Origin of the sequence: Streptomyces sp. NPDC102490 (assembly GCF_044765285.1) — a bacterium.
Classification (GTDB): Bacteria; Actinomycetota; Actinomycetes; order Streptomycetales; family Streptomycetaceae; genus Streptomyces.
In genome coordinates this window covers 57,459-285,891 of sequence record NZ_JBIWJU010000001.1, presented here as the reverse complement: position 1 = coordinate 285,891, position 228,433 = coordinate 57,459, and the positions used below count along the sequence as shown (strand labels likewise).

The window sequence follows — 228,433 nt, the reverse complement described above, 5'->3', positions numbered from 1 at the left end:
TTGGGAAGGCCGACGGCGATCAGACCGACCGTCAGCGTCGCCTCCACCGCGCCCACACCGCCCGGCGTCGGCGCGGCGGACCCCAGGGCGTTGCCCGCGAGGAAGACGACCGCGACGCTCGCCAGGCTGATCGACGTCGAGTCGTCGCCGAAGGCACGGATCGAGGCGTCCAGGCACATCACGAAACAGGCCGTGAGCAGCAGCATGCCGCCGATGCCGGTGACCAGCTTCTGCGGCCGCTGCAGCACGTCCAGCATGCGCGGCACGACCCCGGCGAAGAGCGACCGCACGCGCGTGACGACGAACTTGCGCAGGAACGGCACCGACGTCACCACGAGCACCAGGACCGCCACGGTCAGCAGGCCGGCGATGACCGTCCGGGACGGCGACAGCGACGGCGTCTTCTCGGTGCCGGTCAGATAGCCGAAGGACAGCAGCATCAGGATGTGGCAGCCGAGCCCGAACAGCTGGGACGCGCCGACACTCGCCACCGCGAGCCCCGGGCGCACGCCCGCGCGTTGCAGGAAGCGGGTGTTCAGGGCGACGCCGCCGACCGCGGCGGGGGCGACGATCTTCACGAACGATCCCGCGACCTGCGCGGCCACGGTCCGCAGGAACGGCACTCGCTCGGGCACGAAGCCCAGCAGGGCCATCGCCGCGGCGACGTAGCTCGCCGCCGAGAACAGCACGGCCGCCGCCACCCAGCCCCACTGGGCGTTCGAGATCAGGGGGCCGAACTCGATGTGGGTGAGCTGGGTCAGCAGGAAGTAGGCGCCGATCGCGCCGGCGATGAAGCTGATCAGCGTGCGCGGCCGCACCCGCTCCAGCCGGGCCGGCTCGACGGGGGCCTGCGGCCTGATGCGCAGCACCGCGTGGCGGATCTGGGTGAGCAGATCCTCCTCGCGCGCCTCCTCGATGGCCTCGTCCACGGCCCGTTTCTCGGCCCGCTGCTCGGCACGCACCGCCTTCTTGTCCGGTTTGTCGGCCGAGGTGGACTTGTCGGTCTGCTCCGGCGGGTGGCTCGTGGTGTCGTGACCGGCCGCCTCCGCGCGGGCCAGCTTGGCCTGCCGGGACGACTCCAGCACCGCCTCGCGCTCGCGCTGGGCCCGTTCCCGCGCCAGTCTGCGCAGGGTCGCGCGCGTGGAGCGGCTCAGCGCGATGGGCTGGAGCATGGGCAGGCAGTCCGCCACCGTGTCGGGGCCGAGGACGCCCACCGCCGACGCGACCGCGCGTTCGGCGCCGACCCGCAGGCCGAGCGTCACCAGGAGCTGGGAGGTGTCCATGCGCAGCAGCAGGTCGCCGGCGGCGATCTCGCCGTTGCGCAGGTCGGTGAGGATCACCGTGCCGGAACGATCCACCAGGATCGCGTCACCCACCAGCCTGCGGTGCGCGATGCGCCGGGACTGCAGCGCCCGCACCTGCTCCCAGGTCTCGCGCAGCAGGTCGTCGGTGATCTCCTCGTCCGCCAGCGAGTCCAGGGAGCGCCCGCCGGTGTGCTCGTAGACCAGCATCACGGCGTCCGGTCCCAGCTCGGACGTCGCGATCAGCTTGGGGGCATTGGCGCCGGCCGCGATCGCCGCGTAGGCGAGCAGCGCCTCCTGCTCCAGCGCCTGGCGCAGCGAGGGCAGGCTGCTGCGGGTGGCGAAGCCGCGCAGCGTCAGGTTGCGCCACGCGCGGTAGAAGAAGCCCTGCGCCTGCTGCTCGCGGTCCACCACCGTCACGTCGAGCGGCCGGCCGTCCTCCAGCGTGACGAAATAGCGCCGCCCGCGGTCACCGGTCTCGACGCTGTCGGACGGCGCTTCCTGCCGGGCGGCGGTCACCGGCCGGAAGCCGACGTGCCGCAGGCCCGCCATCAGCGTCCGGCCGGTGGGCCGGACGTTGGGGGAACCGACGGCGTACAGGGTGCCGTAGGCCACGGTCCAGCCGATGAGGACGGTCAGGATGATCGAGAACGGCGTCGTGTAACCGGTGACGAGCATCGAGAAGGCGTCGAGGAGCAGCACGATCCACAGCACCGCGCGCCAGCGGGGTCTGCGGGACATGCCGACTGCCGTCATGTACGCGATGACCGGGGCGAGGTAGCCGTGCACGGGGTCGGTCAGCGCGTGGACGTCACCCGGGGACGGCTGGGTGAGCGCCTCCTGGATGGAGCCGGGAGCGGCCTTGGCGACCCACAGGTCGGTGGCGAGGGTCACCCCGTGCGCGAGGACCGCCGCCAGTACGCCGTCGGCGATCCGCAGCCCGTCCCGTTTGATCAGGCGCTCGATCGCGAACGCGACGGGCACGAGCAGGATCGCGATGCTGGAAGCCAGTCCCGCGATCTTGATGAGCAGATCGGGGGCCTGTCCGGTGCCCTTGTTGATGTCCTGTTCGAGGCCCGAGGTGGTGCCGTGCGCGAAGGCGGCGATGGCCAGGAGTACGGCGACGGCGAGTACGCCCACCAGGAGGCGCACCAGGTCGGAGGGGCGGTGCACGCGCGCGGGGAGCAGCGGTTCGTCGCCCTCGACCTCGTCGATGTGCGCCACGTCGTCGGGGTCGGCGGCCGTCGCCGAGGGACCCTCGGCCGCCCGCTCGCCGGTCTCCTCGTCGCCCGCGTCCGCGGTGTCCGCGCGCGAGGAAGCGTCAGAGGTGCCCTCGGCGCCCTCGGGGTGCACACCCTGCTGCTTCATCGCCTCTTCTTGCTCTCGTATCACTGGTCACCGCCCGCACGATGGTGGCATGCCGCGTCGGACTCGGCAGGCATCAGGGTGCCCGTGCGGGCCGCACAGTCTGCCCGAAGCGACGCTCGCGGGCGAGGGACGCGGGCCTTCGGGAGGGCGTCGCGTTGTCCGCGGGGTACGGCAGGATGGGGCGGATGAGCGAGCAGAGCCTTCCGGACGGCGGCCGTCCGGAGAACGCGGACGCGCTGCCCGAGTACGCCGAGCGGGTCCTCGACGTGACCGAGGTGATCCCGCCGGGCCGCGTCATGACGTACGGGGACGTGGCCGAGTACCTGGAGGAGGGGGGACCCCGCCAGGTCGGCCGGGTGATGTCCCTCTACGGAGGAGGCGTCCCCTGGTGGCGTGTCGTCCGCGCGGACGGGGTCCTGCTCGCGGGACACGAACTGGAGGCCCTCGACCGCTACCGGGAGGAGGGCACGCCCCTGAAGGAGGCGGGCAGAGCCGCCGAGGGGCACCTGCCGCGCCTCGACCTGAAGCGGGCGCGGTGGGACGGCGGTGGACGCTCGCAGGAGCACGGCGGACGCGCACAGGGTCACACCTGACAGCTTCCGCCATACGGCGGGCCGATGTGTGACATGTGATCCGTACGAGGTAAACCGGGCGCTTCGGGCATGTCCGTGGCATGACGTACGTTCGTGGGGCAGGGGGCGCTCGTGCCACAAGTGACCCGAGGGAAGAAGGGGAAGCGCTGCTTCCGGCTCTTCCGTCGGCGTAGCGTCGGCCGCACGCGTCCCCCTCACCCCGCGGCCACCGCCCCGCCCGCGGCGCGGACGGACCACCAGCACACCCACCAGGACCGGCGAACCACGTGAGCTCCTCTTCCTCCACCGGACACCCGTCGCACCCCCAGGCGCGACGGGGGAGCCGTGGCGCTTACCGACTGGTGCGTACCCCGCCGGCACGCATGGACCCCCCTCGTCTGGACGCCGCGCAGCGCGCCGTGGTTGAGCACCGGGCCGGACCGCTGCTCGTCCTGGCGGGGCCGGGCACCGGCAAGACCACCACGCTGGTCGAGTCGGTGGCGGACCGGATCGCCGAGGGCGGCGACCCCGAGCGCATCCTGGTGCTGACCTTCAGCCGCAAGGCGGCCGTCGAACTGCGCGACCGGATGGCGCTGCGCATCGGCGCCGCGCGCGCCCCCCGGGCGACGACCTTCCACTCCTTCGGTTACGCCCTGGTCCGCGCCCACCAGGACAGCGACCTGTTCGTGGAACCCCTGCGGCTGCTGTCCGGCCCGGAGCAGGACGTGACGGTGCGCGAACTGCTCGCCGGCCAGGTGGACCTGGAACGGCTCGGGCTCGCCCACGTGCGCTGGCCCGACGAACTGCGGGCCTGCCTGACGACACGCGGCTTCGCGGACGAGGTCCGCGCGGTGCTCGCCCGCAGCCGCGAACTGGGACTCGGCCCGGAGGCGCTCGGAGCCTTCGCCCGGCGCATCGGCCGCCCCGACTGGCGTGCCGCCGCCCTCTTCCTCGCCGAGTACCTGGACGTGCTCGACCTCCAGGGCGTGCTCGACTACGCCGAACTGGTTCACCGCGCGGTGCTCCTCGCCCGCCGCCCCGAGGTCGCCGCGCAGCTGACCGCCCGGTACGACGCGGTCTACGTCGACGAGTACCAGGACACCGACCCGGCCCAGGTACGACTGCTGCACGCCCTGGCGGACGGCGGCCGCACCCTCGTCGCCTTCGGCGACCCCGACCAGTCGATCTACGCCTTCCGGGGCGCGGACGTGAACGGCATCCTGGACTTCCCGGCCGCCTTCCCGCGCGCGGACGGCCGTCCGGCCCCGGTCGAGGTGCTGCGGACCTCACGCCGGTCCGGGGCCGCCCTGCTGGACGCCACCCGGCTGCTGACCCGGCGCATGCCGCTGACCCGCCTTCCCGCCGACAAGGTCCGCGCCCACCGTGAGCTGACCCCGGCACGGGACGGCGGGCGGGTCGAGGTGTACACGTACCCGACCCCCGGCACCGAGCTGGACAACATCGCCGACATCCTGCGCCGGGCGCACCTGGAGGACGGCGTTCCGTGGGGCGACATGGCCGTCCTGGTACGCGCCGGTTCGCGCGCCATCCCCACGCTCCGCCGAGTCCTCACCGCGGCCGGCGTCCCCCTGGACATCGACGGCGACGACCTCCCCCTGCGCCACGAGCCGGCGGTGGCGCCGCTGCTGACGGCGCTGCGAGCCGTGGCGGAGGCGGAGGCGGGGGCGGGGGAGCGGCCCGGGACGGCTGCGAACGAGGCGGCGAGGGAGGCCGACGGTCCGCCCGACGGCTCGCTCGACGGACAGGCCGGCGGTGCCGGCAGGGCAGACGCCGAAGCCGGCGCCGGGACCGACGCGGCCGAGCAGGCCGTACCCGAGGCGGAAACGTCGAACGAGGCACCCGTGCCCGTGCCCGTGACCGCACCCGAGCCTGGAGCCGACGCCGACGCCGACGCCGACGCCGACGCGAAGCCCACGCGCGGTGACCGCGCGCACCGCGCGGACGAACCGTGCTGGCTGCCCACCGAGACCGCCCTCACCCTGCTCACCTCGCCCCTCGCCGGCATGGACGCCGCGGACCTGCGCCGCCTCGGCCGTGCCCTGCGCGACGAGCAGCGCGCCGCCGGCAACCCACTGCCGCCGCCCTCGGACCAACTGCTCGCGCGGGCGCTGGCCGAACCGGAGCGGCTCGCCGTGCACGACCCCGCGTACGCGCGCGGTGCCCAGCGGCTCGGCGCGCTGCTGCGCAGGGCACGCGAGCGCCTGGCGGGAGGCGGCAGCGCCGAGGAGGCACTGTGGGACCTGTGGGACGGCACCCCGTGGCCCACCCGCCTGGAACGCTCCGCCCGGCGCGGCGGCGCGGCCGGACGCAACGCCGACCGCGACCTGGACGCCGTGTGCGCGCTGTTCGCGACGGCCGCCCGCGCGGAGGAGCGCACCGGTGGCCGGGGCGCCCTGAACTTCCTGGAGCAGATCGACGCCGAGGACATCGCGGCCGACACCCTCGCCCGGCGTGCCGTACGCCCCGACGCCGTCCGCCTGATGACCGCGCACCGCTCCAAGGGCCTGGAGTGGCGGCTGGTCGTCGTCGCGGGCGTCCAGGAGGGGCTGTGGCCGGACCTGCGCCGCCGCGGCTCCCTCCTGGAGGCCGACCGGATCGGCCGCGACGGGCTCGCCGAACCCCTCACCCCCGGCGCCCTGCTCGCCGAGGAGCGCCGCCTGTTCTACGTGGCCGCCACGCGCGCGCGGGAACGACTCGTCGTGACCGCGGTGAAGGCCCCGGCCGACGACGGGGACCAGCCCTCCCGGTTCCTGACCGAACTCGGCGTCGAACCCGCCGACGTCACCGGCCGTCCGCGCCGCCCCCTGGCCGTCGCGGCGCTCGTCGCCGAACTGCGGGCCACCACCGTCGACCCCCGCGTCTCCGCGCCCCTGAGGGAAGCCGCCGCGCGCCGTCTGGCCCGCCTCGCCGCGCTGGCCGACGAGGACGGCCGCCCGCTGGTGCCGTCCGCCCATCCCTACCGCTGGTGGGGCATGTGGGACCCGACCGAGAGCAAGGTGCCGCTGCGCGACCGCGACCAGCCCGTCGCCCTCTCCGGAAGCGCCCTGGACCAGTTGGCCAACACCTGCGCCCTCCAGTGGTTCCTGGGCCGTGAGGTGAAGGCCGACGCGCCCGCGACCACCGCCCAGGGCTTCGGCAACGTGGTGCACGTCCTCGCCGACGAGGTGGCCTCCGGACACACCCCGGCCGATCTCGCCGTCCTCATGGAGCGCCTGGACTCCGTCTGGAACGCGCTCGCCTTCGACGCGCCCTGGAAGTCGGCCCAGGAGAAGGCCAACGCGCGCGTGGCGCTCGAACGCTTCCTGAAGTGGCACGTCATGGACCGTGCCGGGCGCACCCCGGTGGCGAGCGAGCACGACTTCGACGTGACCCTGGAGGCGGGCGACTACGAGGTGCGCATCCGGGGCCAGATGGACCGCGTGGAGGCCGACGGCGACGGACGCGCCTACGTGGTCGACTTCAAGACCGGCAAACAGGCGCCCACGTCCTCGGAGGTGGCCCGCCACCCCCAGCTCGCCGTGTACCAGCTCGCCGTCCGCGAGGGCGCCGTCGACGCGGCCTTCGACGGCGTACGCCCCGAGCCGGGCGGCGCCGAACTCGTCCACCTGCGCCAGGGCGCGGCGCAGCGGGACGGCGGCGAGGCCCTGCCCAAGGTGCAGACGCAGGAGTCGCAGCAGGGGCCGGAGGGCGAGTGGGTCGGCGACCTGCTGGCCACGGCCGCGGGCAAGGTCCTCGACGAACGGTTCACCCCGACCACGGGCCAGCACTGCACCCACTGCGCCTTCCGCGCGTCGTGCAGCGCACGGCCCGAGGGCCGGCACGTCGTGGAGTGAGCGACGGGGGTGGAGTTCGGGGCGTAGGACCAGAGCCGGGGTCCGGAGCGCGGGACCAGAGCCGGGGTCCGGAGCCGGGGTCCGGAGCCGGGAGACCGGAGCGTGGGACCGGGCCCGGAGCGCCGATGCCGGGCGGCCGGTGTGACACGTCGCACCACATGGGCTGACCTGCGCTTCTCCCGCCCCGGGAGGAGATCCGGCACCCGCTGTCAGTGGACGCCGCTAGCCTCTCTGACGTGCCCGCCCACCTCACCGATCCCGAGCAGCTCAAGGAGCTCCTCGGCATCCCCTTCACCCCGGAGCAGACGGCCTGCATCGTCGCGCCGCCCGCACCGCAGGTGATCGTGGCCGGAGCCGGGTCGGGCAAAACGACGGTGATGGCGGCCCGCGTGGTGTGGCTGGTCGGCACCGGCCAGGTCGCCCCGGAACAGGTCCTCGGCCTCACCTTCACCAACAAGGCGGCCGGCGAACTCGCCGAACGCGTCCGCAAGGCCCTGATCAGAGCGGGCGTGACCGACCCGGACGTGATCGACCCGGACCACCCGCCGGGCGAGCCCGCGATCTCGACGTACCACGCCTTCGCGGGCCGCCTCCTGACCGACCACGGCCTGCGCCTCGGCCTGGAACCGACGTCCCGCCTGCTCGCCGACGCCACCCGCTACCAGCTCGCCGCGCGGGTCCTGCGCGAGGCCCCCGGGCCCTACCCGGCGCTCACCCGGTCCTTCGCCGACCTGGTCAGCGACCTCCTCGCCCTCGACGCCGAACTCGCCGAGCACCTCGTACGGCCCGAGGACCTGCGCGCCTGGGACGCCGGCCTCCTGGACACCCTGGCCGGCGTCCGGCTCAGCAACGCCGAGCTGCGCAAGGTCCCCGAGGCCGCCGCCGCCCGCCGCGAACTGGCCGACCTGGTGATCCGCTACCGGGCCGCCAAACGCGAGCGGGACCTGCTCGACTTCGGCGACCAGATCGCCCTGTCCGCACGGCTCGCCCAGCTCCCCGAGGTGGGCCGCGTGCTGCGCGACGAGTACCGGGTCGTGCTGCTCGACGAGTACCAGGACACCTCGGTGGCCCAGCGCATCCTCCTGGCGGGCCTGTTCGGCGGCGGCACCGGTCATCCCGTGACCGCCGTGGGCGACCCCTGCCAGGCGATCTACGGCTGGCGCGGCGCCTCCGTCGCCAACCTCGACGACTTCCCCGAACACTTCGCCCACGCGGACGGACGGCCCGCGGCCCGCCAGGCGCTCAGCGAGAACCGCCGCAGCGGCGGCCGCCTCCTCGACCTCGCCAACGGCCTCGCCGAGCCCCTGCGCGCCATGCACGCGGGCGTGGAGGCCCTGCGACCCGCCCCGGGCGCCGAACGCGACGGGACGGTCCGTTGCGCCCTGCTGCGCACCCACGCCGAGGAGATCGACTGGATCGCCGACTCCGTCGCCCACCTCGTGCGCACGGGCAAGGCGCCCGGTGAGATCGCCGTCCTGTGCCGCACGGCGACCGACTTCGCCGAGATCCAGGGCGCGCTGGTGGCCCGCGACGTCCCCGTCGAGGTCGTCGGCCTCTCCGGGCTCCTGCACCTCCCCGAGGTGGCCGACCTGGTCGCCGTCTGCGAGGTCCTCCAGGACCCGGGCGCCAACGCCTCCCTGGTGCGCCTGCTCTCCGGGCCGCGCTGGCGCATCGGCCCGCGCGACCTGGCCCTCCTGGGCCGCCGCGCCCGGCTGCTGGTGAGCCACGCGCGCGTGGAGGGCGACGACGATCCCGACCGGAGGCTCGCCGAGGCCGTCGAGGGAGTCGACCCGTCCGAGGTGATATCGCTGGCGGACGCCCTGGACACCTTCCTGGAGACGCCGCTGGACGGCACCGGGGACGACGACGGGCTGCCCTTCTCGGCGGACGCGCGCGTGCGGTTCGCCCGGCTGGCCACCGAGCTGCGCGAGCTGCGCCGAGCCCTGTCCGACCCGCTCATGGACGTCCTGCACCGCGTCCTCGCCGTCACCGGCCTGGAGGTCGAACTGTCGGCGTCCCCGCACGCCCTGGCGGCCCGCCGCCGCGAGACCCTGTCCAACTTCCTCGACGTCGCCGCGTCCTTCGCCGCCGGCGACGGCGAGGCCACCCTGCTCGCCTTCCTCGGTTTCCTGCGCACCGCCGCGCAGTACGAGAAGGGCCTGGACAACGCGCTGCCCGGCGGCGAGAACACCGTCAAGGTGCTCACCGCGCACAAGTCCAAGGGCCTGGAGTGGGACGTCGTCGCCGTGCCCGGCCTGGTCACCGGCACCTTCCCCAGCGGCCAGGGCCGCGAGAAGTGGACCGCCCAGGGCAAGGTGCTGCCGCACGGCCTGCGCGGCGACGCCGAGACCCTGCCCGACGTCGCCTCCTGGGACTCCCGCGGCCTGAAGGCCTTCCACGAGGCCATGAAGGAGCACCAGCACACCGAGGAGCTCCGCCTCGGCTACGTCACCTTCACCCGCCCCCGCTCCCTGCTCCTCGGCTCCGGACACTGGTGGGGGCCCAGCCAGAAGAAGCCCCGCGGCCCCTCGGACTTCCTCACGGCGCTGTACGAGCACTGCGCCGCCGGGCACGGCGAGATCGAGGCCTGGGCGGACGAACCGGCCGAGGACGAGGAGAACCCGGCCCTGCACCGTGCGGCCGTCGACGAGGTCTGGCCCCTGCCCCTGGACGACGAGGCACTCGCCCGGCGCCGGGCCGCCGCCGAGACGGTCCTCGCCCACCTGGACGGCCTCGCCGCCGGGGAAGGCGGCCTTCCCTCCGACCCCGGCACCTACGACGACCCGGACTGGCCGCCACCCCCGGAGGACGAGGCACCCCCGGAGGAAACGGACCCCGACCCCGACCCGGCCGGGGACCCCGCCGACTGGGACGCCTGGACCGCGGACCGCCCCACCACCCCGCGCGAGAGCCCCACGGTCCCGCACCAGGCGACGCCCCACGAACCGCCCCAGGGCGCCGTGCCCGCACCCGTACGCCTCACCCCGGAGGAGGCCCGTACCGTCGCCTCCTGGGACCGCGACCTCGACGCGCTCACCGGCGAGCTGCTGCGCGCCCGCGAGAGCGTCACCGAAGTGCACCTTCCGGCGTCGCTGACCGCCTCCCAGCTGCTGAGTCTGGCCGCCGACCCGGACGGCTTCGCCCAGGAACTGGCCCGGCCCATGCCCCGCCCGCCGCAGCCCGCCGCGCGCCGCGGCACCCGCTTCCACGCCTGGGTCGAGGCCCGGTTCGAACCCCTGACGCTGCCCCTGCTGGAGCCGGAAGAGCTGCCCGGCGGCGACGCCGAGATCGCCGACGAACAGGACCTGGAGTTCCTGAAGGACGCCTTCGAGCGCACCGAGTACGCCCGCCGCACACCCTTCCGCGTCGAGGCGCCCTTCCAGCTCTCGCTCGCCGGCCGGGTCGTACGCGGCCGCATCGACGCCGTCTACAAGGAGGGCGACGGAGACACCGCGACGTACGAGATCGTCGACTGGAAGACGAACCGCGCCGCCACCGCCGACCCGCTCCAGCTCGCGCTCTACCGCATCGCCTGGGCCGAGCAGCAGCACGTGCCGCCCGCCGCGGTGACGGCCGCCTTCCTGTACGTGCGCACCGGCGAGGTCGTACGGCCCCGGGGGCTGCCGGACCGGGCGGAGCTGGAGAAGCTGCTGCTGGCCGAGCCGGTCGGTGACGAACCGCACGATCGGGGTGTCCGCGCGGGCCGATAGGCTCGTCGGCATGAGCCACCCCGTTGACAATGCTGTCAGCGCTGTCCGCACGTACATCGAACAGCACCGCGCCGCCTTCCTCGACGACCTCGTCGAGTGGCTGCGCATCCCGTCCGTGTCGGCCCAGCCCGACCACGCGACCGATGTGCGCCGCAGCGCCGACTGGCTCGCCGCCAAACTGCAGGAGACCGGCTTCCCGACCGCCGAGGTCTGGCCCACCCCCGGCGCCCCCGCGGTCTTCGCCGAGTGGCCCTCAGGGGACCCGCAGGCGCCGACGGTCCTCGTCTACGGCCACCACGACGTACAGCCCGCCGCCCGCGAGGACGGCTGGAACAGCGACCCCTTCGACCCCGTCGTCCGCGAGAACCGCCTCTACGCGCGCGGGGCGGCCGACGACAAGGGGCAGGTGTTCTTCCACACACTCGGTGTGCGCGCCCATCTCGCCGCCACCGGCCGCACCGCCCCCGCGGTCAACCTCAAGCTGCTGATCGAGGGCGAGGAGGAATCCGGCTCCCCGCACTTCCGCGCCCTCGTCGAGGAGCGCGCCGAGCGGCTCACCGCCGACGCGGTGGTCGTCTCCGACACCGGCATGTGGTCCGAGGACACCCCGACCGTCTGCACCGGCATGCGGGGCCTCGCCGAGTGCGAGATCCACCTGCACGGACCCGACCAGGACATCCACTCGGGCTCCTTCGGCGGCGCGGTGCCCAATCCGGCCACCGCCGTCGCCCGTCTGGTGGCCGCCCTGCACGACGAGCACGCGCGCGTGGCGATCCCCGGCTTCTACGACGGAGTGGTCGACCTCACCGACCGCGAGCGTGAACTCTTCGCCGAGCTGCCCTTCGACGAGCGGCGGTGGCTGCGCACGGCCAAGTCGTACGCCGCCCACGGCGAAGCCGGACACACCACCCTGGAGCGCATCTGGGCCCGCCCCACCGCCGAGGTCAACGGCATCGGCGGCGGCTACCAGGGCCCGGGCAGCAAGACGATCATCCCGTCGTCCGCCATGGTGAAGCTCTCCTTCCGCCTCGTCGCGGGGCAGGAGCCCGACCACGTGGAGAAGGCCGTCCGCGCCTGGGCCGCCGACCAGGTTCCGGCGGGCATCCGCTGCGAGATCACCTTCGGCTCCGCCACCCGCCCGTGCCTGACGCCGCTGGACCATCCGGCGCTGCGGTCCGTGGTCCGCGCGATGGGCCGTGCCTTCGGGAAACCGGTCCGCTTCACGCGCGAGGGCGGCTCAGGACCGGCCGCCGACCTCCAGGAGGTCCTCGGAGCGCCGGTGCTCTTCCTCGGCATCTCCGTCCCGTCCGACGGCTGGCACGCCCCCGACGAGAAGGTGGAACTGGACCTGCTCCTCAAGGGCGTCGAAACCTCCGCCCACCTCTGGGGCGACCTGGCGGAGCACTGGCGCCCCGTGCCCTGAGCGCCGCACGGTCCGGGACCCGACCGGCGTCGCGCGCGGCACACTGGAAAGGCCGCCCCGCACCGCCGAGCCCTGCCGGACCCGGTCACCGCCCGCCGTACGAACCGCTGAATCCGCCTGCCGAACCGAACCGCTCACCGGGGGAGTTGGAAGCACCCGTGACCACCTGGACCGACCACACCGCCGACCGTCCCATCTCGCTCACCGCTCCCAGCGGCATCGACCGCGCCGCCCACCACCGCCTCGACGAGGCCTGGCTCGCGGCGGCCTGGAGCCACCCCTCGACGCGCTGCTTCGTGGTCTCCGGCGGCCAGGTACTGATCGACGAGACGCCCGACGGGGCGACCGAACTCGTCATGACCCCCTCCTTCGAGGCCCCGCTCACCGAGGCGCACCGCTACTTCCTGGGCACCGACGAGGAGGGGACCAGCTACTTCGCCCTCCAGAAGGACTCCCTGCCCGGCCGCATGGACCAGTCCGCCCGCCCCGCGGGCCTGCGCGAGGCCGGCCTGCTCCTGTCGCCCCGGGACGCCGGACTGATGGCCCACGCGGTCGCCCTGGAGAACTGGCAGCGCCTGCACCGGTTCTGCTCCCGCTGCGGCGAGCGCACCGTCATCGCCGCGGCGGGACACATCCGCCGGTGCCCCGCCTGCGGCGCCGAGCACTACCCGCGCACCGACCCGGCTGTGATCATGGCGGTCACGGACGGCGAGGACCGCATCCTGCTCGGCCGCCAGATGCACTGGCCCGAGGGCCGCTTCTCGACCCTCGCAGGTTTCGTGGAGCCCGGGGAGTCCATCGAGCAGTCGGTGCGCCGTGAGGTCCAGGAGGAGGTCGGCGTCACGGTCGGCCCGGTCGAGTACGTCGCGAGCCAGCCGTGGCCCTTCCCGTCCAGCCTGATGCTCGGCTTCATGGCCCACGCCACCTCGACCGAGATCAACGTCGACGGCGACGAGATCCACGAGGCCCGCTGGTTCTCCCGCGAGGAACTGGGCGCCGCCTTCGAGTCCGGCGAGGTGCTGCCGCCCTACGGCATCTCGATCGCGGCCCGCCTCATCGAGCTCTGGTACGGCAGGCCCCTGCCGACGCGCGGCGCCTTCTGAGCCCGACGCCACAAGAGGGGCGGCCCCCTCCCGCAGCGGGAGAGGGCCGCCCCTCTGAGACTTCTGCGACTGACTGCGTCGGCCGGCCGGCTACGCGCCGATCTTCTGCTTCACCTGCGCCAGCGACGGGTTCGTCAGCGTCGAGCCGTCGGGGAAGAGCACGGTCGGCACCGTCTGGTTTCCGCCGTTCGCCTTCTCCACGAACGCGGCGGACTCCGGGTCCTGCTCGATGTTGACCTCGGTGTACGCGATGCCCTCGCGGTCCATCTGGCTCTTCAGCCGACGGCAGTAGCCGCACCACGTGGTGCTGTACATCGTCACAGTGCCCGGCATGTCTCTCGTGCTCCTTCGGCGACTCGGAAAAGCGGCGGCTCGGGGATGAGGTCGCAGGAGGGGAACGTCCGCGGCGGCGCGACCATTCCCGTCGCGCATTCCCGTCCCGTGACGGCTGTCGGGTGATGCCTGTCGCATCGGTACGACTATCGGTGCGTGCCTGTGGACGACCGACTCACCCGTCTCGCGAGACCTGGCAGCATGGCGGTGTGACAGCAGCAACGCACTCCCCTCTCTTCCCGCAGGTACCGGACACGGCCGACGCGGTGCTCGAAGGGCTCGACCCCGAGCAGCGCGAGGTGGCGACCGCCCTGCGCGGCCCGGTGTGTGTGCTGGCGGGAGCCGGTACGGGCAAGACCCGGGCGATCACCCACCGCATCGCCTACGGGGTGCGGGCCGGGATCCTCCAGCCCTCCAGCGTGCTCGCCGTCACCTTCACCAACCGTGCCGCCGGTGAGATGCGCGGCCGGCTGCGCCAGCTCGGCGCCGCCGGTGTACAGGCCCGCACCTTCCACTCGGCGGCGCTGCGGCAGCTCCAGTACTTCTGGCCGAAAGCGATCGGCGGCTCCCTGCCGAGGCTCGTCGACCGCAAGATCCAGCTCGTCGCCGACGCGGCCGCCGCCTGCCGCATCCGCCTCGACCGGGGTGAGCTGCGCGACGTCACCGCGGAGATCGAGTGGTCCAAGGTGACCCAGACCGTCCCCGCCGACTACGCCCCCGCGGCGGCCAAGGCCGGCCGTGAGGCGCCCCGCGACCCGGCGGAGATCGCGCAGCTGTACGCCGCCTACGAAGACGTCAAGCGCGCGCGCTCCGTCATCGACTTCGAGGACGTGCTGCTGCTGACGGTGGCCGTCCTCCAGGACCGGCACGACGTCGCCGAGCAGGTCCGCGCCCAGTACCAGCACTTCGTGGTCGACGAGTACCAGGACGTCAGCCCCCTCCAGCAGCGGCTGCTGGAGCTGTGGCTCGGGGACCGCGACGACCTGTGCGTGGTCGGCGACGCCAGCCAGACGATCTATTCGTTCACGGGAGCAACCCCCGACCATCTGCTCGACTTCCGCGGCCGCCACCCCGGCGCCACCGTCGTCAAGCTGGTCCGCGACTACCGGTCCACCCCGCAGGTCGTCCACCTCGCCAACGGCCTGCTCGCCCAGGCCCGGGGGCGGGCCGCCGACCACCGCCTGGAGCTGGTCTCCCAGCGCCCCGCGGGCCCCGAGCCCGTCTACACCGAGTACGCCGACGAGCCGGCCGAGGCCGAAGGAGCGGCCCGCCGCATCCGCGAGCTCATCGACTCGGGGGTTCCGGCCGCCGAGATCGCCGTCCTGTTCCGCACCAACTCCCAGTCCGAGACCTACGAGCAGGCGCTCGCGGACGCCGGGGTGCCCTACCAGCTGCGGGGCGCCGAGCGGTTCTTCGACCGGCCGGAGGTGCGCAAGGCAGGCAGTGCCCTGCGGGCCGCGGCGCGCTTCGGCGGCAACGACTCGCTCCTCGACGACGTCGTCGACCTGCCCTCGCAGGTCCGCGCGGTGCTGTCCGGCGAGGGCTGGACGACCGAGCCCCCGGCCGGGTCGGGCGCCGTGCGGGAGCGCTGGGAGTCGCTGGCCGCCCTGGTCGGCCTGGCCCAGGACTTCGCCGCCGCCAGAGCGGGAGCCACCCTGAGTGACCTGGTCGTGGAACTCGACGAGCGGGCCGGCGCCCAGCACGCCCCGACGGTGCAGGGCGTCACCCTCGCCTCCCTGCATTCCGCCAAGGGCCTGGAGTGGGACGTCGTGTTCCTGGTCGGCGTCGCCGAGGGCATGATGCCGATCACCTACGCAAAGACCGACGAGCAGATCGAGGAGGAACGCCGCCTCCTCTACGTCGGTGTCACCCGAGCGCGTGAACGCCTGCACCTGTCCTGGGCGCTGGCCCGGTCGCCAGGCGGCCGGCCGAGCCGCCGGCCCAGCCGCTTCCTGAAAGGGCTGCGACCCGGTTCGGGCGCGGCGGGCGGGCGAGCAGCCGCCGGAGTCGCCGGAGGCGTGGAGCGCGGGTTCCGGGGCGGCGGTGGCGGTGCCGGAGTCGCGGCGCCGAGACGGACCCAGCGGACCCCGGCCCGCTGCCGGGTCTGCGGACGCACGCTCACCGACGCCGGTGAGATGAAGCTGATGCGCTGCGAGGGCTGCCCGTCCGACATGGACGAGGGGGTCTACGAGCGGCTGCGCGAGTGGCGGGCGCTGCAGGCGGGACGCAGCGGACAGCCCGCGTTCTGCGTCTTCACCGACAAGACGCTGATGGCGATCGCCGAGTCCGTCCCGGAGGACGAGCGGGAGCTGGCCCGGATCCCGGGGGTCGGGGCCCGCAAGCTCAACCGCTACGGGGCCGACGTCCTGGCCATCTGCGCAGGCCAGGAAGGTGTGGGACTGGACGAGGACGACTGATACGAACTCGTCGAAAAAATAGTTTGCGCATGCCCGGGGAATCCCCATAGGTTCTTGGTCACGGGAACAGCGGCCTTCCCGGAGGCCCTGAATCCGTGTTGTACTTGCATATCCGCGGACTGGTTCGTCCCAGTCCCCCGAGACGCCGAGAGGAGGCGAGCCCAGTGATCAGCATCAACAGCAGCTTCGTCGTCAGCTCCACCGCCAAAATGACCGATCGCTCGGCCGTCTCCCTGTGCATGCTCGGCGCTTCTCACTCGGGCACCGGTCTGTCCGGCATTCGTGCCGTGCGTCCGGCCGCCGCCGCTGCCCCCGCGGGCCTTCCCGTCCGTGAGCGCAATGAGCGACCGACCAAGGCACTGGAAGCAGCAGTAACGGCACAGGCGCAGGCCTATGCCTTTACCGCGACCGGTGCCGGATTCCGGAAGCAGACGACGCAGCACCACCTGATGTGGGCCTTCCGTGGGCCAGAACCCTGGAGTGATCCAGCCTGATCGCCGATCAGGCCGGCGCCTTCAGGGCCGCGGAACCCCACCCGGGATCCGCGGCCCTTCTGTTTGTCCCCGAACGGGGGCGACAGCACGAAGGAGCCTCGGGACAAGAAAAGAACCCGGTACCAAGCCGCCACCCGGTCAACCGGCCGGAACGAACAGACGAGGAAGACCACCCGTGCAACTCGAAGCGCACGCCCCGTCCGTACCGCCTTCCGACACGATCCCCAAGCCCTGTTCCACGGAGGACTCCACCTTGACCCCGCTCACCGCGCTCACCGCGCTCGACGACGCCATCGAGAACCTCGGCGTACCCGTCCCCTGCCGCTCCTACGACCCGGAGGTCTTCTTCGCCGAGTCGCCGGCGGACGTGGAGTACGCCAAGTCCCTCTGCCGCACCTGCCCGCTGATCGAGGCTTGCCTCGCCGGCGCCAAGGAGCGGCGTGAGCCCTGGGGCGTCTGGGGTGGAGAGCTGTTCGTCCAGGGTGTCGTCGTCGCCCGGAAGCGGCCCCGTGGCCGCCCGCGCAAGAACCCGGTTTCGGCATGAACATCACAGGAACGATCGACCGCCCCCTCACGTACGACCCCCAGAAGCAGGCCCCGATGAAGCCGTCCACCCACGACATCGCAGGCACCGCGCCTGAAGACTTCACCAGCAGTGGCGCGAAGGACTCGCGTCAGAACAGGACCCGTGAAATGCAACTCATCCCAGAAGCCCTGGCACGTGCGCATATGCACGACCGCCTGCACGAGGCCGAGCAGGAACGCCGGGCGCTGCGCCTGGCGACCGCTCGCCGGATGCAGCGCCGGGCGGAGCGCGCCTCGATGCGCGCCCGGCGTGCGCTGGCCATGGCAGTCATGCAGTAACCGACCCACCTGAAGCGGTGGTCTCCCGGTGGGAGACGAAGCTCCGCCCCCCGGGGGCCGGTCCGTGCGAACGGACCGGCCCCCGCGGCGTGTTCGGCCCCGGTGGATCAGGCCTCCGCGGCCTTCTCCTCCAGCTCGTACCCGTCCTCGCCCTCCTCGGCGACGTCCTCGTCCGCCTCTTCGGCCTCGTCCGCGGCGAGGAACCCGGCCAGCCAGTCCTCCAGCTCGTCGCGCAGCCGGACGGTGGCCCCCAGCTGGCACAGCACACCGATGGTGCTCAGGGTCACGCGGTGGATCAGCAGATACGCCGGCGGCAGGTTGAGCTGCTTGGCCAGCTGGTACGCGGGGGAGCGGGGATCACCGATGCGGGCGGCCTGGCTCCGCATCCAGCCGCGGGTGAAGGTGAACGCGTCGACCCTGGCCGGCTCGATGATCGGCAGGAGGTAGTCGAGAACGGCGTCGGGGTCCAGCTCTATCGACTCCTTGACGAAGCCCTCCGTGCGGAGCATCTCGTAGACGGCCTCCGCCTCGCCGTCCAGCGTCATGCGCAGGGCCTCGCCGATGGGCTCGGGCAGGCCGTCCGGGAGGCGGTCGACCGTGCCGAAGTCCAGGACGCCCAGGCGCCAGTCGTCCTCGCCCTCGGGCCCGCCGGGCAGCAGCCGGAAGTTGCCGGGGTGCGGGTCGGCGTGCAGGAGCCCGGTGCGCGCGGGACCGGAGAACAGGAAGTGGGCCAGCAACTGGCCGGCCCGGTCGCGCTGCTCCTGCGTGCCCTTCGAGATGATCTCCGACATCGGGATGCCGTCGATCCACTCGGTGACCAGCACCTGCTCGCACTGGTGGACGACGTCCGGCACCACGATGTCCGGGTCGTCGTCGAAGACCTCGGCGTGCGTCCGCTGGGCCTGTGCCTCCAGGTCGTAGTCCAGCTCCTCCGAGACCCGGTCCTTCAGCTCCGTGATCAACGGCTTGATGTCCATGCCGGGGACCAGCGGCCCGAGCAGCCGGGCGAAGCGGCTGAGCTGGTTCAGGTCGGACAGCAGGGCCTCGCCGGCGCCCGGGTACTGCACCTTGACCGCCACCTCCCGGCCGTCGTGCCACACCCCCCGGTGCACCTGGCCGATCGAGGCGGCCGCGGCGGGCTTGTCCTCGAACTCCAGGAACAGCTCCTGCCAGTCCTCACCGAGCCGCTCCGCCAGCACGGAGTGCACGGTGCGCGTCGGCATCGGCGGCGCCGCCTCCTGGAGCTTGGTCAGTGCGGCCCGGTAGGGGCCGGCGACCTCCTCGGGCAGCGCCGACTCGAAGACGGACAGGGCCTGCCCGAACTTCATCGCCCCGCCCTTGAGCTCGCCCAGCACCTTGAACAGCTGGTCCGCGGTGCGCTGCTGAAGCTGCTGGCCGACGATCTCCGCGGACTCGCCCACGATTCGCTTGCCCAGCCCCCAGGTGGCCCGCCCGGCGAAGCCGAGCGGAAGCGCGGCGAGCTTGGCGGTCCGGGTGACCGCCTTGCGCGGAAGATCAGACATGCGCCCTCCAAGTCCCAGCCGGCCGTGTCGGTTCCGCCTCCTGGCGTAGGTCCGCCGACGGCCCTTGCCCCGCCATTGTCGCGCGCCGCACCCCGTCCTCGGCGATGTGTTCCTGCTTACCTTTGCCGGCCGCTCCGCAGGGGCACCCGGGGTGCGGCCGGACCGGCCGCACCTGCCATCGCAGACCGGGCAGCGCGACCTCCCAACGGGCACCGGCGCTCGACGGCGTCCGGCCGTCCAGGAAGGCGAGCGCGTGAGCCGCCGCGAACCCGGCGACGGTCGTCGCGAGGGTGAGGTCGCAGGGCGGCACCCGGCGCTGCCGGCCGGAGCGCCACTGCGCCACGAGCCGCGGCCAGGCCGGGTCCCGGTCGGTGCGCTCGGCGTGCAGACATCCGGCACATCCCGTCTCGCCGGGCAGGACGAGGGGGCCGACGACGCCGGTCCCCTCCACGACACCGGCGTACAGGTGGGGCGTGCCGGAGGCCATCAGGGATTCCGCGGCGGCGGGGTCGGGTGCGTGCACGGCGACGTCGTCGCGCGGGGAGACGACCACCAGGGAGAAGCCCGGGGCGCTCTCCTCGGGCGGTGTCGTGGGGCCCCGGCGCGGCGGCCGGCCGGGGGCGGCCCGGCGGACCACGCGGCGGGCCGTCTCGTCCCGGCGGTCGCCGACGGACTCGGCGGGCAGGCCGCCCGGAGCGACGTCCCACGGCTCGACGCGTCCGCCGTCACGCACGTCGATCTCCCCGACGCCCGCGCCCGACAACAGCCCCGCCAGCACCGCGCCCACCCGTCCCGCACCCCGCACACCCACCCGCAGGGCCCGCCGGGCGGCCAGGTGCCTGATCGCGTCGCCCGGCTCCGAGGTGGTCAGGGACAGTGAGGCCAGGTCGGGGCGGAGCCGGTCGAGGACCTCCTTCTTCTCCCGCAGGGCGTCGGCGGCCGGCCCGCCGCCCCGGGAGTCGTCGAGGAGACCGGCCCGCGCCAGTCGCTCCACGACCCGGTCGACATGCCCGTCCGGCAGGTCCATACGCTGTCCCGCCTCCCGCAGGAGCGCGGGCCCACGGGTGCCGTTGAGCAGTTCGAGGAAGCTGCCCGTCGCCGTGTCCACCGGTGCCAGCGTCAGCGCGTGCGCCGGTGTCATCCCGAACTGCACGGTGTTCAGATCGCGCCAGCCGCGCCTGAGGGCGGGCTTCACCATCGGATGCATGTCAGGTCCCCCGTCTGTCCTGCGGTGTCGTGCCGTGTCGTGCCGTGTCCTGCGGTGTCTTGCCGTGTCTTCCCGCGTCTTCCTGCGTCGGCGGGATCCGGTCGCGGATCCGTCCGCGAGTGCCAGCATGCCCGGATGCGCTCGGAGGCGTCGAAAGTTGTCCACAGGCAGTGGGTATTCGTCGTACGAATCAGTCGCACGCCTCCCAGGACGAGTGGTGGATCGCCACCGATGCGCCACCGATGCGCCACCGATGCGTCCCGGAGCCGGGACTTCCCCGTGTGCAGCGGGTAACGTCGTGGCGTGTCCGCCGACCCACTGCACCGCGCCGGGGCACCCCCGCGCACACCGATGAGTCCGCCGCCGAACGGCCCGGGGACGAGCGCGATCGAGGTGCGCAGGAGCGCCCGGCGACGCCGGACGGTGTCCGCCTACCGCGAGGGCGACCGCACCGTCGTGCTGATCCCCGCCCGGATGTCCGAGGCCGAGGAGCAACGCTGGGTGAGCGTCATGCTGGACAAGCTGGCCGCCCAGGAGAGCAAGCGCGTCCTCGGCGACGCCGAGCTGGCCGCGCGCGCGGAGCGCCTGTCGGGGCAGTACTTCGCAGGCCGGGCCCGGCCCACCTCGGTCCGCTGGGTCACCAACCAGAACACCCGCTGGGGCTCGTGCACCCCGTCCGAGGGAAGCATCCGGCTGTCGCACCGCCTCCAGGGCATGCCCGAGTACGTCGTCGACTACGTCCTCCTGCACGAACTGGCGCACCTGCTGGTCCCCGGCCACGGACCCCGGTTCTGGCGCCTCCTCGAGGCCTACCCGCGCACCGAGCGCGCCAGGGGCTACCTGGAGGGTGTGGTCGCGGCGGACCGGCTGCCGCACGTACCCGGCGCCCGCGGCGAGTAGCGCGCGCGGCCCGGGCGGGTGCCCGCCACGGCCCCGCACGGGTTTCGTACCGGGTCTGTACCGACTTCCTCCGGTGTCGGTGTTTGCCGTTAGCCTGTCGCGACGCACTCGCATTCGGATGGGGGACGGTCGTAACGCATGGCCAGGGAATTCCAACGCGGCCACAAGGCCAGGATCAGTGACCTCACCGCGGGCACGGATCTGTACGTAGGCGTGCAGATCTCCGGCCCCGGGCTGAGCTTCGACATCAGCTGCTTCGGTCTCGACGCCGACGAGCGGTTGTCGGACGACCGGTACTTCGTGTTCTTCAACCAACCGAAGACCCCGGAGGAGTCCATCCAGCTCCTGGGTGCGCAGGCGGGCGACACGGAGTCCTTCCGGGTCACCCTGGACAGGATTCCGCCACGGATCCAGAAGCTGTCCTTCACCGCGACGATCGACGGCGCGGGACAGATGTCGCAGGTGGGCCCCGGGTACATCCGGATCGTCGCGGGCGGCGAGGAGGTGGCCCGGTACCCGTTCAGCGGCTCCGAGTTCTCCACCGAGCGCGCCGTGATGCTGGGCGACTTCTATCTGAAGGACGTGTGGCGGTTCGCCGCCGTCGGACAGGGCTTCGACGGCGGTCTCGACGCGCTGCTGAGGAACTTCGGCGGCGAGGTGGCCGAGGACGAGGCCCCCGCCCCGCAGCAGGCGCAGCAGCCGCAGGCCGGTGCCGCCCCGGGCTTCGCCCCGCCCGCCCAGGCCTCGGCGCCGCCCGCCTTCGGGGCGCCCGCCGGGTCCGCACCGGCCCCGGCTCTCGCGCCGCAGCCCGCCCCGCAGGGCTTCGCTCCGCCGCCCGCCGCCACGCCGCCACCGCCCCCCGCGCCCGGGCCGGACGTGCACGCCGCGCAGACCATCGTCGCGCCCATGAACACGCCGCCCGGCAGTGCCCCGGTGCCGCCCCCCGCCCCGGCGCCCGCGCCGTACGGCCAGCCGGGCCAGCCGGGTCAGCAGCCGCCGTACGGTCAGGTACCCGGCCAGAGCGCGCCGCCGCCCCCCGGCTACGGCCAGCCGCAGGCCCCCCAGGCCCCGGCCCCGCCGCCGGGCTACGGACAGCCGACCGCGCCTCCGGGATACGGGCAGCCGACCGCGCCTCCTGGCTACGGGCAGCCGACGCCCCCGCCCGGCTACGGCCAGCAGCCTCCCCAGGGCATGCCCCAGGGAGCTCCGCAGGGCGCCGGTGTGACCGCGGCGCTCCAGCAGTTCCGGGAGACCGCGCCCGGGCAGCGCTGGACGCAGCAGAACAAGAAACTGGTCCGCGTCGACCTCGGAGCGGAGGGTCAACCCGTGCTCGCCCGGCAGGGCAGCATGGTGCTCTACCAGGGCAAGGTCGACTTCAGCTACAAGGGCGCCGGATTCGCCGGCCGGGTCGTGGGCAACGCGACCGGTCAGGAGATGCAGCTGATGCGCTGCACCGGCAAGGGACAGGTCTTCCTCGCGGACAACTCCGCGATGCTCCACCCCATCGAGCTCCAGGGCGACGCTGTCTGCGTCTCCGCGGAGAACGTCCTGGCCTTCGACGAGAGCCTCCAGTACGAGGTCCGCCGCATCGAGGGGCACGGCATCCCGGGCGGCGCGCTGTTCACGATGCAGTTCCAGGGCACCGGCACGATCGTCGTCAAGACGCGCGGCGTGCCCGTGGTGCTGCCGGTCACGCCCACGACCTTCGCCGACTGCAACGCCGTGGTCGCCTGGTCCGCCGCCGCCCAGGTGGTCGTCTCCAGCCAGGTGCGCATGCGCCGCAACTCCTACGCGGGCGACACCGGCGAGAGCGTCAACCTGCAGTTCCGGGCCGCGCCCGGCAGCTTCGTCGTCGTCCAGCCGTACGAGATCTGAGGGAGAGCCCGACATGAACCAGCCGCTCGCGGGCTACGCTCCCGCACCCGCCGGCGCCCGCATGGAGAACCACGGCAACCACATGCTGAAGGTCGCCATGCAGACCGGAAACGACCTCCTCGCGCGCGTGGGCTCGATGGTCGCCTACGAGGGCTTCGTCCAGTACGAGCCGAACCCGCCGGCCGTCCGCCAGATCGCCAAGGACTGGATGACCGGCGAGGGCGCGCCCCTGATGAAGTGCTCCGGCGACGGACTGCTCTACCTCGCCGACTACGGCGCCAACGTCGTCGTCATCAACCTCAACGGCGACGGGATCTCCGTCAACGCCACCAACCTGCTCGCCTTCGACGCCCACCTGACGTGGGGCGTGGAGCGGGTCAAGGGCCTGGCGAAGTTCGCCGGGCAGGGCCTGTGGAACACCAAGATCTCCGGCCAGGGCTGGGTCGCGCTCACCTCCCGGGGCAAGCCGATCGTGGTCGACTGCGGCGGCGGCGAGGACGAGACCTACGTCGACCCGGACGCGCTCGTCGCCTGGTCCCCGAACCTCAAGGTGAAGGGCAAGCGCAGCTTCAAGGCGCAGTCGCTGATCGGCCGCGGCAGCGGCGAGGCCTTCCAGATGGCCTTCTCCGGTCAGGGCATCGTCGTCGTCCAGCCCAGCGAGGACAGCACCGACCGCCTCCGGGTCCGGGGCTGAGGGGGAGCCAGAACATCATGCAGAGCCCGATTTTCGCCTACAACGACCAGCAGACCCAGGAAGCCTGGAGCCTGCAGAACAAGCACATGCTCCGCGTCGCCCTGACGGGCCACGACGACGTGCTCGCCCGCAAGGGCACGATGGTCGCCTACCAGGGGCTCGTCGAGTTCGACGCCGAGTACCAGAGCAACAACCAGTCACGCGCGCGGGCGCACACCGGTGAGGGCCTGGACCTGATGCGCTGCCACGGGCAGGGCACGGTCTACTTCGCCAACCTCGCCCAGTGCGTCCACGTGGTCGACGTCGACCAGGACGGACTCACCGTCGACAGCAGCTACGTGCTCGCGATGGACTCGTCCCTGCACCACGAGGTCATCGCGGTGGACAGCCTCTACGGCATCTCCGGCTCGGGGAAGTACCAGCTCAACATCACCGGCCGGGGCAAGGTCGCCCTGATCACGTCGGGCTCCCCCCTGTTCCTGGAGGTGACGCCCGACAAGTACGTCAACTGCGACGCCGACGCGATCGTCGCCTGGTCCACCGGCCTGCGCGTGCAGATGCAGGCCCAGACGCACTCCTCCGGGGTGTGGCGGCGCCGCGGCAGCACCGGCGAGGGCTGGGAGCTGAGCTTCATGGGCAGCGGCTTCGCGCTCGTCCAGCCCAGCGAGCTGCTGCCGCCGCAGAACGCCCAGATCGGGCAGGGCGCCGCCGCGCAGTTCGGCATGGGGCAGCACGGGGCCCGCGGTCAGAACCAGGGCAACGTCTGGAGCTGAGCGCACTCACGGCCACCGTTCGGTAAGGGGTGATCGCCAGGGCGGTCACCCCTTACCGCTCACAGGCGGGCGCGGGTCGCCTCCAGCAGGCGGACGACCGACTCGTCGGCCACGTCCGCGACCTCGGCGTACGGGAACCAGCGCAGGTCGAGGGACTCGTCGCTGATCGCCTCCACGGCACCCTCGGGAGCCACGGCCGCGTACTGGACGTCCAGGTGCCAGGCGCAGGGCGTGGGGTGGCGGTCCAGCCGCACGGGGCCGCCGGACAGCAGGGTCAGTCCGGCGATGCCCGACTCCTCCGTGCCCTCGCGCAGGGCCGCCCGGGCCAGCGTCTCGTCGACCGGCTCGCAGTGACCTCCCATCTGCAGCCACATGCGCATCTTCTTGTGCAGGGTCAGCAGCACCCGCTCGCGCGAGGGGTCGATCACCAGGGCGCTCGCCGTGACGTGCCCGTCGGCGCATGCCTTCCACATCCCGTCGGGGTGCGCCGCGAGATGGTCCAGGTAGACCTGCCGCAACTCGTCCTGGCCCTCGTACGCCTTCAGGACCAGGACCGCGTCGTCGTGGAGGCTCACGCGCCGCCGTCGCCCTCGGTCTCGTCCCGGCTCTCGCCCTGGTCCTTCTTCTTCAGGTCGGGCTTGCCCGCCGCCTCGCCGAGCATCTTGTCCAGCTCGGAGAAGTCGAGCTGCTCGCGGTGCACGAAGCCGTCCGGGTCGTCCAGGTCGGTCGCCGTCGGCAGCATGTCCGGGTGGGCCCACAGACCGTCCCGGCCGTCGACACCGCGCGCGTCCGTCAGGGACGCCCACAGACGGGAGGCGTCGCGCAGCCGGCGCGGGCGCAGCTCCAGGCCGATCAGCGTCGCGAACGTCTGCTCCGCGGGACCGCCCGAGGCGCGCCGGCGGCGCAGCGTCTCGCGCAGCGCGTCGGCGGAGGACAGGCGCGGCTTGGCGGCGGTGTGCACCACCGCGTCGACCCAGCCCTCGACGAGCGCCAGGGCCGTCTCCAGACGGGCCAGGGCGGCCTTCTGCTCCGGGGTGTCCTCCGGCTGGAACATGCCCTGCTGGAGAGCCTCCTGCAACTGCTCGGGGTTCTGCGGGTCGAACTGGCCGACCACGTCCTCCAGCTTGGCCGTGTCGACCTTGATGCCGCGGGCGTAGCCCTCGACGGCGCCGAACAGGTGCGAGCGCAGCCACGGCACGTGCGCGAAGAGGCGCTGGTGGGCGGCCTCGCGCAGGGCCAGGTACAGCCGCACCTCGTCCTGCGGCACGCCGAGGTCCTTGCCGAACGACTCGATGTTCACCGGCAGCAGCGCGGCCTTGCCGGCCGGGCCGAGCGGCAGGCCCACGTCGGTCGAGCCGACGACCTCACCGGCGAGCACGCCGACGGCCTGCCCGATCTGCGTGCCGAACATGGCGCCGCCCATGGACCGCATCATGCCGATCAGCGGGCCGGCCATGGCCTGCATCTCCTCCGGCAGGACATCGCCCATGGCGTTGCCGACGCGCTCGGCGACCGGGTCGACCAGCTCGCGCCAGGCGGGCAGGGTCGCCTCGACCCACTCCGCGCGGCTCCAGGCGACGGCGGTGCCCGCGCCGGACGGCAGGGCCGTCGCGTCGTCCAGCCACAGGTCGGCCAGGCGCACGGCCTCCTGGACGGCATTGCGCTCGGCGGGACCGACGCTGGCGTCCTTGCGGCCGTCCGGCGTGCCCTGGGAGACCGTCTGGCGGGCGATCTGCTTGGCCATGTCCCAGTTCACCGGGCCGCCCTCGTAGGAGAGCATCTGGCCCAGCTGCTGGAACGCGGCGCCCAGGTCGTTGGGGTTCATGGAACCGAACATGGCCGCGAACGGGTTGTCCGCGCCGGGGCCGCCCAGGCCTCCGGCTCCGGACATCCCGAAACCGAACGGGTTGGCCGGTCCCTGACCACCGCCGCTCTGCTGGTCCTTCTTCTTGCCTTCGTCGCCGTCGTCCGGCTCCTCCGGCGGAAGGCCGAATCCGAATGGGGTGTCACTCACGGGGTTCCTCGGCTGGTAAGGCCGCCGGTTCTTTCCGGCGGCACGGCTGCCCGACTTCACCACCCAGCGTAGACACCCGAAGCCGATCGGGCCTCGGTGCTTCGCCGACTGACGGCCTGCGGCAGGATGGATGCCACCTGGTACGCACGCGTCGCTCGCGCTCGTACTGAAGACAACCTCTGGAGACGCCCGGTGAGTTCCCCAGATCCACAGGTTCGCGCAGCGCGAAACCAGTCAACCAGTTCCGCCCGCCCCGGCGCGCGCGGACCCGTCGTCGCGGTCACCGGAGCCGCGTCCGGGGTCGGGGCCCTGCTCACCGCGCGGCTCGCCGCGTCCGACGAGGTCGGACAGGTCGTGGCCATCGACGAACGGCGCGGGGAGTGCGAGGCGGCCGAGTGGCAGATCCTGGACGTACGGGACCCGGCCATCGCCGAGAAACTGCGGGGTGCGGACGTCGTGGTGCACCTGGCGCTCGACCTCGACCTGGAGACCGACGCGGCCGCCCGGACGGCTTACAACGTCCGGGGGACGCAGACCGTGCTGACCGCCGCGGCGGCGGCCGGCGTGCACCGGGTCGTGCTGTGCACCTCCGCGATGGTCTACGGCGCCCTCCCGGACAACGAGCTGCCGCTGTCCGAGGACGCCGAGCTGCGCGCCACGGCCGAGGCCACGGGCGTCGGGGACCTGCTGGAGATCGAGCGGCTCGCGCGGCGCGCGCCCCGGGCGCACCCCGGCCTGAACGTGACCGTGGTACGGCCCGCCGTGCTGGTCGGCGGCATGGACACCGCGCTGACCAGGTATTTCGAGTCGCCCCGGCTGCTGGTCGTGGCCGGCTCGCGGCCCGCCTGGCAGTTCTGCCACGTCGACGACCTGTGCAGCGCCCTGGAGTACGCCGTGCTGGAGAAGGCCGACGGTGAGCTGGCCGTCGGATGCGACGGCTGGCTGGAGCAGGAGGAGGTCGAGGAGCTGAGCGGCATCCGGCGCATGGAGCTGCCCTCCGCGGTCGCGCTCGGCGCGGCGGCCCGGCTGCACCGGATCGGACTGACGCCCTCCCCGGCGGGGGACCTGGCGTACACGATGTACCCCTGGGTGGTGAGCGGCAGCCGCCTGCACGATGCCGGATGGCGTCCCGAGCACACGAACGAGGAGGTCCTGGCGGAGCTGCTGGAGGAGGTCGCGGGGCGGCACACGGTGGCCGGCCGGCGCCTCGGGCGCAAGGACGCGACGGCGGCGGGGGCCGCGGGCGCGACCGTGGCGCTGCTGGGCGCGGCCGCGGTGGTGCGCCGCGCGCGCAAGGCCCGGCGCCGCATCTGAGCCGGACCCCGGCCGGCGGCCTCCGTAGGAGGCTCCAACGCGCCACGCGCGCGTAACGGGCGATCACGCTATTCCGCGCCGTCCGCGGCGTGGGGCACGATGGGCGTATGGCAACCACCAACGATCACCCCGGTGAGCGGGCCGCAGCGGACCCCGTCAAGCTGATCGGCATCCGCGAGACACCCCTGTCCGTGGACGAGGTCTTCCGCGCGGTCGGGGACGACGCGTCGGGCGGCACCGCGCTGTTCGTGGGGACCGTGCGCAACCACGACGGCGGCACCGACGTCGACCGGCTCGGGTACTCCTGCCACCCGAGCGCCGAGGCCGAGATGCGGCGGATCGCCGAGAAGGTCGTCGCGGAGTACCCCGTACGGGCGCTCGCGGCGCTGCACCGTGTGGGGGATCTGGAGGTCGGGGACCTCGCGGTGGTCGTCGCCGTGTCCTGCCCGCACCGGGGCGAGGCCTTCGACGCCTGCCGGAAGCTGATCGACGACCTGAAGCACGAGGTGCCGATCTGGAAGCACCAGACGTTCTCCGACGGCACCGACGAATGGGTGGGTGCCTAGCGCCTTCGGCCCGGTGGCGGACGCGGCGTTGCGCCCGTGGCTCGGGTTGCGTAACCCGCCCCCCGGCGTGAGCGTTGTCACTGCGAATGGTTAATCTGCTGATCAGTCAGTCGCGGACGCTCATGGGGTTGGGAGGTCGGCATGGCAGCGCTTGCCTGGTTGCTCATTCCGCTGGTGGCCGCTGTCGGTGCGGGCCTGTGGGGAAGTTGGGCCAACCGGACCCGCAAGGCGCGGAGCGACGGTCCCGAACTGGACGGGTACGCCCGGTTCCGCGAGGCCATGGAGAAGCCCCGCACGGGTGCCTGACCGGCGCCTCGACGGGCACCCGACGGCCACCCCGCCCTGACGGTGTTCCGACAGCCGCGTCCCGTACTGTCGTGCCATGCCACGCCGCACCGCGACGATGCTCGCCTCCACCCTGATGCTGATCGCGCTCCTGTGCGCGGGTGTGTTCATCCCCGTGCCGTACTCGGAGATGTCACCCGGGCCGACGGTGAACACCCTGGGGGACCACGACGGCGAGCCGGTGCTCCAGATCTCCGGCCACAAGACCTACGAGGCGAGCGGTCACCTGAACATGACCACCGTCCGGGTCACCAGCGCCGAGTACCGGATGAACCTCGTGGAGGCCGTCTACGGCTGGTTGGCGCACGACAACAGCGTGGTGCCGCACGACACCCTCTACCCGGACGGCAAGACCGAGGAAGAGGCCACCCAGGAGAACGCGGAGGAGTTCAGCCAGTCCCAGGAGACCGCGAAGGTGGCCGCCCTGAAGGCGCTGGACATCCCGGTGAAGTCCTGGGTGGTCGTCTCGGCCGTCGTCAAGGACTCCCCCGCGCAGGGCAGGCTGCACGCCGGTGACGTGATCAAGGCCGTGGACGGCACGACCGTCAAGAAGCCCACCGACGTCTCCGAGCTGGTGACCAAGCACGAGCCGGGCGAGGACACCGTCTTCACGATCGTGCCCGCCAAGGAGCAGGCCGCCGCGGAGAAGGAGGGCCGGACGGCGACGAAGACGCGGAAGGTCACGATCACCACGGAGACCTCCGACGACGCCGGCGAGAAGCGCGCCGTCGTCGGGATCAGCGCCGGGACCGACCACACGTTCCCGTTCGACATCGACATCAAGCTGGCCGACGTCGGCGGCCCGAGCGCCGGTCTGATGTTCGCCCTCGGCATCTACGACAAGCTGACCCCCGGCGACCTCACCGGCGGCAAGTTCGTCGCCGGCACCGGCACGATCGACGACAGCGGCAAGGTCGGCCCGATCGGTGGCATCGGCATGAAGACCATCGGCGCGCACGACAAGGGCGCCCAGTACTTCCTGACGCCCGCGGACAACTGCGCGGCGGCCGCCGAGGACACCCCCGACGGGCTCACCCTGGTGAAGGTCGACACCATCGACGACGCCCTCGGCGCGCTGAAGGACATCCGTTCCGGAAAGACCGCCGACCTGCCGAAGTGCACGGAGGGCTGACCCTTGCGGCCCAGCCGTCCGCCCCGGCGGCCGGTGTCCGGCGGGTCTACTCCTCGAAGGTCGCCGTCAGCGCCTCGGCCAGACCCGGCACCAGGTCACGCCCCGTGAGGACCTCCGTGGCGGTGTCCTTCTCCCGCAGCCGCAGGGCCGAGTCGCGGGCGCCGTCGCGCAGGACCGCGACCGTCATGCGGACCTCCTGACGGTCCGGGTGCTCCGCCACCCACTGCGCGAGCTTCTTCTCGTTGAGGCCCGCAGGCACCTGGGCCTCGGCCGAGGGCGGCAGCATCAGCCGCTCCACGGCGAGCGCGCAGCCGACCACGGAGTCGGGCCAGGCGATGGTGCCCAGGAACTCGTCGAGCGCCTGGTCCGTTGGAATCTCGTCCTGCTCGATCGGGGTCAGGCCGGAGGTCTCCGACTCGTCCCGCAGACCGAGCCGGTCCGCGAGGGAGGGCTGGTCGGCCCTCAGTCGTGCGGTGTCGACAAGTGCGAAGAGGCGTGCGGGCTGGTCCCAGCCGAGGCCGGAGACGTACTCGTCGATCTCGAGTACGGCCCGGGTGAGGGGGCTCGCTGCCATGGGGGTGTTGGACATGGTCACAATCCTGCCTCGTTCATGGCCCGAATCGGGAACCGAGTAAACGATGAGTAAGTTGCATAAGTGTGGGCCCGCGATCACCGGGGCGCACGGGGGGCCCGCGAACCCGAGGGCCTGACGGATCAACAGCGAACTTCGAGGTGCGCACCTTGGCTTTCCAGATGCCGGACCGCGGCGGAGGCCCCCCGTCGGGGCCGCGGATCAGAGTGGGCCGCCCGTCCCGGCGTGTCCGAACCCTGCTGCTGACACTTGGTGTCCTCGCCGTGCTCGCCATGGCGTTCACCATGTTCGCGGGATTCTGGACGGACTGGCTCTGGTACCGGTCTGTTCACTACTCGTCGGTGTTCACGACGACCCTGTGGACCAAGATCGGGCTCTTCTTCGTCTTCGGCCTGCTGATGGCGCTCGCCGTCGGGTTCAACATCTGGTTGGCCCACCGCCTGCGCCCGCCGCTGAGCGCCATGTCGATGGAGCAGCAGAACCTCGACCGGTACCGGATGGGCATCGCCCCGTACAAGAAGTGGCTGCTGCTCGGCATCACCGCCCTGGTCGGCCTGATCGCCGGCGCCTCGGCGTCCGGTCAGTGGCGCACCTGGCTGATGTGGGTCAACGGCGTGCCCTTCGGGCAGAAGGACCCGCAGTTCAAGCTGGACGTCGCCTTCTTCGCCTTCGACCTGCCCTGGTACCGGTTCCTGCTCGGCTTCGGCTTCGCAGCCGTGATCATTTCCGTGATCGCCGCCGCGCTGACCCACTACCTGTACGGCGGGCTCCGCGTCACCAGCCCCGGCGCGCGCGCCACGGCCGCCGCCACCGGGCACCTGTCGGTGCTCATCGGCGTCTTCGTCGCCCTCAAGGCCGTCGCCTACTGGCTCGACCGGTACGGCCTCGCGGTGAAGTCCAGCGACTTCAAGGCGACCGACAACTGGACGGGCCTGAGGTACGTCGACGCCAACGCCTACCTGCCGGCCAAGACGATCCTCTTCTGCATCGCGGTCATCTGCGCCCTGCTGTTCTTCGCCACCCTGTGGCGGCGCACCTGGCAGCTGCCCGTGATCGGCTTCGGCCTGATGGTGCTCTCCGCGATCCTCATCGGCGGCCTGTACCCGGCGCTGGTCCAGAAGTTCCAGGTCCAGCCGAACGAGCAGGCCAAGGAAGCGCCGTACGTCGAGAAGAACCTCGCGGCCACGCGCGACGCGTACGGCATCGAGGGCACCCAGGTCACCGAGTACCCGGGCAAGAGCGAGACCAAGGACAAGACCAAGCTCCGCGACGACGCGGATGCCGCGGCGTCCGTCCGGATCATGGACCCGAACATCATCTCGCCGACGTTCCAGCAGCTCCAGCAGATGCGTAACTACTACGCGTTCCCGACCAACCTGGACGTCGACCGGTACGCCAAGGACGGCAAGGACCAGGACACGGTCATCGGTCTGCGCGAGCTGAACCTGGCGGGCATCCCGAAGAAGAACTGGATCAACAACCACTTCCGCTACACCCACGGCTACGGCGTGGTCGCGGCGAAGGGCACCCAGGTCGACTCCGAGGGACGCCCGGTCTTCACCGAGTCCGACCTGCCGTCCGAGGGCGACCTCGGGACCTACGAGCAGCGGGTCTACTACGGCGAGAAGACCACCACCTACTCGATCGTCGGCGGTCCCCAGAAGGAGATCGACTACTCCGACGACACCGGGGAGAAGACGTTCAGCTACAAGGGCGACGGCGGGGTCGACCTGTCCAGCCCGATCAACCGGGCGGCGTACGCGGCGGCGTTCAGCGAGCCGCAGATCCTCTACTCCGGTGCCATCGGCGAGGGTTCGCGGATCCTCTACAACCGCACCCCCAAGGAGCGCGTCGAGGCGGTCGCGCCCTGGCTGACCATCGACGGCGACGCCTATCCGGCGGTGGTGGACGGCCGTATCCAGTGGATCGTCGACGCGTACACGACGACGAACGGCTATCCGTACGCCTCCCGTACGACGCTCGGCGACACCACCGCGGACTCGCTGACCGCCAACAACAACTCGCGCGCGGTGGTGGCCCAGCAGAACCAGGTCAACTACATCCGCAACTCCGTGAAGGCGACCGTCGACGCGTACAGCGGTGACGTGAAGCTCTACCAGTGGGACACCCAGGACCCGATCCTGAAGACCTGGATGAAGGCGTTCCCGGACACGGTGCAGGACAAGGGCGAGATCTCCAAGGAGCTGATGGCGCACCTGCGCTATCCGCAGGACCTGTTCAAGGTCCAGCGCGAGCTGCTCACGCGCTACCACGTGAAGGACGCCAACACGTTCCTCAGCGGCAGCGAGGTGTGGCAGGTGCCGGACGACCCGACCAACAAGTCGGGCGACGCGGTGCCGCCGTACTACCTGAGCATGAAGATGCCGGACCAGAAGGCGCAGGCCTTCTCGCTGACGACGACGTTCACACCCAACGGGCGTGACAACCTCAGCGCGTTCATGGCGGTCGACGCCGAGGCGGGCACCAGTGACTACGGCAAGATCAGAATCCTGAAATTGCCCACGAGCACGACCGTCGACGGACCCAAACAGGTGCAGAGCCAGTTCAACTCCGAACAGGACATCGCCGAGTCGATCAGGCTGCTGAGAGGCGGCGACTCGGAGGTGGAGTACGGCAACCTGCTGACGGTGCCGCTCGACGGCGGACTCCTGTACGTCGAGCCCGTGTACGTGCGCGGTGGCGACCTCAAGTACCCGCTGCTGCGCAAGGTGTTGGTGAGTTACGGCGGCAACACCGCCTTCGAGAACACGCTCGACGCGGCCCTGAACAAGGTCTTCGGAGCCCAGGCCGCCGAGAACGAGCAGCCACCGGACGAGGGCGACGACACCACCGAACCGCCACCGACGTCCAGCAACCCCACGGTCCGGGAAGCGCTGAGCGATGCGCAGAAGGCCTTCGACGCCGGGCAGAAGGCCCTGGAGCAGAAGGACCTGGCCGCGTACGCCGAGGCACAGAAGGACCTCGAGGAGGCGCTCCAGCGGGCCGAGGACGCACAGGCCAAGGCCGACCAGAACGCCGGTGGCAAGAACGGCGACGACAAGAACACCGGCGACAAGAACAGTGGGGACAAGGCCGGAGGCGACAAGGCGAGTCCGGACGCGACGCCGACCGGTGATGCCGGGGCAGGCTCGGACACCGGCTGACCGCCGGCCCCGCGCCGGGCGTCCGCGTCGGGCGTTCGAGCTGGTCAAGGCCCATCCCGCGCCGTGCTAGGGTTGTGAACACAACGGCGCGGGGTGGAGCAGCTCGGTAGCTCGCTGGGCTCATAACCCAGAGGTCGCAGGTTCAAATCCTGTCCCCGCTACTGAAGTCGTGAGCTACGTGCGAGCGACCACGAAGGCCCGGATTCCTCAAAGGAATCCGGGCCTTCGTGATGTGCGAACGCATGTCCCGAAGGACACGACGGCCGTGCCGCCAAGGGGAGTTGGGCACTTCTGTGTTTGACTTGTCTCCCTGTGGGCATGTCGACAAAACGCTGAAGTGACCTCACTGACTGCGGTATACCGGATGTACCGAGGTTGCGGGTGGTGCGACGATGGACGTTATGGGGGACATGGCAAATCTGTTCGGGACAGGGCGTTTTGCGCAGCCGTCCGGTCAGCAGTCGGGTCAGGAGGACGCCGCGGACGAGGCTCAGGAAGCCGCCGACGAGGCCGCCGAGGAAGTGCGGCTGCGACTCGCCGTCGACGGAGGTGACGTCGAGGCGATGAGCGTGCTCGGCGCGATGCTGCTGCGCCGCGGCGACTTCGACGGGGCCGAGCCCCACCTGCGTGCCGCCACCGCGGCCGGCGACCGGGCCGCCGCCAACAACCTGGGCGTCCTGCTGCACCAGCGCGGATACGCCGACGAGGCCGCCGGATGGTGGCGTATCGCCGCCGTCGCCGGATCGGCCGCCGCCGCGCACGCGCTGGGCCGGCACTTCCGCGAGCGCGGGGACGAGCCCGCCGCCGAGTACTGGCTGTGCCAGTCCGCGGAACAGGGCCACGTACTGGCCGCCTACGCGCTCGCCGACCTGCTGGAGCACCGCGGCGACGACACCGGGTCCGAGCGGTGGATGCGGGCCGCGGCCGAGCGCGGGCACCGGGAGGCGGCGTATCGGCTGGCCCGGACGCTGGACCGGCGGGCCGGGCGGGACGGCGACGACGAGACCGCCGCGCTCGCCGACGAGGCCGAGCAGTGGTACCGGCAGGCCGCCGCGCGCGGTCACCGGCGGGGCGCGCTGCACCTCGGGACGATCCTGGAGCGGCGCGGCGAGCTCAAGGAGGCCGGCCGCTGGTACCTCACGTCCGCCAAGGACGGCGAGGCCCGCGCCGCCTGCGCGCTCGGCTTCCTGCTGCGGGACGCCGGGGACACCGAGAGCGCCGCCGTGTGGTGGCTGCGCGCCGCCCAGGACGGCGACGGCAACGCCGCCAACGCCCTGGGCGCGCTGCACGCCGAGCGCGGCGAGACGCAGACCGCGGAGCGCTGGTACCGGGCCGCGATGGACGCCGGTGACGACAACGGGGCGTACAACCTCGGGCTGCTCTGCGCCGAGCAGGGGCGCACCGCGCAGGCCGAGCAGTGGTACCGGCGGGCGGCGTATGCCGGGCACCGGGAGGCCTCCAACGCGCTGGCGATTCTGCTGCTGCGGGCCGGGGACGAGAGCGGCGCCGAGCCGTGGTTCTCCAAGGCCGCCGAGGCGGGCAGCGTCGACGCCGCCTTCAACCTCGGGATCCTGCATGCCGGGCGGGGCGAGGAGCGGGCGGCGCTGCGCTGGTACGAGCGGGCCGCGGCGGCCGGGCACACGGAGGCGGCGCTCCAGGTCGGCATGGCACGGCTGCGCGACGGGGACGAGCGCGAGGCGGAGCGGTTCCTGCGCTGTGCGGCGGGGGGCGGCAGCGCGGAGGCCGCGTACCGGCTGGCGACGGTGCTGGACGCGCGCCGGCCGCCCGCGCCCGCGCACGAGCTGGGCGAGCCGGCGCAGGACAAGTCCGAGTGCGAGGAGTGGTACGAGCGGGCGGCCTCCCAGGGGCACCGGCGGGCCCAGGTGCGGGTGGGGATGCTCGCCGCGGCGCGCGGGGACGTGGTGGAGTCGGCGCGGTGGTACCGCGAGGCGGCCGAGGCCGGGTCGCGCAACGGCGCGTTCAACCTGGGGCTGCTGCTGGCGCGCGAGGGCAGCGAGCCGGAGGCCGTGGTGTGGTGGCGGCGGGCGGCCGACGCCGGTCACGGGCGGGCGGCGCTGCGGCTGGCGCTGGTGTTCGCGCGGCGGGGCGAGCTGGCGGAGGGGCAGCGGTGGGCGGACCTGGCGGTGTCGCTGGGGCCGGCGGAGGTGGGGGAGCGGGCGGCGCGGTTGCGGGACGCGTTGCGGCAGGAGCTGTCGGCGTGACGCCGCGCTGAGCTTCGGTGCCTTGTGAAGGGTGCCCGGGCCATGCACCGAGGGCCGGGATCCTTTCGGATTCCGGCCCTCGGTCTTCAGTAGCGGGGACAGGATTTGAACCTGCGACCTCTGGGTTATGAGCCCAGCGAGCTACCGAGCTGCTCCACCCCGCGTCGATGAAGGGAACACTACGTCAATACGAAGACGAGAAGCAAATCCCGCTCCGCTCACGCCGCCGCGCAGTTCGGGCAGGTGCCGCGGTACGTCACCTCGACGTCCGACACCGTGAAGCCGAAGCGCTCCGAGTCGGGGAGGTCGGCCAGCGGGTTGCCGGTCGGGTGGACGTCGCGGATCGCCCCGCACTGGGCGCAGACCAGGTGGTGGTGCGGCCGGTGCGCGTTCGGGTCGTAGCGCTTGGCGCGCTTGTCCGTCGCCACCTCCAGCACCTCGCCGAGCGAGACCAGCTCGCCCAGGGTGTTGTAGACGGTCGCCCGGGAGATCTCGGGGAGCCTGTCCACGGCCCGGGAATGCACCTCGTCGGCCGTCAGGTGGACGTGTTCGCCGTCGAGGACCTCGGCCACCACCCGACGCTGCGCGGTCATGCGCCAACCGCGCCCGCGCAGCCGTTCCAGAAGGTCACTCATACCCATCAGCCTAGCAGCAAGGGGGACCAGGTCCCGAACAGGTGTGAATTTGGAAGCTTGATTGACTTAGACAATGTCTACGCCGCCCTCGTCTCCGGGGTGCGGCGGGCCGGAGCCCCGGTGCGGGGGTCCGGCCCGTTCGTCGTTCCGTCAGGCGGTCACCGCCGGAGCGTGGTGCGGGGCGCGCGCCGGTGCCCAGTGGCGGATGATGTCGCGCACCGAGACGATGCCGACGGGCTCGCCGCCGTCCAGGACGATGAGGTGGCGGAAGCCGCCGTGGGCCATCGCGCCCGCCGCCTCCTCCACGGTCCAGGTGGGGGCGGCGAAGACTACGTCGGTGGTGGTGTGGCCGTGCGCGCGCTCGGTGTCCGGGTCCTGGCCCCGGCCCACGGAGACGAGGACGTCGCGTTCGGTGAGGATCCCGATGCCGTCGGCGTCGGGGTCGTGCACCACGGCCGCGCCGACGCGGCGGGCGGACATCAAGGCGGCGGCCTGGCGGAGCGTGTGGGCGGGACCGATGGTGAGGACGACCTTGCTCATGACTTCTCGGACGAGCATGGGTGGAGCCACCTCCTGCCGGTGATCCATGAGTTAGTTCATGGATTCACAAGTTCACAAGTGGGGGAACTCTCAGAGTGGCAGGTAAAGCACGGGTCAACAAGGGGGCGCGGAGGGTGAGTCGACGGGCGCTCAGTAGCGCTGGTTGAGATACCCGAGCAGTTCGTCGTGGAGCCGGCCGTTCGACGCGGCCGCGTTGCCGCTGTGCGGGCCGGGGCGGCCGTCGAGGCCGGTGAAGGTGCCCCCGGCCTCCGTGACGATGATCGCGTTGGCGGCCATGTCCCAGAGGGAGAGTTCGGGTTCGGCGCAGATGTCCACCGAGCCCTCGGCGACCATCATGTACGGCCAGAAGTCGCCGTACGCGCGCGTGCGCCACACCTCGCGGGTCAGGTCGAGGAAGCCGTCGAGGCGGCCCTGCTCCTCCCAGCCGCTCAGCGAGGAGTACGCGAAGGAGGCGTCGGAGAGCGTGGAGACCTGGGAGACGTGGAGCCGGTGGGCGGAGGTCAGACTGCGGCCGGTGAACGCGCCGTGGTCCTCCACCGCCCACCAGCGGCGGCCGAGGGCGGGCGCCGAGACGAGGCCGACGACCGGCTGGTAGCCGCCCTCCTTCGCCTCCATCAGGGCGATGAGGGTGGCCCAGACGGGGACGCCGCGCACGTAGTTCTTGGTGCCGTCGATCGGGTCGACGACCCAGCGCCGGGGGCCGGTGCCCGCCACGCCGAACTCCTCGCCGTGGACCGAGTCACGGGGGCGGGCACGGGCGAGGTGACCGCGGATGAGTTCCTCGGCGGCCTTGTCCGCCTCGCTCACCGGGGTCATGTCCGGCTTCGTCTCGACCTTCAGGTCGAGGGCCTTGAAGCGGTCCATCGTCGCGGCGTCGGCGGCGTCGGCGAGTACGTGGGCGAGGCGGAGGTCGTCGAGGTAATCGGGCATGCCGTCACGCTATCTGTCGCGGGCGGAAAGGGGCCACCAGGGCTTTGGCGGGCGTGGCGTGGGCGGCCGGGCGGCGCGGGGACCCTTGACAGTGCCCCCGTACCCGTCAAATCTGGGCAGCGAGCCGCTCGGCACATCCGGCAGCGTTCGCTCGGCCCGAGGGAGGCGAGGGTGCCTGCAGCCCGGGAGTCCCTGCTCGACGCCGCGTACACGGCGCTGGCGCGCCTGCCGTGGTCCGCCGTGCGGATGGTGGACGTGGCGGCTTCCGCCGGAGTGTCCCGGCAGACCCTCTACAACGAGTTCGGCGGCAAGGACGGCCTCGCCCGGGCGCTGGTGCGGCGGGAGGCCGACGGCTATCTCGCCGGAGTGGAGCGCGCGCTCTCCGGGGCCGGCGACCCGCGCGAACGGCTCACCGCCACCGCCGAGTGGATGATGTCGGCGGCCCACGACAATGCGCTGGTCCGGGCCATGCTCACCGGCTGCTGGAGCGAGCGGCTGCCCTCGCCGGCCCCGACCGCGATGCCCTCCTCCGCCGGGCCGGCCCAGCGGCGGGCCGACGGTCCGCCGCCCTCGCCCGGCGACTTCGTGGGCCTCGTCCGCGACCGTGCCGTGGCCGTCCTGGGCGGCGCCGGGCCGCTTCCGCCGCCGGACGCCGCCGAACTGGCCCACTCCTGCGAACTGGCCGTGCGGCTCGCCCTCTCCTGTGTCGCCGCGCCGCCCGCCGAGGGCGGGGTGGCCGACCTCGTGCGCACCGTCCTGCCGCGCCGGTCGACGGCGTAGCGGCGGCCGACGGCGCCGGGGGGGGCGTCCTAGTGCGCGGAGCCGGACAGTTGCAGCCCGATCACGCCGATGATGACGAAGCTGATCGAGACGATCTTCAGGGTGGAGACCAGGTCGCCGAGGAAGACCATGCCGTAGATGGCGGTGCCCGCCGCGCCGATGCCGGTCCACACCGCGTACGCGGGGCCGACGTCGAGCTTCTTCAGGGACATCGTCAGCAGGCCGAAACTGCCCAGCGCGAAGGCGCAGAAGGCGATGGTGGGCCAGAGCCGGGTGAAGCCGTGCGACAGCTTCAGACAGACGGCGAAGCCGGTTTCGAGCACTCCTGCCACTATGACCAGCAGCCACGCCATGTCTTGTCCTCCCGTGGTCCCCTACCGCGACCGCTGCGTCGGTGTCGATCAGTGGCTTCGTCCGACAGCGACTTCGTCCGGCTTTGCTCAGGCTTGGTTCCGGCTTGGTGCGATTATGCACTTACCGGTTGCACGGCACGGCAAACAACGCGGGGGGTCAGTCCCCTTCCTTGCGTTCCCGCGTCGACAGCAGCCGGCGCAGCGAGTACAGCCGGGCCGGATCGGCGTGCCCCTCGGCGACCCAGGCGTCCAGCGCGCAGTCGGGCTCGTCGTGGCTGCACGCCCGCGGGCAGCCCTCCGTGCCGGGCACCAGGTCGGGGAAGGCGTTGATCACCCGGGACGGGTCGATGTGCGCCAGCCCGAACGACCGCACGCCCGGGGTGTCGACGACCCAGCCGCCCGCCGCGGAGGACAGCGGCAGGGCGAGGGCGGAGGTGGTGGTGTGCCGGCCGCGGCCCGTCACCGCGTTCACATGCCCTGTCACCCTGCGGCGGTCCTCGGGCACCAGGGTGTTGACCAGGGTCGTCTTGCCGACGCCGGAGTGGCCGACGAAGGCGGTGATCTTCCCGTCCAGGTGCTCGCGCACGAGGTCCGCCGCGGCGCCGTTCTCCAGCTCCTCCCGGCTGGTGATGACGTAGGGGATGTCCAACGCGCCGTACAGCTCCAGGAATTGGTCCGGCGGCGCCAGGTCCGACTTGGTCATCACCAGCAGCGGGGAGAGGCCGCCGTCGAACGCCGCGACCAGGCACCGGTCGATGAGGCGGGGGCGCGGCTCGGGGTCGGCGAGGGCGGTGACGATGGCGAGCTGGTCGGCGTTGGCGACGACCACCCGCTCGTAGGGGTCGTCGTCGTCGGCCGTGCGGCGCAGCACGGAGACGCGCTCCTCGATGCGGACGATCCGCGCCAGCGTGTCCTTCTTGCCGGACAGGTCGCCGACCAGGGCGACCCGGTCGCCGACGACCGCCGCCTTGCGGCCCAGCTCACGGGCCTTCATCGCCAGGACGATCCGGTCCTCGACCAGACAGGTCAGCCGGCCTCGGTCCACGGTGAGGACCAGGCCCTCGGCGGCGTCCTCGTGCTTGGGCCGGGTGTGGGTGCGCGGCCGGTTGCCCTTGCGGTTCGGGCGGGAGCGGATGTCGTCCTCGTCGGTGTGCTTGCCGTAGCGGCGCATGGCGATCCGTCCCTACGCCCCGAGCATCCCGGTCCACAGATCGGGGAAGTCGGGCAGGGTCTTGGCGGTCGTCGCCACGTTCTCGATCCGCACCCCCTCGACCGCGAGGCCGATGACGGCGCCGGCGGTGGCCATGCGGTGGTCCTCGTAGGTGTGGAAGACGCCGGCGTGCAGCCGGCGCGGGCGGATGTGCAGGCCGTCGGCGGTCTCGGTGACGTCGCCGCCGAGTTCGTTGATCTCCTTGGTGAGCGCGGCCAGGCGGTCCGTCTCGTGCAGCCGCAGGTGGGCCACGCCGCGCAGGGTCGAGGGGGAGTCCGCGAGGGCGGCGACGGCCGCGATGCCCGGGGTCAGCTCGCCGACCTCGCCGAGGTCGACGTCGATGCCGTGGATCGCGCCCGAGCCGGTGAAGACCAGTCCGTAGTCGGTCAGTTCGCAGGAACCGCCCATGTCGGTGAAGATCTCGCGCAGCCGGTCACCGGGCTGGGTGGTGCGGGACGGCCAGTCGGGGATCACCACCTTGCCGCCGGTCACCAGCGCCGCCGCGAGGAAGGGCTGGGCGTTGGACAGGTCCGGCTCGATCGTCAGGTCCCGGCCGAGCAGCGCGCCCGGCGTGACCCGCCAGACGTTCGGCTCGCCGCCGGACTCGGGGGTGTCGACCTGGGCGCCGACCGCGCGCAGCATGTCGACCGTCATCCGGATGTGCGGCATGGACGGCAGCGCGGAACCGGTGTGACGGACCTCGACGCCCTGGTTGAAGCGCGGTCCGGACAGCAGCAGGGCGCTGACGAACTGCGAGGAGGACGACGCGTCGATCTCGACCGGACCGCCCTCCAGGGCCCCGCCGCCGTGCACGGTCAGCGGCAGCGCGCCGCGCCCGTCGTCGTCGACGCGGGCGCCCAGCACGCGCAGCGCGTCGATCACGCCGTGCAGCGGACGCTCGTACGACCGCGGGTCGCCGTCGAAGCGGACGGCGCCGTCGGCCAGCGCGGCGACCGGCGGGAGGAAGCGCATGACCGTGCCCGCGTTGCCGACGTCGACCGTGGCCGGGCCGCGCAGACCGGCCGGGATGACCCGCCAGAACTCGCCGGTGCCCTCGGGCCCGACGCCCTCCTCGATCTCGACGCCCATCGTGCGCAGCGCCTCGGCCATCAGCAGCGTGTCGCGCGAGCGCAGCGGGCGGCGCAGCCAGCCGGGCTCGGAGGCGAGGGCGGCCAGCACCAGAGCACGGTTGGTGACCGACTTGGACCCGGGCACGTGGACGGTCGCATCGACGGCTCCGCTCGCATGCGGGGCGGGCCAGAGGGCGGTGTGCGCGGGGTTCACGGTCATGGGCCCCACTTTAATGGCTGAGGACGATCGGAGATCTTGATCAAAAGCGTCGAAACCTGACCGAAAGAGCAACGGTGCACGTGCCGTGCATATATGCGGAGCGTGCGGCGGGTGCCCGGAGTCTCACAGCCCCAGCAGCCAGCGCCCGCCGCCGATCAGCGAGCACAGCGACACCGCGTGGAACAGGAAGAACCACACCCCCGCGGGCGCGTGCGTCAGCCGCGCCAGCTGGTCCGCGTCCGAGTCCCCGGCGCCGCCCCGCGACCGCTTGGCCTGCAACTCGAAGGCCGGGCGCACCCCGCCGAGCAGCAGGAACCACACCGCCGCGTAGGCGAACGCCGCCTGCACCTGCGGCCCGGCCAGCCAGGAGACCAGGACGAACGTGCCGCCGGTGACCACCACCGTCAGCACCCCGTAGGCGTTGCGGACCATCAGCAGCAGGGCGACGAGCAGCGCCGTCGCCAGCCACAGCAGCAGGGTGATGCGTCCCGTCGCCAGCAGCGCGGCACCGCCGAGGCCGAGCAGCGGGGGAGCGGTGTAACCGGCGACCGCGGTGAGGATCATGCCGACGCCGTGCGGCTTGCCCCGGCTCACCGTCAGGCCGCTGGTGTCCGAGTGCAGGGTGATCCCGGTCAGGGTGCGCCCGGTCAGCAGGGCCACCAGGCCGTGGCCGCCCTCGTGGGCGATGGTGATCGCGTTGCGCGCTATCCGCCACGACCCGTGCGTCACGACGACGGCGAGCGCGGCCACCAGGGTCGCGATCACCACCCACAGGTCGGGATCGGGCTGGGTGCCGGAGACCTCGTCCCACAGGGAGGTGAGCGAGGCCGTCGCGAGGTGGTCCATGTTCGGTGAGGGCTCCTCGTTCGTGCGCGGGGTCTGGCAGTGTGGCACGTATGTGCGGACGGTATGCGGCGAGTCGTCGACCCGAGGATCTCGCGGGAATCTTCGAGATCGAGAAGTGGGAGCCCGAGGAGAGCCTGGAACCCGACTACAACGTGGCCCCCACCAAGGAGGTCTACGCCGTCCTGGACCGTCCCCTGAAAGACGTCGAGGACCCGAAGCCGGTTCGCCAGCTGCGGAGGCTGAAGTGGGGCCTCGTCCCCTCCTGGTCCAAGACGCCCGAGGGCGGCGCCCGCATGATCAACGCCCGCGCGGAGACCGTCCACGAGAAGCCCTCCTTCCGCCGCGCCTTCAGCACCCGGCGCTGCGTCCTGCCCGCCGACGGCTACTACGAGTGGGTCACCGGCACGCAGGAGCGGGACCTGGAGGTCGAGGGGCGCAAGAAGCGGCCCCGCAAGCAGCCGTACTTCGTGACCCCCGCCGACGGCTCCGTGTTCGCCATGGCCGGGCTCTACGAGTTCTGGCGGGACAAGACGCTCCCCGACGACCACCCGCGGGCCTGGTGGGTGACCTGCTCGGTGATCACCACCGAGGCCGAGACCACGCCGCTCGCGGTCGCCCCGGCCGACGGCCCGCACGCCCTGGCCGACATCCACCCCCGGATGCCGCTGATGCTGACGCCGGACCGCTGGGACGACTGGCTGGACCCGGCGCGCACCGACCCCGACGAGCTGACCTCCCTGCTGGCGCCCCCGCCCGCCGGGCTGATGCGGGCCTTCCCCGTCTCCACGGCGGTGAGCAACGTCCGCAACAACGGGCCGGAGCTGCTCAAGGAGCTTGAGGCGCCGGAAGAGGGCACACTCTTCTGACGTGACCAGCGACACCACCGACACCAGCGACACCACCGACACCAGCGAGACCGTCGACACCGAGGCGGGCCCGGCCCGCGTCACCTGGCACCGGGCGAAGCGGCCCCGGTTCGTCCTCGCCGTGAGCCACGGCGCCGGCGGCGGCATCGAGGCGCGCGACCTGAAGGCGCTGGCGGCCGCGCTGCCCGCCCACGGGGTGAGCGTCGCCCTCGTCGAGCAGCCCTGGCGGGTGGCCGGCAAGAAGCTGGCGCCCGCGCCGAAGACCCTGGACACCGGCTGGCGGGGCGTGTGGCCCGCGCTCGCCGCGCCGGGCCTGCCGGTGATCTCGGGCGGCCGCAGCGCCGGCGCCCGCGTCGCCTGCCGCACCGCGGGCGAACTGGGCGCCCACGCCGTCCTCGCCCTCAGCTTCCCGCTGCACCCACCGGGCAGGCCGGAGAAGTCCCGCGCCGACGAGCTGCTCGGGGCGGGGGTGCCCACCCTCGTCGTGCAGGGCGGCAACGACCCCTTCGGCAGGCCGGGGGAGTTCCCCGAGGCGCCCGCGGGGACCTACGACCTGATCGAGGTGCCGTACGGCGACCACGGCTTCGCCGTGCCCAAGCGGGCGGGGATCGGCCAGGAGGAGGCGCTGGAACGGATCACCGACGGCGTCCTGGAGTGGACCGGCTCACTCGGCTGAACGCCCGGGAATGACCGGCGGGCGGTCACTGTTGTGCCGTGCGTATGTTGCTGAGAATCAGCACCGACGCCGTAGGAGAGGAAGTCCGCCGCATGGGTTCAGCCTTCTGCCCGAGTCGCAGCAGCCGCGCCGACCTGGACTGGACCGTGCTGCACGCCGCCAAGACCGCCCCTATTCGGGCGGCGGGCGGACCGGATCGTCGTCTATCCTCCGATTCGAGTGGGACCGGTCTCGGTTTCACGACATCACTGGAGGAGGTGGGTCCGGTCACTGGGACCGACGCAGGGACCGAACACGGCCAGGCGGAGCAGCCCGAGGGCCGGGGTACGAGCGCGGAGTCGACCGCCGAGCGCAGCGCGCGCTTCGAGCGGGACGCGCTGGAGTTCCTCGACCAGATGTACTCGGCCGCGCTGCGCATGACGCGTAATCCGGCCGACGCCGAGGACCTGGTGCAGGAGACCTACGCCAAGGCGTACGCGTCCTTCCACCAGTTCCGCGAGGGCACCAACCTCAAGGCGTGGCTGTACCGCATCCTCACCAACACCTTCATCAACTCGTACCGCAAGAAGCAGCGCGAACCCCAGCGCAGCGCGGCCGAGGAGATCGAGGACTGGCAGCTCGCGCGGGCCGAGTCGCACATGTCGACGGGGCTGCGCTCCGCGGAGTCGCAGGCGCTCGACCACCTGCCCGACTCGGACGTGAAGCAGGCGCTCCAGGCGATCCCCGAGGAATTCCGTATCGCCGTGTATCTGGCGGACGTCGAGGGCTTTGCCTACAAGGAGATCGCGGACATCATGGGGACACCCATCGGTACGGTGATGTCCCGGCTGCACCGTGGACGCCGTCAGCTGCGCGGCATGCTGGAGGACTACGCCCGCGACCGCGGCCTCGTCCCCGCCGGCGCCGGAGAGTCGAACGAAGCGAAAGGCTCGGGGTCATGAGCTGCGGAGAGCCGCACGAGACGGATTGCAGCGAAATCCTCGATCATCTCTATGAGTTTCTCGACAAAGAGATGCCGGACTCGGACTGCGTGAAGTTCGAGCACCACTTCGAGGAGTGCTCGCCCTGCCTGGAGAAGTACGGGCTGGAGCAGGCCGTGAAGAAGCTGGTCAAGCGGTGCTGCGGACAGGACGACGTGCCGGGTGACCTGCGCGCCAAGGTCATGGGCCGGCTGGATCTGATCCGGTCCGGGCAGTCCGTGCCCGAACACGACGTCACGGCCGCGCCGTCGTCGGCCCAGCAGGAGTCCTGAGCCGGGCCCGAGTCACTCGTACGTGCTAATCCGCGGGTTATCTGCCCGCGACCTCCCGCCGCCGTCCTAGGCTCCTGAGCCTGACAGACGTGGCCGGGGGAGGGGCTCATGGACGCGGTACCGGCGCGGGCGCGTGTCTACGTGACCGTCGTCGCCCTCGCCGCCCTGCTGTGCCTGCGCCCGCTGCCGTCGGTGCACGCGCCCTGGTGGGCGGCGGCGCTGCTCGCCGGACTGTACGCGGGCTCCGAACTCGTCGCGCGGTCCCGCTTCGTCGGGACCTGCTATCCGGTCCTGCTCGCCGGTGCCTTCCTGCTGCCGCCGCCCGCCGCGGCGCTGGTGGCCCTGCCCGGGGCGCTGCTGTCCCCGGTGCCGCGACGCCCCTTCGGCCTGCGGCGCGTGTGGCGGGCCGCCCAGCTGACCCTCGCCGTGTGGTCCGCCGCCTGCGTCCACTGGCGGCTCGGCGGCCGGGACGCGGTCGTCGAGCCCTCCTTCCCGTACGCCCTGGTGCCGGCCGGGGCCGCCGTCCTCGCCTTCTGCCTGGTGCTCGCGGTGCTGGACGGCGGCATCCTCACCCTCGCCGACCAGGTGCCGCCGAGCCGGGCGTGGCGGGGGCTGCTCTCCCGGTCGCTCGCGCCGATCGCCGTGCACGGGCTCGCCGGGCTGATGATGGCCGTCCTGTGGCGCAGCCCGTACGGCCCGGTGGCCGCGCTGCTGGTCCTGCTGCCGATGTGCGTGGCGTGGTGGGCCTTCGCCCAGTACCACCGCGAGCGGGCCGCGCACCAGGCGACCATCCGCGCCCTGGTCCAGGCCGTCGACATCAAGGACGGCTACACGCGCGGCCACAGCGAACGCGTCGGCCAGGCCTCCATGATGATCGCCCGCGAGCTGGGCATGGACGACGAGCGCGTCGAGACCCTGCGCTTCGCCGGGATCCTGCACGACGTGGGCAAGCTCGGCGTGCCCACCCGGCTGCTGCGCAAGGACGGGCCGCTGACGCCCGAGGAGCGCCGGGTGATCGAACTGCACCCCGAGTACGGGCACGAGATGGTGCGCGGCATCCGCTTCCTGGGCGAGGCCCGTGCCGCGGTCCTCCACCACCACGAACGGCTGGACGGCAGCGGCTACCCCTACGGACTGGCCGGCGACCGGATCCCCGAGTCGGCCCGCGTGGTGGCCGTCGCCGACGCCTTCGACGCGATGACCTCCACGCGCTCCTACAGCAGGGCCCGCCCGGTCGCGGCGGCCCTGGCGGAGCTCCAGCGGTGTGCCGGCCGGCAGTTCGACCCGCGGATGGTGCGGGCGCTGGTCCACGCCCTCGGCCGCCACGGCTGGCGCCCCTCGGTGACGGCGGACGGCCCGCCCGGCCTCCCCGCCGCACCGGCACCGGGCCCCGGGCCGGGCGCGGGCGCGCGGGACAGCGTCGGCAGGGGAGCGCCGTGACGCCCGCGCAGCCGCCGGCCCCGTCCCCGCCGCCGGCCGCCGTTCTCCTCGTACCCGGCTGTGCCGGGCTCCTCGCGCTCGGCTGCCTCGCCTCCGTGCTGGGGTCGGGACCCGTGCAGCGGCCCGTCGCGCTGGCCTTCGGGGGGCTGGTCGTCCTCGGTGAGCTGACCCGGCGGAGCAGTACCGAGGCCCGGGAGGCCGCCCCGCTCGGGGCCGCGGGCGCGCTGGCGTACGCGCTGCTGGGGGACGTCGCCGGGCAGCCCGCGCACCACGGGGTGGCCCAGACCGTCACCGTCGTGCTCGCCGCCTCGCTGCTCGGCAGCGTCCCCTACGTCGCCCGCGGCCGCGGGCCCGTCCTCGACCACCTGGCGCGGCGGGTGCTCACCGTCGGCTTCGCCGCCGTGTGCTTCCGTCCGCTGTCCCACCAGGGCGCCTTCGACGGCTGGAGCGGTCCCGCCGACGCGCTGCTGCTGCTCGCGCTGCTCGCCCTGACCACGCTGTGCGACGCCGTGCTCGCCGCGGCACCCGCGCACGCGCGCACCGGGTGGCCCTTCGGACCGCTGCTGCGCGAGGAACTGCGCGGCATGGTCGGAATCACGTCGGCGGTGTGCGCGACCGGCGCGGTGATGGCGCTCGCGGTGAGCGTCGCGGGGCTGTGGGCCCTCCCCGTCTTCTGCGTGCCCCTGCTCCTCGCCCAGCTCTCCTACCGCCGGTACGCGGCCGTCCGGGCCACCTACCGCCAGACCATCGCGTCCCTGGCCCGCGCCACCGAGATCGCCGGGTACACCCCGGCCGGGCACGCCCGCCGCGTCGCCGGGCTGGGCGTGGCCGTCGGGCGGGACCTGGGGCTGTCCGGGGCGGAGCTGACCGTGCTGGAGTACGCGGCCCTGATGCACGACATCGGCCAGCTGAGCCTGGTCGACCCGGTCCCGGCCGGAGCCACCGCCGGCCTGCCCGTCGCCGAGCAGCGGCGAATCGCGCTGCTCGGCGGGGCCGTCGTGCGCCAGACCGGCGTCGACGCGGCGGTCGCGGTGGTGGTGGAGCGGCAGGCCGACCCCTGCCGGGAGCAGCCGGTCGCCGCGCGGATCGTGCGGGTCGTGAACGCTTACGAGGAGAAGGCGCGGGACGCGGGCCCCGGCGGCGTCCTGACGGCGCTGGAGGAGCTGCGCCTGGCCACCGCCGGCGACTACGCTCCCGAGGTGGTGGAAGCACTGGCCCGGGTCCTTGCCCGGAGCAGCCTTACCGAGCCCGCGGCTGGGTAACCCATGGGTAATGAGCGCCTCCGCAGCCGTACGTGGTTTGATGCCCGGGAGAGGGTGTCCGGGGGCGCGAAAGGCACAGCCAGCCCACAGAACGGAACTGGCAGGCGGGAATCGTGAGGATCTTCGGCAAGGCACGGCACCGGCCCTCCGCCTCTTGGCGGCAGGCCACCGACCGCGCGTTCACGCTGATCGGCGACGGTCGCTACGAGGACGCGGGTGCGCTGCTGACCCGGGCGGCCGACCTGGAGCCCTGGCTGTCGGAGTCCTGGTTCAACCTGGCGCTGCTGCACAAGTTCCGGCACGACTGGGAGCAGGCCAGGGCGGCCGGCCTGCGCGCCGTCGCGCTGCTCGACCGGGACACCGGCGCCCCCGACTGGTGGAACGTCGGCATCGCCGCGACCGCCCTTCAGGACTGGCCGCTGGCCCGCCGGGCCTGGCAGGCGTACGGCCTGCGCACTCCCGGGGACGCCACGGACGCCGGTGAGCCGCTCGGCATGGACCTCGGCAGCGCGGCCGTACGGCTGTCCCCGGAGGGCGAGGCCGAGGTGGTGTGGGGGCGGCGGCTCGACCCCGCCCGCGTCGAAGTGCTGTCCATCCCGCTCCCGTCCTCGGGGCGGCGCTGGGGTGAGGTCGTCCTGCACGACGGCGTGCCGCACGGGGAGCGGACGACCAGCACCGGGCACTCCTTCCCCGTCTTCGACGAGATCGAGCTGTGGGCGCCCTCGCCCGTGCCCACCTGGGTGGTCCTCCTGGAGGCCGCCACCGAGGCCGACCGCGACGCCCTGGAGCAGCTGGCCGCCGACGCCGGGTTCGCCGCCGAGGACTGGTCGTCCTCCGTGCGGCTGCTGTGCCGGATGTGCTCGGAGTCCCGGATGCCGTCCGACGAGGGCGAGGGTGAGCACCTCGACCCGCACGACCACAGCGAACCCGGACACCCCGGGCCGCTGGGGCACCGCACCGACGGGCAGCTGTGGGTGCCGGAGCGGGAGTGCGGGGTGGCCGCGCCGGCCGGGCTGGTGAAGGGGCTGCTGGACGGGTGGGTCGCGGACAGCCCGGACTCGCGTGACTGGCGGGACCTGGAAGAGGTCTGCTGAGCGGCCCCGTAGTCTTTGCCAGGACACTCCAGCAGCGTCAGCATCACCTTTGGTTGTACGAGGAAGGCATACGTCGGTCATGGCCCAGCAGGACACCGATCAGCAGCGCCCGGGCGTGCTCCCCGTCGACGACGAGGGATTCGTCGTCGACACCCAGGACTGCGAGGAGCGTGAGGCCGACTGGCGCGGGCGCGGCACCTCGCGCCCGATCACGGTGGTCGGCAACCCGGTGCTGCACAAGGAGTGCGAGGACGTCACCGACTTCGGCGAGGAGTTCCAGCAGCTGGTGGCCGACATGTTCGCCAGCCAGCGCACCGCCGAGGGCGTGGGCCTGGCCGCCAACCAGATCGGCGTCTCCAAGAAGGTCTTCGTCTACGACTGCCCCGACGACGAGGGCGTCCGCCACGTCGGCGTGGTCTGCAACCCCAAGCTGGCCGAGCTGCCTGCCGACCGCCGCCGCCTGGACGACAGCAACGAGGGCTGCCTGTCCGTGCCGACCGCCTACGCGCCGCTCGCCCGCCCCGACTACGCCGAGGTGACCGGGCAGGACGAGCAGGGCAACCCCGTCAAGGTGCGCGGCACCGGATACTTCGCCCGGTGTTTGCAGCACGAGACGGACCACCTGTACGGGTACCTGTACATCGACCGGCTCTCCAAGCGCGAGCGCAAGGACGCGCTGCGGCAGATGGCCGAGAACGAGCCGCGCTACCCGGTGGTCGCGAACGACTGACACCGCCTCGCGGGTCACACATCTCCCGTGCGCACGGCGCCTGTTCGGGTCTTCCCCGAACGGGCGCCGTTCGTCTGTGTGCGTCCGTGGGAAGCCGCCACACAACAGGAGAATTCCGGCACGGTGGGGTAGTGAATGAAGCAAATCCGTTCCCAGAACGGTCAGTTGTGGTGCTGAATGGGAACCGCGGGGATACGCAACGGCGCACGCCCGGCTCAGCGAGAGGGGTGCGCCACCGGCGGCTGAGAGGGGTTTGTTCGTGCATGCTTTCCCACACGGCACCACAGCGACACCGACCGCGATCGCAGTACCGCCATCGCTCCGTCTCCCGGTGATCGAGGCGGCATTTCCCCGGCAACTGCACCCGTATTGGCCCAGGCTCCAGGAGGCCACCCGCACCTGGCTGCTCGAAAAGCGGCTCATGCCGGCGGACAAGGTCCAGGAATATGCCGACGGCCTGTGCTACACGGACCTCATGGCGGGCTACTACCTGGGCGCCCCCGACGAGGTGATGCAGGCGATAGCGGACTACAGCGCGTGGTTCTTCGTCTGGGACGACCGGCACGACCGTGACATCGTCCACGGCCGGTCCGGCGCCTGGCGGCGGCTGCGCGGCCGGCTGCACACGGCACTCGACTCACCCGGGGACCACCTGCACCACGAGGACACGCTGGTGGCCGGGTTCGCCGACAGCGTGCGGCGGCTCTACTCCTTCCTGCCGGCCACGTGGAACGCCCGGTTCGCCCGGCACTTCCACGCGGTGATCGAGGCGTACGACCGGGAATTCCACAACCGCACGCGCGGAATCGTGCCCGGCGTGGAGGAGTACCTCGCACTGCGCCGGCTCACCTTCGCGCACTGGATCTGGACCGACCTGCTGGAGCCGAGTTCGGGCTGCGAACTCCCCGACGCCGTACGGAAACACCCGTCGTATCGCCGGGCGGCGCTGCTGAGTCAGGAATTCGCCGCCTGGTACAACGACCTCTGCTCGCTGCCCAAGGAAATAGCGGGCGACGAGGTCCACAATCTCGGAATCAGTCTCATCACCCATCATGCACTCACGCTGGAAGAAGCCATCGGAGAAGTCAGGCGACGCGTCGAGGAATGCATCACCGAATTCCTCGCCGTGGAGCAGGACGCCTTACGGTTCGCCGACGAACTCGCCGACGGAACCGTACGCGGAAAGGAACTGAGCGGCGCCGTACGGGCCAACGTCGGCAATATGCGGAACTGGTTCAGCTCCGTCTACTGGTTCCACCACGAGTCCGGCCGGTACATGGTCGACAGCTGGGACGACCGGTCCACGCCCCCGTACGTCAACAACGAAGCGGCAGGTGAGAAATGACCGTCGAGTCCGTCAACCCCGAGACCCGTGTGCAGGCTGCGCCGGAACTGCGCGAACCGCCCGTGGCGGGCGGCGGCGTACCGCTGCTCGGCCACGGCTGGCGGCTGGCCCGCGACCCGCTGGCCTTCATGTCCCAGCTGCGCGACCACGGCGACATCGTGCGCATCAAGCTCGGCCCGAAGACCGTCTACGCGGTCACGAACCCGGAGCTGACCGGCGCCCTCGCCCTGAACCCCGACTACCACATCGCCGGCCCGCTGTGGGAGTCGCTGGAGGGCCTGCTCGGCAAGGAGGGCGTGGCGACCGCCAACGGCCCGCTTCACCGGCGCCAGCGGCGCACCATCCAGCCGGCGTTCCGGCTGGACGCCATCCCCGCCTACGGGCCGATCATGGAGGAGGAGGCGCACGCGCTCACCGAGCGCTGGCAGCCGGGCCGGACCGTCGACGCCACCTCGGAGTCCTTCCGGGTCGCGGTGCGCGTCGCGGCCCGCTGCCTGCTGCGCGGGCAGTACATGGACGAGCGGGCCGAGCGGCTGTGCGTCGCGCTCGCCACCGTGTTCCGGGGCATGTACCGGCGCATGGTGGTCCCGCTCGGACCGCTGTACCGGCTGCCGCTTCCGGCCAACCGCCGATTCAACTCCGCGTTGGCCGATCTGCATCTGCTGGTCGACGAGATCATCGCCGAGCGCCGCGCATCCGGTCAAAAGCCGGACGATTTGCTCACGGCATTGCTGGAGGCGAAGGACGACAATGGCGACCCGATCGGGGAACAGGAGATCCACGACCAGGTGGTCGCGATACTCACCCCCGGCAGTGAAACCATCGCGTCCACGATCATGTGGTTGCTCCAGGCACTTGCCGACCATCCGGAACATGCCGACCGCATACGCGACGAAGTCGAAGCGGTCACCGGCGGGCGGCCCGTGGCATTCGAGGACGTCCGCAGTCTCACGCACACCGGCAATGTCATCGTGGAGGCCATGCGTTTGCGCCCCGCCGTATGGGTATTGACGCGGCGCGCGGTGGTCGAGAGCGAACTCGGTGGCTATCGCATTCCGGCCGGTGCGGACATCATCTACAGTCCGTACGCAATCCAACGCGATCCGAAGTCGTACGACGGCAACCTGGAGTTCGACCCCGACCGGTGGCTCCCGGAACGCGCGAAGAACGTGCCGAAATACGCCATGAAGCCCTTCAGCGCGGGCAAGCGGAAGTGCCCCAGCGACCACTTCTCGATGGCGCAGCTCACGCTGATCACGGCCGCGCTCGCCACCAAGTACCGCTTCGAACAGGTGGCGGGCTCCAACGACGCGGTCCGGGTGGGCATCACGCTGCGCCCGCACGACCTGCTGGTCAGGCCCGTGGCGCGGTGACACGGCCGGGACGGATCAGGCGGCGGCCTCCGGGCCCCGGAAGGTGCGCCGGTAGGCGTGCGGGGTGGTGCCCAGGGCCCTGGTGAACTGGTGCCTCAGGGCCGCCGCCGTGCCGAAACCGGCGCGCCAGGCGATCGAGTCCATCGTCTCGTCCGTCGCCTCCAGCAACCGCTGGGCCAGCAGCACGCGCTGGCGCAGCACCCAGCGGTAGGGGGTCGTCCCCGTCTCCTGCTGGAAGCGGCGGGCGAAGGTGCGCGGGGACATGTGCGCCCGGGCCGCCAGCTGCTCGACCGTGACCTCCTCGTCGAGGTGCTGTTCCATCCAGGCCAGCACCTCGCCGACGGTGTCGCAGGAGGAGCGCGGCAGCGGCCGTTCGATGTACTGCGCCTGCCCGCCGTCCCGGTGCGGCGGCACCACCATGCGCCGGGCGATCCGGTTGGCGACCTCCGGCCCCTGCTCCTTGCGCACGATGTGCAGGCAGGCGTCGATGCCGGCGGCGGTCCCGGCGGAGGTGATCACCGGGTCCTCGTCGACGTAGAGCACGTCCGGCGCGACCTCGGCCCGCGGGTACTGCCGGGACAGCTCGTCCGCGTGGTGCCAGTGCACCGCGCACCGCCGCCCGTCCAGCAGACCGGCGGCGCCCAGCACGAAGGCGCCGGAGCACACGCTCAGTACGCGTGTGCCCCGGTCCGTCGCTCTGCGCAGGGCGTCCAGCAGCTCGGGCGGGTACTCCCGGCGGACGAAGTCGCTGCCCGCCGGCACCGCGATCAGGTCGGCCTCCTCCAGCCGCTCCAGACCGTACGGCGTGGAGACGGTCAGCCCGCCGACGTGGGTGCCCAGCGTGGGGCCCTCCGCCGAGACCACCGCGAAGTCGTACCCCGGCAGGCCCTCGTCGCTCCGGTCGATGCCGAAGACCTCGCAGATCACGCCGAGTTCGAAGGGGTGTGCACCGTCGAGCAGGACGGCGGCCACGTTGCGCAACATGCCGCCAGTGTGCCTCGACAGTGGCAGGAAATCGAGGTCTTACGGCAGTCCTGCCACTGACGGTAAGGAGTATCCGGCGCGACAGTGGTGTCATGACCGGAAACCAGATAGAAGGCCTCGTCGGAATGCTCGCGACCTTCGGACTCCTCGTCCTCATGATCCTCCCCTCGGTGATCGGCATCGTGCGCGACCGGCGCATCGACCGCCAGATCAGGGAGGCCCAGGAGGCGAGGGGCCGGGGAAAGGAGACGCAGAGGAGTCAGAAGTCCTCGGACAGGTCGACGGTGCCCTCCACCGCCACCTGGTACGCCGAGGGACGCCGCTCGAAGAAGTTGGTCAACTCCTGAACCCCTTGCAGCTCCATGAAGGAGAAGGGGTTCTCGGAGCCGTACACCGGGGCGAAGCCGAGGCGCGTCAGGCGCTGGTCGGCCACGCACTCCAGGTACTGCCGCATCGAGTCGGTGTTCATGCCCGGGAGGCCGTCACCGCACAGGTCGCGCGCGAACTGCAGCTCGGCCTCGACGGCCTCCCGCAGCATGTCGGTGACCTCTTGCCCAAGCTCGTCGTCGAACAGCTCCGGCTCCTCCTTGCGCACCGTGTCGACGACGTCGAACGCGAAGGACATGTGCATGGTCTCGTCCCGGAACACCCAGTTGGTGCCGGTGGCGAGGCCGTGCAGCAGACCCCGGCTGCGGAACCAGTAGACGTAGGCGAAGGCGCCGTAGAAGAACAGGCCCTCGATGCACGCGGCGAAGCAGATCAGGTTCAGCAGGAAGCGGCGGCGGTCGGCCTTGGTCTCCAGGCGGTCGATCGACTCGACCGAGTCCATCCAGCGGAAGCAGAACTCGGCCTTCTCCCGGATGGACGGGATGTTCTCCACGGCCGCGAAGGCGGCGACGCGGTCCTCCGGGTCGGGCAGGTAGGTGTCGAGGAGCGTCAGATAGAACTGGACGTGGACGGCCTCCTCGAAGAGCTGGCGGGACAGGTACAGCCGCGCCTCGGGGGAGTTGATGTGCTTGTAGAGGGTCAGCACCAGGTTGTTCGCGACGATCGAGTCACCGGTGGCGAAGAAGGCCACGAGGCGGCCGATCAGGTGCTGCTCCATGGGGCTGAGCCGGGCGAGGTCGGCGACGTCCGAGTGGAGGTCGACCTCCTCCACGTGCCAGGTGTTCTTGATGGCGTCCCGGTAGCGCTCGTAGAAGTCCGGGTACCGCATGGGGCGCAGGGTCAGCTCGAAGCCCGGGTCGAGCAGGTTCTTGGTGTTCTCGTTCATCACTGACAGGCCTCGCAGGACTCGGGGTTCTCCAGGGAGCAGGCGACCGCTTCGGGGTCCGGGCCGGCCTGCACGGGGACGGGGGTGGTGGCTCGGGCGGCGGCGCGGGCGATCCGGGTCGCGGGGCGCGAGCGCAGGTAGTACGTGGTCTTCAGGCCCTGCTTCCAGGCGTACGCGTACATCGAGGAGAGCTTCCCGATGGTCGGCGTCTCCAGGAACAGGTTCAGCGACTGGGCCTGGTCGAGGTACGGGGTGCGGGCGGCGGCCATGTCGATCAGGCCGCGCTGCGGGATCTCCCACGCCGTGCGGTACAGCGCGCGCACGTCCTCGGGGATCCAGGAGAAGCCCTGCACCGAGCCGTTCGCCTCGCGCAGCGCCTCACGGGTGCGCGCGTCCCACACGCCGAGCCGCTTGAGGTCGTCCACCAGGTAGGAGTTGACCTGGAGGAACTCGCCGGACAGCGTCTCGCGCTTGAAGAGGTTGGACACCTGCGGCTCGATGCACTCGTAGACACCGGCGATGGAGGCGATGGTCGCGGTCGGCGCGATGGCCAGGAGCAGGGAGTTGCGCAGCCCAGTCGTGGCCATGCGCTCCCGCAGCGCGGCCCAGCGCTCCGGCCAGGCGGGCGTCACGTCGTAGTGGTCCGGGTGCAGCACCCCCTGGGCCGTACGGGTCTTCTCCCAGGCCGGGGCCGGGCCGCCGCGCTCGGCGAGGTCGGCGGAGGTCTCGTACGCGGCGAGCATGATCCGCTCGGCGATGCGGGTGGACAGGGCCTTCGCCTCGGGGGAGTCGAAGGGCAGGCGGAGCTGGAAGAAGACGTCCTGGAGGCCCATCGCGCCGAGACCGACCGGGCGCCAGCGGGCGTTGGAGCGGGCCGCCTGCTCGGTCGGGTAGAAGTTGATGTCGACGACCCGGTCCAGGAAGGTGACGGCGGTGCGGACGGTGGCGTCGAGGCGCTCCCAGTCCAGGTCGCCGCTCGCGGGGTCGGCGAAGGCGCCGAGGTTGACCGAGCCCAGGTTGCAGACCGCCGTCTCCCCGTCGTCGGTGACCTCCAGGATCTCCGTGCAGAGATTGGAGGAGTGGACGACGTGGCCGGGGGTCGCGGTCTGGTTCGCGGTGCGGTTGGCGGTGTCCTTGAAGGTCATCCAGCCGTTGCCGGTCTGCGCGAGGGTGCGCATCATGCGGCCGTACAGCTCACGGGCGGGCAGCGTCTTGCGGGCGAGCCCCGCCTGCTCCGCCTTGCGGTAGGCCGCGTCGAACTCCTCGCCCCACAGGTCGGTCAGCTCCGGCACGTCGGCGGGGGAGAACAGCGACCAGGTCCCGTCGGCGTCCACCCGGCGCATGAACTCGTCCGGCACCCAGTGCGCGAGGTTCAGGTTGTGCGTGCGGCGGGCGTCCTCGCCGGTGTTGTCCCGCAGCTCCAGGAACTCCTCGACGTCCGCGTGCCAGGTCTCCAGGTAGACCGCGGCGGCACCCTTGCGCCGGCCGCCCTGGTTCACGGCGGCGACCGAGGCATCCAGCGTCTTCAGGAACGGGACGATGCCGTTGGAGTGCCCGTTGGTGCCGCGGATCAGCGAACCCCGGGCGCGGACGCGGGAGTAGGCGATGCCGATGCCGCCGGCGTGCTTGGACAGGCGGGCGACCTGGTGGAGGCGGTCGTAGAGGGAGTCCAGCTCGTCCTTGGGGGAGTCCAGGAGGTAGCAGGACGACATCTGGGCGTGCCGGGTGCCGGAGTTGAAGAGGGTGGGGGAGGAGGGCAGGTAGTCCAGGCGGCTCATCAGGCCGTACAGGGCGGCGACCTCGTCCACGGCCCGCGGGGTGTCGTCCTCGGCGAGTCCGGCGGCGACCCGCAGCAGGAAGTGCTGGGGCGTCTCGACGGCCTTGCGGGTGAGCGGGTGACGGAGCAGGTAGCGGCTGTACAGGGTGCGCAGCCCGAAGTAGCCGAAGCGGTCGTCGGCGTCCGGATCGACCAGCGCGTCGAGGCGGGCCGCGTGCAGCCGGACGAAGGCGGCGGTGCGGTCGGCGATCAGGCCCTCGCGGTGGCCGGTGGCGATGGAGTCGGTGAAGGTGGCGACGCCCTGGGAGGCGGCCTCGGCGCGGATGCCGATGGTCAGCAGCCGGGCGGCCAGCCGGGAGTAGACCGGGTCCTCGGAGATCAGACCGGCGGCCGCCTCCGTGGCCAGCTCGCGCAGCTCGGCCTCGTCGGCGCGGGCGGACCGGCCCCGCAGCGCGGCGGCGGCCACCCGGCCGGGGTCGGCGCCCCGGAGGTCGGCGGTCAGCCCGGTCAGGGTCCGCAGCAGGGCGGCACCGGGTCCGTCGGGTTCCCCGGTCGCCGTCACCGGGGTCGCTGAAGCCGGATCGGCTGGCGCGATGGTCACGTGGAGCACTCCCTCGCTCGGCACGGGGCCTGGCGGAGGGCAGGGGGGCTCACGAGCGCGCACGGCGTCGCGTCCACCGGCCCACTCCACGAGGCCCGGACGTCATGGCACCCGGGCCAAGGCGGCCGGGCGCACTGTCGGCAGGTCCTCGGACTGGACAGGCGTGCGCGCACGTGCGAAGACGTACGGATGCACGCAAGTACACCGTTGCGGGACAGTTCCGGATTCGCACCGGATTCCCCTGCGGCGACAGCGAGCACGAGCATACATCTTGTGCCGGGCTCCGCCGGCACCCCCAGATGTTGTGTCCGGACGGCGTGTCAGTACGTCGTCTCGGGCCGGTGTCAGAGCGCCAGTTCGTAGGTGAGCAGCATGATGTCGTCCAGCTCCGGCACAGGGTTCCAGTCGCGGGCGGGGGTGCGGACGAAGCCGAGGCGTTCGTAGAGGCGGTGGGCGGTGTGCATGGTGCGCTGGGTCGACAGCACGATGCTCGCGCAGCCCGGCACGGACCGGGCGCGGTCGAGGCAGGCCCGCACCAGGGCCTCGCCGGCCCCGCGGCCGCGTGCCTCGCGGGCGACGGCGAGCATGCGTATCTCGGCCTCGCCGGGGCGCGCGATGTCCGCCATGGGGCCGCCGGACGGCACGAAGGTCACGCCGCCGAGCACCCGCCCCTCCGCCGCGGCGACCAGCACCTCGGCGGCCGCCGCCCGCTTGGCCACGTCGCGCAGCTCGTCCAGGTAGGAGTCGCTCTCCCCGAAGTCGAGGAGGCCGTCGCGCAGGTAGGCCTGCGCGGTGATCTCGCCGAGGGTGTCGTACTCCTCGGCCGTCGCCTGTCGGATCACGAAGTCCATGACGCCGAGTGTGCCCGACGGGTACGACAACGGGCCGCCGGATTTCTCCGACGGCCCGCTGAGGAGCGCCGCTAGTGCGAGCTGCCCGCCGTGGCCGGCGGCAGTTCCACCTGGACGCCGGGGTCGCCGGCGTCCGCCGTGTAGTCGCTCGGCTTGGTCTCGTCGACGCCGTCGGGCGCCTTGACCGCCCTCAGGACGAAGGTCAGGACCACGGTGACCAGGACGTTCAGCACGAAGGCGGTGAGACCGATGTAGCCGATCTCGCCGATGCCGGGGATCTCGTCGGAGGAGCCGCCGAAGTGCTTCTGCGTCGGCGAGGCGACACCGTAGGCGGCGACCGTGCCGTAGACCATGCCGACCGCCCAGCCGCCGAGCAGCGCCCAGCGGTGGAACCAGCGGGTGAACAGGCCGCCGACCAGGGCCGGGAAGGTCTGCAGGATCCAGATGCCGCCCAGCAGCTGGAAGTTGATCGCGACGGTCTTGTCCATGCCCAGGACGAAGATCAGCGCGCCCACCTTCACCAGCAGCGACACCAGCTTGGAGACCTTCGTCTCCTGTGCCGGGGTGGCGTCGGGCTTGATGAAGTCCTTGTAGATGTTGCGGGTGAACAGGTTCGCGGCCGCGATCGACATGATCGCCGCCGGGACCAGGGCGCCGATGCCGATCGCCGCGAAGGCCACGCCCGCGAACCAGTCCGGGAACATGTTCTCGAACAGCTGCGGGATCGCCAGCTGGCCGTTCTCCACCTTGACCCCGGCCGCGATCGCCATGAAGCCGAGCAGCGCGAGCAGGCCCAGCATCAGCGAGTACAGCGGCAGGATCGTGGTGTTGCGGCGGATCACCTCACGGCTGCGCGAGGACAGCGTGGCGGTGATCGAGTGCGGGTACATGAACAGCGCGAGGGCCGAACCGAGCGCCAGGGTCGCGTACGTCCACTGGCCCCCCGCGTCCGGTACCACTCCGCCCTTGCCCGCCTCGGTGAACTTGTCGCTCGCCGACGCGAAGATGTCGTCGAACCCGCCCAGCTTGATCGGGATGTAGATGATCGCCACCGCGATGACGATGTAGATCAGCGTGTCCTTCACGAACGCGATCAGCGCGGGGGCGCGCAGTCCCGACGAGTAGGTGTACGCGGCCAGCACGCCGAAGGCGATCAGCAGCGGCAGGTCCTTGACGAACCAGTTGGTGTCCTCGCCGCCGCCGACGCCCATCACGTCGAGGACGGCCTGGATGCCGACCAGCTGGAGCGCGATGTACGGCATGGTCGCCAGGATGCCGGTGACGGCCACCGCCAGCGACAGGCCCTTGGAGCCGAACCGGCCGCGCACGAAGTCCGAGGTCGTCACGTAGCCGTGCTTGTGCGAGACCGACCACAGGCGGGGCAGGAAGGTGAAGATCAGCGGGTAGACCAGGATCGTGTACGGCACCGCGAAGAAGCCGGACGCGCCCGCCGCGTAGATCGCCGCCGGGACGGCCACGAAGGTGTACGCCGTGTACAGGTCGCCGCCCAGCAGGAACCAGGTGACCCAGGTGCCGAACGAGCGGCCGCCGAGGCCCCACTCGTCGAGGCTGTGCTCGTTCTCGGCCCGGCGCCAGCGGGCGGCCAGGAAGCCCATGGCGGTGACGAGGACGAAGAAGAAGATGAAGACGGCGAGTGCGACGCCGTTCACGCCGTCGTTCACTTGGCCCCGCCTTCCCGGCGGGCGCGCTGGTCACGCTGCCAGAGCTTGTACGCGATCACCGTCAGCACGGTGGAGATCAGTACCCACGCCATCTGGTACCAGTAGAAGAACGGAATGCCGATGAAGTCGGGGTCGGACTTGGCGTACGAACCGACCCACAGCATGGCGACGAACGGTGCGACAAGGCAGAGGGCGATGACGACGCGCACCGGCGTCACCGTCGGCCCTCTGTTCACTTCTGGGGCTTGTGACATGCGGTGGCTCCGTCCCCTCGCTGATCACCTGGTGCAGTGCGCACGAAAATGTAGGTGACGGCGTCAAGAGAGCGGAAGACCTCGTCCGTATATCGGTCCTCAACCGCAATGTCGCGTGCCGGAGGGGAGCGGCACCCCTCAGTCCTGGGGACGCTTGAGGCGGGCCACGAACTTGTAGCGGTCGCCCCGGTACACCGAGCGCACCCACTCCACCGGCTGGCCGGTGCGGTCCTGCGAGTGCCGGGAGAGCATCAGCATCGGCAGGCCCACGTCGGTGCCGAGCAGGCCGGCCTCGCGCGGGGTGGCCAGGGAGGTCTCGATGGTCTCCTCGGCCTCGGCGAGATGGACGTCGTACACCTCGGCGAGCGCGGTGTAGAGGGACGTGTACTTCACCAGGGAGCGGCGCAGGGCGGGGAAGCGCTTGGCGCTGAGGTGGGTGGTCTCGATGGCCATCGGCTCGCCGTTGGCCATGCGCAGCCGCTCGATGCGCAGCACCCGGCCGCCGGCCGTGATGTCCAGGAGTCCGGCGAGCCGGTCGTCGGCGGTGATGTAGCCGATGTCCAGCAGCTGCGAGGTGGGTTCGAGACCCTGGGCCCGCATGTCCTCGGTGTACGAGGTGAGTTGCAGGGCCTGCGACACCTTGGGCTTGGCGACGAAGGTGCCCTTGCCCTGGATGCGCTCCAGGCGCCCCTCGACGACCAGCTCCTGCAGGGCCTGGCGCACCGTGGTGCGCGAGGTGTCGAACTCGGCGGCGAGGGTGCGCTCCGGCGGGACCGGTGTGCCCGGAGTCTGGGTCCGGGTCATGTCGAGCAGATGCTTCTTCAGACGGTAGTACTTGGGCACGCGCGCGGTACGGACGGTCGCCCCACCCTCGTTCTCCGCACTGCTGACGTCGGTGCTCATGCTCTGCCTTCCCGGCTCCGGGTGCCGAAGCGACCGCTATCCCTGTCGGCCACGGCTCACATCGTGGCACGGCTTCGTGCCGGGATGGCCCCCGCACGCTCCGTGATCCCTTCTGTATACCCGCGGGAACACCCTTGGTCTAGTCCACAGGCGCGTCGGACGCCGCTGGTACGCGCGTTCGGAGCCATCCCCGCACCGCATTCGGTGGGAGGTGGTACACCCGGTCCCGGTCCGCCCGATCTGTCGCTTGCGCAATGAAAGGTCCCTGCATATCTCGGTCCCATCACGGACGCCGGGACGGAGTTTGAACACCCTTGACAGTCCTATTGGTCTGGGCCAAGCTCCCCGTACTGGTCTACACCATTGGTCCAGGTCCCGGCCCCATGGGCGGTCCGCGTCGACGAGCAACCGCGGGGAGGCAGGGGGGTTGTGTGGCATCCCTGAGGAGGGTTGGCGTGAAGCGCAAGCTTATAGCCGCGATCGGTATCGCGGGCATGATGGTCTCCATCGCCGCATGCGGGGGCGACGGCGACGACGACGGCAAGAAGGCCGGGGCCGACGGCTACGCCGGCGAGACGCTGACCGTCTGGGTGATGGACGGCTCCTCGCCGGACGACTGGCAGGCGGACCTCGCCAAGGAGTTCGAGGCGAAGACCAAGGCCAAGGTCAAGTTCGAGATCCAGAAGTGGAACGGCATCCAGCAGAAGCTGACCACCGCCCTCTCCGAGGAGAACCCGCCCGACGTCTTCGAGATCGGCAACACCCAGACCCCCGCCTACGCCAAGACCGGCGGCCTCGCGGACCTGAGCGACCTCAAGAGCGAGATCGGCACCGACTGGTCCGAGTCCCTCAACAAGTCCGCCGTCTTCGACGGCAAGCAGTACGCGGCCCCGTGGTTCGTGGTCAACCGCGTCGTCGTCTACAACAAGAAGATCTGGGCGGACGCGGGCATCAAGGAACTGCCCAAGACCCGCGACGAGTTCTACAACGACCTCAAGACGATCGGCGAGAAGACCGACGCCGAGCCGATCTACCTGCCCGGCCAGAACTGGTACCACTTCGTGGGCCTGGTCATCGGCGAGGGCGGCGAACTGGTCAAGAAGGACGGCGACAAGTACGTCTCCAACCTGTCCGACCCGAAGGTCGCCGCCGCCACCGAGACCTACAAGAAGTTCCAGGACCTGTCCAAGGCGCCCAAGGACAAGGACGAGGCCACCCCGCAGCAGGGTGAGATCTTCGCCAAGGGCAAGACCGGCTCCTTCATCGGCATGGGCTGGGAGGGCGCCACGGCGATCGCCACCAACCCGGCGATCGAGAAGGACCTCGGCTACTTCACCATCCCGGGCCCCACGGCGGACAAGCCCGAGGGCGTCTTCCTCGGCGGCTCCAACCTGGCCGTCGCCGCGGGCAGCAAGAAGCAGGACCTCGCCAAGGAGTTCCTGAAGCTCGCGCTCTCCGACAAGTTCGAGGGCGGCCTGGCCAAGGCCAACGGCGTCATCCCGAACAAGGAGGCGCTGCAGAGCAACCTGAAGGGCAACGCCGCCGCCGAGGCCGCCGCGCCGGCCGCCGGTACCGGTGACACCACCCCGCTGATCCCGGAGTGGGCCGCGGTGGAGAACGACCCGAACCCGATCAAGACGTACCTGACGGCCGTCATGAAGGGGAAGTCCCCGGCCGAGGCCGCCAAGCAGGTCGAGGGCGAGTTCAACAAGCGCCTGGCGCAGCAGCAGTAGCACCGGGTGAGCCGGGGCGGGGGCTGACACACCACGGCCCCCGCCCCGGCGTCGAGGTGAACAGGTCGAGAAGAGAGAGACCCCGAGCATGACCGTGCAGACCGAACGGCCGCCCTCAGGCCCGTCGGACGTCCGCAAGGCGGACGGTGGGGGAACCGGCGGGCCGCGAGCGAGAGCGGCGTCGCGCGCCGGCGCGCTGGCGCCGTATCTGCTGCTGCTGCCCGCCGCCGCGGCCACCGTGCTGCTGCTCGGCTGGCCGCTGCTGAAGGACGGCCTGCTGTCCTTCCAGAACCTCAACATGGCGCAGCTGATCCAGCACGTCACCGAGTGGACCGGCTTCGACAACTACAAGGAGGTCCTCACCGGCGAGGACTTCTGGCGCGTCACCCTCCGTTCCATCGTCTTCACCGCGGTCAACGTCGTCCTCACCGTGGTGCTGGGCGGTCTGATCGGCCTGCTGCTCGCCCGCCTCGGCAGAGCGATGCGGTTCGTGCTGATGATCGGCCTGGTCCTGGCGTGGGCCATGCCGGTGGTCGCCGCGACCACCGTCTACCAGTGGCTCTTCGCCCAGCGCTTCGGCGTCGTCAACTGGGTGCTCGACAAGCTCGGCTGGCACTCCATGGCCGACTTCAGCTGGACCGGCAGCCAGTTCTCGACCTTCTTCGTCGTCACCGTGCTGATCGTGTGGATGTCCGTCCCGTTCGTCGCGATCAACCTGTACGCGGCGACCACCACGATCCCCGGTGAGCTGTACGAGGCCGCCGCCCTCGACGGGGCCGGCACCTGGCGCAGCTTCACCTCGGTCACCCTGCCGTTCCTGCGCCCGTTCCTCTACGCCACGACGTTCCTGGAGATCATCTGGATCTTCAAGGCGTTCGTGCAGGTCTACACCTTCAACGGCGGCGGACCGGACCGTCTCACCGAGATCCTGCCCGTCTACGCCTACATCGAGGGCGTCGGCAACCAGCACTACGGCATGGGCGCGGCGATCGCGGTCCTGACCATCCTGATCCTGCTCGGCCTGACCGCGTACTACCTCAGGATCGTGCTCAAGCAAGAGGAGGACGAGCTGTGAAGCGCTCGCTCTTCGGCCGCGTGTGGCCCAACGTCACGGCCGTCGTCCTGTTCATCGGCCTCGTCTTCCCCGTCTACTGGATGTTCGCCACGGCCTTCAAGCCGACCGGGGACATCATCTCGGAGGACCCGGTCTGGTTCCCGACCGACGTCACCTTCGAGCACTTCAAGACCGCGACCGAGGCCGACCACTTCTGGACGTACGTGAGCAACTCGCTCATCGTCACCGTCTGCGCGGTCGTCTTCTCGCTGATCATCGCGCTGGCCGGGTCCTTCGCCCTGGCGCGGATGCGGTTCAAGGGGCGGCGCGGCTTCATCGTCGGCTTCATGCTGGCCCAGATGGCGCCCTGGGAAGTCATGGTCATCGCGATCTACATGATCGTGCGCGACGCCTCCATGCTGAACAGCCTGGTGCCGCTCACGCTCTTCTACATGATGATGATCCTGCCCTTCACCATCCTGACGCTGCGCGGCTTCGTCGCCGCCGTGCCGAAGGAGCTGGAGGAGTCCGCGATGGTCGACGGCTGCACCCGGGTCCAGGCCTTCCGCCGCGTCATCCTGCCGCTGCTCGCCCCGGGCCTGATGTCCACCTCGATGTTCGGCTTCATCACCGCCTGGAACGAGCTGCCGCTCGTCCTGGTCGTCAACAAGGAGGCGGAGTCGCAGACCCTGCCGCTGTGGCTGACCAGCTTCCAGACCGTCTTCGGCGACAACTGGGGTGCGACCATGGCCGCCTCCTCCCTGTTCGCCGTCCCGATCCTGATCCTCTTCGTCTACCTCCAGCGCAGGGCCGTCAGCGGGCTGGCCGCCGGCGCCGTGAAGGGATAGCACCCCCGATGACGACCCTCGCGAGGGCCACCGACACCCTCACGCGCGACGCGCTCACCGTCCTCCAGCCCGGCTTCGCCGGCACCACCGCCCCCGACTGGCTGCTGCGCCGCATCGGCGAAGGGCTGGCCTCCGTCGCCCTGTTCGGACGCAACGTCACCTCGCCCGAGCAGGTGGCGGCCCTGACCGCCCAGCTGCGCGCCGAGCGCGAGGACCTGCTGGTCGCGATCGACGAGGAGGGCGGCGACGTCACCCGGCTCGAGGTGCGCACCGGCTCCTCCTTCCCCGGCAACCACGCCCTCGGCGCGGTGGACGACGTCGGGCTCACCCGGGCGGTGGCCGCGGAACTCGGCCGCCGGCTCGCCGCCTCGGGCGTCAACTTCAACTGGGCGCCGTCCGCCGACGTGAACTCCAACCCGGACAACCCGGTGATCGGCGTGCGCGCCTTCGGCGCCGACACCGACCTGGTCGCCCGGCACACCGCGGCCTACATCACCGGGATGCAGTCCGCGGGCGTGGCCACCTGCGCCAAGCACTTCCCGGGCCACGGCGACACGGGCATCGACTCCCACCACGCCATGCCGCGCATCGACGTGGACGCCGACGTGCTCGCCGAGCGCGACCTGGTCCCGTTCCGCGCGGCCGTCGCGGCCGGCAGCCGCGCGGTGATGAGCGCCCACATCCTGGTCCCGGCCCTGGACCCGGACCGCCCGGCAACGCTGTCCCGCCGCATCCTGACCGACCTGCTCAGGGGCGAGCTGGGCTACGACGGGCTCGTCGTCACCGACGGCATCGAGATGAAGGCCATCGCGGGCACGTACGGCATCGAGCGCGGCACCGTCCTGGCCGTCGCCGCCGGTGCCGACGCGATCTGCGTGGGCGGCGGTCTGCACGACGAGGGCACCGTACGGCGGCTGAGCGACGCGCTGGTCGAGGCGGTGCGGGCCGGTGAGTTGCCCGAGGAGCGCCTGGCCGACGCGGCGGAACGCGTCCGGTCCCTGTCCCGCTGGGCCGCGGCGAACCGTCCCGCCGACGGGGCCGCGGACGCCGCCGACGGCGACGTGGGGCTGCGCGCGGCCCGTCGCGCGCTGCGCGTCACCGGGGACTCGGCCCCCCTCACCGAGCCGCCGTACGTCGCCGCGCTCACCCCGGTGGCGAACATCGCGGTCGGCGACGAGACGCCGTGGGGCGTGGCCGCCGAGCTGTGCCGCCTGCTGCCGGGCACCGAGACCGGCAGCTTCAACGGGGCCGACGCCGGCCGCGAGGCGCTGGCCGCGGCGGGTGCCCGCCGTATCGTCGCCGTCGTCCGCGACGAGCACCGCCACCCGTGGATGGCGGCGGCCCTGGACGTCCTGCTGGCGGCCCGCCCCGACACGGTCGTCGTCGAGATGGGCGTCCCGCGTGCGGCGCCCCGCGGCGCCGTCCACCTCGCCACCCACGGCGCGGCCCGCGTCTGCGGCCGAGCGGCGGCGGAGGCCCTCGCGGGCGTCTGACCCACACCTCGCCGGCCCACCGAAGGCGCTGGTCCCGTCACGGGGCCGGCGCCTTCGGCGTGCGGGGCGGCGCGGTGGCGCGGGCCTGGCGGGTGCGGTCCTGACACACGAAGGCGCCGGGTCCCCGTGGGGAACCGGCGCCTTCGCCAGGTGAGTGACCGTCCCGCGAGGCCCTGCGCGGGACGGGGGAGAGCCGGGGGAGCGTCAGATGCCCTGCCAGTCCGGCTTGTGGGTGTAGGTGTGCCGGAAGTAGTCGGCGAGCTTCAGCTTGGACGCGGCGGCCTCGTCGACGACGACCGTGGCGTGCGGGTGCAACTGCAGCGCGGAGGCCGGGCACACGGCCGCGACCGGCCCCTCGACGCTCGCGGCGACCGCGTCGGCCTTGCCCTCGCCGGTGGCCAGCAGCACCACGTGCCGGGCCTCCAGGATGGTGCCGATGCCCTGGGTGATCACGTGGTGCGGCACCTGCTCGATGTCGCCGTCGAAGAAGCGCGCGTTGTCGACCCGGGTCTGCTCGGTCAGGGTCTTGATCCGCGTCCGCGAGGCGAGCGAGGAGCACGGCTCGTTGAAACCGATGTGCCCGTCGGTGCCGATGCCCAGCAGCTGGAGGTCGACCCCGCCGGCCCCGCCGAGCGCCCGGTCGTAGGCCTCGCACGCCGCCTGCACGTCCGCGGCCGTCCCGTCGGGACCCATGAACGCGTCCATGCCGATGCCCAGCGGCTCCAGCACCTCGCGCCGCAGCACCGAGCGGTACGACTCCGGGTGCTCCGCGGGCAGCCCCACGTACTCGTCGAGCTGGGCGATCCGCGCCCGCGCGGTGTCCACGGCACCCGAGCGCACCTTGGCCGCCAGCGCCTCGTACACGGGCAGCGGCGTCGAGCCGGTGGCCACCCCGAGCAGGGCGTCGGGCTTGCGCCGGAGCAGCTGCGCCATGGCCTCGGCTATGAGTTCGCCGCCCGCCTTGGCATCGGGAACGATGACAACTTCCACGCTGGCCTGCCGTTTCGAAGAGAGGACTCACCCGGGGCCCGGGACTGGCTATGTGGTTTAGACCAATCTAACAGAGCAGGGCCCCGCGGTCGCGCCGAAACGGTCGGTCGAGTGGTGGTGTGCCGACGGTGGTGTGCCGGCGGTGGTATGCCGACAGTGGTGTCAGGTCAGTGAACCTCCCGTGGCGTCCACCCAGCTTCCCGTGACCCACCGGCCTCCGTGCGAGGCGAGGAACGCGACGACGTCGGCCACCTCGGCGGCCGACCCCACCCCGCCCAGCGCGGAGAGCGCGGCCGCCTGCTCCCAGCCGTCCGCGCTCCCGTACAGCAGCTCGGCCGTGTTGTCCGTGTCGATGATGCCGGGCGCCACCGAGTTCACCGTGATGCCGCGGGCGCCCAGCACCTTGGAGAGGTCGCGCGAGAACACGTCCAGCGCGCCCTTCGTCATCGCGTACGCCATGTTGTCCGGCATCACGGCCGTGCGCGCCAGGCCCGACGAGATGTTGACGACCCGGCCGCCGTCGCGCAGCCGGTCCATGCCGTGCTTGAGGATGAAGAACGGCGCCTTCACGTTGACCGTGAAGACCGCGTCGTACTCCGCCTCCCCTATCTCCCCGATGGGGCGGGTGTTGCCGATCCCCGCGTTGTTCACCAGGACGTCCAGGCCGTCGGCGTGTCTGTCGAACTGCTCCCACAGTGCCTCGGCGGCACCCGGAGCGGCCAGGTCGGCCCTGACCGTGAACGCCGAGCCGCCCGCGGCCTCGATCGCGGCGACCGTCTCCTTCGCCGCCGCCTCGCTCCTCCCGTAATGCACCCCGACCCGCGCGCCGTCGCGGCCCAGCCGCTCCGCGATGCCCCGCCCGATGCCCCTGCTCGCCCCTGTGACGAGTGCCGTCCTGCCCGCAAGCGCGCCCATCCCGGCGCCCCCTTCGTATTTACTAGTGGTCGCTACAGAAATGACCGTACAGGAGCCGGGCGGACTTTTTCTAGTGGGCGCTATAAAATGCACTCCATGGTGAGCGGTGAGAAGAGCGAACGGTCCGGGACGCCTGCTCGGGGCGGTGCGGCCAGGACCCGCGGCCGTCCGCGTTCCTTCGACCGGGCGACGGCGCTGGAGGCCGCGCTGCTGGCGTTCTGGGAGCACGGCTACGAGGCCACGTCCGTCTCCGACCTGACACGGGTCATGGACATCGGCGCCCCGAGCCTCTACGCCGCCTTCGGCGACAAGCGCTCGCTCTTCGAGGAGGTCGTCCAGGAGTACGGCGTGCGGTACGGCTCCTTCGGCGACCGGGCCCTCGCCGAGGAGCCGACCGCGCGCGCCGGCATAGAGAGGATGCTGCGCGAGGCCGCCGCCGAGTACACGGCCCCCGGCCGGCCGCACGGCTGCCTCGTCATCCACGCGGCCGCCAACTGCTCGACCGCCGAGGTCGAGGAGTCCCTGCGGGAGCGGCGCAACGCCAACATCGCTGCCATCGAGCGCCGGATCGCGGCCGACGTGGACGAGGGCGTCCTGCCGCCGGACACCGACGCCGCCGCCCTCGCCCGGTACACCGGCGCGATGATCCAGGGCATGTCCCAGCAGGCGCGCGACGGCGCGAGCCGGACGGAGCTGGAGGCACTCGCGGAAATTGCCCTGGCGGTCTGGCCCCGAGGTTGAGCCATCAGGGTTAGGCTTCTGGCGGCTGCCCGGACGGCGGTGCGGCCGGCAGAAGTCACCAACAACAAACAACGTCCACCGCATGGACACGGTTAGTGGTCTAGTCCACAATGGTCAGCGAGGCACCGACCGTGTCGCTCGCGCAAGGTGATCGTCAGGCTTCCGTCCTCCCCGCACAGGAGGACGGACCGAGGAACCGGAGCTCTCTGCCCTGACTGCCCCGGCTCCTCATCCTTCGGCCGACCGGGACCGCACACCCCACGGCCGATGTTGCTCCGGGCTGCGGTGCCGGGAGGGTTGAGGGTCCCTCTCAGGCGCCGCGGCCCGCGGGTGTTTCCGGGGGCCTTCCGGGCCGCGCCCCGGGGCGGGGGAGCCGTGCGGAGTGACTGGTCTCGATCACTGTCCGTACCGCCAGGTACGCTCAGCCCGTGCCCTCCATGAACGAACTCGTACGCCAGCACACCGCGCTCGACGACAGCGACCTCGAGTGGCTCCATCTGCTGGTCTCGGAGTGGCAGCTTCTCTCCGACCTCTCGTTCGCCGACCTGGTCCTGTGGGTCCCCACCCGGGACGGCACGCGCTACGTCTCCGTCGCGCAGATGCGGCCCAACACGGGGCCCACCTCCTACCAGGACGACATGGTCGGCCACCTCGTCCCGCGCGGCCGGCGCCCCATGCTGGACGCCGCCCTGGACGAGGGCCGCATCGTGCGCGAGGGCGACCCCGAGTGGCGCGAGGAGGTCCCGGTCCGCGTCGAGTCCATCCCCGTACGCCGCCAGGGCCGCGTCCTCGGGGTCATCGCCCGCAACACCAACCTGCTCACCGTGCGCACCCCCAGCCGCCTGGAGCTGACCTACCTGCAAAGCGCCTCGGACCTGGCCCAGATGATCGCGGCCGGCGCCTTCCCGTTCGAGAACCAGCAGGTCGACATGGACGCCTCGCCCCGCGTCGGCGACGGCCTGGTCCGGGTCGACGGCGACGGCATCGTCCAGTACGCCTCGCCGAACGCCCTGTCGGCCTACCACCGCATGGGCCTGGCCGCCGACCTGGTGGGCCAGCACCTGGGCCGCACCACCGCCGAACTCGCCCCCTCCCGCGGGCCGGTGGACGAGGCACTCGCCAAGGTGGCCAGCGGCTGGGCCCCGCGCGAGTTCGAGATCGAGGCGCACGACGGGGTGATCCAGTTCCGTGCCATCCCGCTCAAGCCCAAGGGCACCCGCATCGGTTCGCTGGTGCTCCTGCGGGACGTGACGGAACTGCGCCGTCGTGAACGCGAGTTGATCACCAAGGACGCCACGATCCGGGAGATCCACCACCGGGTGAAGAACAACCTCCAGACCGTGGCGGCCCTGTTGCGCCTCCAGGCCCGGCGCATCGAGTCCGACCGGGGCCGCGAGGCGCTGGAGGAGGCCGTCCGCCGGGTGGGTTCGATCGCGATCGTGCACGAGACGCTCTCCCAGAACCTGGACGAGCGCGTGGAGTTCGACGAGATCGCCGACCGCGTGCTCGCGATGGTGGCGGAGATCTCGCCGGGCAAGGTCACCGGTCGGCGTACCGGACGCTTCGGCATCCTCGACGCCGAGGTCGCCACCCCGCTGTCCATGGTCCTGACCGAGGTGCTCCAGAACGCCCTGGAGCACGGCTTCCGGGACGGCGACACCGGCACGGTCGAGGTCGCCGCGGTGCGCGGCGGCACGACGAAGGAGGCCAGGCTGCTGGTCACCGTCCAGGACGACGGCGTCGGCCTGCCCGAGGGCTTCGACCCGCACCGCTCCGGCAATCTCGGCCTGCAGATCGTCCGCACCCTGGTGGAGGGCGAGCTGGGCGGCACCTTCGACATGGTCCCCGCCCCGGAGCGCGGCACCCGGGTGATCCTCGACATCCCGGTGCCCGCCGCGAAGTAGGGCGCGGAAGCGGCACGGAACGTAACGGAACGTAAGGGCTCGGGCGCAGCAAAAAGCCCCGGACCGGTGAAGGTCCGAGGCCAGTGCTCGTGCGATACATCGTCCGATGCGCATCGGGGGGTACTGCGCGCTGCGGCTCGGGAGCGGGGGATGCGTACTCGCTGTACGCGCCGCCAAGCTGAGGCTGTCAGTAGGGGTGGGTTGTCAGGCGGAGGCCTGACGAGCCCGGTTGCGGGCGGCACGGCGCTTCATCGCGCGGCGCTCGTCCTCGCTGAGACCACCCCAGACGCCGGAGTCCTGGCCGGACTCGAGCGCCCACTGCAGGCACTGCTCCATGACGGGGCAGCGACGGCAGACGGCCTTGGCTTCCTCGATCTGCAGCAGCGCGGGACCGGTGTTGCCGATGGGGAAGAAGAGCTCGGGGTCTTCCTCGCGGCAAACGGCGCGGTGACGCCAGTCCATGGCTGCTACCTCTCCTTGGTATTACATGCTGGGATGCTTGTGAATGTGAACGCTTTCACGAATCCCTCAACAAGGGAAGGGCCTACCGTCAGGTTCCCTGGCGTGGTCCTGTGATTTGAAGAGGGGTTCCGGTGATCTGTGGATGCCGGTCCTGCGGGCTGTCCCGATCGCCAAGAAGAGACTCGCAAACCTCGGCGGCGGATACAACCCCTTCCGGAAAGTTTTTTTTGATTCTTCGGTGTCGACTAGGTCACAGCCGTACTTCCATGGGGTGGACCCTGGTCTAAACGTTCGAGTGAAAGGACTTTCGCCCCTTCTGCTCACACAATCACACGCAGTGCACGGCGTACGCCTGTGAACGCCACGCTGGTCCGCAACCCCAGGTGGTCACCGTCCATCTGGAGGGGCAGGGGCACCTTCGAATGCAAGGTGAAGTCGGTCAGATCGTGCAGGGAGACCGCGTGCCGGCCGCGCGGTCCCCGATCGGGGGACGAAGTGAGCAACTGGGTGCCATACCGGGCAACCGCGGCCGTCGACAGCCGGCTGAGGCCGAAGACGTCGAGCGCGGTGTCGAACGACGCCTCGGGGGAGGCGTAGATCGGGCGGTTGCCGAGGAACGTCCACGGGCAGGTGTTCGAAACTATGGAGAGCACCAGATCGGTGACCGGGTCCTCGCCCGCCCGCTCCAGGGTGATCGTCCCGCTGCGGCGGTGCGGCTCGCCGATGAGCTGGCGCACCACCTGGCGTACGTAGAGGGCGTGCGTCGACCGCTTGCCGCGTTCGCGGTGCTGCTCGACGCGGCCGACCACCCCGGCGTCGAACCCCAGACCGGCGTTGAAGGTGAACCAGCGGGCCGGGACCGCCTCGTCCTCCGAACCCGGCGTACCCGACGCCAGACCCAGGCCGACGGTGCGCTCCCTGCCCTCGCGCAGGGCGTCCAGCAGGGCTCCGGTGGCCTCCACCGCGTGGTTGGGCAGACCGAGGGCGCGGGCGAAGACGTTGGTGGAACCGCCGGGCACCACCGCGAGGCCGGGCAGGTGCTCGGGGTCGGGTCCCGCGTGCAGCAGACCGTTGACGACCTCGTTCACCGTGCCGTCGCCGCCGAGGGCCACCACCAGGTCGATGTCGTCGCTCTGGGCCGCGTGGCGGCCGAGGTCGCGGGCGTGGCCGCGGTACTCGGTGGTGACCGCTTCCAGCTTCATCTCGCTCGCGAGCGCGTGGATCAGCACGTCGCGCGTGCGCGCACTCGTGGTGGTTGCCGCCGGATTGACCACGAGAAGTGCACGCATGGTGTGCAGGGTACCTACTGGGTGGTACTCGGCCCAGACCGAGGTGAGGATCCCCACCGGCACCCCGTGCGCGTGATACGCCCGACACCCGGGCGGGCGCGCGTGGGCCGAGGGCTACCCTTCAGGGGTGAGCAGCGAGCAGACCCCCGCCCCCACCTCCGCGGCCGCCGAAGAGGCAGGCCCCCGCCCCGGCCGGCTGACCGCCGCGGCCGCCGTCGCCGCGCTGGAGGGGCTGGCGCTCGTCGTCGGCGGGGTCTGGATGCTCGTGGCGGGTCTCACCGGGCACCCCGACGACCGGACCGCGGCCGTCACCGGCGGCGTCACCCTGATCGTCCTCGCCCTGCTGCCGCTGCTCGCCGCCCGTGGACTCATCGGCCGGAAGGGCTGGAGCCGTGGGCCCGCCGTGATCACGCAGATCATGGCGCTGCCCGTGGCCTACACCCTGATGCGGGCCGACGGCCTGGCCGTCCCGGCGGGCATCGTGCTCGCGCTGGTGGCCGTCGCCGGGCTGGTGCTGCTGGTCAATCCCACCACCACCCAGGCCCTGGGCATCCGGGGACCGGGCAGCGCCGGGAAGTAGCTCCGGGCGCCCGACGACGGCGCCCAGGCGGTGTCCGACCGGCGGCTACTCCTCGACCAGCAGCTTCTCCCGCAGCTGGGCCAGCGTGCGGGCCAGCAGCCGGGAGACGTGCATCTGCGAGATCCCGACCTCTTGCGCGATCTGGGACTGGGTCATGTTGCCGAAGAAGCGCAGGAGCAGGATGCGCTTCTCGCGCGGGGGCAGGTCTTCGAGGAGCGGCTTGAGCGACTCCCGGTACTCGACCCCTTCGAGGGCCTCGTCCTCGGCGCCGAGGGTGTCGGCGACCGCCGGGGACTCGTCGTCGGTGTCCGGGACGTCCAGGGATAGCGTGGAGTACGCGTTGGCCGACTCCAGGCCCTCCAGGACCTCCTCCTCCGAGATCGACAGCTTCTCGGCGAGTTCGTGGACCGTGGGGGAGCGGCCGTGCAGCTGGGAGAGCTCCGCCGTGGCCGTCGTCAGGGCCAGCCGCAGCTCCTGGAGCCGGCGCGGGACGCGTACCGCCCAGCCCTTGTCCCGGAAGTGCCGCTTGATCTCGCCGACGACCGTCGGGGTCGCGTAGGTGGAGAACTCCACCCCGCGGTCCGGGTCGAAGCGGTCCACCGACTTGATCAGTCCGATGGTGGCGACCTGGGTGAGGTCGTCCAGGGGCTCACCGCGGTTGCGGAAGCGGCGCGCGAGGTGCTCGACCAGCGGCAGGTGCATGCGGACCAGCCGATTGCGCAGCTCCGCGTACTCCGCACTGTCCTTCGTCAGCGTGCGCAGCTCGGTGAACAGAAGGCGCGCACCGCTGCGGTCCTGCGGGTCGTGCCGTGTGCCCTGCGCGCCCCGTGCGCCCGGTGCGTGGCCCTCGGAGTGTCGCTCGTGCTCGCTCATCGTCCCGCCCGTTGCCCTTTCCCGAGCCCGCGCCTCCGCTCGGACGGGCCGGACGGGGGTCTCCCCGGTCCGCTGCCCGTCGCCCGGAACGACGGCCTCGGGCGAGGTCTCGTCCTCGGGATGCGGCCGGGCCTGCTCGGGGATGCCGTCGATGCCGTCCGCCGTGCGTCGCGCCTCGTTCGGAGAACGTGTGCCCTCGGCCGGCAGCTCCCGTGTACCGCGCTCTTCGTCCCGCACCGGCCCGTCCCCGTCCCTCACGTCGGCCCGGGTCCCGCGCCGCGCTGTTTGTAGAGGCTGATCGAAACGGTTTTGTCCTCGTCCACGGCGGAGGAGACCTTGCCCGCGAGGGCGGAGAGCACCGTCCAGGCGAAGGTGTCCCGCGAGGGGGCGTGGCCGTCCGTGGTCGGCGCCGAGACGGTGACTTCGAGAGAGTCGTCGACGAGGCGGAAGACACAACTGAGCACCGAGCCGGGCACGGCCTGCTGAAGCAGGATCGCGCAGGCCTCGTCGACTGCGATGCGCAGGTCCTCGATCTCGTCGAGGGTGAAGTCCAAACGAGCTGCGAGGCCGGCCGTCGCCGTACGCAGCACCGACAGGTAGGCACCCGCGGCCGGCAGCCGGACTTCGACGAAGTCCTGGGTCGCGGGCTCGCCTGCGATCTGGGACACCCTCACCTCCAAGGTGGTACAAGCGTTACAGGGCCGAGGGACGCCCCTCGGGATAACGCGATACGTGGTTCAGCGGTGACGTTATCGCGCTCCGAAGTTTCCTGTCCCCGAGACCCCAACCCCATGCTGTCACTCATAGTAAACACGCGAACACGCACAGTGGCTAGGGGGTGGGCGGGCCCAAATCGGAAGAGCGCGCGCCGGGTTGACGTACCCAGACGTCAGACGGTCGAACCGTCCCGGGCAGAGGTCACACGAGGACGTGATCGACGAAGCACCAGCGCCAGCTCTCCCCGGGCTCGAAGGTCCGCATCACCGGGTGACCGGTCTCCTTGTAATGCGCCGTCGCGTGCTGCCTCGGCGAGGAGTCGCAGCAGCCGACATGGCCGCAGCTGAGACACAGCCTCAGCTGTACCGGGTCCGTTCCCTCGGCCAGGCACTCCGGACAGGTCTCGCCGCACGGCTCGGGTTCCGGGTGCGGCAGCGCGTCGGCGTGCGTGCACTGTTTCATGATTGCCAGGTTACGACGGGCGTGCGGATGACCGCGCGGAAAACGAGGGTGGGCGAGGACCATGGACGTGATGCCGCTGCTGTTGCTGGTGGCGGGCAGCGCAGCGATCGCCGCGGCGGGACGGCGGGTGCCGGTTCCGGTGCCGCTGCTGCTGGTCGCGGCGGGCCTGGCGGTGAGCTACGTGCCCGGTGTGCCCGACTACACCCTCGACCCGCACATCGTCCTGCCCCTGCTGCTGCCCCCGCTGCTGCACACCGCGGCCACCGACAGCTCGTACCTGGACCTGCGGGCCCAGGCACGCCCCGTGGCGCTGCTGTCCGTGGGCTACGTCCTGTTCGCCACCTTCGTCGTCGGCTGCGCCGCCTACGTCATCGTGCCGGGCCTGCCACTGACCGCGGCCCTGGTGCTCGGCGCGGTGGTGGCGCCCCCGGACGCCGTCGCGGCCACGGCGGTCGCCCGCCGCGTGGGGCTGCCCTCCCGGATCACCACGATCCTCCAGGGCGAGTCCCTGGTGAACGACGCCACCGCCATCACCGCCTTCAAGGTGGCGCTCGCGGCGGCCGTCGGCGAGGGCGCCACCTGGGCCGGCGGGATCGGCGAGTTCCTGATCGCGGCGGTGGGCGGCGTCGGCGTCGGACTGGTCCTGATGGTGCCGCTGCACTGGCTGCGCACCCACCTGAGGGAGGCGCTGCTGCAGAACACCCTCTCTCTGCTGATCCCGTTCGTCGCCTACGCGGTCGCCGAGCAGGTGCACGCCTCGGGGGTGCTCGCGGTGGTCGTCGTCGCGCTCTACCTCGGGCACCGCGCGTGGGAGGTCGATTTCGCCACCCGGCTCCAGGAGGAGGCGGTGTGGAAGATGGTCGCCTTCGTCCTGGAGTCGGCCGTGTTCGCCCTCATCGGACTCCAGCTGCCCGTCGTCCTCAAGGGCTTGGGGGAGTACGAGGGGATCGACGCCGCCCGGTACGCCCTCGCCGTGTTCCTGGTGGTCGCCGTGGCGAGGTTCGCGTGGGTGTACCCGGCGACCTACCTGCCCCGGCTGTCGGCACGCGTACGCGCGCGCGAGGGCGACCTCTCCTGGAGGGGGCCGTTCGTGATCGGCTGGGCCGGGATGCGGGGCGTGGTCTCGCTGGCCATCGCCTTCTCCATCCCGCTCACCGTGCACGGCGGCGAGCCCTTTCCGGAGCGCAACCTCATCCTGTTCCTCACCTTCACGACCGTCATCGGCACGCTGGTCGTCCAGGGCGTCAGCCTGCCGCCGCTGATCCGGCTGCTGAAGTTCCCGGCGCACGACGTGCAGGCCGAGACACTGGCGGAGGCCAACGCGCAGGCACAGGCCTCGCGGGCCGCGGAGCGGCGCCTGGACGAGCTGCTGGCCGACGAGCGCAACGCCCTGCCGGGTCCGCTCGCGGACCGCCTCCGCACGGTCCTGGAGCGCCGCCGCAACGCCGTCTGGGAACGGCTCGGCCAGGTCAATCCCGTCACCGGCGAGACCGTCGACGACACCTACCGGCGGCTCTCCCGGGAGATGATCAGCTCCGAGCGCGAGGTCTTCGTCCGGCTGCGGGACGGCCGCTACATCGACGACGAGATGCTCCGGACCCTGCTGCGCCGGCTGGACCTGGAGGAGGCGGCGGCCTACCGGGAGGCCACCTGAGCGGGCGCACCGGCGCGGTGGCGGGGACCGCTCAGGGGAAGGGGCGGCCGGTGACGACCGCCCCCAGGGTGGTCCCGCGCGGGAAGGCGCCCTCCTCGGTCAGGGCGAGCAGGGCGTACAGCATCTTGGCGACGTAGACGCGCTCCACGGGCAGGCCGTGGCGGCGTTCGAAGTCCTCGGCGAAGGCGTCCAGCCCGGGCGTGGTGCGGGCGTAGCCGCCGTGGTGGAAGCGGTCGTCCAGGCTCCAGGTGCCGCGCGGCCCGCCGAACGCGCGTTCCTGGAGCCGCCGTATGTCGCCCTCCAGGAAGCCGCCTCTGAGCACGGGTATGCCGAGGGCCCGCCGCCCCCGGGGCAGTCCGGCGGCCAGCCCGGCGAGGGTGCCGCCGGTGCCGCAGGCGATGGCGGCCACGTCGGCGTGTTCGCCCAGCTCCTCGCCGAGTTCGCGGCAGCCGCGCACGGCCTGAGCGTTGCTGCCGCCCTCGGGGACGACCACGGCGCCCTCGGCGTCCACCGTGCGCAGGAGGGCCGCGAGCGTCTCCGGTTCGGACTTGCGCCGGTAGGTCGAGCGGTCGACGAAGTGCAGCCGCATCCCGTCGGCGGCGCACCGGGCCAGCGAGGGGTTGAGCGGCCGGCCGGCCAGTTCGTGACCGCGGACCACGCCCACCGTGGGCAGCCCGAGCAGTCGGCCCGCGGCGGCCGCGGCCCGCAGGTGGTTGGAGTAGGCGCCGCCGAACGTGACGACGGCACGGCCGCCCGCCGAGGCGAGAACCGGCGCCAGCTTGCGCCATTTGTTGCCGACCAGCTCGGGATGGATCAGGTCGTCCCGCTTGAGCAGCAACCGGACACCGTGCCGCTCGAACCGCCCGTCGGCCACCTCGTGCAGGGGAGAGGGCAGCCGGGGTCGCAGGGCGGCGAGGTCGCGGGTGTCGTTTCCGGTCACCCCGTCATTCTCGCGCCCCCGCGTCACGGTCGCGCCGCCGCGTGGCGGCCACCTCATTTCAGCCGGTCCCGGACCCGCTCCCGCATCGACGCCATCGTGAACCCGCGCGGGTCCACCTTCCCCGGCTGCCACTCCAGGTGACCGATGACGGACCGCTCGTTCCAGCCGTGGTGGCGGCACACCGCCGCGGCGGCCCGCTCGATCGCCTCCAGCTGCGCCGCCGGCCAGGGGTCGTCGCCGTCGCCCAGGTTCTCGCACTCGAAGCCGTAAAAGTGCCGGTTGCCGTCGGTGTTCGCCTCGTTGTCCCGGGGCAGCGCCTTCTGCGCGATCACCGCGCGCAGGACGTCGTCGTCGCCGAGACCGGCGTGATTGGCCCTGCCGTACCCGACCAGGTGGACCGTGCCGTCCTTGGTGACGACCCCGTGGCACAGGGGACCGGGCAGGTCCTCGTGGCCCTTGCGGCAGATGTCCACCGTCCGCGCGCTGCCCCGGGTGACCGTGTGGTGGATCATCACCCCGTGCACGGGCCCCCAGGGGCCCTTGTGGTTGCGGTGGTGGTCCCGCCAGTCGCCGACCTCGACGACGGTGAGGCCCTCCGCCTTCAGTGCCTCGAGGAAACTGCTCGCGGACATGGGTGAGGCCACGGCCGGCTCCTTCACGCTGCGTGACGGCCGCCCGGTGCGGCCGCCTCGTACGGAGCTTGTACCGAAACGGAGCGCCTCCTATGGCCCGCTCGCTCCGTGTGCGAATCCTTTCGGCCAAACTCGTGCCGACCAGTGGCGCCGAGCAGGGCAGCGGACGGAGCCGGACGAGTCGCCGGGGCGCCGGACAAGCCCCCATACCTGCCCCGGCCGCACGTGATCCATTCCCGCTCTTTCGTGTAATAGCACCGGCACGCTCCGTGAGGAAGGGTGGTCCGTGCACATCGATGCCGGGCGTAGCCGTTCGGCATGACCGGGAGGGCAATTCCTTATGTCGGTAGGCGAAGAGGTCCGCACCGAGCAGACCAGGCCGCAGCAGAGCCTCGGCACGGCGGCCGCGCGGAACCTGGCCACCACCACCAAGTCCGTTCCCCAGATGCAGGAGATCAGCTCGCGCTGGCTGCTGCGCTCGCTCCCCTGGGTGGACATCCAGGGCGGTACGTACCGGGTCAACCGGCGTCTGACCTTCGCCGTCGGCGACGGTCGCGTGACGTTCGTGAAGACCGGCGACCGCGTCGAGGTCATCCCCGCGGAGCTGGGCGAGCTGCCGGCCCTGCGGTCGTACGAGGACGACGAGGTCCTGTCGGAGCTCGCGCAGCGCTGTGAGCAGCGGGAGTTCGGACCCGGCGAGGTCATCGCCTCGTTCGGCGGCCGGGCCGACGAGGTCTACCTGCTGGCACACGGCAAGGTCGAGAAGATCGGCAGCGGTCCCTACGGCGACGACGCGGTGCTCGGCGTCCTCGCCGACGGCGCCTACTTCGGCGACCAGGCGCTCCTCGACGGGGACGCCATCTGGGAGTTCACCGCCCGCACGGTCACCGCCTGCACGGTGCTGGTGCTGCCCCGCCAGGAGGTGGAGCAGGTCGCGGAGCGGTCGGACTCCCTGCGCGAGCACCTGGAGCAGCGGCGCTCGATCCCGGAGCAGCGCACCAACAAGCACGGTGAGAAGGAGATCGACCTCGCGGCCGGCCACACCGGCGAGCCGGACATCCCGCACACCTTCGTCGACTACGAGGCCCGGCCCCGTGAGTACGAACTGAGCGTCGCCCAGACCGTGCTGCGCATCCACTCGCGCGTGGCCGACCTGTACAACCAGCCGATGAACCAGACCGAGCAGCAGATCCGGCTGACGGTCGAGGCGCTGAAGGAGCGCCAGGAGCACGAACTCATCAACAACCGTGAGTTCGGCCTGCTGCACAACTGCGAGTACGACCAGCGCATCCAGCCGCACGAGGGCGTGCCCGGCCCGGACGACCTCGACGAACTGCTGAGCCGCCGGCGCGGCACCAAGCTGCTCCTCGCCCACCCGCGCGCCATCGCCGCCATCGGCCGCGAGCTCAACCGGCGCGGTCTCGTCCCCGAGACGATCGACGTCGCCGGAAACCGCATCCCGACCTGGCGCGGTGTGCCCATCTACCCGTGCAACAAGATCCCGGTCACCGAGGCCCGTACGTCGTCGATCATCGCGATGCGTACCGGCGAGCAGGACCAGGGTGTCATCGGGCTGCGGGCCACCGGCATCCCGGACGAGATCGAGCCGAGTCTGTCGGTCCGCTTCATGGGCATCAACGAGCAGGCCGTCATCAAGTACCTGGTCACGGCCTACTACTCGGCCGCCGTCCTGGTGCCGGACGCGCTCGGCGTCCTGGAGAACGTCGAGATCGGCCGCTGGCAGTGACGCCACTGTCCCGAACGCCGTGTCCCCGCCCTCCCGGGCGGGTACACCCCCGGGGTACGGACGGGCCCAGGGGGAAGGTGAGTCCATGACGGAGACCCGGCGCGGCGCCACCGCGACGCGCCGTCCCACCGGAACGCCGGAAAGGCGCGGGCCCATCGGCACACAGCGCGAGCAGGAGCCGGGGGAGTCGTCCGGCGGGCAGGAACAAGCGGTGGCCGAAGGGCACGAGGCAGCCGTACTCCTGAGCGAGTCACGGGCGTCGGTCGACCCCGAACTGCGGTCCGCCATCGCATCGCTGCCCGAGTCGATGCGCCGGATCGCGCTCTACCACTTCGGCTGGCAGCACGCGGACGGCACACCGGCGGCGGGCAACGCGGGCAAGGCGATCCGCCCCGCGCTCGTCCTCACCGCGGCGACCGCGCTCGGCGGGCCGACGGCCCGCGCGGCGGCCGGCCGGGCCGCCGCCGCGGTGGAACTGGTCCACAACTTCACGCTGCTGCACGACGACGTGATGGACCGGGACGCCACCCGGCGGCACCGGCCGACCGCGTGGACCGTGTTCGGCGACGCCGACGCGATCCTCGCCGGGGACGCCCTCCAGGCGCTCGCCCTGCGGCTGCTCGCCGCGGACCCGCACCCGGCGTCCGCGGCGGCGGCCACCCGGCTCGCCGACTGCGTCATGGAGCTGTGCGAGGGCCAGCACGCGGACACGGCCATGGAGCGGCGCCCGCCGGGCGAGGTCACGCTCGACGAGGCGCTCGCCATGGCCGAGGCCAAGACGGGTGCTCTGCTGGGCTGTGCCTGCGCCCTCGGCGCGCTGTACGCGGGTGCGGCCACGGAGGACGTCGAGGCGCTGGACGCCTTCGGCCGTGAGGCCGGGCTGGCCTTCCAGCTCATCGACGACGTCATCGGCATATGGGGCGACCCGAGCCGCACCGGCAAGCCGGCCCGTGCGGACCTGGCCGCCCGCAAGAAGTCCCTGCCGGTGGTCGCCGCCCTGACCTCCGGCACCCCGGCCGCGGCCGAACTGGCCGAGCTGTACGCGGCACCGTACGACGAGGGCAAGGAGGACCTGGAGCGCACCGCCCTGGCCGTGGAGCGGGCCGGCGGCCGGGACTGGGCGCAGGCCCAGGCGGCCGACCGGATGGCGCGGGCCATGCAGGAGCTGGCCCGGGCCGTGCCCGAGCCGGAGGCGGCCGGCGGGCTGCTCGCGCTGGCCGAGTTCGTGACCCGGCGCAGCACCTGAGCGCCGCGCAAGACCCCGGAGCCCGTGCAGGGCCGTACGGCACCTGACCGACGTACGGCCGCACCGCCGACGGCTCCGGTCCGGCGGGTCCCGCACTTCCCCACGGTGTGCGGGGCCCGCCACCCTGTCTCCCCCCCCCACCGGGTCCCGGCTCAGCGGTTAGGCTCAACCGCCGTACGGACGAGCGGTGTTGAGTCGAAGGGGCGAGGCATGGGCGTGGTGATCCGGACGGCGGGGGAGGACGACCGGGAGCTGGTCGTCCGGTTGCTGGACGAGGCCTTCCAGGACGATCCGGTGAGCAGCTGGGTCTTTCCCGGCGAGGAGTACCGGCGCCGGACGCACCACCGGCTCATGGCCGCGTTCGCCGACGCGGTCTTCGCCGACGGGCGCATCGACCTCACCGAGGACGGCGCCGCCTGCGCGCTGTGGCTGCCCGTCCCGGCGGACGAGCACGAGGACGACGAGGGGGGTCCCGCGCAGCTCCGCGAGGCCGTCGACCCGGAGAACGAGCGCGTGGAGCTGATAGCCCGCCTCACGGGCGACATCCACCCCGCCGGCCGGGCCCACGAGTACCTGTGGATGATCGGCGTGGTTCCTGGGCGGCAGGGCGAAGGGCTGGGCACCGCGCTGATCGAGAGCGTCCTCGACCGCTGCGACCGCGAAGGGCTGCCCGCCTACCTGGAGGCGAGCAGCGCCCGCGGCAAGGTGCTGTACGAGCGTCTCGGCTTCGCGTTCACCGGCCGGGCCCTGGACCTGCCGGACGGTCCCCGGATGTGGCCGATGTGGCGGGAGCCGCAGATCCTGTGATCCGATAACCCTTCCCCAAACAACTACGTCTGGAGTACTGTGCCCGTAGTGGTCCATGTGAAGGGGAGACCGGTTTGCGCAAACTCACGTACTTCATCGCCTGCTCGATCGACGGCTTCATCGGCGGCCCGGACGGCGACGCGTCGTTCATGGTTTCGTTCGTCGACGAGGAGTTCCTCGAGTTCCTGAAGGCGGAGTACCCGGAGACACTGCCGACCCACGGCCGTCGGCCGCTCGGCATCGACGACCTGCCGAACAAGCGGTTCGACACGGTCGTCCAGGGGAGGGCCAGCTACGACCTGGCCCTCAAGGAGGGCATCACCAGCCCGTACGCACATCTGCGCGAGTACGTCGCCTCGCGCACGCTCACCGAGTCGCCCGACCCGAACGTCGAGATCATCTCCACGGACCTGGTCGGCAGGGTCAGGGAGTTGAAGGCGGAGGACAGCGCCTTCGACATCTACCTGTGCGGCGGATCGGCCGTCGCCGGCGAGCTGGTCGACGAGATCGACGAACTGGTCGTCAAGACCTACCCGGTGGTGCTCGGCACCGGCATGCCGATGTTCGCCTCCGGCTTCGAGATCACCGAGTTCGTGCCGGACTCGGTGCGGACCTTCGGCAACGGCGCCGTGGTGCGGACGTACCACCGCAAGCGCTGAGCCGTCGCCCGCCCGACCTCGGCAACGCCGAAGGGGCCCGGCCAGGATGGCGGCCGGGCCCCTTCGGGCTGTCCTGCGGCCTGCGATGGTGCACCGATCGCCGGCCCCGGGATGCTGACGTTCGTCAGGCCTTCTTGGTCTCCCAGAAGATCTTGTCGATCTGGGCGATGTAGTCCAGGGCCTTCTGGCCGGTCGCCGGGTCCTTCGAAGCCTTGGCGGCCGACAGGGCCTTCAGGGTGTCGTTGACCAGCTGGTGCAGCTCCGGGTACTTCTCGAAGTGCGGGGGCTTGAAGTAGTCGCTCCACAGCACGGAGACGTGGTGCTTCGCCAGCTCGGCGCGCTGCTCCTTGATGACCGTGGCGCGCGTCTGGAAGTGCGGGTCGTCGTTGCCGGCCATCTTTTCCTGGACGGCCTTCACCGACTCCGCCTCGATGCGGGCCTGGGCCGGGTCGTACACGCCGCAGGGCAGGTCGCAGTGGGCGCTGACCGTGACCTTGGGGGCAAACAGGCGGGAAAGCATGAAGCGTTCCTTCCTCGTGATCGTCTTCTCAGGGGGGACATTACTCCCTGGGAGGCCCGATTTCGCGAGTGCCCCCATGGGCTTAGGACAAAAGTCCGGGGTGAGACTGAGACTGGTGGAGGAAGAACCGGGGAGGTGCCGGGTGATGCCGGAGCAACTGTCGCAGGAGACCGAGCGCGCCAGAGGGGCGTTGCCCTTCGGACCGGCCGAGGTGACCGGGCCGTCGATGGTGCCCACGCTGCACCACGGCGACGTGCTGCTCGTGCACTGGGGAGCGCGGGTCAGGCCGGGTGACGTGGTCGTCCTGCGGCACCCCTTCCAGCAGGACCTGCTCGTGGTCAAGCGGGCGGCCGAACGGCGCGGGACCGGCTGGTGGGTGCTCGGGGACAACGCGTTCGCGGGCGGGGACAGCACCGACTACGGGGTGGTCCCGCAGGAGCTGGTGCTGGGCAGGGTCCGGTTCCGGTACCGGCCGCCGCGGCCGGGTCAGCGTTCGCCGCTCGCCGTGGTCCGCTGGGCGCTGTCGGCGGTCAGGCCGGTGCCGGCCGACCGGTCCGCCTCCAGGCGCTTGCGGGCGCGGTAGGCCGCCACGTTGGCGCGGGTGGCGCAGCGGTCGGAGCAGTAGCGCCGGGAGCGGTTGGTGGAGGTGTCCAGGTAGGCGTTGCGGCAGGGGGCCGCTTCGCACAGGCCCAGCCGGTCCACCCCGTACTCGGTGAGGTGGAAGGCGAGACCCATCGCGGCGATGGCCGCGAAACCGGCGGTCGCGTTGGAGGGGTGGTCGGCCAAGTGCATGTGCCACAGCGGGCTGCCGTCCTCGGCGCGGTGGTCGTGGCCGGAGATCTGCGGGCTCACCGGGAACTCCAGGAGCAGTGAGTTCAGCAGGTCCACGGCGAGGGTCTCGTCGCCGCCGTCGGCCGCCTCGAAGACCGCGCGCAGCCGTCCCCGGACCGAACGGAACCGGGTCACGTCGGCGTCGGACGCGCGCCGGGCCGCCGACTGGTTGGCGCCGAACAGCTCACGGACGGCCTCCACCGAGGTCAGCGAGTCCTGGCCCCGCGACGGTTCCTCGGTGTTGACGAGACGTACGGCGTAATCCGAGTAATAGGCCAGTTCCACTTGTAGTCCTTACGGAGGGGCTCTATGGTCGTGCCTGCGGTCAGGTAACAGCTGATCGCGCTTCCAGGGTATTACGCGACGCTACACGGAGGGGCTCGATGACGAACGCGGACACCACCACGGCCACTACGCCCGCCACGCCCGCCGGCACGCCCGCCGCGGCGGGCGCCGACTGGCAGGCGTGGCAGCAGAGCTGGGACCGGCAGCAGGAGTGGTACATGCCGGACCGCGAGGAACGGTTCCGGATCATGCTCGACATGGTCGAGGCACTCGTCGGCCCCGCGCCGCGGGTGCTCGACCTCGCCTGCGGCACCGGCACCATCACGGCCCGGCTGCTCGCCCGGTTCCCGCAGGCCACGAGCACCGGCGTGGACCTCGACCCCGCGCTCCTCGCCATCGCCGAGGGCACCTTCGCGGACGACGAGCGGGTCTCCTTCGTCACCGCCGACCTCAAGGACCCCGACTGGCCGTCGAAGCTGCCGTACGGCTCGTACGACGCCGTGCTGACCGCGACGGCCCTGCACTGGTTGCACGCCGAACCCCTCGCGGATCTCTACGGCCGGGTCGCGGAGCTGGTCCGTGACGGTGGTGTCTTCATGAACGCGGACCACATGATCGACGACACCACGCCCAGGATCAACGCGGCCGAGCGCGCCCAGCGGCACGCGCGGATGGACGCCGCCAAGGACGAGGGCGCGCTGGACTGGTCCGAGTGGTGGCAGCTCGCCGCCAAGGACCCGGTGCTCGCCGGACCCACCGCCCGCCGCTTCGAGATCTACGGCGAGCACGCCGACGGCGACATGCCCTCGGCGGCCTGGCACGCGCGCGTGCTGCGCGAGAAGGGCTTCGGCGAGGCGCGGCCGGTGTGGTGCTCGCCGTCGGACACCCTGCTGCTGGCGGTCAAGTAGGGGCACACGCCGAAGGGGCGGTACGGAGATCCGTACCGCCCCCGGCCGCTGCTCCCGCGGTCTCAGAGCACCTTGGACAGGAACGCCTTCGTCCGCTCGTGCTGCGGGTCGGTCAGGACGTCGCGCGGGTTGCCGGACTCGACCACCACGCCGTTGTCCATGAAGACCAGGCTGTCGCCGACCTCGCGGGCGAAGCCCATCTCGTGGGTGACGACGACCATCGTCATGCCGGACTCCGCGAGGTCGCGCATGACGTCGAGGACGTCGCCGACCAGCTCGGGATCGAGCGCCGAGGTCGGCTCGTCGAACAGCATCAGCTTCGGGTCCATCGCCAGGGCCCGCGCGATGGCGACGCGCTGCTGCTGGCCGCCGGAGAGCTGCGAGGGGTAGTTGCCGGCCTTGTCGGCCAGGCCCACGCGCTCCAGGAGGGAGCGTGCGCGTTCCCTGGCCTGGGCCCTGCTCATGCCCTTGACCTGGACCGGCGCCTCCATGACGTTCTCCACGGCCGTCATGTGCGGGAACAGGTTGAAGCGCTGGAAGACCATGCCGATGTCCCGGCGCTTGACGGCGACCTCGCTGTCCTTCAGCTCGTAGAGCTTGTCACCCTTCTGGCGGTAGCCGACCAGCTCGCCGTCGACGTACAGACGCCCGGCGTTGATCTTCTCGAGGTGGTTGATACACCTGAGGAAGGTGGACTTGCCGGAGCCGGAGGGGCCGATGAGGCAGAACACCTCGCCCTGCTTCACCTCCAGGTCGATGCCCTTGAGGACCTCGACGGCGCCGAAGGACTTGTGCACGCCCTCGGCCTTGACCATGGCGGTCATGCCGCACCTCCCGTCGTGCTGGAGCGGTTCGACAGGGAGAGCAGGTTCGCCCTGATCTTCTGCAACGGGGTGGACGGCAGACTGCGGCTGGAGCCGCGGGCGTAGTAACGCTCCAGGTAGTACTGGCCGACGCTGAAGACCGAGGTCAGCAGCAGGTACCAGGCCGCCGCCAGGAACAGCATCTCGGCCGGGGCGCCCGAGGTCTGGCCGATGTCCTGGGCGACCCGGAACAACTCGGCGTACTGGACGACCGACACCAGGGAGGTCGTCTTCAGCATGTTGATGACCTCGTTGCCCGTCGGCGGCACGATCACGCGCATCGCCTGCGGGACCACGATCCGGCGCAGCGTCTTGGCGTGGCTCATGCCGAGCGCGTGCGCCGCCTCCGTCTGGCCCTCGTCGACCGCGAGCAGACCGGCGCGGCAGATCTCCGCCATGTACGCGGCCTCGTTGAGGCCGAGACCGAGCAGCGCCGTCAGGAACGGCGTCATGAAGTCCGACCACTCGTCGCGGTAGAACGGGCCGAGGTTGATGTACTCGAAGACCAGGCCGAGGTTGAACCAGACGACGAGCTGCACCAGGACCGGCGTGCCGCGGAAGAACCAGATGTAGAACCACGCGATGGACGAGGTCACCGGGTTCTTCGAGAGCCGCATCACGGCGAGCAGGATGCCGCCGACGATGCCGATCAGCATCGCGAGCACGGTGAGCAGCAGCGTCTTGCCCATGCCGGTCACGATGCGGTCGTCGAAGAAGTAGTCCGGGATCGCACCCCAGTTGATCTTGCCCTGGGAGAACGCGTAGACGACCGCGGCCAGCAGCGCGATCGCGACGACGGCGGAGACGTACCGCCCGTAGTGCCGGACCGGGATGGCCTTGATGGCCTCCGGCGGGGTCGGCGGGGTGTCGGCCGGGCCGCCCGCCGTCTTGTCGATGTCAACAGTCACGGATGTTGCCTTTCGGTGCCCGCCGCGCGGTCACTTGCCGCCGTTGACGGTGGCCTGGGTGACGGCGCCTTCGGCCACGCCCCACTTGTCCATGATCTTCTTGTACTCGCCGTTCGCGATCACCGCGTCCAGCGCCGCCTTCAGGGCGTCGCGCAGCTGCGTGTTCTCCTTGGCGACCGCGATGCCGTACGGCGCGGCCTCGACCTGCTCGCCGACGAGCTGGAAGTCCTTGCCGCCGCCCGAGGTCTTCACCGCGTACGCCGCCACCGGGAAGTCGGAGGAGCCGGCGTTCGCGCCGCCCGCGCGCAGGCGGGTCTGGGCCTGCTGGTCGTTGTCGAAGGCCTCCATGGAGATCTTCTTGCCGGCCGGGCACTTCTCGTTCTCGGCCTTGGCGAGGTCCTCGGAGACCGTGCCGCGCTGGAGCACGAGCTTCTTGCCGCACAGGTCGGACCAGGTCTTGATGCCCTGGTCGTCGCCCTTCTTGGTGTAGATCGAGACACCGGCGGTGAAGTAGTCGACGAAGTCGACGCCCTGGCCGACCTTCTTGCCGGTGTCGGAGTCGATGCCCTCCTGGCGGTCCTTGGTGTCGGTCATCGCGGACATCGCGATGTCGTACCGCTTGGAGCGCAGACCGGTGATCAGGGTGTCGAAGGTGCCGTTCTCGAACTCGAACTTCACCCCGAGCTGCTTGCCCATCGCGTCCGCGAGGTCCGGGTCGATGCCGACGGTCTTGCCGGAGCCGTCCTTGAACTCGACGGGGGCGTACGCGATGTCGGAGCCGACCTTGACGGTCCCCTTGTCACGGATCGACTGCGGCAGCTTGTCGGCGAGCGGAGCACCGCTCGCGGACTGGTTGTCGCTGCCGCCGGAGTCGCTGTTCTCGGTCTGGTCGCCGCATCCGGTGAGCAGCAGAGCGCCTGCGACCGCGATCGCACCGACCGCTGCTAGCCGGGAGTGCGCGGCGGTCGTACGACGGGTGGAGCGTGCGGTCATGGTGGTTCCTCCGGCGGATGAGGGAGTTGCCGATGGGACGGGACGCCGGCCGGGGCCCGACCGGTGCCGTGGGTCGACGAGAGCACACACCTTCGAGTGCCGCGACCTCGTGTGATTACGGCATCTTGCCATTCGGACTCGGCCGTTCAGGGGGGCCGTCATGTCAAAATCGGATAACGGGTCGGCCCCCGAACCGCACCAGGTCGGTACATCACGACCGAACCTTTACGGGAATCTGCCCCTCCGGCCGGAAGATCTGCGGAATTTCTCGTGCTCCGCGCATGGATCGCGGGTGGACGGAGCCGTCGAAGGTGGCGCCCGCGACGCTGTCAAGAGGTGCCGGGAGGTTGTCCGGAACGGCGGCTATGAGCCATGTCACCGACATGCGGCGTTCGGGGTCCGGCATGTGAGCTTGCGCTTATCGGACTCGTCGCGGGGGGCGTCCGTCGGGTAAGAAGGTTCTTTACACCCCTCATCAGGGGCTCAGGGCGCGTGTGCGGCGCGCCCGTCGCGCAGGGGTCCGCGTGGCCCAGACAGCCATCTCCCTGTGCGGTGCCCGCCCATTCCTCACCAGGAGTGGACAAACCCTCAAACCATGAACTCTTAAGGGGTAAGACAAAGTGGCAGCGGAGATCGTCAATCCTCGCAGCGACAGCGAAGCCGGTGCGGAGCAGGAGGAGGGCGCCGAGCCGCTCGACTCCTTCGACCCCGCGTTCGCGCTGCACCGCGGCGGCAAGATGGCCGTGCAGGCCACCGTGCCGGTCCGCGACAAGGACGACCTGTCCCTGGCGTACACGCCCGGCGTCGCGAAAGTGTGCAGCGCGATCGCCGAGCAGCCCGACCTCGTCCACGACTACACCTGGAAGTCGTCGGTCGTCGCGGTCGTGACGGACGGTACGGCGGTGCTGGGACTCGGTGACATCGGGCCCGAGGCGTCCCTCCCGGTGATGGAGGGCAAGGCCATCCTCTTCAAGCAGTTCGGCGGAGTGGACGCGGTCCCGATCGCCCTGAACTGCACGGACGCCGACGAGATCGTCGAGACCGTGGTCCGGCTCGCGCCCTCGTTCGGCGGCGTGAACCTGGAGGACATCTCGGCGCCGCGGTGCTTCGAGATCGAGCGCAAGCTCCAGGAGCGCCTGGACATCCCGGTCTTCCACGACGACCAGCACGGCACGGCGGTCGTGACGCTGGCCGCCCTGCGGAACGCGGCGCGGCTGAGCGGGCGGACGCTGGGTGAGCTGCGGGCGGTGATCTCGGGCGCGGGCGCGGCCGGGGTCGCCATCGCCAAGATGCTGGTGGAGGCCGGCATCGGGGACGTCGCGGTCGCCGACCGCAAGGGTGTCGTCTCGGCCGACCGTAACGACCTGACGCCGGTCAAGCAGGAACTGGCCTCCTTCACCAACAAGGCCGGGCTGTCCGGCCCGCTGGAGGCGGCCCTCGCGGGCGCCGACGTCTTCATCGGCGTCTCCGGCGGTACGGTGCCGGAGGCGGCGGTGGCCTCGATGGCGAAGGGTGCGTTCGTCTTCGCGATGGCCAACCCGAACCCCGAGGTGCATCCGGAGGTCGCCCACAAGTACGCGGCGGTCGTCGCGACGGGGCGGTCGGACTTCCCGAACCAGATCAACAACGTGCTGGCGTTCCCGGGCATCTTCGCGGGCGCGTTGCAGGTGCGGGCGTCGCGGATCACCGAGGGCATGAAGCTCGCGGCGGCCGAGGCGCTGGCCGCCGTGGTGGGGGACGACCTCGCCGCGGACTACGTCATTCCGTCGCCGTTCGACGAGCGGGTCGCGCCGGCTGTCACGGCTGCGGTGGCGGCGGCTGCCCGGGCGGAGGGGGTTGCGCGCCGGTGACGGTGTGAGCGGTGTGTGTACAGCGCTGTGTATATGGCGTGTGTGGTGAGCGGCCTCGTCCTTGGTGGGCGGGGCCGCTTGTCTTTGGGGGTGGATGGGGGTGCGGGGCCGCGTGCGGGTGGGGGTGCGGGTTCGAGTGCGCGTGCGGGTGCGCTTGTGCTGGGCGTGGGTGGGGGGGGGCGCTGACCGGCGCTGGCCGGGTGCCGCTGCGCCCACCCGTGCCGCCCCAGCGGCACGATTGCCCGCAGCTACGTGGGTGCGAGTGCCCGCAGCTACGGGGGCGTGTGCCCGCAGTTACGGGGGCGTGTGCCCGCAGTTACGGGGGCGTGTGCTCGTAGGTGCGGGGGTGCGCAAGAGGGGGTGTGTCACAGGGGGGTGTGGTTCCCGTTGGGGGGTGGGGAACCTATCGTCGAGGTCATGTTCGCTGTCTATGCCGCCCGAATCGACCGCGACCAGCCGCTGGCCGGCCTGGAGTTGGGAGAGCTTCCGGCTCCCGAGGCCCGGCCCGGCTGGAGTGTCGTCGATGTCAGGGCCGCCTCCCTCAACCACCACGACCTGTGGTCCCTGCGCGGCGTCGGCCTCCCCGAGGACCGGCTGCCGATGATCCTCGGCTGCGACGCCGCCGGGATCGACGCCGACGGCAACGAGGTCGTCCTGCACTCCGTGATCGGCCAGAGCGGCCACGGGGTCGGCCCCAAGGAGCCCCGCTCCATCCTCACCGAGCGCTACCCGGGGACGTTCGCCGAGCAGGTCGCCGTGCCGACCTGGAACGTCCTGCCCAAGCCCAGGGAGCTCTCCTTCGAGGAGGCCGCCTGTCTGCCGACCGCCTGGCTGACGGCGTACCGGATGCTGTTCACCAACGCCGGGGTGCGTCCCGGTGACTCGGTGCTGGTGCAGGGCGCCGGCGGCGGGGTCGCCACGGCCGCGATCGTGCTCGGCAAGGCGGCGGGTCTGCGGGTCTTCGCGACCAGCCGGGACGAGGCCAAGCGCAAGCGGGCCCTGGAGCTCGGTGCAGTGGAGGCCGTCGAGACCGGTGCGCGGCTGCCGCAGCGGGTGGACGCCGTGATCGAGACCGTGGGCGCCGCGACCTGGTCGCACTCGATCAAGTCGCTCCGGCCGGGCGGCACGCTGGTCATCTCCGGTGCCACCAGCGGCGACCGGCCCTCCCACGCCGAGCTGACCCGGATCTTCTTCCTGGAGCTCAGGGTCGTCGGCTCCACGATGGGTTCCAAGGACGAGCTGGAGGACCTGCTGTCCTTCTGCGCCGCCACCGGAGTGCGGCCCGTCATCGACGAGGTGCTCCCGATGGACCGGGCCCGTGAAGGCTTCGAGCGGATGGCCTCCGGGGAGCAGTTCGGCAAGATCGTGCTCAGCAACTCCTGAACTCCTGACGCGTTTCCTCACGTACGGCGGGTCCGGTTCCCCGGGCCCGCCGTACGCGTGCGCCGCCCCGTTTTCAGGTGTCAACCGGGATTGACAATCACGGCATGTCAACTTACGTTGACAGTATGAGTGAAGCAACGGATCTCGCCGCGCGTGCGGGTGACCGCGATCCCCGGATCGGGCTGCGCGCCGTCGCCGCTCTGCGGAAGCTGGTGGAGCAGTTGGAGGCCGTGCAGGTGCGCAGCGCGCGGCAGCAGGGGTGGTCGTGGCAGGAGATCGCCACGGAACTCGGGGTCAGCAGGCAGGCCGTGCACAAGAAGTACGGGAGGCATTGATGTTCGAGCGATTCACGAAGGACGCCCGCGCGGTCGTGCAGGGGGCGGTCGGACACGCCGAGGAGGCGGGGGCGGGGACCGTCGAGCCCGAGCACCTGCTGCTCGCCCTGCTGGACCGGGAGGGCAGCCGTGCCTCCTTCGCGCTGGCGGCCCTGGGCGTCGACGAGCACCGGAAGGGGGTGCGTCAGGCGCTGCGGGACGCGCGGCGCCGGGCCGGTCTGTCGCAGTCCGAGACGGAGGCCCTCGCCGGACTGGGGATCGACGTCACGGAGATCGTCGCCAAGGTGGAGGAGGCCCATGGCGTGGGGGCGATGTCCGTCGACGACCGGAAGGGCGGGCGCCGGTGGTCCGGACACCGGAGCTTCGGCCGGGGCGCCAGGGAGGTCCTGGAGAAGGCGCTGCGGGTCGCCGTCGCCCGCCGCGACCGGCGCATCGGGGACGAACATCTCCTCCTCGCCCTGGCCCTGCGCCCCGGTGTGCCCGCCGAGGTGCTCGCCGACCACGGGGTGACCCACGCGTCGCTGACCAGGGTGCTGGGCGACGGCGCCGGAGAGGCCTGCGCCTGACCGGCGCCTCCCCGGCCGCGCGGCGCCCCTGAGGCGAGGGCGGGGCCCGCGCACCGTCCGGCTGCCGGGCTCAGATCTTCGGTGTGCGCAGGATCGCCCCGATGTGGGCCGCCGCCTCCGACAGCCGACCGCGGGTGTCGCGCAACTGGTCGGCCGTCACGCCGTGGTCCCGGGCCGCGTCGCGGATGTCGTCCCGGAAGCGGTCGAGCAGCCGGTCCAGGTCACGGGCCGGGTCGCCGGTCGACTCCGCGGCGTCCTCGTGGGCCCAGCTCGGGGTGTATTCGGCGGGGAAGTCCTCGGGCGTGACGGAGTAGTCGGGCGGGTGGGTGGTGCTCCCGGTGTCGGTGCTCCCGGTGTCGGGGCGGCCGAAGCCCCAGTCCTTGCCGAACTCCTTCCCGAAGTCCTTGCCGAAGTCGCCGACCTCCTTGGCCAGTTCGCTCAGTCCCTCGCGCAGCCCCGTCGGCCAGTCGCCCCGGGCGAAGTGGTCCTGCACCTGTTCCTGCACGCGCTGGGCGATGCGCTGGACCTCCTCCTGCGCCTGGGCGCGGGCCCGCTCCTGGGCCTCCTTGGCCTGGCGCCGGGCCCGCTGCGCCTCGTCGCGGGCGCGGCGGCTCTCGTCCTTGGCGCGGCGGGCCTGCTCCTTCCACTCCTGCTTGACCCGCCGCATCTCCTCCTTGGCGGCCCGCCACGCCTCCTTCTCGTCGGTGTCCCCGGCACCGCCGGCGGAGCCGTTCCCCTCGTCGTGCGGCCCGGAGGTGCCCCGGCGGGCCGCGGTGGCCGCGGCCCGCATCTCACGCCGCAGATCGCCGGCCGCCCCCCGCACATCGGCCCGGATCTCGGCGGCCAGCTCGGCGACCGATTCGCGGATCTCCAGCTCCAGATCGGCCAGCTCGCCGCTGCGGTCGGCCAGCTCGGCGCGCCCGGCGTCGGTGATGGCGTACACCTTGCGGCCGCCCTCGGTGGTGTGGGTGACCAGGCCCTCCGCCTCCAGCTTGGCCAGGCGCGGATACACCGTGCCCGCGGACGGGGCGTACAGGCCCTGGAAGCGTTCTTCGAGGAGCCGGATCACCTCGTAACCGTGGCGCGGGGCCTCGTCCAGGAGCTTGAGGAGGTAGAGGCGGAGGCGGCCGTGGGCGAAGACGGGGGGCATGTCAGAGCACCTTCTTGTCGGTCGTGCCGTCGGAAGGGGCGTCGGTGGCGCCCTGGTCCCGGACGGAAGCGGAATTGTCCCCCGAGCCGTCCTGGGCCCGGCCCGCCGGGTCGGTGTCCTCCGGCTCCCGCTCCCACGGTGTGCCCTGCTCCGCCGGACGGCGGAGCAGGGCGATGGAGCCGGAGACCGTGGTGGCCTTCAGCCTCCCGTTGCCCGCGCCGAGCCGGCCGGTGATGCGCTTGGCCCCCCACTGGCCGCCCACCCGGAGGTCCTCGAAGGCGCTGCTCACCATGCCGCTGGCCGTGTTCGCCTCGACCTGGGCGTCGGCCGGCTGGGGCAGCCGGATGGCGATCTCGCCCGAGACGCTGTTCAGGCTGATGTCGGTGGGTCCACCGGCCGGGTGCAGGTCGACGATCATCGATCCGCTCACCGAGTCGGCCCGCACGGAGGAGCCCGCCTCCACCACCGTCAGGTCGCCGGAGACGGAGTTGAAGCGCAGGTCGCCGGTGAGGGCCTGGGCCTCCACGTTCCCCGAGACGGTGTCCGCGCGGACGGGGCCCGCGAGGCTCACCAGCGTGGTGTCCCCCGAGACGCCCTTGATCTCGGCGGGTCCGCCGAGGCCCGAGACCACGGCCGCGGCGCTGACCGCGCCGACCTCCACCCGGGTGCCGGTCGGCACCGCGAGGGAGACCACCGCGCTGCGGCGCTTGCGGTCCAGCCACCTGAGGAACCCCCTCCAGGGCAGGTCCTCATAGGCCACCGTGAGCACGCCGCGCCGGTGGGTCACGACGAGAGGTGGTCCCTCGATCTCGGAGACCTCCAGACGGGCGGAACCTTCGTCCGTGCCCACCACGTTCACCGTTCCACCGACAATGCGTACGTGGAGTCGGCGCACGGACTCGTCGAAGGTGAGCTTCCTGGGCTCTGCGACGGACCACTCGGACATGGGGCAGACCTCCTCGACCGAACGCGCCATATCGCGTCCCTCGCAATTCACGATATATCGCGGACATGGAAAGTCAAGACACCTGTTCTGGTGATCAACGACCGGCCGGACGGGGCGACCTGCCCTAACTTGTCCCTATGTCGACGGAAGACTCGGTGTCCGCTCCCCCTCCCGGTGCCCTGCTGCTCTGCCGCGCCGAGCCGGACTCCGTCGCCGCCGTCGCACCCCTGCTGGGCGCACGGATGCCGCTGGTCAGAGCCGGTGAGGGGTGGAGCGTGCTCGTGCCGGAGGGCGGACCCTGGCGGGACGGGGGAGAGCCGGTCGACCGCGTCGTCACCGGCTGGGCCGCGGCGCTCGCCGTCGGCGCCCCCTGGCCCGTACTCGCCCTGTGGTGGGACGCCGACCGGGCCGGATACGCCCTCGCGTCCGGATTCCGCCGCCCGGTGGGCTACGTGTGGCTCGCGAACGGTACGCCGGCCGGCGAGGACGAGGCGATGCGCACCTTTGCCGCCCGGCTGGGCCTGGACCCGGTCCTGGACGTGCAGTCGCTGGACCGGCTGACCCGGGCCGATCCGGACGCCGATCGCGAACCCGGGGCGGCCCGGGCCGGTGCCGGCGCCCGGGCCAGGCTGCGCGGACTGCTCGCGGTGCTCACCCGCGCGGGGGTCGACCTCCCCGCCGGGCTGGACCCCGGTGAGGGCGCCGACCGCCTCGGCGCGGCCGCCCGCGCCCTGCCCGGCGCGCGCCGGACCGAGGCCGCCGGACGCCGCCCGACCGCCGACGGGTGCCGCCCGGCCGCCTGGCTGCCCTGGACGGGTGGCCCGGGGGCACGCGCGCTGGCCGTGGCCCAGATGGCGACGGGCCTGCCGCTCACCGTCTGGGGTCTGCGGCGCCGCAGCGGAGGCTGGACCGCGGCGGGGGCGCTGCTGGTCGGGCACGGCGCGCTCGGCGCGGCCCACGGGCTCTCCAGGCGCACCTGACGGTTCCGCCCCGGCGGTTCGGCGGGCCCCGCCGTGCGGCCGAGGCGGCCCCTGGCGCCCGCGCGTTCCCACGTGCTCCTCGCGGCGCCCGCGCGCCCCTGCCCGTCGTCCTCGTGTCCCGTCGTTCTCGTGTCCCGGTGTCCTCGTGTCCCGGCGTCCTACTCGTCCTCGTCCTCGTCGTCCAGCCGTGCCAGCCACGTGGCGAGGCGCTCCACCGGTACTTCGAAGTCCGGGTTCAGGTCGACGAACGTGCGCAGCTGCTCGGCGAGCCACTCGAAGGTGATCTCCTCCTCGCCGCGCCGCTTCGCCAGCTCCTCGATGCCGCGGTCGGTGAAGTACATGGATCGTGCTCCGTCGGGTCTTCGCAGGGTTGAGAGGCTCCCGTGCGGGAAGAAACCTGTGCCTGCGGGGTGGAGAGATGGGGTCTGTCCGTCGGTTGTGAAGACAGCACAAGGATAGGCGTCCACAGGGCTGTGCCTTCCGGGGCCGTCGCGGGGGCGCGGGGACGGGGGAGACGCATGGGACAGGAAGCGACGCGCGTCACGCGCATTCTGCTGCCGGACGGGACACCGGTCTGGGCCCGGATCTCGGGCGCGGCGGAGCTGCCGGCGCCGACCGGGCAGCTGTCGTTCAGCGACACCGGCTTCACCGAGCGGATCGAGGCGAGCGTGGAGAGCCTGAACGCGCTCGTGACCGGTGTCGCGCACTCGCTGGCGGAACCTTTGCGCGCGGTGCGGCCGGACGAGGTGAGCGTCCAGTTCGGGATCGAGCTGACGGCCAAGGCCGGCAAGGTCGTGGGCCTCCTCGCCGACGGTGAGGCCAAGGCGGGCATCACGGTCACCCTCACCTGGAACGGCGGCCCGCCGGCCCCGCCCCCGCCCGACGCGCGCGCCCCGGGTGGTGAGCCCCCCGACGCCGGTGCGGACGCGTCCGCCCGCGCTCCGGGGCACGGCGGCACCGGTGCCGCCGCGTCCGGGAGCGGGGCATGACGCACGGACGCGCCCCCGGCGCACCGGGGGCCCACGACGCGGCCCGCCGTGCGCTGCGTGGCCTCGTCATGGCGGCGACCGTCCGCATTCATCGGCCGGACGCCGGGTATGCCCTCGACGAACCCGGGACGTTCCTCGGCAGCGGCTACTTCGTCGCGCCGAGCTGGGTTCTGACCTGCGCACACGTGGCATGCGGCGGTGAGGGGGGCGAGGTCGTGGTGGTGTACGAGCCCGCACCGGGCCGCGGCATGTCCGCGGTCTCGGGCCATGTGGCGGCGGCGCTGCCCGAGGGCGCCGGGTCCCTGCCCGGCAACTGGCCCGCCCCCGACCTCGCGCTGGTGCGGTTGAGCGAGCCGGTCGACCACGAGTGCGTGTACCTCTCCGAGCGCCCCGCGGCCTACTTCGGCGAGGGCAAGGTCCTGTACGCGGGCTGGACGGTGGTCGACGGGCGGCTGAGCATGCTCGACGGCACCCTCACCGTGCAGGGCACCCTCGGCGGCTGGACCACGGACGTCCAGATGCGCCTCGGGGACAACGACCTGCCGGACGGCGTCTCCGGCGGCCCCGTGATCGATCCGGAGCGCGGCGAGGTCATCGGCGTACTGAAGTCGCGCTCCCAACACGCGCGCGGGGGCACCTCCACCGGGCTCGAACAGCTGCGGACGCTGCCCGTGCCCTCCGGGGAGCTGAAGTCGGAAGCCGACGATCTGTACCAGGCGGTGGTGCACGCCCACGACCGGTACCACCGCGACCGGCAGCGCCATCCGGACGCGCGCCGGCACACCTGGGCCGACGTGCAGAGCCAGCTCGGTGCCCGGCCCGGTCAGACGCTGAGCCCCGACGAGCGCGTCCAGTTGCTCGGCCGTCTCGCGGACCTGCCGCCGCCGTCCAGCACCAGTTCCCTGCTGGACCTCCTCGACTCGTTGCCGGACTTCGAGGCCCCGGCTCCGCTGCCCGCCCCGCGCGGCTGGCGTGACGGACTCGGTGCCCTGTACGAGTACGCGCGCGACGACGGCGCCCTCTACCTGGTGCTCGACTACGCGGTGCACGCCATGACCGCCGACCGCCCGTTCCGCGCGCCCAGTACGCCGGCCGCCGAGGAGGCCCTGTGGGCCGGGGTGAGGCAGGCCGCCCAGCGGCTCGGCCCCGGCCGCCGGACCGCCCTCGTCGAACGGCGGAAGGCCAGGATGGAGGCGCGCGGGCCCGTCCCGGTGGTGGGCGTCCGGCGGACCGGAGCGTCCGCCGGTGATCCGGGACGCGCCGCGACCGGGCAGTCGTCGGTGCTGCTCGAGATCGTGCGGCGGGGCTGGGAGCCGGACCGCTGCGACTGGTCGGTCTTCGTCGTGCGCTCCGACGGGGAGGCGAAGCGCCTCAAGGAGGTCCAGCGAGTCCCGCTGGCCGACCTCGCCGCCCATCTGTCCGCACCGCTCAAGGAGGCGTTCCGGCAGTGCGACACGCCGGACCGGCCGGCGGTCCTGCAAGTGGCGACGGAGCACTCGCTGCTGGCCCTCGACGTGGACGACTGGCGACTCGGCCCCGAGGAGGAGCGACTCGGCACCCAGCGCCCGGTCGTCCTGCGCTGCTCCGACCGCGACCAGCTGACGGCGAACGGCGAGTACGCCGAATACGGCGAGCACGGCGAAGCGGACGGAACCGGCGGGCGGCGTGCGTCCGGCGGAGGCGGCGAGCAGCAGGCGGCCGCCTCGGAAGGCGACGACCGGCTGGACATCGACGAGGAACGCAGAGCCCGCTGGCGCTGGCTGCACGCACACCCGGCGACGGCCGCGGTCCTCGACTGCGACGACGGCCTGCGCAAACCCGTACCGCCCGTCGAGGAGCTGCGGGGCCTGTCGCACGGCACGGTCCCGGTGCTGTGCCGATTCGACGGCCACGGCCGCGAGGCCGACACGGAGGCGCTCGCCCGGCTCGTGCGCGGCGGTTTCGGCGTGGCGCTGTGGCGCCGCCGGCACGTGCTGCCGGAGGCGGTCTGCGGCGAGTTCCACCGCGGCACCCTGGACCAGATCGCGGGCCCGACCGGCGCCCACCGGTTGCCCGAGGCCGTGCGCGACCTGCGTTTCAGACTGCGGTCGGGACGGCCCGAGACCTTCTGGGCCCACGGCATAGCGCTGTTGTACGACGATCCGCACCAGCCCCTGCCCGGCGCGGGTGACCTGCTGGAGGCACCGTGATCGCGGCCCGCGCGCGCCCGCGCCGACCGCGCGCTCTTGCGTTTCAAGTCCCTTTGGCGCGGGACCCGTTGGGTGATGTGCCTCTTACCAGTCCCGTTCAGGATCGATACCGTGATGGACGCCCCCACGACGACAGCGCCCCCGGACGAGTGACGACGAGGATTGGATCATGACCGAATCCAGCGAGTGGCTCATCTACCGGGGCGCCGGCGAACCCCACGACGGCCTCGACCGGCTGCCCGACCCGCCGCCGTGGCGGGACTTCACCAGCCGGGACGCGGCGGGGTCGGGCGACGGGTCCGAGGACCGCAGGCTCGGCGCCCACCGGCACCTGGCCGAACTGCACCGGCCGGGCGCCGAGGAACTCGAGATGATCAACGCCGCGCTGTACCTGCGCCGGCCGCTCCTCGTCACCGGCAGCCCCGGCGCGGGCAAGAGCACCCTGGCCCACTCGGTGGCGTACGAACTGGGCCTGGGCAACGTACTGCGCTGGTCCATCGTCAGCCGCTCCGAACTCCAGGACGGCCTCTACCACTACGACGCCATCGCGCGCCTGCAGGACGTGCAGATCGCCGCGCAGGCGGACCACGGCCCCGGGTCCGGGACGCCGGGCGCGGTCGACGGCATCGGCGGCTACATCCGGCTCGGCCCCCTCGGCACCGCCCTGCTGCCCTCCGACAAGCCGCGTGTCCTGCTCATCGACGAGCTGGACAAGAGCGACATCGACCTGCCCAACGACCTGCTGAACGTACTGGAGGAGGGCGAGTTCGCCATCCCCGAGCTGGAACGCATCGCGGACCGGCTGCCGGACCGCACGGCCGAGGTGCTCACCGCGGACGGCGTGAAAGTGCCGGTGCGCGACGGCCGCGTGCGCTGCCGCGCCTTCCCGTTCGTGGTGCTCACCAGCAACGGCGAACGCGACTTCCCGGCCCCGCTGATGCGGCGCTGCATCCATCTGGAGCTCGGCCGCCCCGACCACAACCGGCTCGCCACCTTCGTACGGGCCCACCTGGGCGACGAGGCGGCCCGCGCGGGCGACGACCTCGTCACCCGGTTCCTGGAGCGGTCCCGCAGCGAGCTGCTGGCGACGGACCAGTTGCTCAACGCGATCTACCTCACCGACGCCGCCGCCACGCCCAGCCGCGACCGCTTGGCCGACCTGCTCATCCAGCGGCTCGATCGCCCGAGGTGACGCGATGCCCGACGAGACGGCGCGTCACGGTCCCGGCCACCACGGCGCCCCCGGCGACGAGGGCTCCGCGGCGGGGCGCACCGCCGTGCCCGCCGACGACCCGCTCGCCCGACTCGTCCTGCGACTGCGGGAGAACGGCCTGGACCCGGACGCCGAGCAGCTCTGCGACGCGCTCTGGCTGGCCCGGTGGACACGGTCCGCCGACACCGAGGACGTCTCGCCCGGCCCCGGCGTCCGCCTCGCGCCCCCGGTGGCCCGGCCGCCCGCCACGCCCGTGACGCCGGCGGACGAGACCCGGCCGCCCGCGCCCGAGCAGCTGGAGCCGCGCGAGGTTCCGCCCGCCCGGCGCGTGACCCTCTACCCGCTGCCCCCCGGGCAAGAGCCCGGAGAGCACGGACCCGGCCGGGCCCGCGCGCTGCCGGTGGGCGTACCCGCCGCCCCCGTGCTGCCCGCGCCGCTCGAACTCCAGCGGGCCCTGCGCCCCTTGCAGGGCTACCGGAGCCCGGCCACCCCGCTGCGGTCCGAACTCGACGAGGTCGGGACCGCGGAGGTGAGCGCCCGGGCCGGCGGACTGATCCTGCCCGTCCGCCGCTACCTGCCCCGCGGCGACGCCCGGTTGCAACTGGTGCTGGACGCGTCCTCCTCGATGCGCGTGTGGGGCCGGCTGTTCGCCGAACTGGCCCAGATCTTCAGCCGGCTGGGAGCCTTCTCCGATGTCCAGGTCAGCCACCTGCACCAGGGGCCGGACGGGGGCCCGGCCGTCAGCCGCAGCGCCGACCCGCACGGGGCGCCGCTGCACGCCGCCGACCGGCTCAGCGATCCGACCGGGCGCCGGATCGTCGTCCTGGTCAGCGACTGCGCCGGCCCGCTGTGGCACAGCGGCCACGCCCACCGGCTGCTCCACCACCTGTCCCGGCAGGGCCCCGTCGCCGTGCTCCAGCCGCTGCCGCAGCGCATGTGGAACCGCACCCGGCTGCCCGTCACCTTCGGTGACCTGTCGCGCGGTGACACCCTGGGCGGCGGCGCCGTGCTGCGGCTGCGCACCACCCCCGGCACCTCTGTCGAGGCCCGCCGGGGCGCGCTGGCCGTCCCCGTCCTGCCGCCGGAGCCCGTGGCCCTCGGGTCGTGGGCCCGCCTGCTGTCCGGTGCCGGACCGGTCCCGGGCGCCGTGGGCTGGGTGCGCGCCGACCAGCCGGCCGCCCCGGCGGCCCGCCCGGACCGCCGCCGCACGCCGTTGGAACGGGTCAGCAGGTTCAGCGCCGGAGCGTCTCCGGCCGCCGCGCGGCTGGCCGTCTATCTCGCGGCCACCCCGCTCTGCCTCCCGGTGATGCAGCTGGTCCAGCGGACGATGCTGCCCGGTTCCGGCCCGTCCGAACTCGCCGAGGTCCTGGTCGGCGGCCTGGTCACCCGGGCCCGCGCGGACCACGGCGAGGACGGCTCCCAGTGGTACGACATCGACCCCGAGGTGCGCGAGGCCCTGCTGTCCCGGCTCGGGCGGGACGAGGCCATGCTGGTCCTCAAGCACTGCTCGGAGTACATCGAGCAGCACTTCGGCAAGGGCGGCCCCAACTTCCCGGCGCTCGCGCTCGCCCAGCTCGGCGACGACGGTCCCGGACGCCCGCACCCGCACGCCTTCGACGCCGGACCCGGGTACCCGGGCGAGAACGGCGGCGACGGCGGGGCCGCCCCGGTCCCGCAGCCCTTCGCGGAGGTCGCCGCCCGGATCCTGGAGCGGTTCATGCCGTTGCCCGAGCAGTTCGCCACGTACGACGGCCGGACCGGCCCGCAGATCACCGCGGAGCGGCCCACGCACCGGGCGGTGGTCCGGGCGCGCGCCCTGCTCTCCCGGTTCGACGCCGAGGGCATGGTCCAGGACGTCATCGACGCCGTGCAGCTGCTGCGCGGCGCCACCGAGCAGGAACGGCCGGCCGGCGCCGACCCCGAGCTGTGGGGCGAGTACGCGCGCTGCACCCTGCGGCTGTGGGAGGTGCAGGGCGGTGCCGCGCTGCTGAAGGAGGCCACCCGGGCCGCCGAACGGGCCGCCGCGCCCGCGCACGCCCTGCGCGAACGCGCCGTCCTCGCGCGCGTGCTGCACGCCGCCGCCACCGACGCGCGACGGCGCGGAGACCGGTCCGGCGCGCTCGACCTGCTGCGCCGCGCCGACCGGGAGTACGCGGTCGCGTGCGCGGCACCCGGCCTGGACGAGGAGGAGGCGCTGCGGCTCACCCTGGAACGGGTCGCGTCCCTGGAGACGCAGTGGCGCCTGGGCGGCGACAGCGCCCTCCTGCAGAGCGCCGTCGGCATGCTGGAGGCGTTCGCCGACGCCTGGCCCGACCGGAGCGACCGCCCCTTTGAGTTGCTACTGGCCCACGGCCGCACCCTGCTGCGGCTGTCGGAGGTGACGGCGGACCCGGCGCAGGCCCGGCTGTACGCGGAGCAGTCGGCGCGGTCGCTGCGCCGCGGGCTGGAGGCCGGCCCGGAACAGGACACCGCCGAGTCCGTCCGTGACCGGGTCCGGGTGCTGATCGACCTGGTCGACGCGCTGCTGTCGGCGGGCGGCCCGCTGGACGAGGCCCAGGCCCGGACCGACGAGGCCCTCGGCCGGGTGCGTGAACAGGCGCAGCGCGCGGCGTTGCTGGTCCGCGCGGGTCGGGTGGCCGTCGCACGCTACGCCGAGTCGGGGGAGCCGCCCGAACTGCACGGGGCCGCCGACCGGTTCGCGCAGGCGGCGCACTGGATGTCCCGGGACGCGCCCGCGCACGCGGACGTGCTCGCCGAGTGGGGGAGCGTACTGCTCCGGCTGGCCGCGCTGGAGCCCGCCCACCGGCGTCAGGACCGGGTGTCCGGCGCGATCCGGGTGCTGCGGGACTGCCGGATGGAGACCCCGGCGGGCAGCCGTCGGGTCGCCCACCGGCTGCTGCTCCTCGGCCAGGCGCTCATGCTCCGGTACCAGGCGCGCGGCGACCGGGTCGACCTCAGGGAGGCGGAGCATCTCTTCGGGCTCGCCGCGGCCGACGCGGAGGACCCGTTGCTGGCGGCGCGCTGCCGACTGGAGCTGGGGCAGGCGCAGTTCGAGGCGTTCCAGAGTCTCGGCCGCGCGGCGCGCCTGGACGTGGCGGTCGACGCCTTCCGGGCGGCCGCCGAGTCGGCCCGCCGGGCGGAGGAGGAGGCCGAAACGGAGCGCCGGCGCCAGGAGGCCGTGGAGCTCGCCGCTCAGGCGCACCACTGGCGGGGTATGTCCTTCGAGGCGGCCGTGCGGCCCCGCGCGGCCCGGGACGCCTACGCGGCGGCGCGGGCGCAGTGGGACCGGTTGCCGGACGACCGTCTGGCCACGGGGGAACCGACCGCGCGGCAGACCGCGCAGCGGCTCGCCGACCTGGAGTGAGGGGGATGCCGGGAAGCCGGACGCGGGGGCCTCGGGCCTGGTCCGAAGGGGCAGCGGGCAGCGGAGCGGAGGAGAGGAAACGGGAATGGACATACAGGACGAGACCGGGGCGGAGCAGGCGCTTCCGGGTACGGGGGAGCCGGAGCCACTGCCCGACCTGCCGGACCTGCTGGAACTGGACCTCGCACAACTGGGCACCATCGAGCATCCGGTGCTGCGCGAGGTGCTGGGGGAACTGCGGGCGCGGGCCGCGGAGCCGAGCGAGATGCTGTGGGGTTTCGACAACTCCTTCTGACCGGTGACCGCGGTCATCCTGGTGCGTGAAGATATGTGAATAGGACAACTTCCGCGGCGCCGAGTTTCGGGCACCCGCCGCGCCGGGAATGCGGCTCCGTGCGGCACGGGGCCGTGGCGCCGGCTCGCGGCGACACCGGCCGGATCGTTACGGCATGGGGGGTGCTGGAGTGTCGGAACAGGCCATGACCGGTCCGGCTCCCGCCGTTCCCGGTCCGCGGACCGGCCCCGAAGGCCCTTTTCCCTTCCGCCAGTTCATCGTCAAGATGCACGGCCGCTGCAATCTCGCGTGCACCTACTGCTACCTGTACGAAGGTCCCGACAGCAGCTGGCGCGACCGTCCCGCCGCCGCCTCCGCCGCCGTCCTGGACCGCACCGCCACCCGCATTGCCGAGCACGCCGCCCGGCACGCGCTGCGTGACCTCGCCCTGGTGCTGCACGGAGGCGAACCGCTGCTCGCGGGGGCGGGGCCGCTCGCCGCGGTCGCCGGGCGGGTCCGGGAGCTGGTCCCGCCGGGGTGTCGGGTCCACGCCACCGTGCAGACCAACGCCACGCTGCTCACCGAGGAACACCTCGCCGTACTGGCCGACGCCGGCGTCCGCGTCGGCATCAGCCTCGACGGAGGCACCGCCGCCCACAACCGACGGCGGGTGGACCACGCGGGCCGTCCGTCCTGGCCCGCCGCGGCACGGGGCGCCCGCCTGGTCGCCGAGCGTTACCCGCAGGCGTACGCGGGACTGCTGACCGTCGTCGACCCGACGCTGGACCCGGTCGAGACGTACGAGTCCCTGCTGGACCTGCGCCCGCCCGCGCTGGACCTCTTGCTGCCGCACGGCAACTGGTCGGCGCCGCCGCCCGGACAGACCGGCGTCCGGTACGGCGACTGGCTGTGCGCCGTCTTCGACCGCTGGTGGGCCGCCGGGCGGCGTGAGGTCCGGGTACGGCTCTTCGAGGAGTGCGTGGCGCTCCTGCTGGGGCTGCCCGCGGCCACCGAGGCGCTGGGGCTCGCGCCGTTCGACGCGGTCGTGGTGGAGACGGACGGGTCGATCGAGCAGGTCGACTCGCTCAAGTCGGCCTATCCCGGCGCCGCGCGGACCGGCCTCGACGTGTTCCGCCATACGTTCGACGAGGCGTTGCGGCACCCGGGGGTGGCCGCGCGGCAGGCGGGCACCGCGTCGCTCGCGGGGCAGTGCCGGGCCTGCCCGCTGCTGCGGGTCTGCGGAGGCGGGCACTACGCGCACCGCTACCGCGCGGGGCACGGCTTCCGGAACCCCTCCGTGTACTGCGCGGACCTCCAGCGCTTCATCCACCACGTGTCCGCGCGACTCACCGCCGCCGCGAGCGCACGGACGCCGGACGGCTCGTCCGCGGCCGGGCCGCCGGTGGCGGGGCCGTCTGTGGCGGGGCCGCCCGTGGTCGGTCCGACCGTGGCTGACTCGTCCGTGACCGGTTCGTCCCCGACGGGTCCGTCTATGGCCGGTCCGGCGTCGGCCGGTTCGTCCGTGGTTGGTCCGGCGTCGGCCGGGCGGATCGCTACCGGCCCCGCGTCGGCCGGTTCGGGTGGTTCGGCAGGTCCGGCGTCGGCCGCCTCGTCCGCGACGGGTTCGTCCGCGACGGGTTCGTCTGGGCCGGGTTCGTCTGGGGCCGGTTCGGCGTTGGCTGGGTCGTCCGGGATCGGGCCGTCCGCGACTGCCTCGTCCGTGGCTGGTCCGGCGTCGGCCGGGTGGTTCGCTACCGGCCTCGCGTCGGGTGGTTCGGCAGGTCCGGCGTCGGCCGGTTCGGCTTCGACCTGGTCTGGCGCGGCCGGAGGGGGTGCTTCGTGATGTTTCCGGTGGTTCCCGAACGGGCCCTTCTCGAACTCGCCCGGACCGAGGGCGGCCCCGACACCCTGGCGCTCCTCGTGCGGGACCAGGACACGCGGCGGCTGCTGCTGCTGCGAGCCGTGCTCGACGCGGCCGAGGCGGCCGAGCGGTCCGTCTGCACCGCCGCGCAGAAGGCGAGGCTGCGCGAGGACTGGGCGCTGCTGACCGAGGCGGACCGGCTCCCGGCGGCGGACGCGTGGGGCCCGGAGCGCCGGCACGGTCACGCGACAACGCGCGGCGACCGCGACGCCCAGCCCGGCTCGCGCAGTACCCGCGCCGCCGCCGATGCCCTGCCAGGCTCGCCCAGTAACCGAGCCGCTGCCGAAACCCTCCCCGGCGCGTGGGATACCCGAACCGCTGCCGATGCCCTGCCCGGCGCACTGGGCACCCGAGCCGCCGCCGATGCCGTGCCCGGCGTGCCGGGTGACCGCGCCCCCGGCAACGCCTCGCCCGGCGTGTGGAGGCCGCGCGCCGCCGACGACGCCCCGCCCGGTGTACGGAGTCCCCGCGTCGCCGACGACGCCCCGGCCCGCGCTGGGGACGGTGTGTCCTCCTCCGACGTCCACGCGCCGTTCGCCAACCCGGTGCGGGCCCGTCTCTTCCACCCGCTCACCGGGCCCTGGGCACGCTCCTGTCTGCGCGGTCTGGATGCCGCCCCCGGGCCGGTGGACGGAGAGCGGGCGCGGCGGCTGCGGCGTGACCTCGCGCACCTCAGCGCGATCGCCGCGGTCGTCGCGGCCGGGGCGGGCATCCCCTTCCGCACCCGGCTCACCGCCCGCGCCGGAGTCCTCACCCTCCCGTCGCTCGGCGCCCTGCACACCGCACGGTCCGGGGACGTACCCGTCGACGTCACCTGCGCCGACGGCCGACTGGTCCTGCGTCAGGCCGACGCCCCCGACGTGACCGTCCACCTGGAGAGCGGCGTCGGCGCCTGGTCCGGCGCCCTCGCCTGGACACCCGCGCACGCCCTGCCCGGCCTCACCCCGACCGCCCCGCCCCTGCCGTTCGACGACCTCGATCCGTACCGCGAACTGCCCGAAGGACCCGGCCACGGCAACCTGCGCACCCCGCTCGCACTCGACGACGCGGAACGCAAACGGTGGCTCCAGGTCTGGTCCGGCACGGCCCTCGCGCTCCGCTCGGGCGGTGCGCAGCGCCTCACCGAAGCGGACACGCTGCTGCGCTGCCTCGTCCCGCTGGAGACGCCGCCCGACGTCGGTACCGGCCGCGGCAGTTGCAGCGCCACGCGCCGGGAGGCGTTCGGCGCCCTGCTCAGCAGTACCCCGCCCGACTCCGTGACCCTCGCCGCCACCCTCGTCCACGAGTTGCAGCACACCAAACTCGCCGCCCTCAGCGACCTGGTGACACTGCACCGGGCCGGTCCCGAGGCACGGTACTTCGCCCCGTGGCGCACCGATCCCCGGCCCTACGACGGTCTGCTCCAGGGCACCTACTCCCACCTCGCGATGGCCGCGTTCTACCAGCGCCGGGCACTCGTCAGCGGGCTGCCGGACCGGGACTGGGCCTGGGCCCAGCACGCGCGCTACCGCGCCCAGGTCGGGGCCGCCCTGCCCGCCCTCGTCGGCTCGCCCGACCTCACGGTGCGCGGGCGCCGGTTCGTCGACGAGATGGCCGCCACCCACGAACGGATGGCCGAACACCCCGCACCCAGGGGCCACGTCGCCCGCGCACAGGCGTACGTGGCCTCCGCGCGCGCCCTGTGGGCCCAGCGGCGCGCCTCCGCGCTCCCGCCCTCTAACGGATGAATGCCCACGCGCCGCCCCCGGGTACGGAAAGATCGTCCGCACAGGGGGTGTTGCCGTCGGTCGGCGGACTTACGCGCGACGCTCCGGAGTCCTAGGATTTTGCGGTACTACGTGCTGGAGGCCACTGCATGTCTGGAGCTCGCAAGCCGGTCGAGACGGCCGAGAGGGGGACCGCCAGGCAGACGGTCACGATCCACTTCGCAGGCTTCAACCGGGCCTGGGCGGCCTGGATCGGGGACCGGCTGGAGCGGCGTGGCGTACGGGTGGTGCCGCTGCGCTGGGACTCCCCGGCCGATGTCCCGCTGGTGGACCTGCTGCGCGACCTGACGCTCGCCGAGGGCCGGGTCCTCATCATCGTCAGCGAGTGGTACTTCCAGCTCGGACCGCGCACCCACGAGGAGTGGAACGCGGCGCTGCGCGAGATCGTCGCCCCCGACCCGTCCCGTTTCGCCGCCGTGTCGGTCACCACGGCCGCGGTCCCGGCCGCCGCGGCCGTACTGGCACCGGTCGCCCTGACCAACATGGGCGCCGACGAGGCGGAGCGCCGCCTGCTCGACCGGCTCGACCTGCCGCTCGAGCCGCCCGCCGAGGCCGCGGCGGGGTCACGGCGCGGGCCGCGGTTCCCGGCGGCGATGCCGGACGTGTGGGGCGTGGTACCCCGGCGCAACACCCGCTTCACCGGCCGCGAGCCGCTGTTCAACGAGGCCTACCACCTCTTGCAGAGCGCCGAGCCCGGCGCCGGCGTGCTGACCCTGCACGGCATGTCCGGTGTGGGCAAAACTCAGTTCGCCGCCGAGTACGCGCACCGGTTCGGTTCCGAGTACGACGTGGTCTGGTGGGTGAACGCGGAGAAGCGTGTCACCTACCGGCGCCAACTGGCCGAGCTGGCACCGAAACTGAACCTGCGGACCGGTCAGGAGTACGGCGAGCGGCTGCGTGCCGTACGCGACGCGCTCCGCCGCGGGGAGCCGTACTCGAGGTGGCTGCTGGTCCTCGACGGGGCGGACGAGCCGGAGCAGATCTGGGACCTGCTGCCGACCGGCCCCGGACACGTCATCGTCACCTCGCGCAACCCCGAGTGGAGCGAGCACAACAGCAAGCTGCTCGAAGTCCGGGTCTACCCCCGCGACGAGTCGGTCGCGTTCATCCGCCGCCGCGCCCCCCGCCTGTCGGAGGCGGACGCCGACCAACTGGCGGAGGCGCTGGGCGACCTGCCGCTGCTGCTCGACCAGACGGCGGGCTGGCTGAACGACTCCGACCTGTCGGTCGACGCGTACATCGCCCTGCTGGAGGGCGGTATCGACAGCGATGTGGTGAAGGTGTCGGCGGACTTCCCGCTGGCCTTCCAGACCGCCTGGTCGATACTGCTCAACAAACTCCGGGAGACCGTCCCGGAGTCCGTCGACCTGCTGCGCCTGTGCACCTTCTTCGCGCCGGGTTTCATCCCCGTACGCCTGCTGAGGGAGATGCCCGTCGACGAGCTGCCCGAGCAGCTCGCCGGACTGCTCAACGACCCGCTGCTGTGGAACAAGGCGGTCAACCAGCTCCGCACCTACTCGGTGGTCCGGCTGGAGTCCCACGAGGCGTCCCTGGACGAACCGGTCTCCGCCGGGGAGTCGCTCTACCTGCACCGCATGGTCCACCAGATCGTGCACAAGGACATGCCGGACACCGACCGGAGCGAGTTCATCGACGTCGTACGGCGGGCCCTCGCGGCGGCCGACCCGGGACGGCCGACCGAGACCCGGCTGTGGCCCGGCTACGCCGAGATCGTGCCGCACCTCAAGTACGCGGACGTCCTCAAGAGCAAGGACCCGAAGGTCCAGCGCATGGTCCTGAACTGCCTGCGCTACATGTACTTCTCCGGCGAGTACCGGGCCGGCATCAAACTCGGCGAGCGCGCCCTCACCGCCTGGCGCCGCCTCCTCGGTCCGACCCACGCCCGGATCTGGGAGCTGACCTACCACTACACCAACCTGCTGCGCGCCATGGGCGACTACGTCCGCACCGAGTCCCTCAGCCGCGACGCGGTCGAGCACCTCAGGGAGGAACGCGGACCGCAGGACCTGGACCACCTGCGCGCCGCCGCCGGCCTGGGCGGCGACCTGCGCGGCCTGGCCCGCTACGAGGAGGCCCTGGAACTCTCCCAGTGGGTCCTGGCGGCCTACCGCGAACTCCTCGGCGACCAGGACTCCAGGACCCTGAACGCGCAGAACAACCTGGGCGTCTCCCTGCGCCTGCTCGGCCGGTACGAGGAGACGCTGGAGACCGACCGGAGCACCATGGAGGCGCGTCGCCAACTGCTGCGCGCCCGTCATCCGTGGGCGCTCAGCTCCGAGATCACCTACGCCATCGACCTCCGCCTGCTGGGCCGCTACGCCGACGCCGAGTCCCTCCAGGCGAAGAACGTGCGGGAGAACCGCATCGTGATGGGTCCGGACAACCCGCAGACTCTCAAGGCCGAGTACAACCTGGCGCTGTGCCGCTACCGCCTCGGCGAGCGGGCCCCTCGCGGCGAGGAGCCGGGGCCGTTGCTCAGCAGCGTTCTGGAGCGCGGCGAGCGGGTACTGGGCGAGACCCATCCGCTGACGCTGATCTTCGCCACGGGCCAGAGCTGCTACGCCCGCGAGCACGGCGACATCGACCAGGCGCGCGAGCTGAGCGAGGCGGTCGTCGCCCGCTACGAGATGATGCTGCCCGCGGGACACCCGTTCATCGCCGGGTCCCGCGCCAACCAGGCCCTGATCCTGCGCAACGTCGGAGAACGCGAGCACGGGCACGTCCTCGTGGAGCAGGCGCTGGCCGAGATGGCGCAGGCCGTCGGCGAGAGCCACCCCTGGACACTGGGCTGCGCCCTGAACGCCTCCGCGCTGCGGAACCTGGTGGGCGACATCGAGGGCGCCGCCGAGCTCAGCCGGGTCACGGTGGCGCGGGCCATCGAGTCGCTCGGTCGCACCCACCCGCTCACGCTGTCCACCCGTATCGCGTACGCGGCGGACCTGCGCGGCCTGCGGGACCGCCGGCAGGCGGAGAAGGTCGAGCAGGAAGCACTGTCCGACCTCGACGCGACACTGGGCAGCAAGCACACGCACACCGTCTCCGCCCGTTCCCGCAACCGCCCGTACTGGGACTTCGAGCCCCAGACCACCTGACGGCGCGCGGGACGCGGCCGGAAGGCCACGTTCGCCGCCCCGGGGCGCATAACCCCCCGCGCCCCGGGGAAGAACACCGGTCCACTCAACACACCCGTAACACACACGAGTTGGGCCGGGGGGAGCGTGTGGTGATCTTATGGGGACCCGTGCCGGAGGGCGCGGACGGGCCCATTTCGGTCGAGGTCGACGCGCAGGTCGACCCGTCCGCCGTCGACGGGCTCGGCCTCGTCTACGACGGCGAGGTGACCCGGGACGGCGCCGGGCAGCGGGTCGTCCGGGTGGCACGGGACGTCTACACCGACGGGCTGGATCTCGCCCGCAGGTGCGCCGCCCAGGCCGTACGGCGCTTCGGCGAGCTGCCGGAGGGGCTGCGGCCGGACGAGATCGAGATGCAGCTCGCGATCAAGATCGACGCCGGGGTGGCCGCCCTCGTCAAGAGCGGGGCCGAGGCGCAGCTCCAGATCACGCTCCGCTGGCAGACCGCCCCGGCCCCGGTCACGGACCCGCCTCCCGTCCCCGTCCCCGTCCCCGCCCCCGCCCCCGCGCCCGCGCCCGCGCCCGAGGGGCAGGGGTCCGGCACGGCGGACGGGGCCCGTTCGTGAACCCCGCCGCGCCGGGCCCGCGCATCCTGCCGTACTCCCGTGTCGTGGCCCAGGACGAGCTCAAGCTGGCACTGGAGCTGCATCACGTCGTCCCCCGCATCGGCGGCGTGCTCATGGCCGGACCGCGGGGCACGGCCAAGTCGACACTGGTGCGGGCCTTCGCCCTGATGGCCCACGGCGAGCTGCCGGTCACCCTGCCCATCAACGCGACCGACGACCGCGTCGTCGGCGGCTGGGACCTGGACGCGCTCGTCCGCGGCGAGCCCAGGCCGCAGCCCGGCCTGCTGGAGGACGCGGCGGACAAGGGGCTGCTCTACGTCGACGAGGTCAACCTCCTCGACGACCACCTCGTCGACATCATCCTGGACGTTGCCGCCACCGGCGTCCTGTCCGTGCAGCGCGAGGGACTGGACACCGCCAAGTACCTGTCGTTCGGGCTGGTCGGCACCATGAACCCCGAGGAGGGCGGCCTGCGCCCCCAACTGCTCGACCGCTTCGGACTGATGGTCACCGCCGAGACGCTGGACGCGACCGCCCGGCACCGGCTGCTGCGCACGGTGCTCGACTTCGAGCAGGAACTGGACCGCGAGGACTCCGCCTGGCTGTCCGCCGCACGGCGGGACGACGCGCGCACCCGGAACCGGCTGACGGCCGCCCGGCGCCGGGTCGGCGACGTCGACGTCCCCGACCAGGTCCTGGAGCTGTGCGCACGTGCCGCGGAACGGACCGAGGCGGTGGGCCAGCGGGGGGAGATCGTGGCCGTGCTGGCGGCCCGGGCACTGGCCGCCCTGGAGGGCGCGGACCGGGTGACCCCCGGGCATCTGCGCCGGGTCCTGCCGATGGCCCTGCGGCACCGGCGGCCCGAAGTGGTGCACGGCGACACCTTCGACTGGGAGCCCGACGACGAGGCCCGCCTCCAGGACCTCTTCGAGGCGGCCTGACCGACATGGCAGCCGTCCCGCCCACCCCGCCCGCGTCACCGGACCCGCCACCGGGGGACGGCACCGCCGCCACCGGCGGGTACGACGATCCGGCGCACCGGCTCGGCCTCGCCCTGGTCTGCGCGGCGGCCGAGCCCGCCCTCTCCGGGGTGCTGCTCCTCGACCTGGACCCCCGGCTCGTCGATCCGGTCGCCCGGCTGTTCGGCGCCGTGCTCGCCGGAGCCGACGCACCTCCGCGCCCGCCGCTCGTGCTGGGCGCCGCGGACCGCGAGGAGGACCTGTGGACCCGCACCAGGGTCCGCGGCGGCGAGCACGGCATCACCGTCCGCACCGAACCAGGGCCCCTGGTCGAGGGGGACGACGCCGACGGGGCGCCTCCGTTGGTCGTGGTGCCCGACCTCGCACGGCTGGGCGTCGCCGGGATGCGCGCCGCGGTGCAACTGCTCGGCGCCGACGTCGTGACCGTAGAGCGGGGTGGACCGCGCCGCACGGTCCGGCCCCGGGCCCGCTGGCTGGCCGTCTGCCGCGGCGCCGACGTGGGACGGGTGAGCCGGCACCTGCTGGACCGGTTCGCCGTGCGGCTGTCGGTGGCCGGGCTGCGGCTGCCCGGTCCGGGCGAGGCGCTCGCGGAACCCGGGGCGGGTGCGGCACCGGAGGCGCTGCTCGCGGGGCTCCCGCCCGCCTGGCGTTCGGCAGCACACCGAGGCATCCGGCCGGTGCCCGTCGGCGACGCGGCGATCGGCCGGGCGCGGGAGCTGCTCGGGCCCGGCGCCGGGGTCCGCCGGGAGCTGGCCCTCGTGCGGCTCGCCCGTACCCTCGCGGCGCTGGACGGCCGCCCCTCGGCCGGGGCCGAGCACAGCGACGCCGCGGCCCGGCTCATCGGCGTGGCCGTGCCGCGCGGCGCCCCGGACCGCCCGGAGAGCACCCCGGAACCGCCCGATCCGGTCCCGGGACCGGCGGGCCCGCCCGGCACCCTCCCGGAACGTCGCGGCGCCGGCGGGGACGGCCCGCCCCGGACCCGCGACGGCGACCGGGCGCTGCTGGACACCGGACCCGCCGAGGGCATCGGCACCGCACCCGGCGCCGCGCCCTCCCCGGCCGCGGGGAACCCCTACCCCGAGGACGAACCGGCCGCGGTGCGGGACACCGTGCCGCTGAGCGGCCCCCGGCGGCGCACCACCGGGCCCGCCTCCGCCCGGGGCACCGTGATCGGCACCCGCCGGGCCACGGACCTGCGGGACATCGCCCACGTCCGCACGGTGCGCGAGGCCGCCGTGCACCAACGGGCCCGGCGCACCGAACGGTTCACCGTCTCGCCCGTCGACCTGCACAGCCACGTGCGCGCCGCCGCCCCCGAGCGGGTCCTGGTCCTGCTCCTGGACCACACCTGCCGGGGCGGGACCGGGGACGGTAACCGGCAGGAGGTCCTCGCCCCCTTCCTGCAATGGGCGTACACGAGCCGGGCCACGGTCCAGGTGATCGAGGTCGGCGCGGCGGACGCGGCCGACGAACTGCGCGCGGGGACCTTCACCGCCCGCAGCGTCCTAGACCCCCGGGTGCCGGGAGCGCTGTACCGCCGGGCGGGCCGGGCGACGCCGCTCGCCCACGGCGTCGAACTCGCGGCGCAGGCGCTGCGCCGGCTGCTGCGCCGGCAGGGTACCGGGCCGGTGGAGGCGTGGCTGGTGGTCGTGACCGACGGCCGCGGCAACGTCCCGCTGCGGGTCAGCCACACCGGACGGCCCGCGGGGGAGGTGGCCGCCGCGGGGGTCGAGGACGCGGTGGAGGCCGCCGCCCGGATCGGCGCCATGGACCGGACGCGGCTGCACGTGGCGGTCGTCGACCCGGGCCGGGAACCGTACGGCGACCTGCCGTACGTCCTGGCCGACCGGCTCGGGGCGATCGTCGTCGACGGCCGCCAGGGGCCCGGGGCGGAGGCCGCCGGTGAGTGAGCCGCGCGGTGGGCCCCGCAGCCGTCCGGGCCACGGCACCGCCGGACTCCGGGCGGCCCTGCCGGGACTGAAGGCCGTGGCCCGCCGCCCCGCCGCGTCGGTGCGGAACCTGCGCCGCGCCCAGGAGCCGCCCGCCGGGCTCGGCGGAACCGACGCACGGCCCGGCGCGCGCCTGGAGGACGGCTTCGCCGTGCTGCGCGTCCTGCGCGCCGACGGGGCCGACGGACGGCCGGGCTACCGGCTGCACGGCTGGTGCGGCGACCTGTCGGTGAACTGCGCGGCCGGACCCACCCGCCGCCCCGCTCCCGCCGTCAGCCTCGCCCGGCTGCGGCAGGACGGCGACGGGCACTACCCCTCGGAGGTGCTGCGGGGCATCCGCCTGTGGTCGGACAACCAGCACGAACTCGCCCACTGGATCAACCGGATTCGTGCCCGGCACGGCGACGGCCTGCACCTGGTCGTGTGGGACGACACCGGGTACGACCTGCCCTGGGAGCTGCTCCTGCTCCCCGGGGACGCCGCGCTGGGCCTGGCGGGCGGCCCGCTGGGCGCGTTGGTCGCCGTCGCCCGCTGGACCACCGTGCGTGATCTGAGCCGGGGCGGCCTGCCCGTCGACTCCGGCGACTGCCACGGCCGGGTGCTCGGCTACCTCCACCAGGACATGGCGGACGACGGCCGCCTCTTCACGGCGTACGCGCACCGGCTGCACCGGCGCATGACCCCCTTCCTCAGCGACCTCGACACCCAGCACGACCGCACCGGACTGGTCTACCTGGGCTGCCACGGCACCTACGGCGACGCCGTGCCGGGCCTCACGCTCGGCGACCGCACCTGGGCCGAGCTGAACGGCGAGCCGATGTCGGTGCTGCGCCGGGACGGCTCGCTGGTCTGCCTCAACGCCTGCGACTCCGGCCGGTTCGTCGACAACCGGGCCCAGGGGGAGGAGGCGCTGCGCGGATTCGCGGAGCTCTTCCTGCGCAAGGGCGCGGGCGGCTGCATCGTCAGCTCAGGGAAGGTCGGCGACCTGGAGGCCCGGGCGATGGCGCGGCGCCTGGTGCGCGAGGTCGCCGAACACCCCCGCCGCCCGGTGGTGCGGACGCTGCGGGCCTTCCGGGTGCGGGCACTGGCGGAGTTCGGGTCCCTGGCCCAGACGCCACGGGTCCGCAACGACGACGGACAGGTCGACGTCGTGGGCCAGAAACGGGTACTGCGGCTCCTGTACGCGTTCATGTTCCACTACTACGGGCATCCCAGGACGGCGCTGCGGCTCACCGCGGTGGACGCGCTCGGCACCGAGCGGGGCGGCGGCCGGTGAGCGCCGCCGGAGAGTCGTCCGGGCAGCCGCTGCTGATCGAGCCCGTCGTCGCGTGGCCCCGGCAGGCGGAGGCGGGGGGCGACTACCTCGTCACCGTCGATCTGCGCGGCCCCCTGCCCTCCCCGGACGGCACACCGGCCCGGTGGCCCTACGCCGAGGAGGAGTTCACCTTCACCGTCACCCTGGACGGCGCCCCGCACTTCGACTGCGCCGCCCTGGGCGAACCGGGCGTCGTCCTGCACCGCTTCGGCGGCACCTACGGTCCCGCGCGGTTCCGGGTCTCCGCGGGCCCCGACCTCGGGCCCGCCTCGCTGTGGCTGACCGTCAGCAACCAGTGGGGCGTGCCGGTCCGCACGGCGGAACTGCGCTGCGAGATACGCACGGCCACCGCCGGCGCGGCGGTACGGCACCCCGGCGGACCCCCACCGCCGTCCGTCCCGCGGGCGCCCGTGCGGCAGCGGCCCCCGACCCCCGCGCGGCCCGACCCGGACCGGCGGACGGTCACGATCAGCTTCGCCGGACTCGACCGGGCCTGGGCGGCCTGGATCCAGGACCGGCTGGAGCGGCGCGGGGTACGGGTGGTGCCGCTGCGCCGGGGCTCCCCGGCCGAGGTCCCGCCGGCGGCCCTGCTGCGGGACCTGACCCTCGGGCCCGGGCGCGCCCTGCTCGTCCTGGACGCCCCCTACTTCGGCCACGGCACGCACCCGCCCGAGGCGTGGAACGCGGCCCTGCGCGAGGTCGTCGCCCCCGACCCGTCCCGGTTCGCGGCCGTGTCGGTCAGCGGAGCCACGCTCCCGTCGGAGGTGGTCTCCCTGCTGGCGCCCGCCGCCCTGCACGGCCTGCGGGCCGAGGAGGCCGAGCGGCGTCTGCTGGACCGGCTCGGCCTGCCGTCCGAGCCGCTGGCCGAGGACGCGGCGCGGGCCCCGGCCGGGCCGCGCTTTCCGGCGGACCCGCCGGACGTGTGGGGCGCCGTACCGCGCCGCAACACCCGGTTCACCGGCCGTGAGGCCCTGCTGGAGCAGATCCACGACCTGCTGGGCGGTACGGGGCCGGGCGCGGGGACCCTCACCCTGCACGGCATGTCCGGGGTGGGCAAGACCCAGCTCGCCGCCGAGTACGCGCACCGGCTCGGCCCCGAGTACGACGTGGTGTGGTGGGTCGACGCGCGCGACCGGGCCGACTGCCGCCGCCAACTGGCCGAACTCGCCCCCCGACTGGGCCTGCGGACCGGGCAGGAGTACGGGGAACGGCTGCGCGCGGTGCGGGACGCGTTGCGCCGCGGCGAGCCGTACTCCCGGTGGCTGGTGGTCCTGGACGGCGCCGACGAGCCCGAGGAGATCGAGAACCTGGTGCCGACGGGCCCGGGGCACGTCCTCGTCACCTCGCGCAACCCGGAGTGGGGCGGTTACGGCGGCGGGCTGCTGGAAGTGCCCGTGTACACCCGTGACGAGTCGATCGACTTCATCCGCCGCCGCGCGCCCGGACCGACCCCGGCCGAGGCCGACCGGCTCGCCGAGGCCCTGGGCGACCTGCCGCTGCTGCTCGCCCAGACGGTGGGCTGGCTGAGCGACTCGGACCGCTCGGTGGACGCCTACCTGGCCCTGCTGGCGGACGGCACCGACGGCGACGCGCGGACCGGGCCGGAGGACTTCCCGCCGGCCTTCCGGACGGCCTGGTCGATCCTGCTGGCCGAGCTCCAGGAGACCGCCCCGGAGTCCGTCGTGCTGCTCCGGCTGTGCAGCTTCTTCGCCCCCGGCCTCGTCCCCGTCCACCTGCTGAGGAGCATGCCGCACGACGGGCTGCCCGACTCCGTGGCCGGACTGCTCACCGACCCCCGGACGTGGGACCGGGCCGTCGGCCACCTGCGACGGCACTCCGTCGTCCGGGTGGAGCCGGACCCGCAGGCACCGGAGCGCGAGCACCTGTACGTGCACCGGGCCGTCCACCAGATGGCGCACAAGGCCATGCCGGAAGAGGTCCGGCGCGACCTCGTCGACGTCGTACGGCGGGCGCTGGCGGCGGCGGACCGCGGCCGGCCCTCGGCCCCCGAGCAGTGGCCCAGCTACGCCGAGATCGTGCCGCACCTCAAGTACGCCGACGTCCTCGCGGCCACCGACGAGGCCGTGCAGACGCTCGTCCTCGACTGCCTGCGCTACCTGTACCTGTCGGGCGAGTACGGAGCGGGCGTCCGGCTCGGCGGCCACGCCGCGCGGATCTGGCGTTCGCTCCTGGGCGACCAGCACCCCCTCGTCTGGGAGCTGACCCACCACTACGCCAACCTGCTGCGCGCGGCCGGCGACTTCCACCGGACGATGGAGATCGAGCGGGCGGCCGTCCGGCACCTGAGCGAACAGCGCGGGGAACGCGACCCCCTCCTGCTGCGGGCCCTCGGCGGACTGGCCGCAGACCTGCGCGGCCTCGGGCACTACGCGGAGGCACTGGAGATCTCGCGGCGGGTGCACGGCACGTACCGCGAACTTTTCGGCGACCAGGACACCCGCACCCTGAACGCGCAGAACAACGTGGGCGTCTCGCTGCGGCTGCTGGGCCGCTACGAGGACGCCCTGGACGTCGATCTGCCCACCCTCGCGGAGCGCCGCCGGGTGCTCGGCGACCGGCACCCGTGGACCCTGGGCTCGGAGACCAGCTGCGCCGTCGACCTCCGGCTGCTCGGCCGTTACGCGCAGGCCCTGTCGAGACAGGACGCCAACTGGCGGCTGGTGCGCGAGACGCTGGGCGACCACCACCGGCTGACCCTGCTCGCCGCCCACAACCTCGCGCTGTGCCACCACGCCGTGGGCGACACCGACGAGGCCGCACACCACGTCGGCCGGGCGCTGGAGCCGGCGGAGCGGGTGCTCGGCGACAGCGATCCCCTGGTGCTGATGCTCATCGCGAGCCGGAGCTGCCTCGCCCGGGAGGACGGCGACCTAGACCTGGCCCGTGAGCTGAGCGAGCGCGTCGTCGGCCGCTACGCGGAGACGCTCACCGCCGGCCACCCCTACGCGGCCGGGGCCCGCGCCAACCACGCCCTGCTGCTGCACCGGACGGGCGAGGCCGAGCGCGCACTCGCCCTCGCCGACCCCGCGCTGGCCGCCATGGACGCCGCCGTGGGGCACGACCACCCCTGGACGCTGGGCTGCGCGCACAACGCGGCGCTCCTGCACGCGGACGCCGGAGACGCGGACCGGGCCCTCGCCCTGAGCCGGGACACGGCCGGCACGGCGGCGCGGGTCCTCGGCCCCACCCACCCGTTCACGCTCTTCGCGGAGGTGGCCCTCGCGGCCGAGCTGCGCGTACGGGGCCGGCGCGGGCAGGCCGACGCGGTGCACGGCCAGGCCCTGGAGGGACTGGCCGCCGCCCTCGGCCCCCGGCACCCGCGCACCCGGTCGGCCCGCGCCCGGCGCGCTCCGTTCTGGGACTTCGAACCCCAGCGCACCTGAGGGGACACCCGCGCGCACCGGGCATGCCGAAGGGCCCGGCCCCGGAACATCTCCGGGGCCGGGCCCTTCACGACGCGGGCGTCGTCGGCGTCAGTGGCTCACGCCTCGAAGACCTCGCGCACCAGCTGCTCCTGCTCGGCCTGGTGCCGCTTGGCCGAGCCGACGGCTGGGGACGAGCCGTGCGGCCGCGAGATGCGGCGCAGGCGCTCGCCGTGCGGGACGTCGGCGCCGACCGCCAGGTCCAGGTGGTCGATCAGGTTGAGCGCGATGAACGGCCAGGCACCCTGGTTCGCCGGCTCCTCCTGCGCCCACAGGTACTTCTCGGCGTTCGGGTACTTGGCGATCTCCGCCTGGAGCTCGGCACCCGGCAGCGGGTACAGGCGCTCGATGCGGATGATCGCCGTGTCCGTCACGCCGCGCTTCTTCCGCTCGGCGTCGAGGTCGTAGTAGACCTTGCCGGCGCAGAAGACGACCTTCTTCACCGCGGACGCCTCGACCGAGTCGTCGCCGATGACCGGGCGGAACTGGCCCGTCGTGAACTCCTCCGCCTTCGAGGCCGCCGCCTTCAGGCGCAGCATCGACTTCGGGGTGAAGACCACCAGCGGCTTGTGGTGCGGGTTGTGCACCTGCCACCGCAGGAGGTGGAAGTAGTTCGACGGCAGGGTCGGCATCGCGACCGTCATGTTGTTCTGCGCGCACAGCTGGAGGAAGCGCTCGGGGCGGGCCGAGGAGTGGTCCGGGCCCTGGCCCTCGTAGCCGTGCGGGAGCAGCAGCGTCACGCCGCTCGTCTGGTTCCACTTCTGCTCGGCCGACGAGATGAACTCGTCCACGACCGTCTGCGCGCCGTTGACGAAGTCGCCGAACTGCGCCTCCCACATCACCAGCGCGTCCGGGCGGGCCAGCGAGTAGCCGTACTCGAAGCCCATCACCGCGTACTCGGACAGCAGGGAGTTGTAGACGTTGTACCGGGCCTGGTCCTCGGACAGGTACAGCAGCGGGGTGAACTCGTCGCCCGTCTCCCGGTCGATGACGACCGCGTGGCGCTGGCCGAAGGTGCCGCGCTGCGAGTCCTGGCCGGTGAGCCGGACCGGCACGCCGTCCAGGAGGAGGGAGCCGACGGCGAGGGTCTCGCCCATGCCCCAGTCGATCGTGCCGTCCTCGACCATCGCCGCGCGGCGCTGCAACTGCGGCAGCAGCCGCGGGTGCACGGTGATGTGGTCGGGGATGTTGACCTGGGACTCGGCGATGCGCTTGACGGTCTCCGCGCTGATCGCGGTGTTCACCGCGACCGGGAACTCCGCCTGCGGCTCCGAGGGCTCCGCGGACGCCGGCTGCGAGACGGCCTCGCGGACCTCGGTGAAGACCTTCTCCAGCTGGCCCTGGTAGTCCTGGAGCGCCTGCTCGGCCTCCTCCAGGGTGATGTCGCCGCGACCGATGAGGGACTCGGTGTACAGCTTGCGCACCGAGCGCTTCTTGTCGATCAGGTCGTACATCAGCGGCTGGGTGAAGGCCGGGTTGTCGGTCTCGTTGTGACCGCGGCGGCGGTAGCAGATGAGGTCGATCACCACGTCCTTGTTGAACGCCTGGCGGAACTCGAAGGCGAGCCGCGCCACGCGGACGCAGGCCTCCGGGTCGTCGCCGTTCACGTGGAAGATCGGGGCCTCGATCATGCGGGCCACGTCGGTGGCGTACATCGAGGAGCGCGAGGACTCCGGGGCGGCGGTGAAGCCGACCTGGTTGTTGATGACGACGTGGACCGTGCCGCCGGTGCGGTAGCCGCGCAGCTGCGACATGTTCAGGGTCTCGGCCACCACGCCCTGGCCCGCGAAGGCCGCGTCGCCGTGGATCGCCACCGGCAGGACGGTGAAGTCCGTGCCGCCCTTGTTGATGATGTCCTGCTTGGCGCGCGAGACGCCCTCCAGGACCGGGTCCACCGCCTCCAGGTGCGAGGGGTTGGCGACCAGCGAGACCTTGATCTGCTCGCCGTCCAGGCCGGTGAAGGTGCCCTCGGCGCCCAGGTGGTACTTCACGTCGCCGGAGCCGTGCATCGACTTCGGGTCGAGGTTGCCCTCGAACTCGCGGAAGATCTGCGCGTACGACTTGCCGACCACGTTGGCCAGCACGTTCAGCCGGCCGCGGTGGGCCATGCCGATGACGACCTCGTCCAGGCGGGACTCGGCCGCCGAGTCGATGACCGCGTCGAGCAGCGGGATGACGGACTCGCCGCCCTCCAGGGAGAACCGCTTCTGGCCGACGTACTTGGTCTGGAGGAACGTCTCGAACGCCTCGGCGGCGTTCAGGCGGCGCAGGATGCGCAGCTGCTCCTCGCGCTCCGGCTTGGTGTGCGAGCGCTCGATGCGGTCCTGGATCCACTTGCGCTGCTTCGGGTCCTGGATGTGCATGAACTCGACGCCGGTGGTGCGGCAGTACGAGTCGCGCAGCACGCCGAGGATGTCGCGCAGCTTCATCAGGGACTTGCCGGCGAAGCCGCCGACCGCGAACTCGCGCTCCAGGTCCCACAGGGTGAGCCCGTGCTCGGTGATGTCCAGGTCGGGGTGCTTGCGCTGCTGGTACTCCAGCGGGTCGGTGTCGGCCATGACGTGGCCGCGCACCCGGTAGGAGTGGATCAGCTCGAAGACGCGGGCGGCCTTGGTGACGTCGTCGTCGTGCGAGGCGTCGATGTCCTTGAGCCAGCGGACCGGCTCGTAGGGGATGCGCAGCGCCTTGAAGATGTCGTCGTAGAAGCCGTTCTCGCCCAGCAGCAGGTTGGCGACCTGGCGGAGGAACTCGCCGGAGGCGGCGCCCTGGATGACCCGGTGGTCGTAGGTCGACGTGAGCGTCATGACCTTCGAGATGCCGAGCTTGTTCAGGGTGTCCTGGCTGGTGCCCTGGAACTCCGCCGGGTAGTCCATGGAGCCGACGCCCAGGATGACCGACTGGCCGGGCATCAGACGCGGCACGGAGTGCACGGTGCCGAGGCCGCCGGGGTTGGTCAGGGAGACCGTGACGCCGGTGAAGTCGTCCATCGTCAGCTTGTTGTCGCGGGCGCGACGGACGATGTCCTCGTAGGCCTGCCAGAACTCGAAGAAGTTCAGCGTCTCGGCCTTCTTGATCGCCGCGACGACCAGCTGGCGGTCGCCGTTGGGCTTGACCAGGTCGATGGCGAGGCCGAGGTTGATGTGGGCCGGCTTGACCAGGGTCGGCTTGCCGTCCTTCTCGCCGAACGAGTGGTTCATCGACGGCATGGCCTTGATGGCCTGCACCATCGCGTAGCCGATCAGGTGCGTGAAGGAGATCTTCCCGCCCCGCGCGCGCTTGAGGTGGTTGTTGATGACGATGCGGTTGTCGAACAGCAGCTTCACCGGGACCGCGCGCACGGACGTGGCCGTGGGCAGCTCCAGCGAGGCGTTCATGTTCTTCGCGACCGCGGCGGCCGGGCCGCGCAGGGTCACCAGCTCGGGGCCCTCGGCGGCGGCGCCGGCGTCCTTGGCGGGCGCGGCGGCCTTCGTCTGCGGCTTGGCGGCGGGCTTGGCCGGCGCGGGCGCGGCGGCGGGCTTCGCGGCCGGAGCGGCGGGGGCGGGCGCGGCGGGCTGCGCGGGAGCGGACGTCGCCGCCTTCGGCTGGGCCGGGGCCGGGGCCGCGGCGGGGGCCTGCGCCTGCGGGGCGGGAGCGGCCTGCGGCGTGCTGCCGGAGTCCGTGGTCACCGCGTCGGACGCGGGCTGCGCCGCCGCTCCGGGCTTGTAGTCGGCGAAGAAGTCCCACCAGGCTCGGTCCACGGAGTTCGGGTCCTGGAGGTACTGCTGATAGATCTCGTCGACGAGCCACTCATTGGCACCGAAGGCGGCCGCGGGGTTCTTTCCCGCGCCTGCTTGGTCGGTGTCGGTCGAGATGCTCGAGTTACTGGGGGACTGTGGCGACACGGCGAGAACCGCCCTCTTCCGCTTCTTCACAAGATGGTGGACAGCGGGAATCAAGGCTACGCCTACCGGCCCCCGAAGGTCAGGCCGGGCCCGTTCATCGTCGCGTAAGTCACATCACAGACTGTGTTTCGGCGCTGGAAATGGCGGGAAACAAGCGAGGTTCCGCTACGTGCGGGATCGGGAGACCGCGACCCGGCGCCTCGAAAACGCGGGTCCGTGCCTGATCACACGTGTCCGCCAGGGCGGACGCAGTGGATCTTGGTGCTCCGCTGCGAACCCTACGTCAACCGGTCGTCGACGGCAGGCCCGGAAGAGTGATGAGGATCCGGCAGCCCCGCTCGGATTCGGCCACGCCGATCCGGCCGCCGTGCAGATCCACCGCCCAGCGCGCGATGGCGAGGCCGAGACCGGTGCCGCCGTCGCTGCCCGGACCGTGCGGCCGGGACACCGACCCCCGGTTGAACCGCTCGAACACCCGGCGCCACTCCGAGCGCGGAATGCCGGGGCCCTCGTCGAGCACCTCCAGCTCCAGCGACTCGGGCAGCTCCCCGCGCCGCGCCCGGACCGTCACCCGGCCGTGCGGCGGGCTGTGCTTGACGGCGTTGTCGATGAGGTTGGCGACGACCTGGTGGATGCGCTCGGGGTCGGCGTGCGCGGTCAGCTCCGGCGGGAAGACGTCCAGGGCCAGGTGCACGTCGGTGCGGGTGTGGCTGCCGGAGCCGGAGGCGATGCCCGCGCGCGCGGAGGCGACCATGTTGGCCTCCTTCAGCACGCCCGACAGGTACGGCCACACCTCGAAGCGCCGCTTGCGCAGCGGTATGACGCCGTTGTCCAGGCGGGAGAGGTCCAGCAGCGTCTCCACCAGCCGGCCGAGCCGCTCGGTCTGGCCGAGCGCGGTGCGCATGGTCTCCGGGTCGGCCTCGGTGACGCCGTCGACGATGTTCTCCAGCACCGCGCGCAGGCCCGCGATCGGGGTGCGCAGCTCGTGCGAGACGTTCGCCACCAGCTCCTTGCGCTGGAGGTCCTGGGCCTCCAGGTCGTCGGCCATGCGGTTGATGGTGACGGCCAGGTCGCCCAGCTCGTCGCGGCGGTTCTCGCGCACCCGGCGGGTGTAGTCGCCGTGCGAGATGGACCGGGCCACCGCGTTCATCTCGTCCAGCGGCGCGGTCAGCGAGTGCGCCACGAACTGCGTGATCAGCAGGGTGGCGATCATCGAGAACACCGTGATGAAGCGCAGCTCCGTCTTGGTGTGCACCGCGATCACCGACAGGCCGGTGGTGATCAGTACCGACGTGACGACCAGCGCGCCCAGCTTGGTCTTGATCGAGAACGGGCGTACGCCGCCCCAGGACTCCCCGGAGTGCCGAGAGCCGGGGCTCCTCCGTGCGGCTTCCCGTTCTCGGCTCATGGCGTCGGCGTCTCCAGCGCGTAGCCCACGCCGTGCACGGTGCGGATGCGCTCGGCGCCGATCTTCCGGCGCAACGCCTTGATGTGGCTGTCCACGGTCCGGGTGCCGGAGGCGTCCGCCCAGTCCCACACCTCGGCGAGCAGCTGCTCGCGGGAGAGGACCGCGCGAGGGGTGTTCGCCAGGCAGACCAGCAGGTCGAACTCGGTCGGCGTGAGGTGGACGTCCTCACTGCGCACCCGCACCCGGCGCTGCGCGTGGTCGATCTCCAGTTCGCCCAGGCGCAGGATGCCGCTGCGCGGCGTCGAGGCGGCCACCACGGCCCGCTCGACCCGCCGCAGCAGCACGTGCACGCGGGCGGCCAGCTCGCGCATCGAGAACGGCTTGGTCATGTAGTCGTCGGCGCCCACGCCGAGGCCGACCAGCATGTCCGTCTCGTCGTCGCGCGCGGTGAGCATCAGCACCGGCACCGGCCGCTGGGCCTGCACGCGCCGGCAGACCTCCAGGCCGTCGAAGCCGGGCAGCATGATGTCGAGGATCAGCAGGTCGGGCTGCCATGCCTCGGCCGTGTCGACGGCGGACGGACCGTCGCCCGCCGTTTGCACCAGGAACCCCTCGGCGCGCAGCCGGGTCGCGATGGCGTCCACGATCGTCTGATCGTCCTCGACCACCAGCACCCGACGCTGGGCGCCCTGGGTGGCCGTGCCGTTGTGGGAGGTCTGTGTCTGCTCCATCGCCCGCCCCTGAGGTGTGCTTTACGGAATCCGTGGGGTGATCCCATGACTGCGCTTGACGCTTGAATGATCCGCGTCAGGGCAGCAGCGTACGGGGAGTCACCACGCCTTTGCTATCCAGGCCCGACGCCGATGTGCACGACGTCCGGAACGCCCCGGGCAACGGGGATCTCTTCGGTACGCACCTGCTGGAAACCGGCATTACGCAAGGTTTCTTCGAATTCCGGAGAGGGCTGCGCGGACCATACGGCGAGCACTCCGCCGGGCCTCAACAGGCGTGCGCAGCCCGCCAGTCCGGCCGGTGCGTACAGCCCGTCGTTGCCCTCGGTGACGGTCCAGCCGGGGCCGTTGTCGATGTCCAGGCACAGGGCGTCGTACGTGTCGGATGTCTCATTGACGTACGCGACCAGGTCCGCCTCGACGACCTCCGTGCGGGGGTCGGCCAGCGCGTCGGCGGAGAGCGCGGCCAGCGGTCCGGTGCGGTGCCAGTCGATGATGGCGCCCTCGCGTTCGACGACCGCGATCCGGCCCCAGCGGGGGTCGGCGGCCGCGTGGGCGAGGGAGAAGCCGACGCCGAGTCCGCCGATGAGCAGGTGCGGCGCGGTCCGTCCGCCGGAGGCGGCCAGCGCGTCGGCCGCCGCGTCGACCAGCCGCCGCTCCGACCGCCCGTCGGAGGTGTCCATCAGGAAGCAGCCGTTGGCGATGATCTGGAGCAGGGTCCCGTGCCGGCGCAGGACCACCTCGCCGTACGGACCCTCGCGGCGGTCCAGCACCTCGGCGGGCTCGGGGGAGTCGTGGGTAGGGAGGGGCATCGGCCCATCCTGGCACCCGCCCCGCGCAGGAATGCCGCCCGGTCCGGCGGTGCTGTCCCCGGAGGCGGGATGTACCCCCGGAGCTTGATCGCTGAGAGCGAACATCCCTTGGGGAACAATCAGGGGCTCCCTTTCATTGAGTCGGTGTAACTCAACTTGACTGCCGAAGGGGAGATCATGGCTGCTGAGTCCGCCGCCTTCACACCGCTCACCCTGCCCGTGCTGCCGCTCGACGACGAAGTGGTCCTGCCCGGAATGGTCGTCCCCCTGGACCTGAGCGACGCCGAGGTGCGGGCCGCGGTGGAGGCCGCCCAGGCCGCCGCCAGGTCCGAGCCCGGCAAGCCCCGGGTCCTGCTCGTCCCGCGCATCGACGGCACCCACGCCGCCACCGGCGTGCTCGGCACGGTGGAGCAGGTCGGCCGCCTGGCCGACGGCGACCCCGGCGCCCTGATCCGCGGCCGTGACCGGGTGCGCATCGGCGCCGGCACCACCGGCCCGGGCGCCGCGCTCTGGGTCGAGGGCACCCGGGTCGACGAGACCGTTCCCGATCCGCTGCCCGGCCAGGTCACCGAGCTGGTGAAGGAGTACAAGGCTCTCGCCACCGCGTGGCTGCGCAAGCGCGGCGCCTGGCAGGTCGTCGACCGGGTCCAGGCCATCGACGACGTGTCCGCGCTCGCCGACAACTCCGGTTACTCGCCGTTCCTGAGCACCGAGCAGAAGGTCGAGCTGCTCGAGACCACCGATCCGGTCGCCCGCCTGAAGCTCGCCACCCAGCAGCTGCGCGACCACCTCGCCGAACAGGACGTCGCCGAGACCATCGCCAAGGACGTCCAGGAGGGCGTCGACAAGCAGCAGCGCGAGTTCCTGCTGCGCCGCCAGCTCGAAGCCGTCCGCAAGGAGCTGCGCGAGATCAACGGCGAGCAGGAGGGCGAGGAGTCCGACGACTACCGTGCCCGGGTGGAGGCCGCCGACCTGCCCGAGAAGGTCCGCGAGGCCGCGCTCAAGGAGGTCGACAAGCTGGAGCGGTCCTCCGACCAGTCGCCCGAGGGCTCCTGGATCCGCACCTGGCTCGACACGGTCCTGGAGATGCCGTGGAGCGAGCGCACCGAGGACGCCTACGACATCCGGGGCGCCCAGGCCGTGCTCGACGCCGAGCACGCGGGCCTGGAGGACGTGAAGGAGCGCATCACCGAGTACCTGGCCGTGCGCAAGCGGCGCGGCGACCGGGGCCTCGGCGTGGTCGGCGGCCGGCGCGGCGGTGCCGTACTGGCCCTGGTCGGTCCGCCCGGCGTCGGCAAGACCAGCCTCGGCGAGTCCGTCGCCCATGCGATGGGCCGCAAGTTCGTCCGCGTCGCCCTCGGCGGCGTCCGCGACGAGGCCGAGATCCGCGGTCACCGGCGTACCTACGTCGGCGCGCTGCCCGGCCGGATCGTGCGGGCGATCAAGGAGGCGGGGTCGATGAACCCGGTCGTCCTGCTCGACGAGATCGACAAGGTGGGCTCCGACTTCCGGGGCGACCCGGCCGCCGCGCTGCTGGAGGTCCTGGACCCGGCCCAGAACCACACCTTCCGGGACCACTACCTGGAGGTGGAGCTGGACCTGTCCGACGTGGTCTTCCTCGCCACCGCCAACGTCCTGGAGGCCATCCCGGAGGCCCTGCTCGACCGCATGGAGCTGGTCCGCCTCGACGGCTACACCGAGGACGAGAAGGTCGTCATCGCCCGTGACCACCTGCTCCCGCGCCAGCTGGAGCGGGCCGGACTGGACGCCGACGAGGTCACCGTCGACGAGGGCGCGCTGCGCAAGCTGGCGGGCGAGTACACCCGCGAGGCGGGCGTGCGCACCCTGGAGCGGTCCATCGCGCGGCTGCTGCGCAAGGTGGCGGCCCAGCACGAGCTGGGCGAGCGGGAGCTGCCGTTCACCGTCACCGACGGCGACCTGCGCGAGCTGATCGGCCGGCCGCACCACGTGCCCGAGTCCGCCCAGGACCCGGCCGAGCGGCGCACCGCGGTGCCCGGCGTGGCCACCGGTCTCGCGGTCACCGGCGCGGGCGGCGACGTCCTCTACGTCGAGGCGTCGCTGGCCGACCCGGAGACCGGCGCGGCGGGTCTGACGCTGACCGGTCAGCTGGGCGACGTGATGAAGGAGTCGGCGCAGATCGCGCTGAGCTTCCTGCGCAGCCACGGCGCCGAGCTGGAACTGCCGGTGGGCGACCTCAAGGACCGGGGAGCGCACATCCACTTCCCGGCGGGCGCGGTCCCCAAGGACGGCCCGAGCGCCGGCGTCACCATGACCACGGCCCTCGCCTCGCTGCTCTCGGGCCGGCTGGTCCGCACCGACGTGGCGATGACCGGCGAGGTCTCGCTGACCGGGCGGGTGCTGCCGATCGGCGGGGTCAAGCAGAAGTTGCTCGCCGCGCACCGGGCGGGGATCACCACGGTGATCATCCCCAAGCGCAACGAGCCCGACCTGGACGACGTCCCGGCCCAGGTGCTGGACACGCTCGACGTCCACGCCGTCACCGACGTCCGCCAGGTCCTGGAGCTGGCGCTCGCACCGGCGACCAACGGTGCGGAGCGTGAGGTTCCGGTCGCGGCGTGACGGACGCGCACCCAAGGGGCGAAGGCCCGGGTCCCGTGAGGGGGCCCGGGCCTTCGCCCGCGAGCGAGGGGCCGTCAGCCGTTGGCGAGGGCCTGGACGCGGTCCAGCGCGCCGTTGAACTTGTTGTGATCGCCGACGGTCGGACCGGACGACGTGTACTGCCACATCGTGTAGTAGCCCCAGCCGGCCGGCAGGGTGCCCACCGTCGTGGCGTACCGGGCGATCCACAGCGGGTTGTACGCGGCGAAACCGCCGTAGTTGCCGGTGCACTGGGTCCACCAGCTGGTGGCCGTGTAGATGACAGCGTCCCGGCCGGTGCGCGCCTTGTACGTGTTCAGGAAGTCGCGGATCCAGGAGACCATCGCGCTCTGCGACATGCCGTAGCAGGCGGCGCCGTACGGGTTCCACTCGATGTCGAGCGCGCCCGGCAGCGTCCTGCCGTCCCTGGACCAGCCGCCGCCGTGGTCGACGAAGTAGTTGGCCTGGGTGGCGCCGCTCGTCGTGTCCGGGGTGGCGAAGTGGTACGCGCCCCGGATCATGCCGACGTTGTAGGAGCCGTTGTACTGCTGGGCGAAGTAGGGGTTGGTGTAGTACGTCCCCTCGGTGGCCTTGGCGTAGGCCCACCTGACGCCGCTGTTCCACAGGGTCGACCAGGCGACGTTGCCCTGGTGGCTGGAGACGTCGACGCCCTCCGTCTGGGCCGCGCGGCCCGGGACGGGGGTGCCGTGTTCGCCGTCGTGGGCCGCGACGCCCATGCCCATGTGGGCGGAGCCGCGCGGCGGGACGTCCGCGGACGACGCGGCGTCGGCGGGAAGGGTGAACACGAGGGAGAACGCGGCGAGCAGGATTCCGGTGACGGCGAACCGCCGTCCACGGGCCGATCCGGATCTGTGCACGAGCATGACGTGCCTCCGCTGGCTCGGTGGTGCTCGGTGGGGGTTGCGCGGGTGGGGAGACCTGGATGGCGTGCGCATGCCATCCGGAGGTGCGGTGAAAACTCTACGCACGTAGAAACGGCGGGTGGAAGAGGACCGGGAGCCGCCGTTGGTCTAAGCCTGCGAAATACTTGGCGAGCTGCGGCGATGGCGGCCCGTGGCGGAAACTTTCAGGACCGGAAAATCGAGGCAGGGGCTGACGTGCACGAAGACGGGAACGGCGGCGGTCGCGCAGGCGAAGCCCGCCTGTCCGGCGGTGGTGTGAACCAACCCGAGTTCCTCGCCCTGGAACGGGAGCTGACCGTCCTGCTGCGACGGGCACGGGCCAACCAGGGGGAGATGGCCCGGGAGGTCCACCCTGACCTGGAGTCGTCCGCGTACGGCCTGCTCGTCCGGCTCGGCGAGTGCGGCGGCCAGCGCGCCACCGACCTCGCCGCCTTCATCGGCGTCGGCAAGGCGACGATGTCCCGCCAGCTGCGCGCCCTGGAGGACCTCGGACTCGTCGCCCGCGAGCCGGACCCCGCGGACGGCCGGGCCTGGCTGGTCACCCTCACCCCGGAGGGCCAGGCACGCGTCGGCCGGGTCCGGGAGGCCCGCCGTGCCCGGTACGCCCGCCGGCTCGCCGACTGGGACCCGCGCGAGGTGACGGAACTGGCCCGGCTGCTGCACGAACTCAACCGGGGGATGGAGAGGTAGGACCGGCGCAGGACGTCCGTCTCACCACTCGGCTCACAACTCGGCGTAGACCACCGTCGCGTCGTCGTGCGTCTTGCTGCGCCCGAGGAACGCCCGGTCGCCCGCCGCGTCCGCGCGCTCCAGCTCCCGCACCCGGTCCACCAGCGCCTGCGCGCCCTGCTTGCGCACCAGCGTCAGGCAGTCCGCCCAGTCGCCCTCCCCGAACTTCTCCACCCACCGCGCCGCCCCGTCCGTCAGCGCCGCCAGCGTCCGCACCCCCTCCCGCGGCAGCACCCCCGTCACGGCGCGCGCCGCCACCCCGGGGTCGGCCGCGGCCGTGAAGAAGCCGCCCTCCCTGTTGCGCAGTTCGGCGTCGATCACCGCATCGCTCACCAGTGCCGAGCGCGGCAGCCGGGACAGCCGGTCGTCCAGGACGGGCGTGAGGGTGCCGTCGGACGCCTCCACCAGCAGGGCCGAGTCGGACAGGACCAGGTACTCGACCGCGGCCGGGGACCAGCGGGCGAGAACCACGGTTGCCTGCGGTGTGCGCGGGTGAGAAAGGTCACAGGTTTCCGCGTGGGCCGTCGCGGTACGAGCGATGGCGCGGGACAGGACGTCGGCGAGGGGGAGATCCGGGAGTGAAACGGTCAGTTCGGTCAGCGCCCCACCCAGGCGCGCCGTGAACCACGGCACGGAATGCAGACAGCCCGTCGCGGTCCGTGGCGGCGTCACGCCGTCCAGCACGACGAGTGAGCCGCCCTGTCCGGAGGCCGGTAGTGCGACGCTCGCGAAGTCCTCGTTGGGCTGGTCGGCGAGGCCTGGTTCCGAGACGAGTTCCGTACGCATCCGGCCAGTCTGCACGACCCCTTCACGGCGTTCGCACAAGGTCGGCATCCTCCTGCGGACCTCCCGGAATCGAGGCCCCGGCGCAGGTCAGGCGCCGGATTTGAGGTGGAATTCCAGCCTCCGGCGGCGCGTGGCGGCACATAGTGCCACCGCCCGTCGCAGACGTCCAACCGGCTCGCCGGACACCCGTGCGGCACGAGCCGGGGGAACTTGCTCCTCAACTCCCCTCCGGGGTTCACTCCTTCGGGTGGCGGGTCGGATGATGCGCACTCACCGCCCACCGGCACTGGGAGGGTCGGGAACCGGTGGGGGGCCTGCCCCGCTCACGCGGTCTCCCCGCCCGACGCGCTGCCGGCGGCAGGGAAACAGCCCAGCGCCCGGCGGAGGGTGCACGCGCCCCCGACCGGCCAGTTGACGGAGCGCCACCCGGACCCCCGGGTACACGAGTCAGGAATGCGAGCACCGGTGCAGAAGACGCGGCCTCGTCGCACAGGCAAGCAGACGGCCCCCGTGGGGAGCGCGGAGCGCACCCCCGGCACCTCCACCCCTCCGCACCAGCCGGAGGCCCCCGTCGGCAAGGGCCGTCCCACCCACGTACGCAACCGCCTCATCGTCGCGGTGGCCGTCGTGGCAGCCGCCGTCGCCGGAGCCGGAGCCCCGTCGGTCGTGGCCGCCTCCGGGCAACTGCACGACTCCCAGGAACTGGTGACGCTCGCCGAGCAGACCCAGAGCGCGCTGACCCTCGCCCACTCCCTCGCCGACGAGCGCGACGAGGTCACCCCGTACATCGCGGCCGGCCGCCCCCAGTCCAAGGCGCCCTCCGAGCAGCGCAGCGCCCGCGTCGACCGCCAGGTGGAGGAGCTGCGCGCCGACTCCGACACGCCCGCCTCCCTGCGCGAGGACCTCGACGCCGTCGCCGCGCTGCGCCGCGCCGCCCTCACCGGCAAGAGCACCGCGCTCCAGGCCCACGAGGCGTACTCGGAGGCGATCACCGAACTCCACGCCCTGGCCGAGAAGCTGGGCGAGCAGATGCCGCCCCGCGCGGGCTCCGGTGCGTACGCCCTCGCCGAGCTGGACACCGCCGTCCAGCAGGCCGCCGCCACCCGCGGGCTGCTGCTGGCGGCGCTGAACGTGCCGAGCACCACCGAGACCGTCATCGACCCGCTCACCGGCCTGCCGACCGATACGACCGGCACCTCGGACGCCGACGCCGAGCAGCGCGACGCCCTCGCCGCCGCCGCGCAGCAGGCCCGGGTGCGCTCCGACGCGGCCCTCGCCGACTTCCGCGAGGGCGCCCCCAAGGAGGCGCGGAGCAGCTTCGACGCCACCGTCGCCGGGCCCGAGGTCAACTCGGCCGAGAAGTACCTGGCCGGCCTCACCGACCAGCCGACGCTCTCCGACGGCGACCTGCGCACCAGCACCAAGCGGCTGGACGCCGTGCTCTCCGCCCGCGTGGACGCGATGCGCGGCGCCGAGTCCGCGCTGTACGAGAAGCGCGTCCAGGCCCTGGAGCAGCTGCGCGACGACGACGTCACCGCGCTGGAGATCCGGATCGCCGTCCTCGGCGCCCTGATCCTGCTCGCCGTCGGCATCGCCACCGCCCTGGCCCGCACCCTCACCCGTCCGCTGTCGGTGCTGCGCCGCGGCTCGGCCCGGCTGGCCGAGGCGGAGGACCCGACGGCTCAGGAGCCGGTCGCCTTCACCGGCCGCAACGACGAGTTCGCCCAGGTGGTCCGCTCCGTCAACGCCCTGCACGCGCACGCCGCGACGCTCGCCGGGCGGGTCGCCACGCTGGAGTCCGACCGCAAGCACCTGGTCGGCCAGCGGCAGAAGATGGCCGACGCCCGGGAGGAACTGCGCGCCGAACTCGCCGAGTCCGCCGCCCAGCTGGAGGTGGTGCGCAAGAGCATCGGCTCCACCTTCGTCAACCTGGCGCTGCGCACCCTCGGTCTGGTCGAGCGGCAACTGGCCGTCATCGAGAGCCTGGAGGAGCGCGAGCAGGACCCGGACCGCCTGGCCACCCTGTTCAAGCTCGACCACTTCGCCACGGTCATGCGCCGGCACAGCGAGAACCTCCTCGTCCTCGCCGGTACCGAGCACGTCCAGCACAGCGCCTCCCCGGTGCCGCTGGTCGACGTGGTGCGGGCCGCGGTCAGCGAGATCGAGCGGTACGAGCGGGTGCGCATCGCCGCGCTGCCGCCGCACGCCCACGTGGCCGGGTTCGCCGCCGACGACCTCTCCCACCTGCTGGCCGAGCTGATGGAGAACGCCACCTCCTTCTCGCCGCCCGACCTGCCCGTCGAGGTCTCCGGCTGGCTCCTGGAGAACGGCGAGGTGATGCTCTCCGTCCAGGACGAGGGCATCGGCATGGCCACCGAACGCCTCCAGCGGCTCAACGCCCGCCTCACCGACTTCGACCCGAACGCGCCGTACGACCAGGAGGGCGAGGACGGCCTCGGGCTCGGCCTCTACGTCGTCGCCCGGCTCGCCCACCGGCACGGGGCGCGGGTCCGGCTGCGCGAGCAGAAGCAGGGCGGCGTCGCGGCCGTCGTCGTCCTCCCGAGCCCCCTGCTCGCGGCGGCCCCTCCGGCCGCGCTGGCCCCGACCGTGCCGGTGTCCGACACCACCGGCTCCTTCACCCTCCCCGGCGCCGACGCGGAGGCCAACTCCAACGTCCTGCACGGCCGAGCGGAAAAGGGCCCCCAGGAGAGCCCGGACCCCCTGGTGGCCTCAGCGGAACGCGCCGTACACCGAGCCGAGTCGGAGACGGGCGCCGGGTCCGAGGCGGGTTCCGCGCCCGAGGAAGACACCGGGTCCGAGGAGGGCACCGGGTCCGAGGGGGTCTCTGAGACCGAGGTGGCCTCCGGATCGGAGGCGGCCCCCAGGTCCGAGGCGAGCTTCGAACCCGACGCGGGCTCCGGGGTCGACCCGGATCCCCGGTCCGAGGCCGATTCTGGGTTCGGGGCTGGCTCCGGGGCCGATGCGGGCACCGGGCCTGAGGTGGGCTCCGGGGTCGGTCCGGACTCCCGGTCCGAGGCGGTCACCGAGATTGGCGTGGGTTCCGAGTCCGCCCCTTGGCGGCCCGACGCGGGCACTGCGGGCGACCCGGGTTTCCGGACTGAGGCTGGCTCGGGGTCCATGGCAGGCACCGGGGCCGGGGCTGGCTCCCGGCCCGAGGGACTCGCCGCGTCCCACCCGGGCTCCGAGCCCGAGGTGGGCCCCCCGGCCCACAGGGACTCCGTATCCGAGGCGCGCTCCGGGAGCGACACGGCCCCAGGGCCCGAGGCGCCCTCCGAGTCCGTCGCGGGCGGTGAGCTGGAGCGCACCGAGGCGGTCGCCGGCACGCCCGCCCCGGCCTCCGTGACGCCCCCGGCGTCGGAGCCCGTCGCGGACCCGGACCGCGGGACCCCTCGGGACTCCGCCCCGGACACCGAGCCGGACGCCGTCCCGGAGCGGCCGGCCGACGGCCAGGCGCCGGAGACGGACACGGACCCGCGTCCCGGCGGGGACACCGCGGCGGGTCAGGAGCCCGGAGAGGAGGCGTCGTCCCGTGGGGCGGCGCAGGCCTCCGGCCACGATCTGCCCGACGATGCCACGATGGCGTTGCTGCTGCCCCCGGTGCCCCCGGAACCGTCGGAGACACCGGCACCGGAACGGCCCGCGCCGGAGTCCGACGCCGCCCGCATCCCCGGCCCCCGTGCCGCCGACGCCTACGCCATCGGGCCCGACGCCCACGACCGCACCCCGGACGAGGGCACCGGACGGACCGAGCCCGCCGAGCCGGTCACCGAGAAGGGGCTGCCCAAGCGGACCCCGAAGCTCACCACGCCCGCGGCGGCCCCACGGCCGCGCCCGTCGGGTTCCGTCGACGCCGACGCGCTCCGCCGCCGCCTGGGCGGATTCCGCCGGGGGGCGGAGGCGGGCCGCCGCGACGTCGAGGCGGAGATCGCGGACCGCACCGGACCGCACCAGGCGCCGGTCGACGCGGACACAACCGAAGAAGCCACGGGGGGCACTGTCGAGGAGGCAAGCAGTTGACCGCGCCCAGTACCTTCGGACTGAGCAGTGAAGCCCGCAATCTCCACTGGCTGCTGGCCAACCTCGTCGAGGAGGTGCCCGGCATCCAGTCGGTCGCCGTGGTCTCCTCCGACGGGCTCCTGCTCCTGTCCTCCGATCCCGGCCGCAACGAGGAGGCCCGGCAAGCCCGCGAGACACCCCGGACGGGCCCGCGCGGCTCCGCCGCCGACCTGGCCACCGTCGTCTCCGGCGTCGGCAGCCTGACCGTCGGCGCCGCCCGGCTGATGGACTTCGGCACCGTCAAGCACACGATGGTCGCCATGGAGGAGGGCAGCCTGTTCGTGATGTCGATCAGCGACGGCTCGCTGCTCGGCGTACACGGCTCCGCGGACTGCGACATGAGCGTCGTGGCGTACCACATGGCGCTCTTCGTCGGCCGCGCCGGCCACGTCCTGAACCCCGAACTCCGCACCGAGCTGCGGAAATCCCTGGAGTCCGAGTCGACGGGGAGTGCCCGATGAGCAGCAGTCCCGCCATGAACGGCCGGGGGCACCTCCCCGTGCGCGGCGCCGACCGCAAACCCGCCCGGGTGCGCCCCTACTCGCTCACCGGCGGCCGGACCCGCTTCGGCCACGTCCTGCTCGTGGAGACGTTCGTCGGCGCCACGGCCGGCACCGCCGCGCTCGAAGCCGCCGAGGAGCGCAAGGAACTGACGAACGGCGGCCTCACCTCCCGCGTGATGCCGGAGATGCGGGCCATCGTCGAACTGTGCCGCCGGATGCGTACGGTGGCCGAGATCGCCGCGCTGCTGAAGATGCCGCTCGGCGTGGTCCGCGTGCTCCTCAGCGACCTGGCGGACCAGGGAAAGATCCGTGTGTACGGCACCGGGACCGGCCACGGCACGGGCCGCCCGGACCGCGCTCTGCTCGAAAGGGTGCTCAGTGGACTCCGTCGTCTCTGACGCCGCCGCGTTCGGCGTCCCCCCGCTCGTCGACACCGACGGGCCCGTGCAGCCCTGGCAGACGGACCCCACCCGCGCGCCGATCGCCACGAAGATCGTCGTCGCGGGAGGTTTCGGCGTCGGCAAGACCACGCTGGTCACCGCCGTCTCGGAGATCACGCCCTTGCAGACCGAGGCGCTGATGACCGAGGCGAGCGAGGAGACCGACGACCTCACCGCCACCCCGGGCAAGCTCACCACCACCGTGGCCATGGACTTCGGCCGCATCACGCTCGACGACGACCTGGTGCTCTACCTGTTCGGCACCCCGGGCCAGCAGCGCTTCTGGTTCATGTGGGACGACCTGGTGCGCGGCGCGATCGGCGCCGTGGTGCTGGCCGACACCCGCCGCCTGAAGGACTGCTGGCCGGCGCTGGACTACTTCGAGAGCTGCGGACTGCCGTACGTCGTCGCGGTCAACCACTTCGACGGCAGCGAGCTGTTCGAGGCGGAGGACGTGCGGGAGGCGTTGACGATCCCGGCGCACATACCTGTAATGATCATGGATGCGCGCCGTCGGATCTCGGCCATCGAGACCCTCTTGTCCCTCGTGGGCCACGCGCTCGACGAAACACCCGAGTAGACGAACCCCCAGTAGGAGACGGAAAACCGCATGCGGAAGATACTCGTCGTCGGAGCCGGCCAGTCCGGTCTCCAGCTCGCCCTCGGCCTTCAGTCGCACGGCTACGAGGTCACCCTGATGTCCAACCGGACCGCGGACGAGATCCGCACCGGCCGGGTCATGTCGACGCAGTGCATGTTCCACACGGCACTCCAGCACGAGCGCGATCTCCAGCTGAACTTCTGGGAGTCCCAGGCCCCGAAGATCGAGGGGCTCGGCGTCTCGGTGGCGGCCCCCGGCTCCTTCGACCCGGGCCCCTCGCAGCGCGCGATCGACTGGCTGGGGCACCTGGACGGCTACGCGCAGTCGGTCGACCAGCGGGTGAAGATGGCGGGCTGGATGGAGACCTTCGCGCAGCGCGGCGGCCAGCTGGTCATCCACGGCGCGGCCGTCGGCGACCTGGACTACTTCTCCCGCGCCTACGACCTCGTGCTGGTCTCCGCGGGCAAGGGCGAGCTGGTCCAGATGTTCGGCCGCGACGCCTCCCGCTCCCCGTACAGCGAGCCGCAGCGCGCCCTCGCCGTCGCCTACGTCCACGGGATGGGCCCGCGCCCCGAGCACCCGGAGACGGAGGCCGTGCGCTGCAACCTGGTGCCGGGCGTCGGCGAGCTGTTCGTCATGCCGACGTTCACCACCTCGGGCCGCGCCGACATCCTCTTCTGGGAGGGCATACCCGGCGGCCCGCTCGACGTCTTCAAGGACGTCAAGGACCCCTCGGAGCACCTCTCCCTGACCCTGGAACTCATGGAGAAGTTCCTGCCCTGGGAGTACGCGCGGGCCACCAAGGTCGAACTGACCGACGCCGGCGGCACCCTGGCCGGCCGCTACGCCCCGACCGTCCGCAATCCGATCGGCCGCCTCCCCGGCGGCGGACTGGTCCTCGGCGTGGCCGACGTGGTCGTCGCCAACGACCCGATCACCGGCCAGGGCTCCAACTCCGCCTCCAAGTGCGCCGCCACCTACCTCGCCTCGATCCTGGAGCACGGCGACAAGGAGTTCGACGAGACCTGGATGCAGCAGACCTTCGACCGCTACTGGCAGACGGCCCAGCACGTCACCAAGTGGACCAACGCCATGCTCGCCCCGCCGCCGGAGCACGTCCTCAACCTGATCGGCGCCGCCGGCCAGCTCCAGCCGGTCGCCGACCGCTTCGCCAACGGCTTCAACGACCCGGCCGACTTCGAGAACTTCTTCTACGACCCGGCGAAGACCGAGGGCTACCTGATGGAGGTCTCGGGCGCGGCCGGCGCGTAGGCGTCCGCGTACCCCTGGTCCGACCCGTCCGCAGCCCCCGCCGGGAGCCTCGGCGGGGTGTAGCTCCGTACCGGCTCCCCGCCGGGGTCGGGGCGTACGGCGCCCAGGACCGGGTTGGCGGCGATCGGCGACACCTTGACGTCGGCGCCGGGGCGGGGCGCCTGGACCACCCTGCCGTCGCCGAGGTACATCGCCACGTGGGTGGCCTCGGGGAAGTACACCACCAGGTCGCCGGGGCGCAGCTCGTCCAGCGGCACGTGGTCGAGGCGCGCCCACTGCTCCTGGCTGGTCCGCGGGATCGGCGTCCCGGCCCGCTCCCAGGCCACCGAGGTCAGTCCGGAGCAGTCGTACGACGCCGGGCCCTCGGCGCCCCACTCGTACGGCTTGCCGAGCTGCTCCACCGCGAAGCGCACCGCCCGGTCGCCCTCGGCGGACGGCTTGGCGTCGTCGCCCAGCGAGCCGGACGCCAGGAACCGCTCCTGCTCCTCGTCGGCCCCGCTCTTCTCCAGCTCCGCCAGGGCGGCCAGTTGCTCGGGGGTGAGGGAGGCGAGCATTTCCTCGACGGCGCGCAGGCGCTCGCGCACGGCGTCCCGCTCCTTCTCCTGGCGCGCGGCGAGGGCCACCTGCGCGTCCAGGGCCGCACGGGCCCGCCCGGCCAGCTCGTCGGCCTTCTTCGTGTCGCCGGTGAGCCGCCCCACCGTCTCGGCCCGCTCCTTGGACAGCCGGCCGATCACATGCCCCTGGTCGAGGGCGTGCTGCGGGTCGCGGGCCAGCAGCAGCCGCAGGTAGGGGGAGAGGTTGCTGCTGCTCTGGTACTGCTGCCGGGCCAGCCGTCCGGCCGCGCCGCGGCTGTCCCGCAGCGACAGCCGGGTCCGGGTCAGCTCGGCGTTCAGCCGCAGCACCCGCGCGCGCTGCTTCTTCAGCCGCTCCTCGGTGCCGTTGTAGGTCTCGGTGGCCTTCTCCGCCTCGCGGTACAGCCGCTGAAGATCCGTCAGCAGTCCTGCCACGGTGCGGTCGCCGGCCGCGCCCTCGGCCGGTCCGGGGGCGGGTTCGGCCGCGGCGGGCCCGGGCGCGAGGACGATCCCGGTCGCCACCACCGCGGTGCACACCAGCCGCAGAAGCCTTCCTGACACGCCATCACCTCCGCTGCGGGGCGGCGGGTCCGCTCCGCAACGTGAGCATGTGGCGGGACGGCGGGCCGCGCGCGCCGAGTGTGCGCGGATCGGCGCAAGGGGGTCACCCGTGCGCGTCGTCCGGCTTGCCGCGCGGCGTGGCGTCTGGATCGGCGGCCGCCGGACGGTCCGGTTTCGACCACGGCCACTTCCGCCCGGTACCCCGCTTGCCCGAGGGGTCGTACGCGTACTTCCACCGGGCGAACCCCATTCCGCCCCGCGCGTGGCGGGGCACGCGCCGGTACACCAGCACGGTGGGCGGGCCGCCGTCCGGGTCCGGGACGGGGATGCGGTACGTCTTCGGCGGGTGCCCGGTCATGCCGACCAGGACGGGCAGCACGCGTCCGTCCATGGGGCCGCCCTCGAAGGGGGTGTCTTCGCTCTTCACGGCACCAGTGTCGGTGATCGGCGCACCGGTGCCGGCGGCCGGAGCGCGCTCAGAGGTCCGCCGCCAGCGCCTCGACCAGCGTCGCGGTCTGCGGGTCGCGGCGGGCGGTGACCGTCAGCACCGCGAGGAACTGCTCCACCAGCCAGTCCCGCAGCTCGTCCACGGGCGGTTGCTTGTCCTCGTCCAGCCAGATCAGCGAGGCCGCCTCCACCGCCGTGATCCACATCCGGACGGTCATCCGCAGCCGGGGGCCGGGCTCGGCGACGTCCAGGTGGCGCATGATGTGGTCGGCGGCGGCCCGGCGCACCCCGTCCACGATGCCCGAGGTCTGCGAGGTCTCGACCACGCTGCCGCCGCGCAGCAGGGCGCTGAAGCCGGTGTCGTGCTGGTCGACGAAGGCCAGGTAGCGGTCCAGGGCACGGGAGAGCCGGGCCAGCAGCGGGCCCTCGCGGGGTTCGTCGAAGCACAGCCGCAGCTCGTCGGCGGCGGACCTGAGCGCGGCCTCGTACAGCTGCTGCTTGCCGCCGGGGAAGTAGCGGTAGACCAGCGGCCGCGAGACCCCGGCCTGCTCGGCCACGTCGTCCAGCGAGACCTCCTCCGGCGGCCGGTGCGCGAAGAGGGCGAGCGCCGCCTCCAGCAACTGGACGCGGCGCTCCTCGACGCTGAGTCGGCGGTAGGCGGGGGTGGGGGCCTGCGGGGTCATGAACCGCAGCGTAACCCGCACGAACCGGGGCCCACCCACGTCGGCGGACCGGACCGGCCGGACTACGCCAGCAGTCCCGACGACCGCCACAGCCTCCGGCCGGCCCCGCGCAGTACGCCGATGTCGTCCAGGAAGTCGGTGAGGCGCTTCGCGCCGGTCTGCATGATCTCCCTGCGGTGGCCGCTGGCCTGGACCTGGGCCAGGGCCTCCCGCTTGTCCAGGCCGACGTTCGTGTACACCTCGGGGTTGATGAAGGCCTTGGAGAAGACGCGGGCGAACTCGCCGGAGGTGACCCGGGTGAACTCCTGCGACCACTTCGGGGCCGTCACCATCTGCCGGCGCAGCTCCTCACGGGCGTACCGCACGTGCCGGGCCTCCTCCACGACGTGGATGCGCGTGACGCCCCGGATCAGCGGCTGGACCCGCTCGTCCGGGAAGGTCAGCCGCTGCATCCAGTCCAGGACCTCCTCGCCGAGCAGCGTGGCGGTGAAGGAGCCGGGCGTGGTGGAGATCGTCTTGAACAGGCGCCCCAGGTGCTGGTGGACCGGGCTCACCGGGTACCACGGGGTCTCGCCGCGGGATATCAGCCGGGCGAACATCTTCGAGTGCCGGCACTCGTCCTCGATCTCGGTGAGCGCGTAGCGCACGTGGGCGCTCGTCGCCGCCTTGTCGTAGATGTGCCGGACCAGGAGCTGCATCAGGATCAGCTCGAACCAGATGCCGAGCGAGGCGAGCGCGGCGGCCTCGTGCTGGGAGAGCGCGATGCGCTGCTCCTCGCTCATCCGGTCCCACATCGGCGTGTCGTACAGCGACACCAGCTCCGGCGGCCAGAACCACTTGCCGTCCTCGAACGGCGCGTCCCAGTCCAGCTCCTTGTCGGGGTCGAAGGAGTGCTTGGCGGACGAGTCGAGCAGCCGTTCGGCCACCTGCTCCCGGTCCTTGAGCAGGCCGAGCGCGTCGCGCAGGCCCTCGAGCGCGTCGGCTTCCGTCAGCGTCGTCATGGCTGTGTCCCACCTCGTCGAACAGATCGTGTTACCCGCGGTCACTCCAGCTTGTTCGTCTTATGAGACTGCGTGTCAGCAAGCTCGTCAATCCCCTGGGCGGAAGTTGTTGACCGCGAGTAAAGGTGGCGCGTCGTCAACGCCTCGGCGCGGGACCACTCGGTGGAGCGCTCCGTCGGCGTTCGCGCTGGGTACGCTGGCCATGTCCGTCAGACTCCGGCACATGGGAGCGATCATGAGCGCCGCACGCGACTACGGGCTGGACGACGACTACCAGTGGCCCCGTCCGCCGGAGGGCGGCTGGACGGCGGACGACCTCGACGAGCTTCCCAACCTGCCTCCGCACACGGAGCTGATCGACGGGAGCCTCGTCTTCGTGAGTCCGCAGACCCGATTTCACCTGCGCACCATCCGGCTGTTGGAGTACGCGCTGCTCAGCCAGGCGCCGGACGCCTACGACGTCGACCGAGAGTTCAGTGTCAGGCTCGACCGGCGCAATCGCCCGGAACCGGACGTGTTGGTGTACCGGGCGGATGCCGACACCGGACCACGGCAGACCTGGCACCACTCGGATTCCGTCGTCCTTGCCGTCGAAGTGGTGTCCGAGGACTCCCTGGAACGGGACCGGGAAGTGAAGCCGCAGAAGTACGCGGCCGCGGGCATTCCGTACTACTGGAGGGTGGAGGAGAACGACGGACTGCCCGTCGTCTATACCTACGAACTCGACCCTGCCACAGGTGCCTACAGCGTTACCGGCATCCATCACGACCGGATGAAACTCAGCGTTCCGTTCCCTCTCACCATCGATCTCACCGCCATCAACCGCCGACCGCCGGTTCTGCCCCCTTCCTGACCTCAGCGGCCGGGGGGTGGTACCGGCTCACCCCCCGAGCACCGCCTCCATCACCCCCCGCGCGATCGGTGCCGCCAGCCCGCCCCCGCTGACACTCCCGTGATCCGCCGCCGAGCCCTCGACCACCACCGCGACCGCGACCTTCGGCTCCACGTCCCCGTCGCCCCGCGCCCAGGAGATGAACCAGGCGTACGGCGTGCCCGAGTTGCCGACCCCGTGCTGGGCCGTGCCGGTCTTGCCGCCGACCGTGGCGCCCGGGACCGCCGCCTTCGCGCCGGTGCCCTGGTCCACCACCCCGGTCATCAGCTCCTTGAGCAGCGCCGCCGTCGAGGGGCGCATCACCTCCCGGGAGGGACGCGACCCGGCCGCCGCCACCAGGCCGCCGCCCGCCCGCAGCGTCCGTTCCACCAGGTAGGGCGAGCGCACCCGGCCGCCGCCCGCCACCGCCGCCGCCACCATCGCCATCTGGAGCGGCGTCGCCCGCGTGTTGTACTGGCCGATCGACGACAGGCCGAGCTGCGCCCGGTCCACCGAGGTGTCGAAGGTGCTCTGGGCGACGGGGAAGGGAATCCGCAGCCCGTCGTCGTTGAAGCCGAAGGCGTCCGCCGTCGCGGTCATGCCGGACACGCCCACGTCCACGCCGAGCTTGGCGAACACCGTGTTGCAGGACCACTCGAACGCCTCCCGCAGCGAGGCGTCGCGGCACCCCTCGGCCTCGTTGGTCAGCTTCGTCCGCGTCCCGGGCAGGGTGTACGGGTCGGGGGAGCGGGTCGGCGCGTCCAGGTCGCGGACCACGCCCGCGTCCAGCGCCGCCGCCGCGGTGACCACCTTGAACGTCGAACCCGGCGGATAGGTCCGGCTCACCGCCCTGTTGAGCATCGGCCGGTCCGGGTCGTCGTTCAGCCGGTGCCAGGTGCGGGTGGCGGCCGCGCTGTTGCCGGACAGCAGCTGGGGGTCGTAGGAGGGGGTGGAGACCAGGGCCAGGATGCGGCCGGTGGCCGGCTCGACCGCGGCCACCGCCCCCTTGCGCCCGCCGAGCCCCTCGAACGCCGCCCGCTGCGCGGCCCCGTCGATCGTCGTCACCACGTCGCCGCCCGGGTTGTGCGCGCCCGTGACGTCGTTCCACAGCGGCAGCGGCGCGAGCATCGGGTCGGCGCCGGACAGCAGGCCGTCCTCGGCGTGTTCCAGCAGCGTCGTCCCGTACGCCTGCGAGGCGAAGCCGGTGATCGGCGCGTACATCGGCCCGTTCGCGTAGGTCCGCTCGAAGCGCAGGTGCTCGCCGGTGTCCCGGGAGCCGGTGACCGCCTCGCCGCCGACCAGGATGTCGCCGCGCGGCTGCTGGTAGCGGGCGATGTCGGGGCGGCGGTTGGCCGGGTTGCCGTCGTACTCCGGCTTCTGGACGATCTGCACGCGGGCCGCGTTGACCACCAGGGCGACCAGCAGCAGGGCGCAGAAGACGGCCGCGTGCCGGATGTTGCGGGTCACGACGGCGTCCCGCGCCGGGCCGCGTGGCTGACCCGGATCAGCAGCGCCACGATCGCCCAGTTGGTGACGACCGAGGACCCGCCCTGCGCCAGGAACGGCATCGCCATGCCGGTCAGCGGGATCAGTCCGGTCACCCCGCCCGCGATGACGAACACCTGGAGCGCCACGATCGAGGAGAGGCCCACCGCGAGCAGCCGGCCGAACGGGTCGCGGGCGGCCAGGCCCGCCCGGTAGCCCCGCTCCACCAGCAGCCCGTACAGCAGGAAGACGGCGGTCAGGCCGAGGAAGCCCAGCTCCTCCCCGGCCGTCGCCAGGATGAAGTCCGACTTGACGGCGAAGCCGATCAGGACCGAGTGGCCGAGGCCGAGACCGGTGCCCGTCACCCCGCCCGCCGCGAAGGCGAAGAGGGACTGGGCCAGCTGGTTCGGGCCCTGCCCCGCCTCGATGGACGCGAAGGGGTGCAGCCAGTCCTCCACCCTGCCGTGCACATGCGGCTCCAGCCAGCCCACGGCCACCGCGCCCAGCGAGGCCAGCAGCAGCCCGACGGCGATCCAGCCGGTGCGGCCGGTGGCGACGTACAGCAGGACCACGAACAGGCCGAAGAACAGCAGCGAGGTGCCGAGGTCCCGCTCCAGGACCAGCACGCCGACGCTGACCAGCCACACCGCGAGGATCGGGCCGAGGACCCGGCCGGTGGGCAGTTGCAGCCGCCACACCCGCCGGCCCGCGTACGCCAGCGCGCTGCGGTTGGCGGCCAGGTAGGCGGCGAAGAACACCGCGAGCAGCACCTTCGCGAACTCGCCGGGCTGGATGGAGAAGTCCTCGATCCGGATCCAGATCCGGGCGCCGTTCACCGCCGGGAAGAAGATCGGCACGGTGAGCAGGGCGAGCGCCGCGGCGACGCACACGTACGCATAGCGTTGCAGGACCCGGTGGTCGCGCAGGAGCAGGACGACCACGATGAACAGCGCGACCCCCAGCGTCGACCACACCAGCTGGGCCGGGGCCGCCCGGTCGCCCGGCGTCTCCAGGTCGAGCCGGTAGATCAGCACCAGCCCGAGGCCGTTGAGCAGCACCCCGATGGGCAGCAGCAGCGGATCGGCGTACGGGGCGCGCAGCCGCACCGCCAGGTGGGCGAGGACGGCGAGCACACCGAGCCCGGCGCCGTAACCGGCGGCGCCGGGCGGCAGGGCGCCCCGCTGGGCGAGACCGACGTTGCAGTAGCCGAAGACCGACAGCAGGACGGCCAGCACGATGAGCGCGAGTTCGATGCCCCGGCGCCGGGGGAGCCGGGCGACGGGAGCGGGGGTGTCCGCCTGTGCCACGGTGATCCCGGTTCCGGTTCCGGCCTTGGTCATGTCCGGAACTTACCCACATGATGGGATGTGCGCGGCGTGCGGCTCAGCACCAGCGCGGCGCCGGGCCGATGTTGTCGATGTAGCGGGCCGCGCCCCAGGCCCAGGTGCCGTCCGTGAGGAGGTACCACAGGGGGTTGCCGTTCACCCGGTCGCCGGGCGTCTTGCAGTAGATGGAGACGACCTCGCCCCGGTGGGCGTACCGGATGACGTCCGCGCCGCGGGTCGGCGAGGTGCGCAGGGCGAGCCGCTGGGCGGTCACGACGCCCCGGTAGCGGCCCTGCTCCTGGCGGCCGTCGCCGCCGCCCCGCGCGTCGCCGCCGTTCCCGTCGCGGTTCCCGCCGTCGGTGACGGCGGACGTGGCGCCGGTGTCACCGCCGCGCCCGTCGTCCGCGACGGCGGGGGTGACGGCGACGGCGGTGGCGAGCGCGCCGGCCGCGAGGGCGGTGGCGAGGCCGCGGACCAGGGATGCGGGCGAGGCCGGTGCGGACAGTGGCGACATGGGAGTACCTCCCGGGAGCGAACGGGTCTTCAGCTGACTAACCGCCACATTAGGAGCGCCCGGGGCCCCCCGCCCGCCGCACTGGGCCATCGGGGAAGGTGCCGTGCTCAGGGCTGCTGAGGCAGCGTCAGCCGCGCCAGCGCCCCGCCGTCCGGCGGGTTGGTGAACTCCAGCCGCGCCCCGAGCACCTCGGCCTGCCCCAGTGCGATCGTCAGCCCCAGGCCGTGCCCCTTCGTCCCGCCCTCGGTGCGAAAACGCTGCGGCCCGTGCGCCAGGAGGTACTCCGGATAGCCGTCCCCGTGGTCCCGCACGGTGATCACCGCACCGTCCACGGTCAGCACCACCGGCGCCCGCCCGTGCCGGTGCGCGTTCGCCACCAGGTTGCCCAGCACCCGCTCCAGGCGCCGCCGGTCGGTCTCCACCCACGCGTCCCGTACGACGTCCACGCGGGTGCCGGTGCCCGAGCCCCGCACCACCCGCCGGGCCAGCGCGCCCAGCTCCTCCGGCTCCGTGGCGGGCTGCTCCCGCCCGCTCTCCAGCCGGGAGATCTCCAGCAGGTCCTCGGTGAGGGTGCGCAGGGCCGCGACCCGGTCCCGCACCAGCTCGGTCGGGCGGCTCGGCGGCAGCAGCTCGGCCGCCGCGTGCAGGCCGGTGAGCGGGGTGCGCAGCTCGTGCGCCACGTCCGCGGTGAAGCGCTGCTCGGCGAGCAGCTTGCCCTGGAGCGACGACGCCATGGAGTCCAGCGCGGCGGCGACCGAGGCCACCTCGTCCTGCGGGCGCGTCGGGTCCTGCGCGCGCGGATCGCCGACCCGCGCGTCGAGGTCACCGGCGCTGATCCGCCGCGCCACCCGCGCCGTGGCGTGCAGCCGCCGCGTCACCCGCGTCACCGCGAACGCGCCGACCAGCAGCGTCGCCCCGATCGCCAGCGCCGACGCCCACACGAGCGTGCCGTCCAGGCTGTCGATGCTGGCCCGGCCCCGGGAGTGGTCGACCCGCACCGCCAGTGCCCGGCCGCCGTCGGCGGGGCCCGCCGCCCACATCGTGGGGCGCCCCGCGTGCTCGGCGACCATTGTGCCGCGCCGGCCCGACACCGCCAGCTCACGCAGCCGCTCCGGCAGCCCCGGCGGATCGACGCCGGCCCCGCGCCGCAGCGGGTCCCCCGCCTCGTAGGACTCCGTCGCCTCCCGCAGCCGGGACAGGGCCACGTCCCGCGCCTCGCCCACGGTCCGGTTGGTCACCGAGACGTGCACCAGGGCGCCGAGCAGCGCGGCGAGCCCGCAGCACATCACGGTGATGAAGACGGCCGCCCGCACCGCGAGCGGTCCGGCCCACCGGGGGAGCGCGAGCCTCACCGGGCGCTCGCCGAGGACGACGCGGAGGGCGCCGGTGAGGTGGACGGCGCGGCGGACGGGCGCTTCGCGTGCCGCCCGCCGCCGTCGGTGCGCAGCATCTCGTCGCTGGTCAGCAGCATGGCCCGCTGGTCCGCGTCCCAGGTCCACTGGAGGCGGTACTCGTACCCGGCGACCTCCGAGGGCGAACGGACGATCACCGTCCGCCCGGCCAGCTCGACCGCGCTCACGGCGTCCTCGTAGGACATGACCCGCACGAGCCGGTCCTTCTCGACCGTGTACACGCGCACCGCCGTCAGCTTGTCCGGCAGCAGCCGGAAACCCAGCGTCATCTCGGGCCGCCCGTCACCGGTCAGGTCCCGGTAGTACGGCCGCAGCACCGGGCAGCCGCCCGCCCCGGCGCCGTCCGTACCGCAGTCCGCCATCCGCACGGACGTCTCGTGGTACGGCGCCTTGGCGCCCGCGTAGTCGTCCGGACGGGCGGCGATCTCGGCCCGCACCGCGGCCACCGGGTCCGCCCTGCGGATGTCCCCACCGGGCACGGCGACGCCCTTCACCGGCGCGTGCTCCACCTCGCCGATGTCGTACGCCGGACTGGACGCCGGGGTCAGGCCGGGCCAGAGCCGGGCCGGATCGCGCGCGGCGGACGTCGCCCCGGCGTCCTCGAGCCCGCCGGTGTCCCCGCAGGCCGCCAGCGCGCCGCTCGCCGCGGTGGCCAGGAGCAGCGCGAGGGCGGCGGGGACGCGGGCGGGGTGCCCGCGGCGGCTCGGGAGCACTGCACTCCTGGGGTTCGGTGATCGGCGTCGGCGGTCCCGCACGGCCGCGGGCGGCACCGCGGGTGCCGCGGCACCGTACGCGGCGTCGTACGGAAGGCCATTTTGCGTGCGCACGGGCCCACCGGGCTACTCGGCCAGGTCCTCCAGCAGCCGTACGGTGGCCAGACCGGCCCGGAGGTAGGCCACGAACAGGTCGTTGTGCAGCGCCCACGGCGAGCGCCGGGCCCGGATCAGCCGGATCGCCTCCTCGGCGCCGCTGCCCCGGCGCATCAGCGTGTGCGCCACCACGAGACCGGAGCGGTTGTACCCGTGATAGCAGCGGACGAGGACCTTCCGGCCCCCGTCCAGCGCCTCACCCGCGGCCTGGGCCAGCCGGATCACCCCGGCCAGCTGCGTGCCGTCCAGGGGGCCGTCCGGGATCGGCCAGACATGGTGCTCGACCCCGTCGTCCGGCCCGTGCCCGGGCAGCCGCAGCAGCGTCTGCACGAGGTCGAACTCGTCCCGCACCACGGCGAACTCCAGCCGCCCGGCCGGCCGCCGGAACTCGTGCCCGCCCATCCACAGCCCCGGCACGATCTCGTCCCACGGCCGGTCCGGGGCCGGCACGTCGGGGCCTCTCCCACGGGTACGCACCGGCGCCTCCCAGTCCCGCCCAGGGCCTGCCCAACTCCTCCCCAAGGTAGCCGGGTTCTTGCCCCGGCAGCACCCCTCCTGGTCCCATGGACGGGGGTGGTGATGGCATGGACGGACTGCGCGTCGTGCCGACCCGGCGCCACGGCCGGGAACGGCTCTACATCTATCTCCCGGACGGCGGGAACGTCGCCTGGTACGACCGGGAGACGGCCCGCGTCCACCTGCTGAGCGAGGACCGCAGGGACGAGGTCCTCCAGGCCCTCGGCCCCTTCGTCACCGGCCCGGTCACGGTCGGCCCGCCCCCGGTGCCGACCCCCGCCGAGCTGGCCCGGCTCACCCTCCACCCGGACGACGACCTCGCCCCCAACCGGCCCGGCGAGGCCCTGCTGATCGCCCTGGAGCGCGCGCCCGCACCCGCGCACCGGCTGCGCCCCGACCCGCGTCGCCGGGAGCTGGCCGCCGAGCAGGCGACGGGGACGGCCCTCGACCGTCTCGACGGCGCCGGCTGGAACACCCTGCACTCCCTGCCGCTGCCCGGCGGCGACCGCCTCCACCACCTGCTGATCGGGCCCGGCGGGCTCTTCGCCCTCCACGTGCTGCCCGCCCGCCGGCAGCGGGTGCGGATCGCCGACCCGCTGGTGGCGCTGGGCCGCCGCGCGCCCCGCCCCCTGCTGCGCCGGGTCCGCGCGGACGCCGACCGGGCCTCCCACGCCCTGACCGCCCAGGTCCGCCCCGTCCTCGTCCTCGTCGGGCCGGCGCATGTGTCCGTCACCGCCCCGCCCCGCTCGGTGCGCGTCCTCACCGACCGGGAGCTGCCGGAGGTGGGCCGCACGGGCGGGGTGCTGAAACCGGCGGACGTGGAGGCCCTGCACGCCATGGCCCGGGACCGGGCCACCTGGAAGCGCCTCTGAGGGCCGGCTCAGGGCAGTGTCGCCGCCCGGCGCCGCTCGAACAGCGGCGCCAGCAGGTCGCCGTGGTCCCGCACCCGGGGCCCGACGTCCGGCGGCAGGAAGACGAACTGCTCCGCCCGTCCGCACCCGGCGACCTCGTCCCACGTCACCGGCGTGGAGACCGCGGGCACCTCGCGGGCGCGCACCGTGTACGGGGCGGCCGTGGTCTTGCGCGCGGCGTTCTGGCTCCAGTCCACGAACACCTTCCCCGGCCGCAGGCTGCGCGTCATCCGGTGCACCACCAGCCGCGGCAGCGCCCGCTCCGCCTCCACCGCGAGCGCCTTCGCGTAGTCCGACACCCGCTCCGAGGACGACCCCCGCACCCCCGCCAGCAGATGCAGCCCCTTGGCCCCGGAGGTCTTGGCGTACGCCTCGATCCCGTCCGCCGCCAGCCGCTCCCGCAGCCACAGCGCGACCTCGCAGCACTGCACCACCGTCGCGGGCGGCCCCGGGTCCAGGTCGAACACCAGCCGGTCGGCCTCGCCCGGGTCGTCCGCGGTCCACTGGTGGGTGTGGAACTCGGTCACCAGGTTCGCCGCCCACATCAGGCTCGGCAGGTCCTGCACCAGCACCATCCGGGCCGGGCCCTCCGAGCGGGGCACCTCGGCCGTGGTGACCCAGTCGGGGGTACCCGGCGGCACGTTCTTGGTGAAGAACACCTGGCCGTCCGGACCGTCCGGATACCGCAGGAAGGAGACCGCGCGGTCCCGCAGGTGCGGCAGCAGCACCCGGGCGGTCGTCGCGTAGTAGTGCAGCAGCTCGCCCTTGGTGAAGCCCGCCGCGGGATACAGCACCTTGTCCAGGTTGCTGAGGGCCACCCGCCGCCCCTCCACTTCCGTCATCGGCGCCATACCATGAGACTCTCATAGAACAGGGGCAAAACACTTGAAAGCGCCCGAAAGGAACGGTGCTGCACGTGCGATCCATCTGGAACGGCGCCATCTCCTTCGGTCTGGTCAGCATCCCGATCAAGCTGGTGAACGCGACCGAGAGCCACTCGGTCTCCTTCCGCCAGATCCACACCGAGGACGGCGGCCGGATCCGCTACCGCAAGGTGTGCGAACTGGAGGACCGCGAGGTCACCCAGGCCGAGATCGGCAAGGCCTACGAGGACGCCGACGGCTCGATGATCCCGATCACCGACGAGGACCTGTCCCAGCTGCCGATCCCGACCGCCCGCACGATCGAGATCGTGGCCTTCGTGCCCGAGGACCGCATCGACCCGCTCCAGATGGGCTCGGCCTACTACCTCGCGGCGAGCGGCGCCCCGGCCGCCAAGCCGTACACCCTGCTGCGCGAGGCGCTCAAGCGCAGCAACCGGGTCGCGATCGCCAAGTTCGCGCTGCGCGGCCGGGAGCGCCTCGGCATGCTCCGGGTCGTCGGCGACGCCATCGCGATGCACGGCCTGCTGTGGCCGGACGAGGTGCGCGCCCCCGAGGGCGTCGCCCCGGAGGGCGGTGTCACCGTGCGCGAGCAGGAACTGGACCTCGCGGACGCCCTCATGGACACCCTCGGCGAGATCGACCTGGACGACCTGCACGACGAGTACCAGGAGGCCGTCGAGGAGGTCATCGCCGCCAAGGCCGCCGGTGAGCGGCCCCCGGAGGCTCCCGCGGAGGCGCCGCCGGGGAAGGTGCTGGACCTGATGGCCGCACTGGAGAGCAGCGTGCGGGCGGCGCGGGAGTCCCGGGACGGCGAGGAGACCGGGGTGGGCGGAGAGGCCGAGCACGCGGAGGTCAGATCCCTGCCGCAGCGCAAGACCTCCGCCCGGCGGGCCCCCAAGGAGACCGGCGGCAAGAAGTCGACGTCCACGGCGGCGAAGAAGACGGCGGCCAAGAAGGCGGAGCCGAAGAAGTCGACGGCGAGGCCGTCCGCCGGGTCCGCGAAGAAGACGGCGGCCAAGAGCGCCGCCAAGAAGACCACGGCGAAGGGCACCACCAGGAGCGGCGACAAGGCCGCGGCCAAGAGCACCGCCAAGAACACCGCCAAGAAGACGGCGTCCCGCAGGCGCAGCGCCTGACGGGCGGCGCGGGCGCCCACCCCGGTCGGGCGGGCGTGCGCCAGGGACGCGCGGCCGGTCAGTGGACCGCCCAGTGCGACGCGGACGCCCGGGGTATCGCAGACGCCCGGGGTATCGCGGACGGCGCGGGCTCGAAGACGGCGGGGCTCCCCGCGGCGGACCGCGTCGGCGAGGCGGAGACCGGCGCGAGCGAGGCCGGTGTGGGCAGCGCGGGGCTCTCCTCCAGGCGCTGCCCGATGGTCTCGGCCGGTCCCCGGCCCGGGGTGGCCGGACCGGTGGACAGCTGCGACCACGCGGTCAGGGCGAGGGCGACCGCGGCGGCCGTACCGACCACGCGCCCCGTCCGCCGCAGCCGGGCCCGGCCGTCCAGCTCGCGCCAGGCCGGCCCGGCCCAGGTCTCCTCCCGGCGCCACGCCTCGCCGACCGTGCCGCGTGCGCGGCCGGAGCGATCGGGGCGAGGGGAGTCACCGGGGTGACCGGGGTGACCGGGGTGACCGGCGGGGGGTGCCTCCGGTCGCCGGCCGCGGGTCCGGTCGCGGGCGGAGGGTTCCCTGGGGGCGGAGGCGCGGATGGCGCGCTCGTCGTCCTCCAGGAACAGCCGCCAGACGTACTCGGGCACGTCCGGCGCACCGTCCGGCTCACCCGGTGTGTCGCCGCTGCCCGGCCCGGAAGCGGTCATGGTCCCCGCTCTTCTCGTCGTCGGCCCCGGACGGACGCGGGCGGGAGGAAGGGTCGGCCCGCCCACCACCGGGTCCGGCGCCGGATGGTCATGGCCCGGCGGACTCCGTCGGCCGCCACCCCCTGAGAACGTGCGCGACCGGCGCCCCGTTCCCCGCGACCCCCGGTCGTGACGCGGTCGTGATCGTGCCCGCGCCCCGGCGCTCAGGGGGCCGCCGGGGACGGAGTGGGCGTCGGGGAGGCGGTGTTCACGTTCAGGTCGGGGCGCGGCTTGAGCACCAGCACCCGCTCGCCCGGCTGCGGCGGGGGCGGGGTGACCTTCTCCCTCGGCAGCTTCGCCGGGCCGGTCTGCTGGAAGGTGACCTGGTCGTACGCGACCAGCCCGGTCTTCTCCAGCACCGTGATGTGGTCGAGCACGGTGTCGTTGGCCAGGTCCGCCAGCTGCCGCACGAGGGTGTTCTTGGTGGAGGCCCGGATCTTGGCGATCGCCGGGAAGATCTGACCGTGGGTCACCCGCATGATGTTGACCGCCGACGAGTCGAACTCCCCGCCGGTCTTCGCGTCCACGGTGGCCACGAAGCCCTCCTGCTGCGGCGAGGCCCGGTTGGGCAGCGTGATGCCCAGCTCCGGCGAGATCTCGCGGCACATCGCGTCGAGTCCGGCGTGCCCGACGACCAGGTGCTCGCCGGCCGTCTTCATCGCCTGCGTCGTACCGCGCCGCATCACCATCTCGCCCAGCGGGTACTCCCACAGCCCGGCGGCGCGGACCTTGACCACGAAGTCGCGGTCGGCCTCGGTCAGCGGACCGAACTTCGTGCTCGCCACCACCCGGTTCTGGTTGCCGTCGGCCTTGTCCAGACCGAGCACGGCCGGGAAGGCCAGCGCGGTGAGGGTCAGGGTCATCGCACCGAACAGGACGACGACTCCGATCCTGCTGCGGGACAGGCGCATGGTGCCTCCAGGGGCGACGCGGGGCACGCGCACGCGTGCTCGCGCGTGCTCGTACGGGTACGCCAGGAGATACGGGAACGGCGGGCGGATCCTTCACCGCTCCGGCACACAACTTGCGGAGCGCGAGGGTCCGCTCCCGCGCGCTCCGCCTCAGCCGATGTCGGCGCCGTACACCCGCTCGACCGTGAGGGTGAGCAGCACCCGGCGGTCGGAGACCATCGTCGACCGGTACTCGTCCCAGTCCGGGTGCTCCCCGGCCGCGGCGCGGTAGTACTCCACCAGCGCCTCGACCTCCGGTCCGTGCGGGTCGGTGCCCGGCCCGGTGAGGGTGACGACGCCCTCGGCGGTGGCCCAGGACCTGCCGTCCGGGGCGGTCACCTCCAGCGCGGCCCGCGGGTCCCGGCGCAGGTTCGCCGTCTTGGCGAGGCCCTCGCGGGTGGACACCCGGATGACGTCCGCGTCGGCGTCGTAGGCGGGCATGACGGGCGAGAGCTGCGGGCGGCCGTCCGACTTGATCGTCGCCAGTACGCCGAGCCGGCTCTCGGCCAGCAGGGCGCGGGGGTCGAAGCCAGATGTGGTGGTCATGGTCCGATCCTCACCCCTCGCCCCGCGTCCTGTCCCGCGAACCGTCCGCCGAACGCCCCGCGCCGGGCGTGCTCAGGGCACCGGGGGGCCGCCCAGGTAGGCGCCGTCCTCGTCGTAGGGCCAGGCGTTGGCCACACACCCCTTGAGGCCCTTGATCTGCTGCATCATCGCCGGAGCGGGCCGGCCGGCCCCCGGGCAGGTCTCGTGGCCGCGGCCGATGCGGTGCCCCACCTCGTGGTTGACGATCAGCGCCCGGTACGCGTGGATCGGGCCGTCGAACTCCGGGGAACCCAGCACCCAGCGCTTGAGGTTCACCACGACGTCCGTGCCGACGCTGCAATTGACCTCGCCCCGGGTGCGCAGGCCCGCGGCGCCGCAGATCCGGTCGACGGTGCCCGGCGTGGCGATCTTCACCACGAAGTCGTACGAACCGCTGCTGACCAGCCGAAAGGAGTCGGTGCCCTCCCGGGTCCAGCCGCGGCGGTCGGCCAGCACGTCGGAAATCTCGGCGGCGGCGGCACTCGGCCGGATGTCGATGCCCTCCTCGACCAGGACCTTGTAGCGGCGTACCCGGCTGCCGGTGCCCACGGTCGCGCCGTCGGCCCGGGCGGTGACGAAGGTGCCGGGCCCGGTCGCCGGGACGGCGATGGTGCCGGGCGAGGCCGGGGGCGACGGGGAGGACTTCGGGGACGGTGACGCCGCGGCGGAGTGGGCGGGGGACGCCGTACGGGTGGAGGCGTCCAGGGCGCCCTCGACGTCGGCCACCTGGTCGTCCGTCACCGGCGGCCGGGTCTCCCGCCAGTACGCGACGGCGGCCCCCGCGGTGAGCAGGACGGCCCCGAGGGCGGCGAAGACCAGGAGCGCGCGGGCGGGTCCGCGGCGTCTGCGTCTGAGGGGAAGGGATCTGCCCCCGGCACCGTCCGGGCCGGTTCTCCGGCCGGACCGGCGGGCGGTGGTTCGGCCCACGGCGGGCGTCCTCTCTGCTGGTCGTCGGGGCGCGCACGGCGGACTCCGGTGTGCACGGCCTCCGGTGTGCTGTTGCGCCCCCAAGATCCAAGCGGACGGACGTGCGAAAGCATCACGGTTTCCCCCGTGTCCCTTCTCACGCGGACAACCGACCCGTGCGGGCAACCGATCGATGCCCCGGTACGTCTTCACCCGGAACGTGCGCGTCGGGGCCGCCCGGTAAGTACCGGGCGGCCCCGACGCATGCGGGCTCTTCGCGGACGGCGTGCCGTCAGCCGGCCGAGGTCCGCTCCCAGCGGTAGAAGCAGCGCGCCATCGCGTCCTTCGGACCGCGCCAGGTCGCCGGGTCGTACGCCGAGACGTACGGCTCGAGCCGCTCGCTGACCCGGCGGAACTCCGGATGCCCGGTCAGCCTGCCGATGGTGGGGGCCGGGTCCTCGTCGCTCTCGATGAGGTGCAGGTACACGCCGTCACCGAACTCGAAGAGGCTGCGCCGGTTGACGCCCACCAGGTGCGGCAGTTCGCCGCTGTCGGACTCCGCGAACACCTTCGCGATGTCCGGTGCCGCGCCGGGTGCCATCCGGGCGACGATCAGTGTGTGGTGCATGGGGTGCTGCCCTTCGCCGAGGTCCGTGGGTGTCAGTCGGCGAGCACCGAGGCGGTCCGCCGCTCGCCCGCCGCCTGCTCGATCCGGTCCCGGATCAGCGCCATCTGCGTACGGGAGTTGCGGTTGATGTTGTCCGTCATCCAGGCGTCGTCCACGGGCGCGTCCGGCTTCATCGCGAAGTCCTGCGTCCAGCGCATCACGACGCCCTCGGCGGTCTCCGCGTACTCCCAGACGATGTTCATGTACTGGAAGGGGCCGGTCTCCACCCGCTGGGCGCGGACCGTGCGGGTGACGGGGTCCGCGACCCGCTCGGAGACCCAGCTCCACACCTTGCCGTCGGCGTCCGGGTGCATGGTGAGCCGGAACGTGACGCGGTCCTCGTCGCGGTCGAGCACCTCGACGGAGGCGTACTCGCTGAACAGCCGGGGCCAGTTCTCGATGTCGTTGGTCATGTCCCAGACCAGCTCCATCGGGGCGGCGATGGTGATCTCGTTGTCGGTGTGCCCTGCCATGTCACACTCCCGTCTTCAGGGCGCCGTTGACCAGCGCGAGGAAATCCGCGGGCGTCTTGCAGCGCTCGGCCTGCTCGGGCAGGCCGAGGCCGTACCGCTTCTCCAGCTCGGCCACGATGCCGAGCAGGCCGAGGGAGTCCAGGCCGAAGGTGTCGAAACCGTCGTCGGCCTGCTGCCGGAGGGTGATCGGGTCGACGTGCACGCCGGCGGTGCGCTTCATCAGCTCCGACAGCTCCTCGATGGTCACCTGGTAGTCCAGCTGGTCGGTCATGGGGTGTGCTCCTTGACTCGGGTTGGTCGGCCACGGGGTGTCCCCCGTGGCCGTCGGTCGTAGGTCGTCGGTCGGCGGCCCTCGGTCAGCGGTCAGCGGTCAGCGGTCGGCGGTCAGCGGTCCGTGGCCGGGACGGCGCCCCGGCGCAGGACGAGCGCCGAGTTGGACCCCATGAGTCCGCGCGCGAGGATCAGGGCGGTGCGCGGCTCGGCGGGGCGGGCCCGCCCGGTCACCAGGTCCAGGTCGTGGCACACGTCGAGGACGTGCGGGGTCGGCGGAATCAGCCCGTGCTCCATCGCGAGCACCGCCGTCGCCACGTCCAGGACCGGCGCCGCGCAGTACGCCCGCCCGGTCCCGGTCTTGGGCGCGGTGACCGGCACCCGCGCGGCGTGCGGGCCCAGCGCGTCGGCCAGGGCCAGCGCCTCGGCCCGGTCGGCTTCCGGGACCCCGAGGGCGTCCGCGAAGACCACGTCGACGTCCTCGGGCCGGCAGCCCGCCTCGGCCAGGGCGCCCCCGATCGCGCGGGCCAGGCCCTCCCGGGACTCGGCCCAGCGGCCGGGCCCGGTGAAGGTCGCCGCGTGCCCGGCCACCGTCGCCCGCACGTCCGCCCCGCGCTCCCGGGCCGCCGCCTCCTCCTCCACGACGAGCACGGCACCGCCCTCGGCCGGCGAGAACCCGCAGGCCGCGTCGGTGAACGGACGGTAGGCGCGGTCGGGTTCGGTGGCCCGGCTCAGCTCGGGATAGCCCAGCTGGCAGACGATCGAGTACGGGGCCAGCGGCGCCTCCGTCGCACCGCAGACCACGGTGTCGGTGCCGTTGCGCACGGCCAGCGCCGCGTGCGCCAGGGCGTCCAGGCCGCCCGCCTCGTCGGCGGCCACGACCCCGCAGGGGCCCTTGAAGTCGTTGCGTATGGAGACCTGGCCGGTGCTGGCCGCGTAGAACCAGGCGATCGACTGGTAGGGGCCGACGTGGCGCGAGCCCTGGCCCCACAGGTTCTGCAACTCCCGCTGCCCGAACTCGCCGCCGCCCGACCCCGCCGCGGTGACCACGCCGACCGAGTACGGCGAGGCGACGTCGGCCCGGCCGAACCGGGCGTCGGCCAGCGCGTGCTGGGTGGCGGCCAGCGCGAAGTGCGTGAACCGGTCGGTCTGGACGAGGAAGCGGTCCTCGACCGTCTCGGCCGCCTCGAAGCCGTGCACCTCGCCCGCGACCCGCAGCGGCAGGTCGGCGCAGCCCTCCCGGGTGACGGGCCCGAGGCTGCTGGCGCCGTCGGCGACCGCCTTCCAGTGCGCCTCGACACCGGTGCCGTGCGGCGACACCACGCCGAGTCCGGTGACGACCGCGCGCCGGGTCCGACCGCCGGTGCCGGTCCGCTGTGGTCCGCTCATCGCAGCCCTCCTTCACTGCCGCTCAGTACGACCGCGGACTGGAAGCCGCCGAAGCCGCTGCCCACCGACAGCACGTGCCGCAGCGTCCGCTCGCGTGCCTCGCGCGGCACGTAGTCCAGGTCGCACTCGGGGTCGGGGGTGGTGTAGTTGGCCGTGGGCGGCACCACCTGGTGGGCCATCGCCAGCACGCACGCGGCCAGTTCGATCGAGCCGATGGCGCCGAGGGAGTGGCCCACCATGGACTTGATGGAGCTCATCGGCGTCTGGTAGGCGTGCTCGCCCAGTGAGCGCTTGACGGCCGCGGTCTCGTGCCGGTCGTTCTGCTGGGTGCCGGAGCCGTGCGCGTTGACGTAGTCGATCGCGGAGCCGTCGATGCGGGCCATGTCGAGCGCCGTGTCGATGGCCCGCGCCATCTCCAGGCCCTCCTTGGTGAGCCCGGTCATGTGGTACGCGTTGCCGAAGGTGGCGTAGCCGGAGATCTCGCAGTACACGTGCGCGCCCCGGGCCCGGGCGTGCTCCAGGTCCTCCAGGACCAGCACCGCCGCGCCCTCGCCCATGACGAAGCCGTTGCGGTCGGCGTCGAAGGGCCGCGAGGCGTGCGCCGGGTCGTCGTTGTTCGGCGAGGTCGCCTTGATGGCGTCGAAGCAGGCCATGGTGATCGGCGATATCGGCGAGTCCGCCGCGCCCGCCAGGCACACGTCGACCCGCCCCTCGGCGACCGCGTGGTAGGCGTACCCGACGGCGTCGAGACCGGAGGTGCACCCGGTGGAGACCGTCTGCACCGGCCCGCGCACCCCGAACTCCTCGGCCACCGCGGAGGAGAGGGTGGCGGGGGTGAAGGCGCGCTCCAGGTGCGGTTCGGCCCGCCGGTCGTCGACGTCCCAGCGTGTGCCGCGCTCGCTGACCAGGACGTAGTCGTGCTCCAGCCGGGTGGTGCCGCCGACCGCCGTGCCGAGGGTGGCACCGGCCCGCCACGGGTCCTCGCGGTTCATGTCGAGGTTCGCGTCCCGGACCGCCTCCGAGGCGGCCACCAGCGCGAACTGCACGTAGCGGTCGCAGCGCTGGGCGGTGGCGAGGCCGAGCCCGTGGTCGGCGGGCTCGAAGTCGCACTCGGCGGCGATCTGCGAGCGCAGCCCGGCCGGGTCGAACAGGGAGATCCGGCGCGTCGCCGTACGGCCTCCGGACAGCAGCCCCCAGAACTGGGGCACGCCGATCCCGCCCGGGGCGACGACGCCTATGCCCGTGACGGCGACCCGGCGCCGGGTCATGACACCACCTCGGCCGCCGCGGCCGGCCGCTCGTGCCCGGCGTGACCCGCGTGTGCCCCGTCGCACGGGAGCGCGTTGCCCTCGGCGTCCTCGGTGTCGACGTGGCCCAGCTCCGGGCGCGGGGCCAGCGGCCCCAAGTGGAACACCAGCCGCGCCTCGACGTCTCCCGCGTTGCGGAAGCGGTGGCGCATGTCCTGCGGGATCAGCAGCCCCTGGCCGGTGGCGAGCGAGTGCGGCACCCCGTCCAGGTCCACTTCGAGGGCGCCCTCCGTGACGTACACGAACTCCTCGGAGTACGGGTGGTAGTGCTCGGCGATGCGGTCGCCGGGCTGCACGATGGCCACGCCCATGAAGCCGCTGGTCGACCCGGCGGTGGTGGGCGTGAGAAGGGCGCGGAGGTCTCCGCCGCGGCGGCGGTTCGGGGCGATGTCGCCGAGGGAGACGATGCGTACCTGCTGGTCTGTCATGTCGTTCACTCCGGGGTGACGGGAGGAAGGGGGAGAAGCGGGAGAGCGGGAGAAGCGGGGAAACGCGGTGAAGCGGGGGAGCGGGGTGCAGCGGTGCGGGTGCACGCGGACCGGCGGGCGGGCACGCCGTCGGGCCCGTCCGGGGGCGTCGCGCGGTCGCGGGGAGCGGGGTTCAGGAACCGGCCGCACGCCGGTCGGTCAGGGGCGTCATCCGGACCCGGGCCAGCAGCCGGGCCGACGTGCCGGCCTCGGCGGGCGGCCCGTCGACGCCGACCGCGGCGGTGTCCAGCAGCCGCTCGGCGGCCTCGGCACCCTCGGCCCCGTCCAGCCCCAGGACCGCGGCGGGCGCGGCCTCGGGGTCGCCGTCCACGTCGACGAGCCGTACGACGAGGTCGTCGCGGTGGAAGACGGTGGCCGCGAGCACCGGGCCGTCCGGGGCCTGCGCGGTGACCGCGTCCCGGCGGGCCAGCAGCCGGGCCAGTTCGCCACCGGCTCCGGCGCGCACCGGGTAGAGCAGCGCGAGCCGCTCGATGCGCGCGCCGACCCGGCCGGGGGAGGAGGCGTGGTGGACGGCCGGCATGGCGGCGCGGGTGAAGAACCGCCGGGCCGACTGCGGGTCGGTGAGGTCCCGGTCCTGCTCCAGATACGGGTTGAGGGCCTCCTCCACGGCCCGCACCCCGGGCTGCCGGGCGACGTGGCGCAGCGCGGTCTGGAGGTCCCCGCGCACCTCCACGGCCCGCACGATCCGGTTGCCGGACATGAACAGCGAGGTGCGCAGCAGCCGTGTGGAGCCGTCCACGTGGGCGTCGGGCGACACGTACTCGGACAGCAGCCGCGCGGTCTCGGCCTCGGTGCCCGGCCGCACGGTGAAGGTCAGGGCGTGGCGTACGACGTTGTCCCCGATCCGGGGCGCCGAGCGCGGCTCACCGGCCGCGGGCCGGGCGCCGTCGGTCTCCCGCAGCACGCTGTAGCGCAGCGAGTGGGTGTCGCGGACGCAGGTCGCCAGCGGCTCCACGGTGTCCAGGTGCTCGTCGCTGTTGACCCAGGCCAGGAAGGGCGCGGCGCTCTCCCACTCGCTGGTCAGCAGCCACTGGGTCGGGTTCTCCAGGGACTGGCACAGCTGGTCGCTGACGTGGCCTGGAACGGCGGCGACCCGGTCGCGGATGCGCTCGTAGGCGTCCAGGAACTCCTGCTGCATTCCGTCGTGGACGTCCAGCATCAGGACGACCCGTACGCGGGAGCCGTCGAACGCGGATATCGACACGCCACCCGCGTCCGCCGCCACGGCGGGCGACGACGCCGTGCCCGACGCCGCCGTGGCATCCGTCGCGTCCGTGCTCGGGGCATCCGTCGCTACGACGGGAGAGACCGTCATCCGGCCCACCTCTTCTCCGGGAGCTTCCTCGTGGACTGGGGCGATCGTCGTCGGCGCCCGCCGGGCGGGCGGGGTGCGACGGTCGCGTAAGCACGATCGTGGGCCGTGCCCGCGAGGTCCGCGAACCAGGAGGGTTAAGCGGGTGAAGCCTGCGCCGCCGCGGGCCTCACCGGGCCGTACGGGGCATGCATGAAGGCCCCGGCACCCCCGTCGGACCCACGCGCACGTCTGCCGTACGTCTGTCGTACGGCGTCGCATGTCAGTCGCACACCTGTCGCATCCCTGTCGCACCCCCTTTCGCACAACGGAGGACGAACCATGAACGAAAGAGCCGACCGGTCCGGCGGCGCCGCCCCCGGGGGCGACCGGACCCACCGCGTCCCGGTCCTCGTCGTCGGCGGCTCCCTGGTGGGCCTGTCGACGTCGGTGTTCCTGGGACGGCTGGGCGTCCGGCACACCCTGGTGGAGCGGCACGCGGGCACCTCCATCCATCCCCGCGGGCGTGGCAACAACGTGCGCACGATGGAGATCTTCCGGGTGGCGGGCGCCGAGCCGGACATCCGCCGGGCCGCCGCCACCCTGGCCGACAACCACGGCATCCTTCAGGCGCCGACCCTGGCCGGGGACGCGGGGGAGTGGCTGTTCAAGCAGATCGACCCGGGCGGCGGACTGGCCCGCTTCAGCCCCAGCTCCTGGTGCCTGTGCAGCCAGAACGACCTGGAGCCCGAACTCCTCACCCACGCCGTCAACCTCGGCGGCGACCTGCGCTTCGGCACCGAGCTGCTCTCCTTCGAGGCCGACACCGAGGGCGTCACGGCGATCGTGAAGAGCCGGGAGACCGGCGAGCACACCACCATCCGCGCGGACTACCTGGTCGCCGCCGACGGCCCCCGCAGCCCCGTCCGCGAGCAGCTCGGCATCGGCCAGAGCGGACCCGGCGACCTCTTCCACAACGTCAGCATCACCTTCCGCTCCCGTCGCCTCGCCGACGTCGTGGGCGACCGCCGTTTCATCGTCTGCTACCTGACGGACGAGAACGCCGACGGCGCCCTCCTGCCCGTCGACAACCGCGAGAACTGGGTCTTCCACGCCCCCTGGCACCCCGAACAGGGCGAAACCGTCGAGGACTTCACCGACGAGCGGTGCGCCGCCCACATCCGCCGCGCGATCGGCGATCCGGACCTGGACGTCGAGATCACCGGCAAGGCCCCCTGGCACGCCGCCCAGCGCGTCGCCCGCAGCTACCGCTCCGGCCGCGTCCTGCTAGCCGGCGACTCCGCCCACGAGATGTCCCCCACCGGCGCCTTCGGCTCCAACACCGGCATCCAGGACGCCCACAACCTCGCCTGGAAGCTGGCCGCGGTCCTCGAGGGCTGGGCGGGCGAGGGCCTCCTGGACACCTACGACATGGAACGGCGCCCGGTCGCGGAGGCCACCAGCGCCCGCGCCGCCCACCGCTCGGTCGAGCACAGCCACCCGGGGTTCGCGCCACCGCCGGTCATGGGGGGTGGCGGACCGGGAGGTTCCGGTGGGCTGGGTGGTCCCGGTGGTCCGGGGGGTGCGCCCGGTGGTTCCGGAGGTCCGGGGGGTGCGCCTGGCGTTCCGGGAGGCGCGGCTGGTGGTTCCGGCGGCCCGGGCGGTCCCGGCGGTGCGCCCGGTGGCGGCGGTCCCGGCGGGGGCCCGCAGCGTGGCATCCTCAACGTCGCCCTCGGCTACCGCTACCCCCGGGGCGCGGTGGTCGGCGCCGACCCGGCGACCCCGGTGGTCCCCGAGGGCCTCGACCTCACCGGCGCGCCCGGCAGCCGGGCTCCCCACCTCTGGCTCCGCCGCGGGGAGCAGCGCCTGTCCACCCTGGATCTCTACGAGGACTCCCTGGTCCTGCTCAGCGACGCCGCCCAGCCCACCGGCTGGCACGAGGCAGCCGCCGAGGTGGCCACGGAGATGCGGGTCCCGCTGAAGTCGTACCGCGTGGGCGGGACGCCCGGGGCCGACCTGACACCGGACGACGAGGAGACCGACTGGGCGCGCGCCCACGGGGTGACCCGGGGCGGCGCGGTCCTGGTCCGCCCCGACGGCTTCGTGGCCTGGCGCTCCCCGGGCCCCGCGCCCGACCCGGCGGCGCTGCTGCGCCAGGTGGTGGGTTCGGTACTGGCCCGCCCCTGAGGCGACCGGCCTCCCCGGAGGTGCCACCCCCAACCGTGGACCACTCCCCGTTTACCTGTTAGCGTCACGTCCGACGGTAAACGGGGAGTTGTCCCCAGTACGGAAAGGGGTGGGCGGACGTGGCGGATACGGCGCTGGTGCTGGGCGGGGGCGGCCTGACCGCGTACGGATGGCAGATCGGCGTCCTGGCCGGACTGGCCGACGCCGGCGTGGACCTCACGGACGCCGACGTCCTGGCGGGCACGTCGGCGGGTTCGCTGCTGGCGCTCGACCTGGCCAAGGGATCGGCCCCGGCCGACCTCTACAAGGAGCAGCTCAACGGCGAACGCGCCATGCTGGAGGTGGACTTCACCTTCGGCATGACGGTCAGGTACCTGTGGGCCGCGCTGGGCTCACGCGACCCGGAGACGGTGGTCAAGCGCCTCGGCCGGCTCGCGCTCTCCGTGCGGGACGTGCCGGAGACCGCGGTCTTCGACGCCATAGGCCCCCAACTCCCCGTCCCTGACTGGCCGGACCGAACCGTTCGGATGTTCGCCGTCGACGCGCTCACCGGCGAACCGACCGCCTTCGACGCCCACAGCGAGACCGACCTGCTGCACGCCATGGCGGCCACCTGCGCACTGCCGCCCCTCTTCCCGCCGATCACCATCGGTGCGGGCCGCTGGATGGACGGCGGCGTCCGTTCCACGACCAACGCCGACCTGGTCGACGACTGCGCGCGCGTCGTCGTACTGGCCCCGATCCCCAAGGGGGCGGGGGCGAGTCCGAGTGCACGGAGCCAGGCCGAGACCCTCGCCGCGCGCGGGGCCCGGGTCGCCCTGCTGACCCCCGACCGGGACGCCCGCCGCGCCTTCGGCCGCAACGCCCTGGACGCCTCCCGCATCCCCGGGGCGGCGCGCGAGGGCCGCCGCCAGGGCACGGCCCACGCGGAACGCATCGGGGAGATCTGGCGGGGCTGAGCGCGCAGTCAGCCCCGGGGCTCCGACAGACCGGACACCTCGTCGACCAAGGGCTGGACACGGTAGGGAACGACCGCGCTCAGGGCGATGACCGTCGTGCTGCGCCGCACCCCCGGCACCTCCAACACCTGGTCGATCACCTGCTGCACATGCTGGTTGCTCGTGCCCGCGATACGGCACCAGAGGTCACCGGGGCCGGTCACGACATGCGCCTCCAGGATTTGCGGCACGGCCCGCAGCCGGGCCGCGATGGCCTCATGGGCCGGCTGGTCCACCTCGAACGTCGTGAACGCCTGGACCACGTGCCCGAGGGCGGCGACGTCCATGTCCGGCCCGTACCCGGTCACCACGCCGGAGCCGGTCAGCCGGTCGAGCCGGGCTTGCAAGGTGCCGCGGGCGACCCCGAGTTGGCGGGCGATCTCCAGCAGCCCCTCCCGCGGACGCTCGCGGAGCAGCCGCAGCATCCGGCCGTCGAGCCGGTCAAGCCCCTGTCGCGCCACCGTATCTACCAATCTGCCACCCGAAGGGCACCCCGAAGCCCCTTCTCTTGCCAAATAGGCAACCAGAGAAAGCCCCTGTTGCCCAATAGGCACTCCACACCCGACCCTTTGTGCTCCCACCACAGGAGGAGATCCGTGAATGGATTCCGTGAGGCAGCACACGCACCCCTTCATCCCCTACCGGCCCGACCGGTACGACGAGGCCGAAATGATCCGGCGGGGAAGGGACTTCGTGTCCTTCGCCGACCGCAGACGCAGCGTCCGGTTCTTCAGTGACGAGCCGGTCCCGCGCGAGTGCGTCGACCTCGCCGTCGCCGCCGCGAACACCGCACCCTCCGGCGCCCACTTCCAGCCGTGGAAGTTCGCGGTGATCGGCGACGCCGAGACCAAGCACCGCATCCGGCTCGCCGCCGAGCAGGAGGAACGGGTCAACTACGAGGGCGGACGCATCCCACCCGAGTGGCGCGCCGCGCTCGCCCGCCTGGAAACGGATTCCGACAAGGGCTTCCTCGACGTCGTGCCGTGGATCGTGGTCTGCTTCGCCGAGAAGAGCACCGCGCTGCCGGACGGTTCACTGCGCAAGAACTACTACGTGAACGAGAGCGTGGGCATCGCCTGCGGTCTCTTCATCACCGCCCTGCACACGATGGGCCTGAGCACCCTCACCCACACCCCCAACCCCATGGCCTTCCTCACCAGAATCTGCGAACGCCCCGCCAACGAACGCCCCTACATCCTCTTCCCCATCGGCTACGCGTCCCCCGACTGCGAGGTCCCCGACCTGACCCGCAAGCCCCTGACCGAGGCACTCACCGAGCCCCCGCCCGCGCCGGCGCCCTGAGCGGAGTCAGAACCCCTCGACCCCCACCGCATCAGCCTCTTGGGTGCGGGTACCGAAGGGATTGTCGATGACATATCGCCAACGACCGTCCGACCCCCGCCGGGCAACATCGGTGGCAGTGCCCTCGACATGCACGCTCTCTCCCTCCGGCCCGATCCCGTCGATGACCCAGTCGACGATCAGCAGCGCCACGTCACCCCTGCGGTACACATGTCGCGGACGAACCGAAACGGGAACGCCGAGCTTTTGCAGCCGACCGTTCGCGGCATGCAACTCCGGCCCGCTCACCGGCGCCCCCGGCTGCGGAACCAGCACCGCCCCCTCCTCGTAGACCTGCGCCAACGCGGCGGCGTCGCCGCTGTTGAACCGCTCGGCGAACACGATGGGCACCTCTTCGGGCCGATCGGCCAGGGCTCGCATGATCGACAGACATCCTTCCGGACCGGGACAATCGAAGCGACCCACACGCTAGGAGGCGACCGCGTGACTCACCCAACGGTTGGTCACCCCGCAGGACTCCCCGACGACCCGCGTGCCGACGTCACCGCACCCACCCCCGAGTGCCCGGTGGAGATCACGCTGGCGGCCCTGCACGGCCGCTGGACGACGCTGGTGATCCGCGAACTGCTGCGCGGCGACCACTCCTACAGCGAGCTGCGCGCGGCCCTGCCCGCGCTGTCGGACAAGGTGCTGTCCGACCGCCTGGCACACCTCACCGAGTCCGGAGTCGTCGAACGCGACCGCCGCCCGGGCTGGCCTCCACGAGTCCGCTACACCCTCACCCCGAACGGCCACCGCCTGGGCCCCGTCCTCCAGACCCTGTGGGACTGGGGCGCCCACGATGCTGACCCGACCCATACCACCGGCGCAGCTCCAGGCACTTCACCGCATCCCGGCCGCGTGCCGTAGACCGCCCGTCGCCGCTGCACCTGCCGCGCCTCGCTCCGTATCACCAGCGGACCGCTGCCCCAGAGGCCCCGTCGGAAAAGGAACCACGAGGGCTGAGCGGCGGACAATCGCCGTCCCCTGTCTGCGAACTGTCGCAAGACCGAGCACCAACGCACCAGCAGGACTGGACATTGCTGAAGCCGGACACGAAGCCCGTCGCTCATACGGTGCCGGCGGACCACCGCTGGATCGAACTCCCCGACGGGCGGGCGACGGCCGACGGGGCGTGCCCACCGGCCCAGTCCCAACGATGCCGCATCGAGCACCACCTCACCTGCCCCGCACAACCCCTCCCGGACCCATGGCCGCGGCTGACGCCCCCCACGAGCCGAAAACTCCCGACAAACACAACGACAGAACACCCGGTCCAGCCTCCACCCCCTGAGAAGCGGCCGCACACCGGCTGACAGACGCCCCGCTTGCCCATACGCGAAGACCTCGGCCTGAGCGTCACCGCTGGTGACGGAGTCTTTGGGCACCTGATCCAAGGTGCCCCCGCCAGGATTCGAACCTGCGCACACGGCTCCGGAGGCCCCGTGGGAAGTGGGTAACGCAGCAGGTCACGGCCTTATCTGCGGCAAATCGAGCGTGTTGAGTCCACAGATAGTCCGCAGCCGACGAGAGGTGGAGCTGCCGTTTTCTGAGCCTGTTCAGCGCCTTGCACCTGCGCTGCTGCCCGCCAGCGCGGTACTGCCGCGGGTCCTCGTTGCAGTGAGAACTGCCGTTGCAGCCAACGGTACGCGGCTGTGGAAGGGACTCGACGCCTTCAGCGGTTGCCCCGATGAGTGGCGCCCGCCGACATCTCTGCCAGCGCCGGCCGCGCGCCGCTTCATCCCACTGGGCGCGGGACGTCTGTCGTTCGCGCTCGTTGCCGTCGACCAAGGGCCCACGACTGTGTGCTCGATCTGGCACAAGTCCGGCACCTGGTTCCGGCGTGCCATGAAAGGGGCCGCAGATTATACACAGAACTGGCCGCATTGCTAAATCCTTTTAGGTCTTTTCCTGGCGGTCGGTAACCTAACAATCCCTAGAGCCACAACACTTTCCAGGAGAATTCGTGACCGAGCATCGCGATTTCGGCAGGTCGAGTCGATCCGAGGTGCGCGCGCAAGAGCGCGCTGACGCGCTGCATGCCCCGGCGGTAGCCGTGCCCGGGCAGAAGGGCAGGAGGTCCAAGGTGACAACTGCAGCAGCCCAACCTAAGAAGCGAGTCGTACGCCTTAAGCGGAAGGGCGGCCCAGTAGAGCTGGAATTCCAGCCGATCGAGAACGGTATGGATTACCTCCTAAGCGTTACCCGGCACCTTGCCGATAAACCGACCGCTCGCGATTTGAAGTACGCCGTACTGCATCTACATTCGGCGGTTGAGGTACTTCTGAAAGCGCGTCTGATGCAAGAACACTGGGCCTTGGTGTTCGAGAAGCCGGAAAGCGCAACACGAGGAGACTTCGAAAAAGCAGAGTTCAAAAGTTGTGGTGTCGTGGACCTGCTTAGACGATTGGAGCACATTGCGAATCTGGACCTTGGATATCGAGGGCGTTTGGAGCAGCATATTAGCAAGCTCGTAAAGTGGCGCAATGCGCTTCAACATTTCGGGCTGACCACCCCTGCCCCGGCAGTAGAAAGGACGGCTGTTAACATCCTCGACTTTCTACTTGAATTCGTTCAGAATTACTTGCGGCCTGTACTGGACAGAGCCGGGCAGGCCACGCTCGACGAGGAGATGGCGGCAGTAAGTGACGGACTGGGGGAGATCAGGAAGCTAGTCACCTACCGGTGGAACCGGCTCCGCCCAAGCCTCGCGGGGCTGCTGGACAAGACTGTCACCTGCGGTATGTGTGATCAGGCGGCCCTCGTAGTTGACGGTCGCGATCGTGCTTGTCGCTTCTGTCAATTTCGAGGGGAAAGCGGTGAAGACGCGGCGGTGCTGTATGCCGAGTTCGTTTTGAATCGCCCTCCCTTCGATGGCGGGGATGTTGAACCGGTGGTAGATGAGTGCCCGGACTGTTCTTCTGCTGCACTCGTACAGGGTGCCAGGATGGCATCAGGTCGCATAACCGGCTACTTGTGTTTTCAGTGCGGTTTGGATTTTGATGAATGGGCCATCTGTGTCCGCTGTGATGTGCCGATGCTTATGGTGGATAAGAACGATATCTGCGAAAGTTGCATCGCACGCAATGCGGAACAAGCCGGGCGAGGAAGCTGAGCAGGGCCCAGCAGCTCCGGCCAGCGAGCCTGAGCGTCCGGAGTCGCCGCTGACACCAGCTGCGTCAGAGAGGCTCCGGAGGGCTCGTGCATCTCACGCATGTCAGCAGGTCAAGGCGCTACGGATTGCGACTCTGACCGTGCCAGTCCCCGAATAGGCCACAGACCCGCGCAGAGCAAGGTAGATCAGCTCGGACGGGACGAACAGGGGTTGCGCTGATCACGGACGTCGGCACGAGCTCGGCAAGAAGCGTTGTTCGAGGCACTGCCTAGCGCAGCTCTGGTGGCGACGGAGCTTAGGTGTATGGGTCCTGAGGGGCTGTCACCCCTGCTGCTAGCGTCTTTCGCGCAGTCACATCAGCGGACTCAAGCTGCTCCCCTCCGCCGTTTGGGGCGGTTCCGGCAACGCCGGCGGTCGCCGCCGGAACCGTCTCACCAGCACAGCGAGCTCGGAGGGTGTGCGAGCCTTCCCGACGCGGATCTGCTTATAGCGACAGGTCGGTTGAGGACGATGTCATATCCTTCCCAGACCAGGGCCATCCCGTCGGCCACACGTGCACTCAGCTCGTAGCGGTTGGCGATGCGTCTGGTCCGGCCCATGATCGTATGGTGGCATCTCCCGATGTCATGGCGCACCCTGTCTTTGATTGATGTACGTCAGGTTCATGCGGTAAGCGGCTCCTTACTCATGGTGAGCGAGAGGTGGCTACGCTAGCCCGGCGCACAAAACGGGGTGGGAAGAGGAGCTGGGGGAAGCGTGAGCGGTACGGGGCGGGGACCGTCGAGGACGACGAGCCAGGAGCTGCACCAGATTGAGGAGGGACTCAAGCGGAGCTATCGGGGACTCATCGACGAGAGCGGCCTTGAGCAGAAATCGGGTCGCGAACTGGAGCGCGCATGGCTGTCCCGGGCAGTGGCAGCGACGGCGCTACGCCGCAAGACCGGGCTTGACCGAGAAACCTGCGCGAAGGCCGTTATAGACGGGTATGACGATGGCGGTCTCGACGCAGTCGCGGTCACCGACGGAGCCCAGGTGTGGCTCGTCCAGGCGAAGTGGAACGACAAGGGGAATGCGGGCTTCAACCAGAACGCGGCACTCGCCTTGGTCGACGGGCTCAGCCTGTTGGAGCAGCGCAGGTTCGACGTGTTCAACGACAAGCTGCGGCCATTCACTGCGCAACTGGACTCCGCGCTGGCGGACGCCCGCCTGAAGATCCACCTGCTGATCGCGCTCGTCGGGGACGACCCGCTCAGCAAGCACGCTACCGAGGTCCTGGAACGCGCTGTCGAGGATCACCGCGGGCACGGCCCCATGCTCGACTACGAGCTCCTGGGCGCGGGTGAACTGTTGGAGCAGCTCAAGGACGACCGGTCGCCCGCCCCGGTGAACGTGATCGTGCGAATGCAGAAGTGGATCAAGCGCGATACGCCGTTCACTGCTTTCCAGGGTACCGTTGCGGCTGGTGAGGTGGCCGGATGGTATGACGAACACGGTCACCGCCTCTTCTCGCAAAATATCCGAAACTCCCTCGGGCTGACCCCGATCAACTCGGGTATTCAGAAGACCTTGGCCGAAGAGCCCGACAACTTCTGGTATTTTAATAACGGCATTACGGTGCTGTGTGACAGCATCGAAGAGCGATGGATCGGGCGTCGTCGCCCGGATGAGCCGGTGGACCTCATCTTGGGTAACGTCAGTGTCGTAAATGGCGCCCAGACCGTGACTTCGGTACATGAGGCACGGAGCCTGACACCGGACACGGTCGAAGATGCAGATGTTAGCGTCCGGGTAATCGCCCTGGGCGATCTCGGCGACGAGCGGGCCACCTATGCGAAACGCATCACGCAGACCACCAATACTCAGAATGACGTGTCGCTACGGGACTTCATCGCCCTGGATGACACTCAGGCGCGCATCCGTGAGGACTTCGACCTTTCCCTTGGTAAGCAGTACGTTTACAAGCGCGGTGAGGCTGATCCGGCGCCGGAAGCGGGGTGCTCGGTGGCCCATGCAGCTGTCGCGCTGGCTTGTGCGCACCGCACCCCCGAACTGGCCGTTCGCGCCAAGAGGTCGACGGACCTTCTCTGGGAGAGCGGCCGAATCGGAAATTATGCACGGTTGTTCGGCGAGGAACCGAGCGCCCTGCGTATCTGGCGCTGCGTCCTGATCCACCGTGAGGTCGGCGAGGCGCTGGAGCGGCTGCACGATCAAGTGCGCGGCCGGGCAGCCGACACGACACTTCGCGGTGACCTGCTCGTGAGCCATCTGGTCTTCCAGCTCCTCGCCCCCGGTATGGAGGACATCGACGACCCGCGCTTCGACCTCGCACCCCTCCTCGCCAGCGTTCCTGACCTGGTCAAACCAATCGTGGACTGGCTCATCCACCAGATCGACACGGTCTACGGACCGCAGTCCTTCCTCACCAGCACCTTCACGAACGAGGATCGCTGCAAGGAACTCGTCGGCCTTGTCCTACCAATGGTGCGGGCTGGGCAGCCTGTCCCAGAGGTCCCCGAGAACTACCAACCGCCCACCCCACAGCCCCGCCGTCCACGCCGCCCGAACGCGGTACCTACCCTAGTGACCGCACGCCTCCTGGCAGAGGGCACTCCCGTCCAGTACGTCCCACTGAACAGTACGGAAGAGAAGGCGGTACGGGACTGGCTGACCGCCGACCCTCGTCGGGAGCAAGCGAGTTGGACGAACGACCGCTCCAAGCCGCTTGTGTGGACCTACGACGGCACCTCCTACTCGGCGAGCGGGCTCGTCAACCGGATCTGGGAGCTGGCCGGCTGGGAACAGGCACCGACCGCTGTGCAGGGACCAGCACGCTGGATTGTCGGCGGCCAGAAGTCCCTGTATGACATGGCCATGGATTGGCTGGCCACCGAGGAGGAGACAGAGGGGTAAGCCGTCGGGCGGTGGGGCTGCGTCAGACGCGGTGCTCTAGGGCGAAGAACGGCGCCCCGGGCGGGGATGGACGGTGGCCCGGTGCTGAAGCGAGGTGTGCGCACGCCCCGCCATATTGTGGGCAGAGGGCGGCGGCACTCGCAGGGGAGGGGGCCGAGGCGTCCCCCGGGAGATCCCTCCCCTCAAGCATTCATACTTTTGGATCTTCCGGTCCACCCTCAGGCTCCGTGCGCGCGCGCCGAGACTGGTACAGATAGGCGCCGATCAGCTGAATGAGCTCTTCGGCTCGCTCACTCTCGCCGGTCAGCGCGCCAGTCAGCTTCCCGAAGGCCCCCTCGTTAAGCACGGCCGCGTCGGTAACGGCCTCGCGCAGGTCGGGGGAGATGAGGAACTGGTCCTGGGCGTTGTTGTCGATCTGCTCGGCGATCCGCGGATCTTCCGCGGCCATCCCGGCCGCTGCTGTGACGAAGCCGCCGATCTGCGGGTCCGCGAACTCGCCCCCGAACAGGCTGTTGATCTTGGCGACTACCTCCGACAGCAGCACCTTCTGCGGATCCTGGGCCACGGCGGTACCGATGCCAGTGACACCCCGCAGCCCGGGCGTCTCCTGGCCTCCGGACAGGGCTATAGCCGCCTTGCCCTGGTCAATGTGCCGCACTCGCTTGAGGACTATCCCGGACAGGTCCACGTCGGCGCGCGCATCGTCGACCGCGAGTAGGCGCACCAGTTGGCGCAGGAACTCGGCGAGCTTCTCCAGGTCTGTGGTTGCGTAGTCGACGACCTGAGACATGAAGTCGTAGAGGCGGACGTAGGAGCCGCAGTCCTTGCGGAAGGTCCGCAGCTCGTTCAGAGCCTCGCTGTCGTCCCTCTCGGTTGCGTCGGCCCATCGGTTGGCGAACTCGTCGCGAGCCGGCGCGATCGCCGCCGCCAGCGCCGAGTGCCGCTGCTGGCCCCACCAGACTTCGGCGTAGCGTTCGACGTCGGCGCGGGTGTAGATGCCGGGCTGGGCGAGCTTCATGGCGAGTTGGTGGACGAGGTTGGGGTCGGTAGCAGTCTCGACGTGGGCCTCGGTGTAGTACTGCAGGAATGCATTCTGGATGTCGACGGGGTCGTTGACGAAGTCGAGGACGAACGTCTGGTCCTTCGCCTCGCCCGACGGGGCGCGATAGGTGCGGTTAAGACGGGAGAGTGTCTGGACGGCGTGGACATCGGGGAGTTGCTTGTCGACGTACATTGCGCACAGCAGCGGCTGGTCGAAGCCGGTCTGGAATTTCTCCGCCACCAGCATCAGCCGGTAGTCGGGGCGCCGGAATTCCCGGGCGAGATCGGATCCGAGGCCCGGGTTTAAGGACGCTTCGGTGGCATTCTCCAGGCCGTAGTCCTCGTCGGTGAAGTCACCGGAGAACGCGACGACCGTCTTGAGCTTGTAGCCCTTGGTGCGGATGTAGTTGTCCGTTTCGATCTTGTAGCGGACGGCTGCTTGGCGTGAGGAGGTGACGACCATGGCCTTGGCCTGGCCATCGAGGAGGCGCGCGACGTTGGCCCGGAAGTGCTCGACGATGATCCCGACCTTCTGCCCGACGTTGGACGGGTGAAGGTTCTTGAACCGCATGATCTTCTTCGTCGCGACCTTTGGGTCGACCAGTTGACCGTCCTCACCGCTGCTGATCGTGGTGACGACGCCGTCGGCGCCGCGCTCCTCGATCTCGAACGCGGTCTTGTACGTCTGGTAACCACGCAGCACGTCGAGGATGAACCCCTCCTCGATGGCCTGCCGCATCGTGTACACGTCGAACGACTCGGGCTTGCCATCGTCGCCGGCACGCCCAAACAGCGTCTTCGTCTTGTGCTTCGGCGTGGCGGTGAACGCAAGGAACGACACGTTCGGCGACGAGGCTCGGTTTGCCGTCTCGGCGGATATCCGGCGCTCGCGCTTGGCCTGCTCATCGTCGGCGGACAGGAGCTCGTTGACGACATCCTGGGTGTCGACCACCTCGTCCTCGGCGACTTGCCCACCCTCGGTGAGGACCTTTTTCAGGGCATTGGCCGTCTTGCCCGACTGGGAGGTGTGGGCCTCATCGACGATGACAGCGAACACCTTGTTGCTGAACGTGGTGTCGATCAGGCCCTTGACGTAGGGGAACGTTTGGATCGTAACGACTACGACTAGAGCAGGCCCGGTCAGCGCGTCGAGTAGGGCCCTGGACTTCGAGCCGCCGGCGCGGCGCACGGCGGCGGAATCGATGACGGCCACCGAATCGCCGGAGTCGTCGACCTGGCTGACGGCGTCCTGGAGCTGCCGGTCGAGAATTTTCCGGTCGGAGACAATCAGGACCTTGTCGAAGACCTTGCGATTGTTCCCATCGTGCAGCCGAGCAAGGCGATGCGCGGTCCAGGCGATCGTGTTGGTCTTGCCCGAGCCGGCCGAGTGCTCGATCAGATACCGCCGCCCCGGCCCGCCAACGCGTACCTCGTCGACGATCCGCCGCACCGCGCGCCACTGGTGGTAACGGGGGAACAGCAGCGTCGTCGTCCGCTTGATCTTCCCGGTGGCCGGGTCCTCGTCCTCGTCCTTGCGCAGGAACATCAGCGCGCCGAGGATGTGTAGCCAGTTGTGCCGCTCCAGGACCTCCTCCCATAGGTAGGAGGTGGCCGCACCGTTCGGGTTCGAGGGGTTACCTTTCGCGCCGTCGGCCTGGCCCCGGTTGAACGGCAGGAAGTGGGTCTTGTCGCCAGCCAGCTTCGTGGTCATCCAGACTTCGTCGTCGTCGACAGCGAAGTGGACCAGGGCGCGAGTGCCGAAGCCAAGGAGCGGTTGGCCTTTCGGATGGCGGTCCTGCTTGTACTGCTTGACCGCAGTGAGCCACTCTTGTTTGAAGAACGACTTGAGCTCCAGCGTCGCCACCGGCAGCCCGTTCACGAAGAACACCAGGTCGATCGACCGGTTGTCGCCGCGAGCCGACGAGAAGTGCACCTGCCGCACCACCCGCAGTCTCACGGACTCGTACGCCTTCGTCACCGTCGGATTCAGGGTGGTCGCCGGCGCGAACTGGCACATCCGGAAATGCGCTGTCGCACCACGGGTGTGTGAGAACCTCCGCCGCAGCACGTTTAGCGTGCCGCCACCTGAACCCATGGGCGCACCCAGGCGTGCAACGAGCGCGTCGAGTAGCGCATCCTTGTCGGCCTGCTCGGTAGGCGTGCCAACCTTGACGACCTTCTCGTACTCCTCGGGCTGCGCCGTCTGTAGCCACCAGTGCACGTCCTCAGGCCACAGGGCGCGCTTCGCGTCGTAGCCGTCGTCGGACAGGCTGTACTCCCAGTCGTGAGCCGCCAAGTACTCGGCGATCTCGGCTTCGAACGCCTCTTCGCGGGTCTGATCCGACGCAGTCATCGTCAGCCTGCCTTCCGGGCGGTGCGTACGTCGAGTTGTCCGTTCACAGCAGCCGTGATGAGCGCGGCACGACGCTCCCTGGCGAAGGCGATGTGCTCCTGCGCCTTGGCGATAAGGGCATCGATCATCGTGGTCTGGTCGTCGAGATCAACGAGGATCCCGCGCTGCTCATCGACCGGTGGGAGCGCCATCGGAAGGTTAACGATGTCGGACTGGCTGATATTCAGCATCGAGGAACTCGCGCCGGTAGCTCGCATTTCTATCAAGTCACGCCACTTACGACTTCCAAGCAGGGCGGCAACGAATTGGGGGAGTGCCTGATCCTCCTTAAGCGTGAAAGCATAAAGCTTGTCACTCAGCATCAGCCGCGGGAAGTCACCGTCGACCACTGCTGCGCTTCCAACGAGATCGCGAGTGTTTGCGCGAGACACGATGAGGTCACCACGTTGTACGACGGCCCTAGGTCGAGGAGTTACCTCTGCGGGAAGCTCCTTATTCTCCATGTGACGGAATAGTCCGCCGTTCACGGAACCTGCCTTGAGAATAGCCCAGGAGTCGATCCCATCAGCGGGCCAGGAGTAGCACTGCGGGCTCCATCCTTGACGCACCGACCGAACAATGTGCTTCAGTCTGGGACCCCTTGTGCCAACTTCCGACACAGCGGCTTCGATCGCGGCACGTCGCCGTTCCCGGAGGTACTCGATGAACTCTTCCTGCTTGGAGACCAGGGCGTCGATCTGCGCCGTCTCACGATCCAAGAAGTCAGCGATGGTCCGCTGCTCAACGAGGGCAGGTGCGGAGACCTCGAATTTGGACACCTTGTCGGCGGTGAAGTGCGGAATCGTCGCAGTGCTTGTGACGAGGTCGATCCGGCCACGAGTGAGTGCGTCCTGCAGTGCATAGTCGAGGAACCTCCCATCGGCACGCCCAGCGAGGGGGCGCAGACGAATGATCGAGTTCTGGAAACCCCACCCTGGTAGGTCCTCACTGAGCACGGCTGATCGACCATAACCGGCACCACCTTCAACGATCACAACGTCGCCGCGTCGGAGGTCAAGTACTCGCAGTTCGCTCGGATGGAACCACATCGGCTGTTCCGGCAGATCAATGATCTTCCCGTGAGGTTGGATGTGTGCGGCTCGCAGGTATGGTGCGAGGATGTCAGATGGGCTCTTCGACTCCGGCTGAACCATTTTCCCGAGTGCGACCTCCGCCAGTCGTTTCACTGGCAGAACAGCGCTCACGCCTCCACCGCCCGCAGCATCTCCATGATTTCGCCAACAACGCGCTTGAGGTCAGCGTCGATTTCCTCCAACGGGCGGGGCGGAGTGTAGCGGTAGAAGTGCCGGGTGAACGGGATCTCGTAGCCGGTCTTCGTCTTCTTGTCGACCCAGGCGTCGGGAGCGTATGGCTCTACCTCAGTCTTAAAGTAGGCGGCGATGGTCTCTTGAGCGGCGTCGTGGGTTTTGGGGTAACCGCCCCAACCGAAGGGGATGTTCTCGGTGTCGCGCAGATCAGGGTCGGGCTCAATCTCGCCCTTGTGCGGGCCGGAGGCGTAGCGGCAGATGTCGGCGTCGTCATCGTGTTCGCCGATCGTCTGCCACAGTGTCTTGCGCTGAGCAGCGGTCAGCGTGACTGAGCACTCGCGCAGGTGCTTGCCGAGATCATGGAGGAACTCCTCCCTGTTGAGGTAGACCTGCTCGCCGAAGGAGCCGAGGACTCCAACCAAGCCCGGGATCTTGCCAAGGGTTCTGTGGTCGGCCACCTCAGCGATCCGCTCGGCGGTGCACTGAAACCTGTAGCGCAGGGGACGCTCGACGGTGATCGTCCAGTAGGCGAAGTCGCGGTTCTCGAAGATCTTCGAGGTGTCCGATGCCTCGCGGGAGGCGAACGCCTGCACGATCGCCGTGCGAGCGTCGTCAGAAATTTCGACGCGCTTGGAACCGATCGATTTGCGCAGCTTGGAGCCGAGCCCGGTAGCGTCGATGAGCTGGACGGTGCCCTTGCGTTCGGTGGGCTTGGCGTTCGAGAGGATCCACAGGTAGGTGGGGATGCCGGTGTTGTAGAACATGTCGTTGGGTAGAGCGACGATGGCCTCGACCAAGTCATTCTCCAGCATGTGCCCACGGATGTTTGACGGTCCGGATTCTGCGCTGCCGGTGAAGAGCGGCGAACCGTTGAGGACGATGCCAGCCTTTCCACCGCGGCCGTTTTCGTCCACGTCGCGCATCTTGGAGGCGACGTGCAGGAGGAACAACATTGCGGCGTCCCCGATGCTGGGCAGTCCGGGAGCGAAGCGCCCCTGACCGCCGCGCTCATGCGCGGCGGTCACCTCGGAGGCGACGGCCTTCCAGTCCGTGCCGAACGGCGGGTTGGACAGGACATAGTCGAACTTGCGGTCCTCGAATCGGTCGACGACGAGGGTGTCGCCTTGGCGGACGTTGGTAGGGTCTTGGCCCTTGATAAGCAGGTCGGCCTTGCAGATCGCGTAGGTACGTGGGTTGATCTCCTGACCGAACAGGGCCGTTGAGGCGGATGGGTTCAGGTTGTGGAGGTGCTCGTCGGCGACGGTCAGCATGCCGCCGGTGCCCACGGTGGGGTCGTAAATGGACCGGACCTGGCCTCGGCCGCGCAGTGCCTCGGTGTCCTCGGCGTAGACGAGGTCGATGAGGAGGCGGACGACGTCGCGGGGCGTGTAAAACTGGCCGGCGCCGTCGTTCGCGGACTCGGCGAACCGGTAGATGAGGTTCTCAAACAGGTCGCCCATGTCGGCGTTCGAGACGGTCTCAGGGCTCAGGTCGATCTTCTGGAAGTGTTTGACTACCGGCGAGAGGCGATCGCGAGCGTCGAGTGTGCGTAGGACGTTCTCAAAGTCGAAGGACTTGAACACGTCCAGGTTCGACGAGAAGCCAGAGACGTAGTCGATGAGATTGGCCGCGAGGTTGTTCGGGTCCTGCAGAGCCGTTTCCAGGGTGTACTTGCTGGTGGTCCAGAAGTTCAGGCCCGCATTGTCCGGCGTGCGCGTCTTGAGCTTCAGGTGAGTGCGACGCTGCTGATCACCGGGATACTGGCTGATGATCTCGGCCATCACCTCCCGGTGCGGTTCCATCACGCACTCCAGCCGGCGCAGCACGGTGAACGGCAAGATCACCGAGCCGTACTCGGCTTCTTGGTAGGGGCCACGCAGGGTGTCGGCGACGCTCCACACGAACTGACTGAGGACGCTCACGCAGGTCTTCTCCGGTCTAAGGCTTGGGCGGTCACAGCTCTGCTCGATAGGAGCCGTGCGCGTTAACCGAACCCTATCCGTCGGGACCTGCCCGAGGCAGAGCAGTGGTCAAGGTCGTGAGGTCGGTGGAGCGGCTTTGGGCTGGAGCTGCTTTGGGGCGAGTGATCATGGCCCCGTAAGCTTCCGGCGAGTCGGGCAGTCTGTGGACCTGCCCGTTAAAGCACGACGGTGGGGCCATGATCTTCGAGGCTCGCCCCAAAGTGGCTGCCTAAAGCCGTGGAGCCGACCGCCCCAGCCACGACGTACCCCTTCTCTGACATCAGGCGGCTGAACGCTTAGTGCGTGGCCCGGGCGCCGGCCGGGCTGGAGCGGGGCGGAGACAGGAGCGCAGGCCCGGCCGGGGGCCGGGCCGCGCGCGGTGAGCGGAGCGAGCCGCCTTGAACCAGTAGAGAAAGTTGTAACTCAGTCTGTGGCGCGGGGCGTGAAGTCGTATGCGCAGGCTGGGAGATCGACGCCTTGGCGGTGGGCCAGCGGTAGGAAGACCACTGGTCGGATCGTCCATGTGATGCGGGTGCTGGCGTGGGTCAGAGAGACCGTGCAGGGTTCCATGCGTAAGAGGGCTCGGCGCGTGTCGATGCGGCCGTCGTAGAGCCAGGCCCAGGCCTCGTCGGAGGCGTCAGGGTCGAGTGCTGGTGAGATCGTGCGCAGGGCGACTGCTACCCATCTGTCTGCCTGTGGTGCTGAGTAGGCGTCGAAGGATGCCCGGAGTGCCGGCCATCCTGTCTCGTCGTTGGCGTCTTGGGTCCAGCACTCGCACCAGAAACCCCGCTGGGGCTTGTCCATCAGCACGGGTGTCCTCCCGGCCGGGTGTCCGTGAACAGCTCGGCGGTGACGGTGTAGCCGCTGTGGCTGCCGTGGACAACGACCCGGTGTGCGATGACGCTGACCATGCCCAAGCCGCGGCCGTGGACCGCGTCCTCGCTCGGCTGCTCGACCTTCGGGGCCGTGCCCGTTCCTCCCTCGTCCGTGACCGACAGGGCGACCACCTTGGGGGAGACCGCGAGGGCCAGGTGGAAGCTGCCGAGTCCACCGCTCGCCGTGTGGAGGATCGCGTTCGCGCTCAGCTCGCTCACGATCAGTTCGGCGTCGTCGGCCAGGGGAGATCCGCGCAGGATGTCCCGCGTCCAGCGCCGGGCCCGGCTCACCTCTTCCGGAAAACCTGGGCAAGTGAGTCCCCAGACCCGGGCGGTGCTCGTATACTCGTGCATACAAGTTCCTTCGTGCTGGTAGGCCGCCATGTGCAGCGGGTTCGGGCTAGACGAGTTTCACGCCGTCGTGCGCGCGGATGGCCGGCGGGGATACCGCGTCGAGTGCGTCCAGGACGCGGATCGCGTATGCCTCGTCGGCGAGTTCGATGACCTCTTCGCGGGTGGCCCAGCGCAGTGCGCGGGTCTCGTCCCCGGTGGTGGGCGTGCCGTCGGCGGCCTCACAGCGGAAGACCATGGAGACGATCAAGCCCTTCATGTTCTTGTAGATCCCGGTCAGGCTCGCGGGAAGCGCGATCTTGATGCCGGTCTCTTCGAGAACTTCGCGCTGGAGGGCCTCGGGAATGGTCTCCTCGCGTTCGAGGATTCCGCCCGGGGGTTCCCAGTGGCCGTTGTCGCGGCGTTTGATCAAGAGGGCTCGGTCCTGGTCGTCGACGATGACTCCGGCGACGCTCACGGAGTGCGGACGGTCGGTGCTCACGTTCCTCTGCCCTCTCGGATGGCTAGGCTCTCCACCGTAGCAACAAAGCTCGCCCACTCGTCTAGATACCTAAAGGAGTACACGTGCCCTCTCTTTCCTCCGGCCTCCTCGGCGATCTCGACCCCACGAGCGATCGTGCGGTCTTCCGGCAGATCGCCGACCAGCTGCGCGAGGCCATCGACCGTGGGCGATTCAAGGAGGGCGAAAAGCTGCCCTCCGAGGCCGAACTGGTCGAGCATTACGGGGTTTCCCGTATGACGGTTCGAAACTCCTTCTCCGTCCTCCAGGGTGAGGGCCTGGTGCACGCCGAGCACGGCAAGGGCGTCTTCGTACGACCACGACCGCCTGTTAGGCGGCTCGCCTCAGACCGGTTCGCACGGCGCCACCGCGAGCAGGGGAAGTCCGCGTTCATCGTCGAGGCCGACGCCGCCGGCAGTCACCCGCAGGTGGACAGCCTGGAGGTCAAGGAAGAGAAGGCAAGCCAGGACGTCTCCACCCGGCTCGGGTCCGTGCGGCGGGTGCTCGCCCGGCGTCGCCGGTATCTGCTGGACGGGCGGCCGGTGGAGTTCGCCACCTCGTATCTGCCGCTCGACATCGCACGGGGAACGCCGATCGCCGAGCCGAACCCCGGGCCCGGCGGCATCTATGCCCGGCTTGAGGAGCTGGGGCACCGCCTCGACCACTTCGAGGAAGAGATCCGGGCCCGGATGCCCTCGCCCGATGAGGTGCGCACGCTGCGGCTGGCCTCCGGTGTGCCGGTCATTCACCTGATCCGCACCGCCTTTGACCAGGAGGGGCGGGCCGTGGAGGTCTGCGACACGGTCATGGCGGCCGATGCGTACGTCCTGTCGTACCAGCTCCCGGCGACGTGAGCGCCTGACTGGTGGTGGTGCGCGGGGCTGCTTTCCCGAACTCGTACACCCCAACAGGCTTACTCGTATAGACGAGTAGATGGGAAGAAGTCTTGCGCTCCATCCGTGTAGAGACCTCGGCCGCAACGATCCTGCTGACCGAGGCGCCCGAGCCCAAGGTCCGCGACCGGCAGACCGGCGAGATCGCCAAGGACGCCACCAGCGGAGAGGCCCTGATGACGCTCGGCGTCGTTTACCTGGAAGATGGCGAGTCGTCGCTGATCAAGGTCACCGTTCCGGAGAGCGGAGTGTCCGAGGGGCTGACGCTCGGGGCTCCGGTTTCGCTGCCGGGGCTGGTGGCCCGGCCGTGGGAGAGCGTCTTCAACGGGCAGCAGCGTCACGGCATCGCCTACCGCGCCGCCGCCGTGACTCCGGCCGCGTTCCCGGCCGCTTCTGGGGCCGCTGCCTGATGACCGATCTGACGACACTCCTGGAGGTGGGTGGTCCTGTCGCCGCACTCGGCGGCGGGGCCGCCTACGCCCGGGCCAAGCATCCCGGGGTGTACTGGTCCACGGTCGGCCTGCCGATATCCTCGGCCCGGCTCCTCAGCTCCTACGGCTCGGTCATGGAGGCCTGCGGCCTGACCGTGGCTCCATCCCGGCTCCGGATGCTGGCGGTCAAGGCCACCACCCGCCGAGAGGTCCGCCCCGTACCGCCGCGTCGCGGCATCATCCGCCCCACCTCGACCGGCCTGCGGCTCCGGCTCCGCCTCGCTCCGGGACAGGAACCAGCCGACGTCGCCGCCTCGGCCGAACGGCTGCGGCACGCCTGGGGCGTCCACGCCGTCTACGTGACCACGATCAAGCCCGGTGTGGTTGAGCTGCGACTGGTCGGCTTCGACGTGCTGCGGCAAGTGCGGATGCCGCGCAAGGTGGACGCCGGGTTCCTTCGGGTACCGGTGGCCCTGCGGGAGGACGCCATGCCCTTCGTGCGCGACTACCGGACCGTGCCCCACCAACTCACCCTCGGCGCCACACTGTCGGGCAAGTCCATGTACCTGCGGCACCTGATCGCCGGACTCGCCCCTCAACCGGTCGCCCTGGTGGGCATCGACTGCAAGCGCGGTGTCGAGCTGGCGCCGTTCGCCTCCCGCCTCTCCGCGCTGGCGACCGATCCGGAGCAGGCTGCCGAGTTGCTGCCCGTGCTTGTGAAGGAGATGGAGGACCGATACGACCTGATCAAGGCCCGGCAAGGCATCGCCCCGGACACTCCGGCCGAGGAAATCACCTCGGACGTCTGGGGACTGCCCGAGTCCGAACGCCCGGTCCCGATCGTGCTGTTCGTGGACGAGGTGGCTGAACTCTTCCTCGTCGCCACCAGGAAGGACGAGGAACGCCGGGACGAGATGGTCACCCAGCTCATTCGCCTCGCCCAGCTCGGCCGCGCGGCCGGCATCTACTTGGAGGTCTGCGGCCAGCGCTTCGGTGCCGAACTGGGCAAGGGCGCCACCATGCTGCGGGCCCAGTTGACCGGCCGCGTCTGCCACCGCGTCAACGACGAAGCCTCCGCGAAGATGGCGCTCGGCGACATCGCACCCGAAGCGGTCACGGCCGCCTGCGCCATCGCCCCCGAACGGCCCGGCCTCGCCGTGGCAGGTGACACCTCCGGCGGCTGGTCACGCATCCGCACGCCGTACCTGTCGCTGGGCGACGCTGCCGAGACCTGCCGCGAGTCGGCCCACCTGGTCCCCGACCTGCCCGCACTCAAGCCCTTCCGGCCCAACGTGCCCGTACGACCCGTCGAGACACCGAGCCCGGCCGTGCGGCCCCGGCCCGTGACCGACTGACCCGCGCCCCTAACCCCGGTCGGCGTGACCGCCTCACGCCACGTCCCTACCCCCCATGCCCGAACCCGGAAGGAGCCGCAGCATGCGCGCCCACCTGGCCCGCGTCGATGCGGTGCTCGTTCAGGCGGTCATCGCCGCCGCGCTGTCCTTCGCCCACCTGCACGATGTCGCCTCGGCGGCCGGACAGGACGGGTGGAAAGCGTGGGCCTACCCGATCAGCGTTGACCTGCTGCTCGTCGCCGCCTGGCGCCGACTGCGCTCCGGAGAGGCGAAAGCGGCCGGGTGGTGCTGGTTCCTGATCGCACTCGCCGCGTCCCTGGGCGCGAACGTCGCCACCGCCGGACTGCTCGACCTGGATCACGTACCGGCCTGGCTCCGCATCCTCGTCGCGGGCTGGCCCGCGGTCGCCTTCCTCGGCGGAACCCTCCTGGCCCACTCACCGCCGACAGCGCACGACGCGACCACTGATGCCGTGGACCAACAGGAACTCGACGGCATCGAGGACCAGGAGAACGCGCCCGATCCCACGCCAGACCCCCCGACGCCACCGGCGGCCGACCCGGCACCGGCCCCACCGTTGGCCCCGCCCCCGGTCGCTGTCCCGGCCGCCCTGGTCGAGCACGCCCGCAAGGTCGCCGCCGACCACCACACCCGCACCGGAACGCCCATCGACACCCCGACCCTGCGCGCCCGCCTCGGTGTCCCGCCGCCCATGGCCGAAGCCATCGCCGCCCAACTCACCTGACCAGCAAAGGGAGATCATGCCGCTCTTCTGCTTCAACACGGCCGCCGACTACCTCTCAGCGGCCCGCGAGATGGCCGTCAGTGGCCGATCGGCGCTCGCCCGGCTCCTCGCCGAGGAAGCCGCCGACCGCACGCCGGATCCGCAGGAAGCCGCCCGGATCCTGCGCGACTTCCCCCGCCCCAGCCCGCGACAGGAGGACTGACCATGCCCGCACCGAAGCGCTTCCGCCACGTCAGCCGCATCGGCCCCGTCCAGGTCGGCACGTCCTACGACGGTCGCGGCCGGGAGAAGCACACCGCCGCCTGCACCGCCCCGCGCTGCGGCTTCTCCGCCGACTACGACAGCCGCGCCGCCGCCGAGCTGGCCGCCCGCACCCACCGCTGCCCCGTGCGCTGAAAGGATTCCCGACCCGTGACTGTCAGCCTGCCGCTCGTCGTCGTCCTCGGCTTCTTCGCCTGGGGAGCAGTCAGGTTCCTCGGCGTCCGCGTCTGGATCGTCGTCCTGATCGCCCTCTTCGGCTTCTGGCTCTCCCGTACCTTCCTCGCACCCGCCATCGAGTCCGGCACACGTTCCGGCGTGACCGTCATAAACGGCTCACATACCTAGACGAGTAGATAAGGAGCCCTGACCGTGTTCCTCCCGAAGTACCCCGACAGCCCGACCCCGCCGCCCGCGCACACCCACACCCCGACCGAGCCGGCACCCGTACGGCGCTCGCTCCCGTCGGTCTCCATCGATCAGAAGACCGTCGTGGCCCTGGTCGTCGGCGGGGTCGTCCTCACCGCGCTCCTGGCGGCCGTCGCCGTCACGGCCATCTCCGTAGCCGTCGCCGCCGTCGTCCTGCGCTCCATGCTCCGCGACCACCGCCGCTGAACCGAGCTGGCCTCCGGGGCGGCGGCACACGACCAAGCATCTCGCCGCCCCGGCGCCTGCTCCTCCCGACCGACCGAGCCAGTCAGAAGGGGAATCGCCATCTTCACCCGCACCACTCCGGCACCACTTCCGGAACTCGCGAACCTGGCCGCACAGGGCACGCTGCCGGGTATCCTCCGCCAACTCTCCGGACTCGGCGGCTGCACCCACCCGATCCGCCTCGACGGCCACCGCACCGAATACGGCGTCGACACCACGACCGGCGAGATCGGCAACGTCCTCCACCGCCTCGACTCGACCAGCCTCCCAGTCGGACAGCTCCTCGTCCGCTGCAACAACCGCCGCACGACCCGCTGCGCCGCCTGCGCCGAGGTCTACCGCCGCGACACCTTCCACCTGATCACCTCCGGCCTGCGCGGCGGCAAGGGCACCCCCGAACACGTCGCCACGCACCCGCGCGTGTTCGCCACCTTCACCGCGCCGAGCTTCGGCCCGGTCCACAACCGCCCCTCCAGCGGACGCCCCTGCCACTGCGGCACCCACCACGACCAGGACGACGACGAACTCGGCACCGCACTCGACCCGGACACCTACGACTACGAAGCCGCCGTACTCTGGAACGCCCACGCCGGTCCGCTCTGGCGGCGCTTCTCCACCTACCTGCGCCGAGAGGTCGCCAAGCGCGCCGGCCTGTCCCAGCGGCGCTTCCGCGAGCACGCCCGCGTGAGCTTCGCCAAGGTCGCTGAATACCAGAGGCGCGGAGCAGTCCACTTCCACGCCGTCATCCGCATCGACGGCCCCAGCGGCGGCGACACGCCACCCCCTACCTGGGCCACGGCCGAACTGCTCACCGACGCCATCCGCACTGCCGCCGCCAAGGTCCGCGTGGACGGCCCGACCATCGACGGCCGCACCCACACCTTCACCTTCGGCCGCCAACTCGACGTACGCACCATCCGCTCGGCCGACTTCGACGGCGGCCAGGAGCTGACCGAACGGGCTGTCGCCGCCTACATCGCCAAGTACGCCACGAAAGGCGCCGAGACGGCGACAGGAGCTCTCGACCGCCCGCTCAAGTTCGCCGCCGAACTCGCCCAGCTCGACATCAGCGACCATGCCCGCCGCCTCATCCGCACTGCCTGGTTCCTCGGCGCACGCAAGGACCTCGAACACCTCCGCCTGCGCGCCTGGGCCCACATGCTCGGCTTTCGCGGCCACTTCTCCACCAAGTCCCGCCGCTACTCCACCACCCTCGGCGCCCTCCGCGACGCCCGCGCCGAATGGCGCCGCGCCCAAGCCGCAGCAGCCAACGGCCCCGAGTCCGAGACGACATACGTCCTCGCGCACTGGGCCTTCGCCGGAACGGGCCTATCCGACACCGAAGCCTGGCTGGCCGCATCTCTCGAACCCGCTCCCGGAACGGAAGGAGAACCGACATGGACCGCCGACGGGACGAACTGATGACTGTCCCGCAGATCCTCGCCGAGCTGGGCGGAGTGTCTCGCCGAACCTTCTACCGCTGGCGCGAGCTAGGGCAGGCTCCGGAAGCGATCAAGCTGCCGAATGGTGAGCTCCGCGTTTGGCGCAGTGACTTCGACGCCTGGCTCCACGGGCTCGCGGAGGCGGCGTGAAGTCGCATGACGTGAGGGTGTGGGGCATCCGCAAGCGGCCCTACAAGACGCCGTCCTATGACGTGCGATGGAAGGTTGCCGACGCCCCGCCGTTCTCCGAGACCTTCCGGACCAAGGCACTCGCCGACAACTTCCGCGCCAAGCTTCTTCGGGCTGCGCAGAAGGGCGAGGCCTTCGACACGGACACTGGTCTGCCGGACTCGATGGCACCCGTCAAAGCATCCCGTACCTGGTACGACTTCGCACGGGCGTACGTCGCCATGAAGTGGCCGCACGCGGCTCCGAACTCCCGCGACAGCTTGAACGAGACGATGACGCTCGTCACGACTCAACTGCTGGGCGATCGGCCTGGACGGCCTGCTGACGACGTCTTGCGCCGTGCGCTGCGGGGCTGGGCTTTCGTCGTCCAAGCCTCGGACGAGGAAGCTCCGCCGGTCGACATCGCGAACGCTCTTCGCTGGGTGGCCAAGGCTTCGCTGCCATTGGTGACGATCAAGAATCCGGCAGACATCCGCCGCGTCCTCGACTCGCTCAAGCTCAAGCTGTCGGGCACTCCAGCGGCCGCAGAGACGGTACGGCGCAAGCGCGCGGTCCTCTTCAACGCCCTTGCCTACGCGGTCGAACTGGGGGAGCTTCCGGAGAACCCGGTCACGCTCGTGAAGTGGAAGCCTCCGAAGGTGACCAAGGAAGTCGACCGCCGGGTCGTGGTGAACCCTCGGCAGGCACGCGAACTCCTGGCCGCAGTCTCTTACGTCGGCGGCTACCGCAGAGCCCGTGGGCGGCGCCTGGTCGCGCTCTTCGCCTGCATGTACTTCGGCGGGCTTCGGCCGGCGGAAGCTGTGGCGCTGCGTCGTCCGGACTGCACGCTGCCGGAGACCGGGTGGGGTTCGCTGATCCTGGAGAAGACCCGCCCGACCGTCGGGAAGCGCTGGACCGGGACCGGGGAGGTTCACGACAACCGCGGCCTCAAGAATCGCCCCACGAATGAAACCCGCATCGTCCCAATCCCACCTCGCCTCGTCCGCATGCTCCTCGCCCACATCGAGGAGTTCGGCACCGCCGAGGACGGGCGGCTGTTCGCCAACGAACGTGGGGGAGTGGTCGCCTCCACTACGTACTGGCGCGTCTGGGACGAGGCCCGGCACCTGGCGCTCACGCCGGAACAGGTGGCCTCGCCGCTGGCCGCTCGACCGTACGACCTGAGGCACGCCGCGCTCTCCTCGTGGCTCAACGCTGGCGTCGACCCCACCGAGGTGGCGGAACGCGCGGGCAACAGCGTCGAAGTGCTGCTGAGCCGGTACGCGAAGTGTCTCGACGGCCGCCAGGACGTTGCCAACCGCCGGATCGCCGAGCTCCTCGGTGAGGGCGTCGGCCAGGAGGACGAGCCCGGCGACGGAACCTGATCCCGGCACACCTCCGACACGCGCACCTGCGGCATGATGGCCCCTGGACTACGGTCCGGGGGCCTCGGCGTTTTCCGGCCCTGACCTGCGGATTCCTGGCCTGTGGCCAGTCCACGGATAGTCCACGGCACCCGACATACAGCCGCTCCGAGCGGCACACGCCTGCACATACGCGAAGACCCCGTCTCAGCGAAAGCGCTGATGGCGGGGTCTTTGGGCACCTCATGCAAGGTGCCCCCGGCAGGATTCGAACCTGCGCACACGGCTCCGGAGGCCGTTGCTCTATCCCCTGAGCTACGGGGGCGTGTCCGTCGCGGTCGGTGTTGCTCGCGGCGACGGGTAGAACACTACCAGCTCGCCCGGGGTGGTCATGAACGGGTTTTGGCGGGTCGTGGCGGTGCCCGGGCGGGGTGTTGTCCCCCGCGGGGGGTGGAAGTGGGGAAAACCCGGACGCGGTGGCCGGGGGCGACCTACTCTCGAGTGGTGCCTAGGGCGTCCGGCCGGATTCTTGTTGTGGACGACAACAAGGTCATCCGGCAGCTGATCAGGGTCAACCTCGAGCTGGAGGGCTTCGAGGTGGTGACCGCCGGCGATGGTGTCGAGTGTCTGGAAGTCGTCCATCAGGTGCAGCCCGACGCCGTGACACTGGACGTGGTCATGCCTCGGCTGGACGGGCTCAGGACCGCTGCCCGGCTGCGTGCCGATCCGCGGACCCGGGAGCTGCCGATCGCGATCGTCAGTGCCTGTACGCAGTACGAGGTCGACGCCGGGTTCGCCGCGGGGGCCGACGCCTTTCTGTCCAAGCCCTTCGAGCCTGCCGAACTGGTCGGACTCGTACGGCAGCTGGTCGAGCGGAGGGGCAGTGGGTCCGCCGTCGATCGGGGGTCCGGGCCGGGCTCCGGGGCCGGGGCCTCCGTGTCACGGGTGCGCGGGCTCGCGGGGGAGAGCGGGGCGTCCGCTCAGGCGTGAGCGGGCATGAGCAGACGTGAGTGGGCGTGAGTGGAAGGGCGGGCGTACCCGGCCCGGCCCCGGCCCGCGTCCATATCCCGGGACTGCCGCACATCGGTTCGCCTCCCGACCCCCCACCTCCCCTACGCTTGTCCCGTGACCCCCGTCGAACTCTCCCGCACCGTGCTGCACGCGGTGCGTCGCGCCGTCGACGCGGGGGAGCTGAGCGTGGCCGTGCCGACGCGTGCCGTGGTCGCGCCGCCGGGGCCCGGAGGGTGCGGGGACTACGCCACCGGCATCGCCCTCCAGCTGGCCCGGCCGGCCGGGCAGCCGCCTCTGAAGGTCGCCGAGGTGCTGCGGCCCCACCTCCTCGGGGCCGACGGGATCAGCGACGTCGTCCTCACCGGGCCGGGGTTCATCAACATCTCGCTCGACCGTGCCTCCTCCGGCGTCGGGGTCGTCGGCGAGGTCCTGCGCCGCGGGGAGCGGTACGGGTACGCCGACCACGCCGACGGGCGCGTCGTGCAGCTGCACTGTCCGTACGAGCTTCGTGCCGTCGTCGTCGCCGAAGTATCCGCGCGGCTGCTGCGGACCCAGGGGGCGCTGGTGCGGGTGAGCGCCGAGGGGTTCGAGCCCGCGTGGTCCTCCGTCCTCGGGGTCACCGTCGACGCCGTCGCGGCCGCGCCCGAGCTGCCTGTCAACGTCCGGCCCGTGCCCGCCGAGCTGCCTGTCAACGTCCGGCCCGCGCCCGCCGAGCTGCCCGTCAACGTCCGGCCTGTGCCCGTGCCCGTATCCGCCGCCGCCGCGCTCCTTGCCCTCGGGCGGGACGCCGGGCGCTGGGCGCTGCTCCATCCCGCGGGCCACGACCGGCCCCGGACCGGTGACGAGCACCTCGTGCAGCGGGAGAGCAACCCCCTCTTCCGCGTGCGGTACGCGCACGCCCGCGCCCGTGCCGCCGCTCGCAACGCCGCCGACCTCGGGTTCACCGCCGTACCAGGTCCCCTCGGCGAGAGCGGCGAGCAGGACCTCCTCGCCGCTCTCGCCGATCACCCCCGGGTCCTCGCCGCCGCCGCGGACCACCGCGCCCCGGACCGGCTCGCCCGGCATCTCGTCACCGTCGCCGACGCCGCGCTGCCGTTCCTGACCACCGTGCTGCCGCGCGGCGGGGAGAAACCCTCGGCCGCCCACCGTGCCCGGCTGGCGCTCGCCGAAGCCGTCGGGGCGGTGCTGGCCGGCGGCCTGGCCCTCCTCGGCATCGACGCACCCGACCACCTCTGAGAGAGCACCGAAGACGCCATGAGCCGTTCCGCACACCCCGCCGGGCCCCGTCACGCCGATGTCCTGCCCGAGGGGCACTATTCCGCGCCCGCGGAGGACCTGAACGCCCTCGATCCCAAGGTCTGGGCCCACACCGTGGGGCGGGACGCGGACGGTGTCGTCACCGTCGGCGGGATCACCGTCACACAGCTCGCCGAGGAGTACGGCACGCCCGCCTACATCCTCGACGAGGCCGACTTCCGGGACCGGGCGCGGGCCTGGCGCACCGCCTTCGGGGCCGACGCCGACGTCTTCTACGCGGGCAAGGCATTCCTGTCGCGCGCCGTCGTGCGGTGGCTGCACGAGGAGGGGCTCAACCTCGACGTGTGTTCCGGGGGCGAGCTGGCCACCGCCCTCGCCGCCGGGATGCCCGCCGAGCGGATCGCCTTCCACGGCAACAACAAGTCGCCGGAGGAGATCGAACGCGCCGTCCGGGCCGGGGTCGGGCGGATCGTGCTCGACTCCTTCCAGGAGATCGTGCGGGTCGCGCACCTCGCCCAGACCCTCGGCAAGCGGCAGCGGGTGCAGATCCGCATCACGGTCGGGGTCGAGGCGCACACCCACGAGTTCATCGCCACCGCCCACGAGGACCAGAAGTTCGGGATTCCGCTGGCCGGCGGGCAGGCCGCCGAAGCCGTGCGGCGGGCCCTGCAACTCGACGGGCTCGAGGTCATCGGGATCCACTCGCACATCGGGTCGCAGATCTTCGACATGTCGGGGTTCGAGGTCGCCGCGCACCGGGTCGTGGGGCTGCTCAAGGACATCCGGGACGAGCACGGGGTCGAACTGCCCGAGATCGATCTCGGCGGCGGGCTCGGGATCGCGTACACCAGTGACGACGATCCCCGCGAGCCGCACGAGATCGCCAAGGCGCTCACCGAGATCGTGACCAGGGAGTGCGAGTCCGCCCGGCTCGCCACCCCGCGCATCTCCGTCGAGCCCGGGCGGGCCATCGTCGGGCCCACCGCCTTCACGCTGTACGAGGTCGGCACCGTCAAGCCGCTCGACGGGCTGCGGACGTACGTCTCGGTGGACGGCGGGATGTCGGACAACATCCGCACCGCGCTCTACGACGCCGAGTACAGCGTCGCCCTCGTCTCCCGCACCTCGGACGCCGAGCCGATGCTCGTGCGCGTCGTCGGCAAGCACTGCGAGAGCGGGGACATCGTGGTCAAGGACGCGTTCCTGCCGGGGGACCTGGCACCCGGTGACCTGATCGCCGTACCGGCGACGGGGGCGTACTGCCGCTCCATGGCCAGCAACTACAACCACGCGCTGCGTCCGCCGGTCGTCTCCGTGCGGGACGGCGCGGCGCGGGTCATCGTGCGGCGGGAGACCGAGGAGGATCTGCTCCGGCTCGACGTCGGATGACGCCCCGCGGAGAAGCACCGGGGGTGAAGATCTTCCGGCCCGCGACCCCTCCGAAAATGAAATAAACGTCTCACGATCCGGACTAAAGGCAGAAAATCCCGTCCGGTGCGTGAGACTGGTCCCACCGTAGACGGTAAGAGGAAACGAGGTCGGATGATGCGTACGCGTCCGCTGAAGGTGGCGCTGCTGGGCTGTGGAGTGGTCGGCTCAGAGGTGGCGCGCATCATGACGACGCACGCCGCCGACCTCGCCGCCCGCATCGGGGCCCCGGTGGAGCTCGCGGGTGTCGCCGTACGGCGGCCCGACAAGGTGCGCGAGGGCATCGACCCGGCCCTCGTGACCACCGACGCCACCGCCCTCGTCAAGCGCGGGGACATCGACGTCGTCGTCGAGGTCATCGGCGGGATCGAGCCCGCGCGCACGCTCATCACCACCGCCTTCGCGCACGGTGCCTCCGTGGTCTCCGCCAACAAGGCGCTCATCGCCCAGGACGGCGCCGCCCTGCACGCCGCCGCCGACGAGCACGGCAAGGACCTGTACTACGAGGCCGCCGTCGCCGGTGCCATCCCGCTGATCCGGCCGCTGCGCGAGTCGCTGGCCGGCGACAAGGTCAACCGGGTGCTCGGCATCGTGAACGGGACGACCAACTTCATCCTCGACGCCATGGACTCCACGGGCGCCGGGTACCAGGAGGCGCTGGACGAGGCCACCGCGCTCGGGTACGCCGAGGCCGACCCGACCGCCGACGTCGAGGGCTTCGACGCCGCCGCCAAGGCCGCCATCCTCGCCGGGATCGCCTTCCACACGCGCGTGCGCCTCGACGACGTCTACCGCGAGGGCATGACCGAGGTCACCGCCGCCGACTTCGCCTCCGCCCGGGAGATGGGCTGCACCATCAAGCTGCTCGCCATCTGCGAGCGGGCGGCGGACGGGGGATCGGTCACCGCGCGCGTGCACCCCGCGATGATCCCGCTCAGCCATCCGCTGGCCAACGTGCGCGAGGCGTACAACGCCGTGTTCGTGGAGTCCGAGGCCGCCGGACAGCTCATGTTCTACGGGCCCGGCGCCGGCGGCTCCCCGACCGCCTCCGCCGTGCTCGGCGACCTCGTCGCCGTCTGCCGCAACCGGATCGGCGGTGCCACCGGACCCGGTGAGTCCGCGTACGCCGCGCTGCCCGTCTCCCCGATGGGTGACGTCGTCACGCGCTACCACATCAGCCTCGACGTGGCCGACAAACCGGGCGTGCTCGCCCAGGTCGCGACCGTGTTCGCGGAGCACGGTGTCTCCATCGACACCGTGCGGCAGTCCGGCAAGGACGGCGAGGCATCCCTCGTCGTCGTCACCCATCGCGCGTCCGACGCCGCCCTCGGCGGTACGGTCGAGGCGCTGCGCAAGCTCGACACCGTGCGGGGTGTCGCCAGCATCATGCGGGTTGAAGGAGAGTAACCAGCAATGACCCACCAGTGGCGCGGAATCATCGAGGAGTACCGGGACCGGCTGCCCGTCTCCGACAGCACGCCCGTCGTGACGCTCCGTGAGGGCGGCACCCCGCTCGTGCCCGCGCAGGTGCTCTCCGAGCGCACGGGCTGCGAGGTCCACCTCAAGGTCGAGGGGGCGAACCCGACCGGGTCCTTCAAGGACCGCGGCATGACCATGGCCATCAGCAAGGCCAAGGAGGAGGGCGCGCAGGCCGTCATCTGCGCCTCCACCGGCAACACGTCCGCCTCCGCCGCCGCCTACGGCGTGCGCGCCGGGATGGTCTCCGCCGTCCTCGTGCCGCAGGGCAAGATCGCGCTCGGCAAGATGGGCCAGGCCCTCGTGCACGGCGCGAAGATCCTCCAGGTCGACGGCAACTTCGACGACTGCCTCACGCTGGCCCGCGCGCTCAGCGACAACTACCCGGTGGCCCTGGTCAATTCGGTCAACCCGGTGCGCATCGAGGGGCAGAAGACGGCTGCCTTCGAGATCGTGGACATGCTCGGCGACGCGCCCGACATCCACGTCCTGCCGGTGGGCAACGCGGGCAACATCACCGCGTACTGGAAGGGGTACCGGGAGTACGCCGCCGACAAGGTCAGCACCAAGCGGCCCCGCATGTGGGGCTTCCAGGCCTCCGGCAGCGCCCCGATCGTGCGCGGCGAGGTCGTCAAGGACCCGTCGACCATCGCCACCGCCATCCGGATCGGCAACCCCGCCTCGTGGGACTTCGCGCTCGCCGCGCGGGACGAGTCGGGCGGCGCCATCGACGAGGTGACGGACCGTGAGATCCTGCGCGCCTACCGGCTGTTGGCCTCCCAGGAGGGCGTCTTCGTGGAGCCCGCGTCCGCCGCGTCGGTGGCCGGTCTGCTGAAGGCCGCCGAGCAGGGCAAGGTCGACCCGGGGCAGCGCATCGTGTGCACCGTCACCGGCAACGGTCTGAAGGACCCGGACTGGGCCGTGGCCGGCGCCCCGCAGCCGGTCACCGTCCCGGTCGACGCGGCGACCGCGGCCGAGCGGCTCGGCCTTATCTGAGCGGCCCGGCCCGGTCCAAGCGCCGCACCCCTCCGACGCGACCGGCGTAAGAGGGCGTAAGCGACGCCCGGCCGGGAACGCCGCCGACAGGGGGTGCACAGGGGGCTTACGACACGCATCGTGCGCCTCCTGTGCGCCCTATGTCGCCACAGAACCTTCCTTCGATAGGCTGTACTCAACCCGCCTGCCGCATATGCCGCGGTGCCGCGCCGTCCCCGCGTCGCGCCCAGGGTTCGGTGCGTCATCGGCCCCAGGGTTCGGTACGTCATCGTCATCGCATGTCATTCGACCGTCACGCCAGTTCCGACAGTCACGCAGCTCAAGGAGAGTCATCGAGCGATGGCCGGTCCAGCCTTCCGCGCCGCCGCCGTCAGGGTGCGCGTCCCCGCCACCAGCGCCAATCTCGGTCCGGGCTTCGACGCCTTCGGCCTCGCGCTGGGTCTCTACGACGACGTGGTCGTCCGGGTGGCCGACTCCGGGCTGCACATCGACATCGCGGGTGAGGGCAGCGAGACGCTCCCGCGCGACGAGAAACACCTGCTCGTCCGCTCCCTGCGCACGGCCTTCGACCTGCTCGGCGGGCAGCCGCGCGGCCTGGAGATCGTCTGCGCCAACCGCATCCCGCACGGCCGCGGCCTCGGTTCCTCCTCCGCCGCCATCTGCGCCGGCATCGTCGCCGCGCGCGCGGTGACCATAGGCGGCGAGGCCCGCCTCGACGACGCCGCGCTGCTCGACCTCGCCACCGAGATCGAGGGCCACCCCGACAACGTGGCGGCCTGTCTGCTGGGCGGTTTCACCCTGTCCTGGATGGAGTCCGGCGCCGCCCGGGCGATCAGGATGGAGCCCGCCGATTCCATCGTTCCGGTGGTTTTCGTGCCCGGGAAGCCGGTACTGACCCAGACCGCGCGCGGACTGCTCCCGCGCAGCGTCCCGCACGTCGACGCCGCCGCCAACGCCGGCCGCGCCGCGCTGCTCGTCGAGGCCCTCACCCGGCGCCCCGAGCTGCTGCTGCCGGCCACCGAGGACCGCCTGCACCAGGAGTACCGCGCGCCGGCCATGCCGGAGAGCACGGCGCTGGTGGAACGGCTGCGTGGTGACGGCATCCCCGCGGTGATCTCGGGTGCCGGACCCACGGTGATGGCACTGGCCGACGCCGACACGGCCGACAAGGTCGAGGCGCTGGCCGGGACGGACTGGGCGGCCAACCGGCTCGGCCTGGACCAGCAGGGCGCGAGCGTCCTGCCTCTGGCGACCGCCAGTGACACCTGACGCGGACGGTTGCCGGATTTCGAGAGGGGGAATGTTTGTTGGATCCGGTAGTGTTAACCTCAAGTCTGCACCCGACCCCACCATGGCGAGGTGCCTCGTGTCCCCGTCCGGGACAGACATTCTTCCGGGAGCCCCCCAAGCCGCATTGTGCAGTGGATGCCGTACGTGATCAGTACGGCCGTCACGGGCATTGAGCGGCCCGCCAGAGGGGGTTACCCCCTCTGGGGGAGTTTCGGAACCGGTGCGACCACGCCGCCTGACACAGACACCGGGTGCCACGGCTAGGGGAAGCGCCATCACCAGATATCTCTTCCGCCGTTCAGGCGGACCACCGCCCCGGCACGGTTCACACAGCAAGGACCGAAGCCGGACAGCACAACCGGTCGCCGAGCCAGACAGGCCGACGTCCGCTCCAGGGAAGGACCCTTCGTGAGCGACACCACCGATCTGATGGGCGCACGTGTCGAGGAGACCGCTGCCGCGCCCGCCACGGACGCCTCCGCGCCTGCCACCGGTGCCGGCTCCCGGCGGCGCCGCGGTACCGGCCTCGAGGGCATGGTGCTGGCCGAGCTGCAGCAGGTCGCATCCGGCCTCGGCATCAGGGGCACCGCGCGGATGCGCAAGAGCCAGCTGATCGAGGTCATCAAGGAGGCGCAGGCCGCCGGGGGAGCCCCCGCCAAGGCCGCGTCCGCCGCGGACACCGCCGGCGAGACCAAGCCGAAGCGCCGCAGCACCTCCCGGACCCGTACGGGCGACGAGGCTCCCGCCGAGAAGGCGGGGAGCGCGGAGAAGGCCGGCAAGGCCGGCAAGAAGGCGGACAAGGCGGCCGCCGACCAGGCCGCCCAGCAGCAGATCGAGATCCCCGGTCAGCCGTCCCCCAAGGTCAACGCCTCGGCCGAGCAGGCCGCGCCCGCCGACGACGCCCCCTCCGAGCGCCGTCGCCGCCGGGCCACCGCCGACGCGGGCAGCCCGTCCGGCGGCACCGAGACGGTGGCCGTGGAGACCCGCGCCGAGCCGAAGGCCGACGCCTCGGCCCCGCAGCAGACGCAGGGCCACCAGCAGGGCCAGGGCGACGCCCGCTCCGACGGCGAGGGCGGCGAGGGCCGCCGTCGCGACCGCCGTGACCGTGGCGAGCGCGGTGAGCGTGGCGACCGGGGTGAGCGTGGCGACCGCGGTGACCGTGGCGGCCGCGACCGGCGCAGCAAGGGCGACGACCAGCAGAACCAGGGCGGCGGACGCCAGGACCGCCAGCAGCAGGGCGGCGGCGGACGCCAGGACCGCCAGCAGCACGACGACGGTTACGACGACGACGGCAGCGGCCGTCGCGGCCGTCGCGGGCGCTACCGGGACCGCCGGGGCCGTCGCGGGCGCGACGACATCCAGCAGGAGCCGCAGATCAACGAGGACGACGTCCTCATCCCGGTCGCCGGCATCCTCGACATCCTCGACAACTACGCGTTCATCCGGACCTCCGGCTACCTGCCCGGGCCCAACGACGTGTACGTCTCCCTCGCCCAGGTCCGCAAGAACGGCCTGCGCAAGGGCGACCACCTCACCGGTGCCGTGCGCCAGCCCAAGGAGGGCGAGCGCCGCGAGAAGTTCAACGCGCTGGTGCGCCTGGACTCGGTCAACGGCATGGCCCCCGAACACGGCCGCGGACGGCCCGAGTTCAACAAGCTGACGCCGCTGTACCCGCAGGACCGCCTCCGCCTGGAGACGGACCCGGGCGTCCTCACCACCCGCATCATCGACCTGGTCGCGCCGATCGGTAAGGGGCAGCGCGGTCTGATCGTGGCCCCGCCGAAGACCGGCAAGACCATGATCATGCAGGCGATCGCCAACGCGATCACGCACAACAACCCCGAGTGCCACCTGATGGTCGTCCTGGTCGACGAGCGTCCGGAAGAGGTCACCGACATGCAGCGGTCGGTGAAGGGCGAGGTCATCTCCTCGACCTTCGACCGCCCGGCCGAGGACCACACCACGGTCGCCGAGCTGGCCATCGAGCGCGCCAAGCGCCTGGTGGAGCTGGGTCACGACGTCGTCGTGCTGCTCGACTCGATCACGCGTCTGGGCCGTGCGTACAACCTCGCCGCCCCGGCCTCCGGCCGCATCCTGTCCGGTGGTGTCGACTCGACCGCCCTGTACCCGCCGAAGCGCTTCTTCGGTGCGGCCCGCAACATCGAGGACGGCGGTTCGCTGACCATCCTCGCCACCGCCCTGGTGGACACCGGGTCCCGCATGGACGAGGTCATCTTCGAGGAGTTCAAGGGCACCGGCAACGCCGAGCTCAAGCTCGACCGGAAGCTCGCCGACAAGCGCATCTTCCCCGCGGTGGACGTGGACGCGTCCGGTACCCGCAAGGAAGAGATCCTGCTCGGCAGCGACGAGCTCGCCATCACCTGGAAGCTGCGCCGGGTGCTGCACGCCCTCGACCAGCAGCAGGCGATCGAGCTGCTCCTCGACAAGATGAAGCAGACGAAGTCGAACGCCGAGTTCCTGATGCAGATCCAGAAGACGACCCCGACGCCCGGCAACGGCGACTGAGTCACCGCCGGCCGCCGGCTCGCCGTACGGAAGTCCCGCTTCGTCACACCGGTGACGGGGCGGGACTTCCGGCGTGCCGGGCTTGTAGGATCAGCGCACCGCAGTGGGGGGGAACGTATTTTCGGATGCGCCCACAGGGTGATCAGTGCCGCCTTCACGCGCCCGCACCCAAGGGCTGTTCTCTCCTGCCTGCGTTCACAGCAACAGGAGACCTGAGTGACCTCTACCCCTCGAAGAGCCCGGCTGGCTCTTCCCGCGGCCACCGCCGCACTCGCCCTGTCGGGCGCGGTCCTCGCCGCCGCCCCCGCGCAGGCGTCCGGCGGGACCCCCGTCCCGCCCCGGCCTGCCGTCACCGAACGGCCCGCCACCGCGTCCCCCGCCGAGCTGGCGCAGCGCGCCATGGACTCCGTGGCCGCCCTCGAGAACGGCACCGCGACCGGCCCCGGCGCGCAGCCGGAGGCCACCCCGAGCACCGGGGCGCTGTCCAGCCGGATCGACCCGAAGATCATCGGCGGCAAGAGCGCGTCGATCTCCGAGGCGCCGTGGATGGTGCAGCTGCTCTACGCCGACAACAAGGGCACCGCCACCACCTCCGACGACGAGGGCTACTTCTGCGGCGGCACCCTGGTGGCCCCGGCGAAGGTCCTGACCGCCGCGCACTGCGTGTACGGCCTGGACTGGACGGAAAACGGAACCGTCGTCGCCGGCACCGCCCAGCTCCCCGACGACACGGGCCTGCACGGCGGCCGGGCCGTCGGCGTACGGCGCCAGTGGGTCAACCCCACGTACCGGCCGAGCACCACCTCGGGCGGCGACCTGGCGGTGCTCACGCTGACCGAGGCGCTGCCGTACCAGACGCTGCGGCCGACGACCAGCGGCGACACCGCCTCCTACGCCAACGGGGCCCCGGCGACGGTCTACGGCTGGGGGCGCACCAGCTCCACCAGCCAGGACATCTCGCCGACGCTGAGGAAGGCGACCGTGCCGATGCGCCCGGACGCCTCCTGCACCTCGTTCTGGGGCTCCGACTTCGTGCCCGGCCAGATGGCCTGCGCCGGTGACGCGGCCTCCGGCCAGGACGCCGGTACGGTCTCCCCGTGCAACGGCGACTCCGGCGGCCCGCTCGTGGTCAACGGCCGGATCGCCGGTGTGGTCTCCTGGGGCGTCGAGGACTGCGTCGCCTCGGGCGCCTACGCCGTCTACGCCAAGGTCAGCTCGTACGTCGGCGAGGTCGGCTCCCGCGTCGACGACACCGACCTCGACTTCGACGGCCTGGCGGACCTGTTCGCGCGCACACCCGGCGGCAAGGCGTACGAGTACTACTCCGTCGGCGACAGCTTCCCCTACCTGGACAACCGCCTCGCGCTGAGCGGCGACTGGAGCGGGCGGAGCCTGGTGCGCCAGGGCGACCTGGACCGCGACTCCTGGCAGGACTACGTGTACCGCGCCTCGGACGGCGTGCTGTACACCCTCGCCTCCTACGGGGGCGGCGGCTACGAGTCGATCCGGGTCGGCGGCGGCTGGAACGCGATGAAGGACCTCCGCGTCCCGGGCGACCTCTCCGGCGACGCCCTGCCCGACCTGGTCGCCAAGGACAAGGACGGCGTCCTGTGGCTCTACCCCGGCAAGGGCGACGGCACCTTCGGCAGCCGCGTCCGGATCGGCGGCGGCTGGGCCGCGTACACGATCACCGGCAAGGGCGACTACACCCGGGACGGCAGGCCCGACCTGCTGGCGCGGGACGGTTCGGGAGTCCTGTGGCTGTACCCGGGCACCGGGAAGGCCGCGCCGGCGCTCGGCAGCCGGGTCAAGGTCGGCGGCGGCTGGAACGCCTACAACGCCCTCGCCACCGCCGGTGACACCACCGGGGACGGCAGGCCCGACCTGCTGGCCCGCGACAGCTCCGGGGTGATGTGGCTGTACAAGGGCACCAGGAAGCCGGGCACGGCCACGTTCAAGACCCGGGTCAGGGTCGGGGCCGGCTGGAACGCGTTCAACCTCTTCGGCTGAGCGAACGCTCCCCGCGGGGCCGCCTCCACCTCGGGGGCGGCCCCTTCGCCGTTCGGCGGGGCCGCGGCTGCGACCTTCGCCACACGCGGCGGCCCGGGGCCCGTCCCGGCGCGTACGGACGGATGCCCGCGGAATCCCAGGTCAGCGCGGTGGAGACCCGGAACAGCGAACACGCTCCGTCACCGTTTCCCCACCGGGTCGCCACAGACCGTTGTGCAACCCTGTCCCGAGTTCCGCCGTCTGAGCTACGGAGGGACCATGGTGAGGTACCGGCGCCGCATCCCGCGGAGCCGACCGACCCGACCCTGAGCGCAGGGGGTAACCGACCGGACGAACACCGAGGAGCCCATGTCCGCCGAGAGCACGCCGGATCCCGCGATACCCGGCCCCGGCCAGTCCCGCGCCCCCGGCCGCGGCCGCCGGGGCAAGGGCCGCCGCCGCAAGCCCACGGCCAAGCGGCGCAAGGCCCTGCTCGTCGCGGCCTGGAGCGCCGCGGGCATCGTGGTCCTGGGCGGCACCGGAGCCGGAGTCCTGTACTTCAAGCTCAACGGCAACCTCACGAGCGTCGACATCGACCAGGCGCTCGGCGCCGACCGGCCCGAGAAGGCCGACAACGGCTCGGAGAACATCCTGGTCCTGGGCTCCGACACCCGTGCCGGCGGCAACAAGAAGCTCGGCGGCGGCACCGACGACGGCACCGCCCGCTCGGACACGGCGATGATCGTGCACGTCTACCAGGGCCACAAGAAGGCCAGCGTGGTCTCCATCCCGCGCGACACCCTCATCGACCGGCCCGACTGCACCGACACCGACGGCGGCGAGCACCCCGCCGCCGACGACGTCATGTTCAACTCCGCCTACTCCACCGGCGGCGCCGCCTGCGCCGTCAAGACCGTCGAGTCGATCAGCGGCCTGCGCATGGACCACTACCTGGAGGTCGACTTCAGCGGCTTCCAGCACCTCATCGACGACCTCGGCGGCGTCCGGGTCACCACCACCGAGGACATCAAGGACCCCGACAGCCACCTCGACCTCACGGCCGGCACCCACCGGCTCGACGGCGAGCAGGCCCTCGGCCTGGTCCGCACCCGGCACGGCGTCGGCGACGGCTCCGACCTCGGACGCATCCAGCTCCAGCAGGCCTTCGTCAAGGCCCTCGTCCACCAGGTCAAGGACATCGGCCTGCTCGGCAACCCCAAGAAGCTGTACGACATCGCCGACACCGCCACCAAGACCGTCACCACCGACTCCGACCTGGGCTCGGTGAACTCCCTGATGTCCTTCGCCAGCGGACTCAAGGGCATCGGCCCGGACAAGATGCACATGGTCACCCTGCCGGTCGTCTACGACCCCGCCGACGCCAACCGCGTCCTGGTCGAGAAGGACAAGGCCCAGCAGGTCTGGACGGCCCTGAGGAACGACCGCCCGATCCCGGAGTCGGCCACCGAGGGCACGGCCACCGGCGAGGCCAAGGGCGTCGTCAACACCGGGGAATAGTTCACCCCGCCCCCCGGTTTTGGGGGATGGCGCCAGTCCTGGCAGACTGGTACGTCGGCTCCGGTTCACGCTTCCGCATCCCGCGGCTGCGACCCGGCGCCCTCCCGGAACAGTAGGAGACACCTTGAAGCGCGACATCCACCCCGAGTACGTCGAGACGCAGGTCAGCTGCACCTGTGGCGCGTCGTTCACCACCCGCAGCACCATCGAGTCCGGCACCATCCGGGCCGAGGTCTGCTCCGAGTGCCACCCGTTCTACACGGGCAAGCAGAAGATCCTCGACACTGGTGGCCGCGTGGCCCGCTTCGAGGCCCGCTTCGGCAAGGCTGCCGGCTCCAAGAAGTAGCGAGCCTCCCATCGCCGGTCCACGGCCGCATCCCCTCCCCGGGGAGCGCCGGGACCGGCGTTTTTGGTCGCCCGCCTTCCCCTTCCCAAGCAGTAAGCAGGAGCCCAAGATGTTCGAGGCCGTCGAGGAACTCGTCGCCGAGCACGCCGACCTGGAGAAGAAGCTCGCCGACCCGTCGGTCCACTCCGACCAGGCCAACGCGCGCAAGCTGAACAAGCGGTACGCCGAGCTGACCCCGATCGTGGCCACGTTCCGCTCCTGGAAGCAGACCGGCGACGACATCGAGACCGCGCGCGAGTTCGCCGCCGACGACCCCGACTTCGCCGCCGAGGTCAAGGAACTGGACAAGCAGCGCGACGAGCTCACCGAGAAGCTGCGCCTGCTGCTGGTCCCGCGCGACCCCAGCGACGACAAGGACGTCATCCTCGAGATCAAGGCGGGCGCGGGCGGCGACGAGTCGGCGCTCTTCGCCGGCGACCTGCTGCGCATGTACCTGCGGTACGCCGAGCGGGTCGGCTGGAAGACCGAGATCATCGACTCCACCGAGTCCGAGCTGGGCGGCTACAAGGACGTCCAGGTCGCCGTGAAGACCAAGGGCGGCCAGGGCGCCACCGAGCCCGGCCAGGGCGTCTGGGCCCGGCTGAAGTACGAGGGCGGCGTCCACCGCGTGCAGCGCGTGCCGGCCACCGAGTCCCAGGGCCGCATCCACACTTCCGCGGCGGGCGTCCTCGTGACCCCCGAGGCCGAGGAGATCGACGTCGAGATCAACCCCAACGACCTCCGCATCGACGTCTACCGGTCCTCCGGGCCCGGCGGCCAGTCCGTCAACACCACCGACTCCGCCGTGCGCATCACGCACATCCCGACCGGAGTCGTCGCCTCCTGCCAGAACGAGAAGAGCCAGCTTCAGAACAAGGAGCAGGCGATGCGTATCCTGCGCTCCAGGCTGCTCGCGGCGGCGCAGGAGGAGGCGGAGAAGGAGGCCGCGGACGCCCGGCGCAGCCAGGTCCGCACCGTCGACCGCTCCGAGAAGATCCGCACGTACAACTTCCCGGAGAACCGCATCTCGGACCACCGCGTCGGCTTCAAGGCGTACAACCTGGACCAGGTCCTGGACGGCGACCTCGACTCGGTGATCCAGGCCTGCGTCGACGCGGACTCGGCGGCCAAGCTCGCCGCCGCCTGAGCACCGCCGCACCACCCGCACCGGACCACAGCTCAGCCCCGGAGGACCAGCGTGAACCTGCTGCTCATGGAGGTGGCCCAGGCCACCCAGCGGCTGGCCGACGCCGGCGTGCCCTCGCCGCGCACCGACGCGGAGGAACTCGCCGCGTACCTGCACGGCGTCAAGCGGGGCGAGCTGCACACCGTGCCGGACGCGGAGTTCGACGCCCGGTACTGGGAGGTCGTCGCCCGCCGCGAGGCGCGCGAGCCGCTCCAGCACATCACCGGCCGCGCCTACTTCCGCTACCTGGAGCTCCAGGTCGGCCCCGGCGTCTTCGTGCCCCGCCCCGAGACCGAGTCGGTCGTCGGCTGGGCCATAGACGCGGTGCGCGCCATGGACGTCGTCGAGCCCTGCATCGTCGACCTGTGCACCGGCTCCGGCGCCATCGCGCTCGCGCTCGCCCAGGAGGTGCCGCGCTCGCGCGTGCACGCCGTGGAGCTGTCCGAGGACGCCCTGAGGTGGACGCGCAAGAACATGGCGGGGTCGAGGGTCGACCTGCGCCAGGGAGACGCCCTGACCGCCTTCCCCGACCTCGACGGCCAGGTCGACCTGGTCGTCTCCAACCCGCCGTACATCCCGCTCACCGAGTGGGAGTACGTCGCCCCCGAGGCCCGCGACCACGATCCCGAGCTGGCCCTGTTCTCCGGCGAGGACGGCCTCGACCTGATCCGCGGCCTGGAACGCACCGCGCACCGGCTGCTGCGCCCCGGCGGCGTGGTCGTCGTCGAGCACGCCGACACCCAGGGCGGCCAGGTGCCGTGGATCTTCACCGAGGAGCGGGGCTGGGCCGACGCGGCGGACCACCCCGACCTCAACAACCGGCCCAGGTTCGCGACCGCCCGCAAGGCACTGCCGTGAGCCGCCGCACCCCGCTGACTTCGATCCCGCAGTACGTGTACGAGGAGGCCCGCTAAATGGCACGGCGATACGACACCAACGACTCGACCGACCGAGTCACCGGTCTGCGCGAGGCCGCGTCCGCCGTCCGCCGTGGCGAGCTCGTGGTGCTGCCGACGGACACCGTGTACGGCATCGGCGCGGACGCCTTCGCCCCGGAGGCCGTCGGCGACCTGCTGGAGGCCAAGGGCCGCGGGCGCAACATGCCCTCGCCCGTCCTCATCGGCTCGCCGAACACCCTGCACGGCCTGGTCACCGACTTCTCCGAGATGGCCTGGGAGCTGGTCGACGCCTTCTGGCCGGGCGCCCTGACGCTCGTCGCCAAGCACCAGCCGTCCCTGCAGTGGGACCTCGGCGAGACCCGCGGCACGGTCGCCGTCCGCATGCCGCTGCACCCCGTCGCCATCGAGCTGCTCACCGAGGTCGGCCCGATGGCCGTCTCCTCCGCCAACCTGACCGGCCACCCGGCCCCCGAGGACTGCGACGCCGCCCAGCAGATGCTCGGCGACTCCGTCTCCGTCTACCTCGACGGCGGGCCCACGCCCGGCATCGTCCCGTCGTCCATCGTCGACGTCACCCGCGAGGTGCCGGTCCTGCTGCGTGCGGGCGCGCTCTCGGCGGAGGAGCTGCGCAAGGTGGTACCCGACCTCGAGGTGGCGAATTGACGGCCCCTGGGACGGGGCGTGGCATAGGCAACGGGGAACGCGCCGCGGAGATCACGACCACGTTCGTCGGACTCCCGCGCGACAGCTTCCGCATCCTCCACGTCAGCACCGGAAACGTCTGCCGCTCGCCCATCACCGAGCGGCTGACCCGGCACGCGGTGCAGGAGCGGCTCGGCGTGCTGGGCGGCGGCCTGATCGTGGAGAGCGCCGGCACCTGGGGCCACGAAGGCGCCCCCATGGAGGCGAACGCCGAGACGGTCCTCACGGACTTCGGCGCGGACCCGGCCGGCTTCACCGGCCGCGAATTGCTCGACGAGCACGTGATCCGCGCCGACCTGGTGCTCACCGCGACCCGCGACCACCGGGCCCAGGTCATCTCCATGGGCCACTCGGCGGGCCTGCGCACGTTCACCCTGAAGGAGTTCACCCGCCTGGTGAACGCCATCGACCCGGCGACGCTCCCTCCGCTGGAGGACGGCGTGGTCACCCGCGCCCGCGCCCTGGTCCGCGCGGCCGCCGCGCTGCGCGGGTGGCTCCTGGCCCCCACGGTGGAGGCGGACGAGGTGTACGACCCGTACGGCGCCCCGCTGCCCTTCTTCCGGTCGGTCGGCGAGGAAATACACCAGGCACTCGAACCCGTGGTGACGGCGCTGACGGGAGTACCGGCGCGCGCGTGAGGCGGGGTGGGAGCCGGGCCGGTGAGCCGGTGGACGGCGTCTGCCGCGGCGTCCCGCGGCCCGGGAGGCCCGGGACCGAGCGGTGCGGGCGCGTCAGGGACAGGTGCCCGGTCGTGACGGCGCTGGCGGGGGTCCCGGCGCGCGTGTGAGGCGGGGTGGGGGGCGCGGGCCTACATTGGTCGTACGTCACCGTCGACGCACGCCCGGAGCGCACCATGTCGGTCACCCACGACACCCTCGAGGCCGATGACAGCTCGCTCGGCGTCCTGCTGCGCCAGGACCCCGAACTGGCCGAGATCCTGTTCGCCGAAGGCCGCCGGCAGTCGACGACCCTCCAGCTGATCGCCGCCGAGAACTTCACGTCCCCCGCCGTACTGGCCGCCCTCGGCTCGCCGCTGGCCAACAAGTACGCCGAGGGCTACCCGGGCGCCCGCCACCACGGCGGCTGCGAGATCGTCGACGTCGCCGAGCGGCTCGCCGCGCAGCGGGCCCAGGAGCTGTTCGGCGCCGACCACGCCAACGTGCAGCCGCACTCCGGCTCCTCCGCCGTGCTGGCCGCCTACGCCGCGCTGCTGCGCCCCGGCGACACCGTCCTCGCCCTCGGCCTGCCGTACGGCGGCCACCTCACCCACGGCTCGCCGGGGAACTTCTCCGGCCGCTGGTTCGACTTCGTCGGCTACGGCGTGGACGCGGAGACCGGGCTGATCGACTACGACCAGGTGCGCACCCTGGCCCGCAGCCACCGCCCCAAGGCGATCGTGTGCGGCTCCATCGCCTACCCCCGCCACCTCGACCACGCCGCCTTCCGCGCCATCGCCGACGAGGTGGGCGCCTACCTCATCGCGGACGCCGCGCACCCGATCGGCCTGGTCGCCGGGGGAGCGGCGCCCAGCCCGGTGCCGTACGCCGACATCGTGTGCGCCACCACGCACAAGGTGCTGCGCGGACCCCGCGGCGGCATGATCCTGTGCGGAAGCGAACTGTCCGAGCGGGTCGACCGGGCCGTCTTCCCCTTCACCCAGGGCGGCGCCCAGATGCACACCATCGCCGCCAAGGCCGTCGCCTTCGGGGAGGCGGCGACCCCCGCCTTCGCCGCCTACGCCCACCAGGTGGTCGCCAACGCGCGGGCGCTCGCGGCCCACCTGGCCGCCGAGGGACTGCTCGTCACCACCGGCGGTACGGACACCCACCTGCTCACCGTCGACCCCACCCCGCTCGGCGTCGACGGGAAGGCCGCACGGGGCCGGCTGGCCGCGGCCGGGATCGTCCTGGACTGCTGCGCGCTGCCGCACGGCGACGCCCGCGGCCTGCGCCTGGGCACGGCGGCGGTGACCACGCAGGGCATGGGGGAGCGGGAGATGCGGGCGGTGGCCACGCTGCTCGCCGGGGTGCTCAGGGGCGACACGGACGCCGCCGCGGCGCGGGACGACGTACGGGACCTGGTGACGGAGTTTCCCCCGTATCCGGAATGAGGCAGGGTGGGCGCACACGCGTGCACAGCCGCACGTGCAACCATCGTCGCTACCCGGAAGTCCTCATCCATATGCCTGCATCGCTAGGCTGTGAGGCCGGGAATGGCCAGCGAGACCTGTGGGGAAGCCCGTGCGTGAATATCTGCTGACGCTCTGCGTCACGGCCGCGGTGACGTATCTGCTGACCGGGCCGGTACGGAAGTTCGCGATCGTGGCGGGCGCGATGCCGCAGATCCGGGCACGTGATGTGCACCGGGAACCCACTCCGCGGCTCGGCGGGATCGCCATGTTCTTCGGACTGTGCGCGGGTCTGCTGGTCGCCGACCACCTGACCAATCTCCACCAGGTCTTCGAGAAGTCCAACGAACCGCGGGCGCTGCTCTCCGGCGCCGCCCTGATCTGGCTGATCGGTGTCCTGGACGACAAGTTCGAGATCGACGCCCTGATCAAGCTGGGCAGTCAGATGATCGCCGCCGGCGTGATGGTGGTGCAGGGTCTGACGATCCTGTGGCTTCCCATCCCGACCGTGGGCACGGTCGCGCTGACCCAGTGGCAGGGCACGCTCCTCACGGTGGCGCTGGTCGTCGTGACCATCAACGCGGTCAACTTCGTGGACGGCCTCGACGGTCTCGCGGCCGGCGTGGTGTGCATCGCGGCGGCGGCGTTCTTCATGTACGCCTACCGGATCTGGTACTCGTACGGCATCGAGGCCGCGGCGCCCGCCTCGCTGTTCGCGGCCATCCTGATGGGCATGTGCCTGGGCTTCCTGCCGCACAACATCCATCCCGCGCGCATCTTCATGGGCGACTCCGGCTCGATGCTGATCGGCCTGGTCCTGGCGGCGAGCGCCATCTCCATCACGGGCCAGGTCGACCCGGACAGCCTCTTCGGCGGCTCCGAGCGCAACACCGTGCACCAGATGGTGCCGGTCTACATCCCGCTGCTGATGCCGCTGACCATCATCGCCATCCCGGCCGCCGACCTGATCCTGGCGATCGTGCGCCGCACCTGGCGCGGCCAGTCGCCGTTCGCCGCCGACCGGGGACACCTGCACCACCGCCTGCTGGAGATCGGCCACTCGCACAGCCGCGCGGTGCTGATCATGTACTTCTTCTCGGCGCTGATCGCGTTCGGCGCGCTCGCCTACTCGGTGAACGCGGCGTCGATGTGGATCGTGCTGGGCGTCGTCTTCCTCAGCGCGATCGGCCTGGTCCTGCTCCTGCTGCCGCGCTTCACCCCGCGCGCCCCCCGCTGGGCCGAGGCCTTCGTGCCGCCGCGCTACCGGCGCCGCCGGGCGGCCGCCGCCACCCCCACCGAGGGCGGGGCCGCGGTGGCCGGGGCCGACGACGGGGACGACGAGGAGCGGGTGCGCGTCGCCGTCGGCGTCTCGGGCGTCAACGGGGCGACCGCCGTCGGACCCCGCACGCGGGCACGGTAGGAAGGGTGAGAGGGCGAAACACCCCCATTACCAGACAAGTGGGTGCGGTAATTGCACAAACGCGCACGGTCACTCTCACGTGTGACAGCAAGCACACCCACAGGTAAAGACCTCATCAAATAGTTTGTGATACGGTTCACGAGTAATCCCGGGGTAGAGCCCAAGGACCGTGGTGCGACGGTCTCTTGAACGTGCGGACTCCGTCCGCCCCGGGGCTACGCTCGTCCATGACGACACCTGCCCCCTGTGTGTTGAAAGCGGAGTTGCCGCCATGCCGTCCAATGACGTCCGGATCCTGCTTCAGGCTGCCGTGCCCACGGCTGCCGTCGGCGCCGTAGCCGCCGTCGTCAGCGCCGTGGTCGCCGGTGGCAAGGGTGCGGTCGGAGCCGTCGTCGCGACCGTGGTGGCGATGCTCTTCATGGGGATCGGCCTCTACGTCCTGCAACGCACCGCCAAGTCGCTTCCGCACCTCTTCCAGGCGATGGGCCTGATGCTCTACGCGGCACAGATCCTGCTGCTGTTCGTCTTCCTCGCCGCGTTCAAGAACACGACGCTGTTCAACCCCCGGTCCTTCGCGATCACTCTGGTCGCCGTCACGCTCGCGTGGATCGCCGCGCAGACGCGGGCGCACATGAAGGCCAAGATCCTCTACGTCGAGCCCGAACCGAAGGGCGACAAGCCCGAAAAGACGGGCCACTCGTCGTGAGGGGTAGGGCCGGGATAAAGAGGCATGTGAAGTCCTGCTATCGTCCGGTGCCAACTGCGGCATCGCGGGCGCGGGCATCTCGGCTGACGCCTGCTGAATCGCGAGGCGAGATGCCCCACAGCCGCCCCCACACCCGTAACACCAGTCCCGTGCCGAACAGCGGTTACGCACCGCGCCGACACAACGAGGTTGCCGTACCCATGCGCCACGATGAAGGAGCCCGCGGTGAGTGCTGACCCGACGCAGGTGCTCGCCTTCGAGACCGACTGCCACCTGTTCGACGGGTGTGGCTTCCCGGCTCCCGGCCTGCACTCGTTCCTCTTCGAGCCGCTCTGGGGCAACGCAGACGGCAACGGCATGTACTTCAACAAGCCGATGCTGCTCGCCCTGCTCGGCTCGATCATCATCGTGGGCTTCTTCTGGGCCGCCTTCAACAAGCCGAAGGTTGTCCCGGGCAAGCTCCAGATGGTCGCCGAGGCCGGCTACGACTTCATCCGCCGCGGCGTGGTGTACGAGACGATCGGCAAGAAGGAAGGCGAGAAGTACGTCCCGCTCGTCGTGACGCTCTTCTTCTTCATCTGGATGATGAACCTCTGGTCGATCATCCCGGTCGCCCAGTTCCCGGTGACGTCGATCATCGCCTACCCGGCGGGCATGGCCGCGATCGTCTACGTCCTGTGGGTCTCGCTGACCTTCAAGCGCCACGGCTTCGTCGGCTTCTTCAAGAACGTCACGGGCTACGACAAGTCGCTCGGCGCGGTGCTGCCGCTGGCCATGACCATCGAGTTCTTCTCGAACCTGATCGTCCGCCCCTTCACCCACGCCGTCCGGCTCTTCGCGAACATGTTCGCGGGCCACACGCTGCTGCTCCTCTTCACGATCGCCAGCTGGTACATGCTGAACGGCATCGGCATCGCCTACGCGGGCGTCTCGTTCGTGATGACGATCATCATGACGGCCTTCGAGCTCTTCATCCAGGCCGTGCAGGCGTACGTGTTCGTGCTGCTGACCTGCACCTACATCCAGGGCGCGCTCGCCGAGCACCACTGAGTCGTCCCGCATCACACCCCAGCCGTCCGGTGGCCAACCCCCACCGGTCCGTAAAGAGAAGGAAGAACTGGCATGTCCCAGACCCTTGCTGCCGTCGAAGGTTCGCTCAGCTCCGTCGGTTACGGCCTGGCCGCCATTGGCCCCGGCGTCGGCGTCGGCATCATCTTCGGTAACGGCACCCAGGCCCTCGCCCGCCAGCCCGAGGCGGCCGGTCTGATCCGCGCCAACCAGATCCTGGGCTTCGCGTTCTGTGAGGCGCTCGCCCTCATCGGTCTCGTCATGCCGTTCGTCTACTAAGACGAGCACTGACGACCGACCCTTTCGACGAAAGGCACTGATGTGAACTCCGCCCTGGTTTTCCTGGCGGCTGAGGGTGAGAAGGAGAATCCCCTCATCCCGCCGTGGCCGGAAGTTGTCATCGGCCTCATCGCTTTCGTCATCGTCTTCGGCTTCCTCGCCAAGAAGCTCCTCCCGAACATCAACAAGGTTCTGGAAGAGCGTCGCGAGGCCATCGAGGGCGGTATCGAGAAGGCCGAGGCCGCGCAGACCGAGGCCCAGAGCGTCCTTGAGCAGTACAAGGCCCAGCTCGCCGAGGCCCGGCACGAGGCCGCGCGACTGCGTCAGGAGGCGCAGGAGCAGGGCGCCACGCTCATCGCCGAGATGCGCGCGGAAGGCCAGCGGCAGCGTGAGGAGATCATCGCCGCCGGTCACGCCCAGATCCAGGCCGACCGCAAGGCCGCCGCGTCCGCGCTGCGCCAGGACGTCGGCAAGCTGGCCACCGACCTGGCCGGCAAGCTCGTCGGCGAGTCCCTCGAGGACCACGCCCGCCAGAGCCGCGTCATCGACCGCTTCCTGGACGAGCTGGACGACAAGGCGACGACGGCAGAGGCAGCCCGATGAGTGGCATGCACGGAGCGAGCCGCGAGGCCCTGGCTGCCGCCCGCGAGCGTCTCGACGCGCTGACGGACTCCACGTCCGTGGACGCCGGCGCGCTCGCCGACGAGCTGGCCTCCGTCACCGCGCTGCTGCACCGCGAGGTGTCGCTGCGTCGGGTCCTGACCGACCCGGCGCAGGCCGGCGAGGCCAAGGCCGAACTCGCCCAGCGCCTCCTCGGCACCCAGGTCAGCGGCCCGGCCGTCGACCTGGTGGCCGGCCTGGTGCGCTCCCGCTGGTCGCAGTCCCGCGACCTGGTGGACGCGCTGGAGGAGCTGGCGAACACCGCCGACCTCACCGCCGCGCAGAAGCGGGGCCGGCTCGACAACGTCGAGGACGAGCTGTTCCGGTTCGGCCGGATCGTCTCCTCCAGCACCGAGCTGCGCGCCGCGCTCACCAGCCGGTCGGCCACCACCGCGGCCAAGGGCGAGCTGCTGCGCGACCTGCTCGGCGGCCGGGCCGAGCGGACCACCGAGCGTCTGGTGACGCGCCTTGTCACCGCGCCGCGGGGACGTAGCCTGGAGTCGGGACTCGAGTCCCTGTCCAAGCTCGCCGCCGACCGGCGGGACCGGATGGTCGCCGTGGTCACCTCGGCGGTGCCGCTGAGCGACCCGCAGAAGCAGCGCCTCGGCGCGGCCCTCGCGAAGGTCTACGGCCGTCCGATGCACCTCAACCTCGACGTGGACCCCGAGGTCCTCGGCGGAATCCGGGTGCAGGTCGGTGACGAGGTCATCAACGGCTCCATCGCGGACCGCCTGGAGGACGCCGGCCGCCGGCTGGCGAGCTGACGCGTCCCGCGACAACAGCACAACACGCAGTAGCAGTACGTACTTACGACGGCCCTGGTTGGGCCGTGCAGAGGATTCACCTCTTATTGGGGGGAGTCCCGACTCGTGGAATACCCCCCAAGTGAAACTTCGGGCCCAACAAGGAGAGCAGGGAACTCAGATGGCGGAGCTCACGATCCGGCCGGAGGAGATCCGGGACGCACTGGAGAACTTCGTCCAGTCGTACAAGCCGGACGCGGCCTCGCGCGAGGAGGTCGGTACGGTCACCCTTGCCGGCGACGGCATCGCGAAGGTCGAGGGCCTGCCCTCGGCCATGGCCAACGAACTGCTGAAGTTCGAGGACGGCACCCTCGGCCTCGCCCTCAACCTCGAGGAGCGCGAGATCGGTTGCGTCGTCCTCGGTGAGTTCAGCGGCATCGAGGAGGGGCAGCCGGTCTCGCGTACCGGCGAGGTCCTCTCCGTGGCCGTCGGCGAGGGCTACCTCGGCCGCGTCGTCGACCCCCTCGGCAACCCGATCGACGGCCTCGGCGAGATCGAGACCAGCGGTCGCCGCGCCCTGGAACTGCAGGCCCCCACGGTCATGCAGCGCAAGTCGGTGCACGAGCCGATGGAGACGGGCTACAAGGCCGTCGACGCCATGACCCCGATCGGCCGCGGCCAGCGCCAGCTGATCATCGGCGACCGCCAGACCGGCAAGACCGCCCTGGCCGTCGACACGATCATCAACCAGCGCGACAACTGGCGCACCGGCGACCCGAACAAGCAGGTCCGCTGCATCTACGTCGCCATCGGCCAGAAGGGCTCCACCATCGCGTCCGTGCGCGGCGCGCTGGAGGAGAACGGCGCGCTGGAGTACACGACCATCGTGGCCGCCCCGGCGTCCGACCCGGCCGGCTTCAAGTACCTGGCGCCGTACACCGGCTCGGCCATCGGCCAGCAGTGGATGTACGAGGGCAAGCACGTCCTGATCATCTTCGACGACCTGTCGAAGCAGGCCGACGCCTACCGCGCCGTGTCGCTGCTGCTGCGCCGCCCGCCGGGCCGCGAGGCCTACCCGGGTGACGTCTTCTACCTGCACTCCCGTCTGCTGGAGCGCTGCGCGAAGCTCTCCGACGCCGAGGGCGCCGGCTCGATGACCGGTCTGCCGATCGTCGAGACCAAGGCCAACGACGTGTCGGCGTTCATCCCGACCAACGTCATCTCCATCACCGACGGCCAGTGCTTCCTGGAGTCCGACCTGTTCAACGCCGGTCAGCGTCCGGCCCTGAACGTCGGTATCTCGGTCTCCCGCGTCGGTGGCTCCGCCCAGCACAAGGCCATGAAGCAGGTCTCCGGCCGCCTCCGCGTCGACCTCGCCCAGTTCCGTGAGCTGGAGGCGTTCGCCGCCTTCGGTTCCGACCTGGACGCCGCGTCGAAGTCGCAGCTGGAGCGCGGTCAGCGCATGGTCGAGCTGCTGAAGCAGAACCAGTACCAGCCGATGTCCACCGAGGACCAGGTCGTCTCCGTCTGGGCCGGCACCACCGGCAAGATGGACGAGGTGCCCGTCGCCGACATCCGCCGCTTCGAGAAGGAACTGCTCGAGTACCTGCACCGCCAGGAGCAGGGCCTCATGACCTCCATCCGCGAGGGCGGCAAGATGTCCGACGACACCCTCCAGGCCGTCGCCGACGCGATCGCGGCGTTCAAGAAGCAGTTCGAGACCTCGGACGGCAAGCTGCTCGGCGAGGACGCCCCGTCCGTCGCCAAGTGACGTAAGGAAGGGACCTGACTCATGGGAGCCCAGCTCCGGGTCTACAAGCGTCGCATCCGATCCGTCACCGCGACCAAGAAGATCACCAAGGCGATGGAGATGATCGCCGCCTCGCGCGTCGTCAAGGCGCAGCGCAAGGTGGCGGCCTCCACGCCGTACGCGCAGGAGCTCACCCGCGCGGTCACGGCGGTCGGTACCGGGTCGAACACGAAGCACCCGCTCACCACGGAGGCGGACAGCCCGACCCGTGCCGCGGTCCTGCTCCTCACGAGCGACCGCGGTCTGGCCGGCGCCTTCAACTCCAACGCCATCAAGGCGGCGGAGCAGCTGACCGAGCGCCTCGAGCGCGAGGGCCGCCAGGTCGACACGTACATCGTCGGCCGGCGCGGTCTGGCCCACTACAACTTCCGCGAGCGCAAGGTCGTGGAGTCGTTCACGGGCTTCACCGACGAGCCGACGTACGCGGACGCCAAGAAGGTCGCGGCGCCGCTCATCGAGACCATCGAGAAGGACACGGCCGAGGGCGGCGTGGACGAACTCCACATCGTCTACACCGAGTTCGTCTCGATGATGACGCAGACGGCGGTCGACTCCCGGCTGCTGCCGCTGAGCCTCGACGAGGTGGCCGCCGAGTCGGGCGCGAAGGACGAGATCCTTCCGCTGTACGACTTCGAGCCGTCGGCGGAGGACGTCCTCGACGCCCTGCTGCCTCGCTACGTCGAAAGCCGCATCTACAACGCGCTGCTCCAGTCGGCCGCTTCCAAGCACGCCGCCACCCGGCGCGCGATGAAGTCGGCCACCGACAACGCGGGCGAGCTGATCAACACGCTCTCCCGTCTTGCCAACGCGGCCCGCCAGGCCGAAATCACCCAGGAAATCAGCGAGATCGTCGGTGGCGCCAGTGCCCTGGCCGACGCGAACGCGGGGAGTGACAACTAATGACCACCACTGTTGAGACCGCGACGGCCACGGGCCGCGTCGCCCGGGTCATCGGCCCGGTCGTCGACGTGGAGTTCCCCGTCGACGCGATGCCGGAGATCTACAACGCCCTCCACGTCGAGGTCGCCGACCCGGCGCAGGCGGGCGAGCTGAAGACGCTGACCCTGGAGGTCGCCCAGCACCTGGGTGACGGCCTGGTCCGCACCATCTCCATGCAGCCCACCGACGGCCTGGTCCGCCAGGCCCCGGTGACCGACACGGGCGCGGCCATCTCCGTCCCCGTCGGCGACTTCACCAAGGGCAAGGTGTTCAACACCCTCGGTGAGGTGCTGAACGTCGACGAGCAGTACACCGGTGAGCGCTGGCCGATCCACCGCAAGGCGCCGAACTTCGACGAGCTCGAGTCGAAGACCGAGATGTTCGAGACCGGCGTCAAGGTCATCGACCTGCTGACCCCGTACGTCAAGGGCGGCAAGATCGGTCTGTTCGGCGGCGCCGGCGTCGGCAAGACGGTGCTCATCCAGGAGATGATCTACCGCGTCGCCAACAACCACGACGGTGTCTCCGTGTTCGCCGGTGTCGGCGAGCGCACCCGTGAGGGCAACGACCTCATCGACGAGATGAGCGAGTCCGGCGTCATCGACAAGACCGCGCTTGTCTTCGGTCAGATGGACGAGCCGCCGGGCACCCGTCTGCGCGTCGCGCTGGCCGGCCTGACCATGGCCGAGTACTTCCGTGACGTCCAGAAGCAGGACGTGCTGTTCTTCATCGACAACATCTTCCGCTTCACCCAGGCGGGCTCCGAGGTGTCGACCCTGCTCGGCCGCATGCCCTCCGCGGTGGGCTACCAGCCGAACCTGGCCGACGAGATGGGTCTCCTCCAGGAGCGCATCACCTCGACCCGCGGTCACTCGATCACCTCGATGCAGGCGATCTACGTCCCCGCGGACGACCTGACCGACCCGGCCCCGGCCACCACCTTCGCCCACCTCGACGCGACGACGGTGCTCTCCCGTCCGATCTCCGAGAAGGGCATCTACCCGGCCGTGGACCCGCTGGACTCGACGTCCCGCATCCTCGACCCGCGGTACATCGCGGCGGACCACTACCAGGCCGCGATGCGCGTGAAGAACATCCTGCAGAAGTACAAGGACCTCCAGGACATCATCGCGATCCTCGGTATCGACGAGCTGGGCGAAGAGGACAAGCTCGTCGTCCACCGCGCCCGTCGCGTGGAGCGCTTCCTGTCCCAGAACACCCACGTCGCCAAGCAGTTCACCGGCGTCGACGGGTCGGACGTCCCGCTGGACGAGTCGATCGCGGCCTTCAACGCGATCTGCGACGGCGAGTACGACCACTTCCCGGAGCAGGCGTTCTTCATGTGCGGTGGCATCGAGGACCTGAAGAACAACGCCAAGGAGCTGGGCGTCTCCTGAGCCCCGGCTCGCGGTGAGCCGCACGGTTCACCACCCGGTGGGGGCGGGCGCGTCCCGCCCCCGCCGGCACGCCCCTTAGACTTGTAACCAACACCCGGCTCTCCCGCCGGGTGGTGACCCGAGGAGCCACCTTGGCTGCTGAGCTGCACGTCGCGCTGGTCGCGGCCGACCGAGAGGTCTGGTCCGGCGAGGCCACCCTGGTCGTCGCGCGCACCACGTCCGGCGACATCGGCGTCATGCCCGGTCACCAGCCGCTGCTCGGTGTGCTGGAGTCGGGCCCGGTGACCATTCGCACGAGTGACGGCGGGACGGTCGTCGCCGCGGTGCACGGCGGTTTCATCTCGTTCGCCGACAACAAGCTGTCGCTGCTGGCCGAGATCGCCGAGCTGTCGGACGAGATCGACGTCCACCGCGCCGAGCGCAAGCTCGAACAGGCGAAGGCGGAGGGCGACGCCCACGCCGAGCGTCGCGCGGACGTCCGACTGCGCGCGGCGGCGGGACGCTGATCCACAGCACAGTGCGATAGCGTCATGCCATGACGTCACTCAGCCGCGGCTGGGACCGGAGCCATCCGGACCCGGCCGCGGCTGAGGCAGATCCGGGTGTTTTTTCCGTTCCGTTACCTAGGAGACGAGGAGGTCGGTGTCGATGGCCCTCGCTCTGACTGTGTGCGGAATCGTCGTGGCCGTGGTGGTGATCGGCCTCTTCGTCTTCGGTCTGCGCCGCCGGCTGATCCAGCGCTCGGGCGGCACCTTCGACTGCTCCCTGCGCTGGGACGCCCCCAAGGAGGGCGACACCACCGATGGCAAGGGCTGGGCGTACGGGGTGGCCCGCTACAACGGCGACCGGGTCGAGTGGTACCGCGTCTTCTCGTACTCCCCCCGCCCGCGCCGCGTCCTGGAGCGCTCCGCGATCGAGGTGGCCGGCCGCCGGGTGCCGGACGGGGAGGAGGAGCTGGCGCTGCTCTCCGACGCCGTGGTCCTGGCCTGTCTGCACCGGGGAACCCGGCTGGAACTGGCGATGAGCGATGACGCGCTGACCGGATTCCTCGCGTGGCTGGAGGCAGCCCCGCCCGGACAGCGAGTGAATGTGGCCTAGCCACATTCACTCGCTGGGTGGGGGTCCCCCCGGACGAAGTCTGGGGGAGCGTCAATGTTGCCTAGCTGTTCTTACTTCAGTCCGCTGTCGATGGCGCTCACCAGTTCGCCGTTCGTGGTGTCGCCGCTGAACTCCCAGAAGAAGGCGCCGCCGAGGCCCTGCTGCTCGGCCCAGTCCATCTTGGACTTGATGGTGGCCGGGGTGTCGTAGGACCACCAGTTGGAGCCGCAGTGGGCGTACGCGGTGCCCGCGACGGTGCCGGTGGCCGGGCAGCTGTTCTTGAGGACCTTGTAGTCCTCGATGCCCGCCTCGTACGTGCCGCTCGCCGGTCCGGTGGCGGTGCCGCCGGGCGCGGACTGCGTGACGCCGGTCCAGCCGCGGCCGTAGAAGCCGATGCCGATCAGCAGCTTGTTCGCCGGGACGCCCTTGGACTTGAACTTCGCCATCGCGTCGGCGGTGTTGAAGCCCTGCTGCGGGATGCCGTCGTACGCGGTCAGCGGCGAGTGCGGAGCGGTCGGACCGTTCTTCGCCCAGGCGCCGAAGAAGTCGTACGTCATCACGTTGTACCAGTTGATGTACTTCGAGGCCTCGCCGTAGTCGGCGGCGTCGATCTTGCCGCCGTCCGAGCCGTCGGCGGTGACGGCCGCGGTGATCAGGTAGTCCTGGCCGAACTCGGCGCGCATGGCCTTCATCATGCTGCTGAAGGCGTTCGGGGCGCTGGTCTCGTCGCAGCTGAGACCGCAGGCGTTCGGGTACTCCCAGTCCAGGTCGATGCCGTCGAAGACATCGGCCCAGCGCGGGTCCTCGACCAGGTCGTGACAGGACTTGGCGAACGCGGCCGGGTTCTTCACGGCGTCCGGGAAGCCGCCGGACCAGGTCCAGCCGCCGAAGGAGTAGAGGATCTTGATGTTCGGGTACTTGGCCTTGAGCTTGCGCAGCTGGTTGAAGTTGCCGCGCAGCGGCTGGTCCCAGGTGTCGGCGACGCCGTCGACGGACTGGTCGGCGGTGTACGCCTTGTCGTAGTCGGCGTAGGAGTCGCCGATGGTGCACTTGCCGCCCTGGACGTTGCCGAAGGCGTAGTTGATGTGCGTGATCTTGTCGGCGGAGCCGGAGGTGACCAGGTTCTTCACGTGGTAGTTGCGCCCGTAGACGCCCCAGTTGGTGAAGTAGCCCATCTTGACCTCGTCACCGGTGCCGGGGTTGCCGCCGCCCCCGCCGGTGGTGGTGACCTTCACGGAGCCGCTGGCCGGACCGGTCTGGTCGGCGGTGTCGCGGGCCTTGACGCTGTACGAGTAGGCGGTGCCCTTGGTGAGGCCGTTGTCCGTGTAGGTGGTGCCGCTGACGGTGGCGACCTTCGCGCCGTCCCGCAGAACGTCGTAGTTCTTGACGCCCTTGTCGTCGGTGGCCGCCGCCCAGGACAGCTTCACCGAGGTGTCGGTGATGCCCGAGGCGGTGGGCGTGCCGGGCGCGGAGGGGGCCGCGTCGCCGGGGAGGGAGGTGCCGTCGCAGCTGCCGCCGTTGAGCTTGCAGTTGGACGGGGAGCCGGGGCCGCTGCCGTTGAAGCCGAAGGAGACCGAGGCGCCGGGGGCGAGCGTCCCGTTCCAGCCGACGTTCTTGGCGGTCCAGTGGTCGCCGGAGTTGGTGACGGTGGCGTCCCAGGCGGAGGTGACCTTGGTGCCGGTGGGGAAGTCCCACTCGACGGTCCAGGAGCTGAGGGAGGTGGTGCCGGTGTTCTTCACCGTCCAGCTGCCGCCGAAGCCCGTGCCCCAGTCCGAGGTCTTGGCGAAGGTGGCCGTCGCGCTGGTGGCCGCCTGGGCCGGGCTCGCGAGGCCGACCAGTCCGGCGAGGGGAAGCGCCAGGGTCGCTGCGAGTGCCGCGGCTTTGTGTCTGAAGCGCATGTGCGCCTCCTTATATGGGGATGTTGTCGAGGGCATGACTGAGCCTCATGCCCGCAGTGCCGCGAGAATAGAAAGGTCTGGACCAGAGGTCAATAGGTCTGGACCAATGTGCGGGCCGGTGGTTGAGGCCGTGGTCGAGGGGGGAAACTAGATCCCCAACTCCTGCGCCAGCACCGCCGCTTGCACCCGGCTGCGCAGCCCCAACTTCCCCAGCAGCCGGCTGACGTGCGTCTTCACCGTGGCCTCCGCCATGTCGAGCCGCTCGGCGACCGCCGCGTTGGACAGCCCCTCACCGAGGCAGGCCAGCACCTCGCGCTCCCGCCGGGTCAGGTCCCGCAGCACGGCCGGGTCCGCGGCCGGCTCCCGCACCGGCCTCGCGGCGAACTCGGCGATCAGCCGCCGGGTGACGGACGGGGCCACGATGCCCTCGCCGCCCGCCACCGTGCGCACGGCCGCGATCAGGTCCTTGGCCTCGGTGTTCTTCAGCAGGAACCCGGCGGCTCCGGCCCGCAGCGCCCCGAAGACGTACTCGTCCAGGTCGAAGGTGGTCAGCACCAGCACGTCGGCCAGACCTTCCCCGACCACGGTCCGGGTCGCCGACACGCCGTCCAGGCGCGGCATCTGCACGTCCATCAGCACCACGTCGGGACGCAGCTCCCGGGCCAGCGCCACCGCCTGCTCGCCGTCCGCGGCCTCGCCGGCCACCTCGATGTCCGGTGCGCTGCCCAGGATCAGCACCAGTCCCGCGCGGACGGCGGACTGGTCCTCGGCGACGAGGACGCGGATCATGCGAGGTCTCCTTCGGTCAGGGGCAGGGTGGCGCGCACGGCCCAGATCTTGCCGCCCGCCGGGCCGGGATCCGCCACCGCCCCGGCCTCGAACGTGCCGTGCAGCAGCGCGGCCCGCTCCCGCATCCCCACCAGACCGGCACCGGAACCCGGGGCGCGCGGGGTGTCCCGGTCGCCGTACGGGCTGGTCACCTCGACCCGCAGGGCGTCGTCGCAGCGGGCGAGCCGGACCCGGACGGTGCCCCGCGAGGCGTGCTTGAGCGCGTTGGTGAGCGACTCCTGCACGATCCGGTACGCGGCCAGCTCGACCGGCGCGGGCAGGTGGTCGCCGGGTGCCGCCACCAGGGCGACGTCGAGGCCGTTGGCGCGGGCGCCGTCGACCAGGGCGCCGAGCCCGTCGAGGGTGGGGGCGGGGGCCGGTTCGGTGTCCCCGCCGCTGTCCCGCAGGATGCCGATGAGGCGGCGCATCTCGGCCAGTCCCGCCACGCTGTTCTCGCGGATCACACCGAGCGCCTGCCGGGTGGTCGCCGCGTCGTCCAGGGAGAGCGCGGCCGTGGAGTGGATGGCGATCGCGGAGAGGCGGCCCGCGACCATGTCGTGCAGCTCGCGGGCCATCCGGGAGCGTTCCGCCGTCACCGCCTGGACCCGGTCCATCTCGGCGAGCAGCGCGGTCTGCTCGGCCCGCAGCAGGGCGGCGTCGGCGGCCTCGCGGTGGTTGCGGACGATGAGCCCCGTGGAGGCGGGCGCGAAGGACACGATGCCGACGGCGACGCCGATGAGCAGGGTCTCGGGCACCCGCCACACGGCGAACGGCACCAGCGTCGAGGCGACGGTGAGCAGCCCGGTGATCCACGGGATGCGGCGGGCCGAGGCGGGCGTGCCGTACAGCACGGCGGCGTACATCAGGTCGGTGTACATGATCACCGTGACCAGGCTGCCCTGGGTGAGCGTGTCCGCGATCAGCGCGGCGGTGCCGATCAGCAGTCCGGTGCGCGGCGCGGACCGGCGCAGCAGCTCGCAGCCCGCCATGACGGCGAGCGGGGCCAGCAGCGGCCAGCGGCCGTCGAACAGCACGACCGGCTCGTCGGCCGGCCGCACGCCCAGGCCGATGCCCCACAGCAGCAGCCCGCCGAGCAGACCGGCCGACGCGGCGTACACGTCGAAGCGGCGCGGGCGGGGGAGTCGTGCGGCCATGCCACCATCCAACACGGCCCGCGCCCCGCCCGCCTGATCCCCGGGAAGGGTCCGGCACTGCATCTTTCGATGTACCGCCGGTTCGTCACCGGCGACGACGAACGCGGCGGATTCCCACGGGAGCCTGGAAGGGTGAACGAAGGGAGTACGTCGTGGTCGTCGCTCTGATCATCGCCTGCGAGGTCGGGTTCTGGGTGCTGCTGGCCCTCGGGCTCGGCGCCCGCTACCTGCTGAAGTGGCGGCGCACCAGTGTGGTCCTGCTGCTGTGCGAGCCGGTGCTGGAACTGGTGCTGTTCGCCGTGACGGCATGGGACCTGAAGAACGGCGCCGAGCCCGGCTGGGAGCACGGCCTGGCCGCGCTGTACATCGGCTACACCGTCGCCTACGGCCACTACACGATCCGCTGGCTCGACGGCCACGCCGCCCACCGCCTGGCCGGCGGCCCGCCCCCGCCCAAGCCCCCGCGCTACGGCATGCCCCGCGCGCGCCACGAGGGCCGGCTGTGGCTGCGCACCCTGCTGGGCGCGGCCGTCGCCTGCGCTCTGCTCCAGGCCGCGGTCTGGTACGTCGGCGACGAGGGCGACGTCTCGTCCCTGCGCGCCTTCCAGTGGACGGCCCTGCGCGCCGCCGGCATCCACGGCGCGGTGGCCCTCGCCTACCTGATCTGGCCGAAGAAGCCCCCGGCGGACACGGCCGGGCTCGCGGCCGAGCGGCAGAAGCAGGAGGCGCACCGGTGACCCGGGCGTCGAAGAACCCCCTGGAGGGCGCCGTCACCCTGCTCGCCGGTCTCGTCCTGGGGCTGTCCACCGGCGACGTGGAGGTCCCCGTGGTCACACTCACCAAGGTCGGCGTCGTCCTGATGTGCGTCGGCGGCGCCCAGACCGCCTGGGGCCTGTACGGTGCAGCGCGCCGGCACGTCTGGCACACGGAGTCGGTCCGGGGGCCCGCCGGGAAACGCCCCCGAAGGGGCGCGGGGAACTGCGCGGCCAGCCACGACGGAGCCGCAGACACATGACGGCACCGGTCCCCGGCACACCCGGCGGAGTGTCTAGCGCTCCCCGCCCGGTACCCACAGCACGTCGCCGACCTCCTTGTTGGCCACTCGGGCCAGGATGAACAGGAGGTCGGAGAGCCGGTTGAGGTAGGTCGCGGTGAGCGGGTTCATCGTCTCGCCGTGGGCCTCCAGCGCCGCCCACGTGGAGCGCTCGGCCCGGCGGACCACCGTGCACGCCTGGTGCAGCAGGGCCGCGCCCGGGGTGCCGCCGGGGAGGATGAAGGAGCGGAGCTTCTCCACCTCGGCCAGGTAGCGGTCGCAGTCCGCCTCCAGCTTGTCGACGTAGAACTGCTCGACCCGCAGCGGCGGGTACTCCGGGTTCTCCACCACCGGCGTCGACAGGTCCGCGCCCACGTCGAACAGGTCGTTCTGGACGCGGACGAGGACCTTGACGACCTCCTCGGGCAGGCCGCCCAGGGCGATGGCGGTGCCGATCACCGCGTTCGCCTCGTTGGCGTCGGCGTACGCGGAGATCCTCAGGTCGGTCTTGGGGACCCGGCTCATGTCACCGAGGGCGGTGGTGCCCTGGTCGCCGGTCCGGGTGTAGATGCGCGTCAGGTTGACCATCGGCCCAGCGTAGTCAGGCCCCGGCGGTCCGGAACACGCGTGTGCCCACCGTCACGGCCAGCGCGGTGAGGGCCAGGGCGACCAGGGCGCCGTACAGCATGTGCGCCGTCGCGTAGGAGCCGACGTACGCGTCCCGCACCGCGTCCACCAGATAGCGGAAGGGCATCAGGTGCGACAGCACGTCCAGCCACGCCGGGCCCAGGGTCATCGGCAGCATCAGGCCGGACAGCAGCATCGACGGCATGGTGAGGGCGTTGACCGTGGGCCCGAACTCCTGCGGCGTCCGCACCTTCATCGCCAGCGCGTACGACAGCGAGGCCAGCGAGACCGTGAGCAGGGCGACGAAGGCGAAGCCGATCAGCACGCCGGGCAGCGGTGCGCGCAGGCCCATCGCCACGGCCGCCAGCACCAGCAGCACCGCCTGGAAGGCGAAGACCGTCGCGTCCCGCAGCACCCGTCCCAGGAGCAGCGCCAGGCGGCTGACGGGCGTGACGCGCATCCGCTCGACCACCCCCTGACCGTTCTCGATGATGATCGAGAACCCGGCGAACGAGGCGCCGAACAGGCCCAGTTGCAGCAGCAGGCCGGGGACCAGCACCTGCCAGGAGCTGCCCTGCCCGCCGAGCGGCAGGTCGGTCAGCAGCGGGCCGAAGAAGAGCAGGTACAGCAGCGGCATCAGCACGCCGAACAGCAGCGCGAAACGGGAGCGCAGCGACTGGCGCAGATAGCGGCCGTAGACGAGGCCGGTGTCGTGAAGCAGCATCGGTGTTCCCTGTTCCCTGGGGTGTCAGACGGCTAGGGGGGTGGTGTCGGCCGGAGCGGCGCCGCGGCCGGTGACGGCCAGGAAGGTGTCCTGGAGGGAGGCGTCGGACGCGCCGCCGTACGCGAGCTTCAGGGCGGCCGGGGTGCCCTCGGCGACCACCACGCCGCCGTCCACGACCACCAGGCGGTCGGAGAGGGCGTCGGCCTCGTCGAGGTAGTGGGTGGTCAGGAAGACCGTGGTGCCGTGCTCGTCGCGCAGCCGGCGGACCAGGTCCCACAGGTCGGCGCGGGCGCCCGGGTCCAGGCCGGTCGTCGGCTCGTCCAGGAAGAGCACCTTCGGGCGGTGGGTGAGCGCCATCGCGATGTCCAGCCGCCGCCGCTGCCCGCCGGACAGCGCCCCGCACATGCGGTCGAGCAGCTCGGCGAGGCCCAGGTCGCGGGCCAGCTCGGCGGCGCGCTCGACGGCCCGCGCCCTGGTCAGCCGGTACAGGCGGCCCTGGGTGACCAGCTCCTCCCGCACCGTGATCCGAGGGTCCACCCCGCCCGACTGCGCCACGTACCCGCAGGCCGCGCGCACCCCGGCCGGGTCCGTCGCCAGGTCGTGGCCGGCGACGGTGGCCGCGCCGCCGGTGGGGGTGAGCAGGGTGGTGAGCATCCGCAGGGTGGTGGTCTTGCCGGCGCCGTTGGGGCCGAGGAAGCCGAGGATCTCGCCCTCGCGGACGGTGAGGTCGATGCCGCGCACCGCCTCGACCGGGCCGCGCTTGGTCGCGAAGGTACGGGCCAGTCCGGCCGTACTGATGATTGCCATGCGCTCCAGAAAAACAGAGTCACTGAAATTTTGCAATGACACCAAGTTTTCAGCGGCCCCAGTGAGTCTCACCGGCGCGGCTAGGATTGCGGGCATGGCCGAAGGACTCAGGGAACGGAAGAAACGGCAGACCCGGCAGTACATCTCGGATGTCGCCACTGGGCTGTTCCTGGAGCGCGGCTTCGAGGCGGTGACGGTGGCGGAGGTCGCGGACGCCGCGAACGTCTCCGTCAACACCGTCTACAACTACTTCCCGGCCAAGGAGGACCTGTTCCTCGACCGCTCCAAGGGCGTGATCGACCGGCTGTCGCGCTGGGTGCGGGGCCGGCGCGACGGGGAGTCGGCGGCGCGGGCCGTCCTGCGCGAACTGCGCGAGGAGGTCGAGACCGTCTCGCCCCGCGTCGGTCTGATGGACGGCTACGCGCGGTTCATGAAGGTCATCCAGGACTCGCCCGCCCTGCGCTCACGGATGTGGGCGATCGGCCAGGAGGTGCTCCTGAACCTGGAGCAGACCCTGCGCGAGGAGACCGGCGGCGCGGCCGACGACACCACGCCCGCTCTGATGGCCGGTCAGATCAACTGGCTGCACGGCACGGTCGTCGCCACCATCGGACAGCGCATGCTCGCAGGCGGCAAGCCCTCCGAGGTCTCCCGCGAGGTGCTGCTGCTGCTGGACGAGATGGAGGACCTGTTGAGCGAGAAGGTCCTCAACTACGCCGTACGGGGCGCCGAGTGACACCCGGACGGCACCCTGCGGTGTGATGTCCGTCATTTGAGACGTGACGCGCGTTACTAACCGGTCACACAGCGCCTCACGCCCGCTAATCTCCGGCCGAGAGACGAGAATCAGCGCGTATCAGGGGAGTCGCACAGTGGCACGGAAGCTCGCCGTCATCGGCGCCGGACTCATGGGGTCCGGCATCGCCCAGGTCTCCGCGCAGGCGGGCTGGGACGTCGTCCTGCGCGACGTCACCGACGAGGCGCTGCGGCGCGGCACCGACGGCATCAGGGCCTCCTACGACAAGTTCGTCGCCAAGGGGAAGCTCGCCGCCGACGACGCCGAGGCCGCCCTCGGGCGCATCACCGTGACCACCGACCTGGACGCGGCCGCCGACGCGGACGTCGTAGTCGAGGCCGTCTTCGAGAAACTGGAAGTCAAGCACGAGATCTTCCGTACTCTGGACAAGCTGGTGAAGGACGGGGCGATCCTCGCGTCCAACACCTCCGCCATCCCGATCACCAAGATCGCGGCCGTGACGGAGCGCCCCGAGCGGGTCGTCGGCACCCACTTCTTCTCGCCGGTCCCGATGATGCAGCTGTGCGAGCTGGTGCGGGGCTACAAGACCAGTGACGAAACGCTCGCCACCGCACGCGAGTTCGCCGAGTCCACCGGCAAGACCTGCATCGTCGTCAACCGCGACGTGGCCGGCTTCGTGACCACCCGGCTCATCTCCGCCCTCGTCGTCGAGGCCGCGAAGCTGTACGAGTCGGGCGTCGCCACCGCCGAGGACATCGACCTCGCCTGCAAGCTGGGCTTCGGCCACGCCATGGGACCGCTGGCCACCGCCGACCTGACGGGCGTCGACATCCTGCTGCACGCCACCGGCAACATCTACACCGAGTCCCAGGACGAGAAGTTCGCCCCGCCGGAGCTGATGCGCCGGATGGTGGACGCCGGTGACATCGGCCGCAAGAGCGGGCAGGGCTTCTACAAGCACTGAGAACACATCAGCCGCGGCAGACGTCACACGCCGGGGTGAATTCGGTATCGGTTCGCTTACAGGCGGCAACCTCCGGTCGTTCCGGCCAGTCAGAGGGTGCAACACCCGATACCGCCGACAGACCACGCACGGAACGCACCGCCAAGACGAAGAAGACGACGAAGAAGACGCACGCCGGGGAGCGCATATGCACATCAGGGGCGACCACGTCGAGCTGGTCGTCGGGGGCCGCCTCGACGTCCGCAGCGCGGCGGACGCCCGTACGGTCCTGCACTCGGCCGTCGACGACGGAGTCGGCGACCTGGTGCTGGACCTGTCCGAACTGGACTCCTGGGACGCCACCGGACTCGGCGTCATCATGGGAGCCCACCGGCGGGCCGGGCGCTGCGGGCGGCGGCTGGTGCTGCGCGACGTACCGCCGCAGATGCAGCGCCTGCTGGTGGCCACCCGGCTGCACCGGATCCTCGCCATCGAGGGCGGCATCGGTGTGGAGACCCTGCCCCGCGTGTAAGTGAAGGTTCACACCTCCGACACACGCAATCCTCACGAGACCGTGACCTCTCGGGCCGTCCGGCACCCCGGACTGTCGGCGATACTGGGCGAAGGCTTAGGGTCTGGCTGCCCGCTGCCTTTGCAAACCCGCCGGCGGGCCCGGACCAGAAGCGACAGCGCGGTGTGCGGCAAGGCCGGGAGGGTGGTCCCGACCGGGGCCCCGCACACGACGCTTTTGGGGGCTTGAACCAATGGACCCGACCAACCGGGGCCCTGAGGAGTACGGCCAGGACGGCGACCACCAGGCGCCGCGCCCGCGCCCGCACAGGGACCCCCTCACCTCCGACTTCGGACAGCACGCGCCCGCGCTCGCCCGCACGGTGCGGCTGGTGTCCGGCGACTTCCTGCTCACCGTCAACCCCGTCGACGGCAGCGAGATCGAGGTCTGCCCGCCCGCGGAGCGGCCCGCCCGGCCCGAGAAGCTCACCGCGGCCGAACGCGCCGAGGCGGAGCGCGCCGCGCGGCCGCCCGTACCCCCGGGACCGGTCCGCACCGTCCTGGGGCTGCTGGCCCGCGAGGACGAACGCGAACGCCTGGTGCGGCTGCTCGCCCGCGGCCGCTCCGTCCGCCTCACCGGCCCCGCCGGCTCCGGCCGCACCAGCCTCCTCGACCTCGTCGCCGAGGACTGCGCGGGCCTCGCGCCCGACGGCGTCGTCCGGCTCAACGGCCACCACCGCACCGCCGACGACCTGCTCCACGACCTCTTCTACGCCGTCCACCGCGCGCCCCTGCACCGCCCGGGCCGGGCGGAGCTCCTCGGGTACCTCCGCGAGGTGGGCGCGGTGGTCGTCCTGGACGACCTCGAGTTCGGCGGCACCGCCCTCGACGACCTCCTCGACGCCACCCCCGAGTGCGCCTTCCTGATCGGCGCGACCCCGGAGGTGGCCGCACCCTCCGCCGGCTCGGCCGTCGAGGAGGTCTTCCTCGGCGGACTGGACCGCTCGGACGGCGTGGAGCTGCTGGAGCGCGCCGCCGGACGTCCCCTCACCGAGGAGGAGGCCAACTGGGCCGGAGACCTCTGGTTCGAGTCCGAGGGCCTGCCGCTGCGCTTCGTCCAGGCCGGTGCCCTGCTGCGCCGCCGGGACCGGGAGCGGGCCGGTGCCGACGCCGTCGACGAGTTCGGCGTCTTCGCCGGCGCCCGCCCGGCCGACGACACCCCCTACGACGCCACCGAGGCCGACGACGTCCCCCTGCCGTCCCTCGGCGAGGCCGCCGCGCCCGCACCGCTGCTCGCCTCCCGGCTGAGCGCCGCCGCCCGCGCCACCCTGGAGTTCGCCGTCGCGCTCGGCGGCGAGGTGCCCCACCAGGCCCACCTGCCCGCCCTGGTCGGCGACACCCACGCGGACGCCGCCCTCGGCGAGCTGGCCGACTGCGGACTGGTCTCCCCGGTCGGCTCCCGCTACCGGCTGGCCGCCGGGGTGCTCACCCAGCTGGAGAGCGCCGGGTACGCCGACGCCGTACGGGAGCGGGCACTGGCCGCCGCCCAGCACTACGCCTGGTGGGCCGGGCACCCCTCGGTCACCCCGGAGCGGGTCTGCGCCGAGGCCGACGCCGTCCTGGCCGCCCTCGCCGTGCTGGTGCCGACGACGACCCCGCCCGCGGACGACGCGGAGAGCCCCGCCGTCCAGCTGGCCCGCACCGCGGCGCCCGCGTTCGCCGCCGGACTGCACTGGAGCGCCTGGCAGCGGGCCCTGCGCTCCGGCACCGAGGCCGCCCGGCTCGCCGGCGACGTCGCCGAACAGGCCTACTTCCACCACGAGCTGGGCGTCCTCGCGCTGTGCGAGGACCGGCTGGACCGGGCGCGCGCCGAACTGGAGGCCTCCATCGGGCTGCGCGGCGCGCTCTCCGACAAGCGCGGCGCCGTCGCGGGCCGCCGCGCCCTCGCGCTGGTCGCCGACCGCACCGGGGACACCCCGGGCCTGGGCAGCGGCGCGGGCGCGTTCGGCGCGGCGGCGCCCGTCACCGGGTTCGGTGTCGTCGGCGGCGGGCCCGGCCCGACGGTGGGGGAGGAGGTGCCCGACGCCCGCCACGAGGAGTCCGTGTCGCCGCCCGAGGGCGTCCCCGCGCCCTTCCCGCCGCTCCAGCCGCCTCCCCAGTCCCCGACGCTCGTCACCCGCCGGGAGACCGAGGAGGAGCCGTCTCCCACGGTCGCGGGCGGCATCAAGGGCTTCGCCCGGCGGAACCTGGTGGCCGCCGGAGCGGGCGCCCTGCTCGTCGCCGTGCTCGGCACGGTGGTGACCCTGGGGGCCACGTCGGAGAACGACCCCGGCGACCCCTCCAACGAGGTCGGCGTCAACCCCTCGGCGAGCCAGGGCATCGACGACGGCAGCCTGGGCGCGGACCGGCCCTCGGACGACGGCAAGGACCAGCAGACGCCCGGCGGCCCCGCCGACTCGGGCCCGGACGGCACCCCGGGCACGACGGACGACCCCACGCCGACGACATCGGGGCGGCCCTCGGACGGGCCCAGCGGCACCGGCGACGCTCCCGACCCCGGTGACGACGCGAGCCCGGACGACCCCGGGTCGCCGGACGAGCCGAGCACGTCGCCGAGTTCACCGACGACGAAGCCGACGTCGCCGAAGCCCACGGACACCGGGCCGACGGACCCCGGCACGCCCACCGAGACCGACGACCCCACCACCCCCGCCCCCACCGACACGGACACGCTGCCGCCCTCGACCCCGGAGACCTCCGACACGGCCGCCCGCGAGTCGACGCCCGCCGCCGCCGGTTCCCCCGAGGACTCCGCGACCGCCTCGCAGAGCGGCGCGGCGACCGGCGGGCCGGGCACGGTGACGGGCCCGGTCATCTGACCCCGCGGGACGGGCGACAGCACGGGAGGGCCGGGTCCGCCGCACGGACCCGGCCCTCCTCGCGTCGTACCCGACGCCCTCTCAGAACAGCCGCAGCTTGTCGTCCTCGATGCCCCGCAGGGCGTTGTAGTCCAGCACCTGGCAGCCGATGCCGCGGTCCGTGGCCAGCACACGGGCCTGCGGCTTGATCTCCTGGGCGGCGAAGACGCCGCGCACCGGGGCGAGATGCGGGTCGCGGTTCAACAGCTCCAGGTAGCGCGTGAGTTGCTCCACGCCGTCGATCTCGCCGCGCCGCTTGATCTCGACCGCGACGGTCCCGCCCTGGGCGTCCCGGCACAGGATGTCCACCGGGCCGATGGCGGTCATGTACTCGCGGCGGATGAGGGTGTAGCCCTCGCCCAGGGTCTCGATGCGGTCGGCGAGCAGCTCCTGGAGGTGTGCTTCCACGCCGTCCTTGATCAGGCCCGGATCGACGCCCAGTTCGTGCGAGGAGTCGTGGAGGATCTCCTCCATCGTGATGATGAGCTTCTCGCCCGCCTTGTTGACGACGGTCCAGACGCCCTCCTCCTCGCCCGTGCCCTCCTTCAGGGTGCAGGGCGGCGACATCCAGTTGAGGGGCTTGTAGGCCCGGTCGTCGGCGTGGATCGAGACGCTGCCGTCCGCCTTGACCAGGATCAGCCGGGGGGCCGAGGGAAGGTGGGCGGTGAGCCGTCCGGCGTAGTCGACGGAGCAGCGGGCAATGACGAGACGCATGGTCGGCAACGCTACTCGACGCGCCCGGCCCGACGCGATTCGCCCGGAGCGGGACGCCCCGCGCGCTGTCCCACTTCTCCCATTGGCCCCGTCTTGCGCACTGGCCGATTGTGGGCCTACCGGATGGTGCCCATCTGGGCATTCTCCTGGTGCGGTCACGATCGGTTGCTTACGGTATTGAACGGGAGGTCGCGGCCTGTGTACACAGCGTGTTCGGAATCGCGCACTCCCTTAACTGTCCGGCAACCCCTGCTGGTCGGGGGTGCGAGAGGAGAACCCATGTCGCTCGACGTCTCACCGGCCCTACTCGAACAGGCCGAGCGAGGCGAGGTCGACGAAGCAGACTTCGTCGACTGCGTCCGGACCTCCCTGCCCTACGCATGGGAGATGGTCAGCTCCCTGGTGGCACAGCTGAAGGTCGACGGCGGAGCGTTCGCCGACAACCAGACGCCCCCGCCGGACGAGCAGGCGCGCGGTCAGCTCCTGCGTGCGCTCGCGAGTGACGCCATACGCGGTGCATTGCAGCGGCACTTCGGGGTGCGGCTGGCCTTCCAGAACTGCCACCGGGTGGCGGTGTTCCCGTTGGACTCCTCTGTCGACGAGACGCTGACCAAGTTCACCTCGGTGCGCAGCCAGTTGCTGAACCAGTCGCCGGAACTGCGCGACTGCTGACGGCCCCTAGAGCACCCGCTTGCCGCTCCGTACGCGGGAGGTGCAGTTCTGTACCGGAGCGGCAAGCTCCCCGCCCACCGGCTCAGCGGAGCCGGGGGAGTACCTCGGCCCCGAGCCGGCGTACGTTCTCCTCGGTCGCCGCCAGGTCTCCCGAGCCCTCGACGAGCAGGGCGAAGCGGGAGATGCCGGTCCGCTCGCCGGTCGCCGCGAGCCGGTCCGCGCACAGCCGGGGCGTGCCCACCGGGTGCAGCCCACAGAGCAGTTCGGTGTACGCGTGCGGGTCGCGCATCTGCCGGGCCCGGCCGTCCACCGTGACATGAGCGCCCAGGCCCTGCCGCAGCCAGCCCGGCATCGCCTTGAGCAGGGTCTCCGCCGCGTCCGTGCGCCGGTCCGCGATCTGGCAGACGCCGGCCGAGACGTGCCCCGCGCCGTGGATCTCCGCCGCCGGGCGCCCGGCCGCGCGGGCGTGCCGGCGCCACAGGGCGACCATCTCCGCCTTCTCCTCGTCGCCGACGTGCATCCCGAGGAGCATCGGCAGTCCCCGCTCGGCCGCCAGGCGCACG

Annotated in this window: 203 protein-coding genes, 3 tRNA genes, 2 pseudogenes and 1 riboswitch (2 of these 209 only partly in view); of the genes and pseudogenes, 124 read left to right on the top strand and 84 right to left on the bottom strand. The window is 71.8% G+C overall.

The annotated features are described in order from the left end of the window. Positions 1-2,669, bottom strand: the 5' portion of a protein-coding gene (locus tag ACIRGB_RS01290; RefSeq protein WP_403857337.1) for a YbhN family protein. 109 nt of this gene lie to the left of the window's left edge; 2,669 of the gene's 2,778 nt are visible here — the first part of the coding sequence; it begins with the start codon at positions 2,667-2,669; its stop codon lies beyond the left edge, outside the window. Between the two features lie 185 nt (positions 2,670-2,854). Here ACIRGB_RS01290 and ACIRGB_RS01285 point away from each other — a divergent pair, with 185 nt between their 5' ends. The 5 genes from ACIRGB_RS01285 (at position 2,855) to nudC (ending at position 13,331) form a co-directional block, all read left to right on the top strand. Continuing rightward, positions 2,855-3,262: an MGMT family protein gene (locus tag ACIRGB_RS01285; RefSeq protein WP_403857334.1), complete on the top strand. Its 408-nt coding sequence runs from the start codon at positions 2,855-2,857 to the stop codon at positions 3,260-3,262. 266 nt (positions 3,263-3,528) lie between these two features. Beyond that, positions 3,529-7,095: an ATP-dependent helicase gene (locus ACIRGB_RS01280; protein ID WP_403857331.1), complete on the top strand. Its 3,567-nt coding sequence runs from the start codon at positions 3,529-3,531 to the stop codon at positions 7,093-7,095. Between the two features lie 236 nt (positions 7,096-7,331). Beyond that, positions 7,332-10,805 (top strand): UvrD-helicase domain-containing protein, encoded by a 3,474-nt coding sequence (locus ACIRGB_RS01275; protein WP_403857328.1) that lies wholly within the window; start codon positions 7,332-7,334, stop codon positions 10,803-10,805. 10 nt (positions 10,806-10,815) lie between these two features. Beyond that, positions 10,816-12,228 (top strand): dipeptidase, encoded by a 1,413-nt coding sequence (locus ACIRGB_RS01270; protein WP_403857325.1) that lies wholly within the window; start codon positions 10,816-10,818, stop codon positions 12,226-12,228. 158 nt (positions 12,229-12,386) lie between these two features. Next, positions 12,387-13,331, top strand: a complete 945-nt coding sequence (nudC, locus tag ACIRGB_RS01265; protein WP_403857322.1) for an NAD(+) diphosphatase — start codon at positions 12,387-12,389, stop codon at positions 13,329-13,331. Between the two features lie 90 nt (positions 13,332-13,421). Here the strand turns inward: nudC and ACIRGB_RS01260 are convergent, their stop codons facing one another. After that, positions 13,422-13,664 (bottom strand): mycoredoxin, encoded by a 243-nt coding sequence (locus ACIRGB_RS01260; RefSeq protein WP_030400692.1) that lies wholly within the window; start codon positions 13,662-13,664, stop codon positions 13,422-13,424. Between the two features lie 209 nt (positions 13,665-13,873). Between ACIRGB_RS01260 and ACIRGB_RS01255 the strand changes: the two genes are divergently transcribed. The 4 genes from ACIRGB_RS01255 to ACIRGB_RS01240 all read left to right on the top strand — a co-directional run bounded on the left by ACIRGB_RS01255 (position 13,874) and on the right by ACIRGB_RS01240 (position 17,439). Next, a complete protein-coding gene (locus ACIRGB_RS01255) occupies positions 13,874-16,081 on the top strand; it encodes an ATP-dependent DNA helicase UvrD2 (protein ID WP_403857319.1) in 2,208 nt (735 codons plus the stop codon). Between the two features lie 164 nt (positions 16,082-16,245). Then, positions 16,246-16,575 carry a hypothetical protein gene (locus ACIRGB_RS01250; protein WP_403857316.1) on the top strand — a complete coding sequence of 110 codons (330 nt, stop codon included), beginning with the start codon at positions 16,246-16,248 and terminating at the stop codon, positions 16,573-16,575. A 175-nt stretch (positions 16,576-16,750) separates the two neighbouring features. Further along, positions 16,751-17,119, top strand: coding sequence for a WhiB family transcriptional regulator (locus ACIRGB_RS01245; RefSeq protein WP_003973786.1), 369 nt, complete (start codon positions 16,751-16,753; stop codon positions 17,117-17,119). After that, a complete protein-coding gene (locus tag ACIRGB_RS01240; RefSeq protein WP_403857313.1) occupies positions 17,116-17,439 on the top strand; it encodes a hypothetical protein in 324 nt (107 codons plus the stop codon). Before ACIRGB_RS01245 ends, ACIRGB_RS01240 begins: the two co-directional genes overlap by 4 nt. Positions 17,440-17,546: 107 nt before the next feature. On the opposite strand, the gene ACIRGB_RS01235 is transcribed toward ACIRGB_RS01240, so the two are convergent. After that, positions 17,547-18,962 carry an ABC1 kinase family protein gene (locus ACIRGB_RS01235; RefSeq protein WP_403857310.1) on the bottom strand — a complete coding sequence of 472 codons (1,416 nt, stop codon included), beginning with the start codon at positions 18,960-18,962 and terminating at the stop codon, positions 17,547-17,549. Beyond that, on the bottom strand, positions 18,955-20,169 hold the full coding sequence (locus ACIRGB_RS01230; protein ID WP_403857307.1) for a TOMM precursor leader peptide-binding protein: 1,215 nt from the start codon (positions 20,167-20,169) through the stop codon (positions 18,955-18,957). Before ACIRGB_RS01230 ends, ACIRGB_RS01235 begins: the two co-directional genes overlap by 8 nt. 303 nt (positions 20,170-20,472) lie before the next feature. Between ACIRGB_RS01230 and ACIRGB_RS01225 the strand changes: the two genes are divergently transcribed. The 4 genes from ACIRGB_RS01225 to ACIRGB_RS01210 all read left to right on the top strand — a co-directional run bounded on the left by ACIRGB_RS01225 (position 20,473) and on the right by ACIRGB_RS01210 (position 24,411). Then, positions 20,473-21,069, top strand: a complete 597-nt coding sequence (locus tag ACIRGB_RS01225) for a M48 family metallopeptidase (RefSeq protein ID WP_403857304.1) — start codon at positions 20,473-20,475, stop codon at positions 21,067-21,069. A gap of 138 nt (positions 21,070-21,207) precedes the next feature. Further along, positions 21,208-22,944, top strand: a complete 1,737-nt coding sequence (locus ACIRGB_RS01220) for a TerD family protein (protein WP_403857301.1) — start codon at positions 21,208-21,210, stop codon at positions 22,942-22,944. Between the two features lie 13 nt (positions 22,945-22,957). Then, positions 22,958-23,638 carry an AIM24 family protein gene (locus ACIRGB_RS01215; protein ID WP_403857299.1) on the top strand — a complete coding sequence of 227 codons (681 nt, stop codon included), beginning with the start codon at positions 22,958-22,960 and terminating at the stop codon, positions 23,636-23,638. Between the two features lie 17 nt (positions 23,639-23,655). Then, positions 23,656-24,411, top strand: a complete 756-nt coding sequence (locus ACIRGB_RS01210; RefSeq protein ID WP_403857296.1) for an AIM24 family protein — start codon at positions 23,656-23,658, stop codon at positions 24,409-24,411. A 59-nt stretch (positions 24,412-24,470) separates the two neighbouring features. Here the strand turns inward: ACIRGB_RS01210 and ACIRGB_RS01205 are convergent, their stop codons facing one another. Together ACIRGB_RS01205 and ACIRGB_RS01200 are read right to left on the bottom strand one after the other, a co-directional pair. Next, the gene (locus ACIRGB_RS01205) at positions 24,471-24,986 is read right to left on the bottom strand and encodes an NUDIX hydrolase (RefSeq protein ID WP_403857293.1); all 516 of its coding nucleotides are present in this window, start codon (positions 24,984-24,986) and stop codon (positions 24,471-24,473) included. Next, positions 24,983-26,425 carry a zinc-dependent metalloprotease gene (locus ACIRGB_RS01200; protein ID WP_403857290.1) on the bottom strand — a complete coding sequence of 481 codons (1,443 nt, stop codon included), beginning with the start codon at positions 26,423-26,425 and terminating at the stop codon, positions 24,983-24,985. The genes ACIRGB_RS01205 and ACIRGB_RS01200 overlap by 4 nt, the downstream gene beginning before the upstream one ends. 192 nt (positions 26,426-26,617) lie before the next feature. On the opposite strand from ACIRGB_RS01200, the gene ACIRGB_RS01195 reads away from it, so the two are divergent. The 4 genes from ACIRGB_RS01195 (at position 26,618) to ACIRGB_RS01180 (ending at position 29,782) form a co-directional block, all read left to right on the top strand. Continuing rightward, the gene (locus tag ACIRGB_RS01195; protein ID WP_403857287.1) at positions 26,618-27,739 is read left to right on the top strand and encodes an SDR family oxidoreductase; all 1,122 of its coding nucleotides are present in this window, start codon (positions 26,618-26,620) and stop codon (positions 27,737-27,739) included. 107 nt (positions 27,740-27,846) lie between these two features. Beyond that, positions 27,847-28,305: a molybdenum cofactor biosynthesis protein MoaE gene (locus tag ACIRGB_RS01190; protein ID WP_403857284.1), complete on the top strand. Its 459-nt coding sequence runs from the start codon at positions 27,847-27,849 to the stop codon at positions 28,303-28,305. A gap of 141 nt (positions 28,306-28,446) precedes the next feature. After that, complete coding sequence (locus tag ACIRGB_RS01185; RefSeq protein WP_007444545.1) at positions 28,447-28,611, top strand: hypothetical protein; 165 nt, start codon at positions 28,447-28,449, stop codon at positions 28,609-28,611. 76 nt (positions 28,612-28,687) lie between these two features. Continuing rightward, a complete protein-coding gene (locus tag ACIRGB_RS01180) occupies positions 28,688-29,782 on the top strand; it encodes a PDZ domain-containing protein (protein WP_403857281.1) in 1,095 nt (364 codons plus the stop codon). Between the two features lie 46 nt (positions 29,783-29,828). On the opposite strand, the gene ACIRGB_RS01175 is transcribed toward ACIRGB_RS01180, so the two are convergent. Continuing rightward, a complete protein-coding gene (locus tag ACIRGB_RS01175; protein WP_403857278.1) occupies positions 29,829-30,371 on the bottom strand; it encodes a PPA1309 family protein in 543 nt (180 codons plus the stop codon). A gap of 164 nt (positions 30,372-30,535) precedes the next feature. Between ACIRGB_RS01175 and ACIRGB_RS01170 the strand changes: the two genes are divergently transcribed. From ACIRGB_RS01170 to ACIRGB_RS01160, 3 genes are all read left to right on the top strand, one after another. After that, positions 30,536-33,538: a UPF0182 family protein gene (locus ACIRGB_RS01170; protein WP_403858170.1), complete on the top strand. Its 3,003-nt coding sequence runs from the start codon at positions 30,536-30,538 to the stop codon at positions 33,536-33,538. Positions 33,539-33,625: 87 nt separating this feature from the next. Further along, positions 33,626-33,699: transfer RNA gene (locus ACIRGB_RS01165), tRNA-Met, on the top strand. A 231-nt stretch (positions 33,700-33,930) separates the two neighbouring features. Further along, a complete protein-coding gene (locus tag ACIRGB_RS01160; RefSeq protein WP_403857275.1) occupies positions 33,931-35,760 on the top strand; it encodes a tetratricopeptide repeat protein in 1,830 nt (609 codons plus the stop codon). Between the two features lie 90 nt (positions 35,761-35,850). On the opposite strand, the gene ACIRGB_RS01155 is transcribed toward ACIRGB_RS01160, so the two are convergent. The 4 genes from ACIRGB_RS01155 to hisN form a co-directional block, all read right to left on the bottom strand. Then, positions 35,851-35,924: transfer RNA gene (locus tag ACIRGB_RS01155), tRNA-Met, on the bottom strand. A gap of 54 nt (positions 35,925-35,978) precedes the next feature. Next, entirely contained in the window at positions 35,979-36,395 is a 417-nt protein-coding gene (locus ACIRGB_RS01150; protein ID WP_052840785.1) for a Fur family transcriptional regulator, read from the bottom strand. A 150-nt stretch (positions 36,396-36,545) separates the two neighbouring features. After that, positions 36,546-36,953: a cyclic nucleotide-binding/CBS domain-containing protein gene (locus tag ACIRGB_RS01145; RefSeq protein ID WP_403857272.1), complete on the bottom strand. Its 408-nt coding sequence runs from the start codon at positions 36,951-36,953 to the stop codon at positions 36,546-36,548. A gap of 132 nt (positions 36,954-37,085) precedes the next feature. Beyond that, complete coding sequence (gene hisN, locus ACIRGB_RS01140) at positions 37,086-37,886, bottom strand: histidinol-phosphatase (RefSeq protein ID WP_403857269.1); 801 nt, start codon at positions 37,884-37,886, stop codon at positions 37,086-37,088. Positions 37,887-38,057: 171 nt separating this feature from the next. Here hisN and ACIRGB_RS01135 point away from each other — a divergent pair, with 171 nt between their 5' ends. Next, positions 38,058-38,666, top strand: a complete 609-nt coding sequence (locus ACIRGB_RS01135) for a TetR/AcrR family transcriptional regulator (protein WP_403857266.1) — start codon at positions 38,058-38,060, stop codon at positions 38,664-38,666. A 29-nt stretch (positions 38,667-38,695) separates the two neighbouring features. Here the strand turns inward: ACIRGB_RS01135 and ACIRGB_RS01130 are convergent, their stop codons facing one another. The 4 genes from ACIRGB_RS01130 to ACIRGB_RS01115 all read right to left on the bottom strand — a co-directional run bounded on the left by ACIRGB_RS01130 (position 38,696) and on the right by ACIRGB_RS01115 (position 42,365). Then, positions 38,696-39,019 (bottom strand): multidrug efflux SMR transporter, encoded by a 324-nt coding sequence (locus tag ACIRGB_RS01130; RefSeq protein ID WP_030145926.1) that lies wholly within the window; start codon positions 39,017-39,019, stop codon positions 38,696-38,698. 157 nt (positions 39,020-39,176) lie between these two features. Further along, on the bottom strand, positions 39,177-40,190 hold the full coding sequence (gene rsgA / locus ACIRGB_RS01125) for a ribosome small subunit-dependent GTPase A (RefSeq protein ID WP_403857263.1): 1,014 nt from the start codon (positions 40,188-40,190) through the stop codon (positions 39,177-39,179). A gap of 12 nt (positions 40,191-40,202) precedes the next feature. Further along, complete coding sequence (gene aroA, locus ACIRGB_RS01120; protein WP_403857260.1) at positions 40,203-41,519, bottom strand: 3-phosphoshikimate 1-carboxyvinyltransferase; 1,317 nt, start codon at positions 41,517-41,519, stop codon at positions 40,203-40,205. A 123-nt stretch (positions 41,520-41,642) separates the two neighbouring features. Then, the gene (locus tag ACIRGB_RS01115; RefSeq protein ID WP_403857257.1) at positions 41,643-42,365 is read right to left on the bottom strand and encodes a M50 family metallopeptidase; all 723 of its coding nucleotides are present in this window, start codon (positions 42,363-42,365) and stop codon (positions 41,643-41,645) included. A gap of 50 nt (positions 42,366-42,415) precedes the next feature. Between ACIRGB_RS01115 and ACIRGB_RS01110 the strand changes: the two genes are divergently transcribed. From ACIRGB_RS01110 to ACIRGB_RS01065, 10 genes are all read left to right on the top strand, one after another. Continuing rightward, complete coding sequence (locus ACIRGB_RS01110; protein WP_403857254.1) at positions 42,416-43,231, top strand: SOS response-associated peptidase; 816 nt, start codon at positions 42,416-42,418, stop codon at positions 43,229-43,231. Position 43,232: 1 nt separating this feature from the next. Then, positions 43,233-43,907 carry an alpha/beta family hydrolase gene (locus ACIRGB_RS01105; protein WP_403857251.1) on the top strand — a complete coding sequence of 225 codons (675 nt, stop codon included), beginning with the start codon at positions 43,233-43,235 and terminating at the stop codon, positions 43,905-43,907. A 257-nt stretch (positions 43,908-44,164) separates the two neighbouring features. Continuing rightward, complete coding sequence (sigR, locus tag ACIRGB_RS01100) at positions 44,165-44,848, top strand: RNA polymerase sigma factor SigR (RefSeq protein ID WP_234955406.1); 684 nt, start codon at positions 44,165-44,167, stop codon at positions 44,846-44,848. Beyond that, entirely contained in the window at positions 44,845-45,159 is a 315-nt protein-coding gene (gene rsrA, locus ACIRGB_RS01095; protein ID WP_403857247.1) for a mycothiol system anti-sigma-R factor, read from the top strand. Before sigR ends, rsrA begins: the two co-directional genes overlap by 4 nt. 108 nt (positions 45,160-45,267) lie before the next feature. Further along, positions 45,268-46,599 (top strand): HD-GYP domain-containing protein, encoded by a 1,332-nt coding sequence (locus tag ACIRGB_RS01090; protein ID WP_403857244.1) that lies wholly within the window; start codon positions 45,268-45,270, stop codon positions 46,597-46,599. After that, positions 46,596-47,861, top strand: coding sequence for an HD-GYP domain-containing protein (locus ACIRGB_RS01085; RefSeq protein WP_403857241.1), 1,266 nt, complete (start codon positions 46,596-46,598; stop codon positions 47,859-47,861). The genes ACIRGB_RS01090 and ACIRGB_RS01085 overlap by 4 nt, the downstream gene beginning before the upstream one ends. A gap of 113 nt (positions 47,862-47,974) precedes the next feature. Further along, on the top strand, positions 47,975-48,955 hold the full coding sequence (locus ACIRGB_RS01080) for a tetratricopeptide repeat protein (RefSeq protein ID WP_403857238.1): 981 nt from the start codon (positions 47,975-47,977) through the stop codon (positions 48,953-48,955). Positions 48,956-49,034: 79 nt separating this feature from the next. Further along, complete coding sequence (def, locus tag ACIRGB_RS01075; RefSeq protein WP_403857234.1) at positions 49,035-49,685, top strand: peptide deformylase; 651 nt, start codon at positions 49,035-49,037, stop codon at positions 49,683-49,685. Positions 49,686-49,944: 259 nt separating this feature from the next. Beyond that, on the top strand, positions 49,945-51,030 hold the full coding sequence (gene cyc1, locus ACIRGB_RS01070) for an epi-isozizaene synthase (RefSeq protein WP_403857231.1): 1,086 nt from the start codon (positions 49,945-49,947) through the stop codon (positions 51,028-51,030). Further along, positions 51,027-52,403 carry a cytochrome P450 gene (locus tag ACIRGB_RS01065; RefSeq protein WP_403857228.1) on the top strand — a complete coding sequence of 459 codons (1,377 nt, stop codon included), beginning with the start codon at positions 51,027-51,029 and terminating at the stop codon, positions 52,401-52,403. Before cyc1 ends, ACIRGB_RS01065 begins: the two co-directional genes overlap by 4 nt. Before the next feature lie 15 nt (positions 52,404-52,418). On the opposite strand, the gene ACIRGB_RS01060 is transcribed toward ACIRGB_RS01065, so the two are convergent. The 7 genes from ACIRGB_RS01060 to ACIRGB_RS01030 all read right to left on the bottom strand — a co-directional run bounded on the left by ACIRGB_RS01060 (position 52,419) and on the right by ACIRGB_RS01030 (position 60,728). After that, positions 52,419-53,387 carry a GlxA family transcriptional regulator gene (locus ACIRGB_RS01060; RefSeq protein WP_403857225.1) on the bottom strand — a complete coding sequence of 323 codons (969 nt, stop codon included), beginning with the start codon at positions 53,385-53,387 and terminating at the stop codon, positions 52,419-52,421. A 259-nt stretch (positions 53,388-53,646) separates the two neighbouring features. Next, on the bottom strand, positions 53,647-54,660 hold the full coding sequence (locus ACIRGB_RS01055; protein WP_403857222.1) for a ribonucleotide-diphosphate reductase subunit beta: 1,014 nt from the start codon (positions 54,658-54,660) through the stop codon (positions 53,647-53,649). After that, on the bottom strand, positions 54,660-57,038 hold the full coding sequence (locus ACIRGB_RS01050) for a ribonucleoside-diphosphate reductase subunit alpha (RefSeq protein WP_403857219.1): 2,379 nt from the start codon (positions 57,036-57,038) through the stop codon (positions 54,660-54,662). Before ACIRGB_RS01050 ends, ACIRGB_RS01055 begins: the two co-directional genes overlap by 1 nt. Before the next feature lie 121 nt (positions 57,039-57,159). Next, positions 57,160-57,321: riboswitch (cobalamin riboswitch) on the bottom strand. 61 nt (positions 57,322-57,382) lie between these two features. Beyond that, positions 57,383-57,889, bottom strand: coding sequence for a GNAT family N-acetyltransferase (locus ACIRGB_RS01045; RefSeq protein ID WP_403857216.1), 507 nt, complete (start codon positions 57,887-57,889; stop codon positions 57,383-57,385). A 71-nt stretch (positions 57,890-57,960) separates the two neighbouring features. Continuing rightward, entirely contained in the window at positions 57,961-59,571 is a 1,611-nt protein-coding gene (gene mctP / locus ACIRGB_RS01040; RefSeq protein ID WP_403857213.1) for a monocarboxylate uptake permease MctP, read from the bottom strand. After that, positions 59,568-59,825 carry a DUF3311 domain-containing protein gene (locus ACIRGB_RS01035; RefSeq protein WP_403857210.1) on the bottom strand — a complete coding sequence of 86 codons (258 nt, stop codon included), beginning with the start codon at positions 59,823-59,825 and terminating at the stop codon, positions 59,568-59,570. Before ACIRGB_RS01035 ends, mctP begins: the two co-directional genes overlap by 4 nt. A 138-nt stretch (positions 59,826-59,963) precedes the next feature. Beyond that, on the bottom strand, positions 59,964-60,728 hold the full coding sequence (locus tag ACIRGB_RS01030) for a GntR family transcriptional regulator (protein WP_003973740.1): 765 nt from the start codon (positions 60,726-60,728) through the stop codon (positions 59,964-59,966). Positions 60,729-61,183: 455 nt separating this feature from the next. Between ACIRGB_RS01030 and dasA the strand changes: the two genes are divergently transcribed. The 4 genes from dasA to ACIRGB_RS01010 all read left to right on the top strand — a co-directional run bounded on the left by dasA (position 61,184) and on the right by ACIRGB_RS01010 (position 65,856). Beyond that, complete coding sequence (gene dasA / locus ACIRGB_RS01025) at positions 61,184-62,461, top strand: N,N'-diacetylchitobiose ABC transporter substrate-binding protein DasA (protein ID WP_403857207.1); 1,278 nt, start codon at positions 61,184-61,186, stop codon at positions 62,459-62,461. 88 nt (positions 62,462-62,549) lie between these two features. Then, a complete protein-coding gene (locus tag ACIRGB_RS01020) occupies positions 62,550-63,536 on the top strand; it encodes a carbohydrate ABC transporter permease (RefSeq protein WP_403857204.1) in 987 nt (328 codons plus the stop codon). Then, entirely contained in the window at positions 63,533-64,363 is an 831-nt protein-coding gene (locus tag ACIRGB_RS01015; RefSeq protein WP_403857201.1) for a carbohydrate ABC transporter permease, read from the top strand. The genes ACIRGB_RS01020 and ACIRGB_RS01015 overlap by 4 nt, the downstream gene beginning before the upstream one ends. Before the next feature lie 8 nt (positions 64,364-64,371). Continuing rightward, entirely contained in the window at positions 64,372-65,856 is a 1,485-nt protein-coding gene (locus ACIRGB_RS01010; protein WP_403857198.1) for a glycoside hydrolase family 3 protein, read from the top strand. 204 nt (positions 65,857-66,060) lie between these two features. Here ACIRGB_RS01010 and nagB read toward each other — a convergent pair whose 3' ends face one another. Continuing rightward, complete coding sequence (nagB, locus tag ACIRGB_RS01005) at positions 66,061-66,846, bottom strand: glucosamine-6-phosphate deaminase (protein WP_403857195.1); 786 nt, start codon at positions 66,844-66,846, stop codon at positions 66,061-66,063. A 162-nt stretch (positions 66,847-67,008) separates the two neighbouring features. Continuing rightward, a complete protein-coding gene (locus ACIRGB_RS01000; protein ID WP_403857192.1) occupies positions 67,009-67,761 on the bottom strand; it encodes an SDR family oxidoreductase in 753 nt (250 codons plus the stop codon). Between the two features lie 96 nt (positions 67,762-67,857). On the opposite strand from ACIRGB_RS01000, the gene ACIRGB_RS00995 reads away from it, so the two are divergent. Together ACIRGB_RS00995 and ACIRGB_RS00990 are read left to right on the top strand one after the other, a co-directional pair. Next, positions 67,858-68,502, top strand: a complete 645-nt coding sequence (locus tag ACIRGB_RS00995; protein ID WP_403857189.1) for a TetR/AcrR family transcriptional regulator — start codon at positions 67,858-67,860, stop codon at positions 68,500-68,502. Between the two features lie 428 nt (positions 68,503-68,930). Continuing rightward, a complete protein-coding gene (locus ACIRGB_RS00990; RefSeq protein ID WP_403857186.1) occupies positions 68,931-70,406 on the top strand; it encodes a sensor histidine kinase in 1,476 nt (491 codons plus the stop codon). A gap of 204 nt (positions 70,407-70,610) precedes the next feature. Here ACIRGB_RS00990 and ACIRGB_RS00985 read toward each other — a convergent pair whose 3' ends face one another. Both ACIRGB_RS00985 and ACIRGB_RS00980 read right to left on the bottom strand, forming a co-directional pair. Beyond that, complete coding sequence (locus tag ACIRGB_RS00985; RefSeq protein WP_003973730.1) at positions 70,611-70,868, bottom strand: WhiB family transcriptional regulator; 258 nt, start codon at positions 70,866-70,868, stop codon at positions 70,611-70,613. A gap of 320 nt (positions 70,869-71,188) precedes the next feature. Beyond that, positions 71,189-72,157 carry a diacylglycerol/lipid kinase family protein gene (locus ACIRGB_RS00980; protein WP_403857183.1) on the bottom strand — a complete coding sequence of 323 codons (969 nt, stop codon included), beginning with the start codon at positions 72,155-72,157 and terminating at the stop codon, positions 71,189-71,191. 127 nt (positions 72,158-72,284) lie between these two features. Between ACIRGB_RS00980 and ACIRGB_RS00975 the strand changes: the two genes are divergently transcribed. Beyond that, positions 72,285-72,737, top strand: coding sequence for a hypothetical protein (locus tag ACIRGB_RS00975; protein ID WP_403857181.1), 453 nt, complete (start codon positions 72,285-72,287; stop codon positions 72,735-72,737). A 45-nt stretch (positions 72,738-72,782) separates the two neighbouring features. On the opposite strand, the gene ACIRGB_RS00970 is transcribed toward ACIRGB_RS00975, so the two are convergent. The 3 genes from ACIRGB_RS00970 to ACIRGB_RS00960 form a co-directional block, all read right to left on the bottom strand. After that, a complete protein-coding gene (locus tag ACIRGB_RS00970) occupies positions 72,783-73,847 on the bottom strand; it encodes an RNA polymerase sigma factor SigF (RefSeq protein ID WP_403857178.1) in 1,065 nt (354 codons plus the stop codon). 17 nt (positions 73,848-73,864) lie between these two features. Continuing rightward, a complete protein-coding gene (locus ACIRGB_RS00965) occupies positions 73,865-74,278 on the bottom strand; it encodes an anti-sigma regulatory factor (RefSeq protein WP_003973726.1) in 414 nt (137 codons plus the stop codon). Positions 74,279-74,528: 250 nt separating this feature from the next. After that, positions 74,529-74,789, bottom strand: coding sequence for a UBP-type zinc finger domain-containing protein (locus ACIRGB_RS00960; RefSeq protein ID WP_087807295.1), 261 nt, complete (start codon positions 74,787-74,789; stop codon positions 74,529-74,531). 61 nt (positions 74,790-74,850) lie between these two features. On the opposite strand from ACIRGB_RS00960, the gene ACIRGB_RS00955 reads away from it, so the two are divergent. Beyond that, positions 74,851-76,443, top strand: coding sequence for a Na+/H+ antiporter (locus tag ACIRGB_RS00955; protein ID WP_403857174.1), 1,593 nt, complete (start codon positions 74,851-74,853; stop codon positions 76,441-76,443). 31 nt (positions 76,444-76,474) lie between these two features. Here the strand turns inward: ACIRGB_RS00955 and ACIRGB_RS00950 are convergent, their stop codons facing one another. Together ACIRGB_RS00950 and ACIRGB_RS00945 are read right to left on the bottom strand one after the other, a co-directional pair. After that, positions 76,475-77,383: a 1-aminocyclopropane-1-carboxylate deaminase/D-cysteine desulfhydrase gene (locus tag ACIRGB_RS00950; RefSeq protein ID WP_403857171.1), complete on the bottom strand. Its 909-nt coding sequence runs from the start codon at positions 77,381-77,383 to the stop codon at positions 76,475-76,477. Between the two features lie 53 nt (positions 77,384-77,436). Continuing rightward, a complete protein-coding gene (locus ACIRGB_RS00945; protein WP_403858168.1) occupies positions 77,437-78,015 on the bottom strand; it encodes an N-acetylmuramoyl-L-alanine amidase in 579 nt (192 codons plus the stop codon). Between the two features lie 340 nt (positions 78,016-78,355). On the opposite strand from ACIRGB_RS00945, the gene ACIRGB_RS00940 reads away from it, so the two are divergent. From ACIRGB_RS00940 to ACIRGB_RS00925, 4 genes are all read left to right on the top strand, one after another. Further along, positions 78,356-79,762 carry a family 2B encapsulin nanocompartment shell protein gene (locus tag ACIRGB_RS00940; RefSeq protein WP_403857168.1) on the top strand — a complete coding sequence of 469 codons (1,407 nt, stop codon included), beginning with the start codon at positions 78,356-78,358 and terminating at the stop codon, positions 79,760-79,762. Between the two features lie 85 nt (positions 79,763-79,847). Continuing rightward, a complete protein-coding gene (locus tag ACIRGB_RS00935) occupies positions 79,848-81,008 on the top strand; it encodes a family 2 encapsulin nanocompartment cargo protein polyprenyl transferase (RefSeq protein WP_403857165.1) in 1,161 nt (386 codons plus the stop codon). Positions 81,009-81,218: 210 nt separating this feature from the next. Next, positions 81,219-81,815: a GNAT family N-acetyltransferase gene (locus ACIRGB_RS00930; RefSeq protein ID WP_403857162.1), complete on the top strand. Its 597-nt coding sequence runs from the start codon at positions 81,219-81,221 to the stop codon at positions 81,813-81,815. A 74-nt stretch (positions 81,816-81,889) separates the two neighbouring features. Then, positions 81,890-82,474: a dihydrofolate reductase family protein gene (locus tag ACIRGB_RS00925; protein WP_403857159.1), complete on the top strand. Its 585-nt coding sequence runs from the start codon at positions 81,890-81,892 to the stop codon at positions 82,472-82,474. 124 nt (positions 82,475-82,598) lie between these two features. Here ACIRGB_RS00925 and sodN read toward each other — a convergent pair whose 3' ends face one another. Further along, positions 82,599-82,994 carry a superoxide dismutase, Ni gene (sodN, locus tag ACIRGB_RS00920; RefSeq protein WP_019326937.1) on the bottom strand — a complete coding sequence of 132 codons (396 nt, stop codon included), beginning with the start codon at positions 82,992-82,994 and terminating at the stop codon, positions 82,599-82,601. A gap of 145 nt (positions 82,995-83,139) precedes the next feature. Here sodN and sodX point away from each other — a divergent pair, with 145 nt between their 5' ends. Beyond that, a complete protein-coding gene (gene sodX, locus ACIRGB_RS00915) occupies positions 83,140-83,577 on the top strand; it encodes a nickel-type superoxide dismutase maturation protease (protein ID WP_171987385.1) in 438 nt (145 codons plus the stop codon). On the opposite strand, the gene ACIRGB_RS00910 is transcribed toward sodX, so the two are convergent. Beyond that, positions 83,481-84,110 (bottom strand): ABATE domain-containing protein, encoded by a 630-nt coding sequence (locus tag ACIRGB_RS00910; protein ID WP_003973714.1) that lies wholly within the window; start codon positions 84,108-84,110, stop codon positions 83,481-83,483. The two genes, sodX and ACIRGB_RS00910, sit on opposite strands and share 97 nt — an antisense overlap. A 98-nt stretch (positions 84,111-84,208) precedes the next feature. Between ACIRGB_RS00910 and ACIRGB_RS00905 the strand changes: the two genes are divergently transcribed. Then, complete coding sequence (locus ACIRGB_RS00905) at positions 84,209-85,018, top strand: class I SAM-dependent methyltransferase (RefSeq protein WP_403857154.1); 810 nt, start codon at positions 84,209-84,211, stop codon at positions 85,016-85,018. A 62-nt stretch (positions 85,019-85,080) separates the two neighbouring features. On the opposite strand, the gene ACIRGB_RS00900 is transcribed toward ACIRGB_RS00905, so the two are convergent. From ACIRGB_RS00900 to ACIRGB_RS00890, 3 genes are read right to left on the bottom strand one after another with little or no spacing between them, the layout of a single operon-like run. Beyond that, complete coding sequence (locus tag ACIRGB_RS00900; RefSeq protein WP_403857151.1) at positions 85,081-85,842, bottom strand: amino acid ABC transporter ATP-binding protein; 762 nt, start codon at positions 85,840-85,842, stop codon at positions 85,081-85,083. Then, on the bottom strand, positions 85,839-86,789 hold the full coding sequence (locus ACIRGB_RS00895; protein WP_403857148.1) for an amino acid ABC transporter permease: 951 nt from the start codon (positions 86,787-86,789) through the stop codon (positions 85,839-85,841). Before ACIRGB_RS00895 ends, ACIRGB_RS00900 begins: the two co-directional genes overlap by 4 nt. Positions 86,790-86,819: 30 nt before the next feature. After that, entirely contained in the window at positions 86,820-87,782 is a 963-nt protein-coding gene (locus ACIRGB_RS00890) for an ABC transporter substrate-binding protein (protein WP_403857145.1), read from the bottom strand. Between the two features lie 620 nt (positions 87,783-88,402). Between ACIRGB_RS00890 and ACIRGB_RS00885 the strand changes: the two genes are divergently transcribed. The 4 genes from ACIRGB_RS00885 (at position 88,403) to ACIRGB_RS00870 (ending at position 91,916) form a co-directional block, all read left to right on the top strand. Beyond that, complete coding sequence (locus ACIRGB_RS00885) at positions 88,403-89,632, top strand: NADP-dependent malic enzyme (protein ID WP_403857142.1); 1,230 nt, start codon at positions 88,403-88,405, stop codon at positions 89,630-89,632. A gap of 417 nt (positions 89,633-90,049) precedes the next feature. Continuing rightward, positions 90,050-91,015: a zinc-binding dehydrogenase gene (locus tag ACIRGB_RS00880; protein WP_403857139.1), complete on the top strand. Its 966-nt coding sequence runs from the start codon at positions 90,050-90,052 to the stop codon at positions 91,013-91,015. 125 nt (positions 91,016-91,140) lie between these two features. After that, complete coding sequence (locus tag ACIRGB_RS00875; protein WP_403857136.1) at positions 91,141-91,350, top strand: helix-turn-helix domain-containing protein; 210 nt, start codon at positions 91,141-91,143, stop codon at positions 91,348-91,350. After that, positions 91,350-91,916, top strand: coding sequence for a Clp protease N-terminal domain-containing protein (locus ACIRGB_RS00870; RefSeq protein ID WP_403857133.1), 567 nt, complete (start codon positions 91,350-91,352; stop codon positions 91,914-91,916). The genes ACIRGB_RS00875 and ACIRGB_RS00870 overlap by 1 nt, the downstream gene beginning before the upstream one ends. Positions 91,917-91,986: 70 nt before the next feature. Here ACIRGB_RS00870 and ACIRGB_RS00865 read toward each other — a convergent pair whose 3' ends face one another. Then, on the bottom strand, positions 91,987-93,066 hold the full coding sequence (locus tag ACIRGB_RS00865) for a helix-turn-helix transcriptional regulator (RefSeq protein WP_403857130.1): 1,080 nt from the start codon (positions 93,064-93,066) through the stop codon (positions 91,987-91,989). Between the two features lies 1 nt (position 93,067). Next, positions 93,068-94,012, bottom strand: a complete 945-nt coding sequence (locus ACIRGB_RS00860; RefSeq protein WP_403857127.1) for a DUF4097 family beta strand repeat-containing protein — start codon at positions 94,010-94,012, stop codon at positions 93,068-93,070. Positions 94,013-94,149: 137 nt separating this feature from the next. Between ACIRGB_RS00860 and ACIRGB_RS00855 the strand changes: the two genes are divergently transcribed. Then, positions 94,150-94,992: a hypothetical protein gene (locus ACIRGB_RS00855; protein ID WP_403857124.1), complete on the top strand. Its 843-nt coding sequence runs from the start codon at positions 94,150-94,152 to the stop codon at positions 94,990-94,992. Positions 94,993-95,150: 158 nt separating this feature from the next. On the opposite strand, the gene ACIRGB_RS00850 is transcribed toward ACIRGB_RS00855, so the two are convergent. Further along, positions 95,151-95,333 (bottom strand): DUF6104 family protein, encoded by a 183-nt coding sequence (locus ACIRGB_RS00850; RefSeq protein WP_104636696.1) that lies wholly within the window; start codon positions 95,331-95,333, stop codon positions 95,151-95,153. A 177-nt stretch (positions 95,334-95,510) separates the two neighbouring features. Between ACIRGB_RS00850 and ACIRGB_RS00845 the strand changes: the two genes are divergently transcribed. The 13 genes and pseudogenes from ACIRGB_RS00845 to fxsT (ACIRGB_RS00785) all read left to right on the top strand — a co-directional run bounded on the left by ACIRGB_RS00845 (position 95,511) and on the right by fxsT (ACIRGB_RS00785) (position 118,074). Further along, positions 95,511-95,981, top strand: a complete 471-nt coding sequence (locus tag ACIRGB_RS00845) for a CU044_2847 family protein (protein ID WP_403857121.1) — start codon at positions 95,511-95,513, stop codon at positions 95,979-95,981. Beyond that, positions 95,978-98,170, top strand: a complete 2,193-nt coding sequence (locus tag ACIRGB_RS00840; protein WP_403857118.1) for a trypsin-like peptidase domain-containing protein — start codon at positions 95,978-95,980, stop codon at positions 98,168-98,170. Before ACIRGB_RS00845 ends, ACIRGB_RS00840 begins: the two co-directional genes overlap by 4 nt. Positions 98,171-98,339: 169 nt before the next feature. Then, positions 98,340-99,362 carry an AAA family ATPase gene (locus ACIRGB_RS00835; RefSeq protein ID WP_403857115.1) on the top strand — a complete coding sequence of 341 codons (1,023 nt, stop codon included), beginning with the start codon at positions 98,340-98,342 and terminating at the stop codon, positions 99,360-99,362. 4 nt (positions 99,363-99,366) lie between these two features. Beyond that, positions 99,367-102,747, top strand: coding sequence for an SAV_2336 N-terminal domain-related protein (locus ACIRGB_RS00830; RefSeq protein WP_403857112.1), 3,381 nt, complete (start codon positions 99,367-99,369; stop codon positions 102,745-102,747). Between the two features lie 85 nt (positions 102,748-102,832). After that, complete coding sequence (fxsA, locus tag ACIRGB_RS00825; protein ID WP_403857109.1) at positions 102,833-103,042, top strand: FxSxx-COOH cyclophane-containing RiPP peptide; 210 nt, start codon at positions 102,833-102,835, stop codon at positions 103,040-103,042. A gap of 184 nt (positions 103,043-103,226) precedes the next feature. Next, positions 103,227-104,411, top strand: a pseudogene (locus ACIRGB_RS00820) (FxsB family cyclophane-forming radical SAM/SPASM peptide maturase); the annotation flags it as partial. Between the two features lie 452 nt (positions 104,412-104,863). After that, a complete protein-coding gene (locus tag ACIRGB_RS00815; RefSeq protein ID WP_403857106.1) occupies positions 104,864-106,669 on the top strand; it encodes an aKG-HExxH-type peptide beta-hydroxylase in 1,806 nt (601 codons plus the stop codon). Positions 106,670-106,797: 128 nt separating this feature from the next. Continuing rightward, positions 106,798-109,821 (top strand): FxSxx-COOH system tetratricopeptide repeat protein, encoded by a 3,024-nt coding sequence (gene fxsT, locus ACIRGB_RS00810; protein ID WP_403857103.1) that lies wholly within the window; start codon positions 106,798-106,800, stop codon positions 109,819-109,821. 131 nt (positions 109,822-109,952) lie between these two features. Further along, positions 109,953-110,426 carry a CU044_2847 family protein gene (locus ACIRGB_RS00805; protein ID WP_403857100.1) on the top strand — a complete coding sequence of 158 codons (474 nt, stop codon included), beginning with the start codon at positions 109,953-109,955 and terminating at the stop codon, positions 110,424-110,426. Further along, on the top strand, positions 110,423-111,367 hold the full coding sequence (locus ACIRGB_RS00800) for an AAA family ATPase (RefSeq protein WP_403857097.1): 945 nt from the start codon (positions 110,423-110,425) through the stop codon (positions 111,365-111,367). The genes ACIRGB_RS00805 and ACIRGB_RS00800 overlap by 4 nt, the downstream gene beginning before the upstream one ends. A 5-nt stretch (positions 111,368-111,372) precedes the next feature. Then, positions 111,373-113,316, top strand: a complete 1,944-nt coding sequence (locus ACIRGB_RS00795; RefSeq protein ID WP_403857095.1) for a magnesium chelatase — start codon at positions 111,373-111,375, stop codon at positions 113,314-113,316. Next, positions 113,309-114,631 (top strand): CHAT domain-containing protein, encoded by a 1,323-nt coding sequence (locus ACIRGB_RS00790; protein WP_403857092.1) that lies wholly within the window; start codon positions 113,309-113,311, stop codon positions 114,629-114,631. The genes ACIRGB_RS00795 and ACIRGB_RS00790 overlap by 8 nt, the downstream gene beginning before the upstream one ends. Then, complete coding sequence (fxsT, locus tag ACIRGB_RS00785) at positions 114,628-118,074, top strand: FxSxx-COOH system tetratricopeptide repeat protein (RefSeq protein WP_403857089.1); 3,447 nt, start codon at positions 114,628-114,630, stop codon at positions 118,072-118,074. The genes ACIRGB_RS00790 and fxsT (ACIRGB_RS00785) overlap by 4 nt, the downstream gene beginning before the upstream one ends. A 98-nt stretch (positions 118,075-118,172) precedes the next feature. On the opposite strand, the gene ACIRGB_RS00780 is transcribed toward fxsT (ACIRGB_RS00785), so the two are convergent. The 4 genes from ACIRGB_RS00780 to ACIRGB_RS00765 form a co-directional block, all read right to left on the bottom strand. Beyond that, on the bottom strand, positions 118,173-121,994 hold the full coding sequence (locus ACIRGB_RS00780; RefSeq protein WP_403857086.1) for a multifunctional oxoglutarate decarboxylase/oxoglutarate dehydrogenase thiamine pyrophosphate-binding subunit/dihydrolipoyllysine-residue succinyltransferase subunit: 3,822 nt from the start codon (positions 121,992-121,994) through the stop codon (positions 118,173-118,175). 283 nt (positions 121,995-122,277) lie between these two features. Beyond that, positions 122,278-123,402: a sensor histidine kinase gene (locus ACIRGB_RS00775; protein ID WP_403857083.1), complete on the bottom strand. Its 1,125-nt coding sequence runs from the start codon at positions 123,400-123,402 to the stop codon at positions 122,278-122,280. Next, positions 123,399-124,133, bottom strand: coding sequence for a response regulator transcription factor (locus ACIRGB_RS00770; protein WP_003973686.1), 735 nt, complete (start codon positions 124,131-124,133; stop codon positions 123,399-123,401). Before ACIRGB_RS00770 ends, ACIRGB_RS00775 begins: the two co-directional genes overlap by 4 nt. A gap of 113 nt (positions 124,134-124,246) precedes the next feature. After that, positions 124,247-124,945 (bottom strand): spermidine synthase, encoded by a 699-nt coding sequence (locus ACIRGB_RS00765; protein ID WP_403857080.1) that lies wholly within the window; start codon positions 124,943-124,945, stop codon positions 124,247-124,249. Positions 124,946-125,122: 177 nt separating this feature from the next. On the opposite strand from ACIRGB_RS00765, the gene lon reads away from it, so the two are divergent. Continuing rightward, a complete protein-coding gene (lon, locus tag ACIRGB_RS00760; protein ID WP_403857077.1) occupies positions 125,123-127,546 on the top strand; it encodes an endopeptidase La in 2,424 nt (807 codons plus the stop codon). A gap of 74 nt (positions 127,547-127,620) precedes the next feature. Here the strand turns inward: lon and ACIRGB_RS00755 are convergent, their stop codons facing one another. Then, positions 127,621-128,448: a lysozyme gene (locus ACIRGB_RS00755; protein WP_403857074.1), complete on the bottom strand. Its 828-nt coding sequence runs from the start codon at positions 128,446-128,448 to the stop codon at positions 127,621-127,623. 234 nt (positions 128,449-128,682) lie between these two features. Here ACIRGB_RS00755 and ACIRGB_RS00750 point away from each other — a divergent pair, with 234 nt between their 5' ends. Further along, positions 128,683-129,177, top strand: a complete 495-nt coding sequence (locus ACIRGB_RS00750) for a MarR family winged helix-turn-helix transcriptional regulator (protein WP_403857071.1) — start codon at positions 128,683-128,685, stop codon at positions 129,175-129,177. A gap of 33 nt (positions 129,178-129,210) precedes the next feature. Here ACIRGB_RS00750 and ACIRGB_RS00745 read toward each other — a convergent pair whose 3' ends face one another. Then, positions 129,211-130,002 carry a protein phosphatase 2C domain-containing protein gene (locus ACIRGB_RS00745; protein WP_403857068.1) on the bottom strand — a complete coding sequence of 264 codons (792 nt, stop codon included), beginning with the start codon at positions 130,000-130,002 and terminating at the stop codon, positions 129,211-129,213. 453 nt (positions 130,003-130,455) lie between these two features. Here ACIRGB_RS00745 and ACIRGB_RS00740 point away from each other — a divergent pair, with 453 nt between their 5' ends. From ACIRGB_RS00740 to ACIRGB_RS00720, 5 genes are read left to right on the top strand one after another with little or no spacing between them, the layout of a single operon-like run. Further along, positions 130,456-134,040 (top strand): nitrate- and nitrite sensing domain-containing protein, encoded by a 3,585-nt coding sequence (locus ACIRGB_RS00740; RefSeq protein WP_403857065.1) that lies wholly within the window; start codon positions 130,456-130,458, stop codon positions 134,038-134,040. After that, a complete protein-coding gene (locus ACIRGB_RS00735; RefSeq protein ID WP_403857062.1) occupies positions 134,037-134,540 on the top strand; it encodes a roadblock/LC7 domain-containing protein in 504 nt (167 codons plus the stop codon). Before ACIRGB_RS00740 ends, ACIRGB_RS00735 begins: the two co-directional genes overlap by 4 nt. Beyond that, positions 134,537-134,980 (top strand): DUF742 domain-containing protein, encoded by a 444-nt coding sequence (locus ACIRGB_RS00730; protein WP_403857059.1) that lies wholly within the window; start codon positions 134,537-134,539, stop codon positions 134,978-134,980. Before ACIRGB_RS00735 ends, ACIRGB_RS00730 begins: the two co-directional genes overlap by 4 nt. Further along, the gene (locus ACIRGB_RS00725) at positions 134,961-135,602 is read left to right on the top strand and encodes a GTP-binding protein (RefSeq protein ID WP_403857056.1); all 642 of its coding nucleotides are present in this window, start codon (positions 134,961-134,963) and stop codon (positions 135,600-135,602) included. Before ACIRGB_RS00730 ends, ACIRGB_RS00725 begins: the two co-directional genes overlap by 20 nt. Positions 135,603-135,632: 30 nt before the next feature. Beyond that, positions 135,633-136,895, top strand: coding sequence for a styrene monooxygenase/indole monooxygenase family protein (locus tag ACIRGB_RS00720; protein WP_403857053.1), 1,263 nt, complete (start codon positions 135,633-135,635; stop codon positions 136,893-136,895). On the opposite strand, the gene ACIRGB_RS00715 is transcribed toward ACIRGB_RS00720, so the two are convergent. The 4 genes from ACIRGB_RS00715 to ACIRGB_RS00700 form a co-directional block, all read right to left on the bottom strand. Then, the gene (locus ACIRGB_RS00715) at positions 136,859-138,028 is read right to left on the bottom strand and encodes an NlpC/P60 family protein (RefSeq protein WP_403857050.1); all 1,170 of its coding nucleotides are present in this window, start codon (positions 138,026-138,028) and stop codon (positions 136,859-136,861) included. The genes ACIRGB_RS00720 and ACIRGB_RS00715 overlap by 37 nt on opposite strands. A gap of 103 nt (positions 138,029-138,131) precedes the next feature. Next, positions 138,132-138,455 (bottom strand): hypothetical protein, encoded by a 324-nt coding sequence (locus ACIRGB_RS00710; RefSeq protein WP_403857047.1) that lies wholly within the window; start codon positions 138,453-138,455, stop codon positions 138,132-138,134. Between the two features lie 49 nt (positions 138,456-138,504). Then, entirely contained in the window at positions 138,505-139,158 is a 654-nt protein-coding gene (locus tag ACIRGB_RS00705) for a TetR/AcrR family transcriptional regulator (RefSeq protein ID WP_403857044.1), read from the bottom strand. 62 nt (positions 139,159-139,220) lie between these two features. Further along, the gene (locus ACIRGB_RS00700) at positions 139,221-140,159 is read right to left on the bottom strand and encodes a diiron oxygenase (RefSeq protein ID WP_403857041.1); all 939 of its coding nucleotides are present in this window, start codon (positions 140,157-140,159) and stop codon (positions 139,221-139,223) included. A gap of 235 nt (positions 140,160-140,394) precedes the next feature. Here ACIRGB_RS00700 and ACIRGB_RS00695 point away from each other — a divergent pair, with 235 nt between their 5' ends. After that, on the top strand, positions 140,395-141,012 hold the full coding sequence (locus ACIRGB_RS00695) for a Uma2 family endonuclease (protein ID WP_403857038.1): 618 nt from the start codon (positions 140,395-140,397) through the stop codon (positions 141,010-141,012). Between the two features lie 27 nt (positions 141,013-141,039). Here the strand turns inward: ACIRGB_RS00695 and ACIRGB_RS00690 are convergent, their stop codons facing one another. The 6 genes from ACIRGB_RS00690 to ACIRGB_RS00665 all read right to left on the bottom strand — a co-directional run bounded on the left by ACIRGB_RS00690 (position 141,040) and on the right by ACIRGB_RS00665 (position 147,112). Next, the gene (locus ACIRGB_RS00690) at positions 141,040-142,497 is read right to left on the bottom strand and encodes a penicillin-binding transpeptidase domain-containing protein (protein WP_403857035.1); all 1,458 of its coding nucleotides are present in this window, start codon (positions 142,495-142,497) and stop codon (positions 141,040-141,042) included. Then, positions 142,494-143,855, bottom strand: a complete 1,362-nt coding sequence (locus ACIRGB_RS00685; protein WP_403857032.1) for an FtsW/RodA/SpoVE family cell cycle protein — start codon at positions 143,853-143,855, stop codon at positions 142,494-142,496. Before ACIRGB_RS00685 ends, ACIRGB_RS00690 begins: the two co-directional genes overlap by 4 nt. A 43-nt stretch (positions 143,856-143,898) precedes the next feature. After that, on the bottom strand, positions 143,899-144,354 hold the full coding sequence (locus ACIRGB_RS00680) for an SH3 domain-containing protein (protein ID WP_403857029.1): 456 nt from the start codon (positions 144,352-144,354) through the stop codon (positions 143,899-143,901). Positions 144,355-144,461: 107 nt separating this feature from the next. Continuing rightward, the gene (locus ACIRGB_RS00675) at positions 144,462-145,706 is read right to left on the bottom strand and encodes an ATP-binding protein (RefSeq protein ID WP_403857026.1); all 1,245 of its coding nucleotides are present in this window, start codon (positions 145,704-145,706) and stop codon (positions 144,462-144,464) included. Continuing rightward, positions 145,703-146,479: a hypothetical protein gene (locus tag ACIRGB_RS00670; protein ID WP_403857023.1), complete on the bottom strand. Its 777-nt coding sequence runs from the start codon at positions 146,477-146,479 to the stop codon at positions 145,703-145,705. The genes ACIRGB_RS00675 and ACIRGB_RS00670 overlap by 4 nt, the downstream gene beginning before the upstream one ends. Positions 146,480-146,605: 126 nt before the next feature. Continuing rightward, entirely contained in the window at positions 146,606-147,112 is a 507-nt protein-coding gene (locus tag ACIRGB_RS00665; protein ID WP_403857020.1) for a dual specificity protein phosphatase family protein, read from the bottom strand. Between the two features lie 107 nt (positions 147,113-147,219). On the opposite strand from ACIRGB_RS00665, the gene ACIRGB_RS00660 reads away from it, so the two are divergent. Beyond that, positions 147,220-148,023 (top strand): NERD domain-containing protein, encoded by an 804-nt coding sequence (locus tag ACIRGB_RS00660; RefSeq protein ID WP_403857017.1) that lies wholly within the window; start codon positions 147,220-147,222, stop codon positions 148,021-148,023. 8 nt (positions 148,024-148,031) lie between these two features. On the opposite strand, the gene ligD is transcribed toward ACIRGB_RS00660, so the two are convergent. Next, entirely contained in the window at positions 148,032-148,913 is an 882-nt protein-coding gene (ligD, locus tag ACIRGB_RS00655; protein WP_403857014.1) for a non-homologous end-joining DNA ligase, read from the bottom strand. A 65-nt stretch (positions 148,914-148,978) separates the two neighbouring features. Between ligD and ACIRGB_RS00650 the strand changes: the two genes are divergently transcribed. Then, complete coding sequence (locus tag ACIRGB_RS00650) at positions 148,979-150,082, top strand: Ku protein (RefSeq protein ID WP_403857011.1); 1,104 nt, start codon at positions 148,979-148,981, stop codon at positions 150,080-150,082. A 58-nt stretch (positions 150,083-150,140) separates the two neighbouring features. On the opposite strand, the gene ACIRGB_RS00645 is transcribed toward ACIRGB_RS00650, so the two are convergent. The 11 genes from ACIRGB_RS00645 to ACIRGB_RS00595 all read right to left on the bottom strand — a co-directional run bounded on the left by ACIRGB_RS00645 (position 150,141) and on the right by ACIRGB_RS00595 (position 159,150). Continuing rightward, positions 150,141-150,761: a hypothetical protein gene (locus tag ACIRGB_RS00645; RefSeq protein WP_403857008.1), complete on the bottom strand. Its 621-nt coding sequence runs from the start codon at positions 150,759-150,761 to the stop codon at positions 150,141-150,143. Between the two features lie 203 nt (positions 150,762-150,964). Continuing rightward, positions 150,965-151,711, bottom strand: coding sequence for a DUF4142 domain-containing protein (locus tag ACIRGB_RS00640; RefSeq protein WP_403857005.1), 747 nt, complete (start codon positions 151,709-151,711; stop codon positions 150,965-150,967). A 150-nt stretch (positions 151,712-151,861) separates the two neighbouring features. After that, on the bottom strand, positions 151,862-152,296 hold the full coding sequence (locus ACIRGB_RS00635) for a PPOX class F420-dependent oxidoreductase (protein ID WP_403857002.1): 435 nt from the start codon (positions 152,294-152,296) through the stop codon (positions 151,862-151,864). Positions 152,297-152,368: 72 nt separating this feature from the next. After that, positions 152,369-153,262: a DUF3152 domain-containing protein gene (locus ACIRGB_RS00630; RefSeq protein ID WP_403856999.1), complete on the bottom strand. Its 894-nt coding sequence runs from the start codon at positions 153,260-153,262 to the stop codon at positions 152,369-152,371. Positions 153,263-153,533: 271 nt separating this feature from the next. Further along, a complete protein-coding gene (locus ACIRGB_RS00625; RefSeq protein WP_350891227.1) occupies positions 153,534-153,869 on the bottom strand; it encodes a TcmI family type II polyketide cyclase in 336 nt (111 codons plus the stop codon). 32 nt (positions 153,870-153,901) lie between these two features. Beyond that, a complete protein-coding gene (locus tag ACIRGB_RS00620; RefSeq protein ID WP_356360485.1) occupies positions 153,902-154,381 on the bottom strand; it encodes an SRPBCC family protein in 480 nt (159 codons plus the stop codon). Position 154,382: 1 nt separating this feature from the next. After that, on the bottom strand, positions 154,383-154,652 hold the full coding sequence (locus tag ACIRGB_RS00615; RefSeq protein WP_403856995.1) for an acyl carrier protein: 270 nt from the start codon (positions 154,650-154,652) through the stop codon (positions 154,383-154,385). 113 nt (positions 154,653-154,765) lie between these two features. Further along, positions 154,766-156,040: a ketosynthase chain-length factor gene (locus tag ACIRGB_RS00610; RefSeq protein ID WP_403856992.1), complete on the bottom strand. Its 1,275-nt coding sequence runs from the start codon at positions 156,038-156,040 to the stop codon at positions 154,766-154,768. Beyond that, positions 156,037-157,308: a beta-ketoacyl-[acyl-carrier-protein] synthase family protein gene (locus ACIRGB_RS00605; protein ID WP_403856989.1), complete on the bottom strand. Its 1,272-nt coding sequence runs from the start codon at positions 157,306-157,308 to the stop codon at positions 156,037-156,039. Before ACIRGB_RS00605 ends, ACIRGB_RS00610 begins: the two co-directional genes overlap by 4 nt. Continuing rightward, on the bottom strand, positions 157,305-157,775 hold the full coding sequence (locus tag ACIRGB_RS00600; RefSeq protein WP_030190098.1) for a cupin domain-containing protein: 471 nt from the start codon (positions 157,773-157,775) through the stop codon (positions 157,305-157,307). Before ACIRGB_RS00600 ends, ACIRGB_RS00605 begins: the two co-directional genes overlap by 4 nt. Before the next feature lie 172 nt (positions 157,776-157,947). Next, on the bottom strand, positions 157,948-159,150 hold the full coding sequence (locus tag ACIRGB_RS00595; RefSeq protein WP_403856986.1) for a SchA/CurD-like domain-containing protein: 1,203 nt from the start codon (positions 159,148-159,150) through the stop codon (positions 157,948-157,950). Positions 159,151-159,468: 318 nt separating this feature from the next. On the opposite strand from ACIRGB_RS00595, the gene ACIRGB_RS00590 reads away from it, so the two are divergent. Together ACIRGB_RS00590 and ACIRGB_RS00585 are read left to right on the top strand one after the other, a co-directional pair. Continuing rightward, positions 159,469-161,313: an FAD-dependent oxidoreductase gene (locus ACIRGB_RS00590; RefSeq protein WP_403856983.1), complete on the top strand. Its 1,845-nt coding sequence runs from the start codon at positions 159,469-159,471 to the stop codon at positions 161,311-161,313. Between the two features lie 119 nt (positions 161,314-161,432). Further along, positions 161,433-162,272, top strand: coding sequence for a patatin-like phospholipase family protein (locus ACIRGB_RS00585; protein WP_403856980.1), 840 nt, complete (start codon positions 161,433-161,435; stop codon positions 162,270-162,272). An 8-nt stretch (positions 162,273-162,280) separates the two neighbouring features. On the opposite strand, the gene ACIRGB_RS00580 is transcribed toward ACIRGB_RS00585, so the two are convergent. Then, a complete protein-coding gene (locus tag ACIRGB_RS00580; protein ID WP_403856977.1) occupies positions 162,281-162,772 on the bottom strand; it encodes an Lrp/AsnC family transcriptional regulator in 492 nt (163 codons plus the stop codon). 148 nt (positions 162,773-162,920) lie between these two features. Between ACIRGB_RS00580 and ACIRGB_RS00575 the strand changes: the two genes are divergently transcribed. After that, positions 162,921-163,613 (top strand): nitroreductase family protein, encoded by a 693-nt coding sequence (locus ACIRGB_RS00575; RefSeq protein ID WP_403858166.1) that lies wholly within the window; start codon positions 162,921-162,923, stop codon positions 163,611-163,613. 6 nt (positions 163,614-163,619) lie between these two features. Here the strand turns inward: ACIRGB_RS00575 and ACIRGB_RS00570 are convergent, their stop codons facing one another. Next, on the bottom strand, positions 163,620-164,033 hold the full coding sequence (locus tag ACIRGB_RS00570; RefSeq protein WP_403856974.1) for a YybH family protein: 414 nt from the start codon (positions 164,031-164,033) through the stop codon (positions 163,620-163,622). Between the two features lie 63 nt (positions 164,034-164,096). On the opposite strand from ACIRGB_RS00570, the gene ACIRGB_RS00565 reads away from it, so the two are divergent. From ACIRGB_RS00565 to ACIRGB_RS00550, 4 genes are all read left to right on the top strand, one after another. Then, complete coding sequence (locus tag ACIRGB_RS00565) at positions 164,097-164,522, top strand: winged helix-turn-helix transcriptional regulator (RefSeq protein WP_403856971.1); 426 nt, start codon at positions 164,097-164,099, stop codon at positions 164,520-164,522. A 14-nt stretch (positions 164,523-164,536) separates the two neighbouring features. Continuing rightward, the gene (locus tag ACIRGB_RS00560) at positions 164,537-164,968 is read left to right on the top strand and encodes a DUF6083 domain-containing protein (RefSeq protein WP_403858164.1); all 432 of its coding nucleotides are present in this window, start codon (positions 164,537-164,539) and stop codon (positions 164,966-164,968) included. A gap of 650 nt (positions 164,969-165,618) precedes the next feature. Then, a complete protein-coding gene (locus ACIRGB_RS00555; RefSeq protein ID WP_403856968.1) occupies positions 165,619-166,767 on the top strand; it encodes a hypothetical protein in 1,149 nt (382 codons plus the stop codon). A 756-nt stretch (positions 166,768-167,523) separates the two neighbouring features. Beyond that, complete coding sequence (locus tag ACIRGB_RS00550) at positions 167,524-169,677, top strand: AIPR family protein (protein WP_403856965.1); 2,154 nt, start codon at positions 167,524-167,526, stop codon at positions 169,675-169,677. Positions 169,678-169,867: 190 nt separating this feature from the next. Here the strand turns inward: ACIRGB_RS00550 and ACIRGB_RS00545 are convergent, their stop codons facing one another. The 6 genes from ACIRGB_RS00545 to ACIRGB_RS00520 form a co-directional block, all read right to left on the bottom strand. Next, complete coding sequence (locus tag ACIRGB_RS00545; protein WP_403856962.1) at positions 169,868-173,071, bottom strand: type I restriction endonuclease subunit R; 3,204 nt, start codon at positions 173,069-173,071, stop codon at positions 169,868-169,870. A gap of 2 nt (positions 173,072-173,073) precedes the next feature. Then, positions 173,074-174,315: a restriction endonuclease subunit S gene (locus ACIRGB_RS00540; protein ID WP_403856959.1), complete on the bottom strand. Its 1,242-nt coding sequence runs from the start codon at positions 174,313-174,315 to the stop codon at positions 173,074-173,076. Continuing rightward, positions 174,312-176,300 (bottom strand): N-6 DNA methylase, encoded by a 1,989-nt coding sequence (locus ACIRGB_RS00535; RefSeq protein WP_403856956.1) that lies wholly within the window; start codon positions 176,298-176,300, stop codon positions 174,312-174,314. The genes ACIRGB_RS00540 and ACIRGB_RS00535 overlap by 4 nt, the downstream gene beginning before the upstream one ends. Before the next feature lie 462 nt (positions 176,301-176,762). Beyond that, positions 176,763-177,143 (bottom strand): hypothetical protein, encoded by a 381-nt coding sequence (locus ACIRGB_RS00530; RefSeq protein ID WP_358279708.1) that lies wholly within the window; start codon positions 177,141-177,143, stop codon positions 176,763-176,765. Next, a complete protein-coding gene (locus ACIRGB_RS00525) occupies positions 177,143-177,568 on the bottom strand; it encodes an ATP-binding protein (protein ID WP_362225003.1) in 426 nt (141 codons plus the stop codon). The genes ACIRGB_RS00530 and ACIRGB_RS00525 overlap by 1 nt, the downstream gene beginning before the upstream one ends. A gap of 46 nt (positions 177,569-177,614) precedes the next feature. After that, a complete protein-coding gene (locus ACIRGB_RS00520; protein WP_365238394.1) occupies positions 177,615-178,022 on the bottom strand; it encodes an NUDIX hydrolase in 408 nt (135 codons plus the stop codon). Between the two features lie 107 nt (positions 178,023-178,129). Here ACIRGB_RS00520 and ACIRGB_RS00515 point away from each other — a divergent pair, with 107 nt between their 5' ends. The 11 genes from ACIRGB_RS00515 to ACIRGB_RS00465 all read left to right on the top strand — a co-directional run bounded on the left by ACIRGB_RS00515 (position 178,130) and on the right by ACIRGB_RS00465 (position 185,395). After that, positions 178,130-178,918, top strand: coding sequence for a GntR family transcriptional regulator (locus ACIRGB_RS00515; protein ID WP_020274970.1), 789 nt, complete (start codon positions 178,130-178,132; stop codon positions 178,916-178,918). Between the two features lie 92 nt (positions 178,919-179,010). After that, a complete protein-coding gene (locus ACIRGB_RS00510; RefSeq protein WP_358279702.1) occupies positions 179,011-179,367 on the top strand; it encodes a hypothetical protein in 357 nt (118 codons plus the stop codon). After that, positions 179,367-180,743 (top strand): FtsK/SpoIIIE domain-containing protein, encoded by a 1,377-nt coding sequence (locus tag ACIRGB_RS00505; RefSeq protein ID WP_403856952.1) that lies wholly within the window; start codon positions 179,367-179,369, stop codon positions 180,741-180,743. The genes ACIRGB_RS00510 and ACIRGB_RS00505 overlap by 1 nt, the downstream gene beginning before the upstream one ends. A gap of 82 nt (positions 180,744-180,825) precedes the next feature. Beyond that, the gene (locus ACIRGB_RS00500; RefSeq protein ID WP_358279698.1) at positions 180,826-181,488 is read left to right on the top strand and encodes a DUF2637 domain-containing protein; all 663 of its coding nucleotides are present in this window, start codon (positions 180,826-180,828) and stop codon (positions 181,486-181,488) included. Positions 181,489-181,504: 16 nt separating this feature from the next. Further along, entirely contained in the window at positions 181,505-181,690 is a 186-nt protein-coding gene (locus ACIRGB_RS00495) for a hypothetical protein (protein ID WP_388125446.1), read from the top strand. A 2-nt stretch (positions 181,691-181,692) separates the two neighbouring features. Continuing rightward, the gene (locus ACIRGB_RS00490) at positions 181,693-181,884 is read left to right on the top strand and encodes a mobile element transfer protein (protein ID WP_102910782.1); all 192 of its coding nucleotides are present in this window, start codon (positions 181,693-181,695) and stop codon (positions 181,882-181,884) included. 15 nt (positions 181,885-181,899) lie between these two features. Continuing rightward, positions 181,900-182,094 carry a hypothetical protein gene (locus tag ACIRGB_RS00485; protein WP_053670608.1) on the top strand — a complete coding sequence of 65 codons (195 nt, stop codon included), beginning with the start codon at positions 181,900-181,902 and terminating at the stop codon, positions 182,092-182,094. Positions 182,095-182,118: 24 nt separating this feature from the next. Then, positions 182,119-182,361: a SpdD protein gene (locus ACIRGB_RS00480; protein ID WP_358279694.1), complete on the top strand. Its 243-nt coding sequence runs from the start codon at positions 182,119-182,121 to the stop codon at positions 182,359-182,361. Positions 182,362-182,505: 144 nt separating this feature from the next. Beyond that, positions 182,506-183,822 carry a replication initiator gene (locus ACIRGB_RS00475; protein WP_403858161.1) on the top strand — a complete coding sequence of 439 codons (1,317 nt, stop codon included), beginning with the start codon at positions 182,506-182,508 and terminating at the stop codon, positions 183,820-183,822. Then, the gene (locus ACIRGB_RS00470; RefSeq protein WP_033314625.1) at positions 183,798-183,992 is read left to right on the top strand and encodes an AlpA family transcriptional regulator; all 195 of its coding nucleotides are present in this window, start codon (positions 183,798-183,800) and stop codon (positions 183,990-183,992) included. The genes ACIRGB_RS00475 and ACIRGB_RS00470 overlap by 25 nt, the downstream gene beginning before the upstream one ends. After that, positions 183,989-185,395 carry a tyrosine-type recombinase/integrase gene (locus tag ACIRGB_RS00465; protein ID WP_359735244.1) on the top strand — a complete coding sequence of 469 codons (1,407 nt, stop codon included), beginning with the start codon at positions 183,989-183,991 and terminating at the stop codon, positions 185,393-185,395. Before ACIRGB_RS00470 ends, ACIRGB_RS00465 begins: the two co-directional genes overlap by 4 nt. 232 nt (positions 185,396-185,627) lie before the next feature. On the opposite strand, the gene ACIRGB_RS00460 is transcribed toward ACIRGB_RS00465, so the two are convergent. Next, positions 185,628-185,699 (bottom strand) — tRNA-Arg (locus ACIRGB_RS00460). A gap of 179 nt (positions 185,700-185,878) precedes the next feature. Here ACIRGB_RS00460 and ACIRGB_RS00455 point away from each other — a divergent pair. The 26 genes from ACIRGB_RS00455 (at position 185,879) to ACIRGB_RS00330 (ending at position 214,285) form a co-directional block, all read left to right on the top strand. Then, entirely contained in the window at positions 185,879-186,364 is a 486-nt protein-coding gene (locus ACIRGB_RS00455) for a response regulator (RefSeq protein ID WP_403856946.1), read from the top strand. 135 nt (positions 186,365-186,499) lie between these two features. Further along, positions 186,500-187,621 carry an ArgS-related anticodon-binding protein NrtL gene (nrtL, locus tag ACIRGB_RS00450; RefSeq protein WP_403856943.1) on the top strand — a complete coding sequence of 374 codons (1,122 nt, stop codon included), beginning with the start codon at positions 186,500-186,502 and terminating at the stop codon, positions 187,619-187,621. Between the two features lie 18 nt (positions 187,622-187,639). Continuing rightward, on the top strand, positions 187,640-189,031 hold the full coding sequence (gene lysA / locus ACIRGB_RS00445; RefSeq protein WP_403856940.1) for a diaminopimelate decarboxylase: 1,392 nt from the start codon (positions 187,640-187,642) through the stop codon (positions 189,029-189,031). A 153-nt stretch (positions 189,032-189,184) separates the two neighbouring features. Continuing rightward, positions 189,185-190,477, top strand: coding sequence for a homoserine dehydrogenase (locus ACIRGB_RS00440; RefSeq protein ID WP_059301447.1), 1,293 nt, complete (start codon positions 189,185-189,187; stop codon positions 190,475-190,477). A gap of 6 nt (positions 190,478-190,483) precedes the next feature. Further along, positions 190,484-191,542: a threonine synthase gene (gene thrC / locus ACIRGB_RS00435; RefSeq protein ID WP_403856937.1), complete on the top strand. Its 1,059-nt coding sequence runs from the start codon at positions 190,484-190,486 to the stop codon at positions 191,540-191,542. A 339-nt stretch (positions 191,543-191,881) separates the two neighbouring features. Beyond that, entirely contained in the window at positions 191,882-192,811 is a 930-nt protein-coding gene (thrB, locus tag ACIRGB_RS00430; RefSeq protein WP_403856934.1) for a homoserine kinase, read from the top strand. 429 nt (positions 192,812-193,240) lie between these two features. Next, positions 193,241-195,358, top strand: a complete 2,118-nt coding sequence (rho, locus tag ACIRGB_RS00425; RefSeq protein ID WP_403856931.1) for a transcription termination factor Rho — start codon at positions 193,241-193,243, stop codon at positions 195,356-195,358. A 216-nt stretch (positions 195,359-195,574) separates the two neighbouring features. Then, complete coding sequence (locus ACIRGB_RS00420; protein WP_403856928.1) at positions 195,575-197,368, top strand: trypsin-like serine protease; 1,794 nt, start codon at positions 195,575-195,577, stop codon at positions 197,366-197,368. 348 nt (positions 197,369-197,716) lie between these two features. Next, on the top strand, positions 197,717-198,865 hold the full coding sequence (locus ACIRGB_RS00415; RefSeq protein ID WP_403856925.1) for an LCP family protein: 1,149 nt from the start codon (positions 197,717-197,719) through the stop codon (positions 198,863-198,865). Between the two features lie 124 nt (positions 198,866-198,989). Next, the gene (gene rpmE, locus ACIRGB_RS00410) at positions 198,990-199,211 is read left to right on the top strand and encodes a 50S ribosomal protein L31 (RefSeq protein WP_015657814.1); all 222 of its coding nucleotides are present in this window, start codon (positions 198,990-198,992) and stop codon (positions 199,209-199,211) included. A gap of 109 nt (positions 199,212-199,320) precedes the next feature. Further along, complete coding sequence (gene prfA / locus ACIRGB_RS00405; protein WP_059301454.1) at positions 199,321-200,397, top strand: peptide chain release factor 1; 1,077 nt, start codon at positions 199,321-199,323, stop codon at positions 200,395-200,397. A gap of 51 nt (positions 200,398-200,448) precedes the next feature. Further along, positions 200,449-201,294, top strand: a complete 846-nt coding sequence (gene prmC / locus ACIRGB_RS00400; protein WP_403856921.1) for a peptide chain release factor N(5)-glutamine methyltransferase — start codon at positions 200,449-200,451, stop codon at positions 201,292-201,294. 56 nt (positions 201,295-201,350) lie between these two features. Next, entirely contained in the window at positions 201,351-201,998 is a 648-nt protein-coding gene (locus tag ACIRGB_RS00395; protein WP_059301456.1) for an L-threonylcarbamoyladenylate synthase, read from the top strand. Continuing rightward, complete coding sequence (locus tag ACIRGB_RS00390) at positions 201,995-202,675, top strand: protein-tyrosine-phosphatase (protein ID WP_403856918.1); 681 nt, start codon at positions 201,995-201,997, stop codon at positions 202,673-202,675. Before ACIRGB_RS00395 ends, ACIRGB_RS00390 begins: the two co-directional genes overlap by 4 nt. 215 nt (positions 202,676-202,890) lie before the next feature. Next, positions 202,891-204,147: a serine hydroxymethyltransferase gene (gene glyA, locus ACIRGB_RS00385; RefSeq protein ID WP_403856915.1), complete on the top strand. Its 1,257-nt coding sequence runs from the start codon at positions 202,891-202,893 to the stop codon at positions 204,145-204,147. Between the two features lie 130 nt (positions 204,148-204,277). Next, a complete protein-coding gene (locus ACIRGB_RS00380; RefSeq protein ID WP_403856912.1) occupies positions 204,278-205,585 on the top strand; it encodes an MraY family glycosyltransferase in 1,308 nt (435 codons plus the stop codon). 271 nt (positions 205,586-205,856) lie between these two features. Then, entirely contained in the window at positions 205,857-206,291 is a 435-nt protein-coding gene (locus tag ACIRGB_RS00375) for a hypothetical protein (RefSeq protein ID WP_403856909.1), read from the top strand. Positions 206,292-206,501: 210 nt separating this feature from the next. After that, positions 206,502-207,341 carry a F0F1 ATP synthase subunit A gene (gene atpB, locus ACIRGB_RS00370; RefSeq protein ID WP_361865636.1) on the top strand — a complete coding sequence of 280 codons (840 nt, stop codon included), beginning with the start codon at positions 206,502-206,504 and terminating at the stop codon, positions 207,339-207,341. Between the two features lie 72 nt (positions 207,342-207,413). Further along, the gene (atpE, locus tag ACIRGB_RS00365) at positions 207,414-207,638 is read left to right on the top strand and encodes an ATP synthase F0 subunit C (protein WP_030545783.1); all 225 of its coding nucleotides are present in this window, start codon (positions 207,414-207,416) and stop codon (positions 207,636-207,638) included. A 42-nt stretch (positions 207,639-207,680) separates the two neighbouring features. Further along, positions 207,681-208,241 (top strand): F0F1 ATP synthase subunit B, encoded by a 561-nt coding sequence (locus ACIRGB_RS00360; RefSeq protein WP_403856906.1) that lies wholly within the window; start codon positions 207,681-207,683, stop codon positions 208,239-208,241. Between the two features lie 5 nt (positions 208,242-208,246). Further along, a complete protein-coding gene (locus ACIRGB_RS00355) occupies positions 208,247-209,062 on the top strand; it encodes a F0F1 ATP synthase subunit delta (RefSeq protein WP_403858159.1) in 816 nt (271 codons plus the stop codon). A 160-nt stretch (positions 209,063-209,222) separates the two neighbouring features. Next, positions 209,223-210,812 (top strand): F0F1 ATP synthase subunit alpha, encoded by a 1,590-nt coding sequence (atpA, locus tag ACIRGB_RS00350; RefSeq protein WP_104631689.1) that lies wholly within the window; start codon positions 209,223-209,225, stop codon positions 210,810-210,812. 21 nt (positions 210,813-210,833) lie between these two features. After that, positions 210,834-211,751 carry a F0F1 ATP synthase subunit gamma gene (locus ACIRGB_RS00345; protein ID WP_403856903.1) on the top strand — a complete coding sequence of 306 codons (918 nt, stop codon included), beginning with the start codon at positions 210,834-210,836 and terminating at the stop codon, positions 211,749-211,751. Further along, positions 211,751-213,187 (top strand): F0F1 ATP synthase subunit beta, encoded by a 1,437-nt coding sequence (gene atpD / locus ACIRGB_RS00340; RefSeq protein WP_052840666.1) that lies wholly within the window; start codon positions 211,751-211,753, stop codon positions 213,185-213,187. Before ACIRGB_RS00345 ends, atpD begins: the two co-directional genes overlap by 1 nt. 131 nt (positions 213,188-213,318) lie before the next feature. Continuing rightward, a complete protein-coding gene (locus ACIRGB_RS00335; protein WP_030187277.1) occupies positions 213,319-213,693 on the top strand; it encodes a F0F1 ATP synthase subunit epsilon in 375 nt (124 codons plus the stop codon). Positions 213,694-213,835: 142 nt separating this feature from the next. Then, the gene (locus ACIRGB_RS00330) at positions 213,836-214,285 is read left to right on the top strand and encodes a DUF2550 domain-containing protein (protein WP_403856899.1); all 450 of its coding nucleotides are present in this window, start codon (positions 213,836-213,838) and stop codon (positions 214,283-214,285) included. A gap of 71 nt (positions 214,286-214,356) precedes the next feature. Here the strand turns inward: ACIRGB_RS00330 and ACIRGB_RS00325 are convergent, their stop codons facing one another. From ACIRGB_RS00325 to ACIRGB_RS00315, 3 genes are all read right to left on the bottom strand, one after another. After that, positions 214,357-216,183 (bottom strand): glycosyl hydrolase family 18 protein, encoded by a 1,827-nt coding sequence (locus ACIRGB_RS00325; RefSeq protein ID WP_403856897.1) that lies wholly within the window; start codon positions 216,181-216,183, stop codon positions 214,357-214,359. A 147-nt stretch (positions 216,184-216,330) separates the two neighbouring features. Beyond that, entirely contained in the window at positions 216,331-216,972 is a 642-nt protein-coding gene (locus tag ACIRGB_RS00320) for a response regulator (protein ID WP_403856894.1), read from the bottom strand. Then, the gene (locus ACIRGB_RS00315; protein ID WP_403856891.1) at positions 216,969-218,165 is read right to left on the bottom strand and encodes a sensor histidine kinase; all 1,197 of its coding nucleotides are present in this window, start codon (positions 218,163-218,165) and stop codon (positions 216,969-216,971) included. The genes ACIRGB_RS00320 and ACIRGB_RS00315 overlap by 4 nt, the downstream gene beginning before the upstream one ends. A 152-nt stretch (positions 218,166-218,317) precedes the next feature. On the opposite strand from ACIRGB_RS00315, the gene ACIRGB_RS00310 reads away from it, so the two are divergent. Then, on the top strand, positions 218,318-218,902 hold the full coding sequence (locus ACIRGB_RS00310; RefSeq protein ID WP_403856888.1) for a hypothetical protein: 585 nt from the start codon (positions 218,318-218,320) through the stop codon (positions 218,900-218,902). Further along, positions 218,899-219,075: pseudogene (locus tag ACIRGB_RS00305) on the top strand (DUF5708 family protein); the annotation flags it as partial. The gene ACIRGB_RS00310 and the pseudogene ACIRGB_RS00305, both read left to right, overlap by 4 nt. 138 nt (positions 219,076-219,213) lie before the next feature. On the opposite strand, the gene ACIRGB_RS00300 reads toward ACIRGB_RS00305, so the two are convergent. From ACIRGB_RS00300 to ACIRGB_RS00290, 3 genes are read right to left on the bottom strand one after another with little or no spacing between them, the layout of a single operon-like run. Then, entirely contained in the window at positions 219,214-219,786 is a 573-nt protein-coding gene (locus ACIRGB_RS00300) for a cob(I)yrinic acid a,c-diamide adenosyltransferase (RefSeq protein WP_104631679.1), read from the bottom strand. 13 nt (positions 219,787-219,799) lie between these two features. Continuing rightward, positions 219,800-220,549 (bottom strand): ABC transporter permease, encoded by a 750-nt coding sequence (locus ACIRGB_RS00295; protein ID WP_403856884.1) that lies wholly within the window; start codon positions 220,547-220,549, stop codon positions 219,800-219,802. Positions 220,550-220,573: 24 nt separating this feature from the next. Further along, positions 220,574-221,356 carry an ABC transporter ATP-binding protein gene (locus tag ACIRGB_RS00290; RefSeq protein WP_403856880.1) on the bottom strand — a complete coding sequence of 261 codons (783 nt, stop codon included), beginning with the start codon at positions 221,354-221,356 and terminating at the stop codon, positions 220,574-220,576. Between the two features lie 94 nt (positions 221,357-221,450). Here ACIRGB_RS00290 and ACIRGB_RS00285 point away from each other — a divergent pair, with 94 nt between their 5' ends. From ACIRGB_RS00285 to ACIRGB_RS00270, 4 genes are all read left to right on the top strand, one after another. Then, the gene (locus ACIRGB_RS00285; protein WP_403856877.1) at positions 221,451-222,092 is read left to right on the top strand and encodes a TetR/AcrR family transcriptional regulator; all 642 of its coding nucleotides are present in this window, start codon (positions 221,451-221,453) and stop codon (positions 222,090-222,092) included. A 136-nt stretch (positions 222,093-222,228) separates the two neighbouring features. Continuing rightward, a complete protein-coding gene (locus tag ACIRGB_RS00280; protein WP_403856874.1) occupies positions 222,229-223,077 on the top strand; it encodes a 3-hydroxyacyl-CoA dehydrogenase family protein in 849 nt (282 codons plus the stop codon). 187 nt (positions 223,078-223,264) lie between these two features. Beyond that, complete coding sequence (locus ACIRGB_RS00275; protein ID WP_030187305.1) at positions 223,265-223,588, top strand: STAS domain-containing protein; 324 nt, start codon at positions 223,265-223,267, stop codon at positions 223,586-223,588. Positions 223,589-223,820: 232 nt separating this feature from the next. Continuing rightward, complete coding sequence (locus ACIRGB_RS00270; RefSeq protein ID WP_403856871.1) at positions 223,821-226,445, top strand: ATP-binding protein; 2,625 nt, start codon at positions 223,821-223,823, stop codon at positions 226,443-226,445. A gap of 81 nt (positions 226,446-226,526) precedes the next feature. On the opposite strand, the gene nucS is transcribed toward ACIRGB_RS00270, so the two are convergent. Beyond that, a complete protein-coding gene (nucS, locus tag ACIRGB_RS00265; protein WP_403856868.1) occupies positions 226,527-227,198 on the bottom strand; it encodes an endonuclease NucS in 672 nt (223 codons plus the stop codon). A 279-nt stretch (positions 227,199-227,477) separates the two neighbouring features. Between nucS and ACIRGB_RS00260 the strand changes: the two genes are divergently transcribed. Then, positions 227,478-227,870, top strand: coding sequence for an SCO5389 family protein (locus tag ACIRGB_RS00260; RefSeq protein WP_003973607.1), 393 nt, complete (start codon positions 227,478-227,480; stop codon positions 227,868-227,870). 82 nt (positions 227,871-227,952) lie between these two features. On the opposite strand, the gene ACIRGB_RS00255 is transcribed toward ACIRGB_RS00260, so the two are convergent. Further along, positions 227,953-228,433, bottom strand: the end of a protein-coding gene (locus ACIRGB_RS00255) for an LLM class flavin-dependent oxidoreductase (protein ID WP_403856864.1). 548 nt of this gene lie beyond the right edge of the window; the window shows 481 of its 1,029 coding nt (coding positions 549-1,029); the start codon falls outside the window, past its right edge — the gene reads right to left on this strand; it ends in the stop codon at positions 227,953-227,955.

Excerpts from the sequence above, each read along its gene's own strand:
- ACIRGB_RS01285 (WP_403857334.1), top strand. The coding sequence starts at position 2,855 with ATGAGCGAGCAGAGCCTTCCGGACGGCGGCCGTCCGGAGAACGCGGAC.
- ACIRGB_RS01270 (WP_403857325.1), top strand. The coding sequence starts at position 10,816 with ATGAGCCACCCCGTTGACAATGCTGTCAGCGCTGTCCGCACGTACATC.
- ACIRGB_RS01260 (WP_030400692.1), bottom strand. The coding sequence starts at position 13,664 with ATGCCGGGCACTGTGACGATGTACAGCACCACGTGGTGCGGCTACTGC.
- ACIRGB_RS01240 (WP_403857313.1), top strand. The coding sequence starts at position 17,116 with ATGAACATCACAGGAACGATCGACCGCCCCCTCACGTACGACCCCCAG.
- ACIRGB_RS01235 (WP_403857310.1), bottom strand. The coding sequence starts at position 18,962 with ATGTCTGATCTTCCGCGCAAGGCGGTCACCCGGACCGCCAAGCTCGCC.
- ACIRGB_RS01230 (WP_403857307.1), bottom strand. The coding sequence starts at position 20,169 with ATGCATCCGATGGTGAAGCCCGCCCTCAGGCGCGGCTGGCGCGATCTG.
- ACIRGB_RS01220 (WP_403857301.1), top strand. The coding sequence starts at position 21,208 with ATGGCCAGGGAATTCCAACGCGGCCACAAGGCCAGGATCAGTGACCTC.
- ACIRGB_RS01215 (WP_403857299.1), top strand. The coding sequence starts at position 22,958 with ATGAACCAGCCGCTCGCGGGCTACGCTCCCGCACCCGCCGGCGCCCGC.
- ACIRGB_RS01210 (WP_403857296.1), top strand. The coding sequence starts at position 23,656 with ATGCAGAGCCCGATTTTCGCCTACAACGACCAGCAGACCCAGGAAGCC.
- ACIRGB_RS01190 (WP_403857284.1), top strand. The coding sequence starts at position 27,847 with ATGGCAACCACCAACGATCACCCCGGTGAGCGGGCCGCAGCGGACCCC.
- ACIRGB_RS01185 (WP_007444545.1), top strand. The coding sequence starts at position 28,447 with ATGGCAGCGCTTGCCTGGTTGCTCATTCCGCTGGTGGCCGCTGTCGGT.
- ACIRGB_RS01180 (WP_403857281.1), top strand. The coding sequence starts at position 28,688 with ATGCCACGCCGCACCGCGACGATGCTCGCCTCCACCCTGATGCTGATC.
- ACIRGB_RS01175 (WP_403857278.1), bottom strand. The coding sequence starts at position 30,371 with ATGTCCAACACCCCCATGGCAGCGAGCCCCCTCACCCGGGCCGTACTC.
- ACIRGB_RS01170 (WP_403858170.1), top strand. The coding sequence starts at position 30,536 with ATGCCGGACCGCGGCGGAGGCCCCCCGTCGGGGCCGCGGATCAGAGTG.
- ACIRGB_RS01160 (WP_403857275.1), top strand. The coding sequence starts at position 33,931 with ATGGACGTTATGGGGGACATGGCAAATCTGTTCGGGACAGGGCGTTTT.
- ACIRGB_RS01150 (WP_052840785.1), bottom strand. The coding sequence starts at position 36,395 with ATGAGTGACCTTCTGGAACGGCTGCGCGGGCGCGGTTGGCGCATGACC.
- ACIRGB_RS01145 (WP_403857272.1), bottom strand. The coding sequence starts at position 36,953 with ATGCTCGTCCGAGAAGTCATGAGCAAGGTCGTCCTCACCATCGGTCCC.
- hisN (WP_403857269.1), bottom strand. The coding sequence starts at position 37,886 with ATGCCCGATTACCTCGACGACCTCCGCCTCGCCCACGTACTCGCCGAC.
- ACIRGB_RS01130 (WP_030145926.1), bottom strand. The coding sequence starts at position 39,019 with ATGGCGTGGCTGCTGGTCATAGTGGCAGGAGTGCTCGAAACCGGCTTC.
- rsgA (WP_403857263.1), bottom strand. The coding sequence starts at position 40,190 with ATGCGCCGCTACGGCAAGCACACCGACGAGGACGACATCCGCTCCCGC.
- aroA (WP_403857260.1), bottom strand. The coding sequence starts at position 41,519 with ATGACCGTGAACCCCGCGCACACCGCCCTCTGGCCCGCCCCGCATGCG.
- ACIRGB_RS01115 (WP_403857257.1), bottom strand. The coding sequence starts at position 42,365 with ATGGACCACCTCGCGACGGCCTCGCTCACCTCCCTGTGGGACGAGGTC.
- ACIRGB_RS01110 (WP_403857254.1), top strand. The coding sequence starts at position 42,416 with ATGTGCGGACGGTATGCGGCGAGTCGTCGACCCGAGGATCTCGCGGGA.
- rsrA (WP_403857247.1), top strand. The coding sequence starts at position 44,845 with ATGAGCTGCGGAGAGCCGCACGAGACGGATTGCAGCGAAATCCTCGAT.
- ACIRGB_RS01090 (WP_403857244.1), top strand. The coding sequence starts at position 45,268 with ATGGACGCGGTACCGGCGCGGGCGCGTGTCTACGTGACCGTCGTCGCC.
- def (WP_403857234.1), top strand. The coding sequence starts at position 49,035 with ATGGCCCAGCAGGACACCGATCAGCAGCGCCCGGGCGTGCTCCCCGTC.
- ACIRGB_RS01065 (WP_403857228.1), top strand. The coding sequence starts at position 51,027 with ATGACCGTCGAGTCCGTCAACCCCGAGACCCGTGTGCAGGCTGCGCCG.
- ACIRGB_RS01060 (WP_403857225.1), bottom strand. The coding sequence starts at position 53,387 with ATGTTGCGCAACGTGGCCGCCGTCCTGCTCGACGGTGCACACCCCTTC.
- ACIRGB_RS01055 (WP_403857222.1), bottom strand. The coding sequence starts at position 54,660 with ATGAACGAGAACACCAAGAACCTGCTCGACCCGGGCTTCGAGCTGACC.
- ACIRGB_RS01045 (WP_403857216.1), bottom strand. The coding sequence starts at position 57,889 with ATGGACTTCGTGATCCGACAGGCGACGGCCGAGGAGTACGACACCCTC.
- ACIRGB_RS01035 (WP_403857210.1), bottom strand. The coding sequence starts at position 59,825 with ATGTCACAAGCCCCAGAAGTGAACAGAGGGCCGACGGTGACGCCGGTG.
- ACIRGB_RS01030 (WP_003973740.1), bottom strand. The coding sequence starts at position 60,728 with ATGAGCACCGACGTCAGCAGTGCGGAGAACGAGGGTGGGGCGACCGTC.
- ACIRGB_RS01020 (WP_403857204.1), top strand. The coding sequence starts at position 62,550 with ATGACCGTGCAGACCGAACGGCCGCCCTCAGGCCCGTCGGACGTCCGC.
- ACIRGB_RS01010 (WP_403857198.1), top strand. The coding sequence starts at position 64,372 with ATGACGACCCTCGCGAGGGCCACCGACACCCTCACGCGCGACGCGCTC.
- ACIRGB_RS01000 (WP_403857192.1), bottom strand. The coding sequence starts at position 67,761 with ATGGGCGCGCTTGCGGGCAGGACGGCACTCGTCACAGGGGCGAGCAGG.
- ACIRGB_RS00995 (WP_403857189.1), top strand. The coding sequence starts at position 67,858 with ATGGTGAGCGGTGAGAAGAGCGAACGGTCCGGGACGCCTGCTCGGGGC.
- ACIRGB_RS00985 (WP_003973730.1), bottom strand. The coding sequence starts at position 70,868 with ATGGACTGGCGTCACCGCGCCGTTTGCCGCGAGGAAGACCCCGAGCTC.
- ACIRGB_RS00980 (WP_403857183.1), bottom strand. The coding sequence starts at position 72,157 with ATGCGTGCACTTCTCGTGGTCAATCCGGCGGCAACCACCACGAGTGCG.
- ACIRGB_RS00960 (WP_087807295.1), bottom strand. The coding sequence starts at position 74,789 with ATGAAACAGTGCACGCACGCCGACGCGCTGCCGCACCCGGAACCCGAG.
- ACIRGB_RS00955 (WP_403857174.1), top strand. The coding sequence starts at position 74,851 with ATGGACGTGATGCCGCTGCTGTTGCTGGTGGCGGGCAGCGCAGCGATC.
- ACIRGB_RS00945 (WP_403858168.1), bottom strand. The coding sequence starts at position 78,015 with ATGTCCGCGAGCAGTTTCCTCGAGGCACTGAAGGCGGAGGGCCTCACC.
- ACIRGB_RS00940 (WP_403857168.1), top strand. The coding sequence starts at position 78,356 with ATGTCGGTAGGCGAAGAGGTCCGCACCGAGCAGACCAGGCCGCAGCAG.
- ACIRGB_RS00935 (WP_403857165.1), top strand. The coding sequence starts at position 79,848 with ATGACGGAGACCCGGCGCGGCGCCACCGCGACGCGCCGTCCCACCGGA.
- ACIRGB_RS00930 (WP_403857162.1), top strand. The coding sequence starts at position 81,219 with ATGGGCGTGGTGATCCGGACGGCGGGGGAGGACGACCGGGAGCTGGTC.
- sodN (WP_019326937.1), bottom strand. The coding sequence starts at position 82,994 with ATGCTTTCCCGCCTGTTTGCCCCCAAGGTCACGGTCAGCGCCCACTGC.
- sodX (WP_171987385.1), top strand. The coding sequence starts at position 83,140 with ATGCCGGAGCAACTGTCGCAGGAGACCGAGCGCGCCAGAGGGGCGTTG.
- ACIRGB_RS00905 (WP_403857154.1), top strand. The coding sequence starts at position 84,209 with ATGACGAACGCGGACACCACCACGGCCACTACGCCCGCCACGCCCGCC.
- ACIRGB_RS00900 (WP_403857151.1), bottom strand. The coding sequence starts at position 85,842 with ATGACCGCCATGGTCAAGGCCGAGGGCGTGCACAAGTCCTTCGGCGCC.
- ACIRGB_RS00890 (WP_403857145.1), bottom strand. The coding sequence starts at position 87,782 with ATGACCGCACGCTCCACCCGTCGTACGACCGCCGCGCACTCCCGGCTA.
- ACIRGB_RS00880 (WP_403857139.1), top strand. The coding sequence starts at position 90,050 with ATGTTCGCTGTCTATGCCGCCCGAATCGACCGCGACCAGCCGCTGGCC.
- ACIRGB_RS00875 (WP_403857136.1), top strand. The coding sequence starts at position 91,141 with ATGAGTGAAGCAACGGATCTCGCCGCGCGTGCGGGTGACCGCGATCCC.
- ACIRGB_RS00870 (WP_403857133.1), top strand. The coding sequence starts at position 91,350 with ATGTTCGAGCGATTCACGAAGGACGCCCGCGCGGTCGTGCAGGGGGCG.
- ACIRGB_RS00865 (WP_403857130.1), bottom strand. The coding sequence starts at position 93,066 with ATGCCCCCCGTCTTCGCCCACGGCCGCCTCCGCCTCTACCTCCTCAAG.
- ACIRGB_RS00860 (WP_403857127.1), bottom strand. The coding sequence starts at position 94,012 with ATGTCCGAGTGGTCCGTCGCAGAGCCCAGGAAGCTCACCTTCGACGAG.
- ACIRGB_RS00855 (WP_403857124.1), top strand. The coding sequence starts at position 94,150 with ATGTCGACGGAAGACTCGGTGTCCGCTCCCCCTCCCGGTGCCCTGCTG.
- ACIRGB_RS00850 (WP_104636696.1), bottom strand. The coding sequence starts at position 95,333 with ATGTACTTCACCGACCGCGGCATCGAGGAGCTGGCGAAGCGGCGCGGC.
- ACIRGB_RS00845 (WP_403857121.1), top strand. The coding sequence starts at position 95,511 with ATGGGACAGGAAGCGACGCGCGTCACGCGCATTCTGCTGCCGGACGGG.
- ACIRGB_RS00840 (WP_403857118.1), top strand. The coding sequence starts at position 95,978 with ATGACGCACGGACGCGCCCCCGGCGCACCGGGGGCCCACGACGCGGCC.
- ACIRGB_RS00835 (WP_403857115.1), top strand. The coding sequence starts at position 98,340 with ATGACCGAATCCAGCGAGTGGCTCATCTACCGGGGCGCCGGCGAACCC.
- ACIRGB_RS00830 (WP_403857112.1), top strand. The coding sequence starts at position 99,367 with ATGCCCGACGAGACGGCGCGTCACGGTCCCGGCCACCACGGCGCCCCC.
- fxsA (WP_403857109.1), top strand. The coding sequence starts at position 102,833 with ATGGACATACAGGACGAGACCGGGGCGGAGCAGGCGCTTCCGGGTACG.
- ACIRGB_RS00815 (WP_403857106.1), top strand. The coding sequence starts at position 104,864 with ATGTTTCCGGTGGTTCCCGAACGGGCCCTTCTCGAACTCGCCCGGACC.
- fxsT (WP_403857103.1), top strand. The coding sequence starts at position 106,798 with ATGTCTGGAGCTCGCAAGCCGGTCGAGACGGCCGAGAGGGGGACCGCC.
- ACIRGB_RS00795 (WP_403857095.1), top strand. The coding sequence starts at position 111,373 with ATGGCAGCCGTCCCGCCCACCCCGCCCGCGTCACCGGACCCGCCACCG.
- ACIRGB_RS00775 (WP_403857083.1), bottom strand. The coding sequence starts at position 123,402 with ATGAGCCGAGAACGGGAAGCCGCACGGAGGAGCCCCGGCTCTCGGCAC.
- ACIRGB_RS00770 (WP_003973686.1), bottom strand. The coding sequence starts at position 124,133 with ATGGAGCAGACACAGACCTCCCACAACGGCACGGCCACCCAGGGCGCC.
- ACIRGB_RS00765 (WP_403857080.1), bottom strand. The coding sequence starts at position 124,945 with ATGCCCCTCCCTACCCACGACTCCCCCGAGCCCGCCGAGGTGCTGGAC.
- lon (WP_403857077.1), top strand. The coding sequence starts at position 125,123 with ATGGCTGCTGAGTCCGCCGCCTTCACACCGCTCACCCTGCCCGTGCTG.
- ACIRGB_RS00755 (WP_403857074.1), bottom strand. The coding sequence starts at position 128,448 with ATGCTCGTGCACAGATCCGGATCGGCCCGTGGACGGCGGTTCGCCGTC.
- ACIRGB_RS00745 (WP_403857068.1), bottom strand. The coding sequence starts at position 130,002 with ATGCGTACGGAACTCGTCTCGGAACCAGGCCTCGCCGACCAGCCCAAC.
- ACIRGB_RS00740 (WP_403857065.1), top strand. The coding sequence starts at position 130,456 with ATGCGAGCACCGGTGCAGAAGACGCGGCCTCGTCGCACAGGCAAGCAG.
- ACIRGB_RS00730 (WP_403857059.1), top strand. The coding sequence starts at position 134,537 with ATGAGCAGCAGTCCCGCCATGAACGGCCGGGGGCACCTCCCCGTGCGC.
- ACIRGB_RS00720 (WP_403857053.1), top strand. The coding sequence starts at position 135,633 with ATGCGGAAGATACTCGTCGTCGGAGCCGGCCAGTCCGGTCTCCAGCTC.
- ACIRGB_RS00705 (WP_403857044.1), bottom strand. The coding sequence starts at position 139,158 with ATGACCCCGCAGGCCCCCACCCCCGCCTACCGCCGACTCAGCGTCGAG.
- ACIRGB_RS00700 (WP_403857041.1), bottom strand. The coding sequence starts at position 140,159 with ATGACGACGCTGACGGAAGCCGACGCGCTCGAGGGCCTGCGCGACGCG.
- ACIRGB_RS00695 (WP_403857038.1), top strand. The coding sequence starts at position 140,395 with ATGAGCGCCGCACGCGACTACGGGCTGGACGACGACTACCAGTGGCCC.
- ACIRGB_RS00685 (WP_403857032.1), bottom strand. The coding sequence starts at position 143,855 with ATGACCAAGGCCGGAACCGGAACCGGGATCACCGTGGCACAGGCGGAC.
- ACIRGB_RS00680 (WP_403857029.1), bottom strand. The coding sequence starts at position 144,354 with ATGTCGCCACTGTCCGCACCGGCCTCGCCCGCATCCCTGGTCCGCGGC.
- ACIRGB_RS00660 (WP_403857017.1), top strand. The coding sequence starts at position 147,220 with ATGGACGGACTGCGCGTCGTGCCGACCCGGCGCCACGGCCGGGAACGG.
- ligD (WP_403857014.1), bottom strand. The coding sequence starts at position 148,913 with ATGGCGCCGATGACGGAAGTGGAGGGGCGGCGGGTGGCCCTCAGCAAC.
- ACIRGB_RS00645 (WP_403857008.1), bottom strand. The coding sequence starts at position 150,761 with ATGACCGCTTCCGGGCCGGGCAGCGGCGACACACCGGGTGAGCCGGAC.
- ACIRGB_RS00640 (WP_403857005.1), bottom strand. The coding sequence starts at position 151,711 with ATGCGCCTGTCCCGCAGCAGGATCGGAGTCGTCGTCCTGTTCGGTGCG.
- ACIRGB_RS00635 (WP_403857002.1), bottom strand. The coding sequence starts at position 152,296 with ATGACCACCACATCTGGCTTCGACCCCCGCGCCCTGCTGGCCGAGAGC.
- ACIRGB_RS00625 (WP_350891227.1), bottom strand. The coding sequence starts at position 153,869 with ATGCACCACACACTGATCGTCGCCCGGATGGCACCCGGCGCGGCACCG.
- ACIRGB_RS00620 (WP_356360485.1), bottom strand. The coding sequence starts at position 154,381 with ATGGCAGGGCACACCGACAACGAGATCACCATCGCCGCCCCGATGGAG.
- ACIRGB_RS00615 (WP_403856995.1), bottom strand. The coding sequence starts at position 154,652 with ATGACCGACCAGCTGGACTACCAGGTGACCATCGAGGAGCTGTCGGAG.
- ACIRGB_RS00610 (WP_403856992.1), bottom strand. The coding sequence starts at position 156,040 with ATGAGCGGACCACAGCGGACCGGCACCGGCGGTCGGACCCGGCGCGCG.
- ACIRGB_RS00605 (WP_403856989.1), bottom strand. The coding sequence starts at position 157,308 with ATGACCCGGCGCCGGGTCGCCGTCACGGGCATAGGCGTCGTCGCCCCG.
- ACIRGB_RS00600 (WP_030190098.1), bottom strand. The coding sequence starts at position 157,775 with ATGACAGACCAGCAGGTACGCATCGTCTCCCTCGGCGACATCGCCCCG.
- ACIRGB_RS00595 (WP_403856986.1), bottom strand. The coding sequence starts at position 159,150 with ATGACGGTCTCTCCCGTCGTAGCGACGGATGCCCCGAGCACGGACGCG.
- ACIRGB_RS00590 (WP_403856983.1), top strand. The coding sequence starts at position 159,469 with ATGAACGAAAGAGCCGACCGGTCCGGCGGCGCCGCCCCCGGGGGCGAC.
- ACIRGB_RS00570 (WP_403856974.1), bottom strand. The coding sequence starts at position 164,033 with ATGCGAGCCCTGGCCGATCGGCCCGAAGAGGTGCCCATCGTGTTCGCC.
- ACIRGB_RS00545 (WP_403856962.1), bottom strand. The coding sequence starts at position 173,071 with ATGACTGCGTCGGATCAGACCCGCGAAGAGGCGTTCGAAGCCGAGATC.
- ACIRGB_RS00530 (WP_358279708.1), bottom strand. The coding sequence starts at position 177,143 with ATGGACAAGCCCCAGCGGGGTTTCTGGTGCGAGTGCTGGACCCAAGAC.
- ACIRGB_RS00525 (WP_362225003.1), bottom strand. The coding sequence starts at position 177,568 with ATGCACGAGTATACGAGCACCGCCCGGGTCTGGGGACTCACTTGCCCA.
- ACIRGB_RS00505 (WP_403856952.1), top strand. The coding sequence starts at position 179,367 with ATGACCGATCTGACGACACTCCTGGAGGTGGGTGGTCCTGTCGCCGCA.
- ACIRGB_RS00500 (WP_358279698.1), top strand. The coding sequence starts at position 180,826 with ATGCGCGCCCACCTGGCCCGCGTCGATGCGGTGCTCGTTCAGGCGGTC.
- ACIRGB_RS00495 (WP_388125446.1), top strand. The coding sequence starts at position 181,505 with ATGCCGCTCTTCTGCTTCAACACGGCCGCCGACTACCTCTCAGCGGCC.
- ACIRGB_RS00490 (WP_102910782.1), top strand. The coding sequence starts at position 181,693 with ATGCCCGCACCGAAGCGCTTCCGCCACGTCAGCCGCATCGGCCCCGTC.
- ACIRGB_RS00470 (WP_033314625.1), top strand. The coding sequence starts at position 183,798 with ATGGACCGCCGACGGGACGAACTGATGACTGTCCCGCAGATCCTCGCC.
- lysA (WP_403856940.1), top strand. The coding sequence starts at position 187,640 with ATGAGCCGTTCCGCACACCCCGCCGGGCCCCGTCACGCCGATGTCCTG.
- ACIRGB_RS00440 (WP_059301447.1), top strand. The coding sequence starts at position 189,185 with ATGATGCGTACGCGTCCGCTGAAGGTGGCGCTGCTGGGCTGTGGAGTG.
- thrC (WP_403856937.1), top strand. The coding sequence starts at position 190,484 with ATGACCCACCAGTGGCGCGGAATCATCGAGGAGTACCGGGACCGGCTG.
- thrB (WP_403856934.1), top strand. The coding sequence starts at position 191,882 with ATGGCCGGTCCAGCCTTCCGCGCCGCCGCCGTCAGGGTGCGCGTCCCC.
- ACIRGB_RS00415 (WP_403856925.1), top strand. The coding sequence starts at position 197,717 with ATGTCCGCCGAGAGCACGCCGGATCCCGCGATACCCGGCCCCGGCCAG.
- prfA (WP_059301454.1), top strand. The coding sequence starts at position 199,321 with ATGTTCGAGGCCGTCGAGGAACTCGTCGCCGAGCACGCCGACCTGGAG.
- ACIRGB_RS00395 (WP_059301456.1), top strand. The coding sequence starts at position 201,351 with ATGGCACGGCGATACGACACCAACGACTCGACCGACCGAGTCACCGGT.
- glyA (WP_403856915.1), top strand. The coding sequence starts at position 202,891 with ATGTCGGTCACCCACGACACCCTCGAGGCCGATGACAGCTCGCTCGGC.
- ACIRGB_RS00375 (WP_403856909.1), top strand. The coding sequence starts at position 205,857 with ATGCCGTCCAATGACGTCCGGATCCTGCTTCAGGCTGCCGTGCCCACG.
- atpB (WP_361865636.1), top strand. The coding sequence starts at position 206,502 with ATGAAGGAGCCCGCGGTGAGTGCTGACCCGACGCAGGTGCTCGCCTTC.
- atpE (WP_030545783.1), top strand. The coding sequence starts at position 207,414 with ATGTCCCAGACCCTTGCTGCCGTCGAAGGTTCGCTCAGCTCCGTCGGT.
- ACIRGB_RS00355 (WP_403858159.1), top strand. The coding sequence starts at position 208,247 with ATGCACGGAGCGAGCCGCGAGGCCCTGGCTGCCGCCCGCGAGCGTCTC.
- atpA (WP_104631689.1), top strand. The coding sequence starts at position 209,223 with ATGGCGGAGCTCACGATCCGGCCGGAGGAGATCCGGGACGCACTGGAG.
- ACIRGB_RS00345 (WP_403856903.1), top strand. The coding sequence starts at position 210,834 with ATGGGAGCCCAGCTCCGGGTCTACAAGCGTCGCATCCGATCCGTCACC.
- atpD (WP_052840666.1), top strand. The coding sequence starts at position 211,751 with ATGACCACCACTGTTGAGACCGCGACGGCCACGGGCCGCGTCGCCCGG.
- ACIRGB_RS00330 (WP_403856899.1), top strand. The coding sequence starts at position 213,836 with ATGGCCCTCGCTCTGACTGTGTGCGGAATCGTCGTGGCCGTGGTGGTG.
- ACIRGB_RS00325 (WP_403856897.1), bottom strand. The coding sequence starts at position 216,183 with ATGCGCTTCAGACACAAAGCCGCGGCACTCGCAGCGACCCTGGCGCTT.
- ACIRGB_RS00320 (WP_403856894.1), bottom strand. The coding sequence starts at position 216,972 with ATGATCCGCGTCCTCGTCGCCGAGGACCAGTCCGCCGTCCGCGCGGGA.
- ACIRGB_RS00315 (WP_403856891.1), bottom strand. The coding sequence starts at position 218,165 with ATGGCCGCACGACTCCCCCGCCCGCGCCGCTTCGACGTGTACGCCGCG.
- ACIRGB_RS00300 (WP_104631679.1), bottom strand. The coding sequence starts at position 219,786 with ATGGTCAACCTGACGCGCATCTACACCCGGACCGGCGACCAGGGCACC.
- ACIRGB_RS00295 (WP_403856884.1), bottom strand. The coding sequence starts at position 220,549 with ATGCTGCTTCACGACACCGGCCTCGTCTACGGCCGCTATCTGCGCCAG.
- ACIRGB_RS00290 (WP_403856880.1), bottom strand. The coding sequence starts at position 221,356 with ATGGCAATCATCAGTACGGCCGGACTGGCCCGTACCTTCGCGACCAAG.
- ACIRGB_RS00285 (WP_403856877.1), top strand. The coding sequence starts at position 221,451 with ATGGCCGAAGGACTCAGGGAACGGAAGAAACGGCAGACCCGGCAGTAC.
- ACIRGB_RS00275 (WP_030187305.1), top strand. The coding sequence starts at position 223,265 with ATGCACATCAGGGGCGACCACGTCGAGCTGGTCGTCGGGGGCCGCCTC.
- ACIRGB_RS00270 (WP_403856871.1), top strand. The coding sequence starts at position 223,821 with ATGGACCCGACCAACCGGGGCCCTGAGGAGTACGGCCAGGACGGCGAC.
- nucS (WP_403856868.1), bottom strand. The coding sequence starts at position 227,198 with ATGCGTCTCGTCATTGCCCGCTGCTCCGTCGACTACGCCGGACGGCTC.
- ACIRGB_RS00260 (WP_003973607.1), top strand. The coding sequence starts at position 227,478 with ATGTCGCTCGACGTCTCACCGGCCCTACTCGAACAGGCCGAGCGAGGC.